Source organism: Microbacterium sp. AG238 (assembly GCF_003610405.1).
Classification (GTDB): Bacteria; Actinomycetota; Actinomycetes; order Actinomycetales; family Microbacteriaceae; genus Microbacterium.
This window is the reverse complement of record NZ_RAQC01000001.1, coordinates 57,672-286,352: the sequence shown is the minus strand read 5'-3', so window position 1 is coordinate 286,352 and position 228,681 is coordinate 57,672. Positions and strand designations below refer to the sequence as shown.

Below are 228,681 nucleotides of genomic sequence, written 5' to 3'. Positions count from 1 at the left end.
CGGTACTCGGCTTCTGGGAGTGGCGCGACAACCTCGAGCGCGGGGTTGCCGCTCACCACGCGGGACTGCTGCCCGCGTTCAAGGAGGTCGTCGAGGAGCTGTTCCAACGAAAGCTCGTGAAGGCGGTGTTCGCGACCGAGACGCTCGCGTTGGGGATCAACATGCCCGCCCGCACGGTCGTGCTGGAGAAGCTCGAGAAGTTCAACGGCGAGGCTCGGGTGGCGATCACCTCGGGCGAGTACACCCAGCTGACCGGACGCGCGGGGCGCCGGGGCATCGACGTCGAGGGCCATGCGGTCATCCAGTGGAGCGAGGGGCTCGATCCGCAGGCGGTCGCCTCACTGGCGTCTCGGCGCACTTACCCGCTGAACTCGAGCTTCCGGCCGACCTACAACATGGCCGTGAACCTCATCGACCGGTTCGGACGCGACGAGGCCCGCGAGATCCTCGAGTCGTCCTTCGCCCAGTTCCAGGCCGACCGCTCCGTCGTGGGCCTCGCACGCCAGGTCAAAGAGAAGGAACAGACCCTCGACGGGTACGCCCGTTCGATGACGTGCGACCGCGGCGACTTCGCCGAGTACTCCGGCATCCGGCGCGAGCTGAGCGACCTCGAGAAGCTCAACCGCAACGACCGCACAGCCCCGGCGCGGATCCGGCAACGCCGGCAGGATGAACTGGCCGGGCTCCGGAAGCGAATGCAGCGCCATCCCTGCCACGACTGCCCGGACCGTGAGCACCACGCTCGGTGGGCCGAGCGCTATTGGCGGTTGCGGCGCGACGTCCAGAAACTGCGGCAGCAGATCGACACCCGCACCGGCACCGTCGCGCGCGTGTTCGATCGGGTGGTCGATGTCCTCACCGCACTCGATTACGTCGCTGTCGACGCCGACGGCACGACGACGCTGACGGCGGCCGGGGCGACGATGCGACGGATCTACGGTGAACGCGACCTCCTCGTGGCCGAGTCGCTCCGCCGAGGGATCTGGCGCAACCTCGACCCCGCAGGTCTCGCGGCGCTGGCATGCAGCCTCGTCTACGAACCGCGTCGCGAAGGCGACGGGCCAGGTGAATACGGCCTGCCGCGCGGAGCTTTCCGCACGGCGCTGGCCGAAACGCAGGAGCTGTGGGCGGTGCTCGACGACCTTGAGAAGGATCACCGTCTGCCCGGCACGGAGCCGGTGGCGACCGGGCTGGCGAAGGCCATGCACTCCTGGGCGCGCGGCGTCATGCTCGATCGCGTGCTGGTGGAGGCCGACATGGCGGCAGGCGACTTCGTGCGCTGGACGAAGCAGACCATCGATCTCCTCGATCAGCTCTCGCTCGTCGCGGAGGCCGAGGTGGCGCGGACGGCGCGAGCGGCGTTGGAAGCGGTCCGCCGCGGCATCGTGGCATATTCCGGCGTTTAGGCTCGATCACGTGCCCGACTCGTCTTCGGCCGCCGAGCGGCCCCTGATACCGCTGTGGCTGGCACTCATCGGCGCCGTCGTCGGCGGCGCCGTGCTGGATGCCGCGTTCCCCGACATCGGGTGGTGGCCGCTGGCGTTCGTCGGCGTCGCATTCGCGCTCGTGGGTCTCATCGGGCGTTCGGTCTGGGGGGCTCTCGCCGTCGGCGCCGTGTTCGGGGCGTCGTTCTACTTCATCCATATCTCGTGGATCACCCGGTATCTCGGGCCGCTGCCGTGGTTCGGCCTCGCCGGCATCGAGACCGTCTTCTTCGCCGTCGGATCGATCCCCATCGCTCTCGCCTACCGCTGGCTACCGCGGCTGCTTCCCGGCGGGGCAGGACGGCTTGTGGCACTTCCGGCCCTCGTCGCGGGGCTGTGGACCGCCCGCGAGCTCTTCATGGGCTCCTGGCCCTACACCGGGTTCCCCTGGGGCCGGATCGGGATGAGCCAGTCCGAGAGCCCGCTCGCGCACATCGCCTCTTGGACGGGTGTCGCAGGCCTTACCTTCCTCATGGTCTTCGTGACGGCGGCAGTCGTGGAGTGGCTGCGCCTCGGTCGCCTGCGCGACGTCCGCACGGCTCTGCCCGCGGCCATCGTCACGGTCGCGCTCGTCGCTGTGCCTGCCTTCCCGACGGCGGATGCCGGGACCTATCGGGTCGGCTCCGTGCAGGGCGACGGTCCGACCGGCTACTTCGACTCGCGCGAGCCTTACGACGTCCTGCGCTCGCAACTCGCCGCGACCCAGCCCATCATCGACCAGCCGATGGACCTGTTGGTCTGGCCGGAAGGCGGAATCGACGCAGACCCCCTCTCCAATGCCTCGGTCGCCGACACCCTCGACCGTCTGTCGGAGCGGGTCGACGCGCCGTTGCTCGTCAACGCGGCGACGCAGCGCGGCGACGACGTCTACAACACGTCCATGCTCTGGGAGGCCGGCGCCGAGAACCCCGTCGCCATCCACGACAAGTCGCGGCCCGTCCCGATGGGGGAGTACGTGCCCGATCGGTGGTTCTTCGAACTGATCGTGCCCGATCTGATCGGGCTCATCCAGCGCGAGTACACGCCGGGGACCAATGCACCGTTCATGGACGTGTCGGGTGTGGGTGTCGGGCTCGCCATCTGTTTCGACGTGCTGTACGACGACGTCATCTGGACGGGCGCGCGCGATGGCGCGCAGCTCTACGTCTTCCAGACCAACAATGCCGACTTCCGCGACACCGACGAGAACCTGCAGCAGCTCGCGTTCGCGCGGATGCGGGCAATCGAGACCGGGCGCGCGGTCGTGAACATCTCCACCGTCGGAACGAGTCAGGTGATCGCGCCCGACGGGAGCGAGCTCGACGGACTGCCGGCGGCCGAAGCAGGCGCGATGCTCACCGAGGTGCCGCTGCGCACCGGCCTCACGCCGGCCGTCGTGGTCGGGGGAGCGGTGCAGCTCATCCTCGGCTGGGGGAGCCTCCTCGCCCTCGTGGCGTGCGGTGCGACCGTCGCCATCACGCGCCGCCGGTCGGGCTCCGCTCCGCGAGAATGAGAATGCCGTCGGCCCCGAGGGACCGACGGCATGTCGCGCGGAGCTGGAGGCTCAGGCGCTCAAACGAGAGCCGCGGCGCTCACGGAGCATCGCGAGACGCTCCTCGAGCAGCTCTTCGAGCTCGGGGATCGTGCGGCGTTCGAGCAGCATGTCCCAGTGCGTGCGGGCGGCCTTGTCGCCCGAGTGATCGACCTCGACGAGCCCGTCGCCCACGCGCAAGAGAGCCTCGGCGCCGCAGGCGCGGCACTCCCAGGTCTCCGGCGCTTCTGCGTCGGCGGCGAAGGTCATGACGGTCTCGTGCTCGCAGCGCGAACACACGTACGTGTGGTTGACCCGGTCGTGGAAGACGACGCCCTCTTCGCTCTGTAGGCTCGAGGCGCCGAGTCGGATGCCGCGCAAGCTGCGGTCTGCCATTGTGTGGTCCTCTCGTCGGCTATCAGTTGTAACGTGCGCAGCTGTGTGCATCATCCGAACAACGGTTGATCATCGGGGTTTCACAGCCGATGTTCAGCGTGTCGGGGTATTCAGCGTTCCCCCGCCGCGATGGTCAGCGCGCGGTCGGACCGATCCGTGACGATGCCGTCGACGCCGGCAGCGAGCAGGCGTCTCATGCTGTCTGCGTCGTTGACCGTCCAGACATGCATTTCGACGCCGGCACGGTGGACCGCGCGGATCATTCGGGGGGAGACGATGCGGACCGGGCCCCGGCGCTCGGGGACCTGTACCGCGTCGATGCCGCGCAACGCACGACTCATCAACCATGGCACACCTGAGGCGACGGCGGCGACGAGCGCCGCGATCCGGCTCGTTCCCGCAGACGTGGCCGGGCTTCCTCCCGCGGCACGCGCGGCGCGGAGAGCGCGCTCGCGCGTGCGATCGGAGAAGCTGGTGAGGAGGACGCGGTCCGCGTGAGGGGCCACCAGCTGACCGACTCTCTCGGCTGCGGCATCGGCCTTCACATCGAGATTGAACGACAGGGACGGGAACGCCTCGAGCGCCTGGGCGAGAGTGACGAGCCCGCCGCGATCGGACATGAGCTCCTCCAGCTCACGATCGCCCACATCCGCGATGGGGCGCGGATCGCCGGTGACTCGCGACAGGTCGGCGTCGTGGAAGAGGATCACCGTGCCGTCCGCGCTCAGATGGCAGTCGGACTCGACGTATCGGACTCCCAGTGCGTGCGCTGCCGCGAACGCCGCGAAGGTGTTCTCGACGATTCCCTCGGAGTCGGGCGGCACGAACCCGCGGTGCGCCAGCACCCTCGGCCGCTCCGCGCTCAAGTACGGATGCGTCACGGTGCGGGCGGGGCCGACCGATCGGCGGGCGGCACCGGCCGGTCGTCGCGACGGCCCGCGAACCCCGCGCTCATGCTCTTGAGCGCCTCGGTGAACTCACTCGGGATGATCCAGAGCTTGCTCGACGCGCTGTCGCTGATCTTCGGGAGGGTCTGGAGGTACTGGTAGGCCAGCAGCTTGTCGTCGGGGTTGCCGTCGTGGATCGCCTGGAACACGGACTGGATCGCGGCCGACTCGCCCTCGGCGCGCAGGATCTGAGCCTGCTTGTCGCCCTCGGCTTTCAGGATCTCCGCCTGGCGGCGACCCTCCGCCTCGAGGATCTGCGACTGCTTCGAGCCCTCCGCGGTGAGGATCGCGGCGCGGCGGTCGCGCTCGGCGCGCATCTGCTTCTCCATGGAGTCCTGGATCGAGGTGGGCGGATCGATCGCCTTCAGCTCGACACGCGAGACCCGGATGCCCCACTTGCCGGTCGCCTCGTCGAGGACGATGCGCAGCTGGCCGTTGATGTTGTCACGGCTCGTGAGGGCTTCTTCGAGGTTCAGGCCTCCGACGACGTTTCGGAGCGTCGTGGTCGTCAGCTGCTCGACGGCTCCGAGATAGTTGTTGATCTCGTACGTGGCGGCACGCGCGTCGGTGACCTGGAAGTAGACGACGGTATCGATAGAGACCACCAGGTTGTCCTCGGTGATGACCGGCTGCGGCGGGAACGACACCACCTGCTCGCGCATGTCGACCAGGGGGAGGACCCGATCGATGAAGGGCACGAGCAGATTCAGTCCGGGCGCGAGCGTGCGCTGATAGCGCCCCAGGCGCTCGACCACGCCCGCGTAGGCCTGCGGGATGATCCGGATCGAGCGGAAGAGCACGACGATCACGAAGATCGCCAGGACGACGAGGAGCACGATCACGAAGATCTGCCCGACGAAAGCGCCGACATCAACCACGGGCGTTCTCCTTCGTATCAGGGGCGGGGGAAGTGACCTCGACCGTTGCACCGCGGACGGCACGGACGACGAGGCGGGAACCGACGGGGACGTCTGCGCGATCGTCGACGAGGCGGGCGGTCCACGTCTCACCGTTGTCGAGCTTGACCGCCCCTGCTCCGTCGACGAAGGGGACGAGGACGCGGGCGCCCAGGCCCGCGAGCGCGTCGACGTTGGTCGGTATGTGCTGACTGCTCCGGCGCAGGGCCCGCAGGAGGAGCGGCCGGATGGTGAACAGCAGCAACGCCGACACCGCAGCGGCCGCGGCGACCTGAAGCCACCACGGGGCGGACAGGAGGTTCGTTCCCAGACCGCCGATCAAGGTTCCACCGGCGAGCATGAGGAACGTGAACTCGAGTGTGAGCAACTCGACGATGACGAAGATCAGGGCCAGCACGAGCCACGCTATCCACAGATACTGCGTGAGATCAGGCAACATCGACGCTCCTTCGTCCCTCATCCGAACCTATCAGTCAGGGGTCCGATCCGGGCCGGTTGATAGGCTCGTGCGGTGCCGGTGAACCGCCGTGCCGACAGCCTTTCTTCCCCGCAGGAGCGCCACATGACTCAGCCCCTTCCCGCCGGAACCCTCTCCGGTCGCACGGCACTGGTGACCGGATCGTCGCGCGGTGTCGGCGCAGATACGGCGCGCTTCCTCGCGCAGGCGGGGGCGAACGTCGTCATCAACTTCCGCAATAAGGCGCCTCGTGCCGAGAAGCTCGCCGCCGAGCTGCGCGAGCTGGGCGTCGAGGTGCTCGTCGTCGGCGCCGACCTGACCGACCGCGCCTCGGTCGACGAGATGTTCGCCGCCGTCCGTGAGACGTTCGGCCACCTCGATCTGCTCGTGCTGAACGCGTCCGGCGGGATGGAAGGCGGCATGGCCGAGGACTATGCGCTCACCCTCAACCGCGACGCGCAGCTCGGCACCCTCGACGCGGCGCTGCCGCTCCTCGAGGACGGATCGCGCGTGGTCTTCGTGACCAGCCACCAGGCCCACTTCATCCGCACGACCCCGACGATGCCCGAGTACGAGGCCGTCGCGTTGTCGAAGCGCGCGGGCGAGGACGCCCTGCGTGAGCGGGTGGGCGAGCTCGCCGAGCGCGGGATCGGATTCGTCGTCGTGTCGGGCGACATGATCGAGGGCACCATCACCGCGACCCTGCTCGAACGTGCCAACCCGGGCGCTATCGAGACGCGTCGGAAGTCGGCCGGCAAGCTCTACAACGTGTCGGAGTTCGCCGCCGAGATCGCACTCGCGGCCGTCGAGCCGATCCCGGCGGACAACACCCGTCTCGTGGGAGACATCTCGTCCTTCGGCGGCGAGTGATCGTGGGCCCCACGGACATCGAGACGCTGATCTCCGTCGGGCGTCCGACGGTCGCGTCCGACGGCTCGTTCGCCGTGTTCGCGACATCGCGACCCGACATATCCGCGGATCGGAACGTGGGGCAGCTCTGGCGCATCGAGTTGCCCTCGGGCGAGCCGCGACGTCTCACCCGGGGTGTCGCGGACACGTCGCCGCGGCTGTCGCCGGACGGCGGCCATGTCGCGTTCCTGCGCGGCGACGCCGACGGCAAGGCCCAGATCCATGTGATCGAGGCATCCGGTTCGGAGCCCGTGCAGGTCACCGACGCACCCCTCGGAGTCGGCTCCTTCGCCTGGGCCCCGGCGGGCGACGTGCTCGCCTACACCGCGCGAGTGCCCGAGTCGGGCCGATACGGCACCATCGACGGTCTCGCGCCGGAGGCGGAGTCCCCTCGCCGCATCACCGGCATCCGATGGCACGCGAACGGCGTCGGATACATCGCCGACCGACCCGCTCACGTCTTCGTGGTCGCGGCACCCGACCTCGGCTCGGAGCCGTCCTACGAGACCGCCCCCGGACCGCAGACCTCGTCGTCCACCCGTGCGCGGCGTGTGCCCGAGGCGGCGCGCCAGCTCACCTCCGGCTCACGTTCGCACGACGGAGTCGTGTTCACCGCGGACGGGACGGAGATCCTCACGACGACCGACGAGATCGAGCACGATCGTCGCGACCTGCGTTCGCCGCTCGTCGCGGTCCGAGTGGACGGGACGGGGGAGCGCGTCGTCCTCTCGGCGACGCTGTCGATCGCCGACATCGCCGTCGCGGCCGATGGGAGCATCGCTTTCCTGGCGTCCGATCCGGGTCCCGCCGGGACCGACTTCGTCGCCCCCGGCGTGGCGCTGTGGGTCCTCGACGGCGACCAGCCCCGCCGACTGACCGACCCCGACACGATCGACCTCGGCGAGGTGGGTTCGCACATCACCGCGGTCGGTGACGACTTCCTGGTGCAGAACCGGACCCGCGGTGAAGTGCACCTGCTGCGCGTATCGCGCGACGGCGCTATCGCGCGTCTCCGTCGTGGTCTGGAGGTCGTGGGTCACGGCGCCGACGCGGCGGGCGAGCGCATCGTCTGCGCGGTGGCGACCAACCGGTCGGCCGGTGAGATCCTCTTCCTCGACGCCGCAGGCGTGGACGCGCGACTACTCACCTCGTTCGGCGACGCCGCCAGCCGGGCCGGGTTCGTCCTTCCCCGCGAGCTCGAGGTGACGGCGCCCGACGGCTACCCGGTGCACGGCTGGGTCGCGACGCCTCCGGGCGACGGCCCGTTCCCCGTCTTGCTGCAGATCCACGGCGGCCCGTACGCCGCCTACGGTGTGCACCTGTTCGATGAGACGCAGGTCCTCGTCGACGCGGGCTACGCCGTCGTCTACTGCAACCCCCGCGGCAGCGCCGGATACGGGCGGGCCCACGGCCGCAGCATCCGGGGCCGGATGGGAACCGACGACTTCGTCGACGTTCTCGCCTTCCTCGACGGAGCGGTGGCGGCGGACGAGCGCCTCGATGGAGACCGTGTCGGCATCATGGGCGGGTCGTACGGCGGGTATCTCACCGCGTGGACGATCGCGCATGACCACCGGTTCGCCGCCGCGATCGTCGAGCGCGGCTTCCTCGACCCCACGACGTTCTCGGGCACGAGCGACATCGGGTCGTTCTTCGGCGATGAGTACGTCGGCACCGATCCGACCGCGATCCGGGCGCAGAGCCCGATGGCGGTCGTCGACCAGGTGACCACGCCCACCCTCGTCGTTCACTCCGAGCTCGATTTCCGGTGCCCGCTCGAACAGGCGACCCGGTACTACTCGGCGCTCCGTCGTCAGGGCACGGCGTCAGAGCTGGTGATCTTCCCCGGCGAGAACCATGAGCTGACCCGTTCGGGCCGGCCGCGTCACCGCGTGGAACGGTTCGAGGCCATCCTGGATTGGTGGGGGCGCCAGCTGCCGGTGTGACGCCCCCGCCCTCCGGTCAGGGGCGGAATGAGAGCCCTCGGATGATGTTGACGATGCCGAGCGCCACGGCCGAGATCCCCAGCAGCCACCACAGCACGATCACGCCCCACAGCGGCGTGAACAGCAGCATGACGCCGGCGATGATCGAGAGGATCGCGAAGGCGATCGTCCACCCGCGCGACGTCGACTCGCCGACGACCGACAGCGACACCGCGCCTTCGACGATCCACGTGATGCCCACCAGCACGCCGAGGAAGACGGCGAACGACACCGTGAATGCCGGGAGGTTCGCGAACGCCACGATTCCGACGACGACGAAGAGGATGCCGAGTGCGATGTGTCCCACGCGGGCCCAGCCGCCCTTCGTCCGCGAGAAGATCCCGAGCGCGGCGTAGACGATGCCCGTGATGATCGCGTAGGCGGCGATGATGCCGGTCAGCACCTGAGCCGTGCGGCCCGGCCAGATGAGGATCAGCAGGCCGACGATCAGAGTCAGGATGCCGCCGACGATGAACGAGGTTCGCAGTGACCTGACGAATCTCGCGGCGGTGTTCTCCGTGCTTGTCATGACAGGACCTCCTTCGCGGGAGCCGCGCGCCCCCGACACGCCACACGTTAGTGGACCCGGGGGAGTCCCGTCAGGGCCGCAGATGCGGAGCCGCCGATCAGCCGCGGGGGAGGTCAGCCGAGCAACAGCGTCGCTGCGAGCAGAACGGGCACGCAGCCCAGTGTGGTGAGGAACACGGTGTCGCGCGAGATGGTCTCGCCGATGTCGTAGCGCTGGGCGAAGTTGAAGACGTTCTGAGCGGTCGGGAGCGCAGCGAGGACCGTGACGGCGAGCGTGTCGGCGGGGGAGAGGCCGAACACGAAGGCCGCGACCGCCCAGGCGACGAGGGGCATCGCAATGAGTTTGAGCCCCGACGCCAGGAGGATGTCACGCCGCCGACCGGAAGCGGACAGCACGCGCTGACCGTGGAGCGACATTCCGTAGGCGATGAGGAGGACGGGAACGCATGCGTCGGCGATCAGCTGCAGCGGATCGAGCGCGATCGGGGGCAGCTCCAGACCGGTGACCGACACGATGACACCCGCGACCGAGGCGATGACGATCGGGTTGCCGAAGGTTCGCTTCAGAATCGGCAACGGCTTGCGCTGACCGGTCGTGACAGCTTCGAGGATGGCCATGGTGATGGGGGTGAACACGATCAGCTGCATGAGGATCACGGGTGCCGGCAAGGCGGCCGACCCCAGCAGATAGAGCGATAGCGGGATCCCGATGTTGTTCGAGTTCACCTGGCCGGCCGAGAGCATTCCGATGAGCGTCTCACCGACCGAACGGCGCCAGACGAGCCGGGCGATGAGTGCATAGACCACGAACATCGACACCGCGGCGATCGCGGAGACGGGCAGCAGCGCCGAGAAGAGCGTCGAGACGTCGGCCTGCGAGAGCACGACGAACATCAGAAAGGGCGACAGGACGAAGAAGATCAGTCGCGCGAGCACAGGGCGGCCGTGGGGCCCGAGGAGATCGATCCGGCCGATGACGTAGCCCACGACGATCGCAACCCCGACGACGACGAACCCGGTCACGACCTGCACCCTTCGAGCCTAGGGGAGTGGGGATGTCGCCCAGGTTCGCCGCGTGTTGACCCCGCTCACAGGATCGGCTTCGTACGGTGGACCGACGACGAGAACGAGGTGACGGCATGAACCGCAACGTGCGCTACCTGCAGCTGGCGGGCGTTCAGCTGGTGGCCATAGCGGTGACCATCCTGGTGTGCGTCTTCACGGCGACCGGTCAGCACGCGGATCAGGCGGCCATGGTCGCCACGACGGCCTCGACCAACCCCGTGCTGCGCCTGGCCCAGCACGCCAGCGCGAACTACATCCTCATCGTCGCGGCGCTGACGATGATTCTCAGCATCGTCGCGGCCGTCGTCCGACGGCGATATGCCGAAGCCGTCGCAGCGTCCGTGCTGTTCGTCGGTGCCAGCGTCGTGACGCAGGTTCTCAAGAACGAGGTGATCGCCCGTCCCGATCTGGCGAGTGGCTGGGGCGCGTATGGCAACTCGCTGCCGTCGGGGCACGCGACGATCGCCATCGCGGCGGCGTGTGCGGCGTTGTTCGCGTCGCCGACGCGCATGAAGTGGGTCCTCGCGCCGGTGCTCGTCGTCTGGACGACCGTCGCCGGCATGGGCGTCATCGCCGCCGGTTGGCATCGACCCAGCGATGTCGTCACGGCCAGTCTCGTCGTGGGCTTCTGGTGCACGATTGCCGCGTTGCTTGTCGCCGCGGCACGTCGGCGCTCGGGGCACACGGCACCGGTGCTGACGGCGGCACAACGGCGCCTGCGCGGGGTCGCGCCCGTACTGATCGTCGGCGCGGCCATCACCGCGGTCGCGCTGTGCGCGTCGTATGCGTCGGGTTCTGGCCGCACGCTCGCCACGGCCGTCCTGACGGCGGCGACGATCAGCGCGACGGTTCTGGGCGCGCTCGCGGTCAGCGGCGGGCTGCCGTCGGCACGATCCCGTGCGGGGTCTCCCATGCCGAACGCATAATCCGATAATGCACATTATGTCAGGTCGTTGGAATCAACCCTCTCCTGTCGCGCACCGCGGACGTTTTGCTCGCACGGTGCCGCTTGGTTGAATGACCCCATGCATCCCGCCACCTCATCGCGCCCCGATCCGCTCTCCGCGATGCGCTCATGAGCGAAGCCGTCACGAGGCCCGGACGACGCGTCACTTTGGTGCTGCGCCGTCCCGCGCTCCATCTCATTCCCGGCGTGCGGCCGACCATCGTGATGAACGGAATCGGCCAGCCAGCGCAATGGGGCGTCGGGACCTGGCTCGTGCCCGACGACGAGGCCGTCGAGATCACCGTCTTCCTCTTCAACCGCCTGTGGCGGTTCGGTGCAGCGCACGTCGTACTGCACCCTGGCGACACGGGCCTCAGCTATCGCGCTCCCCTGGTTCCGCTCGGCCCGGGTCGCATCGTGGTGACCCCCGAGTGACACCCGTCCCGCCGAGGTGAGACTTTACCGTCCAGCTGGTACAGTAATCGGTCAGCCTCGCTCCTGTGGAGCGTGACGAAGGGAGACGGCCATGCACATCGCCGGCTTGGACACCGACATCATCGACGCACTGACGCAGGTCGCGACCGCCGAACACCGGCCTGACGCCCTCACGATCGGGGTATCGCTCCCCGACGCTTCCGACGAGCTCCCGGGGTGCATCGCCGACCTCGATGCGCTCCTCGAGACAGAGCTGGCCCGAGTGTCGCCCCGTGTCCTCGTCGCCGTCGTGCACGCCGCGGGAAGGCTGACCGAGGGTCGTGCCTTCGCGAGCGAGCTCATCGACCGTGCGAGCGTCCACTCGAGCAACTCATTGGGCCGCGACCTCACCGCCATCGGCGTCGTGCTGGACGACGAACACGACCGCGCCCTCGCGGCACGCCGCATCGCCGAGCACCTCGGTGGCCGGAGCAATCTCGGCGACGGCACGGTCGTCACGGCGCGTGACCTGCGGCGCAGCACGCTTCGCGATCTGATCCTCGAAGACGTCCTGTGACGCTCGGCGCCGTCAGCGTCGACGCACGCGCAGCCAGACGAACGCATGCGCAGGCAGGACGAGTCCGCCACCGAGGGTGAGCGCGCGATCTCGGACCACGTCGTACGCGGATTCGTCGAGCCCGCTGAACGTAGCCGACGGGATGTCGACGGGCGAATCGCCCACGTTGGCGAGAACGAGGACCGCTCCCCCGTCACCGTCCGATGACGGTCGCGTGAACCCCACCACCGCGACGTGCGGGGTGTGGAACGGCACCAGATCGTTGCCCGCGAACTCCGGGCTCGCGCGGCGCACCTCGATCAGCCGGCGGAGTCGCGTGAACACGCGCCCCGACACCGTCGACTCGTCCAGGCGGCGTGCGTACCGATCTTCCGGACGCGTCGGCCGGTGCGCCCATCGACTGTCGCCCCGACGAGCGGGGTCTTCCTGGAACGCGTCGTCGTTGAGCTGCGCGACCTCGTCCCCGAGATAGAGCAGCGGGATGCCACCGGTCGACATCGCCAACGCGTGCGCGAGCACGACCCGGTCCTCGCCGCCGTCGTCTCCCGCGGCGACGCCCGCCAGCGAAGCCGTCGTGCCCGCGATTCGGGCATCGCCCGTCCGTGGGTTCTCCTGAAAAGGGAAGCCGCGTGAGAACGAGCCGTCGAAGCGACCGATGTAGAAGTCGTTGAGGAAGCGGCGATGCGGTCCACCGTCGATGCCGAGGCGCGCGGCATCCTCGTCCGCGAAGGTCCAGCCGACGTCGTCGTGGCTGCGGACGTAGTTGACCCACGCCGTTCCCGCGGGCAGGGCATGGCGCTCGTCGAGCGCCAGCTGGAGCAGCCGGGCGTCGCGCGTCGCCAGCGCCTCCCAGGTCAGCGCCATCTGCAGCGGGTTGTACGACAGTTGGCACTCATCGGGCGAGATGTAGTCCTGCACCTCGTCGGGATGCACGATCGCCTCGGATTTGAACAGCACCGCGGGAGCCGCGATCCGCAGCACAGCATTGAACGCCTGGAGCAGCAGGTGCGCCTCCGGCAGCGACTCGCATGCTGTGCCGAGGCGTTTCCAGATGAAGGCCACGGCATCCATCCGGAGGACCTCGACGCCCTGGTTCGCGAGGAACAGCATCTCCCCCGCCATGGCCGTGAAGACATCGGGGTTGGCGTAGTTGAGGTCCCACTGGAACCGGTAGAACGTCGCCCAGATCCACCGACCGTCCGGGAGCGGCACGAACGAGCCCGGGTGGTCGTCCGGGAAGATCTCGCGCGTGGTCCGCTCGTACGCATCGGGGAGCTCGCGGTCGGGGAAGATCAGGTAGAAGTCCTCGTACACGGGGTCGCATGCGAGGGCCCGCTGCGCCCAGACGTGCTCATTCGAGGTGTGATTGAAGATGAAGTCGAGGACGAGGGATATTCCCGCCTCCCGGAGGTCGTCCGCGAGCGCGCGAAGATCTGCCATCGTGCCCAGCGCCGGCTTCACGGTGCGGTAGTCCGAGACCGCGTAGCCCCCGTCGTTGTCGCCCTCGGGGCTGTCGAACAAGGGCATGAGGTGCAGATAGGTCAGGCCGAGCTCGCGGAAGTACGGGATCATGCCGCGTACGCCGTCGAGGTCGCCGGCGAACCGGTCGACGTAGCAGACACCACCGATCATCTTCTCGGACTCGAACCACGTGGGGTCGGCCGCGCGGTCACGATCGAGGCGCCTCAGCTGCGCGGGGCGGTCGGCACGAGCATCGAGCACCACGTCGATCAGGTGCACGAGCGCCTCGAGCGAACCCGGCCGGTCACCGTAGAGCGCACGGAAGAGGGAATGCAGACGCGGGAACTCGGTCCGCAGCCGAGCGACGGTTTCGCCATCGACGGGCTGCTCGCGGCGCGCGACGTGCTCGACGACGATCGCTGCGTCGTTCTCGAGCGACGAGAGCGCACTCATCGCGGGTCCACCGGAGCACTCATGTCCGCATCCTCTCAGACCATGACCGCGGCGGACACCGGGGCTCGCACGAGTGGACGCCGGGGCCGGAGTAGCGTAGGAGGGTGATCTTTCCGACGCCCCGCCCGCTCGGACGGATCGGCAGATGACCGTCTCGGCACGCATGGCCGGGCCCGGGGTGCGGGCGTGGCTGGTCTGGGGAACCGGCGTCGCGGCGTACGTCCTGTCGATCACGAACCGCACGTCTCTCGCAGCCGTCGGCGTCGACGCCGCCGAGCGCTTCCACGCGGATGCCGCGACCCTGTCGATGTTCGCGGTCGTTCAGCTGGCCGTGTACGGCGGAATGCAGATTCCCATCGGCGTCCTCCTCGACCGTTACGGCTCGCGTCCCATCATGACCATCGGGATGGTGCTCATGGCTGTCGGGCAGCTGACGATGGCGCTCTCCCCCAGCGTCGGTGTCGCGATCATCGCCCGCATGCTGCTGGGCGCCGGTGACGCCGCCATCTTCCCCGCGGTGCTGCGTCTGGTCGCGACGTGGTTCCCTGCGCAGCGCGGACCCCTGATGGTGCAGATGACCGGCATCCTCGGTCAGGCCGGGCAGCTCGTCGCCGTGATCCCGCTCTCCGCCCTCCTGCTCGCCACCAGTTGGTCGGTGACATTCGGCAGCGTCGCCGGTCTCGGTGTCCTGTTCGCGGTCCTCGTCTTCCTCCTCGTTCGCAACCACCCGCCGGAGGTCGACCGCGACGTCAGCGTCGACACCGACACCGGTGCCATCAGGGTCGTCACTTCGAGCGTCGACACAGGCGTCGGCATCCGGGCGGCTTGGGCCCACCCCGGCACCCGGCTGGCGTTCTGGTCGCATTTCACGACGCCGTTCGCCGGCACGGCGTTCATCCTGCTGTGGGGCATCCCGTTCCTCACTGCGGGCGAGGGTCGCACTCAGGGCGAAGCGACACTCATCACGACCCTGTACGTGTTCGCCGGGATGGCGCTCGGGCCGATCATGGGCGAGCTCTCGCGCCGCATCCCGAACCTGAGATCACGAGCCCTGGTCCTCCCGGCCGTCGCCGTGCAGCTCATCGCGTGGACGGCGGTCATCCTCTGGCCGGGAACCGCACCGGCTTGGCTCCTGGTCGCGCTCGCCGTGGCTCTGGCCACCGGCGGCCCGGCGTCGATGATCGCCTTCGATCACGCCCGGACCCACAATCCCTCGCATCGGCTGAGCACTGCCACGGGGCTGACCAACGCCGGCGGATTCCTCGCCGCCCTGATCGCGGTGTTCTCCATCGGTGTCGCGCTCGATCTGCAGGGGGCGGGCACTCCCGCTACCTACTCGCTCGAAGCGTTCCGGATCGCCTTCCTCACGCAGGTCCCGCTGTGGCTGATCGGCGGCACGTTCATCGCGATCGAGCGCAAGCGGACGCGCATCCACATCGGCATGGATGCACCGAGACGGCCGCGCCGGGGATGAGGCCGACGCGGCCGACGCAGGATCTTCGTCAGAGCGTCGGGTCGCCCGAGGTGCTCGTGGTGTTGCGGGTGACGCGCTGACCGCTCGCCGGGTCGACGGCGGAGCGGCTGACGGTCTCCGTCTGACGACGGCGCACCATCAGAACGAGCCCGATGAGGAAGACGAGGGCTCCCGCGCCCATCAGGATGTAGCCGATGAGGTCGAGGTTCACCCACTCGACCTCGACGTTGACGGCGAACGAGAGGATCGCGCCGATGACGAACAGTGCGATTCCGGCACCAATGCTCATGTCAGTTCCCTTCGGGTGTGCGGACCCGACGATCGTGGCGCGGATTCGTCGCGCCGCGCATCGTCTTGACACGGCTTCTCCGCCCGTGTCAAGAACGCGGCGCGACCTCGACCCATGAGCCGAACTTCGGCTGACGGTGGTCGCCCGACGAGCGACCCGTCAGCCTGCGCCGGACCCAGGGCGCAAGATGCTCGCGGAAGTACTCGCCACGGGCGAGCGTCGGGGGCGGCGCGTCGACGGGGAGCGACCACCACTCCCCCGGCGCGTCGAGCCCCAGCGAGCCGAGCACGCGAGCCGCGACGCGGTGGTGGCCGCGCGCGTTCATGTGGAGGCGGTCGGCCGACCAGTACGACGGGTGGGTCAGGGCGCGATCGTGCCAGTTCAGGGCGCGGATGACGTCGTCGCGGTCCGAGATCCGGTCGACCACGGCAGCGGAGAGGGCATCTCCGCGGCGATTGATCAGTCCGCCCAGCGGCAGCTGGGCCGACGGGTTCGCCCCTGACAGCAGGATGAGGCGCACGCCCTCGTCGTCGCAGCGCCGGAGCACCTGCACGAACGCATCGACGATATGCGCGATCGACGTGCGCGGGCGCAGCATGTCGTTGCCCCCGCCGTTGAACGAAAGGTGCGTCGGACGCAGGGCGAGTGCTGCTTCGAGCTGCTCGTCCACGATCGGCCGGACGAGTTTGCCCCGGATCGCGAGGTTCGCGTACTGCACCGACCGCCCGGTGGCATCGGCCCAACCCGCGGCGACGAGATCCGCCCAGCCGCGGACGGCGCCGTCGGGGAGCTCGTCTCCCACGCCCTCGGTGAACGAGTCACCGATCGCGACGTAGCGCACCTCTGGATCAGCGGTCATCGAGCGACACCCCTCTGCGGTCGGCGAGGCCCCACGCGCCGGCGGCGGCGAGGACGAAGAACACGGCGAACACCACGAAGAGCACCGGGGCTCCGCCCCAGAGCAGCAGCGGCGGCACGGACAGCGGCGCGAGGATCGAGGCGATGCGGCCCACACCGGCGGCCCACCCCGCTCCGGTGCCGCGCAGCGACGTCGGGTACATCTCGGGGGTGACGGCGTACAGGGCGCCCCAGGCGCCGAGGTTGAAGAACGACAGCGCCATGCCCGCAACGATGATGACGGCCTCGGTGCCGGCAGTGCCGAACACGACGGCGGATGCTGCGGAGCCGATCAAGAAGACCGACAGCGTAAGGCGCCTGCCCCACACCTCGATCAGCCATGCCGACACGGCATAACCCGGCAGCTGGGCAAGGGTGATGATCAGCGTGAACCCGAACGAGCGGACGAGGTCGTACCCCTGCGTGTAGAGGATGGTGGGAATCCAGATGAACGCGCCGTAGTACGAGAAGTTGACGCAGAACCAGACCAGCCACAGGCTCGCCGTGCGGGCGCGGAACTCGGGAGACCAGAGGGCTCGAAGACGTCCCGTCGTCGACACCGCTGCCGGCGGGCCCCCGATCGCCTCTGTCCCCGCCGCGGTGCGCGGGTCGGAGGACGCGGGCCCGTGGTTCTTCTCGAAGCTTCGGACGACGGCCTCGGCCTCGGCATGCCGGCCGCGGCGCTCGAGCCAGCGTGCTGACTCGGGAAGCCCCCAGCGAACGATCAGGGCGTAGACCGCGGGAATCGCGCCGACGGCGAACGCCCACCGCCACCCGTCCTCGACCTGCGGGATGACGAAGTAGCCGATGAGCGCCGCCGCCGTCCATCCGACCGCCCAGAAGGCCTCGAGGATGACGATGACCCGACCACGGATTCGCGCGGGAGCGAACTCGCTGACATACGTGCTCGCGACCGGCAGCTCGGCGCCGAGTCCGAGCCCGACGACGAAGCGGAGCACGAGCAGCATCGCGAGCCCGCCGACCAGCGCGCTCGCTCCGGTCGCGACCCCGTAGACGAGCAGGGTCACCGCGAACACCGATCTCCGGCCGAAACGGTCGGCGAGCAGCCCGCCGAGGCTTGCCCCGATCGCCATCCCGGCGAAGCCGGCGGATGCGATCCACGACGCCTGCGATGTGTCGAGTGACCACTGCGCGATGAGCGCCGTGATGATGAACGAGATCAGGCCGACGTCCATCGCGTCGAGGGCCCAGCCGAGCCCGGAACCGGTCAGGATCCTGAGATGCCGGCGGCCGAAGGGGAGATCATCGAGGCGGCGCGCCACCGAGGGCGTCGCGGTATCGGTCATTCGACCATGCTATTGATCCGCGACGCCCCCGGGCGCCACCTGGTCAGTCGTCGGCGAGCATCTCGCGCACGAGCGGCGCGACCTTCGTGCCGTACAGCTCGATCGAGCGCATCATGCTCTCGTGGGCGAGGGTCCCGTGCGAGAACTTCAGATCGAAGCGATCAAGCTCGAGCGTACGGATCGTCCGCGCGAGCTTGCGGGCCACCGTCTCGGGGGACCCGGCGTACACGGCTCCGTCGTGGCCGAGATCGTGCTGGAACTGAAGACGCGAGTACGGTTGCCAGCCGCGCTCGGCACCGATCGCGTCGCGGTTGACCTTCATCGCGGGGAAGAGCTCCTCCCAAGCCTGCTCGTCGGTGTCGGCCACGTGACCGGGCGAATGCACTCCGACGGGCAGCCGGCCAGCGCCCATCGCATCGCGCGTGCGGTGGAACAGATCGACGTACGGCCGGAACCGATCGGCGCCGCCGCCGATGATCGCGAGCATCAGACCGTATCCGTTGTGCGCGGTGCGCAGCACCGACTCGGGCGAGCCGCCGACGCCGACCCAGGCGCGCAGTCCGTTCTCGGTCTTGGGGAAGACGTCTGCGGCCGTCAGCGCGGGGCGCGTTCTGCCCTGCCACGTCACCGGCTGCTCGGCGCGCAGCTGGCCGAAGAGGTCGAGCCGTTCCTCGAAGAGGATCTCGTAATCGGCGAGATCGAAACCGAACAAGGGGAACGACTCGGTGAACGACCCTCGTCCCAGGATGATCTCGGCGCGTCCGTTCGAGACCGCGTCGAGGGTGGCGAAACGCTCGTAGACGCGGACGGGGTCATCGCTGGAGAGCACGGTGACCGCGGTTCCGAGGCGGATGTCCTTCGTGCGTGCCGCTGCCGCCGCGAGCACGATCTCCGGGCTCGAAACGGCGAACTCACGCCGGTGGTGCTCCCCCACGCCGAAGAAGCTCAGGCCGACCTCGTCGGCGAGCACGGCCTGGTCGACGACGTTGCGGATGGTCTGCGCGTCGGAGAGGAGTTCGCCATCCGCTCCGCGGGTGACGTCGCCGAACGTGTCGAGGGCGAACTGGACGGATGTCGCGGTCATGGGGCCACCTTTCATTCATGCGCATACAACGACGGGGCGGGAGATCTATTCCCACCCCGTCGTCGTCTGCGCTTTCAGACGTCTGCGATGACTCTCAGTCCTGCGCGAGAGCCACCCGCAGGGTGTCGAGCCCGACGCCGCCGAGCCGCAGCGCCTTCATGTGGAACGCTTTGACGTCGAACTGCTCTCCGGCACGGTCGGCGTAGTCGTCGCGGATCTGCTCCCAGATGCGCTGACCGACCTTGTACGACGGCGCCTGGCCCGGCCAACCGAGGTAGCGGTTGACCTCGAAGCGGATGAACTCCTCGGGCATGTTGACGTTGCGCTTCATGAACTCCAGCGCATAGTCCGCATCCCAGACGCCTTCGCCGTCGGGGCGGACCTTGCCCAGGTGCACGCCGATGTCGAGCACGACGCGAGCGGCACGCATGCGCTGACCGTCGAGCATGCCCAAGCGGTCCGCCGGGTCGTCCAGGTAGCCGAGCTGCTCCATCAGGCGCTCCGCGTACAGGGCCCATCCCTCCGCGTGCCCGCTGGACCCGGCCAGGAGGCGACGCCAGGAGTTGAGCTCGGACCGGTTGTACACCGCCTGAGCGATCTGCAGGTGGTGCCCCGGAACGCCCTCGTGGTAGACGGTGGTGAGTTCTCGCCAGGTGTCGAACGAGTCGACACCCTCGGGCACGGACCACCACATCCGCCCCGGCCGCGAGAAGTCATCGGTCGGACCGGTGTAGTAGATCCCGCCCTCGTTGGTCGGGGCGATCATGCACTCGAGCGTGCGGATGGGCTCGGGGATGTCGAAGTGGGTTCGCCCCAACTCCTCGACGGCGCGATCGCTCGTCTCCTGCATCCACTTCTGCAGCGCCTCGGCGCCGTGGAGCTTGCGAGACTCGTCCTTCTCGAGATGAGCGACGGCCTCCTCCACCGTTGCGCCCGGGAGGATCTCGTTCGCAATGGACTCCTGCTCGGCGACCATACGCGCGAGCTCCTGGAGACCCCATTCGTAGGTCTCGTCGAGGTCGATCGTCGCACCGAGGAAGCGGCGCGAGTGCAACGTGTAGAGCTCGCGTCCCACCGCATCGGTCTCATCCGCCTCCGGCAGCAGCTCTCCGGTGAAGAACGCAGCCAGCGCGTCATAGGCGACGCGTGCGGCGTTGGCGTTGTCGGCGAGGTCGCGGGCCAGCGATGCCGGCAGCCCGCCCTCAGCGGGGGCTGCGTCGGCGGCGAAGGTCGCGAAGAATCCGGTGTCGGCGGTGTAACGGCCGATCTGGGTCGCGACCTCGGTGACCTGACGACGCGCCGGCACGATCCCGCGGGCGATGCCCTCTCGGAGGGTCTCGACGTATCCGTCGACGGCAGCGGGCACCGCGGCCAAGCGTGCGGCGATGACGCTCCAGTCGTCGACGGTTTCCGTGGGCATGAGGTCGAACGTGTTGCGGATCTCCTGCGCCGGGGACGCGATCACGTTGACGTCGCGCAGGTGTGCGCCGGCCTCGACCAGATCGATCTGCAGCCGCAGATCGCCTGCGAGGTCGGCTTTCGTGACGACATCCACGTCGTCCTCGGGCTCGGCCCCCTCGAGCGCTGCGAGGGTGCTGCGCGCGGCCTCGAGCGCCCGCGCGGTTCCCGTGGGCGAGTAGTCGTCGAGTCGCGCATTGTGCTCGAAACGGCCGATGTACGTCGCGAGCCCGGGTGAGAGCTCGGCCAGGGTGTCGACCCACGCGTCGGCGATCCGGTCGATCTGCGTGGGGGTGCGCTGTGCTTCGGTCATCCTCCGAGCCTACTGCGGCGCCCCCACGCGGCCGGGTCAGTGACCAGCGACATCCCAGTCGCCGCCGCGACCGATCTGCACATCCAGCGGAACGGTGAGCTCCGCAGCGTCGCCCATGCGATCGCGGACGATGCGCTCGGCGGCATCCCACTCCCCCGAAGCCACTTCGACCACGAGCTCGTCATGGATCTGCAGCAGGACACGAGAGCGGAGGCCTTCGGCTCGGAACTCACGGGCGATCCGGAACAACGCGATCTTCATGATGTCGGCCGCGCTGCCCTGGATCGGAGCGTTCAGCGCTGCGCGCTCGGCGTTCTCGCGGAGCACGCGGTTGGGGCTCGCGAGGTCGGGGAACGGCCGGCGGCGGCCGAAGATCGTCTCGGTGTACCCGTCGATACGAGCCTGCTCGACGCTCGAGCGCAGATAATCGCGCACAGCTCCGAATCGGGCGAAGTACTCGAGCATCAGCTGCTTGGCCTCGGACTGCTCGATGCGGAGCTGCTTCGACAGGCCGAACGCAGAGAGTCCGTAGACGAGACCGTATGACATGGCCTTGACCTTCGTGCGCATCGCCGGTGTGACGTCGGCGGGCTCGACGCCGAAGACCCGCGCACCCACGAAACGGTGGAGGTCTTCGCCCGACACGAACGCCTCGATGAGGCCCGGGTCTTCGGACAGATGCGCCATGATGCGCATCTCGATCTGCGAGTAGTCGGCCGTCAGCAGGGTCTCGTACCCCTCGCCGACCTCGAAGGCAGCGCGGATGCGCCGGCTCTCCTCGTTGCGGATCGGGATGTTCTGCAAGTTGGGATCGGTGCTCGAGAGCCGGCCGGTCTGGCTTCCGGTCTGCACGTACGTCGTGTGGATGCGGTCGTCCGCGGCGATCGCGGTGTCGAGCGACTCGATGATCTGCCGCAGCTTCGTCGCTTCACGGTGCTGCAGGAGCAGTTCGAGGAAGGGGTGGGGGTTCGACTCTTGCAGGTCGGCCAGCACCGCGGCGTCGGTGGAGTACCCGGTCTTGGTCTTGCGGGTCTTCGGCAGTTGGAGCTGCTCGAACAGCACCTCTTGCAGCTGCTTGGGCGAGCCGAGGTTCACCTCGCGGTCGATCGTGGCGTACGCGCGCTGCGCGATGTCGTCGGCTCGCGCGGCGAGTTCGGCGGAGAACGTGGAGAGCTTCTCGTGCGACACCGCGACGCCCGCGAGTTCCATGTCGGCGAGGGTGTCGAGGGTGGGGAGCTCGATGTCGGTCAGCACCCCGAGGACGGAGGCGGGCATCTCCGCGCGCACCGCCTCCGCGACGCGGAGCGCGAACCACGAGAGCTGGCCCGGTGTCGCCCCTTCGGTCTCAGGCACGAGTTGGGTCGGGTCGGCCTCGGGCAGCTTCTCGTCGAGGTACCGGTGGACGAGGTCGGCGAGGGTCTTGTCGGGGAAGCTCGGGCGCAGAAGCCACCCGGCCAGGATCGGGTCGAACACGAGGCCGCCCAGGCGAACACCGCCACGGCGGAGTGCCTTGACCTGGAGCTTCGCGTCGGAGAGCACCTTCGGCGCGTCGGACTCGAGCCACGGACGCAGGGCGTCGGCGACGTCGTCGTTCCAGGTCGCCTCGACCGCTTCGTCGGGACCCGCCAGGCCGATCCGCTGCGGGAAGCCGCCCGCGACCACGACGGTCACCCCGACCTCGCCCGTCCGAGCGGCGGCCCAAGCGGCGAGATCAGCCGCAGACACCTCGGCGGCAGCCGGAGCCGGCACCGCCGGAGCGGTGGTCTCGGCAGCCATCGCGGGGTCGGCGCCGGCCGCCTCGAACACCCGGGGAAGCAGCGTGCGGAACTCGAGGCGGGCGAAGATGTCGCGAACCGCTTCAGCATCGATCGGACCGACGGCGAGGTCGGCAAGTGTCACACCGAGCTCGACATCTCGAAGGAGGCGGTTGAGCGCACGATTGCGTCGAACGTCATCGAGGTGCTCGCGCAGGTTGCCGCCCACGACGCCGCCGATCTTGTCGGCGTTCTCGAGCAGTGCGTCGAGCGATCCCCACTGCGTCAGCCACTTCACCGCGGTCTTCTCCCCGACCTTCGGGACCCCGGGGAGGTTGTCGCTCGTCTCACCGACGAGCGCGGCGATGTCGGGGTAGTTCTGGGGCGGGAGACCGTACTTCTCGACGACCGTCTCGGGGGTGTAGCGCTTGAGTTGAGAGACGCCCTGCACGCTGGGGTAGAGCAAGGTGACGTCGTCGGTGACGAGCTGGATCGTGTCGCGGTCGCCCGAGCAGACGAGAACGTCGAAGCCCTCGGCAGCACCCTGCGTCGCGAGGGTCGCGAGGATGTCGTCGGCCTCGTAGTCCTCCTTCGTCAGCACGGTGACGTTCATCGCGGCGAGGCACTCCTGCAGCAGCGGGATCTGCCCCTTGAACTCAGCCGGCGACTCCGCACGATTGGCCTTGTACTCGGTGTACTCGCGGGTGCGGAAAGACTGGCGCGAGGTGTCGAAGGCGACCGCCAGGTGCGTGGGCTTCTCGGCCTTGATCAGGTTGACGAACATCGACAGGAACCCGTAGATGCCGTTGGTGTGCTGGCCGTCCTTCGTCGTGAAGTTGTCGACCGGCAGCGCGAAGAAGGCACGGTAGGCCAGCGAGTGGCCGTCGACGACGAGAAGAGTAGGCTTTGCGGAGTCCGTCACCCGTCCAGCCTAACGACGACGGCGGACACCACGACCCGCTGCGACCGAGGGTGGAGCATGCCTGAGAAGACCGACATCGACACCGGCCTCGCGTGGGCGCAGGGCCGCGGCAAGGGAGCGCTCGCGGAGCGCATGGGAATCGATTTCATCGAGTTCACCACCGAGCGCTGCGTCGCCACGATGCCCGTCGAAGGCAACACCCAGCCCGTCGGTCTCCTGCACGGCGGTGCGTACGTCGTGCTCGGCGAGTCGCTCGGATCCATGGCGGCCAACATGCACGCCGGGCCGGGGCGTCTCGCCGTGGGCGTCGACATCAACGCCACCCACACGCGGTCGGCGACGAGCGGCACCGTCACCGGTGTGTGCACTCCCCTGCACCTCGGCCGCTCGATGACGGTGCACGAGATCGTCGTGTCCGACGAGCAAGGCCGTCGGTGCTCGACCATCCGCATCACGAACATGATCAAGGACGCTCCGGCGGCATCCTGATTCCGCCCGACGCGGCAACGACGAGGCCCCCTCCCGATCGAGAGGGGGCCTCTGACGGCGCGGCGCCGGACTACTTCTTGGGAGCGAGCTGCTCGATGATCGCCTTCGCGACATCCTGCATGGTCAGACGGCGGTCCATCGATGCCTTCTGGATCCAGCGGAATGCCTCCGGCTCGCTCAGGCCCATCTTCTCGTTGAGCAGGCCCTTGGCACGGTCGACGAGCTTGCGGGTCTCGAAGCGCTCGACCATGTCGGCGACCTCGGCCTCGAGGGTGATGATCTGCTCGTAGCGGGCCAGCGCGATCTCGATGGCGGGCAGCAGATCGTTCGGGGTGAAGGGCTTCACGACGTACGCGAGCGCGCCGGCCTCCGTCGCGCGCTCGACGAGCTCCTTCTGGCTGAACGCGGTCAGCAGCACGACGGGCGCGATGTGCGCCTTACCGAGACGCTCAGCCGCGGAGATGCCGTCGAGGACGGGCATCTTCACGTCCATGATCACCAGGTCGGGGCGGAGCTCGGTCGCGAGCTGCACCGCGGTCTCGCCATCGCCCGCCTCGCCGACGACGTCGTATCCGTTGTCGCGGAGGATCTCGACGATGTCGAGCCGGATGAGCGACTCGTCTTCGGCCACGACGACACGGCGTGGTGCGGGAGCGGCCGACGTGGGGGCCTCTTCTTGCTCTGTCACCTTTTGATCCTACGGTATGGCGTTCCGGCCGTGCTTCCGTCAGGCGACGCTCGACGAGGCGGTATTGTCGATATGCGTGCGCCGGTGTGGCGGAATGGCAGACGCGACCGACTCAAACTCGGTTGTCTTCGGACGTGTGGGTTCGACTCCCACCACCGGCACGACGAAAGGGCGGGCACCTCGTAAAAGGTGCCCGCCCTTCGGCATTCACGGGGCGATTACTGGATCGCCTGGTAGATCGGTGCGCGACCGTTGACGGCGTCGCCGATCTTGTGGATGCGGATGTCGTTGGTCGATCCCTGGATTCCGGGAGGGGATCCGGAGATCACGACGACCTTGTCCCCCACCTCGGCGAGGCCGTTCGAGAGGAAGTAGTCGTCGACCTGGTGGAACATCAGGTCGGTGTGAGCGACCTCTTCGACCAGGCTGGAACGGATGCCCCAGGTGAGCGCCATGCGACGTCGGATCGCGGGATCCGGCGTGAACGCGATCATCGGGATCTCGGGCCGCAGACGCGACATCCGGCGCGCCGTGTCACCGGACTCGGTGAACATGCAGAGGAACTTCGCCTCGATGAACTGCGCGACCTCCATGGCGGCGAGCGTGATGGCGCCGCCCTGCGTGCGCGGCTTCGCCGTCAGCGGCGCGATGCGCTCGAGTCCGTGCGTCTCGGTCGAGTCGACGATGCGGGCCATCGTCTCGACCACGACGACGGGGTACTTGCCCACGCTGGTCTCGCCCGAGAGCATGACGGCGTCGGCACCGTCGAGGACGGCGTTGGCGACGTCGCTGGTCTCCGCGCGCGTCGGTACGGGGTTCTCGATCATCGACTCCAGCATCTGGGTCGCGACGATCACCGGCTTGGCCATGCGGCGGCAGAGCGCCACGGCCTTCTTCTGCACGATCGGAACGGCCTCGAGCGGGAGCTCGACGCCGAGGTCGCCTCGCGCGACCATGATGCCGTCGAACGCGTCGATGATCCCTTCGAGGTTCTCGACGGCCTGCGGCTTCTCGATCTTCGCGATGACGGGGACCTTGCGGCCCTCCTCCGCCATGATCTCGTGCACGCGGGTGACATCGGACGCATCCCGCACGAACGACAGCGCAATGATGTCCGCCCCCTGCTGCAGCCCCCAGCGCAGGTCAGCCTCATCCTTGTCCGACAGTGCGGGCACGCTCACGGCGACGCCGGGCAGGTTGATGCCCTTGTTGTTCGAGACCGGACCGGCGACGATCACCTTGGTCGTGACTACGGGACCCTCGACCGAGACGACCTCGACGCGGACCTTACCGTCGTCGATGAGGAGGAAGTCGCCGGGGTTGACGTCACCGGGCAGGCCCTTGAAGGTCGTCGAGACGATCTCCTTCGTGCCGAGGATGTCGTCGGTCGTGATCTTGAAGATGTCGCCGACCGCGAGCTGGTGAGGTCCGTTCTCGAACTTGCCCAGACGGATCTTCGGGCCCTGAAGGTCGACCAGGATCGCGACGGGGCGGCCCGCGTCGTCGGCGGCCTTGCGCACGTTGGCCCAGCGGACCTCGTGCTCCGAATAGTCTCCGTGGCTGAGGTTGAATCGGGTCACGTCCACGCCGGCGTCGATGATGGCTCGCACCATCTCGTAGCTGGCTGTGGCCGGTCCCAGGGTGGCGACGATCTTGGCGCGTCTCACTGAATCTCCGGTGGTATCTGGTCGGGAGGGGGGTTGGGTCCAGCCTATGCCCGCTGGAGCCCGATCGCGACGTCGGTCGGACGCACCGGCGCCGGCAGGTCGGTGTCGCCCATCAGGTAGCGGTCGACGGCGGCGGCCGCGGCGCGGCCTTCCGCGATCGCCCACACGATGAGCGACTGCCCGCGGCCGGCATCGCCCGCCACGAACACGCCCGGCGCGGTCGTCTGGTAGTCGTCGGCACGTTCGACATTGCCGCGATCAGTGAACACGGTACCGAGCTGCGCCTCGAGCTCGCTGCGCTCCGGGCCGGTGAAACCCATCGCGATCAGCACGAGGTCTGCGGGGATCTCGCGCTCGGTGCCGCTCTTGGGAACCCGGCGCCCGTCGATGAACTCGGTCTCGGCGACTCGGAGGGCGCGAACCTCGCCGGCGTCGTTCGCGAGGAACTCGACGGTCGAGGCGAGGTAGCTGCGCTCACCGCCTTCCTCGTGCGCCGAGGCGACCTCGAAGATCGTCGGCATCATCGGCCAGGGCTGCGAGTCGGGGCGCTCGGAGGGCGGCTGCTTGCCGATCGCGAGGTTGGTGACGCTCAGCGCGCCCTGCCGGTGCGCGGTGCCGATGCAGTCGGCGCCGGTGTCACCGCCGCCGATGACCACGACGTGCTTTCCCTCGGCGTGGATCTGGTTGGCGACCTGGTCGCCCGCGACGGCCTTGTTCGACTCCACGAGGTACTCCATCGCGAAGTGGACGCCTGCGAGATCGCGGCCGGGGATGGCGAGGTCGCGCGGCAGCGTCGACCCGGTCGCCACCACGACGGCGTCGTAGCGGGCTCGCAGCGCATCCCACGTGATGTCCTTGCCGATCTCGACACCGGCGCGGAACCGCGTCCCCTCGTCCTGCATCTGACGCAGCCGCGCCTCGATGTGACGCTTCTCCATCTTGAAATCAGGGATGCCGTACCGCAGCAGGCCGCCGATGCGGTCATCACGCTCGTAGACCGCGACCGTGTGTCCCGCGCGCGTCAGCTGCTGCGCAGCGGCGAGCCCGGCGGGCCCGGAACCGACGACAGCGACCGTCTTGCCGGTGAGTCGCCCCGGAGGCTCGGCCTCGACCCAGCCGTTGGCGAAGGCCTCGTCGATCGTCGAGACCTCGATCTGCTTGATGGTGACCGGCGGCTGGTTGATGCCGAGCACGCACGAGCTCTCGCACGGCGCGGGGCAGAGCCGACCGGTGAACTCGGGGAAGTTGTTGGTGGCGTGCAGACGCTCGATGGCCGAGCGCCCCTCGCCCCGCCACATGAGGTCGTTCCACTCCGGGATCAGGTTGCCCAGTGGGCATCCCTGATGGCAGAACGGAACGCCGCAGTCCATGCAGCGGCCCGCCTGACGGCGGAGGACCGCGGTGTCACCGGGTTCGTAGACCTCGCGCCAGTCCATGATGCGGACCGGGACGGGCCGGCGCTTGGGGAGCTCGCGCTCCGTGATCTTCAGGAAGCCCTTGGGGTCAGCCACGGGTCACCTCCAGGATGCGGCTCCAGACCTCGTCGCCGTCGGGGTCGAGCCCCTCGGCGGCCGCCGTCTGTCGGGTTTCGAGCACCGCGGCGTAGTCGCGCGGCACCACACGGACGAAATGAGCGACCTCGGTCTCGAAGTCCTCGAGCAGGCGGGCCGCCAGGTCGGACCCCGTCTCGACGACGTGGCGCTCAAGCAGGTCGCGGAGGATCTCGGCGTCGCCGGACCCCATCTCCTCGAGCACGAGCTCACCGCTGGCCATCGCCTCGCGGTTCACGTTCGCGGTCTCGAGACGGTAGACGTAGGCGTTGCCGCCCGACATCCCGGCGCCCAGGTTGCGCCCGGTCGCTCCCAGGATCACGGCGAGGCCGCCCGTCATGTACTCCAGTGCGTGGTCGCCCACGCCCTCGACCACCGCGGTCGCGCCGGAGTTGCGCACCAGGAACCGCTCCCCCACGACACCGCGCAGGAACATCGTGCCCTGCGTCGCGCCGTAACCGATGACATTGCCGGCGATGACGTTCTCGGAGGCGTCGAATGCGGCGTCGCGTGGGGGCCGCACGACGATCTGGCCTCCGGAGAGCCCCTTGCCGACGTAGTCGTTCGAGTCGCCCTCGAGGCGCAGCGTGATGCCGGCGGGGAGGAAGGCCCCGAACGACTGACCGGCCGAACCCGTGAGGTTCACGACGATCGAGTCGGCCGGCAGGCCGTTCTCGCCGTGCGCGAGCGTCACCCGGTTGCCCAGCATCGTGCCCACGGCACGCTCGGTGTTGCGGATCGGCAGGTCGATCTCGATGTGTCCGCCGTGGGCGACGACATCCTGCGCCCGCTCGATCAGCTGGACGTCGAAGTGCTCGTCGAGTTCGTGGTCCTGGTCACGCTGATGACGCCGCGGCGCATCGTCGGCGAACGCGGGCCCGGTGAGGATCGGCCCGAGATCGAGTCCGCTCGCCTTCCAGTGCTCGATCGCGCCGTCGACGTCGAGGACGTCGGTGCGTCCGACGGCCTCGTCGAGCGAACGGAAACCGAGCTCGGCGAGGTACTCGCGCACCTCCTGCGCGATGAACTCCATGAAGTTCACGACGAACTCGGGCTTGCCCGTGAAGCGCTCGCGCAGGACGGGGTTCTGAGTCGCGACGCCGACCGGGCACGTGTCGAGGTGGCAGACCCGCATCATGATGCAGCCCTCCACCACGAGTGCCGACGTCGCGAAGCCGAACTCCTCGGCGCCGAGCAGCGCGGCGATGACCACGTCGCGACCGGTCTTGAGCTGCCCGTCCGCCTGGACGACGACGCGGTCGCGCATGTCGTTGAGCATGAGCGTCTGCTGGGTCTCGGCGAGGCCGAGCTCCCACGGGGTGCCGGCGTGCTTGAGCGAGTTCAGCGGGCTCGCACCGGTGCCGCCGTCGTGGCCCGAGACGAGGATGACGTCGGCAAGCGCCTTCGCAGTTCCCGCTGCGACCGCGCCGATGCCGGACTGGCTCACGAGCTTCACATGGACACGCGCGGTCGGGTTGGCGCGCTTCAGGTCGAAGATCAGCTGCTTGAGGTCTTCGATCGAATAGATGTCGTGGTGCGGCGGCGGCGAGATGAGGCCGACGCCGGGGGTGCCGCCGCGCGTGCGAGCGATCCACGGGTAGACCTTGCCGGGCGGAAGCTGACCACCCTCGCCGGGCTTCGCGCCCTGGGCGAGCTTGATCTGGATGTCGTCGGCGTGCGTGAGGTACATGCTCGTCACGCCGAATCGCCCGGAGGCGACCTGCTTGATCGCGCTGCGTCGCTCGGGGTCGAGCAGCCGCTCGACGTCCTCGCCACCCTCGCCGGTGTTCGACTTCGCGCCGAGGCGGTTCATCGCGATCGCAAGGGTCTCGTGCGCCTCCTTCGAGATCGAGCCGTAGCTCATGGCACCCGTCGAGAAGCGCTTGACGATCGAGGCCACCGACTCGACCTCGTCGATGGGCACCGGCGGGCGGACGCCCGTCCGCAGCTTGAACATGCCGCGCAGCGTCTTCAGCTCCGACGCCTGGTCGTCGACGAGCTTGGTGTACTCGCGGAAGATGTCGTAGCGCCGCGTGCGGGTCGCGTGCTGCAACCGGAAGACCGTGTCGGGATTGAACAGGTGAGGGGCGCCGTCGCGGCGCCACTGGTACTCGCCGCCGGTCCACAGCCGCTCGTGAGCGCGGACTGCGGCATCCTCGGGATAGGCGTACGCGTGCCGCGCGGCGTTCTCCGCGGCGATGACCTCGAGGCCGACACCGCCGAGCTTGGTCTCGGTGCCCGTGAAGTACTTCGAGACGAACTCGCCCGACAGGCCGACTGCCTCGAACACCTGGGCGCCGGCATACGACGACACCGTCGAGATGCCCATCTTCGACATGATCTTCAGAACACCCTTGCCGAGCGCATAGATCAGGTTCTTCACGGCCTTCTCCGGCGAGACGCCGGTGATGTAGCCGGCCCGGACGAGGTACTCGACCGTCTCCATCGCGAGGTACGGGTTGACGGCGGAGGCGCCGTAGCCGAGGAGAGTCGCGACGTGGTGCACCTCGCGGACGTCGCCGGCCTCGACCACCAGACCGACCCGCATGCGCGTCTGCTGACGGATGAGGTGGTGGTGGACTGCAGCGAGCATGAGCAGCGACGGGATCGGCGCGAGGTCCTTGTTCGAGTCGCGATCGCTGAGCACGAGGAACTCCGCGCCGTCCTCGATGGCCTGGTCGGCCTCGGCGCACATCTGCGCGAGGCGCTTCTGCATCCCCTTGTGACCGGCCTCGACGCGGTACAGGCCGCGGATCGTCACCGACGACCGGCCCTTGAGGGCGGTGTCGATGTGCTGGATCTTCGCGAGCTCGTCGTTGTCGATGACGGGGAAGTCGAGCGTCACCGTGCGGGTGTGCTCCGGCCCCCACGAGAGCAGGTTGGCTTCGGGACCGAGCCCGAGCGAGAGCGAGGTGACGACCTCTTCGCGGATCGAGTCGAGGGGCGGGTTCGTCACTTGCGCGAACTGCTGCGTGAAGTAGTCGAACAGCAACCGGGGCCGTTCGCTCAGCACGGCGACGGGCGTGTCGCTGCCCATCGCGCCGAGGGGCTCCGCACCCACCTGTCCCATCGGGGTGAGGAGGATGCGCACCTCTTCCTCGGTGTACCCGAACGTGCGCTGACGACGCGTGATCGAGGCGATCGGATGCACGATGTGCTCGCGTTCGGGCAGGTCCTTGAGCCGCACGCGGCCCGCATCGAGCCACTCCTGCCACGGGTGCAGGGTCGCCAGCTCGCGCTTGATCTCCTCGTCCTCGACGATGCGACCCGCGGCCGTGTCGACCACGAACATGCGACCGGGCTGCAGACGTCCGCGACGCTTGATCCGCTCGGGGGCGAAGTCGAGCACGCCGGTCTCGCTGCCGATCACGACGAGTCCGTCGGTGGTCTCGGTCCAGCGCCCGGGACGCAGCCCGTTGCGGTCGAGCGTCGCACCGACGAGCGTGCCATCGGTGAAGATGAGCGCCGCCGGACCGTCCCAGGGCTCCATCTGGATGGAGTGGTAGTCGTAGAACGCGCGCAGATCCGGGTCGATGTCGGTCTGCTTCTCGTAGGCCTCGGGCACCATCATCATGACGGCGTGGGGCAGGCTGCGGCCGGTGAGAGTGAGCAGCTCGAGCACCTCGTCGAACGAGGCCGAGTCGCTGGCACCGTCGGTGCAGATCGGCAGGAGCGGCTGCACGTCGCCGAGCAGCTCGGACTCGAGCTGCGACTGGCGTGCCCGCATCCAGTTGCGGTTGCCCTTGACCGTGTTGATTTCACCGTTGTGCGCGAGCATGCGCAGGGGTTGGGCGAGCGGCCAGGAGGGGAAGGTGTTGGTCGAGTACCGCGAGTGCACGACTGCGAGTTCGGACGCGAAGCGCTCGTCCTGCAGGTCGGGGTAGAACGGCTCGAGCTGCAGGGTGGTGACCATCCCCTTGTAGCCGAGCGTGCGGCTCGAGAGTGACACGAAGTACGCGTCGTGCTCGTGGCGGGCGCGCTTGCGCAGCCGGTAGACCCGGCGGTCGAGCTCGATGCCCGACAGGGCGGGCGCGTCGCCGACCGCCGGGCGCGAGACGAACAGCTGCTCGAACGCCGGCCGCGCCGCGAACGCCAGCTTGCCGAGGTTCTCGTCCTCGGTCGGGACCTCGCGCCAGCCCAGGACGATCAGCCCCTCGGACGCCGCGAGCGCTTCGATCGCGGCTTTCAGGGCGTGCCGCTCGTCGGCCTCACGTGGCAGGAAGGCCATACCCGCGGCGTACTCCCCCGCGGGCGGCAGGTCGAAGTCGACGACGGCGCGCAGGAACGCGTCGGGCATCTGCGTCAGGATGCCGGCGCCGTCACCGGTTCCGGCGTCCGAACCGATGGCCCCGCGGTGCTCCAGATTCCGCAGCGCCGTCAGCGCGAGCTCGACGATGTCGTGCCCGGCCTCGCCGCGAAGCGTGGCGACCATCGCCAGACCACAGGCATCCTTCTCGAAGGCCGGGTTGTACATGCCCTGCTGGGGAGGGAAAGAACCGAATCCGGACTTTTGGGGTCGAGGGCTCGAGGCCATACTGACCGTCCTCACATTGGTGCTGAAACCGGGACGACGTCGGCCCTGGGGAACTACTGCTTCGAGGTGACTGCGCTTGTGGCGCTGTCTGCGTGAGCTTCGGGCGTCGGGGGTGCGCTCAGATCCACGAAGTCTTCAGTGCTCTGCGATTGTAGCGCGCTCGGAGCCACCCACTCGCGACCGGGCTGATAAGGCGACGGCTCGTCGCCTGGGTGCCGTCGCGTCTGCACCACGATGATCGCGATTCCGACCAGGACGGCGAAGATCGCGGCCCAGACGTTCGTGCGGATGCCGAGGATGATCTCACTCGGATCGATCCGGATGGACTCCCACACGATGCGCCCCGCGCCGTACCAGACGAGGTAGAGACCGAACAGCTTGCCCCACTGCGCCCACGCCTTGCGGCCGACCCACAGCAGCACGAGCACGCCGAGCCCGTTCCAGATCACTTCGTAGAGGAAGGTCGGGTGGAAGAGGGTGTCGGGTGCGAGCCCTGCCGGGAAGGCCGGGTTGTCGCGATCGATCTCGAGCCCCCATGGCAGGTCGGTGGGCAGCCCGAACAGCTCCTGGTTGAACCAGTTGCCGAACCGGCCCATGGCCTGGGCGAGGAGGATGCCCGGCGCCAGCGCGTCGGCGAAGGTCCAGAAGCGGATGCCGGTCCACTTGCAGCCGAGGTACGCGCCCACGGCGCCGCCGATCAGTGCACCGAAGATGGCGATGCCGCCCTCCCAGATGAACAGCACGGCCCAGGGGTTCTTGTCGGGGCCGAAGTAGAACCCCGGGTGCGTGAGCACGTGGAACGCGCGCGCTCCCACCAGCGCCAGCGGCACGGCCAGGAGCGCGATGTCGATGACGACCCACGGTTCCGCGCCACGCCGCGTGAGGCGGTGATTGGTCATCAGGGTCGCGACGATGATGCCCGCGATGATGCACAGGGCGTAGAAGTGGATGCGCAGCGGACCGAGGTCGATGTAGCTCACCGACGGGCTCGGGATGCTCGCGACGAGCGTGTGTGCGGCATGGATCATCGGATCGTCCCTCGGAAATCGGCGGTCGTGCGACCGGAAAAGTCTAGACGCGCTCGCGGGCGGTGCCCGCCGCAAGAGCACGCGCGGTGTCGGCGAGCCCGGCGACTCCCCCGTCGCGCAACGCGCGTACGAGGGCTGTTCCGACGATCGCTCCGTCGGCGTAGTCGACGACTCCCGCGACCTGATCGGGCGTGGAGATGCCGATGCCGACGCACGCGTGCACATCGCCGAGTTCGCGCAGGCGCCCGACCAGGGTGCGGGCTGCGGCGTCGAGCTCGGCGCGCTCGCCCGTGATCCCCATCGTCGAGACCGTGTACACGAAGCCCGTCGAGGCCTCGACGATCATGCGCAGTCGCTCGTCGGTGGAGGTGGGCGCCGCGAGGAACACGCGATCGAGCCCCGTGCGCTCCGAGGCGGCGATCCACTCGGGGGCGGCATCCGGGGTGATGTCCGGCGTGATCAGGCCGGCCCCGCCTGCCGCGGCGAGCTCGTCGGCGAAGCGGTCGACGCCGTACTGGAGCACGGGGTTCCAGTAGGTCATGACGAGGATCGGGACGTCGACCCGCTCCGCGATCGCACGGACGGCTGTGAACGTGTCGCGCAGGCGGAAGCCCGCTGCCAGAGCGACCTGCGTCGCCTCCTGGATCACAACGCCGTCCATCACGGGGTCGGAGTACGGGGGGCCGAGCTCGAGGACATCGGCTCCGGCCCCGGCCAGCGCCACGGCGGCCTCGACACTCGTCTCGAGATCGGGGAAGCCGAGCGGCAGGTAGCCGACGAACGCGCCGCGCCCCTCGGCGTGTGCGGCATCGATCGCGGCGGCGACGCGGGAGCTCACAGCTCCACCCCTTCTCCCGAGGCGGCTTCGTCGTGGTCGGGTTCGACGACCGGCTCCGCACCTTCGTCGTAGAGCTCGAACCAACGGGCCGCGGTGTCCATGTCTTTGTCACCGCGCCCCGAGAGGTTGACCGCGATGATCGCGTCGGGGCCGAGCTCGCGTCCGATCCGAAGCGCACCGGCCAGGGCGTGGGCCGACTCGATCGCGGGGATGATGCCCTCGGTGCGGCTCAGCAGTCGCAGGGCCTCCATCGCCTCGGTGTCGGTGGCGGGGATGTACGACGCACGACCGATCGACGCGAGCCACGCGTGCTCGGGCCCGACACCCGGATAGTCCAGTCCCGCCGAGATCGAGTGCGACTCGACGGTCTGGCCGTCCTCGTCCTGCAGCACGAAGGTCTTCGCGCCGTGGAGGACGCCCGGGCGGCCCCGCCCGATGGATGCGGCGTGGCGCTCCGTGTCGACTCCTTCGCCCGCGGCCTCGACGCCGTAGAGCGCGACGCCCTCGTCGTCGAGGAACGCGTCGAACATGCCGATCGCGTTGGATCCGCCACCGACGCATGCCACGACGGCATCCGGGAGCCGTCCGGTCTCGGCGAGCAGCTGCTCGCGAGCCTCTTCCGAGATGATCTTCTGGAAGTCGCGCACCATGGCGGGGAACGGATGCGGCCCGGCTGCGGTGCCGAAGATGTAGTTGGTCGTCTCGACCGAGGCCACCCAGTCGCGGTAGGCCTCGTTGATCGCGTCCTTGAGCGTGCGCGACCCGGTCGTCACGGGCACGACCTCGGCGCCGAGCAGGCGCATGCGTGCGACGTTGAGGGCTTGACGCTCGGTGTCGACCTCGCCCATGTAGATCGTGCAGTCGAAGCCGAACAATGCCGCGGCCGTCGCCGTGGCCACGCCGTGCTGGCCGGCTCCGGTCTCGGCGATCACCCGGGTCTTGCCCAGGCGTTTGGTCAGCATGGCCTGACCGATCACGTTGTTGATCTTGTGCGAGCCCGTGTGGTTGAGGTCCTCACGCTTGAGGAAGACGCGCGCGCCGCCGGCGTGCTCGGCGAAGCGCGGCACCTCGGTCAGCGCCGACGGCCTCCCCGCGTAGGTCGCGAGCGTGCGCGTCAGCTCGGCCGCGAACTCGGGGTCGGCCATCGCCGACTCGTAGACCGCGGTCAGCTCGTCGATCGCGGCGATCAGCGATTCGGGCATGAACCGCCCGCCGAACTCGCCGAAGAAGGGACCGTGCTGTTCTCGCAGGCTCACGCGCCGGCCTCCAGGAATGCGTGCAGGGTGGTAACGGGATCGTTCGTCACGAGCGCCTCGCCGATCAGGACGGCGTCGGCGCCCGCTCGACGGTAGTGGGCCACGTCGTGCGGTGTGAGCACGGCGGACTCGGCGATCTTGACAGCATCCGCGGGCAGATGCTCCACCAATCGGCCGAACAGGTCGCGGTCGAGCTCGAAGGTCGAGAGGTTGCGGGCGTTGACACCGACCAGCCGCGCTCCGATGTCGGCGGCGCGGTGCACCTCGTCGAGCGAGTGGGTCTCGACCAGGGGCGTCATTCCGAGCTCGAGCACCAGCTCGTGCAGCTCGGCCAACAGCGGCTGCTCGAGCGCGGCGACGATCAGGAGCACCAGGTCTGCGCCGGCCGCACGGGCCTCGAACACCTGGTACGGGTTGGCGATGAAGTCCTTGCGCAGCACGGGGATCGACACCTCGGCGCGAACCGCCTCGAGGTCGGCCAGGCTGCCCTTGAATCGCCGCCCCTCGGTCAGCACGGAGATGACGGAAGCGCCGCCCTCCTCATACCGAGCCGCCTGAAGAGCGGGATCGGGGATCGCGGCGAGATCGCCGCGAGACGGGCTCGCACGCTTGACCTCGGCGATGATTCTGACCCGCTCGGCCGGGGCGAGCGCCGCAAGGGCGTCGCGTGCCGGGCTCTGAGCGAGCGCGTCGCGCTCGACGACGGCGAGGGGCCGCTCGGCCGCACGGGCCTCGGCATCCTCGACGGCGCCGGCCGTGAGACCGGCCAGCACGTCAGTGCGCTTTCGGGGTGTACTTGTCGCCGTACGCGCCGTACCCGGCCTTCGCCATGGCCCAGCCGACGATGAGCCCGACCACGAGCAGACCGGCGGACGCCCAGACGAGCACCGGCATGTCGAGCCAGAAGAACAGGGTGCCCAGCGCGAACGCCAGGAGCATGATCACCACAGCGGTCCACGCCGCCGGGGAGTGTCCGTGGCCGGGGTCGCCGATGTTGCTCATTGTTCTCCTTCGCGGGATTTCTCGGGCTGAGGTCAGTCTACCGGGGCTCAAGCGGTCGGATCGGACCCGCGGCTGAGGTCGTCCCACGAATCGATCGGATCGTGGGAATCGTGCGGACGCGAACCACCGGGGCGGCGGACCTCGGCGGCCGCATCGGTGCGGTAACGGCGCGCGGTGCTGCGCCACGAGCGAGCCGTCACGAGGGTCAGCACCCCGCCCGCGCACACCGCGGCGGCGCCGACCGCCGTGATCCACGGCCACGCGGTGACCGTTATCGTCGAGACCAGCGTGCCCACCGCTTCGACGCCCGCGAGTCCGGTCGCGTCGGCGACGACGCCGACCACGGCCTCGGGCGGCGCCGTCAGGGCGATACGGAGCGATTCGGCGAGGAGCGCGGCGCCGATCAGCACCCCGACGACGCCGAAGACGTAGCGCAGCACCGTGCCCACGATCGAGAGCGCGAGCCCGAGGGCGAGCGCTGCCAGGCCCAGTGGAGTGACCAGCGGGAGCGCCTCGGTGCCCGGCACCGGGAGGACCGCTTGAGCGCCGTCGCGGAGTGTCGCCTCGAGCCATGGCTGGGTGGCACCGACGACCGCGAGGCCGCCGCCGACAACGGCGGCGAGAACCGCGAACGTCCGGGAGCGCCGAGTCATGAGACCGCCACGACGGGGTCGAGGTCGTCCGTGTCGAAGCATGTGCGCGTGCCGGTGTGGCAGGCCGCGCCCACCTGCTCGACCAGCAGGAGGACGGCGTCGCCGTCGCAATCGAGCCGTGCCCCGCGGACGAGCTGGATGTGGCCGGACGTGTCGCCCTTGCGCCAGTACTCCCGGCGCGAGCGCGACCAGTACGTCACACGGCCGCTCGTGAGCGTGCGGCGCAGCGCCTCGGCATCCATCCAGGCCAGCATGAGCACCTCGCGCGTGTCGTGCTGCTGGACGATCGCAGCGACGAGGCCGTTCGCGTCGAACGACACGCGCTCGATGCGGCTTTCGATGCTCTCGGTCATGGCCGCACCTCGATCCCCTGCGCCGTGAGAGCGTCCTTCACGTCGCCGATCGTGAGCTGGCCCGAATGGAACACGGATGCGGCGAGCACGGCATCCGCGCCCGCCTCGATCGCGGGGGCGAAGTGCTCGGTCGCGCCGGCGCCGCCCGAGGCGATGACAGGCACGGACGAGGCCTCACGCATCAGCTCGATGAGCTCGAGATCGAATCCGTCCTTCGTGCCGTCGGCATCGATCGAGTTCACAAGCAGCTCGCCCGCGCCACGATCGATCGCTTCGCGCGCCCAGGCGAGCGCGTCGATCGATGTCGCCGTGCGCCCGCCGTGCGTCGTCACGACGAAGCCCGATGCGGTGCCCGGTGCGCGCTTCACATCGAGGGAGAGCACGAGCACCTGAGCCCCGAAACGGTCGGCGATCTCGCCGATGAGCTCGGGGCGCGCGATCGCCGCCGAATTGACGCCGACCTTGTCGGCCCCCACCGACAGCAGGCGCGCGACGTCGTCGACCGATCGAACGCCGCCGCCGACGGTGAGGGGGATGAAGACCTGCTCTGCGGTGCGACGCACGACGTCGTAGGTCGTGGCCCGACCGTCTACGGTCGCGGTGACGTCGAGGAACGTCAGCTCGTCGGCGCCCTGCTCGAAGTACAGCCGGGCGAGCTCGACCGGATCGCCCATGTCGCGCAGGTTCTCGAAGTTCACACCCTTGACCACGCGTCCCGCAGCGACGTCGAGGCACGGGATGACGCGGCGTGCCAGCGTCATGTCAGAGCCTCGCGTTGTGGATCGCGGTGACGAGGATCGCACGCGCACCGATGGCGTAGAGGTCGTCCATCGTCGTGTTCACGCTCGCGCGCGGCACCATCACCCGGACGGCCACCCACTCGGGGTCGCGCAACGGCGAGATCGTGGGCGACTCGATGCCGCCCGCGACGGCGACGGCCTCGTCGACCAGGGCGGCCGGGAGGTCGTAGTCCACCATCACGTAGCGTCGCGCCACCAGGACGCCACGCAGACGCCGCAGCAGGCGCTCCGTGCCGTCGGCGTCGTGCGGACCGGCGATGAGGACCGCCTCGGACCGCAGGATCTCGGGCCCGAAGACCTCGAGCCCCGCCTGGCGGAGGGTCGTGCCCGTCTCCACCACATCGGCGACGGCGTCGGCGACGCCCAGACGGACCGCGGACTCCACCGCGCCGTCGAGGGGCACGAGATCGACGGCGATGCCGCGCTCGTCGAGGAACGCGTCGACGAGCCCGGGGTACGAGGTGGCGATGCGCTTACCCGCGAGCTCGGCGACGTCGGAGAACGTGCCGGTGGGCGCGGCGAAGCGGAAGGTCGAGCCGGCGAAGCCGAGCCGCTCGATCTCGCGCGCGCCGGGCATGCGGGCGTCCAGCAGGAGGTCGCGACCGGTGATGCCGACGTCGAGCGCGCCCGAGCCGACATAGGTGGCGATGTCCTTGGGACGCAGGTAGAAGAACTCGACCTCGTTGACGGGGTCGATGACGTGCAGGTCTTTCGAGTCGCGACGACCGGTGTAGCCGGCTTCGGCCAGCATTTCGGCGGCGGTCTCGGCGAGCGATCCCTTGTTGGGAACGGCGATGCGCAGCATGGGGGTCTTTCTGTCTCGGAGCGGGAGGGCGGGGCGTCGCTCAGAGATGTCGGTAGACGTCTTCGGGGCTCAGACCTTTGCTGATCATGAGCACCTGCAGGTGATACAGCAGCTGCGAGATCTCCTCGGCAGTCTCGACGTCGGACTGATACTCCGCCGCCATCCAGACCTCAGCGGCCTCCTCGACGATCTTCTTGCCGATGGCGTGCACACCGCGGTCGAGCTGCGCGACCGTGCCCGAACCCTCGGGCCGGGTCTCGGCGATAGAGGTGAGCTCTGCGAACAGGGCGTCGAACGTCTTCACCTAGCCAGGGTACCGGCCCGTGACGGCGACTCCGACCGCGGCGACGGATGGATCAGTGTCGATGCGCGCGCTGCGCCCGGTCGCGCAGGCTCGCGATGGCGGCATCCGGATCGGCCGCGCCGAACACCGCGGATCCGGCCACGAACGTGTCTGCCCCGGCCTCGGCGGCCTGCGCGATCGTCGACTCCGAGATGCCGCCGTCGACCTGCAGCCAGACGGCGGAGCCGCGACGACGCGCCTCGTCGGCGAGACGGCGGAGCTTGGGCATCTGGTCGGCCATGAAGCTCTGGCCGCCGAAACCCGGCTCGACGGTCATGACGAGGACCTGATCGAACTCGTCGAGGACCTCGAAGAGCCCCTCGACGGGCGTGGCGGGCTTGACGGCGACGCCGGCGCGCGACCCGATCGCCCGCAGGCGTCGCGCCAGGGCGACGGGGTCGGTCGCCGCCTCGAGGTGGAAGGTCACACTCGCGGCCCCCAGCTCGGCGTAGCCGGGCGCCCAGCGATCGACGTCGGAGATCATCAGGTGCACGTCGAGGGGAACGGGACTCGTCGCCTGGATCCGCTCGACCATCTGCGGGCCGAAGGTCAGATTCGGAACGAAGTGGTTGTCCATGACATCCACGTGCACGAAGTCCGCCGAGCGGATGCGGCCGAGCTCCGCCTCCATGTTCACGAAGTCGGCGGCCAGGATGCTGGGGTTGATGCGCAGGGCGTCGGCGTCGCTCACGCCCCCATTATCGCCGGTCACGGCTTCTGCAGGAGTGTGATCGACATCGCATCGGTCCCGTGGCGATGCGGCCACAGCTGCGCGCGCCCCGACCCGTCCTGCGGCTCGGGCAGGTCGATGTCGCGGCGGCTGACCGACCGGAGGACCTCCCGGGCGTCGAGCTCGCGGAGGTCCGGGTGAGACGCGCGCACGTCGGCGACGACGACCGAGGTCTCGGCGAGGTGAGGCGAGCACGTCACATAGGCGACGATCCCGCCCGGGGCGAGTGAGGCGACGGCCGCGCCGAGCAGTTCGCGCTGCAGCGCGCTGAGGTCGGGCACATCGGACGGGCTCTTGCGCCAGCGGGCCTCGGGACGGCGGCGAAGCGCGCCGAGCCCCGTGCAGGGCGCGTCGACGAGGATGCGGTCATACCGACCCCGTCCCGCTCGTTCGCGGCCGTCGTCCTCCGACACCGGAACCTCGAGCGGCACCCCGGCGACGGAGGAGCGCACGAGCCGTGCGCGCGCCGGTGAGATCTCGTTGGCCTCGAGGGCGGCCCCGCCCGCGAGCGCCTCCGCAGCCAGGACGGCCGTCTTGCCGCCCGGCGCTGCGCACAGGTCCAACCAGCGCTCACCCGCGCGGACGGGACGCGCACGTGTCAATGCCAGCGCGGCGAGCTGCGATCCCTCGTCCTGGACACGGATGCGGCCCTCCGCGCCACGCACCAGCGGCTCGGGGTCGCCGCCGTCGAGTCGGAATCCGAGCGGTGAGTAGGGGGTCCGAGCGCGATCGGCGGGGATGTCGGCCAAGCCCGGGAGCGCGGTCATCGTGACGCTCGGCGAGACGTTGTCGGCCGCCAGCAGGTCTTCGAGCTCGTCCGCGCGCCCCTCTGCCGCGAGCGCCCGACGGAACGCCCGGATGACCCATACGGGATGGGAGTAGCGCAGTCCGAGCCGCTCGTCATCCGAGCGCGCGCCGGCATCGACCCGCTGCAGCCAATCCCCCGGGTTGTCCCGGGCGATGCGCCGGAGCACCGCGTTGGCGAAGCCGGCGGCGTTGGACGCGCCCGCGCGCCGCACGAGCTCGACGCTCTCGTTCACCGCCGCGTGCGAGGCCACCCGCGTCGACAGGAGCTGGTGGACACCGAGGCGCAGCGCGTCGCGCACCGGTGGATCGATCGTGTCGATCGCGCGTCCCGACGCCTGTTCGATGATCGCGTCGTACGTACCCTGACGGCGCAGCGTGCCGTATGTCAGTTCGGTGGCCAGTCCCGCATCCGCTGGTGTGAGACCCGCACGGCGGAGTTCCTGCGGAAGCAGCAGATTGGCGTACGCATCCGAGTCGGCGACCGCTCGGAGGACGTCGAAGGCGACGCGGCGTGCCGGGTTCACGAGCCCGCCTCGATGCTCTCGGCGCGCTGCCCCCGCCACCAGTCCGGCGCCGGCATCGCGCCGCGACCGGCGGGCTGCACGGTGAGGAGCGCGACTGTGCCGTCGGCGGTTCCCACGAGGACCTCCTTGCCGACGAGACGGATCTCGCGGGGAGCGAGGGCTGCCTCCGTCCCCCGGCGGGCCGCGAGCACCTTAAGCCGCTGCCCGGCCACCGTGGTGTGCGCGCCGGGCTCGGGGGTCGTCCCCCGGAAGCGGTCGAGCACGGTCTCAGCGGGGAGCTCGAAGTCGAGGACTCCGTCTGCGAGGGTCAGCTTGGGCGCGAACGTCGGCTCACCTGTCTGCGGCAGGGCTCGGGCCGTGCCGTCGGCGATCCCGTCGACGACGTCCGACAGGGTGTCCGCGCCAAGGCCGGCGAGCTCCGAGAGCAGGTCGCCGGCGGTCGCGCCGCGGCCGACCGCGTGGCGGCTCTGCGCGAAGACGTCACCCGCGTCGAGCTCGGGAACGAGCTGGAACACGCTCACCCCGCTCACCCGATCACCCGCGATGAGCGCGTGCTGCACCGGTGCGGCGCCCCGCCAGTCGGGCAGCAACGAGAAGTGGAGGTTGATCCAGCCATGCCGCGGCGTGGACAGCAGCGGCTCGCGCACCAGTCCCCCGTAGGCGACGATCACGCCGAGGTCGGCTCCCCACGAGGTGATCGTCTGCGTCGCGTCGGAATCGAGGCGGTCGGTCTTCAGGACCGGGAGCCCCAGCTCGGCGGCGAGGGCCGCCACCGGCGATGGCGTGAGCACCCGCTTGCGGCCGAGCGGCGCGTCGCGCCGCGTGACGACCCCGACGATCTCGTGCGGCGAAGCGGCGAGTCGCCGGAGCGATGGCAGGGCGGGTTCCGGTGTGCCGGCGAAGACGATGCGCATGGCGCTCCTCACAGATCGAGATCGGGCACGTCGAGACGTACTCTGAGTGTATTGCGCGGTCCTGGCGGCGCCCCGCGCCGTCGCCGTCCGCGCAGCGCTGCCGCGACGACCGACGCCCGGAGGGACTCGGCCACCGGGCGCCCGAGCGCATACTCGAAACGCACGAGCGCACGGACGGCGTCGTCGCGGGGTACGGGACCGAGGATCGATGTGTCGGTCAAGGCGGGAACGTCCGCGCGGAGCTGCATGATCGCCTCCGAAACCGCGGCTGGCGTTCCCTCGACGGCCGCCACGCGGACCGTCGGCGGCATCTGGAGCGGCGCGCGCTCCGCGAGCTCCGCCCGGGCGTAGGCCGGCTGCGTCCAGGTGGCGAGTGCGCGGGCTGCCGGGCCGGCGACACCCACGAGATGCACGGGGGCGCCCGGCGCGGCCAGAGCCGCCGCATCCGACCACCAGCGCAGGCACGCCTCGGCGATCCGGAGCTGCTCGGTCATCAGCATCCGATCACCGTCGAGCAGGATCACACCGCGGTATCCGCCGACTGCGAAGGGTTCGGCGCCGCGTGTCGCGATCACGAGCGCCGGCTTCGCGTCGACGTGGGTGACCTGATGGTCGCCGTCGGACACGATGACGCGGGTGTTCGGGAAAGCGCGACCGAGCTCGTCGGCCGTGCGCTCGCTGCCAGAGGAAGCCATGCGCAGGCGCTGCGACGAGCACGACGCACATGCCCAGGCCGGCGCTGCACGCCCGCACCAGGCGCACTCGGGCACGGCGCCCGGGCGGCGGGCGCGCAGCGGCCCCGCGCAATGCGCACAGCGTGCCGGCGTGCGGCAGTCGGCGCACACGAGGACGGGAGCGTACCCCGGGCGAGCGACCTGGACCAGGACCGGACCGTGCACCAGCGCCTCCCGCGCCGCGGCGAAGGCCGCCGACGGCACCCGCGTTCCCCGCGACTCCCCCTCGCGGGTGGCCGAGAGCACCACCCGCGGACTCTCGCGGCGCCGCGCCGGGATGTCGCGCACCCAGCCGAGAGCGACGAGCCGCTCGACGTCGGTCGTTCGCGTCAGCCCCGCGAAGACCAGGGCGCACGCCTGCAGCTCCTGACGCACCAGCGCGGCGTCGCGCGCGTGCACCCCTGGGCTCAGCGGCTCCGCGAGCAGCGGATCGCCGTCGTCCCACAGGAGGACCGCACCGACATCGTTCGCCGGCGCGTACACGCTCGATCGGTTGCCCACCACGATGCAGGGCACCGGGGCCAGCAGGCGCAGGTATCCGGCATAGCGTTCCGGTCCCGAACGCCGCGCGTCGTCGCGGATGACGGCAGCATCGTCCACCCGGCGGGCGAGGACGGCCAGCACGTGGGCCTCGTCGCGGTGATCGGGGACCACGACGATCGCGCTCCTCCCCCGTGCGAGCGTGAGGACCGCCAGCGCAGCGAGCAGCTCCGCCCATGCGGGCACGTCGTCCGCCGGACGCGGCGGCGCGTCGACGGCCACACGCTCGCCGTCGGCGACCGCGCCCTCGAGCTCGGGGTAGGCGGCGGCGGTCTCCCTCGCCCACGCGAGGGCGTCGTCGCGCACGACGGGGGTCTCGGGGGCGCCCGATGCCGCCCACGCCTTCTCCGCCCGCACCATGCGCTTCGGAATGACCAGCCGCAGGACGTCGCTCGCCGATCCCGCCGCCCGGTCGGCGACCCGACGCGCATGCGCGTAGAGCCGTTCCGGGAGCACCTCGACGGGCGATACGACGCCTTCGAGCTCGGACAGGGGGCGGTCGCCGTCGGTCTCGTCTCCGAGTTCCACGAGGTAGCCCTCGACGGTGCGCCCGACCGTGCGGAGCGGCACCTTCACCCGCACACCGGGCAGCGCGGCCTCGCGGAGGGTGTCGGGTACGAGGTAGTCGAACAGACGGTCGAGCTGGGGCAGAGGCGAGTCGATGAGAACCCGAGCGACCCGCCGCGGCGCGTCGCTCACAGCCCCGCGGCGGCGCGCAACTCCTCGACGCGATCGGTGCGCTCCCAGGTGAACTCGGGCAGCTCACGGCCGAAGTGGCCGTAGGCGGCGGTCTGGGCGTAGATCGGCCGGAGGAGATCGAGACGGTCGATGATCGCCTGCGGCCGGAGGTCGAAGACGTCGCGGATCGCCGCGGAGATAACGTCGTCTGCGACGTGTCCCGTGCCGAATGACTCGACGTAGAGCCCGACGGGGGCGGCGCGCCCGATGGCATACGCCACCTGCACCTCGAGTCGGTCGGCGAGTCCTGCCGCGACCGCGTTCTTCGCCACCCAGCGCATCGCGTAGGCCGCTGAGCGGTCGACCTTGGACGGGTCCTTGCCGCTGAACGCTCCGCCGCCGTGTCGAGCGGCACCTCCGTAGGTGTCGATGATGATCTTGCGACCCGTCAGCCCCGCGTCGCCCTTCGGACCGCCGACCACGAAGGGACCGGCCGGGTTGATGACGTACTCGACGTCGGAGATGTCGAGGCCGGTCTCGGCGAGGACGGGCTCGATGACTTCGGCTTGGACGGCCGCCCGCAGTGCGGGCATGGAGATGTCGGGCTGATGCTGGGTGGAGAGCACCACGGTCTCGACCGTGCGCGGCACAGCGCCGTCGTAGCCGAGCGTCACCTGCGTCTTGCCGTCGGGCCGCAGGAACGGCAGCGCGCCGGTGCGACGAGCCGAGGTCAGGCGTTCGGCGATGCGGTGCGCCGTCCAGATGGCCATCGGCATCAGCTGGGGCGTCTCGTTGGTCGCATAGCCGAACATGATGCCCTGATCGCCCGCGCCGAGGGCGTCGGTCGGATCGATCGAGCCCTGCTCCCGGTGCTCGAGAGCGTTGTCGACCCCCGCGGCGATATCGGACGACTGCTCGCCGATCGACACCGTCACGCCGCACGAGTCGCCGTCGAAGCCCGTCTCACTCGAGGTGTAGCCGATGCGGTTCACCACTCCGCGCACGATGCCGGGGATGTCGGCGTAGCCGTCGGTGCGCACCTCGCCCGCGACGTGGACGAGGCCCGTCGTCACGAGAGTCTCGACCGCGACGCGCGACGCGGGATCGACGGTCAGGAGCGCGTCGAGGATGCTGTCGGAGATCTGGTCGCAGATCTTGTCGGGGTGCCCCTCGGTGACGGACTCGGACGTGAACAGGCGCAGCTGGCTCATCGGGGCTCCCTGAGAGACGGAACGGGGCGGGATCGGGACGAAGACGATTCTGCCCGCGGCAGCCGACATCCGGCTGCCGCGGGCAGAAATGTGACGGGTCTACCGCCGGGTCAGTCGAGCGAACGCAGGCGGAGCTTGTCTTCGTGGATCTCGTGCATCGCGATGGTCAGCGGCTTGTCCTCGACCGACGAGTCGACGAGCGGGCCGACGTTGTCGAACAGGTTGCCCTCGTGCAGGTCGGAGTAGTAGTCGTTGATCTGACGCGCGCGCTTGGACGCGTAGATGACCAGCTGGTACTTCGAGTCGACCTTGTCGAGCAGGGCGTCGATGGGCGGGTCGATGATGCCTTCGTTGCTTCCGGCCATGGCGGATCCTTCCGGGATCGATGTCGGTGGAGAGTCTGCTGCCGCGCCGCAGGCGCAGGCATCCCCCCAGTCTACGCGATCAGTTCGCCAGCGCGGCGACCTCGTCGGCCGCGCGGGCGACGGTGTCGTTGACGACGCGGTAGTCGAACTCGTTCTGCGAGGCGAGTTCCACGCGCGCTGTGCGCAGACGGCGGGCGCGTTCCTCCGCATCCTCGGTGCCGCGGCCGACGAGCCGATCGACCAGCTCGTCCCAGCTCGGGGGCAGCAGGAAGACCAGGGTCGCGTCGGGCGCGGCGGCGCGGACCTGACGGGCTCCCTGCAGGTCGATCTCGAGGAGCACGGTGCGCCCCTCGGCCAGTGCCGCCTCGATGGGTGCCTTGGGGGTGCCGTACCGATGACGGTTGTGCACCGTCGCCCATTCGAGAAGCTCCCCCTCGGCGACGAGGCGGTCGAACTCGGCGTCGTCGACGAAGTAGTAGTGCTCGCCGTCGACCTCGCCCGGTCGCGGCGCCCGGGTGGTCGCCGACACCGACAGCAGGATCTCCGGGTGGTTGTCGCGGATGTGGGCGGCGACCGTCCCCTTGCCGACGGCGGTCGGCCCGGCCAGCACGAGCAGCCGGGAACGCCCGGTGCGCGGCTGGGGCTCGGGGAGGCGGGCATCGAGGAACCGCTGCAACGCGAGCCGCTGGCGCGAGCCGAGACCGCCGAGGCGTTTGACGGGTGAGATGTCGAGGTCCGCGAGGATGCGGTCGCGCTTGTTCTCACCGATCGCCGGGATCGCGGTGAGGAAGTCCGTGACCCGCATCGCGCCAGCGGCCGACTCGGGATCGGCGAGGGCACGCCGCAGCAGCTCCTGAGGCGAGATGACGCGCATCGCGACGTCCTTCTTCAGCGCTGCCCGCTCACGGCGCGCGGCGACGGCGCGACGCGAGGCTGCCGCACGGTCGACCTCGGGCGGGTGGGGACGATCAGCCACGGGTTTCCTCCTCTGCCTCCGCCAGCTCGCGGCGGTGCGCGTCGATGGCGCCCACGATGCCATCGGGACCGGCCGTGAGAACACTGCGGCTCGCGCTCGCGATCACCTGGCCCGCGTGCGCGCCGAACACCGACCGCAGGTCGCCGAGCGCCACCCCCTGCGCACCGAAGCCGGGCGCGAGGATCGGTGCGCCGCGCAGTGACTCGTCGGCGAGACCGAGCTCGCCGCGGTCGACGGTCGCCCCGACGACCAGTCCGACGTGACCGAGCGTTCCCGCGTCGGCGGCCGACCGGTTGGCCCAGCCGACGCCGGACGCGACCCAGTCCGCGACCGTCTGACCGCGTCGCGCGTCCACTGCGGTGACCTCCGCGGACTGCAGGCCGTATGCTTCGGGATTGCTGGTCGCAGCGAGAACGAAGACGCCCTTGCCGGCACGCGCGGCGCCGGCGATCGCGCCGCGGAGAGAGCCGGGGCCGAGGTACGGACTCACCGTCACGGCATCCGCCTCCAGCGGCGCGCCCGGCTCGAGCCACGCCGCGGCGTAGCCGTCCATCGTGCTTCCGATGTCTCCGCGCTTCGCATCCGCGATCACGATGAGCCCCGCGTCACGTGCTGCAGCCTGCACCTCCTCGAGGGCGGCGAAGCCGGCCGATCCGTATCGCTCGAAGAACGCGACCTGCGGTTTGACGACACCGACACGGCCGCGCGCGGCATCGACCACGCGCAAGCCGAACTCGCGCACGCCCGCGGCTGAGGCCGGAAGGCCCCAGTCCGCGAGCAGCGCAGCGTGCGGGTCGATGCCCACGCAGAGCGCGCCGTGCTCCTCGAGCGCGCCGGACAGGCGCTCCCCGAATGCGGTCACCGGCGCCCCGCCCGCTCGAGCGCGTAGTCCTGCAGGCTCTTCACCTGGAAGCCCTCGCGGAGGACGGGCAGCGCGCTGACGGCGGCACCCAGGACGGCCATCGTGGTGAAGAGTGCACGGTCGCCGGCGACGGCAGCCGCACGGATCTCGTAGCCGTCGGCGCGGGCGACCCCGCCCGACGGCGTGTTGACGACCATATCGATCTCACCGGCGTTGATCAGGTCGACGACGTTGCGCTCACCCGAGGCCTGCGTCTCGGAGTACTTGCCCACGACCTCGACGCGGATGCCGTTGCGGGCCAGGATCTCCGCGGTGCCCTCCGTCGCGACCAGCCGGAACCCGAGCTCCTGCAGCCGGTGGGCGGGGAGGATGACGGCCCGCTTGTCGTCGTCGGCCACGGAGAGGAACACCGTCCCCGAAGTCGGCATCCCGCCGTAGGCGGCCGCCTGGCTCTTGGCGAAAGCGGTCGGGAAGTCGCGGTCGATGCCCATCACCTCACCCGTGGACCGCATCTCGGGCCCGAGGACCGAGTCGACGGTGCGTCCGTCGGCGGTGCGGAACCGCTTGAAGGGCAGGACGGCCTCCTTCACCGCGACCGGCGCATCGAGCGGGACGCGCGAGCCGTCTTCGGCGGGAAGCAGACCCTCGGCCTTGAGCTCGGCGATGGACGAGCCGGCCATGATCCGCGACGCGGCCTTGGCGAGCGGGATGCCCAGCGCCTTCGACACGAACGGCACCGTGCGGCTCGCGCGAGGGTTGGCCTCGATGACGTAGAGCACACCCGCCGACACGGCGAACTGCACGTTGAGCAGACCGCGCACGCCCACGCCCCGTGCGATCGCGAGAGTCGCATCGCGCACCCGATCGATCTCGGTGCGTCCGAGCGACATCGGCGGCAGCGTGCAGCTCGAGTCGCCGGAGTGGATGCCGGCTTCCTCGAGGTGCTCCATGACGCCGCCGATGTAGAGCTCGTCACCGTCGAACAGCGCGTCGACGTCGAGCTCGACCGCATCATCGAGGAAGCGATCGACCAGCAGCGGAAGGCCCGGGCCGATGATCGCCTGGTCGGCCACCCGAACGAAGTAGTCGCGCAGGCTCTCGGTGTCGTAGACGATCTCCATGCCGCGTCCGCCCAGGACGAAGCTCGGGCGCACGAGCACGGGGTAACCGATCGACTCGGCGACCTCGACAGCCCCGTCGACGTCGATCGCGGTGCCGTTGCGAGGGGCGACGAGCCCTGCTTCGTCGAGCAGACGCGAGAAGAGCTCGCGCTCCTCGGCGAGATCGATCGCCTCGGGCTGGGTGCCGAGGATGCTGTACCCGGCGGCCTCGATGCCCTTCGCGAGCCCGAGCGGCGTCTGTCCGCCGAGCTGGCAGATGACCCCGAGGATCGTGCCCGACTGCGACTCGGCGTGCAGCACCTCGAGGACGTCCTCGAGGGTCAGCGGCTCGAAGTAGAGCCGATCGCTCGTGTCGTAGTCGGTCGAGACCGTCTCGGGGTTGCAGTTGACCATGATCGTCTCGTACCCGGCATCCGCCAGCGCGAAGCTCGCATGCACGCACGAGTAGTCGAACTCGACGCCCTGACCGATGCGGTTCGGGCCCGAGCCGATGATGACGACCTTGGTGCGATCGGACGGTGTGACCTCGGTCTCGGTGTCGTACGACGAGTAGTGGTACGGCGTGAGCGCGGGGAACTCGCCGGCACAGGTGTCGACCGTCTTGAAGACCGGGCGCAGGCCGAGGGCGTAGCGGATGCCGCGCACCTCTTCTTCGGTCGTGCGGCGGAGCTGCGCGATCTGGGCATCGCTGAACCCGTGGTCCTTGGCCGTGCGGATGACGTGCTCGTCGAGCTCGCCGGCGCCGGCGACGAACGCGGCGACCTCGTTGATGAGCGCGATCTGGTCGAGGAACCACGGGTCGATCGCGGTGGCTTCGAAGGCCTGCTCGATCGATGCACCCTTGCGCATCGCCTGCTGCAGCACGACGATACGGCCGTCGGTCGGGGTCTTGGCGATCTCGAGCAGCTCGTCCACCGACCGCTCCTCGTCGCCCCAGTGGAAGCTCGAGCCTCGCTTCTCGAGCGATCGCAGGGCCTTCTGGAGCGCCGTGGCGTAGTTCCGTCCGATGGCCATCGCTTCGCCGACCGACTTCATGGTGGTCGTGAGCGTGGTGTCGGCGGCCGGGAACTTCTCGAAGTTGAAGCGCGGCACCTTCACGACCACGTAGTCGAGGGTCGGCTCGAAGCTCGCCGGGGTGACCTTGGTGATGTCGTTCGGGATCTCGTCGAGGCGGTAGCCGATCGCCAGCTTCGCAGCGATCTTCGCGATGGGGAATCCGGTCGCCTTCGACGCCAGCGCCGACGAACGCGACACGCGCGGGTTCATCTCGATGACGATGATGCGACCGGTCTGCGGATCGACAGCGAACTGGATGTTGCAGCCACCGGTGTCGACGCCGACGGCGCGGATGATGTCGATGCCGATGTCGCGCATCTTCTGGTACTCGCGGTCGGTGAGGGTCAGCGCCGGGGCGACGGTGATCGAGTCGCCGGTGTGGACGCCGACCGGATCGACGTTCTCGATGGAGCACACGACCACGGTGTTGTCGGCCGAGTCGCGCATGAGCTCGAGCTCGTACTCCTTCCAACCGAGGATCGACTCCTCGAGCAGGACCTCGGTCGTCGGCGAGTCGCGCAGGCCCGCCCCGGCGATGCGGCGAAGGTCCTTCTCGTCGTACGCGAAGCCGGAGCCGAGTCCGCCCATCGTGAAGGACGGGCGCACGACGAGCGGGTAGCCGAGCTCGGCGGCCCCGGCGAGCACCTCGTCCATCGTGTGGCAGATGCGGCTGTCGGCGACATCCGCTCCCGAGTCGATGACGAGCTGCTTGAAGATCTGGCGATCCTCGCCCTTGTTGATCGCCTCGAAGTTCGCACCGATCAGCTCGATGTCGTACTTCTCGAGGATGCCGTGCTTGTGCAGGTCGATCGCGGCGTTGAGCGCGGTCTGGCCGCCCAGCGTCGGCAGGATCGCGTCGGGGCGTTCCTTCGCGATGATCGTCTCGATGACCTGCCACGTGATCGGCTCGATGTAGGTGGCGTCGGCGAAGTCGGGATCGGTCATGATCGTCGCCGGGTTCGAGTTGACGAGGATGACGCGGACGCCCTCCTCGCGGAGCACTCGGCACGCCTGGGTGCCGGAGTAGTCGAATTCGCAGGCCTGGCCGATGACGATCGGGCCCGACCCGATGACGAGGACGCTCTGGATATCGTCGCGCTTGGGCATCAGTTCTTGTTCTCCTGGGTCGCGATCACGAGGTCGCGGAAGCGGTCGAAGAGGTAGTTGGCATCGTGCGGTCCGGCGGCGGCCTCCGGGTGGTACTGCACCGAGAAGGCCGGCAGGTCGAGGGCGCGCAGGCCCTCCACGACGTTGTCGTTGAGGCCGACGTGGCTGACCTCGACGCGGCCGAAGCCGGCCGGGCTGTCGACGACGCCCTCGATGGGCGCATCGACGGCGAAGCCGTGGTTGTGCGCGGTGATCTCGACGCGTCCGGTCTGCTTGTCGAGCACGGGCTGATTGATGCCGCGGTGGCCGAAGGGCAGCTTGTACGTGCCGAAGCCGAGGGCGCGGCCGAGGAGCTGGTTGCCGAAGCAGATGCCGAAGAACGGCAGCTTGTCGGCGAGCACGCCCCGCAGCAGCTCGACGTGGTGGTCGCTCGCGGCCGGGTCGCCGGGGCCGTTGGAGTAGAACACCGCGATGGGGTCGATCGCGCGCAGCTGCTCGAGGGTCACGTCCTGAGGCAGCACGTGGACGTCGAACCCGCGGGCGGCGAGATTGTTCACCGTCGCCTGCTTGACCCCGAGGTCGAGCACCGCGAGGTTTCCGAGCCGCTCCCCCGTTGCCGGCGTCACCTCGGCGGCGGGCACCGATACCTCAGCCGAGAGGTTGCGACCGGTCATCTCGGGCGCCTCCCGGACGATGCGCAGCTGCTCGTCGGGATCGATGTCGGCGGCGTCACCGCTGAAGACGCCGCCGCGCATCGATCCCGCCGAGCGCAGGACGCGGGTGACGGCGCGCGTGTCGATGCCGCTGATGCCGACGATGCCGTCGCGCTCGAGCGACTCGTCGAGAGAGTTCTCCGAGCGCCAGTTCGACACGACGCGCGAGGGGTCGCGGACGATGTATCCGGCGACCCAGATGCGGCGCGACTCGACGTCCTCGCCGTTCATGCCGGTGTTCCCGATGTGGGGGGCGGTCTGCAGCACGATCTGACCGGCGTAGGACGGGTCGGTGAGGGTCTCCTGGTAGCCGGTCATGCCGGTGGCGAAGACGACCTCTCCGAGAGTGGTGCCGCGCGCGCCGTAGGCGCGGCCGATGTGGCGGGATCCGTCCTCGAGCACGAGCACGGCGGGGTCGCGGGTGAACAGTGTCACGCGTCGCCTCCTGGGGTCTGGGTGGGGGTCACGATGGTCTGGATGGCATCGGCCAGGGCACGGGCCGATGCGGTCTGGGGTCGGAAGTAGCTGTCGACGGTCGTCTCATCGTCGATCAGCCAGCTCAGGCGCGTCAGGCCCCGCTTCTCGACGACGCGGTCGATCGCGACGGTGGCCTGATCGACGGAGACGACGCGCGCGGCGGGGATGAACAGGCGCGGCTGACCGGTCAGGTCGATGGCCACGCCGGCATCCGCACCGCCCGCGGCGACGATGACGTCGACACGGGAGCGGAATCCGAGCCCGCGGATGGCGAGGCGCTCGAGCGGCTCGTCGTGGCGGGTCGTCGCGACGTAGAGTCCCGAGATCGCCGCCGTCTGCACGGCTCCCGCGGGCAGTTCGCCGAACGGTGCCGTGAGGCCGCTGTCGCGCCTCGTTCGTCGTCGCCAGGCCCAGACCCCGAGTGCGAGCAGCACCAGGGCGACAGCGACCATGACGAGCAGGGCGCCCTCGCGGCTCACGCGCGCGCTCCCGGCCGGTCGAGCAGACCGCCGTCGGCGACCGTCGCCGTGCCGCGGAAGAACGTCCAGCGCACCTCGCCGGGCAGCTCGCGGTCGAGATAGGGCGAGTTGACGCTGCGTCCGCGGAGGTCGGCATCCGTGAACGTGCGCACCGGGCGCGGATCGTAGAGCGTGAACGACGCGGGGCGGCCCGCCTCCAGCGGCGTGCCCGCGTCGGTCAGGCGACCGATCCGGGCAGGCGCCGCCGAGAGCACGCGGGCGACGTCGTCCCACCCGAGCATCCCGGTGTCGACGACCGCCTGCTGCACGACGCGCAGTGCGGACTCGAGGCCCACCATGCCGTTGGCGGCCGCGGCCCATTCGCAGCTCTTCGCCTCGGCGGGGTGCGGTGCGTGGTCGGTCGCGACGATGTCGATCGTGCCGTCGGCGAGCCCCTCGCGCACCGCCTGCACGTCTTCGTCACGCCGGAGGGGCGGGTTGACCTTGAAGCGGGCGTCGTAACCGCGAACGAGTTCCTCGGACAGCAGCAGGTGATGGGGTGTGACCTCGGCGGTCACGTTGACGCCGCGCTTCTTGGCCCACCGGATGATGTCGACGGAGCCGGCCGTCGACAGGTGGCAGACGTGCAGACGCGACCCGACGTGCTCGGCCAGCAGCACGTCGCGCGCGATGATCGACTCCTCGGCGACCGCCGGCCACCCGGTCAGGCCGAGCTCGGCCGACACGGTGCCCTCGTTCATCTGGGCGCCCTCGGTCAGCCGCGGGTCCTGCGCATGCTGCGCCACGACGCCGTCGAACGACTTCACGTACTCCAGGGCGCGGCGCATGATGAGGGGGTCGAAGACGCAGAACCCGTCGTCGCTGAAGACACGGACTCGTGCGCGCGAGGCGGCCATCGCCCCGAGCTCGGCCAGTCGCTCGCCCTTCTGCCCGATCGTCACGGCCCCGATGGGCTGCACATGGACATACCCGGCGGCCTCACCGAGGGCGAGCTCCTGCTCGACGACGCCGGCGGTGTCGGCGACGGGCGAGGTGTTCGGCATGGCGAAGACGGTCGTGAAACCCCCGGCCGCGGCGGCCCGCGAGCCGGTGAGGATGGTCTCGGAGGCCTCGTAGCCCGGCTCGCGCAGATGCGTGTGCAGGTCGACCAGCCCGGGGAGCGCCACGAGCCCGTCGGCGTCGACCACGGTCGCCCCGTCGGCGCTGAGACCCGAGCCGACCTCGGTGATCATCCCGTCGGCGATCACCATGTCGACGGCGTCGCCCCCGGCGCGGCGCGCTCCGCGGATGAGGAAGCTCTCGCTCATCGTCCGTCCTCCTCAGCTTCGGTGCGCTCGCCCGCCAGCAGCAGGTAGAGCACGGCCATCCGCACCGAGACGCCGTTCGCGACCTGCTCGAGCACGGTCGAGCGCGGCGAATCGGCGGCGGCGGCGGAGATCTCCATCCCCCGGTTCATCGGGCCGGGGTGCAGGACAATGCTATCGGCCGGAAGGGCCGCCAGTCGCGCGGCATCCAGCCCCCACATGCGCGAATACTCCCGTTCAGTCGGGAAATACGCCGCGTTCATGCGCTCGAGCTGGATGCGCAGCATCATGAGCGCGTCGGGCCTCTCGGCAAGGGCCTCGTCGAGGTCGTAGGCCACACGCACGGGCCATGCCGAGACGTCCTGCGGGACGAGCGTGGGCGGCGCGACGAGCGACACCTCGGCGCCCAGCGTCGTCAGGAGCCAGACGTTCGACCGCGCGACGCGCGAATGGAGGATGTCGCCGACGATCGTGACCCGCAGACCCGCGAGGTCGCGACCGCGGCTGTCGTCGCCGAAGAATCGTTTGCGGATCGTGAACGCGTCGAGCAGGGCCTGCGTCGGATGAGCGTGCGTGCCGTCGCCGGCGTTGACGACTCCCGCGCTGATCCAGCCGCTGGTAGCCAGGGTCTGCGGCGCACCGGACGCGCCGTGGCGGATCACGACGGCGTCGGCGCCCATGGCCTGCAGCGTCTGCGCGGTGTCCTGCAGCGACTCGCCCTTGGAGACCGACGAACCCTTGGCCGAGAAGTTGATGACGTCGGCCGAGAGGCGCTTCGCCGCCGCCTCGAACGAGATCCGAGTGCGGGTGGAGTCCTCGAAGAACAGGTTCACGACCGTCTTGCCCCGGAGCGTGGGGAGCTTGCGCACCTCGCGCTGCTGCGTGGCGGACATGTCCTCGGCGACGTCGAGGATACGGAGCGCGTCGAGCCGGTCGAGGGTCTTGGTGTCGAGCAGGTGCCTCATGATCCGATCGTCACCTCTTCGACGCCGTCGATCTCGCGCAGGCGCACGTTCACCCGCTCATCGCGGGCGCTGGGCAGGTTCTTGCCGACGAAGTCGGGCCGGATCGGCAGCTCACGGTGGCCGCGGTCGACCAGAGCTGCCAGTCGCACCGCCGCGGGGCGGCCGACGTCCTGCAATGCGTCGAGGGCCGCCCGGATCGACCTCCCCGAGAACAGCACGTCGTCGACGAGGACGACGACCTTGCCGTCGACGCCGCCGGCGGGGATCGCCGTCGGCTGCGGAGCTCGTGTCGGATTGCGGTGCAGATCGTCGCGGTACATCGTCACATCGAGTGCTCCGACCGGGACGACCGTCCCGGAGATCTCCGCGAGGAGAGAGCCGATGCGTGCGGCGAGGGGAACTCCCCGCCGCGGGATGCCGAGGATGACGAGGTCGGCGGGGCCCCTGTTGGATTCGAGGATCTCGTGGGAGATCCTCGTTAGGGCCCGGGCGATGTCGGCTTCATGCAGCACGGTGCGCGTGCTCATCCGCCGCTCCCTTCTCCGCCTCACAGGACGGTGTTAAAGGTTGCTGGGTGCGGCGCCCATGATAGCGGTCGCGACCGCGTCCGGTCGCATCGGCGCACACTCGGGTCCCGCCCCGGGGCGGACTGTTACGCTCGACGAAATTCCATGACTGCACCGACCGACGTCCCCATCGCACCGGACGCCCGTCTGCACGTGGCAACGCACGGCTCGGCCGCGGAGCCCGGAGCAACGGGCCGCGCCGGTGCGAAGGCTATCCTCCTGGGCGAGCATGCCGTCGTCTACGGTCGCCCGGCGATCGCTATCCCCGTCCGCGCTCTCGGCGTCGAGGCGCACGCGCATCCGACGGACGGTCGCGGTCATCTCGCCAGCACCCTGTATCACGGGCCCATCGTGCACGCCCCCGACCGGCTGAACGTGACGCTGACGGCCATGCGGGCAGCGCTCGCCGCCGCCGGCAGGCCGGACGCCGCCCTCGACATCTCCATCGACAGCAGCATCCCTGCCGAACGCGGGCTGGGATCGAGCGCCGCCGTGTCGGCGGCGGTCATCGAAGCGGTGCTGGGCGCGTGCGGCCTCGCGGCCGACGACGAGATGATGCACGAGCTGATCCAGACCGCCGAGCGCGCCGCCCACGGCGCGCCGAGCGGACTCGACGCCCGCACGGTGCGCGCTCGCAAGGCGGTGTGGTTCGACCGGGGCCGCATCGAGCCCGTCTCCGTGGGCGCTGATCTCGTCTTCGTCATCGCCGACACCGGGGTCCGCGGCCGGACGCGCGAGGCCGTCGCCGCCGTCGCCGAACGCCGCGAGAGCGATCCGGGAGGCGTGGAATCGACCCTCGACGAACTTGGCGAGCTCGCCACCGCGCTGCGCGGCGACGTCTCGACCGGTGATCGCGAGGCGATCGGCGGCGCGATGAGCCGCGCCCACGTGCTCCTCAACGGGCTCGGGGTCGGCGATCCGGCCCTCGACCACCTCGTGCACGCGGCGATGGCAGGCGACGCGCTCGGAGCCAAACTGACCGGCGGCGGTCGCGGCGGCTGTGTCCTCGCGCTCGCCCGCGACACCGCCGCCGCAGCCGAGCTCGGCGAACGACTCACCCGCGCCGGCGCCGCCGCGGTCTGGACCACCACCGTCGAAGGAGCCGCATGAGCACCGCGACAGCCATCGCGCATCCGAACATCGCGCTCGTGAAGTACTGGGGCAAACGCGACAGCGTGTTGAACCTCCCCGCCACGGGGAGCCTCTCGATGACGCTCGACATCTTCCCCACCACCACGACCGTGAGCCTCGACGAGACCGCGACCGGTGACGTCCTCGTGTTCAACGGCGACGAGCGGGTCGACGGGCCCGCCGAGCGCGTCTCGCGATTCCTCGACATCGTGCGGGAGCTCGCGGGCAGCTCGGTCGCGGCTCGGGTCGACACCGTCAACACGGTCCCGTCAGCCGCGGGGCTCGCATCGTCGGCCTCGGGCTTCGCGGCTCTGGCCGTGGCTGCCGCCCGCGCGTACGGGCTCGATCTCGACACCCGCGCCCTCAGTCGCCTCGCCCGGCGCGGCTCGGGGTCCGCATCACGGTCGGTCATACCCGGTTTCGCGATCTGGCATGCGGGCGACGGCGACGAGACCTCTTTCGCGGAGCCCGTCGACGCGCCCGACCTCGCGATGGTCGTCGCCATGGTCGAGAAGCGAGAGAAGCCGGTCTCCAGCCGCGAGGCCATGCGCCGCACGGTGCTCACGTCACCGTTCTACCCGGCGTGGGTCTCCTCGACGGCAGAGAGTCTCGAGGCCGCGGCGGAGGCGTGCCGCGCGGGTGACGTCGAGCGGCTTGGACGCATCACCGAGGTGAACGCCCTGCGGATGCACGCGCTGATCCAGTCGTGCGACCCGCCGATCCGCTACCTCAGCCCCGTCAGCGTCGAGATCTTCGACCGTGTCGCAGCCCTGCGCGAAGCCGGTGTCGAAGCCTGGGCGACCGCGGACGCCGGTCCGAACGTCGTCGTGCTGACCCGGCCTGACGCGGTCAGCGCTGTGACCGCGTCGCTCGACGGGCTCGCCGAGCTCGCCGTCGCCCGCCCGGGCCCCGCCGCCGCTCTGGTGACGCGAGCAGGCGAATGACGCCTGCCGACCCGACCGGCGCGATCGTCGTGCACGCGCCCGGCAAGCTCTTCATCGCGGGTGAGTACGCTGTCGTCTCCCCCGGCGAGCCCGCCGTACTCATCGCCGTCGACCGCTACCTGACGGTGTCACTCACCGAGAGCGTCGACGAGGGCAGCATCCACTCGCCCGAGTACAGCAGGATGCCCGTGCGCTGGACCCGCGGCCAGGACGGGCTGACCCTCGACCGCGAGCACCATCCGTACGACTACGTCATCGCTGCGATCGAGGCATCCGAGCGGCTGCGCGCCGAACGGGGCCTGCGTCCGCGTTTCTTCGACCTGTTCATCGAGAGCGGCCTCGACGATCCCAGCGGCCGCAAGTTCGGGCTCGGGTCGTCAGCCGCCGTGACCGTCGCGACGATCGCCGCGATCGACCGGTTCTACGGCTTCGACCTCGGCACCCGCGGGCGCTACGAGCTTGCGATGCTCGCCACCATCGCCGTCGCCCCGAACGCTTCGGGAGGCGACGTCGCCGCGAGCACCTACGGCGGGTGGATCGGGTACCGCTCGCCCGATCGAGAGCGGCTGCGCGCGGCACGACGCGAGCGCGGCGTCGCAGCGGTGCTCGGATCGGATGCCTGGGACGGCGCGGAGATCATCCGCCTCACTCCCCCGTCCGGCCTCGACCTGATCGTCGGGTGGACTGGGCACCCTGCCTCCACCGAGCGCCTGGTGAGCGGCGTCTCGCGCGGCACGAACGTCGCCGGCGACGCGCACACCGGGTTCCTCGAGGCCTCACGCGCATGCGTCGGCGACCTGTGGCGCGCACTCGCCGTCCGCCCCGATGACGCCGGCCGCGCGGGATCCGACGACGAGCTCGCTCTCGACGCGCTGCGCCGCAACCGACGTCTCCTGCAGGCGCTCGGGGCGCGGACGGGCGTGACCATCGAGACCGACCGGCTGCGCGTCCTGTGCGATGCGGCCGAGGCGATCGGCGCCGCCGGTAAGCCTTCCGGCGCCGGTGGCGGCGACTGCGGCATCGTCCTCGCGCCCGCCGACTCCGACGTCGCCGGGATGCTGCGGGTCTGGGAGACCAACGACATCCGACACCTCACGATCGGCGTGCACCCGCCGGAAGGAGAGCACCATGCCGGCTGAACAGGCCTCCGAGCGCAAGGACGACCACGTCCGTCTGGCCGCCGCACAGCAGAAGGAGTCGCCCCGACCCAATGGCTGGGACGACGTGCGTTTCGTCCACCACGCCCTCGCGGGTGTCGATGCCGACCGCGTCGACCTCGGCGTCGAGGTCGCCGGGACGCGCTGGGCACTGCCGTTCTACGTCAACGCCATGACCGGAGGCAGCGCTTCGACCGGCGCGATCAACCGCGACCTCGCGATCGCCGCGCGCGAGACGGGCGTCGCGATCGCCTCCGGTTCGCTGAGCATCGCGCTCGACAATCCCGAGCTGATGGGGACCTTCCGCGTCATTCGCGACGAGAACCCCGATGGCTTCGTCATGGCCAACGTCGGTATCGAGCGATCGCCCGAGGACGCGCAGCGTGCCGTCGACGCCCTGGCGGCCAACGCCCTCCAGGTGCATGTCAATGCGATGCAGGAGACCGTCATGCCCGAGGGCAGCCGCTCGTTCTCGAGCTGGCCGGCATCCCTCGAAGCCATCGTCGCCGCCGTCGACGTCCCCGTCGTGGTGAAGGAGGTCGGATTCGGCCTGAGCGCCGAGACGCTCTCCCGGCTCGGTGGCATGGGCGTGCGCTTCGCCGACGTCTCGGGGGTCGGCGGGACCGACTTCATGCGCATCGAGAACGACCGCCGCTCGGGCCGCGACTACGCCTACCTCGCCGGGTGGGGGCAGTCGGCCGTCGAATGCCTGCTGGAGGCACCGACCGACGCTCCCGTGCTGCTCGCTTCGGGAGGGGTCCGGACCCCCCTCGACGTCGCCCGCGGTCTCGCGCTCGGCGCCCGAGCGGTCGGCGCGTCCGGGTCGTTCCTTTCCGTCGTGCTCGACGGGGGCGCGGAAGCGCTGATTTCTCGCATCCGGGAATGGTCAGACCACCTCACGGCGTTGCATTCGCTGGTGGGGGCGACCCGTCCGGACGACCTCCGCCGAACCGACCTGATCATCCACGGACGCGCGGCGGAGTACGCCCGCGCCCGGGGCATCGACATCGACAGCCTGGCGCACCGCGCCGGCGGGAAGGACCCGCGATGAGCGCCGAGTTCACCCCGATCCCCCTCCGCTGGGTGGGGCCGCTCCGGCTGACCGGTGACGTCGAGACCGAGCAGGAGGTGCCCCTCGCGACCTACGAATCGCCGCTGTGGCCCTCGGTCGGACGGGGGGCCCGCATCTCCCGGCTCGTCGACGACGGCATCCGGGTGACGGTGGTGGACGAACGGATGACGCGCTCGTCGCTCTTCGTCGCCGAGACCGCTGCCGCCGCCGTCACCGCCTCCCGCGCGATCGTCGCACGCTTTGACGAGCTCGCCGCGGCCGTCTCCGAGCGCAGCCGGCATGCGAAGCTCATCGATCTCGACACCGAGATCGTCGGCAACCTCCTGTACGTGCGCTTCGCGCTGACAACGGGCGACGCCTCGGGCCACAACATGGTGACCTTCGCCGCGGAGACCCTGATGGAGCGGGTTCTCTCGTGGCACCCCGAGCTCTCGTACGGCTCGATCTCGGGCAACTACTGCACCGACAAGAAAGCCACCGCCGTCAACGGCATCCTCGGACGCGGGCGCAACGTCATCGCCGAGATCCTCATCCCGGCCGAACTGGTCGACAAGCAACTGCGTTCGACCGCGCAGCGCATCGTCGACCTCAACGTGCAGAAGAACCTCGTCGGATCGACCATCGCGGGCGCGCTGCGTTCGGCCAACGCCCACTACGCCAACATGCTCCTGGCGTTCTACCTGGCCACGGGTCAGGATGCCGCCAACATCGTCGAGGGCTCCCAGGGGTTCACGTGGGCCGAGGTGCGCGGAGACGGCGACCTGTACTTCTCGTGCACTCTCCCCCACCTCATCGTCGGCACCGTCGGCAACGGCAAGGACCTGCCGGCCGTCGACGACGCCCTCGCCCGCCTCGGCTGCCGCGACGAGCGCCCCGCCGGCGAGAACGCCCGGCGCCTCGCCGGTCTGATCGCCGCCACCGTCCTCTGCGGTGAGCTCTCCCTGCTCGCCGCCCAGACCAACCCCGGGGAGCTCATGCAGTCGCACCTGCTCCTCGAGCGCCGGAAGGATTCCACGAAGTGACCACCATCGGCATCCACGACCTCGCCGTCGCCACCGCCTCGCACGTCGTCGAGCTCGACGACCTCGCGGCACGCGCCGACATCGATCCCGCGAAGTTCCGCATCGGGCTCGGTCAGGAGCAGATGAGCATCCCGGGCCTCGACGAAGACATCGTCACGATGGGAGCCGCCGCCGCGCAGCGCATCATCGACCGCCACGGCGTCGACGGCATCCGTACGCTGTTCTTCGCGACCGAGACCGGCATCGACCAGTCGCGCGCAGCCGGCGTGCACGTGCACGAGCTGCTCGGTCTGCCCCGGTCGGTGCGCGTCGTCGAGCTGAAGCAGGCCTGCTACTCCGCGACGGCCGCTCTTCAGGCTGCTGCGGGTCTCATCGCACGCAACCCCGACGAGCGTGTGCTCGTCATCGCGAGCGACGTCGCCCGTTACGAGCTCGACACCGCGGCCGAGCCCACGCAGGGTGCCGGGGCGGTCGCCTTCCTCGTCTCCGCCGACCCGGCCATCGCGGTCCTCGAGACCGCTGCGGGCGTCTACACCGCCGAGGTCGACGACTTCTGGCGGCCGAACGACAGTGTGACCGCCGTCGTCGACGGAAAGCTCTCGGTCAGCGCCTACCTCGACGGCGTCGCCGGCGCGTGGGATGACTACCGCTCGCGCGGCGGAGTCGACATCGACCAGATCGACTGGTTCTGCCACCACCAGCCGTTCACCAAGATGGCGGTCAAAGCGCACCGCGCTCTCGGGCAGCACCTGGGCGTCGAGCTCGACCCGGAGCTGGTGACGGCCACGACAGGCTACAACCGCCGGATCGGCAACTCGTACACCGCATCGCTCTACATCGCCCTGGCCGCGCTCCTCGAAGGCGAGAACGACCTCACGGGATCGCGCATCGGCCTGTTCAGCTACGGTTCGGGGTCGGTGAGCGAGTTCTTCACGCTCGTCGTGCAGCCGGGTTACCGCGACGCGACGCGCGGAGCGGAGACCGAGGCCATCCTCGCCGCACGCACCCCGGTCGACGTCCCGACCTACCGCGACCTCCACGATGCGGCGCACCGCGACAGCACCGTCGACGTGACGATCGCCCCCGAGTCCCCCGGTCCGTTCCACTTCGCCGGCCTCTCGGCCCGGGCCCGCCGCTACACCCGCGACTGACCCTCCCCTCTCAACGCACGCTCCGCGAGAGCGCGCGAACGCACGGTTCCAGCCCCCTGGCACCGTGCGTTCGTGCATCTTGGCCACTCGGCCCGGGGTAGGGCGCAGGGCGGGGCTCACGCAGAGAGGGCCCCGACCGGAGTCGGGGCCCTCTCTGCGTTGCGGGTGGGTCAGTTCTGGCCCTGCTCACCGAGCTCGAGCAGGCGCGAGATCGCCTCCGTGAGCTTGGCATCCGCTGCACCGTACGCCGCCCAGTCAGCGTTCTGCATCGCCGTGTTTCGCTCGGCGAGAGCATCGCGCGCCTGGTTCAGCGCCGCCTGGTAGTCCGCGGCGGGTGTCGTCGGCGCGGTCCCGCCGTCACCGGTGCCCGGAGTCGCCTCGTCGCCGGGGCTCGGCTCGGGCACGACATCCGTGTCTCCCGTGCTCGCGCCCGAGTCACCGCCGAACAGCTTGTCGAGGGCCGCTTGCAGGGTGTCCTCGAAAGCGACCTGATCGCCGAAACCGACGAGCACCTTCTGCAGCGTCGGGAGCTTTGTCGCCCCGCTCGACTGCACGAACACAGGCTGCACGTAGAGCAGGCCGCCGCCGACGGGCAGCGTCAGGAGGTTGCCGTTGATGACCTCGGACTGTCCCTGACGCAGGATGTTCGAGAACGACGACACGACGGGGTCGGCGTTGAACGTGTTCTGCACCTGGCCGGGGCCGGGGACGGGCGTCTCGGCATTGACCTCGAGCATCCGCAGCTTGCCGTACTCACCGCTGACGACACCCGCTTCGGAACCGGCGTCGGAGTCGACCGAGAGGTAGCCCATCAGAACGTTACGGGTGTCCTGACCACCGGGGATGAAGGACGAGAACATCGAGTACGACGGCGCGTCCTGGCCGGGCATCTTCATCGTCAGGTAGTACGGCGGCTGCAGCTGCGTGTCCTGCTGCGGGTCGTTCGGCGTCTTCCACGCGTTGTCGCGCGAGTAGAACGACTGCGCCGTGTCGACGTGGTAGGTGCCGAGCATCGCGCGCTGCACCTTGAACAGGTCGGTGGGGTACCGGACATGGCTCATGAGATCGCCGCTCATGTCGCTGATCGGCTTGAGCGTGTTGGGGTAGACCTTCTGCCAGGCCTGCAGCAGCGGGTCGGTCTCGTCCCACGCGTACAGCGTCACCTCGCCCGAGTACGCGTCGACCGTCGCCTTCACCGAGTTGCGGATGTAGTTGATGTTGTCGAGTGCGACGCGGGGCTGCGGGTTCGACGAATCCGAGATCGCGTCGCTGAGGCTGACGATCGACGAGTACGGGTAGTTGGCACTCAACGTGTAGCCGTCGACGATCCACACGATGCGCCCGTCGACGACCGAGGGGTACGGGTCGTTGTCGAGCTCGAGGTACGGCGCCACCTTCTGCACGCGCGTCGCGGGGTCGCGGTCGTAGAGGATCTGCGAGTCGTCGTTGATGGCGTCCGAGAACAGGATGTCCGTCGACTGGAACTTCAGCGAGTAGATCAGACGGTGGAAGACGTCGCCGATCGAGGGACCGCCGTCGCCCTCGAACGTCGTCTTCGTCTGGCTCTCGCCCTCCTGACCGCGCGGGTAGTCGAGCTCGATGGGCGACGAGCCCTCGGGGGCGCCGACGATCGAGTACGTGGGCGAGAACTCGCCGAAGTACACGCGCGGCTCGTACGCCTGGCCGGCCGTCAGCTCTCCGGATGCCGGGATGCCGCGCTCGACGAAGACCGGGTTGCCGTCGGCCGTGCGCTCGTTGCCCTTGGCGGCCACCATGCCGTAGCCGTGGGTGTAGACGAGGGTCGTGTTGTACCACGAGGCCGCGTCACCGAGCTGGTTGACGTTGAGCTCGCGAACCGAGACGACGGTGTCCTGCGACTGTCCGTCGATCTCGTAGCGGTCGACGTCGAGAGGCTCGGCGAACTGGTAGTACGAGCGGTACTGCTCGATCTGGCGCACCGTCGGTCCGATGATGGCGGGGTCCATGATGCGGATCGACGCGGTCGTGTCTGCATCGGCGCGCAGCTGACCCGGCTCGACGTCGGTGACGGCCTGGAAGTCGGTCTTCTCGAGTCCGGCGATGCCGTACGCGGCCTTCGTGCCCTCGATGTTGCGCTCGTAGTACTGCGACTCGAGCGTCAGCTGGTTCGGACGCACCTGCACGTTGTTGACGAACCACGGGTAGGCGACGCCGACCACGAGGGAGGTCACGACCAGGAGCCCCGTGCCGATGAGCGGGAAGCGCCAGCGGCCGATGATCGCGGTGACGAAGAAGAGCACCGCCACGATCGCAGCGGCGATCGCGAGGATCGTCTGCCCGGGGATGACGGCGTTGACGTCCACGTACGCGGCGCCCGTGATGCGGTCGTTCGGCGTGACCAGGGTGCGGTACCGGTCGATCCAGATGCTCACGCCCTGGACCAGCAGGTAGATGCCGGCGATGACGGCGAGCTGGATGCGCGCCGACTTCGAGATCCGCAGCTCGCGCTGTCCGACCCGGACGGAGCCGTACAGGTACGACACGAGGGCGGTCACCAGCAGGCACACGATGACGATCGCCGAGACGAACCCCACGGCCGCCGAGAGGAACGGCAGCGTGAAGAGGTAGAAGCCGGTGTCGAGCCCGAACTGCGGGTCGGTGGTGCCGGTGGTGCCCCCGTTGAGCCAGAGCGCCACGGTCTCCCATTGCGCGGATGCTGCGAAGCCGGCGAAGAACCCGAAGAAGGTCGGGATACCCCACATGCCCAGACGGCGCAGCGGCTCGACGACCTCCTGATAGCGGTCGAGCTGCGAGCTCAGACGCGCGTACACCGGCCGCAACCGGTACGCGAGCTGGATCGAGAGCCAGACGGGTACCGCCATCGCGACGAATCCGACGACGAACATGATCGCGCGAGCGGTCCACTGGGTCACCAGTACACCGTCGAAGCCGAGCTGCCGGAACCACAGCCAATCGGCGTAGAGGCTCGCGAAGATGAAGAAGGCCACCACCACGGCCGCGATGACGGCGAGGGTGATGCCGACGGCGCGGCGGGATCTGCTGGGTGTGGCCGGGTTCGGCGCTGAGGTCGTGGTCACCTCTCCATCCTAGGCGCCGCCCGCTGGGGGGAAGCCGAGGCTCAGTCGGCGGTGCAGGTCGGGAGGGCGTCGAGGTCGCCGCCCTCGCTGACGGCCTCGACGACCGAGAGGGCGTCGTCGAGATCCGCGACCGAGAACACCCGGAGTCCGTCGGGGATGTGGCCGACGACCTCGTTGCAGTTGCGCTGGGGCGCGAGGAACCAGTCCGCGCCGGCGTCCTTGGCGCCGTAGAGCTTCTGACGGATGCCGCCGATCGGGCCGACGTTGCCTTCGGCATCGATCGTCCCGGTCCCCGCGAACCGTTCGCCACCGGTGAGCTCGCCCGGCGTCAGGGTGTCGATGATGCCCAGGGCGAACATCATCCCCGCGCTCGGGCCGCCCACGTTGTCGAGCTGGAGGGTGACGTCGATCGGGAAGTCGAAGTCCTGCGCGATCGTGACACCGATGACCCACCGGGTCTCGCCGTCCGTCGTCATCTGCGTCGGGGTGACCTCGACGGTGCGCTGCTCCCCCGCGCGGTCCACGTCGAGGCTGAGCGGACGTCCACCGGCGGCGTTGACGGCGGCGCGCAGTGCCGCGGTGGTGGCGACGGGCTCACCGTCGACGGAGCGGATAACGTCATCGGGCTCGAGGAGGCCCGTCGCGGGTGAGTCGTCGGCGAGTCGATACACACGCACGAGCGAGGTGACGTCGTAGCCGAGTTCGCTCAGCGCCGCGGCGGTCGCCTCCTTCTGCGAGTCGACCATGAGGGCGGCGTTCTCGTCGTTGCGCTGCTCGGTCGTGACGCCCTCGGGGAAAATCTCGTCGATCGGGACGACCGCGCGCGCGGGATCGAACCAGGCGGCGGCGAGCTCCAGCCACGACGGCGTGCGTTCGCGATTTCCCAGCACCTCGACCGTCAGCAGGTCGAGCGTGCCCGACGTCGGGAACGTCTCGGCGCCCTCGACGCTGATGAGCGGCCGCCGTTCCCCGTCACCGGAGGAGACCGACCCGAGGGTGTCGTAGACGGGGCCGGGACGCTGGATCACGAACGAGGTCGGCACGATCGTCAGGACCAGCAGTGCGACGAGGGAGAAGGACACCGCCCAGAGACCCGCGAGCGAGGCCCGGCTCATACGGCGTCGGGGCGCGGGGGCGGAGGCGTTCTCGTCGAAAAGTGACACGTGCTGCTTTCTGGTCCCGGTCGTTCGCGACCGGCGAAAGCGAACGGGGTCCGTTCGCGCCGTGCGACGAGGTCGTGCGGCTAGCGTAGAACGCGAGCTGACCGCCCTGCTGAAAGGCGCCTGACATGGCTGATGACGACCGCTCTCCCGAGGACGAGTTCCAGGAGATGCTCCGCAACCTGCTCGGCCAGGGCGGCTCCCTGGGGCCCGAGCAGCTCGAACGCCTGTCGGCGATGGGCGTCGACCCCGCGATGCTGCAGCAGATGATGCATCATCTGCAGGGCGCCTTCGCTGCCGGCGGCGACGGCGGGGTCGACTGGAGCGCGACCCGCACGCAGGCCCTCCACCTCGCCAACAAAGACGGTCACGGCATCAGCGCCGGCGATCGCCAGGACTTCTCTGAGGCCTTCGCCCTGGCGACGCTGTGGCTGAGCGAGGCCACGACGATCTCCGACCTGCCCACCCCGCCCCGGGCGCTGACGCGCGGCGCCTGGGTCGAGGCGACGCTTCCGGTGTGGCAGGAGCTCGCCGAGCCGGTCGCCACCTCCGTCGCCGATGCGCTGACCGCCGCACTCGAGTCGCAGGCTCCGGAAGAGATGCAGAGCATGATCGCCGGCGCCGGCCGCCTGATGCGCACGGTGGGCGGCTCGCTGTTCGCCGCGCAGCTGGGCGCGGTGGTCGGCAAGCTCTCGCTCGAGGTCGTCTCGGGCGGTGACGTCGGCATCCCCGTCATGCCCGATGGCGAAGCGGCGATCCTCCCCCAGAATTTCGCTGACTTCGGTCGCGACCTCGGCATCGACGACGAGCAGCTGGCCCTGTCGCTCGCGACCCGCGAGCTCGCGCACGCGCGGCTGTTCCGTCATGCCCGCTGGCTGCGGCTGCACGTCATCTCGCAGGTCACGGACTTCGCCCGCGGCATCCACGTCGACACCGATGCCCTCGAGGAGTTGGCGTCGCGCTTCGACCCCTCCCAGCCCGAAGAGCTGCGGCAGGCCCTCGAGAGCGGGGTGCTGCTCCCCCAGCGCTCCGAAGCACAGGCGGCCGCGCTCTCCCGGCTCGAGCACCTGCTCGCGACGATCGAGGGCTGGGTCGACGTCGTCTCCGCCGACGCGACGACCCGGCTTCCGGCGGCCGACCGGATCGCCGAGGCGGTGCGCCGGCGCCGGGCCGTCGGTGGCCCCGCCGAACAGGCGATGGCGTCGCTCGTGGGACTCGAGTTGCGTCCGCGTCGCCTCCGCGAGGCCGCGGCGATGTGGCGTGCGATCACGGATGCCGTCGGCGCCGACGCCCGCGACAGCCTCTGGGACTACCCGGACCTCATGCCCACCCCTGCCGATGTGGACGATCCTGCTGCGCTCATCGGACGCCTGCGGGCGCGGGCGCGAGGCGAGGCTCCCGAGCGTGACGAGATGGACGACGCACTCGACGCGCTGCTCGCCTCTGCCGCGGCCGGAGACGACGCGGGCGGCACGACCGGCGAGGAGCCCGGCGATGCGCGCGGCCGACGCGACGACGGCCCCGAAGGTCCCACACCCGTCTGACGAGCGACCCACGACCGGCCTCCGGGGGCTGCTCCTCCCCAGGGGGGGCACTGTGGCCGGCGCGGCACGCCCCTGTGGAGACACCGGCGAGTCGGCGGCGGGGGCGTCGAGAATCGGGGACATGCTCCGTCTCGACGCATCAGCCGTACCGCTCTGGCGCTCGCCCACCGTCGTGCAGCTCGGCGACGAGCCCGGCGCTGCGGTCATCGACCCCGTCGAGCCGTGGCACGAACGCGTGCTCCACGCCCTGGTCGACGGCATCCCGGACGGCCTGTTCGAGGTGATCGCCCGCGACGCAGGAGCTTCCGTCGACGAGGTGGCACGCCTACGCGAGATCGTGGCTCCATCCCTCGCGGCGCCGCGTCGTGTTCCCCCGCTCGCGGTGTCCTTCGCCGACGGCGTCGGTTCTGAGGACCGGGTCGTCGTCGCGGAGGCGCTCGCGGCCGCGGGAGCCAGCGTCGGGACGGTAGAGACCGGCGTCCCCCTCGGGGTGCCGGGGCGAGTCGTCATCCTGGTCGCCTCCCGACTCGTCGAACCGCGCCGCGCCTCCGCTCTGGTCTCGGACGACGTACCCCATCTCGCGCTGGAACTCGCCGGCGATCGCGCCACGGCGGGTCCGCTCGTCTTCCCCGGCCGCACCGGCTGCCTCGCCTGTCTCCACGCGCACCGACGCGACCGCGACCCCGCGTGGCCCACCATCGCCGCGCAACTGCTGGCCCGCCCGTGCCCGCCCACCGATCCCGCGCTCATCACGGCGGCGTGCGCGGCGTCGGTGCAGCTGGTCAGTGCGCCCGTGACGGGCCGGAGCCGCTCGATGACCGTGCGGGCGTCGTCCGACGAGCCGACGTGGCAGTACCACGAACCTCATCGAGCGTGCTGGTGCCGATCTCCCGGACGAAGCGCGACACCTGGCGTTCATAGCGCCCCGATGTCCGCGCCCACGAAATCGTCAGCGTGCGCGCGGCCCGCGTGACACCGACGTAGGTCAAGCGGCGCTCCTCGTCGATCTGCTCGAACGTGGTGGCGTACGCGATCGGCAGCAACCCCTCCGCAAGGCCCACGAGGTGCACATGGTCCCACTCCAAGCCCTTCGCGGCGTGGAGCGTCGACAGCGTCACGGTGCGCGTGGCGATCTCGTGCTGGTCCCTCGCCCGCACCTGAAGCTCGTCGGTGAACGCCCGCATCGTGGTTCCGGTGGGCGCCTCTTCCGCGAGCCGGAGCAGCGCGGCGCGCGCCTCCCACGCATCACGGAGCGGACCACCGGCAGGCGGCGGCTCATCCGTCAGACCGAGCGAGCGCAGGATCGACCGCACGTCTGCGACGAGGTCACCCGACGAGGGTGCCACCGAGGCGCCTCGGAGCGCCATCACGGCCTGGCGGACCTCGGGGATGTCGAAGAAGCGCTTGCCGCCGAGCACCGCGGCGGCGATGCCGCGCCGCGCCAGCGCCGCCAGAAGCGGTGCCGACTGGGCGTTGACCCGATACAGGACGGCGATATCTCGAGGATCGATTCCCCGCGAGAGCTGCTCGGCCACCGCTGCAGCCACCCCGTCGGCCTCGGCGGTGTCATCGGCGAACGCCCGGATCGTGGGTCGCGGATGATCCGGCGTCGCGCGCTGGGCCGTGAGCTCGAGGGCTCCGGGGCGACCACGCATGAGCGAGTTCGCCACCGCGACGATGCCCGCCTCGGATCGATAGTTCCGCTCGAGGCGCAGGATCCGGGCGTCGGGATGCCGCACCCCGAAGTCCAGCAGGTACGACGGGTCGGCACCGGCGAAGGAGTAGATCGTCTGGCTCGCGTCGCCGACGACGCACAGGTCGCGGCGCTCGCCGAGCCAGAGTTCGAGCAGTCGGTGCTGCACCGGCGAGACGTCCTGGAACTCGTCGACGGTGAAGTGCCGGTACTGCTCGCGAACCTCCGCGACGACGCGCGGCTCGGCCTCGAGCATCCCCGCACACGCGAGGAGCACGTCCTCGAAGTCGAGCTGGCGCCGCTCGTCCTTCAGCTGCTCGTACGACCGCTGCAACGCGACCACAGCGTCGAGGGAGAGCGAGCCGACCGGCTCGGGGCGGTCGAGCGCGTACCGATCGATGGAGCGCATGGTGATCTTCCGCCACTCGATCCGGGTGGCCACGTCGCGGAGAACCGCGGGATCAGGGTCCAGACCGATCGCATCAGCCGCCTGGGCGAGCAGCCGCACCTTGCTTCCGAGGATCGTCGGCGCCGCATCGCCGGCGAGCTGGGGCCAGAAGTAGTTCAGCTGCGCCAGAGCCGCCGAGTGGAAGGTCCGCGCGGCCACGCCGCCGACGCCCAGGGCGCGCAGCCGGCCCCGCATCTCCCCCGCTGCTTTCGCCGTGAAGGTCACCGCCATGACGCGACTCGGCGAGTACGCACCGGTCTCGACCCCGTGTGCGATGCGATGCGTGATCACACGGGTCTTGCCCGATCCCGCGCCCGCCAGAACGCAGACGGGACCGCGCAGCGCCGACGCCGCCTCGCGCTGCTGCTCGTCGAGTCCGGAGAGCGGGTCGCTCACGCCTCGTCCCCGCACCAGTCGACGATCAGGCGGCGCGCGATCGAGGCTGAGCCCGGCAACATCACCGGCCCGGCGCCGTCGAGCGATGCGCGGATCTCCTGGCGATCGAACCAACGGACGGCGACGATCTCCTCGCCGTCGGGGCGGGCACGCGACGCGTCGATAGCCACGGCGCGGAACCCGAGCATCAGCGACCGCGGGTACGGCCACGCCTGCGACCCGCGATAGACGAGGTCATCGACGACGACGCCGGCTTCCTCGGCGACCTCGCGGCGGATCGCGGTCTCGAGCGACTCGCCGGCTTCGACGAACCCCGCGAACGTCGAGAACCTGTTGTCCACCGCCCAGGCGGCGTTCTGCCCGAGGAGGAGCCGCTCGTTGCGGGCGTCGCTCACGGCCACGATGACGGCCGGATCGGTACGCGGGAACTGCTCGCGTCCGCATCCGGTGCACACCCGCGACCACCCGGCAGAGCGCAACCGCGCCGGTGAACCGCATCGCGGGCAGAAGCGGAAGTCGGCGAACCAGCGTCCGAGCGCGACCGCGGTCACGAACGCCCCGGCGTCCTCGTCGACGAGGTCGCCCCCCGACAGCCGGAGCGACGCCCAATCGTCCTCGTCATCGCTGTCGACGGGCTTGCCTTCGGCGGCGATCAGTCGTGCCGAGCCGTCTGCGGCGCGTCCGAGGAAGGCCCACTCGGCCGCGTCCGCGATGTCCACGGCATCCGCGGGCGACTCCCAGACCAGTCGCTCTCCGCGCATCCGGGCGCGATCGCCCCGCACGCGCAGGACCCGGGTCGTCGAGTCGGTACGAAGACGATCGATGAGCGTCTCGTCGGACCGCTCTTCCGGTGACGGTTCGAAGACGGACCGGGCCAGCGCCGGCGGCTGCATTCGCATCTCGGGGACCTCTCTCGCGGGCGTGGCGCGTCGGCCTGCGCGGCCGCCCGACCTACCCTGATGGCATGGCTCGCTCTCCCTTCACTCTAGCCGCGTCCGTCAGTTCGGCTCTTCCCGGCGCCGCCGTGGTGGGCGCCGCGGAGTTGACCGAGCGAGCGGACGGCCGTTACGACAGCGCTCTGGTGACCCTCGAGGACGGCCGACGGGTGGTCGTGCGCGTCCCGGTCGACGTCGATGCCGACCTCGAGCTCGTCGCCGACACCCGTGCGCTCCGCGCGCTGACGCCGGGGGTCCGCGGCTTGCTGCCGTTCGAAGCGCCCACGGTGCTCGGCACCGCCCGAATGGGGGGCTTCACCGCCGTCGTCCAGGAGTACGTCCCCGGGTATCGGGTCGAGGCCGGCCACATTCCTCCCGGGCGCGGAGCGGCCTGGTCGCTCGGCTCGGCGATCGCCCGCGTCCACGCGCTTCCGCATGCCGTCGCGCGAGACGCCGGCCTGCGTGCCCGTACGAGCGCCGAGGTGCGCCAGGATGCCGAACGACTGCTCGACCGTGCGGAGGCCACCGGATCGCTTCCCTTCGGGCTGCTCCGACGGTGGAGCACAGCCCTCGGCGAAGATCGGCTGTGGCGTTTCGAGGCCACCGTGACACTCGGCGGTGTCGACCCCGGCCGTTTCGTCCTGAGCGACACCGCCGCCGGCCCCACGGTGACCGGCCTGCTGGCATGGCACGGCCTCGGGGTCGGCGACCCCGCTGAAGACCTCCGCTGGCTCGCTTCGGCGCCGGATGCACGCGACGACGTGCTCGCCGCGTACGCCGAGGCCGCCCACCACACGCCCGATGCAGCACTGGCCGCGCGCTCGCGCCTGTACGCGGAGCTCGAGTTCGCCCGCTGGCTGGCCCACGGACACGAGACCGGCGCGCAGCGCGTGGTGGAGGACGCAGTGGCCCTGCTCACCGCCCTCGACGACGGCGTCCGAGACGAGCCGCTCCTTCCCGAGGACTACAGCACCGTCGACGACGCCCTGGAACTGCTCGGACGCACCCCCGCTGCGGTGAGCGCCGGAGACACCTCGATGCAGACCGACACGTACGATCCGGCGCTGCTGGCGGCCTACCTCGCCGACCAGGACACCGCCGAGCAAGCAGACATCGAGACGATCCCGATCGATCTGTCGGACTGGACGCCCGAGGGCGCATCCAGCGACCGTCGCGGCGACACCGGTGCCGTTCCCACCGTTGCTTCAGCCGTTCCCTCGGCGACTCCGGCGGGATCGTCGGCTGACGATGCCGACGATCCCGAGCACGCGGAAGCGGCACGCAACGCGCTGCGGCGCTGGTCCTCGTCGGCCGACTGAACGCGAGACGGTCGTCCGGCGCGCTTCAGCCCCGCAGGACGAGGTCGTCGGCCACGTAGAACAGCGCGACGTCGATCTCCGACTCGGGGATGCCGTGCCGGATCGAGTACGCCCGGCGGTACAGCTCGAGCTGCAACATCCGCTCGGCTCGCTCGGCCGTTGTCCGCGGCGGGCGCCCGGTCTTCCAGTCGACGATCTCGATGCGGCCGCCTCGGTCGGCACGGCGGTAGACCGCGTCGAGCTTGCAGATGATGACGTGCGGGCGGCCGTCGCCGAGCATCCGGTCATCGGCGAAATCGATCTCGGTCTCGACCTCGATCGGCTGCAGATCGGCCCACTCGGACCGCAGGAAGACCTCCTGCAGCCGGCTCAGGTCGCCGTCCGCCGCGCCGCCGCCGATGCCGTCGACCGGGTCGTCGACATCCCACAGGGGCGCGTCTGGTTGCGGGCCGCGCGCGGTGATCCCGGAGCGCTGCTCGACCCATGCATGGAATCGCGTTCCCAGCCGGGTCTCCCGGTACGGCCGCTCCGGAAGCGGGCGCAGGGTCGACTCCACCGCGGAGTCGTAGTCGGCGGCGAAGTCCTTGAAGCGTGACGCGGGGATGCGGGTGGGCGCGACGCGTCGGGTGCCCGCGGCGCGCTCCTCGCGCTCCGCCAGAAGGAGGGCCAGGTCACGTTCGGGTGCGTCGCGCGTGTCGCTCGCTCGCGCGGCACGTGCGAGTTCGGCGGCCGACTCGACTCGCGAGCGGCGCGCCCCCAACGGGTCGAGCGGCCAGCGCATGGTCTGGCGACGGTCGTTGTAAGGGTTCTCCCCCGGTTCAGCGTCGGGCCGGTCTGCGCCGAGCGCGCCCGCGATCTCGCGCAGGAAGGGGCTCGGACCGCGGGGGTTGCGGGTGCCCGACCAGTGCGAACCGCTCAGCAGAAGCGCGTCACGCGCGCGCGTCACCGCGACGTACGCGAGACGGCGCTCCTCCTCGCGTTGACGATCGGCGTTGTCTTCGGCGAACCGGGTGAGTGCGGCTTTCAGATCCTGCTGCGTCGGTGCGGCGTGTGCTTCCCATCCCAACGGGGGCAGCCAGCGAGCATCACCTCGGAACGCATAAGGGAGCACTCCGAAACCGAGCCAGCCCTGCTTGTCGCGTGGGCGGGCGGGCAGTTCGTCGGCCACGACCCGGCCGACGGCCACCGCATCCCACTCCAAGCCTTTCGAGCCGTGGATCGTCAGGATCTGCACCACGTCGTCTTCGGGCGGCTCGGTCCGCGGCGCGAACTCGTCCTGCCGCTCGGCGTGGTCGAGCCACGCGAGCAGGCTCGGGAGCGATCCTGACTCGTCGGTCGCGAGGAACCCCTGCAGCTCGTCGACGAAGGCTCGCAGCTGATCCGATGCGATACGAGCGGGCCCCCGGCTCTCGTTCGCCGCCAACTCGATGTCGAGACGCAGCTCCGCCTCGATCAGCCGCACGAGCTCGGGAATGGGCATCGACGAGGCCCGCCGCAGACCGGCGAACGTCGCGGCAGCCTCGCGGAGGCGATCGCGGCCGAGGGGGCTGAAGTCGGCGAACCATCCATGATCGGGTCCGACGCGCACGAAGAAGTCGAGCGCATCGATGAGCGACGCGTTCTCGTCCGTCGCGCTCTCGCGTGTGAGCGGCTGCAGTGCGACGTCCGAGCGCTCGAGCCGCCGCCCGAGCTCGGCGAGCGAGCGCAGATCTCGAAGACCGATCGACCATCGAGGTCCGCCGAGGAGCCGCAGCAGCGCCGACCCCGCGGTGGGATCGCTGATCACCCGCAGCGCGGAGACGACGTCGACGACCTCGGGCGTGCTGAGCAGTCCGCCCAGCCCGAGGATCCGGTGCGGGATGCCGCGTCGCGCGAGGGCATCGGCGAACCGCACCATGTGCTTCTTGCTGCGCAGGAGGATCGCCGCGCTCGTGGGCAGCCCGCGTCCGTGCCGTTGCGCCCGAACCTCCTCGAACCAGGCGGCTACCCGCTCGGTCTCGGCGTCGAGGTCGGCTTCGAACGCGATCTCGACCCCGCCGTCGGGTGCGTTCGGGCGGGGGCGGAGCCGGTCGACGGGTACCGGGGACCGCTCCGCGAGCGGTGCGAGCACCGCGTTGGCGGCATCCAGGATCCGCTCGCTGTTGCGCCAGCTGGTCGCCAGGGAGAACCGGCCCGACCCGCCCTCGGGCGCGAACGCGGCGGCGAAGTCGCCCAGATTGCCCGCGCTCGCACCTCGCCAGCCGTAGATGGACTGGTGGGGATCGCCGACGGCCATCACCGAGGTCCCGGCGAACACGGCACTCAGCAACTCGGTCTGCACGACTGAGGTGTCTTGATACTCATCGAGCAGGACGACGGGATATCGCGAGCGGAGGTCCGCCGCCACCGCCGGGTGAGTGCGCACGATCGTCAACGCTCCCGCCACCTGGTCGGAGAAGTCGATGACGCCGGAACGCAGCTTGCGCCGCTGGTACTCGACCGCGAGATCGGCGAGCAGAGGCAGGCCCGCGACCTGCTCGGCGGCCCGTGCGACGTCGGCGTAGACCGTGGTGCCGCTGCGTGTCGAGGGGCGCTCCAGCACATCTTGGAAGGCGAGTCCGAAACGCGCGAGCTCGTCGAAGTCCACCAGGTTGTCGACCCCGTCGCGTGCGATCCGCAGCGCCCCGTCGATGATGCTGCGCAGGGCGTTGTCGCGCGTCTCGAGGCGCTCGTCGTCGGAATCGAGGACGACGCGACGCATCAGCAGCCATGCAGCCGACTCGCTGAGGACCGCCGCCTCGGGGTCGCGCCCGATGCGCACCGCGTTCTCACGGACGATGCCGTCGGCGAAGCTGTTGTAGGTCGACACGGTCGGGCGCTCGAGCAGCGAGTCGGTCGCGGGCCCGAGCGTCGCGGCCCCCGTGTCGTCGACGAGGCGTCGCTGGGCGGCGTGACGCCGGGCGCCGCCCGGATCGCCCGTCCGTTCGAGTTCGACGAAGACGTCGAGCGCGCCGCGACGGTGGAGCGCGTCGAGGTGTGGCACGAGGCCGGCGTCTTCGAACTCGGCGAGACGGTCGAGGCGCCGTCGGATGCGTTCGCTCAGCTCGCCCGCTGCCTTGCGCGTAAAGGTCAGACCGAGAATGCCCGATCGCGCGACATGCCCGTTCGCGACGAGCCAGACGACGCGGCCCGCCATCGTCTCGGTCTTGCCGCTGCCCGCTCCGGCGACGACGAGGGCAGGCGCGAGCGGCGCGGCGATCACCGCGCTCTGCTCGGGTGTCGGCGGGAACTGGCCCAGGGCGGCCGCCAAGGCCGCGGGAGAGACCATCATGTCGCGCTCACCGCCGCGATCGTGTGGATCCGGCAGAGCCCATAGGAATGATCGTCTCGGCAGTGCTCTTCGAAGGGAGCCTCGAAGCTGTCTCCCCCCATCACGCGCGCGGCTCCGCGTACCCGTCCGAGGAAGGCGGCACGCTCTTCGTCGCCGAAAGGCGGTTGGCGCGGCGCCGCGTAGTCCTTCGTCGCTGCGGTCGGACGCAGCACGAGCAGCATCGCTCCGCCCGGTGGCAGCCCGGCTGCCGCGGGGATCGCGCCGTGCTCGTGCGCCAGTTGATAGGCGGCGAGCTGTGCGTGCTGGGTCACGGCACGGTCGGTCTGCGGCTCGCGCTTACCGGTCTTCAGATCAACGATGACGACACTCCCGTCTGCACGGAGCTCGACCCGGTCGACCGCACCGCTCAGGACGATGCGTCCCTCGGCGTCGTCATGGGCGAGCTCGACCTCGAAACGCGGCTCGGCTCCCAACAAGCGCCCGCCGTCACGGTCGAAGTCGCGCAGGTACCGGGCGAGACGACGCACCAGATCGCGCGCACGGGCACGCTCCGCACGCTCGCGCCAGGCGGACTCGAACTCGAGCTCGCTCCAGCGCGACGCGACCGCCTGCCACAGGGATTCCTCGTCGGGAGACGCGATCTCGAGGGCGCTGTGCACGATCGTGCCGATTCCCGCGGTGGCGCTGGACGTATCGCCGCCGAGGTCGGCGATGACCCAGTTGAGCTGGCACTCTTCGAGTGTCTCCAGACGCGAGGGCGACACGCGGATGGTCTCGACCTCGCGATCGCGCAGCGGTGCCGTCGTGGTCAAAGGCCGCACCCCGAACCAGTCGCCGGGATCGGCGCCCGCGATGCCCGCATCGGCCAGGAGCGCCAGCTGCCCGGCCGCTTTGCGGCGATCACCCTCGGTCGAGCCGGAATCGGTGAGCGTGCGGCGGTGCCGCGCGACGAGACCTCGGAGCGTCAGCGGATGGGCGGCTTCGGGCGGGGCGCCCTCGGCCTCCGGAAGAAGCTCGAAGAACGGGCTGGGCCCGGTGTCGTCGTCGTCGACCGCCGTGACGATGACGAGTTCTCGCGCCCGCGACACCGCTCGGGCGAACAGCCGGAGCTCGTCGTGGAGCACGCCCCGACGACGATCGAGTGCGTCCGCGACCGCGGGATCGTGGAACGGCAGCCGCCACGTGTCGAGCAGGCCGCCGCGCACCCGCAGGTTCGGCCAGATCCCGTCCTGCACACCCGCGACGACGACGGTGTCGAACTCGGTGCCGAGGGCCGCCGCCGGCGTCAACACGCGGACGGCGCCGCTCATCGGCGGCGGCACGAAGCGGTCGTCGCCGACGTCGGCGTCGAGGATGCCGCGGAGGAACGCCACGGGCGTCGTGCCGTCCTCGCGCTCGCCATGCCGCTTGGCCGCTTGGAACAGCGCCACGACGGCGTCGAGGTCGCGATCGGCCTGTGCGGCCAACGGTCCGTGGCCCCGCGCGGCCTCGCGCAGACCCCGTTCGCGGCCCGACCCCTCCCAGGCCGCCCAGAGCAGCTCGTGTGCGGTGGCGTCGTCGGCGATGAGGTCGGCGACGCCACGCAGCGTCTCGGCGACCCGCGCGGCGCGCCGAGCCTCACGCAGGTCGAGGAGGGCGAGCTCCGCGGGATGGAGCATCGCCGACCGCAGCAACTCCCAGGCGGAGACGGGCTCGCTCTCATCCGGTGGGAACGCCTGGCGCAGCGCCGAACGCAGCCGGCGCTGGTCCACGGCATCGAGCCCCGCACCGGAGAGCGCGGCGATGACCTCGTCGCGCTGCCATGTCTCCCCCGGCCGTGCCGCCAGGTCGACGAGCCGCAGCAGGTCGCGCACGACGGGCGACTCGCCGAGCGAGGTACCCGTGCCCGAGGTCGCCGTCGGCACATCGCGGGCGGCGAGCTCGGCCTCGAGCGCCGTCACCTGACGGCTGTCGTGGGCGATGACGGCGCATTCCTCCCACGGGACGCCGTGGTGCACATGCCGTTCGCGAAGCAGTCGCGCCACGGCGTCGAACTCCTCGGAGCGGGACCGCAGCGCCAGGGCGCGAACGCCCGCCATCGTGCCCTCCGGATCCGGCGCCCGACGATGCGCGACCAAGCCCACCGCACCGATGCGGGCGGTGACCGTCGAGACGAGCGCCGCGTGGCGGCCCCCCGCCCGGTGCACCGTGTCGAGCACGAGGACATCGCCCCCGGCCGCGAGTCGAGCGAAGTTCTCCGGAGTCGCGCCGCGGAACGCGCCCGACCCGACGTCCGGGTCACCGAAGGCGACCACCGCGATGCCGCGCGCGCGACATGCCTCGAGGAGGTCGACGCCGCCGGCGGTCAGTTCCTGCGCGTCGTCGACGAGCACGACCCGCAACCGCGGGACCCCGTGCCGCGAGACGATCGTGACCGCTTCCCGGATGAGCCCTGCGGCGTCGCGATGTGCGCCGCGCATGGCGTCGCGCACCGCGAAGTACTCCGACATGAACGACGCCGCCGCTTGCCACGCCGGTCTGCCCTCTCGAACCGCGCGCGCGGCGAGAACGCGGTGATCGATGCCCGCAGCGGTGCACTCCGCGATGAACGCGCGGAGTTCCGCTCGGAAACCGCGCGAGTCGCGAACGTGCGCAGGCAGCTCGGCCGGCCACCGGGGTCGCCCGGCGATCTCGTCGTCGGCGTCACCGTCGAGGAGGTCACGGATGATCGCGTCTTCGTCGCCGCCGGTCAGCAGACGCGGCGGGTCGACGCCCCGTCTCACCGCGTCTGCGCGCACGATCTGGAACGCGAACGCGGGCACCGAGCGTGCCAGCGGGCCTGCCGTGGCGACGCCGACCGCGACGCCGAGATCGTCGCGCAGGTCGGTCGCGGCCTGACGCGTGGCCGTGAGGACGACGAGGGTGTCGGGGTCGAGTCCGTCGGCGACCAGACGGCGCACCCGTTCGACGATGGTCCGTGTCTTGCCCGTTCCGGGGGCGCCCACCACGACGGCGCTCGTCTCGGCGGGGAGCGCCAGCACCTGCGCCTGAGCGGCATCGGGCGCGATGCCGACCGAGACGTGAGCCATGCCATCCACGCTAACCGCCCCCGCCGACACCGCGACGCCGGCAGCGTTCGCCCAGGGCGTGACCGCACCGGCATCCCGGCCCGGACGGTGTCGTAGAGTCGAAGAGCGTCCGAGGCACGGACGCGGAGGAGGATGTATCCGTGGAGATCCGTATCGGCATCGCGAACACCGGCCGCGAGCTCAGCCTCGAATCCAACGAGTCCGCGGAAGCGGTTCGCGCGACCGTCTCCGAAGCCCTCACCTCCGGCGCTCCGTTCGTCGAGCTGAGCGACGCCAAGGGCAGCTCCTACATCGTCCCGACGGCCGGCATCGCCTTCGTCGAGGTCGGCACCGACCAGACCCGCCGCGTGGGCTTCGTGGCCTGACCGTGCAGATCGTCCTGGCGCTCATCATCGGCGCTGCGATCGGGCTCGCAGCCGAGTTCGTGGTGCGTGGGCGCGAGGCGAGGGGTGCCGCGGCTGCCCCCGTCCTGGGGGCCGTCATCGGCGGTATCGCCTGGGCGACGCTGACCTGGGCGGGCATCGCGTTCGACAACCCCGTCATCTGGGTGGTGTCGGTTCTGGCGCCCGCCGTCGTCGTGCCCCTCGTTCTCGTGCTGATGACACGATCGCGAGCTCGAACCGACGCGGCGGAGCGGCGCCGTCTGCGTATCGGCTGACCGTCCGCGGCGCGTCAGGCTTCGAGCCCCATCGCAGCCATGCGGCGCGAATGCGCCGCGATGACATCCGCGTACGTGGGCTCGACCCGCTTCTCATCAGCGGGCTGGAGCGAGGTCGATCGCAGCGCCGCGCGCGCGATCAGCAGCGTGTCTCCGACGAGACGCCGCCCCCAGAGCGACAGCAGCCCGCGCCACTGCTCGTCGGCGGCGATCGCGTCCGTGATGATCCGCACCAGCGCGCTGCGATCGTCGTGGGCTCGCAGGATGACGGCGACCTGGCGCCCGGTCTCGCCGTAGCTCGCCGATAGGGCGAGGTAGAAGTCGTCCAGCATCCCGGCCGTGAGGTGCACCGACAGCATCGTCTCGAGCGGCCGTGCCCCGTGGGTCGCACGGCGGAACGCATCGAGAGGCTCCCGGAAGGGCAGCATGAGCTCGAGCGGATCGGCGCCGCGGTCGCGGATGACTCCGACGAGCTCGCGGTGCTTCAGCAGCGCTGTGCCCGCCGCCAGCGACAGCGACTCCTTCTGAGAGAGCTCGGGAGTCGAGGCGATGAGGTCGCTCAGCGTCTCGAAGTAGCCGAGCTGCAGATAGGCGGCCTGGCCGAGGAACGTCTCGACGTCGGGAGCGAGCTCCTCGAAGTCGACGCGGCGGACATCCCCGTAGTCGCCTCGGGATCGCAGCCGCAGGGTGCGGCCGACGGGACGCTTGCGCTTGAAGAACCAGCTCACCACGGCTCCAGCCTAGGGTCGCGGTAGGCTGGATGCGCCCCGGCATCGGACCGGGGCCCCGCGCCTGTGGCTGAGTGAAGGGCGTGGACCCACATCACCGGCGGCTTCTCACCGCCAGACAGGCACGTCATCCATGACCACATTCGCTGATCTCGGCGTCGACCAGGACATCGTCGACGCTCTCGCCGAGAAGGGCATCGTCGATGCCTTCCCCATCCAGGAGCAGACGATCCCGCTGGGTCTTCCCGGCCAGGACATCATCGGCCAGGCCAAGACGGGAACCGGTAAGACGTTCGGCTTCGGCATCCCCGTCGTCCAGCGTCTGGGACTCGACCCGGCGCCGGGTGTGAAGGCACTGATCGTCGTCCCGACGCGCGAACTCGCCGTCCAGGTCTTCGAAGACATGGACATGCTCACCCGCAACCGCCCCACGAGCGTCGTCGCGATCTACGGCGGCAAGGCCTACGAGGGGCAGATCGACCAGCTCAAGGCCGGAGCCCAGATCGTCGTCGGCACGCCGGGCCGCCTGATCGACCTCGCGGGCCAGCGACTCCTCGACCTCTCCAACGCGACCGAGGTCGTGCTCGACGAGGCCGACAAGATGCTCGACCTCGGCTTCCTGCCCGACATCGAGAAGATCTTCTCGAAGGTTCCCGCGGTCCGTCACACGCAGCTCTTCTCCGCGACCATGCCGGGACCGATCGTCGCTCTGGCGCGGCGCTTCATGTCGAACCCGATCCACATGCGCGCCAACGACCCCGACGAGGGTCTGACACAGGCCAACATCAAACACCTCGTCTACCGCGCGCACTCGCTCGACAAGGACGAGGTCATCGCCCGCATCCTGCAGTCCGAGGGGCGCGAGAAGGCCGTCATCTTCACGCGCACCAAGCGTGCCGCCCAGAAGCTCGTCGACGAGCTCGGCGACCGCGGCTTCAACGCCGCCGCCGTCCACGGCGACATGAGCCAGGAGGCGCGCGAGCGCTCGATGGCCGCGTTCAAGGCCGGCAAGAAGGACGTCCTCATCGCCACCGACGTCGCCGCCCGCGGCATCGACGTGAACGACGTCACTCACGTGATCAACCACACCATCCCCGACGACGAGAAGACCTACCTGCACCGCGCGGGCCGCACCGGCCGTGCCGGCAAGACCGGCATCGCGGTGACCTTCGTCGACTGGGAAGACCTGCACAAGTGGGCGCTCATCAACCGCGCGCTCGAGTTCGGTCAGCCCGAGCCCGTCGAGACGTACTCGTCGAGCCCGCACCTCTTCGAAGACCTGAACATCCCCGCCGGCACGAAGGGTCGGCTGCGCAAGCTGCCCACGACGCAGAGCGTGAAGACGGTCCCGGCGGAATCGGCCGAGGGCGAGTCGAAGCGTCCGCGGCGTCGCCGCTCACGCGGCACGGGCGAGGGTGCCGCGGCGTCCGAGAGCGCGACACCCGTCGCCACGGATGCCGGCACGGGCACGCACGACGGCGGTGGTTCCGAGCACCGCGACGGCAAGACCTCGCCTCGGCGTCGCCGCCGTCGCCGTGGCGGCTCGGGATCGGCGGGAGCGACGGCTCCTGCCGCGGGCTGAGCACGGGTCTGATCGCGAACGAACGGCGCTCGTCTATGCGTAGACGGGCGCCGTTCCGCTGCCACGGGCGATGATCCGCTCGACCATCTCGTCGTCGGTGGTGTTCTCGCCGGGCTGGTTCGGCTTGCCGAGACCGTGGTAATCGCTCGACCCGGTCACGATGAGATCGAGGTCGGCGGCGATGGCGCGGAGGGCGCGCTTTCCGTCCACGGTGTTCTCGCGGTGCTCGATCTCGAAGCCGGCGAGGCCGTGGGCTACGAGTTCTCGCAACACGCCGGCCGGCATCATGCGCTCGCGTCCGCTCGGCGACGGATGCGCGAGGATCGGCACTCCCCCGGCGGCCACGACCAGCTCGACGGCGGTGATCGGGTCGGGCGCGTAGTGCGGGGTGAAGTGCCCTTGACTGGGATGCAGGATGCCGGCGAACGCGGCGGCACGATCGGCGGCGAGGCCCCGTGCGACGAGGGCGTCGGCGATGTGCGGTCGTCCTACCGTCGCGCCGGCCCCCGTCTGGGCGAGCACGTCGTCCCACGTCAGGTCGTGGGAGCGCGCGATGCTGCGCACGATCCGTTCGGCGCGCCCGACCCTGTCTTCGCGGATGCGTTCCATCTCGGCTCGCAGTCGGGGATGGTCGGGGTCGAAGAGGTAGGCGAGCAGATGCACGGTCCGCCATTCGTGACGCGCGCTGAGCTCCATGCCCGGGATCAGCGTCATGCCCAGAGAGGCCGTCGCCTCCGCGGCTTCCGCCCAGCCCGCGGTCGTGTCGTGGTCCGTCAGAGCGACCGTCCGCAGTCCGGCTCGGTGCGCCGCCTGCACGACTCCCGCGGGCGGCTCCGTGCCGTCCGAGCGCACGGAGTGCAGATGCAGGTCGCTGGGGCCGTGGAACCCCGGTGCGCGCTCTGCCGTTCCCATCCTCCACAGCGTAGCCGTGCCCGGCGATCGTCCAGGCTCGCTCTCTTAGAGTCGAGGGGTGAAGCGCGTGTTCGGAGCCCTCGTGGTGGCCCTGTTCGCGGCCGCGGCCGTCGTGATCACCTGGCCGGAGCTCCTGCGGCTGGAGCGCGAGTTCCCGTTCGCGCAGCTCGTTGCGCTGCGCCCGCTGCTGATCGGCGGGTTCGTCGCGATCGCCCTCGTCTTCCTGCTCCTCTCGCTCGGACGCCGCATCCGCGCGTTCTGCCTGTGGGTCGCGCTCGTGTCTCTTGTGGCCGCCGCCGGCGGCGCCGGAACGCTCGCCGTGCGCGGGCTGGGGGCCGAGACCCTGCCGCCGAAGACCGACGACAGCATCCGCGTCATGACCTGGAACACCGCCGGCCAGGCGACCGATGCCGAGACCATCGCCGAGACGGCGGTCGCCATGCAGGCAGACATCGTCGCGCTGCCGGAGACGACGATGGACACCGGGCGTGCGGTGGCGGTGGCGATGCGCGAGCGCGGTCGCCCGATGTGGGCCCACGTCGACAGCTACGACGGTCCCGACAGCTGGGACGCGAATTCGACGGCACTGCTGATCTCGCCCGAGCTCGGCGACTACTCGGTCATCGAGTCGGAAGCCGCGGGCACGACGAACACCACGATCGTCCCGAGTGCCGTCGCCATGCCCGTGGACGGCGACGGCCCGGTCGTCGTCGCCGTGCACGCGGTGGCACCGAGACCCGACGAGATGGCGAGCTGGCGCAATGACCTGCAATGGCTCGCCGACCAGTGCGCCACGGATGACGTGATCATGGCCGGCGACTTCAACGCGACGCTCGACCACATGGCGCGTCTCGGCATCGACGACGCCGACTTCGGGCGCTGCCACGACGCCGCCCGGTCCACCGGCAACGGCGGCATCGGCACCTGGCCGACGGACGTCCCCGCTCCCCTGGGCGCACCGATCGATCACATCATGGCGACCCCGTCATGGCAGCCCGAGGGCTCCGTGGTCATCTCGTCGCTCGACGACTCCGGCAGCGATCACCGCCCTCTCGTCGTGCAGTACACGCGGCGCTGAACCGTCCCGGCCGACGGTGGCGGGTGCGAGACTGGATCCATGAGCACGAGCGAGACCACCGGAACCGAAACGCCCGCTAACGCGGCGGCTGCCTCCGACGCCCCCGCCGAGAACACCAACCGGCGTCAGCCGTTCCCGCAGGGCTTCCTCGACACCATCTCGCAGGGGTGGGCCGCGCGCATCGAGACGCCGACGACCGCGCGTGAGGTGGCGCGCTTCGCCGCGGCTCGCCGCGAGCGGCTCTCACGCGAGTTCCGGGGTCGGCGCCTGGTCATTCCGGCGGGTTCGCTCAAGCAGCGCTCGAACGACACCGACTACCCGTTCCGCGCGCATTCCGCGTTCTCGCATCTGACGGGATGGGGCAGCGACGCCGTGCCCGACTCGGTGCTCGTCTTCGAGCCCACCGAAGCCGGGCACGACGTCACGCTCTACCTCCGCGACCGCGCCGACCGGACCACCGCCGAGTTCTACGCCGATGCGGCCGTCGGCGAGTTCTGGATCGGGCCCCGCCCCGCGCTCGACGACGTCGCCGCAGATCTCGGCATCGCGACCGCGCACCTGGCCGACGTCGAGCTGCGCGCGGATGATCTCGTCCTCGACGCCGACGCGGACCTCACGCGGATGGTGTCGGAGCTCCGCCTCACGAAGGATGAGTACGAAGTCGATCAGATGCGGCTCGCGGTCGCCGCGACCGCCCGCGGCTTCGACGACATCGTCGCCGACCTCCCGCGCATCATCGCGACCCCGCGAGGCGAACGCGTCGTCGAAGGCGTCTTCCACCTGCGCGCACGCACCGACGGCAACGGCGAGGGCTACGACACGATCGCCGCATCGGGACCGCACGCCTGCTACCTGCACTGGACACGCAACGACGGCCCGGTGGTGCCCGGCGACCTGATCCTCATCGATGCCGGCGTCGAGGTCGACAGCCTGTACACCGCCGACATCACGCGCACGATCCCCGTCTCCGGCCGGTTCACCGACATCCAGCGGCGCATCTACGAGACCGTGCGCGAAGCCGCCGACACCGCCTTCGCCGCCGCACGCCCGGGCGTGACGTTCCGCTCGATCCACGAGGCGGCGATGGGTGTGATCGCCGCCCGCGTCGCCGAGTGGGGTCTGCTCCCCGTGACGGCGGACGAGGCTCTCGACGCCGACCGTGGCGGCCAGCATCGCCGATACATGGTGCACGGCACGAGCCATCACCTCGGCATCGACGTCCACGACTGCGCCCAGGCACGCCGCGAGATGTACTACGACGGCGTCCTCGAAGCGGGGATGGTCTTCACGATCGAGCCGGGCCTGTACTTCCAGATCGACGACCTCACGGTGCCCGAGGAGTATCGCGGCATCGGCGTGCGCATCGAGGACGACATCCTCATGACCGAGAGCGGCCCGGTCAACCTCTCGGCCGACATCCCGCGCACCGCGGACGAGGTCGAGGCCTGGATCGCACGCTCCGCCTCGTGACCGCGCGCTTCTCGGCACCGCCGGCTCAGACGACCCGCCCGCTGCTGACCGGGAGCTTCGGGATGGCGGCCGCGACGCACTGGCTCGCGACCGCCACCGCCCAGGCGGTCCTCGAGCGCGGCGGCAACGCCTTCGACGCGGCGGTCGCGGGCGGCTTCGTCCTGCAGGTCGTGGAGCCCCACCTCAACGGCCCCGGCGGCGACCTCGTCGGGCTATTCCACGCCGCCGACGATGCGTCGCCCCGGGTGCTGATGGGACAAGGCCCCGCTCCGCAGCGCGCGACCATCGAACACTTCCGGGCGGAGGGCCTCGACACCGTTCCCGGCGCCGGCGCGCTCGCGGCCGCGGTCCCCGGCGCGGTCGACGCGTGGCTGATGCTGCTGCGCGACTATGGCACGTGGGAGCTCTCCGACATCCTGGCCTACGCGATCGGATATGCCCGTGACGGCCATCCGATCCTCGCTTCGGCCGCGGCGACGATCGAGCGCGTCGCGCAGCTCTTCCGCGACGAATGGCCCTCTTCTGCCGATCTGTGGTTGCCCGGCGGCGTCGCACCCCGGGCCGGCGACCTCGTCCGCAACCCGGCTCTGGCGACGGTCTTCGAGCGTCTCGCCGATGCGGGGCGGAACGCGGCGGACCGTGGCGAGCGCATCGAGGCGGCACGCTCCGAGTGGAAGACGGGACTCGTCGCCCAGGCAACGGCCGCGTTCGTCGCCCGGCCGCATCGCCATTCGACGGGCGGCCAGCACGCCGGAGTGATCGCCGAGGCCGATTTCGCCTCCTTCTCGGCAGGATACGAGGAGCCCCTCACCGCGGTCTTCCGCGGGCGGACGATCGTCAAGGCGGGCGGCTGGACGCAGGGACCGGCGCTGCTGGAGGCCATCGCCCTGCTCGATCCCTTCCCCGACGACCGCCTCGACCCGGCGACGCCGGAGGGCGCCCACACGATCATCGAGGCGCTGAAGCTCGCCCTCGCCGACCGTGATGCCCATTTCGGTGACGACAGCGCGATCGCCGGCATCCTCGATCCCGCGTTCCTGGCCGATCGTCGCGCTCAGCTGCTGCCGGAGGCATCCCGTGAGTGGCGCCCGGGCACCCTGCCGGGCCGGGCGCCGCACCGCCCGCCGCTCGTGCGCCCCGACGGCACGAGCGTCGCCGGCACGGGCGAGCCGACCGTCGGCCGCGCCGGTGAGACGCGCGGCGACACCTGCCACGTCGACGTCGTCGACCGATGGGGCAACATCATCTCGGTGACGCCGTCGGGCGGCTGGCTGCAGTCGTCTCCCACCATTCCGGAGCTCGGGTTCGCCCTCGGCACGCGTCTGCAGATGACCTGGCTGGACGAGACGTCGCCCGCCGCGCTGCGGCCCGGTGCCCGCCCCCGCACGACCCTCTCCCCGACGCTGGTGATGACCGGCGACCGGGCGGACATCGCGATGGGAACGCCCGGGGGTGATCAGCAGGACCAATGGCAGCTGCCGATGCTGCTGCGCATGATCGTCGGCGGGTGGGACGCGCAATCGGCGATCGACGCGCCGACTCTGCACACCACGTCGATGATCGACTCGTTCTGGCCCCGCACCTGGACTCCCGCCGGAGCCGTGATGGAGGACCGCCTCGGTGAAAAGGTGGCCGCGGGACTCCGAGCGCGCGGACACGATGTCACGCAGGTCGGACCGTGGGCCCTCGGGCGTCTCTCCGCCGTCGGCATCGACCGTGCGCGCGGGCTGCTCTGGGCCGCGGCGAACCCGCGCGGGATGCAGGGCTACGCGGCGGGCCGGTGACCCCGAACGTCCGCCGTCAGACCTTCAGGCGGCGCAGGGCGCGCGGCATGACCAGCTCCGCCGTGCTCGCACCGACCTCGGCTGCGTCGCGTTTGCGCCCCGCGATCTCGAATGAGTGACGGGCGCCCTCGATCCAGACCAGCTCGGCGTCGGCGCACGTCGCCACGACCGCCTCGAGATCGGCGAGCGGCTCGACGAACGGGTCGCGGGTACCCGACACGAACAGCTGCGGCGCCGCGATAGCGGGAAGGTGCTCTGCGCGGGGGCGATCGGGTCTGCCGGGCGCGTGGAGGGGATAGCCGAGGTAGATCAGCATCGCCGGATCGATCGCTCCGACGGAGGCTGCCATCGACGCCATCCGGCCGCCGTACGACTTGCCTGCAGCAACGATCGGCACACCGGGGCGGGCGTCGGCGACCGCCCGGTGGACAGCCGTCCACGACGCGATGGCGTCGCTCGCAGCGCCGGGAAGCCGGCGACCCGCCACGACGTAGGGGAACGGGAAGCGGACGACCTCGAGCCCGGCCGCCGCGCCCGCGCGGGCGAAGCCGTACAGGAACGGATGATCCGGCCCGGCACCGGCGCCGTGGGCGAGGATCATCACCGCGTGCGGTCGCACAGCTCCGTCGCCGGCAGCGCCGTCGTACCGCAACGGCAGGTCGACGGTCCCGGCGGCGACATCGACCGGAACCGAGTCGATCATCGCTGCGGTTCGGTCGCCGGAGGCTCGGGCGTGCCCGGAGTCGAAGGCCCGGGGGCCTCGCCGCCCGGCACCGGGCCCACGACGGGCGGCAGCGGTGCATCGGCGGGTCCGGGCGCGGGCGATCCCGACGGCGGCACTGCCGGGCCGCCCGGGGTCACCGCCGGTCCGGGGGCGGGTCGGTCACCCGACGGAGCGGGCACCGGGTCGATGCGCTCACCGTAGCGGGGAGGGCCGTCGGGCACCGGCGCCGCGGGCGTCGCAGGGCGCGCCGCGGAGACGTTGAGCGCGCCCCGGGCGCGATGGATGCTGCTCGCCTGAACCGTGACCTCGTAGTGGTCGGCGACGACCTGAGTCACCGAGGCGAAGTCGCGCCGCCGACGGACGAGGGCGAACATCACGAGGCTCATCATCATGCCGATGGCGACGCCCACGAGCATCACCCCGAGGAAGAGCTGGATGGCGGCATCCGGTGTTCCGAAGACGAAGATGAGCGAGAAGATCAACCCGAGGAGGATGCCGTTGATCGCCCCGGTGCGCGCCGCGGTGGCGTAGCCGAGGCGGCCCGTCACGGTCTCGACCGACCGCAGGCCATAGCCGACGATCGCGATCTCACGCGCCGGGATGTCGGCCGAGATGAGGGTCGACACCGCCTTCTGCGCGGCCTCGTACGAGGCGTACTCGGCGACCTTCTCACCCGTGATCGCGGGCGTCCCGCCCATCATGCTCATTCCGTCATTGTGTCACGGGCCACCTTTGCGGTCGCCGACTACGCTGGAGCGGTGAGTACGCAGAGGGTTTTCGTCGCGCGCCTGGTCGGGTGCGTCGTGTTCGATCCCGCAGGCGACCGTCTGGGCAAGGTCCGCGATGTCGTCGTCATCTTCCGCAAATCGGACCCTCCGCGCGTCATCGGCCTCGTCGTCGAGATCCCGGGCAGGCGCCATGTCTTCCTCTCCATCGGACGCGTGACCTCGATCGCGACCGGACAGGTGATCACGACCGGCCTCATCAACGTCCGGCGGTTCCAGCAGCGCGGCGGCGAGGTGCGGGTCATGGCCGAGCTCCTCGGCCGCAAGGTGTACCTCCGCGACGGGTCGGGGGGTGCCGTCATCGAGGACGTCGCGATCGAGCGGAACCGGCTCGGCGATTGGGACATCGGGCAGCTCTTCCTGCGTCGCCCGAAGACGAGCGCGTCGCCGTTCGCCAAAGGTCCGACGACCTTCGCCTCCTGGGGCGACGTCCGCGAGGACCAGTCGTCGGGCGCCGCGCAGTCGGCCGAGCAGCTGGTCGCGACCTACTCGGAGCTCAAACCAGCCGACCTCGCCAACACGCTGCTCGACCTTCCGGAGGAACGACTGCTCGAGGTCGCCGAGGAGCTCCCCGACGAGCGGCTCGCCGACGCCCTCGAGGAGATGCCCGAAGACGAGCAGGTGCACATCCTCGAGCGGCTCGGCGATGAGCGGGCTGCCGACATCCTCGACGCCATGGAGCCCGACGACGCGGCCGACCTCCTCGGTCAGCTGCCGGAGGGCCGTATCGAGCAGCTCCTCGACCTCATGGAGCCCGAGGAGGCGGAGGACGTCCGCGCTCTGCTGGAGTACGGTCCCGACACGGCGGGCGGTCTCATGACGAGCGATCCGATCGTCCTGTCCGCCGAGGCGACGGTTGCCGAAGCCCTGGCGCTCATCCGCCGACACGAGCTCCACCCCGCCCTCGCGGCATCCGTCTTCGTGACGCTTCCGCCCTACGAGACGCCGACGGGTCGCCTCCTCGGGACCGTGCACTTCCAGCGGATGCTGCGCTACCCCCCGCACGAGAGGCTCGGCGCCATCATCGACGACACGGTCGACCCGGTCGCCGCGTCGTCGTCGGCGGCCGAGGTTGCGCGCATGCTCGCCAGCTACAACCTCGTCTCGGTGCCGGTCGTCGACCAAGCCCGCCGGCTCGTCGGCGTCGTGAGCGTCGACGATGTGCTCGATCACCTGCTCCCCGACGACTGGCGGTCGCAGGACGTCGAGCCGCAGGATGCCGCAGCGATGCGGGGGCGCCGCTGATGCCCCGCTCGTCGAAGACCCCGTCGCTCGAAGCGCCCCGCGGGCGTCGCAGCGGTGTGACCGGCGTCCTGGGCCAGCGCACGTCGCAGCCGTCGCGAGACCGCTTCGGACGCTTCACGGAGTGGATCGCCCGAGCCATGGGAACGCCGGGCTTCCTCGTCGGGCTATCGCTCTTCTGCGCCGCGTGGCTCGCCTGGAACACGCTCATGCCCGTCGAGCTTCGATTCGACTCGGCGGCGAACGGCTTCACGGCGCTGACCCTGATGCTCTCGTTGCAGGCCTCATACGCAGCGCCACTGATCCTGCTCGCGCAGAACCGTCAGGACGACCGCGACCGCGTGCAGATCGAACAGGACCGCCAGCGCGCCGAGCGCAACCTCGCCGACACCGAGTACCTCGCTCGCGAGGTCGTCGCTCTGCGCATGGCGATCTCCGACCTCACCGACGGGCTCGTCACGAAGGAGACTCTGCGTGCCGAGCTCCGGACGGCACTGGACCGCCTCGAGTCCGACGAGCGACCGGACGCACGATGAGCGCGGACGCCGTCCGCGCGGCCGTCGCCGCCGTGCGCGACCCCGAACTGCGCAAGCCCCTGGGCGAGCTCGACATGGTGCGCGACATCGCCGTCGAGGGCGGGCATGCCCGTGTCGGCATCGCCCTGACGATCGTCGGGTGTCCCGCCGCGGACCGCATCGAGCGCGATGTGCGCGAGGCCGCCCTGTCCGCAGCCGGCATCGACACGGTGTCGGTCGACGTGGGTGTCATGACGCCGGCTGAGCGTGCGGCCCTGACGGAGCGTCTGCGCGGCGGCAGGACGGCCCGCGAGAACCCCTTCGGCCCCGATTCGCTCACGCGCGTCATCGCGATCACGAGCGGCAAGGGCGGCGTCGGCAAGTCGACGCTCACCGCGAACCTCGCCGTCGCCCTCACCCAGCGAGGTCTCGCCGTCGGGCTCATCGACGCCGACGTGCACGGCTTCTCCATCCCCGCGCTGCTCGGTCTCATCGACACCGACGGTCTGCCGCCGCAGCCGACGCGTATCGACGGACTCATGGTCCCGCCCATCGCCCACGACGTCCGGACGATCTCGATCGGCATGTTCCTGCCGCGCGATCAGAAGGCCCCCGGTGCGGTCGCGTGGCGTGGTCCGATGCTGCACCGCACCGTCTCGCAGTTCCTCACCGACGTGTACTTCGGCGACATCGACGTGCTCCTCATCGATATGCCTCCCGGCACCGGCGACGTGGCCATCAGCGTCGGGCAGCTGCTCCCCCACGCCGAGGTCGTGGTCGTCACGACCCCGCAGTCGGCAGCAGCCGACGTCGCCGTCCGCAGCGGCTTGGTGGCCCGGCAGACCGGCCAACGCGTGATCGGGGTGATCGAGAACATGTCGGCCATGACGCTGCCCGACGGCACATCGCTCGACCTCTTCGGCAGTGGCGGCGGCACCCGTGTGGCTGAGGCGCTGTCGGCGGACCAGCCGGTGCCGCTGCTCGGCTCCGTACCTCTCAGTCCGGCCCTGCGCAGCGATGCCGACGGCGGAGTGCCGGTCATCGTCGCGCATCCCGACGACCCGTCCGCGGCCGCCATCACGAGCATCGCGGCGAGCATCGCGCGCGGAGGACGCGAGCTGAGCGGTCGTCCCTTGCCCCTGCGGGTCGGCTGATCAGGTCGCTTCGTCGTCGAAGGGCACCGCGGCGCCCCGTTCGAAGCGCTTCGCCGCCTCGCCTGCGGCATCCATCCCCACGGCGGTCGCGGTGCTGATGGCGGCTCCGGCTGCGGCGGCCCGCACCGTGGGCACGGGCGCGTCTTCGAGCAGGGCATCGCGGATGATGCGCCGCGGGTCGTACTGGCGCGGGTCGAGCTTGCGCCACTCGACGTCGGAGAAGTCTTCGCCCATCTCGTCCTTGACGCGGTCCTTCGCGCCGTTGACCCAGTCGCGGGCCCGCACCGTGAACCGCGCGAGCATCTCCGCGAGCTGCGGAAGGCGCTCGGGTCCGAGGAGCAGGACAGCGGCGACCCCGATGAGGATGAGCTTGTCCCCGTCTAGGCCGAAGAACATGACCCCAGATTACCCGTGCGCCTCAGCGGCCGGAGCCATCTGCACACCTACGCTGGAACCAGGAGGAATGCATGGGTGATCAGGAAGCGATCCGCAGGTTCGCGATGGAGGCGACGGTGGAGCCGGAGCACATCGCGCGCGCGCGCGCACACGCCCTCGAGATCGGCGCCGCCCCGATCAGCCCTCCGGTGGGTGCGCAGTGCGCTGTCCTCGCCGCGGCGACGGGCGCGCTGAACATCGTGGAGATCGGCACGGGCGGCGGCGTGTCGGCGCTGTGGCTGCTGCACGGGTCGCCGCGCGCGACTCTGACCACGATCGACATCGAGCCGGAGCACCTCGCCGTCGCCCGGCAGTCGTTCACCGAGGCGAGAGTCCCCCCCGCTCGCGCACGCTTCATCACCGGCCGCGCCGCCGACGTGCTCCCCCGCATGAACGAGGCGTCGTACGACATCGTCCTCGTCGACGCGGATGCAGACGGCGTCATCGAGTACGTCGAGCACGGGCTCCGGCTCGTGCGCCCGGGCGGAATGGTCCTCGTCCCGCGTGTGCTGGCCGGTGGCTCCGTCGCCGACCCCGTGCGACGCGACGAGATCACCCGCGCCTACCGCTCTCTCATCCACGAGACCCAGTCGTCGCCCGCCGTCCTCGGCGCCCTCTCGATCGTGGGCGAAGGACTGCTGCAGCTCACGACGGTGTCCGCCCCCTGACCGCACTCTCTGCGCTCACGCGAAACGGCCGGCCCCGAGGGGACCGGCCGTTTCGCGTGGCATCGTCGTCAGGCGGCGCCGACGACTCCGCTCAGCACGCTGTGGAGTTCCTTGGCCTCTTCATCATTGACCGAGACGACCAGACGCCCTCCGCCTTCGAGGGGGACACGCACGATGATCAGGCGCCCCTCCTTCACGGCCTCCATCGGTCCGTCTCCGGTTCGCGGCTTCATGGCTGCCATCGCGGCTCCCTTTCGTCATGAGGACTACCTGAAGAGTTTATCGTGCAGCGCAGGCAGGGCGCGGACACGCGCCTCAGGGAATCTGAGCGAAGGTGCTCCCGAGCGCATACATCGTGTAGATCCACCACCATTGCGCCGCGATCCCGAGGAGCAGCACCCCGATCCGCCACCAGCGTGCGCGCGGCACGGCGACGGCTCCCCAGAGCGGAGACAGGGGTACGAGCAGACGGAAGGTGCTCGACTGCGGGAAGAACACCGCAAGCAGATAGAGCAGGTACGCGCCGGACCAGAGGCGGATCGGCACACCCAGCCGCTTCACTCGGCGGTCGGCGACGATGAGCGCAGTCGCGAGGACGACGATCGTCGTGAGCCCGGCCAGGCACGCCCAGGCGGGGACGCCCCATATGCCCGCCCACAGGACGGCTGCCTGTACCGTGCCGTCGAAGGGCATGAAGCCGCCGTGATCTCCGACCCACGATCGTCGCCACGCGAGCTCGGTCTGCAGGTACGCCCCTGCCTCTCCTGTCACGACGCCGGTGATGACGGGCCATGCGAAGCCGTACACGGCGGCCAGCAGCCCGTTCGCCACGATGTGGACGACCTCGCGCGGCGGCAGCTCATCGCCGGCACGACGCGACCAACGCCAGATACCGTAGAGGGCGAGCATGAGCGAGAAGGCGAGCACGCCCGGCCTCGTGAAGGCCATGAGCGGGATCCAGAGATACAGCAGCCACCACCGGCGGCGCTCGACGGCGAGCAGGGCGAGCAATAGCCAGAGCTGGAAGAGCGACTCGGCGTAGCCGAGCTGGAAGAGGGCCGCCATGGGTCCCGCGAAGCTGAAGAAGGCGACCGCCCACATGGCCGTCGACCGGCCGATCCTTCGCCGCAACAGGGCGAACAGCGCCAGGCACGCGAGATACCCCGCCACCGCCGACACCAGCGGCGCGGCGACCGGGAATCCGCCGACGATCCAGCCCACGCTGCCCGTGACGAGCGGGTACACCGGCATGAACGCCCACGCGTTCTGGGCGACGTTACCCGCGGCGTCGAGCGGCAGTTCAGTGGGATACCCGCTGAACGCGATGAGCCAGTACCACTGGGCGTCCCAGCCCATCGTCAGCGTGCCGAGCGTCGCATCCGCTCCGAACCGCGATTGTGGACCGCTCAGCTCGGCCGCCCCGAGGAGGAAGGCGGTGGTCACGGCCCGCGAGGCGAGATAGACCAACGCGATCGCGGCAGCGGCGGGCAGCGCGATCGCGGCGCGGCGCAGCGATCTCATGCTCGAGGCGTCACCGGCGGGTGAGCCAGGTGCGCAGGCCGCGCTCGACGGCATCGATCTGCGCGAGCGGCACCCGCTCCTGGTCGTGGTGCGCGAGCGAGGGATCGCCGGGGCCGTAGTTGACCGCCGGCACCCCGAGCGCCGAGAAGCGCGCGACATCGGTCCAGCCGTACTTGGGACGGGGCTCCGCACCCACGGCCGCGACGAACTCTTGCGCGAGGGGCGCGTCGAGCCCGGGCCGTGCCCCTCCCGCGAGGTCGACCACCTCGACGTCGAATCCGGCGAAGAAGTCGCGGATGATCTCCACCGCCTGGTCAGGGGTGCGGCTCGGCGCGAAACGGTAATTGACCTCGACCTCGCACAGGTCGGGGATGACGTTGCCGGCGATGCCGCCCGAGATCCGCACGGCGTTCAACCCCTCGCGGTAGACGAGACCTTCGACCTCGACGCCCTCCGGGGTGTGGTCGGCCAGACGTTGCAGGATGGGTGCCGCGTGGTGGATCGCATTGTCGCCTATCCACGCCCGGGCACTGTGGGAACGCACGCCGCGCGTCCGTACGACGGCCCGCAGGTTGCCGTTGCATCCCCCCTCGACCTGGCCGTTGGAGGGCTCTCCGAGGATGGCGAAGTCGCCGGCGAACACGTCGGGCCGGTTCGCCGCCAGGCGTGTCAGGCCGTTCAGCTCAGCCGCGACCTCCTCGTGGTCGTACCACATCCACGTGATGTCGACGCGCGGCTCGACGAGTTCGGCGGCGAGCTTCAGCTGCACCGCGACGCCCGCCTTCATGTCGACGGTCCCTCTCCCCCACAGGAACGGCTGCCCCTCTTCGACGATCTCGCGCACGGGGAGGTTGTCGTTGATCGGCACCGTGTCGATGTGGCCCGCGATGACGACGCGCTGCGCGCGGCCGAGCTGCGTCCGAGCCACGATCGTGTCGCCGTCGCGGAAGACCTCGAGGTGCTCCAAGGGCGACACCGCTGCGAAGATCGCGTCGGCGAGGGTGGTCTCGTCATCCGACACGCTCGGGATGTCGCAGACGGCCCGGGTCAGATCGGCGCTGGAGACGGTCAGATCGAGCTCAGGCATGCCGCCGATTCTATCGGCGACCGCCGCACCGATAATCTGGGGGCATGAGCGAACGGTGGGCATGGGGCGTAGGACTCGCGACCTCGAGCAGCGACGGCACGACACTCGACACCTGGTTCCCGGAACCCGCGCTCGGCACGCCCGCGGCCGCCGAATCCGCAGCCGCCATGGTCACCTGGGCCCCGCTGGCCGCAGACGACGAGCGACGCGGCGTGACGGTCGAGGCTGTCACCGTCTCCGTGGACCTCGATGCGGCGCCCGCCTCGACCCCCGACGCCTACCTGCGTCTGCACGTCATCTCGCACCGCCTCGCCGCGCCTAACACGGTCAACCTCGACGGCATCTTCGGGCACCTGCCCATCGTCGCGTGGACCACCGCCGGACCGATGCACCCCGACGAGGCGACGCGCCGCCGTCCGCTGCTGCAGCGCGACGGCATCCAGGTGCACAGCCTCGACAAGTTCCCGCGTCTGCTCGACTACGTCACCCCTCCCGGGGTGCGGATCGCCGATGCATCTCGCGTGCGCCTCGGCGCCCACCTGGCTCCGGGAACCACCGTGATGCACGAGGGGTTCGTCAACTTCAACGCCGGCACCCTCGGCGCCTCGATGGTCGAAGGGCGCATCTCGCAGGGCGTGGTCGTCGGCGACGGCAGCGACATCGGCGGCGGCGCGTCGATCATGGGCACGCTCTCCGGGGGCGGCAGCCACCGCGTGTCGATCGGACGCCGCACACTTCTCGGCGCGAACGCGGGCATCGGGATCTCGCTCGGCGACGACTGCGTCGTCGAGGCCGGGCTCTACGTCACCGCGGGTTCGAAGATCGTGCTCGCCGACGAGCCGGTCACGGCGTCGGGTGAGCGCCCGAGCGTCAAGGGTGCCGACCTCTCCGGCCGGGACGGCATCCTCTTCCGCCGCAACTCGCTCACGGGCGCCGTCGAAGCCGTGCGCCGAGCCGGTGTCGGCGTCACCCTCAACGAGGCCCTGCACGCCTGATCGCCCGACTGCCCGGGACGCGCCGCGGCTCAGACCAGCAGCACGGACAGCAGCCCGCCCCACAGGCAGACGACGGCGAGCATTCCGAGGCTGTACCAGAGCGACGCGCGGAGGATCTCGGATTCGCGCCCGGCAAGACCGACGGCGCCGGCGGCGATCGCGATCGACTGCGGCGAGATGACCTTCGCCGCGGTACCGCCCGCGGTGTTCGCCGCGACCAGCAGCGCCGGGTCGACCGCGATCTGCTCGGCCGTGGCCACCTGGAGCGGTGCGAACAGGGTGTTGTTGTTCACGACCGAACCCGTCAGGAACACCCCGATCCAGCCGATGATGGGTGCGAGCAGCGGGAAGAGGGGCCCGACCGCGGCCAGCGCCGTCCCCATCGAGGCCGAGCCTCCGGAGTAGTTGGCGATGTTCGCGAGGGCGAGGATGATCGCGATGAGCAGCAGTGCGCGCCACAGTCCCCGCACCGTCTCTGCCAGCGTCCAGATGAGGTCGCTCGCGCGCAGACGGGGCGTCGTGAGGAACGACACGATCACCGCCAGCAGAATGGCTGTCCCGGTCGCGTTGAGCGGCGTGAAACTCCATGCCGCTGTGACGACATCGCCGGCAGGCGTCTGCACGCTGCCGGTGAGCCCGGGCATCGGAATCGACACGACGAGGGTCGACAAGGGGCCGCCCGCGGCGAAGAGGTTCTTGAACACCGGCAGGCTCCACACCAGGATGACGGCGGTCAGGATGTAGAACGGACTCCACGCCGTCACCACCTCGCGCAGGCCCGCGTGGTGGGGCTCGGGCTCGGGCGCATCGGCTTCGCGATGGACGCGACGAGGTTGCCACACCCGTCCGAGGAGGAAGAGAGCGACCATCGCCGCGAGTCCCGCGCCGAGGTCCGCCAGCTCGGGCCCGAGGAACCAGAGCACACCCGCCTGCACGCCGCTGAAGACGATCGTCACCAGCACGGTAGCGGGCCAGGTCTCTCGCAACCCTCGGAGGCCGTCGAGGATGATCACGAGCAGGAACGGGATGAGCAGCGTGAGCGGCTGGAGGATGAGCACCATCGCGCGGGAGAGCTCCTGCACCTCGAGACCGCTGACCTGGGCACCGACGATGACGGGGATGCCGATGGCGCCGTACGCACCGGCGGCCGCGTTCGCGACCAGCGAGATCATCGCCGCACGCAGCGGGCGGAACCCGAGCTGCACCAGGAGAGCGGCGCAGATCGCGATCGGCACGCCGAAGCCGGCCGCGCCTTCGAGGAAGGCGCCGAACGAGAAGCTGATGAGCAGCACCTGGATGCGCTGGTCCTTCGAGATCCCGCCGATCGAGGATCGGATGACGTCGAATCGCCCGCTGGCGACGGCGAGCTTGTAGAGCCAGACCGCCATGACGATGATGTACGCGATCGGCCAGATCGCGGTGAGCAGGCCCAGCAGGCCCGCGCCTCCGACGGCGGTGAGCGGCATCCCGAATCCGAGTACGGCGACGAGCAGCTGCGCGACCAGGGCGATGACACCGGCGAGGATGCCGCTGAGGCGGAGACCCACGAGCGCGACGAGGAACACGACGATCGGGATCGCGGCGACCAGTGCCGACAGGGCGAGTGAGCCGAGCGGATCCGTCGTCTGCAACCACATACGTCGCTCCCCTGCTCGTCCGTCGCGGCCCACCCTAGACCGGGCCGGAGGCGCGCGCGAGGGGGGCGTATGCTCGCGTCAGGAGGTAGCCCGATGTCGGATCGATTGCCCAAGAAGGTCTACGAAACCGAGCTTCGACGACTCCAGGCGCAGCTCGTCGACATGCAGGCCTGGGTACAGGCCACCGGCGCGCGCATCGTCGTGATCTTCGAGGGACGCGATGCCGCGGGCAAGGGCTCGACGATCAAACGTGTCACCGAATACCTCAACCCTCGGGTCGCGCGCATCGTCGCCCTCCCCGCGCCCACCGAGCGCGAACGGACGCAGTGGTACTTCCAGCGCTACGTCGCGCATCTGCCCGCCGCGGGCGAGATCGTCCTCATGGACCGGTCGTGGTACAACCGCGCCGGGGTCGAGCGCGTCATGGGCTACTGCACGAACGAGGAGTATCACCGGTTCCTGCACCAGGCGCCGATCTTCGAGCGGATGCTCGTCGAAGACGGCATCCTGCTGCTGAAGTACTGGTTCAGCGTGTCGGACGTCGAGCAGGAGAAGCGGTTCCGCTCGCGCAACGAGGATCCGATGCGGCGCTGGAAGCTCTCCCCCAACGACGTGCTATCGATCACGAAGTGGGAAGACTACTCGCGCGCGAAGGACACGATGTTCGTCCACACCGACATCCCCGAGGCGCGGTGGCACGAGGTCGACAACGAAGACAAACGGCGCGGACGGATCAACATGATCCACCACCTTCTCGCGCAGATTCCCTACGAGGTCGTCGAGAGGCCCGAGATCGAGATCCCGCCGCGTCCGCCGTCCGGCGGTTACGAGCGGCCCCCGCAACAGCTCGACGGCTACGTCCCCGATTACGCGGCGACCCTGCTCGAGCACTGACACGATAGGCGCGCGGCCCTCGAGCGGGAGGAGCCGTGCCGCCGGCAGGCTCACCCGCGTCCCTCGCCCCCGCCGAGCGCGATTGCGGCTGGCCAGCCTGTCAACGGGACGGCATCGTCACAGACGGCCGACGTGCGGCATCGCACCTCAGCAGCCTCGGTGCTGAGGCACACTCGGGTGACCGTTCGGCCGACGGGCGCGATAGTCCGTGCCGCCGACAGGATGACGCTCGCTTGCCGTCGCTGCGGGGCTGGCATCCGGACGATCGACCTGTCCACGGGCGGGACGGGACAGGAGGGGATCGAGCCGCGCGGCAGCACCGGAGGGGCGCGACCGGTCCTGCCGAGTGCGGCCCGGATATCAGTGGCCGGCGCCGGGCGATCAGGAGCCGGCGCGGGGGGCAGGCGTCCCGCCGGGCCCGAGGCGTGCTGTTCCGGCGATGCGGCGGTGGCCGGAAGCCCCACCAACAGGCTGGGTCCCGCCGGCAGGCTGAATCCCGCCGGCAGGCTGAAGTGACGACACGGCCGTCCGGCGCGCTCAGCGACGGCATCAAGCCTGTCAACGGCACGCGGACGCGGAGACAAGACCCCCGCGGGCACGAGACCACGGGCCCCGCGCCTCAAACCCGACAGGGCGCGACAGCGGGCGCGCAACGCAGAGCCCCAACGGTGCGCAGCCCATCGTCCCAGAGCTCCGCCGGGAGTGAGGCGCCTGTCTGCGAGTCGGCGAGGCAGATGAGCTCTCAGGTGCGCCGGGGTGCTCGAAGCGGGGCGCGAGACCGGCGAGCCGATCAGCCGAGGTCGGCCGACCGATCAGGAGGTGGGGTAGTCCCGTTCCGCCGAGCCGACGTACAGCTGCTGCGGACGCCCGATCTTGGTCTGCGGGTCGTTCTGCATCTCTCGCCAGTGAGCGAGCCAGCCGGGCAGACGGCCGATCGCGAACAGCGGGGTGAACATGCGGGTCGGGAAACCCATCGCCTTGTAGATGACGCCCGTGTAGAAGTCGACGTTCGGGTACAGACGGCGCTCGCGGAAGTAGTCGTCGCTCAGGGCGATCTCCTCGAGCTCCTTCGCGAGGTCGAGCAGCGGATCGACGACGCCGAGCTCGTTGAGCACCTCGTCGGCCGACTCCTTGACGAGCTTCGCGCGCGGGTCGTAGTTCTTGTAGACGCGGTGACCGAAGCCCATGAGCTTCACCCCGTCTTCCTTGTTCTTCACGCGCGCTACGAACCGCTCGACGCTCTCGCCCGAATCACGGATGCGGGCGAGCATGTCGAGCACGGCCTCGTTCGCGCCGCCGTGCAGCGGGCCGTAGAGGGCATTGATCCCCGCGGAGATCGACGAGAACTGGTTCGCGCCGGTCGAACCGACCAAGCGCACCGTCGAGGTCGACGCGTTCTGCTCGTGGTCCTCATGCAGGATGAGCAGACGCTCGAGCGCCCGCGAGACGACGGGGTTGACCTCGTAGTCCTCGGCCATCACACCGAAGTTCAGGCGCAGGAAGTTGTCGACGAAGCTCAGCGAGTTGTCGGGATACAGGAAGGCCTGGCCGACGCTCTTCTTGTGGGCGTATGCGGCGATGACCGGCAGCTTCGCCAGGAGCCGAACCGTGTTGAGCTCGACGTGCTCCGGGTTGTTCGGGTCGGACTGGTCCTCGTAGTACGTCGACAGTGCCGCCGTAGCGGCGGAGAGCACCGACATCGGGTGCGCCGTGTGCGGGAGCGACGAGAAGAAGCGCTTCAGGTCTTCGTGCAGCAGCGTGTGGCGACGGATGCGGTCGTCGAAGTCGGCGAGCTCGTCGGCCGTCGGAAGGTCGCCGTACAGCAGCAGCCACGCCACCTCGAGGTAGGTCGAGTGCTTGGCGATCTGCTCGATCGGGTAGCCGCGGTAGCGCAGGATGCCCTGATCGCCGTCGATGTAGGTGATCGCCGAGCGTGTCGCGGCGGTGTTGACGAAACCGTAGTCGAGGCTCGTGTGGCCCGTCTGCTTTGTGAACGTCGAGAAGTCGACGCTCGAAACTCCGTCGGTTCCGTGCAGCACCGGCAATTCGGCGGTGCGGTCACCGATGGTGACGGTGGCCTTCTGCGGGGTGCCCGTGTCGTTCACGAAGCCTCCTTGCGATCGTCCGGTGCGGTCATTACAGCCTATCGGGCGCACGGGCCTACTCCGTACGGCGTCAAAGGATCAGCGGATCGGTAGGAGAAAACCTACGAAACCGCCAGGCGCGCAGCGGCGGATTCGATCCGCTCCTGCGACGCGGTGAGCGAGAAGCGCACGTGGTGCGGAAAGTGCGTCCCGTAGAAGTGCCCGGGACCGGCCAGGATGCCGCGCTCAGCGAGCCACCCGAGTGTCGACCACGCGTCCTCGCCGAGCGTGGCCCAGAGGTAGAGCCCGGCGTCACTGTGATCGATGCGGAACCCCGCTCGTTCCAGCGCGGGACGCAGCACGTCTCGCCGGCGCCGGTACAGCTCCTTCTGATGAGCGACGTGCTCATCGTCGTGAAGGGCTGCGACCATCGCATGCTGAACGGGCAGGGGCAGCATGAGGCCCAGGTGTTTCCGTGCGGTCAGCAGGCTCGCGACGATCGTCGCATCGCCGGCGAGGAACGCCGCGCGGTAGCCCGCGAGATTCGACTGCTTGCTGAGCGAGTAGACCGAAAGAACTCCCCCGACGTCGCCGTCGCGGACGCGCGGATCGAGGATGCTGGGCACGGTGTCGTGCGCCCATGGGCCGTCCCAACCGAGCTCGGCGTAGCACTCGTCCGAGACCACGACGGCACCGAGCTCGCGCGCGCGAGCCACGATCCCGCGCAGCTCCGCGACATCGAGCACGCGCCCGTCGGGGTTGCCGGGCGAGTTCACCCACACCAGCCGGGTGCCCTCCGGGAAGTCGGCGGGGTCGTCGGCGGCGACGGGCGTGGCACCAACGAGGCGCGCTCCCACCTCGTAAGTCGGATACGCGGCGCGCGGGTGCACGACGACATCCCCCGCGCCGAGGCCGAGCAGCAGCGGCAGCAGTGCCACGAGCTCCTTCGACCCGATGGTGGGGAGCACGTTGGCCGGGGTCAGTCCGGCAACGCCGCGGCGGCGCTCGTACCACTGCACGATCGCCTCGCGCAGCGCCGGCGTTCCGACGGTCTGCGGGTAGGCATGGGCGTCGGTGGCTGCGCGCAGAGCCTGCGCCACGATCTCGGGCGTCGGGTCGACGGGCGAGCCGATCGAGAGGTCGACGATGCCGTCGGGGTGGCGTCGGGCCTGTTCGGCGCACGGCGCGACGGCATCCCAGGGGTAGTCGGCGAGGTCGCGGACGCTCAATGCCCCTCCCCCTGCGGCGGCAATGCGGCCACGAGGGGGTGGTCCTTCGCGATGACGCCGACCTTCGCGGCGCCACCCGGAGATCCGAGATCATCGAAGAACTCGACGTTCGCGGTGTAGTAGTCCTGCCACTCGGCGGGCAGGTCGTCTTCGTAGTAGATCGCCTCGACCGGACACACCGGTTCGCATGCGCCGCAGTCGACACACTCGTCCGGGTGGATGTAGAGCGAGCGCTCGCCCTCGTAGATGCAGTCCACGGGGCACTCGTCGATGCAGGCGCGGTCCTTCACGTCCACGCACGGGAGGGCGATCACATAAGTCACACGACGAGTCTAGTTCGTGCGATCGGAGGCGGCGGCCCTGCGCGCGCCCGCGAACGAAGGCCACCCGACGACGACGGCGATCATGATCGGCAGCGCGAACGTCCAGATCAGGCCCGTGCTCAGCTGGCCTTCCGGCGGAGCCGGCACCACGACCGATCCGCCCGGTCCGCGGCCGGAGAAGACGACGGTGGCGACGAGGGCACCGAGACCGCAGGCCAATGCCGCCCAGCGATCGCTCGTGAGCAGCCGCAGGCCGGCGACCAGAGCGGTGATGCCGGCGGTCGCGACGATCAGCCCGATGGGAAGCACGCCCCAGACGTACGCCTGGGTGATGGTCCCGGCGACACCGTAGACGGCCCCCGCGACAGCGGCGACGAGCCATCCCGCCATGCGGGACCAGGTCTGAGTCACCGAGCCAGTCTAGGCGGCCCACCCCCACGCTCGAAGCGCCGCCGCCACGAGGGCGGCCACCGCCACCACCGCGAGGAACGGCGCTCGCAGAGCGAGAAGCATCGCGGCGGCCACGACGGCGGGTACCCGCGCGTCCACGACGATCGCGGTGCCGGCACCGAGGGTCTGCACGACGACGAGAGCCGACAGGAGGGCGATCGTCAGCTGATCGATGATGCGCTGCGCGCGTTCGCCGTCGAACCATCGCGGCGGAAGCAGGTAGCCCAGGGCTTTCAACGCCACGCAGATGATCGACGCGACGAGGATGCCGGTCCAGGGGGTCATCGCGCCTCCCCCGCCTTCGTCTTCTCGGAATCCGTGTCCGGTGAACGTCTGCCCGGCAGCACCGCGGCGACCATGATCGCGACGGCACCGGCGATGAGCACGGGGATGCCGGGCATCGTGAGGGGCGTGGCGACACCTGCGACGACACCCGCGGCGATCCCGACCACGATCGCCTCCATCCGGCGCAGCCGTGGCCACAGCAGTGCGAGGAAGGCCGCGGCGGCGGCCGCGTCGAGACCGTAGGCACGCGGATCGCCGAGGATGTCGCCGAGCAGAGCCCCGAGGAGCGTGAAGAGGTTCCACCCGACATAGATGCCCACCCCGGTCACCCAGAAGCCGATGCGCCGCGCGCGAGCGCCTGATTGGGCGAGCGCGACGGCCGTCGACTCGTCGATCGTGAAGGGGAACGCGCTCAGCCGCCGCGCGATACTGCCGCCGACCACCGGCGCCATGCGCAGACCGTAGGCCACGTTGCGGACGCCGAGAAGTGCAGCGGAGGCGATGGCTGCGGGCAGGGCGGCCCAGCCGCCGGTGGTGATGACGCCGACGAACGCGAACTGCGACCCGCCCGTGAACATCAGGAGACTGAGCACGCAGGTCTGCCAGACGTCGAGCCCCGCGGCGACGCCCAGCGCACCGAACGACACGCCGTAAGCGCTCGTCGCGACCGCCACCCCGATCCCATCGCGCCACGCGCGCCGCGTCGCGGCATCCTGCTCCATCGCTCCGATGCTATCGACCCGTCCCGCCGACGCCGGATACCCTGACGGAATGAGTCGCGTGTTCACGATGAGTGTCGCGTCGGTCTACGTCCACTACGTGGCCAAGGCGGAGCGGAAAGGCCGGACGCGCGCCGACGTCGATGAGGTGACGCGCTGGCTCACGGGCTTCTCGCAATCAGAGCTCGAGGCCCATTTGACCGCCGGGACGACGTTCGAGGATTTCTTCGCCGCGGCGCACCTGAACCCGGAGGCCACGAAGATCACCGGCGTCATCTGCGGCATCCGGGTCGAAGAGATCGACGACCCGCTGATGCAAAAGATCCGCTACCTCGACAAGTTGGTCGACGAGGTCGCGCGCGGCAAGCAGATGTCGCGCATTCTGCGGGGCTGAGCGCCGCCCGGGCACCGACGCCGCGACCCCGGAGGCCGTGGTCGGCGCTCCGGGGTCGCGGGCGATGCGGCTGAGCCGTGATCAGGCGTTGGCATCCTGACGCTTGAGGCGCGCGGTGGCCCGGGCGCGGTCGGTCGCCGCGAGGACGACCTTGCGGATGCGCACCTTCTCGGGTGTGACCTCGACGCATTCGTCGTCGCGGGCGAACTCGAGCGACTCCTCGAGGGTGAGCACGCGCGGCGGGGTCATCGACTCGAAGGAGTCGGAGGTCGACGAACGCATGTTCGTGAGCTTCTTCTCCTTGGTGATGTTGACGTCCATGTCGTCGGCGCGGGAGTTCTCGCCGATGACCATGCCCTCGTAGACCTCTTCGGTGGGCTGCACGAAGAAGCTCATGCGCTCCTGGAGGGCGATCATCGCGAAGGGCGTCACGACGCCCGAGCGGTCGGCGACGATCGAGCCGTTCTGACGGGTCGTGATCGAGCCGGCCCAGTCGTCGTAGCCGTGCGAGATGGCGTTGGCGATGCCGGTGCCGCGCGTGATCGTGAGGAACTCGCTGCGGAAGCCGATCAGACCGCGGGAGGGGACGACGAACTCCATGCGCACCCAGCCGGTGCCGTGGTTGCTCATGCCGTCCATCCGCCCCTTGCGCGCCGCCATGAGCTGCGTGATCGCACCGAGGTGCTCTTCGGGGGCATCGATGGTCAGGTGCTCGAACGGCTCCTTGAGCTTGCCGTCCTCGCCGCGCTTGGTGACGACCTGGGGCTTGCCGACGGTGAGCTCGAAGCCCTCGCGGCGCATGTTCTCGACGAGGATCGCCAGAGCGAGCTCGCCGCGGCCCTGAACCTCCCACGCGTCGGGACGTCCGATGTCGACGACCTTCAGCGAGACGTTGCCGATCAGTTCGCGGTCGAGCCGGTCCTTGACCATGCGCGCCGTGAGCTTGTGGCCCTTGACCTTGCCCATGAGGGGCGAGGTGTTGGTGCCGATCGTCATCGAGATCGCCGGGTCGTCGACCGTGATCGCCTTGAGCGGCCGCACGTCTTCGGGATCGGCGATGGTCTCGCCGATCGTGATGTCGGGGAAGCCCGCGATGGCGACGATGTCACCGGGGCCGGCGTCGTCGGCCGGGAAGCGCTCGAGGGCGCGGGTCTTCAGCAGCTCGGTGACGCGGGCGTTGCTCGTCGTGCCGTCCGCGCGCACCCATGCGACGGTCTGCCCCTTCTTCAGCGTGCCGTTGAAGACGCGCAGCAGGGCGAGGCGGCCGAGGAACGGGCTCGAGTCGAGGTTGGTGACCCACGCCTGCAGCGGCGCCTCGTCGTCGTAGGACGGAGCCGGAACATGCTCGAGGATGGCCTCGAAGAGCGGCTCGAGGTCGTCGTTGTCAGGCAGTTCGCCGTTGCCGGGACGGTTGCGCGACGCGGCGCCCGCGCGACCCGAGGCGTAGACGACCGGGACGTCGAGCAGCGCGTCGACGTCGAGATCGGGGACGTCGTCCGCGAGGTCGCCGGCGAGGCCGAGCAGCAGGTCGTGCGCTTCTTCCTCGACCTCCGCGATGCGGGCGTCGGGGCGGTCGGTCTTGTTGACCAGCAGGATGACGGGGAGCTTGGCCTCGAGCGCCTTGCGCAGCACGAAGCGGGTCTGCGGGAGCGGACCTTCCGACGCGTCGACGAGCAGCACCACACCGTCGACCATCGACAGGCCGCGCTCGACCTCGCCACCGAAGTCGGCGTGGCCGGGGGTGTCGATCACGTTGATCGTGACCGGCACGTCGGTGTGCACGCCGTTGTAGGTGATCGCCGTGTTCTTGGCGAGGATCGTGATGCCCTTCTCACGCTCGAGATCGTTGGAGTCCATCGCACGTTCCTCGACGTGCGCGTGTTCTCCGAACGAGCCGGTCTGGCGGAGCATGGCATCGACGAGCGTCGTCTTGCCGTGGTCGACGTGCGCGACGATCGCGACGTTGCGGAGGTCAGGACGAAGGGCATGCGCCATGAAGGGGGTCCTCAGGATGAAGGGAAAACGCCGGGATGCCGACGGGACAGTTTAACGCAGGCGCCCTGCGAGTTCGCGGGGCGCCTGCGGAGAGGCCGGGGTCGGGCCTCAGGAGGCGTCGAGAGCCGCGCGACGCTCTGCTCTGCGCCGACGCTGTTCGACCGGATCGGGCACAGGAGATGCGGCGAGCAGCTCGCGCGTGTACGACTCGCGGGGCTGCAGCAGCACCTGCGAGGTCGGACCCTGCTCGACGGTCCGGCCCGACTTGAGCACGAGGATCTGATCCGAGAGCTGGTCGACGACCGCGAGGTCATGGCTGACGAGGATGCAGGCGAACGAGTAGGTCTCCTGCAGCTCCTTCAGCATGTCGAGCACCGCGGCCTGCACCGAGACGTCGAGAGCCGAGGTCGGCTCGTCGGCGACGAACAGCTTCGGGCGCAGCGTGAGGGCTCTCGCGATCGACACGCGCTGCCGCTGACCGCCCGACAGCTCGTGCGGGTAACGCTCGAGGACATCGCGCGGCAGCCGGACGGCGTCGAGCAGCTCGCGCGCGCGGTCGAGCCGCTCAGCCTTGGTACCGACGCGATGAATCGCCATCGGCTCGATGATGCAGTCGCCGATCGGGAAACGCGGGTCGAGCGAGGCCGCGGGGTCCTGGAACACCACCCCGATCTCGCGCCGCACGTTCTTCGCGTTGCGCCCGCGGAGCTTGGCGAGGTCCTGGCCGCCGAGGCGCAGAGTTCCGTCGGCGATGGGCATGAGGCCCAGCACGGCGCGCGCGATCGTCGACTTGCCCGATCCCGACTCGCCGACGATCCCGAGGACTTCGCCGGCGGCGAGGTCGAACGACACATCCTCGACCGCACGGAAGGTCTTGCCCCGACCGGCGTACTCGAGGACGAGCCCCTTGGCCTCGAGCACGACGTCGCGCGACGCGCTCATCGCGGCCCGCGAGGTCAGCTCGGGGTCGAGGCGCGGGACCGCCGCGAGAAGCTTCTTCGTGTACGGATGCTGCGCCCGCGTGAGGACATCCTCGACCGCGCCGACCTCGACGAGGTCGCCCCGATACATCACCGCGACGCGGTCCGCGATGTCGGCCACGACACCCATGTTGTGCGTGATGAGGAGGATGCCGGCGTCGGTTTCGTCCTTGAGTCGCCGCAGCAGGTCGAGGATCTCGGCCTGCACCGTGACGTCGAGGGCGGTCGTCGGCTCGTCGGCGATGATGACCTTCGGGTTCAGGGCGATCGCCATCGCGATGACGATGCGCTGACGCTGCCCGCCCGAGAACTGATGCGGATACTGTTTGATCCGCCGCTCAGGCTCCGGGATGCCGACGATCCGAAGCAGCTCGATGGACCGATCGCGCGCGTCCTCGCCGTAGGCGACGTCGTGCAGCTCGAAGATCTCGGTCAGCTGACGCTCGATCGTCAGCACCGGGTTGAGTGCCGTCATGGGCTCTTGGAACACCATGGCGATCTCGCTCGCCCGGAGCTTGCGCATCTGTTCGTTCGGCATGCCGATCACCTCGGTCTCGCCGACGGTGACCGAGCCGCGCACGATCGCGTTCTCGGCGAGGAGACCCATCGCGGCGAGCGAGGTGACCGACTTGCCCGAGCCCGACTCGCCGACGACGGCGACGACTTCGCCCGGCGCTACGTCGAGCGAGATGCCTTTGACAGCATCGACGTCTCCGGAGCCCGTCAGGAACGTGACCGAGAGGTCGGTGAACTTCAGTGCGGTTCGCGTGGCGGTGACGCTCATGCGCGGTTCCTCCTCTTGATCTCGCGGCGCACGCTGCGCGACTGCCGCGGGTCGTACGCGTCACGGATGCCGTCACCCAGGAAGTTGATCGACAGGGCGATCGCCAGGATCATCATTCCGGGCCACCAGAACAGCCACGGACGGCTCGTGAAGCTGCCCTGGTACTGGCTGATCAACAGACCGAGAGATGTCTCCGGGGGCTGCACGCCGAAGTTGAGGAACGACAACGAGCTCTCCAGAAGAATTGCTCCCGCGATCGCGAACGTGGCATTGACGGCGATGACCCCGATGACGTTCGGGATGAGGTGACGGAAGATGATGCGCGCTCCCCCGGCACCCGAGGCGCGGGCTGCGAGGACGAAGTCGCGCTCGCGGAGCGACAGCACTTCACCGCGCACGAGACGGGCGAGCCCGGTCCAGGTCAGCAACGAGAGCAGGAACGCGAGCAGGATCGGGTTCTTGCCGAGGTTGCCCGCGATCTGACCGACGACGGCCGCGAGGGCGAGCAGCGGGATGACGATGAACAGGTCGGTGATGCGCATCAGCACGGAGTCGACCCAGCCGCGGTAGTACCCCGCGACGGCCCCGATCACGGTGCCGATGACCGTCGACGAGATGCCGAGAACGAGCCCGAGCAGGATCGAGCGCTGCGTGCCCATCATGGTCAAGGCGAAGAAGTCCTTACCGGTGTTCTCCTGACCGAACGGGTGCTCGCCGATGTGGATGCCGTCGCCCCCGAGCCATTCCGGGATGAGACTCAACGTCGGGAGGCCGCCGTTGACGACGTCGCCCGCGGCGCGGTAGTCGTAGGGCCACCACCCCGGGATGCCGGCGAAGCCGACGGAGGTGAAGCTCAGCAGGGTCAGGAAGATCAGCACGACCGCGGAGATCGTCGCCGCGCGGTGGCGCAGGAAGCGCCCCCACACGATCCGGGCCTGCGAGCGAGGCGCCGCGGTGCTCTTGGCGAGAGCTGCGTCCTCCGCCTCGGCGACCGAGAGCACCGACGTCGTGGTCGGGACGTTGTCGTTCGGGTTCGTCATACTCGGATCCTCGGGTCGATGACGGCATAGAAGATGTCCGCCAGCATGTTGAAGACGATCGCGGCCAGGCCGGTCACGAGGAAGAAGGCCATGACCGGGTTCGGGTCGACCTGGGCGAGACCGGTGGAGAAGAGGTCGCCCATGCCCTTCCAGCCGAAGACGCGCTCGGTGATGACCGCGCCGCCGATGAGGCCCGCGAAGTCGAACGCGGCGATCGTCGCGATCGGGATCAGAGCGTTGCGGAACGCGTGGCGGAAGATCACCAGTCGCTCGGGCACGCCCTTGGCCCGCGCCGTGCGGATGAAGTCCTGGTTTCCGACCTCGAGCATCGACGTCCGCGTGTAGCGGCTGTACGAGGCGAGCGAGATCACCGTCAGAAGCAGCGTCGGCAGCAGCATCTGCGTGCCGATGTCGAGGAACGTCTGCCAGAACGTCCCGTCGAAGTTCGGCGTCTGAGCGCCGATCGTCGAGATGGGCCGCGGCTTGCGCTGCAGGAATGACGGCCAGACGCGGAACAGCGAGTCGACGACGGTGAGCAGGGCTCCGCCGAAGATCGTCACGAACGCGACGACGGTCGCCGGGCCGCGGAAACGCCCGCCGAAGAAGCGTCCGATGACGAACGGCACGACGATGGCCAGAAGTGCGCCGGCGGCGAGGACGCCCCAGTTCATGTAGTAGATGAACACGTTCGTCAGTGCCAGATGCATCACCACCACGAGCCCGGCGCTGGACAGGCCCACGACCAGGACCCGCCGGTTGTGCAGACCGACCGACGCCACCGTCGCGCTCAGCGCGAGCAGGACGGTCAGGACGGCCACGCCGATGATGGTCAGGCGCGGCTCACGGAACGCATTGGTCGCGAGCATCAGCGACAGCGCGACGCCGATGAAGACCGTGGTGAAGGCGAAGGTGACCGCGCGACGCTTGAACGAGCCACCGCCGAAGACCTGCACCACGAAGCCGATCAAGACGGATATCACGATGATCTGGACGGGTGACAGCTGCGGATCGCGGATCCAGTCGTTGTACCCGATCGCGAGGTACTCCTTGAAGAGCACCGCGGCCCAGAACACCGGCAGCGAGAAGAAGAGGAAGGTGGCGAAGGTCACGGCGTAGTCGAGGCCCGAGTACTGCCGGATAGCCGTCACGATACCGATCGCGATGCCGATGATGAGGGCCAGCACGGTGGCCAGGAGAACGAGCCTCAGCGTCGAGGCCGCCGCCTGCCCGACGAGTGTCGACACTTCGACGCCCTGTCGGGTGAGGCCGAGATCGCATTGCCCGATGAGGCATTTGCTCGCCCCGAGCAGCCAGGTGAGATACCGGGCGAACCAGGGCTGATCGAGGTTCATGTATTCGATACGCCGGGCGATCAACTGCTCGCGGTTGTCCGCGTTGCTCTCGCGGAGGTCGGCGAGCGGGTCGCCGGAGTTGATCGTGAGGACGTACATCAGGAGGGATGCGGCGAGCATGATGCCCACCGCGGCCGCCAGACGGCGGATGATGAATTTCAGCACGGAAGTCGAGGTCCCTTGGTCGTACGCGGGGCACCTATGTGCCCCTCACGGGAGTGTGGGCCGTCACCGCAGCGACGGCCCACACTCTGGACGTGTCAGAGACAGAATACGTTTATTCTGCGCGCGACCACTTCTCGGCGTTCCACATGATGCCGGTCTGGCCCACGGAGTGCTGAGCGTTCTGGATGTCGGCGGCCGCAGCGTCGACACCGGGGTGAGCGAACAGCGGGATGCCGAACAGGTCGTCCCACAGCTGCTTCTCGATGATCTTCGTCTGCTCGAGGTGCACCGACTCGTCGAGGCTCGTCACCAGCGTCTGCCACGCCTGGTCGACGACCGGGCTCGAGTAGCCGCCGTAGTTCTGCGGCTTGTCGGTGGCGTAGATGTTCTGGCCCGAGGTGATCTGGCCGGAGCCGGCCCAGGCGAACAGTGCCACGTCGTAGTCGCCGCGCTCCTGGGTTCCGCCGGGCTGGAAGAAGTCGGCGTTGCCGACGTCCTGGATGTCGAAGCCGGCCTGGTCGCAGGACGACTTGATGAGAGCGACCTCGTCAGCGCGACGCGGGTTGGGCGCCGAGTAGCCGATACGGACGACCGTGCCGGCAGCACCGGCGGCGTCGACGAGGGCCTTGGCCTCTTCGAGGTTCGGCTCGTCGTAGCGGCCGTCGTAGGCAGCCGAGACGACCTCGTCGTAGTTCTCCTGGAACGGGAATACCTCGCGGGCGTTCATGACCTCGGCGTCGGCGCTCACGGGCTTGATGAGGTTGTCGACGATCTGCTGGCGCGGAACGCACATCGCGAACGCCTGGCGCAGCTCGAGGCTGTTCGCGAGCGACGCGTTGCCCTTGAAGTTGAAGTCGAGGTGCTCCCACGTCAGGGTCTGGCCGGTCAGCAGCTGAGCGGCGTCGCCGAGCTCCTCGATCTGCGAGACGGTGTCGACCGAGGGCTGCGGGGCGATGACGTCGAGGTCACCGTTCTGCAGCGCCTGGACCATTGCGTCCTGCTCGACGAAGCGGATGACGAGCTCGTCATTGGCCGCGGGCTCGCCGTAGTAGTTCTCATTGCGCTTGAGGGTCACCGACTGTCCGGCCTCCCACGACGAGAGCACGTACGGACCGGAGCTGGGGATGAGCGCCTCGTCCGGCAGAGTGCCGGGCGCGGTGTTCCATCCGGTGTTCCAGAAGTCGGCCGCGTCGGCGAGAGCAGCCGCGTCGCCGCCGCGGATCGCCTCGACGAGCTCCTCGGTCGACAGGCCGCCCTGCTCGGCGACGACGTGCGCGGGGCTGAGCAGCCAGGTCTGGATCTGCCAGTCGGGGTCGGGCGCGGCGAACTCGACGGTGAACGACTTCGCGTCGGCGTCACCCTGCGGGCCCGCGGGAACGGTGTCGCCCAGGTCCTGCGAAACGGAGTTGAAGAGGGGGCCCTCGGCGCCGGCGAGGTTCGGGTTCTGCACGCCCCACGCGAGAACGGCGTCGGCGACCGTGATGGGCGTGCCATCCGACCACTTCGCGTCATCGGCGATGGTGTACTCGACGACCATCGGGTCTTCGGAGATCAGCTCATACGAGCCCAGGTCGGCGTTGGGCTGAATGGCCCCGACCTCGTCGAAGTAGCTGAAGCCCGCGAGGAGCCGGTCCACGATCGCGGAGTTGTACGTCGAGTACGTCTCCGGCGTGAAGCCGTTGTAGCTGATGAAGTCGTTCGGACCGACCGAAACGGCGATCGACTGGCTCGTCGAGTTCGCCTCCTGGTCGCCGCCGTCCGCCGGCGCGCAGCCGGCGACGACGAGCGCCAGGGCTGCGGCGCTCGCGGCCGCCATGGAGATACGCGTAAAACGCATTCCCACTCCTGTTCTCTTGATGATCCGGGCGACGGAAGACCTTTCCGTTCCCCGCTCGGTGACCTGGTCGCCGAGCTCAGATGAGAACTACCCTTGCGTGCGTTCGTTTCCAACGTGTTGCGCGAAACGAGTTCGTTAGCAAAATGTGTCCTACGCATGCCGCCGACGGCGTACGCCTTGCTCATTGCGAAGCGGCGGGGCTGAGCACTTGTGCACCCGCGCTGCATCCGCGCAGGAGGGTGACCCGACTCCGGCCGCGCGAGCGGTGATCAGCCGCCGAAACCGAGCGCGATCGCCGCCCACACGACGATCACCGCGAGCGGGATCAGCACGGCACGGTTCCAGGAGCGGGTGATGGGCTCTGCGGGTGCCTCCGAGGCGTTCTCATCCCACGCGGCGCGGATCTCTTCGATCTCTCTCACCGCGGTCGGCATCTTCGCTGCTTCTTCGCGCACGCTCGACCAGGCGCCGCGTCCGACGCGCGCCGGTCTGCTCGGCGACGGCCCGCCGAAGGCCGCGATGGACCGCCCGTCGACGGTGTCTACGGTGACCTGCCAGCGCAGCCGGATGTCGCTCACCGCCGGCCACGGCACCCGTGTCACACGGAGCGGGTTCGCGATCACGATCGCCCGCTCGTCGGTCGCCACGTACGGAGCGTAGAGCAGCGTATAGATCAGCCACACCGCGAGAAGGACCCACGGCGCGAGCAGCAGCCCCTGCACTACGCCGCCCCGCACGAAGGCGTCCCCGAGGAGGAAGGCACCGAGCAGACCGGCGCCGACGACCGCGATGGTCGCCGACGCCGGACGGTAGGTCTTGCTCATACCGGGCTGCTCAGACGCCGAACTGGAATCCCGCACCGGGGATGGCCGCGAGCAGTTCGCGCGTGTAGTCCTCCGTCGAGTGATCGAACACCTCGTCGGTGGTCGCCGACTCCACGAGCCGGCCCCGCCGCATGACCGAGACGTTGTCGGCCACGAGACGCACGACCGCGAGATCGTGCGTGATGAAGAGGTACGTCAGGTCGAGTTCGGTCTGCAACTCGGTGAGCAGGTTCAGGATCTGTCCCTGCACGAGCACGTCGAGCGCCGACACGGCCTCGTCGAGCACGAGCACGTCCGGCTTCAGCGCCAGGGCGCGAGCGATCGCGACTCGCTGGCGCTGACCGCCCGAGAGCTCGCTCGGATACCGGTCCTTCGCCGCCGTCGGAAGCGACACCTGGTCGAGCAGTTCGCGTACGCGTGCCGACCGTTCCTTCTGGCTGCCGAACTTGTGCACGCGCATGGGCTCGGCGATCGTGTCGCCGACACTGTACTGCGGGTCGAGAGTTCCATACGGGTCTTGGAAGACCGGCTGGACACGACGGCGGAAGGCGAGCTCTTCGGCGCGGTTGAGCCCACCGAGCTTCTTGCCGTCGAAGTGGATCTCGCCCGAGGTCAGTCGCTCCAGCTGCAGGAACAGCTTCGCCAGAGTCGACTTGCCCGACCCCGACTCGCCGACGATCGCGGTCGTCGTCCCCTTGGCCACCTGGATGCTGACGTCATCGACCGCGACGATCTCCTTCGAGGAGAGCCCGCCGGTCCGCACCTTGTAGACGCGTCGCGCGTTGCGGATGTCGATGAAGTCGCTGCGAGCGGCGACCGACTCCGCCTCGGCTTCGCGCTCCTCTGCCCGGGCGAGGAACTCCTCCCCGGCGCCGAACACGTCGACGTCCTCGTGGTGACGCACGGCTTGGATGCGGCGTGAGGCGAGGCTCGGCGCGGCCGACACGAGCCGCTTGGTGTACGGGTGCTTGGGGTCGGCGAGGATCTCCTGCGACGGCCCCGACTCGACCACGCGGCCGCGGTACATCACGACGAGGTGCTCGGCACGCTCGGCGGCGAGTCCGAGGTCGTGGGTGATGAACAGCACCGAGGTGCCGAAGTCGGACGTGAGGGAGCCCAGGTGATCGAGGATCTGGCGCTGGACCGTCACGTCGAGAGCCGACGTCGGCTCGTCGGCGATGAGAAGCTTCGGGCGGGCCGACAAGCCGATCCCGATGAGCGCACGCTGGCGCATTCCGCCGGAGAACTGGTGCGGGTACTGCCGCATCCGATCCTCGGCATCCGGAAGACCGGCTTCGGTGAGCACCTCGACCGCGCGGTCGCGGACGGCTGCCCGTCCCGTTGCGCTGCGGTTCGACCGGACGGCCTCGCGAACCTGGAAGCCCACGGTCAGCACGGGGTTGAGGTTCGACATCGGGTCCTGCGGGACGTAACCGATCTGGGCTCCGCGCACGGCCTGCAGCTCACGGTTCGTCAGCGCCGCGAGATCGCGGCCCTCGAACATGATCTGACCGTCGGTGATGCGTCCGGTTCCGGGGAGCAGACGGATGATCGCCTGCGCGGTGGTGGACTTGCCGGAACCAGACTCGCCCACGATCGCCACCGACTGGCGCGGATAGATCGTCAGGTCGACGCCACGGACGGCGGGAACGAGCCCGGCCTTCGTCTGGAACCCGACGTGGAGGTTGCGGATGTCCAGCAGCGGCGTGGCATCCGAGGACGTGGTGTCGCTCATCGGCGGGCACGCTCCTTCGGGTCGAGGGCGTCGCGCACGACGTCGCCCAGCATGAGGAAGGACAGGACCGTCACCGACAGCGCGGCAGCGGGGTAGATCAGCACCATCGGGCTCGTGGTGAGCGACTGACGCGCGGAGTTGATGTCGTTGCCCCAGCTCATCACCGTGCCGGGCAGGCCGATGCCGAGGAACGACAGGGTCGCCTCGGCGACGATGAACGTGCCGAGCGAGACGGTGGCCACGGCGATCACCGGAGCGATCGCGTTGGGCAGGACGTGACGCAGCAGGACGCGCCACCGCGAGACGCCGAGGGCGATGGACGCCACGACGTAGTCCGCCTGCTTCGCCGTCAGGACCGCACCGCGCATGATGCGGGCGATCTGAGGCCACGCGAACACGGCGATGACGAGGGCGACGACGAGCGGCGTCCGGTCGGGGACGACCGACATGAAGACGATGGCACCGAGGACCGTGGGGATGGCGAAGAAGATGTCGGCCACGCGCGAGAGGATCGCGTCGAGGATGCCGCCGTAGTACCCGGCGAGGGCGCCGACGACGGAGCCGAAGATCGTGACCATCAGCGTCGCGATGAAGCCGACCATGACCGACGACTGCGTTCCGTAGATCACGCGGGCGTAGACATCGCAGCCCTGACGGGTGAACCCGAAGATGTGTCCGGGACGCGGCCCGGCGTTGCTGTCGGCCAGCTGACAATTCGCGGTCGGCGACACGGGCGAGAAGAGCCCGGGGAACATCGCGACGAAGAGGATCAGCACGATGAGGACGGCCGAGACCCAGAACATGGGTCGGCGGCGCATCGACTGCCACGCGTCGCTCCAGACGGTGCGCGGCTTGTCGTCGGTCGAGACCGCGTCGATCGCCTGGAGCGGCGTCTCCTCTTCGGGAGCGACGAAGTGTTCCTGATTCCGGCGGAGATTACTTGGCATAGCGGATCCTCGGGTCGAGCCAGGCGTACAGGAGGTCGACGAGCAGGTTCGCCAGCATGATGATGATGACCATGATGGCGACGAAGGACACGACGGTGGGCCCCTCCCCGATCGTGATGGCGCGATAGATCGTGCCGCCGACGCCGTTGATGTTGAAGATGCTCTCGGTGACGATCGCCCCGACCATGAGCGATCCGAGATCGACGCCGAGGTAGGTCACGACCGGAACGAGCGAGTTGCGGAGCACGTGCACCGTGACGACGCGCGGGCGGCTGAGGCCTTTCGCCGTCGCCGTGCGGACGAAGTCGGCGGAGAGATTCTCGGCGACCGATGAGCGGGTGAGCCGGACGATGTAGGCGAACGAGACCGTCGCGAGCACGATCGCCGGCAGGAGGAGCTCGTTCCAGGGCGCACCCGCACTGACGGTGGTGCGGAACCACCCGAGTTGGATGCCGAGGACGTACTGCAAAACGAAGCCGATGACGAAGGTCGGCACAGAGATGAGGAGCAGGCTGACGACCAGGGCGGTGGCGTCGAAGAGCTTGCCCTTGCGCAGGCCCGCGATGAGACCGACGACGATGCCGAAGACCGCTTCGATCGCGAGGGCGAGGACCGCCAGTCGCAGCGTGATCGGGAACGCCTGAGCCATCACGTCGATGACGGGACGGCCCGAGAACGTCGTGCCCCAGTCGCCCTGCAGCAGCGCCCCGATGTACAGGAAGTACTGCACGATGAACGGCTTGTCGAGGTTGTACTGCGCCCTCACCGCCTCGATGACGGCGGGAGACGGTTGACGCTCGCCGTACAGGGCGGCGATCGGGTCTCCCGGCAAGAGGAAGACGAGGGCGTAGATGAGAAGGGTCGCCCCGAAGAAGACGGGGATCAGCTGCAGCAGCCGTCGACCGATGAACCAGAGCATCGACGAATAGTTCCTAAATGGGTTCGGGTAGTGAGGGCGAATGGGCCCCGGTCAGCACGGTGTCCGGGACGCGAATGCGCCCCGGACACCGTACTCGATGATCGCCTGGAGCCGAACTCAGCCCTTGGTGACCTGGTTGTACAGCGGCACCGAGTCCCAGCCGAAGACGACGTTGTCGACGCCCTCGCCCCAGACACCGACGGCGTTCTGGTACCACAGCGGAACGCTGGGCAGATCGCGCATCAGGATCTCCTGAGCCTGCTCGTACAGGCCGGCCGCGTCCTCGATGGACGGAGCCGATGCGGCCTGCGTCAGCAGCTGGTCGAACTCGGGGTTGGTGTAGCCCTCGTAGTTCGAGCTCGCGCCGGTGCTGTACTGCGCCGACAGGAAGTTACCCTGCGACGGGTAGTCGGCCTGCCATCCGGCGCGGGTGGCGCCGGTGAGGGTGCCGGACGTGCGCAGGTCGAGCGCAGCGGCGAACGTCGGCTGCGGTGAACCAACCGCCTCGATACCGAGCGTGTTGGCGATGCTGTTCGCGACAGCATCCACCCAAGCCTGGTGGCCGCCATCGGAGTTGTACGTGATGGTGAACGGTCCGGCGTACGGGCTGATCGCCTCGGCCTCGGCCCACTTCGCCTTCGCCTCTTCGGGGTTGTACTCGAGAACCTCGGAGCCCGGCAGGTCGTCGCTCCAGCCCTCGACGACCGGCGACGTGAAGTCGGTGGCCGGCGTGCGCGTGCCCTGGAAGATCGTGTCGGTGATCTCTTCCCGGTTGATCGCCATCGAGATGGCGGCGCGACGGAGCTGACCCTCTTCGTCGTTGCCGAAGTTCGGCAGGTAGAAGGGGATGTTGAAGCCCTGGAAGATCGCGGCGGGCTGGTTGACCGAACGCTCCGGGAAGTCCGTCTCGTAGGTCGCGAACGCGGTGTCGGGAACGGTGTCGAGCACGTCGAGGTTGCCGCCCTGCGCGTCGGCGTAAGCCGACTCGAGAGAGGTGTAGAAGACGATGTTCAGACCGTCGTTCTTGACCTCGCGCACACCCTTGTAGTCGGGGTTCGGAACGAGGTTGATGCCCTCGTTGTGGCGCCAGGCGCCCTCGCCGTCGAGCATGTACGGGCCGTTGCCGACCGGGTTCTCGCCGAACGCCTCGAGGTCTTCGAAAGCGACGGACGGCAGCGGCATGTAAGCCGTGTAGCCGAGACGCAGCGGGAAGTCGGCGTCGGGAGCCTTGAGCGTGACCGTGAAGGTCATGTCATCGACGACCGCGAGGCCCGTCGGGGCGGTGCTGCCGTCGTCGGACGCACCCTCGATCGTGTAGAACCAGTACGCGCCGTTCTCGTCCTGCGCGCCGGCGGTCCAGGTGTCGACGAAGGTCTTCGCGGTGATCTCCTCACCGTTGCTGAACTTCCAGCCGTCGGCGACGGTGATGGTCCACACCACGTTGTCGTCGCTTTCGATCGAGGAAGCGACCTCGTTCTCGATCGTGCCGTCCGCCTTGTAGCTGACCAGACCCGCGTACATCGAGGTGAGGATGCGGCCACCGCCGGTCTCGGTGGTGCCGAAGGTCAGCAGCGGGTTCTGCGGCTCGGTGCCGTTCGTGGTGATGATCGCGGAGGCGTTGGAGCCCCCGCCCGTGTTGCTGTCGCCGCCGGCCGAGCAACCGGCCAGCGTGAGCGTGACGGCGGACACCAGCGCGATCGCGCCGACTCCCCAACGTCGTCTCGACATGTTTCCTCCTGGGTGACGGGTACGCGCTCACGGTGGACGGTGGTGAAGACACACCGGTGTCCGGAGCACGGGATATACCCCCGACGATAAGCGCGAGCCGCCCCTGTGACCGCATCCAGGCCCAAACCGTTACATGTCGGCAACAATCGCGGCGGCGGGGTTGTCATCCTGCGTCGGCTGCGTGTCGATGCCTGCGCGGTGCGTCATCCGGGGCACCGAGACCGCTCCGACACAGCCCAGGAGGGGGCTTACTAAGTATGGCGAGAGGAATTGCGTACCTTCGATAGCAAGGTGAATCTGTTCGGTAACAGCTCTGATGTAAAGTCGGGACATCTCGGTCTCGCACTCGGCGGGACACCCGATCCAAGGAGAGCCGCTGTGGTGGACGACGCCATCCTCATCTACGCGAGCACGCTGGCAGCCGACATGCGCCACGTCATCCCCCACGACGTGCACGACCCGTTCCTCTACATCGAGATCGCGGGAGCGCCGCACGTGGCGATCAAGTCGCTCGAAGCGGCACGCATGCGCGACGTCCCGGGCATGACGGTCTTCCCGCTCGATGAGCTCGGCTTCGACGAGTTCCGTGCGGCCGGCCAAGACCCCGACCTCGCCGAGCTCTCCACCCTGGTCGCCGCCTGCCGCCGTCTGGGCGTGACCGGCGCCGCCGTGCCGCCCACCTTCCCGCTCGAGGTCGCCGACCACCTGCGCGCCAACGGCATCGACGTGCGTGTCGACCGCGACCTCTTCGTCCAGCGTCGGCGCGTGAAGACTCCGCACGAGCTCGCCGGCATCCGCCGTGCGCAGGTGGCCGCGGAAGCGGGTGTCTCGCTCGTCGCCGACGCGATGCACCGCTCGACGGTCGCAGCAGACGGCGGGCTCATGCTCGACGGTGTGCCGCTCACGTGCGAGGACCTCAAGGACCGCATCCGCTCGGTCTTCCTGCGCAACGGGTGCGAAGACGCCGGCATGATCGTCGCCCACGGCGCGCAGACCTGCATCGGCCACCACGCGGGGTCAGGACAGATCTTCGAGGGCGAGCCCGTGACCGTCGACATCTGCCCGCGCGACATCGCCTCGGGCGGCAACTCCGACATGACCCGCACGTTCGTCAAGGGCGACATCGACGACGAGCTCGCGTTCTACTACGACATCGTCAAGAAGTCGTTCGACGCGACGCTGGCCGCGATCCGCCCCGGTCTGCCGGTGGCCGAGCTCCACCGCATCTCGTGCGAGCCGATCGAAGCCGCGGGCCAGCCCACCCAACTGACCAAGAAGCCCGGCGAGGTGCTCGACGAGGGCTACTTCCATTCGCTCGGGCACGGCGTGGGGCTCGAGGTCCACGAGCCACCGAGCCTCAACCAGAACGATGCGGTCCTCGTCGCCGGCGACGTCATCGCCATCGAGCCGGGCTGCTATCGGCAGGGCTTCGGCGGCGTTCGCCTGGAGGACATCGTGCTCGTGACCGAGGACGGCTACGAGCTCATCTCGGACTACCCCTACGACCTCGTTCCGGTGTCGTTGCCCCGAGGCAAGTGACGATGGGTCGCGACCCGCGGATCGACGAGGCCGCCGACACCATCGTCGCGAGCTGGCAGGAGGTGTGCCGGTTCCCCACGGTCGCCGGTCGCCTGGATGCCATCGCGGCGGCGGCGGACTGGATCGAGGAACGACTCGCTCCGCTGATGGACCGCGTCGTGCGCTACGAGATCCCCGACTACGGCCCCGTCGTCGTCGGCTTCCGCGCCGGAGCCAGTGACGCATCGCTGCTGCTGTACAACCACTACGACGTGCAGCCCGAGGGCGACCCGTCGCGCTGGTCGTCTCCGCCCTACGCCGCCGAGATCCGAGACGGCGCGATGTACGCGCGCGGCGCGTGCGACGACAAAGCAGACGTCGCCGGGCGTCTTGCCTCGCTGCGCCTCTGGATCGACGAGCACGACGGACGCACACCCTTCGGGGTCATCTATCTCGCCGACCCGTGCGAAGAGATCGGCAGCCCGGGCCTCGGAGAGGTACTCGCCGCGCACGCGGCAGAGCTCCGAGCAGATGCGTGCCTGTGGGAGAGCTACCTGCGCGAGGAGGACGGCCGCCCCGCCGTCGGCTTCGGGTGCCGCGGCTCGCTCGAGATCGAGCTCTCTCTCGACATCCTCGCCTCGGCACAGCATCCCTCGTACTCGTCGATCCTGCGGTCCGCACCGCTCGAGCTGATGGCGGCCATCTCGTCGATGCGCACCGAAGACGGCCGGATCGCCGTCGCCGGCGTGCGCGATGACGCCCTCGTCCCCGACGAGCGGGCACGTCGCCGCACCGCCGACATCACACTGCCCGGACCGTCGATCGCGCGCGACGGAGTCTCGCCGTACCTTCCCGGCACAGACTCGCAGCTCTCGACGCGTTTCGTGTTCGAACCCTCGATGAGCCTCTCGGGCTTCGACCTCGATGACGGAGTGCGTCAGAGCATCCCGGCGTCGGCGACGGCTCGCGTGCGCTTCGGGCTCGTCCCGGGGATGCGGCCCGAGCGCGTGGTGGCCGCCGTGCGGACGCACCTCGCGGAACGGCATCCGGATGTCGCGGTCTCCGTGATCCGCGCGCTCGCGCCCGCCTACTCGCCCGTGCAATCGGCCTTCGGCGAAGCCGTCGTGCGCGCCGCCGGACGCGCGTTCGGCGCGGAGGCGGTCGTCTACGACGTGATGACCGGGGCAGGACCCGGGGCACTGTTCCTCGAGCACCTCGGCGCGCCGATCATCTCCCCCACCGGCACCCTGCGACCCGCCGGAAACATGCACGGCTACGATGAGCACGGCTACGTCGAGGATTTTCTCGATCACGTGCAGTTCACGCTCGACGTCTTCCGAGAGCTCGAACGAAGCGGCTTCGCCGACACCGCCCGGGGAGGGGCATGACGACCGACCCAGCGCGACTGCGCTCTCTGCTCGAGCCCGAACGCGACGTGCTCGAGATCGACGACATCGACCGGCGCATCCTCCATCGCCTTCACGAGGACGCACGGGCGTCGATGCGCAGCATCGCGGCGGAGGTGGGAATGTCGGCCCCGGCCGTCGCCGAGCGGATCGCCCGCATGGAGCGAGGTCACGTCATCCGGCGACACACGATCGAACTCGACTGGGCGGCACTGGGCTACCCGATGCTCGTGGTGATGCCGCTGCGCCTGACAGGCGACGCAGACGCCGCCACGGTCCTGAGCGCGCTGAAGGCGATCGACGCGATGACCGAGGTCATCGTGCTGGCCGCCGGGTACGACCTCATGGCGCGGTTCCGCGTGCGGGACCATGCCGACTTGCAGCGGCTGCTCGTCGAAGAGGTCTGGCCCATCCCGGGGATCGACCGCGTCGAGACCATGCTCGCCATCGGCCGTCTCGCCGATCCCGAACCGCTGCAGCACGTGCTGGCGACCGAGACTCCCGCGCGCAAACGGCGCCGCCCGTGACGCCCCACCCCCGGGCCTAACATCGACCGGGGAGGAACAATGACGCACGTGTCGCGGAGTCGGCTCTGGTGGGAGATCGCCCTCGTCCTGGCGGTCTCCGTGGGCCGTTCGGCCTTCTTCTCGGTGCTGTCGTTCCTGCAGGCCGTGACGAGCGAGGTGAGCCTGGGCGACCAGTCGACCTCGCTCAACCCGGGCGCCGCGACGGCGGATGCCTGGTCAGTGGTCTCGCAGGTCTTCTCGAATCTGTTCAACCTGGCCCCGGTGGCGCTGGCGATCTACTTCCTCTGGGAGCCGGGCCGGTCGGCGCTGCGCCGCATCGGCCTGGACTTCCGGATGTTCGGGAGGGATGCCGGCGCCGGCATCCTGCTCGTCGCCCTCATCGGCGTTCCCGGCCTCGGCCTCTACGCCCTCGGGCGCGCGCTCGGCATCACCGTCCAGGTCGGCGCGGCTCCGCTCGACGGCGGGTGGACGGCCGTCCTCCTCCTCGCCCTCGCCGCGTTGCGCGCGGGCCTCACGGAAGAGGTCATCTTCATCGGGTATCTGTTCGACCGGCTGCGGCGGCTCGGCTGGAGCACGTGGGCGATCATTCTGTCGACGGCGGCGCTGCGCGGCCTGTACCACGCGTACCAGGGCATCGGTCCGATCTTCGGCAACATCGCGATGGGCGTGGTCTTCGGATGGGTGTACCACCGCTGGGGCCGGGTGATGCCGCTCGTGGTCGCCCACGTCGTGATCGACCTCGTCGCCTTCATCGGCTATCCGCTGGCCGCATCGTGGTGGCCCGGTCTCTTCTGAGCCCCGCACCCTGACCCCGAGCCCGACGAGAACGCACCGTCCCGCCGAGCACGCACCTCGGAGGGTACGTGCTCGGCGAAACGGTGCGCTCTCGCGAAGCGGCCCGGCGTCAGGCGAACGCCTCCGGGGGCGGGCAGGCGCACACGAGGTTGCGATCGCCGTAGGCCTGGTCGATGCGTCGCACCGGCGGCCAGTACTTGCCCCGCACGAGCGAACGGACGGGGTAGACCGCCTCCTCGCGCGAGTACGCATGCGACCACTCCGACGCGACTGCCGCCTCCGCCGTGTGCGGGGCGCCGACGAGCGGGTTGTCGTCGGCGGGCCACTCCCCCGAGGCCACGCGCTCGGCTTCGGCGCGGATGGCGATCATCGCCTCGACGAAGCGGTCGATCTCGGCGATGTCCTCCGACTCGGTCGGCTCGACCATCAGCGTCCCCGCCACCGGGAACGACATGGTCGGGGCGTGGAATCCGTAGTCGATCAGTCGCTTGGCGACGTCGTCGACGGTGATGCCGGTCCGCTCGCGCAGCGGACGGAGATCGAGGATGCACTCGTGTGCGACGAGACCCCCTTCGCCCGCGAACAGCACCGGGTAGTGGTCGCGCAGCCGTGCCGCGACGTAGTTCGCCGCGAGCACCGCCGCTCCGGTCGCCTCGCGCAGACCGCGCGCACCCAGCATCCGGACATACGCCCACGAGATGGGAAGGATGGATGCCGAGCCGTAGGGCGCCGCCGAGACGGGGCCGCCATCGAAGACGAAGCCGCCCGCGTGCTCCGCGCGCTGCGCGAACGGATGCGAGGGCAGGAACGCTGCGAGGTGCGCCTTCGCCGCGACCGGACCCACACCCGGTCCGCCACCGCCGTGCGGGATGGCGAACGTCTTGTGGAGGTTCAGGTGCGACACGTCTCCGCCGAGATCGCCGAAGCGGGCGAAGCCGAGAAGGGCATTGAGGTTCGCGCCGTCGACGTACACCTGACCGCCTGCCGCGTGCACGGCCTCGGTGATCGCGAGTACCTCGTGCTCGTACACACCGTGCGTCGACGGGTAGGTGATCATCAGCGCCGACAGCGCCGCGGCATGCTCGTCGATCTTGGCGCGGAGATCGTCGAGGTCGACGTTTCCCGCCTCGTCGCAGGCGACGACCACCACGCGCATGCCCGCCAGCACGGCGGATGCGGCGTTCGTGCCGTGCGCCGACGACGGAATGAGGCAGACCGTACGGTCGTCGTCACCCCGCGAACGGTGGTATCCGCGGATCGCCAGCAGCCCGGCGAGCTCGCCCTGCGAACCGGCGTTCGGCTGCAGCGAGACGGCGTCGTAGCCGGTGACCTCGGCGAGCCACGCTTCGAGCTGGTCGACGAGCTCGAGGTATCCGCGGACGTCGTCGGCGGGCGCGAACGGATGCACGCGCGCGAACTCCGGCCAGGTGACGGCGGCCATCTCGGTGGCGGCGTTCAGCTTCATCGTGCACGACCCGAGCGGGATCATGCCGCGATCGAGCGCATAGTCGCGGTCGGCGAGACGCTTGAGGTACCGCATCATCGCCGTCTCGGAATGGTGGCTCGTGAAGACCGGATGCGTGAGGTATTCGTCCTCGCGCCGGAGCGAGGCCGGAGCGTGCCGCTCCCGCCACATCGACCCGGCGACGAACGCGAACGCGCGCTGCTCAGGGCCGCCGAAGGCGCGCACGACGGCGTGCAGGTCGCTGACGGTCGTCGTCTCGTCGACCGAGACGCCGACGGTGTCGTCGTCACGGTGCCACAGCTGGTAGCCGAGTTCCCGGGCCGCCGCGACGACCTCGGCAGCCCGGCCGGGCGCCTGCACCGTCAGCGTGTCGAAGAAGGAGTCGTGCTCGACGTCGACACCGGCGTCGGCCAACCATTCGGCGAGGAGGGCCGTGTGCCCGGCGACGGACTCGGCGATGCGCCGGAGTCCCTCGGGCCCGTGATAGACGGCGTACATCGACGCCATGACCGCCAACAGCACCTGCGCGGTGCAGATGTTCGAGGTCGCCTTCTCGCGGCGGATGTGCTGCTCGCGGGTCTGCAGCGACAGGCGGTAGGCCGGGTCTCCCACCGCGTCGACGGAGACTCCCACGAGGCGCCCCGGCAACTGGCGTTCGAGACCGGCACGCACCGCCATGTAGCCGGCGTGCGGGCCCCCGAAGCCCATCGGGACGCCGAACCGCTGGGTCGTCCCGACGGCGACATCGGCTCCGAGCGAGCCGGGCGAGCGCAGCAACGTCAACGCGAGCAGATCGGCGGCGACGACGACGAGACCGCCCGCGGCCTGCACCTCGCCGATGACCGCGCTCGGATCCCATACGCGACCGGACGCCCCGGGGTACTGCACGAACGCCCCGAACACCGGCTCGTCCGACGCGACCGCGGCGGGGGCGCCGGCGAAGTCGACCTCGCGCAGCTCGATGCCCAGCGCCTCGGCGCGATGGCCGAGCAGCGCCTTGGTCTGCGGCAGCGCATCGGCATCGACGAGAAAGACGTCGCCGCGCGACTTCGACGCCCGACGGGCCACCAGCATGCCCTCTACGACGGCCGTGGCCTCGTCGAGCATCGAGGCGTTCGCCGTGGCCAGTCCGGTGAGGTCTGTCACCATCGTCTGGAAGTTGATGAGCGCCTCGAGGCGGCCCTGCGAGATCTCCGGCTGGTACGGCGTGTAGGCGGTGTACCAGGACGGGTTCTCGAGGACGTTGCGCTGGATGACGGCCGGCGTGAAGGTGTCGTAGTACCCCAGGCCGATCATCGGCCGTGCGGCGCGGTTGCGCGACGCAAGTTCACGCAGCTCCGCCAGAGCCTCGTGCTCAGCGGCTGCCGCGGGGATGACGCTGTCGGGTACCGCGTCGACCTGGATGGCCGCGGGCACGGCCCGGGTGAGCAGGGCATCGACGTCCGGATAGCCGAGGACATCCAGCATCCGCTGCTGAGCAGCGCCGTCGGTGCCGATGTGACGGGCGGCGAAAGCGGAGGTCATCGGTCTCCGCCGGTGAGCTCGACGTAGGCGGCGCGGTCGAGCAATGCTTCGGCGTCCGCGGGATCGATCTCGATGCGCACGAGCCACCCCTCACCGAACGGCCCGGCGTTGACGAGCGACGGGTCGTCCACGACGGCCTCGTTGATCTCGACGACGGTCCCGCTCAGCGGTGCGTAGAGCTCGCCGACCGACTTCGTCGACTCGATCTCGCCGCACACGGCGTCGGCGGTCACACGGGTTCCCACGGCGGGGAGGTCGACGAACACGACGTCGCCCAGCTTCTCGGCGGCGTAGTCGGTGATGCCGACGGTCGCGGTCGTGCCCGAGAGGTCGACCCACTCGTGCTCGGCGGTGTACTTCAGGGCGTCGAGATCGGTCATTTCTTCCTCCGGTAGAACGGCAGCGGGGTGACGGTGGCGGGGATGCGGGTGCCGCGGACGTCGAGCGCGAGCTCGGTGCCGGGCGCGGCATGTTCGGGCGCGACGTAGGCCATGGCGATCGGGTGCCCGAGCGTCGGGCTCAACGCGCCGCTCGTGACCTCGCCGACGCGCTCGCCGTCGGGGCCGAGCACGGCGTACCCGGCGCGACCGGCGCGGCGTCCCTCCGACACGAGACCGACGAGAACGGGCGCGGATGCCGATGCGCGTTTCGTCAGACCCTCACGGCCGACGAACGCGCCCTTGTCGGCGCCGACCACGCGGTCGAGTCCCGCCTGGGCCGGGGCGACGTCGAGCGAGAGCTCGTGTCCGTAGAGGGGCATCCCGGCCTCGAGCCGCAGAGTGTCGCGCGCGGCCAGCCCGGCCGGCACGAGGCCGAACGGCTCTCCCGCGGCGAGCACGGCATCCCAGAGGGCTTCGGCGGCTGCAGCCGGGATCATCAGCTCGAATCCGTCTTCGCCCGTGTACCCGGTGCGTGCGAGGAGCAGCGGCTCGCCCGCGAACTCGCCGGCGGTCCAGGCGTAGTACCGCGTGTCCGCGAGCGCGACGTCGGCCGTCGACAGGCCCGGTGTAGCCTCGAGCACCGCGAGTGCGGCGGGGCCCTGGACGGCCAGGAGCGCGTACGCGTCGGTGACGTCTCGCACCTCGACGTCCCAGCCTTCGGCCCGTTCCTGCAGCGCAGCCCACACGGGCTCGCGGTTGCCGGCGTTGGCGATGATCAGGAAACGGTCGTCGTCGAGCCGGTAGACGATGACGTCGTCGATGATCCCGCCGTCCTCCGCGAGGACGAGCGAGTACTTGGCCTTTCCGACCGTCATCGTCGAGAGGCTGCCGGCGAGGGCGGCGTCGAGGCAGTCGCCGGCGACGGACCCGGTCACCTCGAATTCCGCCATGTGCGAGATGTCGAACAGACCCGCGGCGGTGCGCACGGCATGGTGCTCGGCCAGGTCGGACGTGTAGCGCACGGGCATGAGCCAGCCGCCGAAGTCGGTGAAGGACGCGCCGAGGGCGGCGTGGCGATGGTGCAGGACGGTGGAGCGGGGATCTGACATGAGTTCTCCCGTTGCGGGCGGGCGGCTGCCACGGCTGCGGCATCCGGAACTCCCCCTCTGTCTTGGGCCTGAGAGTTTCACCGGGCGGACCCGGCTTTCACCGTCGGCGGACCCCCGAGGGGATCGCTTTCCAGAGCGGCCGGACGCGCGCGGTACGCGGACCTGAGAGATTGGCGGGGAGGCTTGCTCCTTCGGTGCCCGGATTGCTCCGGGGCTCTCCCGCGTGCGTCATGCGGCCTGTCTTCAGTTGCGCGATCAGCATAGCGTCACCGCGCGAGACCGCGCAGGCGCCGACCGGGTGTGCCGCTCAGCGCGTGCAACTCCCGGCCTGCACTGCCGGAGCATCCGCGGAGACTCCGGCGAGCACGGGCAGCAGCTCCGTCGTCGTCATCGCGTACCCTCGCCTCTCGTCGTCCGCCCCGCGCGCGAACACGACGCCGGCGACCTCGCCGGCGTCGGTCAGCAGCGGTCCGCCGGAGTTGCCCGGGCGGACGTCGGCATCGAGCGCGTAGATCTCACGCGGCGTGCTCGACTGGTCGTAGATGTCGGGGACGGGCGCCGAGCCCACCGAGAGCACGAATGCGGCGCCGCTCGTGAACGGGCCGCCGAGCGGATAGCCCTGCACCGCGACGGCGGCACCGGCCGCGACCGGCGGGACGACCGGCAGGGGTGCGGCGCCCAGACCACCGACGGCGATGACGGCGAGATCGTCGATCGGGTCGAAGTAGACCACGCGTCCCTCGCGCGCATCGCGACCGGGAAGCTCGACGACGGGCGTGTCGACACCTGCCACGACATGGGCATTGGTGACGATGAGGTCGTCTGCGGCGACGAAGCCGGAGCCGGTCATCGAGACGCCGCAGGCATACGCCGTTCCGCTGATGCGAGCGACGGATGCCGCGGCGCGCTGCAGTTCGGGATCGTCGAGCGCGACGGCGGGTGCGGTCGGCGCGACTTCGGGGCGGAGAAGCTCGCCGATACGCGGGATGCCCTCGTCGACGACGAACCCGCGGACCTCGGCGAGCGCGGTGTCGACCGGGTCGGGGGTCAGGCCGTCGATGAACGAGAGCACCCGCGACGACGCGACAGCGGTCGAGACGACGGGCATCCCGCTCGCGGTCACCGCGCCGGCGCCGAGGAGCAGCACGAGGCCGCCGGCGATCGTTGCCCCGCCGGCGCCGAGGATGCGGTCGAGGATGCGCAGCTTGGCCCGGTCGACGCCGCGGCGCAGGGCAGCTCCGACAGCGGTGCCGAGCGCGGTGCACAGCGCGATGATCGCGATGGCGCACACGGCGAGCACGAGCGAGCGGTACTCCCAGTCGGCGACGCCGGGCGCGATGAGCGGCACGGCCCACACGGCCAGGAGCGAGCCGATGACCAGCCCGGCGAGCGACCCCGCGATCGCGACGAGGCCCCGGGTGACGCCGATGGCGAAGAAGCCGACGAGGAGGATCACGACGATGACGTCGACCAGCAGCACAGGACCTCCTCGGGAAGGCTCTCAGCGTACGGTGCTCCGCTGTGAGTCCTCCGTTTTGCGGTTCGTGTCTCCATGACTATAAGATCGGCTCGAGCAGTTAGGGTCACGATGACACGAACCACCGGCGGGACAACGCACGACGAGATCCGGGTCGCGGTGTCGACCGTGATCTTCAGCCTCCGCCACGGGGGTGGCGATCTCCCCTCCGTCGTGCTCCCGCTGGTGCGTCGCACGCGCGACCCGCACGCAGGTCAGTGGGCCCTGCCGGGCGGCTGGCTCGACGTGTCGGAGAACCTCGAAGCTGCGGCATCCCGCACCCTCGCCGAGACCACCGCGCTCGCGCCGAGCTACCTCGAGCAGCTCTACGTGTTCGGCGACGTCGGGCGCTCGCCCTCGCGTGTCGTGTCGATCGTCTACTGGGCCCTCGTGCGCGAGGACATCGCCGCGACCCCGCTGCCCGAGGACGAGAACGTCGCGTGGTTCGACACCGCAGACCTGCCCGAGCTGGCGTTCGACCACGGGAGCATCGTCGAGTACGCACTGTGGCGGTTGCGCAACAAGGTCGGCTACAGCCGGATCGCGCACGGCCTCCTGCCCGAGCTGTTCACCCTCGCGGAGCTCCGCGAGGTGTACGAGGCGATCGGCGGCAAGCGCCTCGACCCGGCCAACTTCCGCCGTCAGGTCGAAGGGTCGGGCACCCTCATCCCGACGCGGGAGTTCCGCACGGGCAGCCACCGTCCCGCCCGCCTCTACCGCTACAACCACGACGTCGAGCTCGCCGACCGCGGGCCGCTCCCCCGATGAAGGAACGCGCATGACCACTTCTCCGCTCACGCTGGCTCCGCGACCGATCGACCCGAGCGTCGACCACGGGATCCAGGCGATCGTCGCCGGCGCGTCGACCGACGAGACCTGCAACACCGACCTCGCCGCGGGGCCGTGGACCTTCGACACGCGGCCCGGCTACGGTCCGGGATCGTCGATGGGCGACGTCATCCCGACGGGGTCGCCGCGCCAGGGCGAGCTGCCCGAGTACTACCGGACCGCCGACGAGACCGAGCTGCACGCCCGCATCGCCGAGGCCAAGGCCGCCCTCGGCGACCGCGTCGTCGTCCTGGGGCACTTCTACCAGCGCGAAGAGGTCGTCCGGCACGCGGACTACGTGGGCGATTCGTTCCAGCTCGCCGAGGCGGCGCGCGCGCATCCCGAGGCCGAAGCGATCGTCTTCTGCGGTGTGCACTTCATGGCCGAGACCGCCGACCTGCTCTCCCAGCCCGACCAGTCCGTCATCCTGCCGAACCTCGCCGCCGGGTGCTCGATGGCCGACATGGCGTCGATCGACGAGGTCGAGGAATGCTGGGAGCAGCTCGCGGACATCTACGGCGACCTCGACACGCCCGACGGCGAGGGGCTGCTCCCGGTCATCCCCGTCACCTACATGAACTCCTCCGCCGCCATCAAGGGCTTCGTCGGCCGGCACGGCGGAATCGTGTGCACCTCCTCGAACGCCCGCACGGTGCTCGACTGGGCGTTCGCGCGGGGGCGGCGGGTGCTCTTCTTCCCCGATCAGCACCTCGGCCGCAACACCGCCAAAGCGATGGGCGTGCCCCTCGAACGCATGCCGATGTGGAACCCCCGCCGCCCGCTCGGCGGCAACGACGAGGCGTCCCTGCGCGACGCGCGGGTCATCCTCTGGCACGGGTTCTGCTCCGTGCACCGTCGCTTCACCGTCGCCCAGATCGAGCGGGCCCGTGCGGAGCACCCGGGTGTGCGCGTGATCGTGCACCCGGAGTGCCCGATGCCGGTCGTGGATGCCGCAGACGAGGCGGGGTCGACCGAGTACATCCGCCGCGCGATCGACGGGGCGACCGAACCCACGGTGTTCGCGGTGGGCACCGAGATCAACCTCGTCCAGCGGCTCGCCGCGCAGTACCCGCAGCACCGCATCTTCTGCCTCGACCCCGTGGTGTGCCCGTGTTCGACGATGTACCGCATCCACCCGGGCTACCTCGCATGGGTCCTCGACGAACTCCGCGAGGGACGCACGCCCAACCGCATCCGGGTCTCCGACGATGTGGCGGTTCCCGCGCGGGCCGCCCTCGAACGGATGCTGGCGGCACGGCCATGACCCGGCGGGTGGTCGTCGTGGGCTCCGGCCTCGCCGGCGGCGTGTGCGCCCTGCGGGCCGCCGATGCGGGCTGCGAGGTCGTCCTCGTCACGAAGGGCACGCTCGGCGAGGGCAACACCGCCTACGCGCAAGGGGGCATCGCCGCGGTGACCGCCGCCGGCGACTCGGTGCTCGCCCACGTCGATGACACCCTTCGCGCCGGTGCGGGCCTCGGCGAGCGCGCCGCGGTGAACACGCTGGCATCGTCGGGGCCGGGGGCCGTCGCGGCGCTCGAGGCGATCGGGGTCGCGTTCGACCGCGACGAGAGCGGCGCGCTGCGGCTCGGCCTCGAGGGCGCGCACCGGGTCCCCCGCATCCTGCACGCCGGCGGAGACGCGACGGGGTCTGCAATCCAACGGGCGCTGAACCGGGCTCTCGACCGTTCGCCGGTGACGATCCGCACCGACACTCTCGTCACCGAGGTCGTGGTCGCGGACGGCGCCGCGAGGGGCGTCCGCGTGCTCTCGGGCGGGCTCACCGAGACTCTGGCGGCCGACGCGGTGGTCCTCGCCACCGGTGGGGCCGGACAGCTCTACGCGCACACGACCAACCCCGCGGTGGCGACCGGAGACGGCCTCGCCCTCGCCCTCCGCGCCGGTGCGACCGTCGCCGACCTGGAGTTCGTCCAGTTCCACCCCACAGCGCTGATCGACGGGACGCTGGTGTCGGAGGCGGTGCGCGGAGAGGGCGCAGTTCTCGTCGATGAGAGCGGGCACCGCTTCTGCGTCGATGCGCACCCCGACGCCGAGCTCGCCCCCCGAGACATCGTGGCCCGCGCGATCGCGACGGCGATGGCGCGTCAGGACGGTCGGCCGGTGCTGCTCGACGCGACCGGGCTCCGCGCGACGCCCACGGCGTCGGCTGCGTTCCTCGCTCACCGCTTCCCCACGATCGACGAGGCCGTCCGCGCCCGGGGATGGGACTGGTCTCGGCATCCCGTGCCCGTCACGCCCGCCGCGCACTACATGATGGGCGGCGTGGCCACCGATCTCGATGGCCGGACCGACCTCGATGGGCTGTTCGCCGTCGGCGAGGTCGCACGCACGGGCGTGCACGGGGCCAACCGTCTGGCATCGAACTCACTGCTCGAAGCCGTCGTGTTCGGCATCCGCGCCGCGGCGGCCATCGCGAGCGGCTCGCCTCGGGCGGTATCGCCGCGGATGGCACCAGCCGTCCCCGAGGCCGGCGCTCGCCCCGAGTCGTCGCCGCTGTCGCCCGCCGGACCGCACACGATGCCGCAGGGCGATTCGTTCACTCGCGAAGCCCTGCAGTCGCTGATGTGGCGGCACGTCGGGCTCGACCGCGACGCCGACGGGCTCGGTATCGCGCTGCGCACGATCGACGCGTGGTCGGGTTCGCGGGCAACGCCGCTCTCCCGGCGCGAGCACGAGGACGCCAACCTGCTGCTCGTCGCGCGTTCCGTCGTGGCCGCCGCGCTCGAACGCCCCGGGTCGGTCGGCGCGCACCACCGGCGCGACGACCCGTCCGCCGTCTTCTCCGAGAAGGTCGCATGATGCTCACTCCCCGCCAGATCGTCGCCGTCGTCGGCCCCGCCCTCGACGAGGACGCCCCCTGGGGCGATCTCACCAGCAGTACGTTCGTACCCGAGTCCGCTCGTGCGACGGCGGCGCTCGTCTCGCGCGTCGACGGCGTCTTCAGCGGGTCCGGCGTGTTCGCGGCGGCGTTCGCCCTCACGGATGCCGACTGCGAGGTCGACATCGCGGTCGCGGACGGGTCGCGAATCGCCCCGGGCGAGACCCTGGCGATCGTGCGGGGGCCGGCGCGCGCTGTACTGACCGCAGAACGCGTCGGGCTGAACTTCGCCCAGCGGATGTCGGGGATCGCCACCCTCACCCGCCGGTACGTCGACGCGGTCGCGGGCACCCGGGCGCGCATCGTCGACACCCGCAAGACGACACCCGGTCTGCGCATTCTCGAGCGGCAGGCCGTTCGAGACGGCGGCGGCCACAACCACCGGTTCTCGCTGTCGGATGCCGTCATGCTCAAGGACAACCATCTGGGCGTGATCACGGCAGACGGAACGTCGTTGACCGAAGCGCTGCGGCGAGCGATGGCGCACCTGCCCCACACAACCCACGTCGAGGTGGAGGTCGATCGCGTCGATCAGATCGAATCGGTGCTCGCGGCGGGTGTCGACACGATCATGCTCGACAACTTCTCGCTCGACGATCTCCGCCGCGGTGTCGAGATGATCGGCGAGCGCGCGACGGTCGAGGCATCGGGCGGCGTCTCGCTCGAGACGGTGCGCGCGATCGCCGAGACGGGTGTCGACGTGATCTCGGTGGGAGCCCTCACGCATTCCGCACCGGCTCTCGACCTCGGGCTCGACCTCGTCGTCGACGTGCCCTGATGCTCTACCTCGATCACGCCGCGGGCGGGCCGGTGCGCCGAGAGGTGCTCGAGGCGATGGCCCCGTTCCTCACCGGCCGATTCGGCAACCCGTCCAGCATCCACACGGTCGGCGAGGATGTAGCACGGGCACTCGACGACGCCCGGCGCCGAGCCGCCGCCGTGCTGGGCGTGCGCGCGGGAGACGTCGTCTTCACGTCCGGCGGCACCGAGGCGAACAACCTCGCGATCGCGGGCATCGCGCTCGGAGCCCGCGGGCGCAGTCCCGGCCACATCGTCACGACCGCGGTGGAGCACGATTCCGTGCTCGCCGTCTGCCACTACCTCCAGCGCATGCACGGTTACGCGATCGACGTCCTCCCGGTGGACTCCAGCGGACGCGTCTCCCCCGACGCCGTCGCCGGTGCGTTGCGCGATGACACCGCCGTCGTGAGCGTCGGCTACGCCAACAACGAGGTCGGAACCGTGCAGGACGTCGCCGCGATCGCGCGCGCCGCGGGAGCGGTGCCGGTGCACGTCGACGCCGTGCAGGCCGCCGGGTGGCTGCCGCTCGCCGACACCGGGGCGTCGGCACTCTCCATCGCTGGGCACAAGATCGGCGCACCCCAGGGCATCGGCCTGTTGGCCGTGCGCGGAAGGATTCCGCTCGAGCCCGTCCTGCACGGCGGCGGCCAGGAGCGCGGGCGTCGCTCCGGTACCCAGAACGTCGCGGGCGCCGTCGGGCTCGCGGTGGCGCTGGAACTCGCCGAACGTGAGCGCCCCGCGGCCGCCGCGCGCGCCGCCGCCGCACGTGAGGCGTTCACGAGCCGCGTCCTCGATACCGTGCCCGGTGCGCGCGTGACCGGCGACCCAGACCTCAGGCTGCCGGGCCTCGCATCGTTCACCTTCGCCGCGACCTCGGGCGAGGCCGTGCTGCTCGAGCTGGAACGGCGCGGGATCGTGACGAGCAGCGGATCGGCCTGTGCCGCCGGAAGCGACGAGCCCTCGCACGTCTTGATCGCGATGGGCCGGGATGTCGACGATGCGCGCACCGCGGTGAGGTTCAGCTTCGATCGAGCGGCCCCGCCCGATGCGTCGGAGCTCGCCCGTGCCGTGGCCGACGCCGTCTCAGCAGTACGATCGGGCTCGTGAGCTCGCCCGTCGTCACCGTCATCGTTCCCGGCCGCGACGTCGCCCCGTACGCCGAAGACGCCCTCGCCTCGCTCCGCGCTCAGACGCTCGTCGACTGGACCGCGATCCTCATCGACGACGGATCACGTGACGCGACGGGGCGCGTCTTCGCCGATGCGGCCGCATCCGACGGGCGGTTCCACGTCGTCTCGCACGACCGTCCCCGGGGGCTCGGCGCCGCGAGGAATGCGGGCCTCGATCGCGTCGACACGCCCGTCGTGGCTTTCCTCGACGCCGACGACGTCCTCACCCCGAACGCGCTCGAGCGATGGGTGAGCACACTCGACGCATCGGGTTCCGACTTCGTCGCCGGAGCCTACGTGCGGCTGCGACCGACCGACGAGGGTTATGTCCCGGGGCCCGTGCAGCCGTGGGTCGCGGCAGCCACGCAGCCTGCGCGGACCGGGGTGACTCTCGCCGATCATCCCGAGGCCTCGGGGAACATCGTCGCGTGGTCGAAAGCGAGCCGTATCGAGTTCTGGCGTCGTCATCACCTGCGCTTCCCCGAGAACCGCCTGTACGAAGACCAGCTGGTCGCGCAGCAGATGTACACGCGCGCTCGAGCCTTCGACGTGATCCCCGACGTCGTCGTGCACTGGCGCGAACGCGCAGACGGGTCATCGATCACCCAGCACCGTGCGCAGCTGCCCGTCCTCGTCGACTATCTCGATGCGCTGCGTTCAGGGCTCGCGGTGCTCGATGCGGCCGACGCCCGCGCCGCCGCGGCAGCGCGTGTCCGCCTCGTGCTCGACATGGACGTCCCTCCCCTCGTTCGCATCGCCGCGACCCACCCCGACACCGAGTACCGACGCCGCGTCGGCGAGCTCGTCCGCGACTTCCAGGAGCGAGCGCCGGAGCACCGCGCGACGGACCCCGCGACGACGGAGCTGTGGGACATCGCCCGGCTCTGGTGATCCCCGACGCGCCGGAACGCTGACCGCCCGGGCACGCATGCTGGCGCTGTGTCGGTGCTGCCGGGAATAATCGTTCCGTCGGGGCGTTGGCCCTGCGGTGTCCGCCCTCGGGTGACGACCGATCATCCGACCGAGGAGTTGCCCATGGCCGTCGCGCCGTCGTCCACCACCGCATCCACATCGACTGCACCGCCCGCCCCGCCTACGGTCGTCACGGCCGAGGCGAACCGTGTGATCTGGCTCCTGCTCGTCGCCGCATTCGTCGCCATCCTCAACGAGACGACGATGGGCGTCGCGATCCCCCATCTCATCGCAGACTTCCAGATCACCGCCGTGGCGGCGCAGTGGCTCACGACCGCGTTCATGCTCACGATGGCCGTCGTCATCCCGATCACAGGCTTCCTGCTGCAGCGTCTGACGACGCGCGCGGTGTTCACGGCCGCGATGAGCCTCTTCTCGACCGGAACGCTCATCGCCGTCCTCGCGCCCGGTTTCGAGTTCCTCCTCGTCGCTCGCGTCGTGCAGGCTTCGGGCACGGCGATCATGATGCCGCTGCTCATGACGACCCTGATGACGGTCGTCCCGCCGCACGCCCGGGGCCGCATGATGGGCCGCGTCAGCATCGTCATGTCGCTCGCGCCGGCGATCGGGCCGACTCTCTCCGGGTTCCTCCTCGACACGCTCAGCTGGCGCTGGATCTTCGCTGTCGTCCTCCCGATCGCCCTCATCTCGTTGGCGATCGGTGTCCGGTGGATCCACAACCTCGGCGAAACGCGCCGCGCTCCCCTCGATGTCCTCTCCGTCGTGCTGTCGGCGTTCGGCTTCGGCGGCCTCGTGTTCGGGCTCAGCCAGATCGGGGCAGGCGGCCACGGCGGCGGGGATGCCGCGGCTGCCGCTCCGGCGTCCAACCTGCCGCTGATCATCGCGCTCACGGTCGGAGTCCTCTCGCTGGGTGCCTTCGTCTGGCGTCAGCTCGCACTGCAGCGCTCCGACGAGGCGCTGCTCGACCTCCGGGTGTTCCGCTCCGCCAACTTCTCGCTGTCGGTCGCTCAGCTGGCGGTCATGTCGATGGCGTTCTTCGGTGCCATCACCCTGCTGCCGCTGTACATGCAGAACGTCCTCGGCCTCTCCGCGCTCGAGTCCGGGCTCATCGTCCTGCCGGGCTCGCTCGCGATGGGCATCGCCGGGCCGTTCATCGGCCGAATCTACGACCGATGGGGCACGCGGGTGCTCCTCGTTCCCGGCGCCGTGATCGTCACCGGCATCCTGTGGACCTTCACCACCCTCACCGAGAACACCTCGGTCTGGCTGCTGCTGTCGCTGCAGACCCTGCTCTCACTGGGGCTGGCGATGTCGTTCACTCCGCTCTTCACCGCCTCGCTCGGTTCGCTCCAGCCGCGGTTCTACTCGTACGGAAGCGCGATCGTCTCCACCGTGCAGCAGGTCGCAGGCGCCGCGGGCATCGCCCTGCTCATCACCGTGATGGCCGCCGCAGAGGCCGGAGCGATCGAACCCGGAACCACCGCCGCAGGCGCGGCGGGTGCGCGCGCCGCGTTCCTCGTGGCCGCGATCATCGCGTCGCCCCTGATCATCGGGGCATTCCTCATCCGCAAGCCGGCCGACAGCCCCGAGGGCGCGCCCGCCGCGCACTGAGCGTCATCGGCTCCGCAAGCCTGACACGACGAAGCCGCCGCGTGCATCATGCACCGGCGGCTTCGTCGTACGCCTCGCGGCGACGTTCAGGAGGTCGAGCAGCATCCCCCGCCGCAGCAGGAGCCTGCGTCGTCGTTCGCGGTGACCAGCAGGTTCTTCTCATCGGGAACCGGCTGCAGTGTCTGAGGCTGGGGCGTGGATGCTGTGGACATATCGCCATCGTAACCCCGCAGCGGACCATGGGTCGCCGAGCCTGTCAAGCGCGTCGCAGCGCCCGACGGCCACGCGTAGCGTCGGGCCCATGAGCACTCTCGATGGCAAGAAGATCGCATTCCTGGCAACCGACGGCTTCGAAGACAGTGAGCTGACCTCGCCGTGGCAGGCTGTCTCCGACGCCGGCGCGACGGTCGTCCTCATCGCTCCCGAGTCGGGCGAGATCACCGGCAAGAACGGCCACACCCAGAAGGTCGACGCAGTCACCTCCGACGCCGAAGCCGACGAATACGACGCCCTCGTCCTGCCGGGCGGAGTCGTCAACGCCGACAACCTTCGGCTCGACGCGAACGCTGTCGACTTCGCGCGCTCGTTCTTCGAGCAGCACAAGCCCGTCGGCGCCATCTGCCACGCAGCATGGATCCTCACCGAGGCCGATGTCCTGCGCGGGCGCACGCTGACGAGCTTCCCGAGTCTGCGCACCGATCTCGTGAACGCGGGCGCGACATGGGTCGACGAGGAGGTCGTCGTCGATCAGGGACTCGTCTCGAGCCGCACTCCCGACGACCTGCCCGCCTTCAACGCGAAGGTGGTCGAGGAGATCAGCGAGGGCAAGCACTCGGGTCAGACCGCCTGAGCCGTCCCGCCCCGGCCGCCGACGCGACATCCGATCGCCCCCGTGAGCTCATGCTCCGGGGGCGATCGCCACGCGCAGGTGGCGACCGCTGCGCGCGAGTTCGATCGCGTCGTCGAGGCGGTCGAGGGGCAACGGCGCCGACACGAGGTCGGCGAACGGGTAGCGCCGGGTGCTGGGCGCGCGCATGAATGCGACGGCCGCTTCCAGATCGGACGCTGTCAGCGCGCCGGCTCGGACGACATGCTCTCGTGAGCCGTCATCGGGCATCGAGAACCGTGCGCTCACGTCGGTCTCGAGGATGCGCTGCGGTGAGAGCACCGCCCCGAAACGCCCGGCGCCGGCGCGCACGCGCGGATCGGGCGAAGCCAGCTGCGGCCGCCCGCCTGCCTCCGCGATCATCGCGGCCAGCACGAGAGGGTCGGCGCCGGTGCCCGCGATCGTCACGACGAGTTCCTCGGGATCGCCTGTCGCCTCGATCTGCCGAACGACCGCGGCCGCGCGCGAGACGGCACCGGGCACCGGGGCGAGGATGCAGGCCGGGAGCACCTCGCCCACCCGGACGATCGGCGTGCCCGCCGCGAGGTGGACGTGCGTCGCGAAGCCGCCCACGAGCTCGCGGTGCGCGCCGATGCGCTCGTGCCGTCCGGCCGCGCTCACGACGCGTTCGCCGAGCTCGAGTGGGACGCCGTCCGCGGCGGCGACGATGCCGCCGAGAGCAGCGACGCGGCCGACGAACTCGCTGCCGAGCACGGTCGGCACCGGGCACGGCTCATCTCCGTCTGTGATGGCGAGGTCGTCCTCGGTGATGGCGACGAGGTCGATGCGCACCAACACGTCGCCGCGACCCAGCGCGACGCCGGGCACGGCGATCGTCTCCTGATCACGGCCGGGGCCCATCCATGCGCGCGCCAACGCGGCGGGTCGAAGAAGCACGTCCAGCGGTGCCGGGGTCGCCATTGCCATTCGGGCCCTCTCGCCGGTGGTGACTCCCTCACTGTGGCAAAGGCGTACCGGCCCTGAGCACGGCGGCGCACCTCGTTCGGCGAATGTTCACCCGATGGTGGGCGGACCGCCTCCCCGGGGCCGCGGGTACGCTGGAATCCGGCGCGCGAGTGCCGGAGAGGACCACCATGAGAATCGTCGACTCGGCCGACTGGCGCGATCGCCTCACCTACGAGACGCCTTACCGCGTCGCCGACGTCATGCCGGGTGATCCTGCGCGTTGCGCCGCATGCCCTGCTGATGCCGGAGCTCACGACCGCGACCACCTGTGGGCGGTCAAGCACCGCCACCCGACCAACCACGGCGGCTTCGTCCGGTTCTACTGCGAAGCACACGTGCCCGAGCGCAAGCAGCCCGTCGCCGCTGTCACGCGTCCGGCCCCCGCTCGGCGCGCCGCACCTCGTGCCGCCACGGCGCGCACGCCGAAGGCGCCCGCTCCCTCGGACGTCGTCCGCGCGATGTGCCCGGACTGCTTCGTCGAGGTGTCGGCCGCCGGCGAGTGCGGCATCTGCGGCATCCGGATCTGATCGGGTGAGCGACCCGGCCCCGGCGGACTATCCGACCGCCCTGTGGTGCCGCTCGCGCCGCGGGTCGGCGCTGTGCACGCGTCCGCGCGGTCATGCCGGACTGCACAACCGCCTGGGCACATCGCAGATGTGGTCCGACGCGCAGGCCGACCCTGCGAGATGCAGCGGCAGCGGCGCGCCCGCCGAACCGGCACGACCCGTGTCGGGTGGGTTCCCTTTCGGACGGGGGCTGTGCCCCGTGTGCACGGCCTTCGTCGAGCTGCACGACGGCCGCCTCGACCGGCACGACGCGTTCCGTGGAACAACGGACGCCGCCGAGGCCGCCGCTCGCGCGGAATGGTTCAACGCCGTCGGGTGGAACTGATCCGCCCTGAGCCGCGTCTCGGTGTCGTCAGGCGCCCGCCTCGTCGTCTCGCCACGGCAGATTGAGGTCTTCGGCGGGCACGTCGACGTCCCCGACGTCGTCGGGGCCCCCGGTGCCCGGACGCGCACGCACGAGGTCGTCATCGACGTCGGCGTCGGGACTCGTGGGCGCCTCGTCCTGCTTCTCGCGCGTCTCGGTGTCGCTCGCCGGGCTGTACCGCATGTCCTTGCGCACCGCTTCCGGCTCGGACAGCGGCTCCTGCTCGGCGGTCGGGTCCTGCTGGCTCATGGCGTCTCCCTCGCTCGCGGCGCGCCGATTCCGACGCTCGCGGTCAACGCTAGGCAGGGGCGGCGGCCGAGTCAGGCGCGTTGACCAGTCGCGAACCGCGTGCGATGATCCCACGTCGCTCCGCCCTATCCGATGCCTCTCGCGGACGCAAGTGCGAGGTGCCTGTCGCGTGCACGAGACACAGTGGAGGCATGAGACGAATCACGTACGCAGGCGACACGGTGATCACGACGGACGACGTCGCGGAAGCGCTCGTCGAGCTCACCGCCGCGGTGGCCAACTACGGCCGTGCGGAAGCCGTGCGGATTCCGATCGTGCTCGAGAACGACGGCCGCACCGATGAAGCGGAACTCGTGATCGGGGTCGGCAACGACGTGCTTTCTGCCCCCGTCGACTGGGACGCCGACGAGCCCGACTTCTCCGACGGAGCCGAAGATCTGCGGATGCACGAGAGCTACCCGCAGCGACGCGCCGAAGGAGCCCACCTCTACGCCGTCGAGGACGAACCTCCCGCGCAGTGGGACCCCGACCTCGAGGGTTTCCGCGACGCCTGACTTCTCGGGTCACACTCCTCGTGGCCTCCTGCGCGAATAGCGCTGATGCCGTAGCGTGACCGATCGTGCGAGCGATGGTCATGGACAGCATTCGCGGGCCCGTGGCGGTCCGCGAGGTGGCGGATCCCGGCGTGCCTGCCGACGGCGTCGTGGTGTCGGTGCGAGCCACGGGGCTCTGTCGAAGCGACTGGCATGCCTGGGCGGGCCACGAGGAGATCGCCCTGCCCCACACTCCCGGGCACGAGTTCTCGGGTGTCATCTCCGATATCGGGACGGATGTCGAGGGCTGGCAGATCGGTGACCGCGTCACGACGCCGTTCGTCATCGGCTGCGGTCGCTGCGAGTGGTGCGCGGGCGGCGATGCCCAGGTCTGCCCGAACCAGCGGCAACCAGGCTTCACCTACGCCGGGTCGTTCGCCGAGCGCGTGGTCGTGCCCGCTGCAGACATCAACCTCGTCGGCGTCCCCGACGGCGTCTCGTTCGCGGCCGCGGCGGCACTCGGATGCCGCTTCGCCACCGCCTACCGGGCGCTGATCGCGCGTGCCGCGCTCAGCGGCGGCGAGTGGATCACGATCGTCGGCGCGGGCGGGGTGGGGTTGAGCGCGGTGATGATCGCGCGAGCGCTCGGTGCGCGCGTCATCGCGGTCGACCGCTCTCCCGCCGCCTTGCAGACGGCGGCGGAACTCGGCGCAGAGCATGTTCTGGCCGCAGACGGTCGCGACATTCCCGCGCTCGTACACGAGCTGACCGGTGGCGGCAGCCACGTCTCAGTCGACGCCGTGGGGAGCGAGCAGACGGCATCCGATGCCATCCTCAGCCTTCGCCGCCGGGGACGTCATGTGCAGATCGGGCTGCTGCCCTCGGCATCCGGTCGCAACGCCGCTCCCCTGGCTCGCGTGATCGCCTGGGAACTCGACCTGCTCGGCAGCCACGGCATGGCTGCGGTGGACTACCCCGGGATGATGGCGTTGATCGGCGACGGCAGTCTGCGCCCGCAGGACCTCGTTCAGCGGGTCGTCGGGCTGGAGGAAGGTGCGCGATTGCTGCCAGACATGGATGCCGCGGCGGCGGCGGGCATGACGATGATCGATCCGCAGCTGATCTGACGCACGGCACGCGGAGACCCCACCCGGACCTGGTGGTCGCGGGCGGGGTCTGCGTCGCCGGTTCTGCCCGGCCGGAGCGTTCGCTCAGCTCTGGGGCTTGCGGTTCTCGGCGCTGACCATCCAGGCGAGCTGCTCGAGGCGCTCGAGGATCGAGTGCAGGATGTCGGCGGTCGTCGGGTCCTCTTCGTCGACCTCGTCGTGAACGTCGCGGCACGTCCCGATCGTCGCCTCGAGGCGCTCGGTGATCAGATCGATGACCTCGGCGGTGTCGATCTCGCCCTGCGGGAACTCCGGCAGCGTCGTCGTCTCGGCGACCGTGTCGCTGCGGCCGTCCGGGAGGGCGTGCAAGGCACGCATGCGCTCGGCGACCGTGTCGGCGAACTCGCGCGCGGCGTCGATGATCTCGTCGAGCTGAAGGTGGGTGTCGCGGAAGTTGCGTCCGACGACGTTCCAGTGCGCCTGCTTGCCCTGGAGCGACAGCTCGATGAGGTCGACGAGCACCTTCTGGGTGTTCTCGCTGAGCTTCTGCGAAGCGCGGAAACCGCTCTCGGCGTTCTGCTCGTTCGTCAGACCGGCACCGGAAGCGCGGCGCTTGTTACGCGTGGTGGTGGTGTTCGTGGCCATGGTGTTGCCTCCTCGAGTCGAGATGACGTCCACGCTAGGCAGGACGGCGCGGCGGCGCCCACCGGTTGATGGATCGCCCGGAGGCTGGTACGGGGCGTGCGCCCCCCTTACGTCGCCGATTCGGCCCTTTGCAGGCGGTGCCCGCTGGTCAGGTGCCACCGACGACCGTCGGCATCGGTGAACGCCACCGATTGGACGTAGTACGGGTCGTCTCGGGGGCCACCGGCATGGTTGTAGTCGGCGCCGAAGTGGGGGAAATAGTGCTCGGGCACATCCCAGTCCGTCTTGCTGTTTCGGCTCGCGACAGTCGTGTCTCCCGGGTATACAACCGGTATATGACACTCTTCCTTCGCAAACCACTGCTTCTTCGCACTGCTCCAGCCGCGGCTGAGAATACGGACATCGCTGACGGGACGATCCGAGCTGTTACGAATGAGCAGGACACCGTGGATGGGGGCGCCTGCCCTCGATGAATCCGTGATCACGATCATCGACACCCAGATCTTACTGGCCTGCTCTCGTTCGATTTTCTCGGCGTCGCGGCGATGCGCGGCGGCCGCATCCTTCGACGCCTTCTCGCTGAGCGCGTTGGCGACCCGCGAGGACTCGACGGCGCGTCGCGCTGCCGAACTCGACACCCACGCGAGAGCGAGCGTGCCCAGGCCGACAACGACCTGCACCCAGAACATCGGCCAGTCAGTAGTCATGGCATTCCTTCTTCAGCGCATTCCGCGGAGCGGTCGGTGGCCCCGACGCGAAACAACGATGGATGAGATTCGTTGTCGACTGTACGAGCAGACAGAATGGACGCGCGAACGGGACTGGCGGCAGCGGCTGACGGTTCCCGCCCGTACGTCTCATGATCAGTCTCGGTGTTTTGCAGTCTCCCGCGGGGAACGGACGGGAAAAATCCTTCCACCACAAAGCGAGGCATATGGAGCACCCACGAGGGAAGATCAACCGTTTGATCGATACGCGTCGTATGTGGGACCCCGACTCGTGGCCGATCGAGCGACGGTCTCAGAAGACGAACGGGACGGTGAACCCGCCGGAGAACAGCGCCGCCAAGAGCCCTACAACCGCCAACCCCGCCAGCACGATGTACGAGAGGGACCGTAGCCACTCCCACGCCCGCTCGCCGCCCCGAGCGGTGAGGACCAAGGCCGCGGTCGGCACGATCATGAGAGCGCCGAACAACAGGGCCGGGGCGACGCGGACATCGGGAGCCGGGCAAGGAGTCGCGAGCGCGCACAACACCGGAATACCCTGAGCCAGCCACAGGAGCAGCCATGTCGCGAGAAGAATGACGATCGCGGGCAGCACCCTTGCCAACGGACCTGCAGGTCGTGTTTCACGAAGCTCCACATCGCCACTTTGGCAGGAATGGAGCGAGCAGGACTAGACGTTGAAGCGGAACTCCACGACGTGCCGTAGCGACGAAACCTCAGGGCGGAGCTGCCCCTTGCGCGCACCCCGCTTGCAGCGTGCAGCACACCCGTTACTCAACGTTGGCGGCGCACTCTTCGCATTCCGCCCCCGTCGCGAGCCGCGGATCAGGTGGACGCCGCGGCTTCTATCCCGATGAAGCGTGGATAAGGGAACTGATCGAGACGCTCAGGCCCTCGAAGCTCCTCTAAGCTAGTCACCCTCAACCCGTGGCGGTCGAGCGATTCGAGGTACTGCTGCAGGGGCCGGTGCACATGCGTTGCAACAAGTCCGTACGACTGGGAACTTGTTTTGAAGGGCGCCTCGACAACAGTCTCAGCCAGATAGTCGAATCCATCAAGATGCGCATAATCCCAGTAGATGGGCCAGAACGCCGGATGAGCAATCGTTAATAAGACTCGGCCTCCAGCCGCGAGCCTGCCCAGAGCCTGAACTATCCCGTCCAAATCGAGCGCGTCCATTAGCACCATGTTGGCTACGGCAAGATCGAACGGCGTGCATTCCACACGGCTCGCCCACTGTTCGGCCGTAGCGACTTGAAAACGTGAAACATGATCGTGAGCGCGGGCAATCTCGATACTAACTCCGCTTGGGTCGATTCCAAGGACTTCCCCCGACCGCTCGCTAAGCTTCGACGTTAGCCTACCCGTGCCGCATCCCACGTCGATAACGCTCTGCGCGTCGGCACCCTGAGCCCTAGTTAGGATCCAGGGCTCAAGGACCTTGTCATAGGACGCGTCTTGGTGCATCGAAACCTGAAGATCTCTCAGAGGCGCTATGGAATCCCATTCGCGTACGATGTCGGCCTGGTTTTTCCGAGCATAAAAGCGCACAGGACTATTCACTTGGCGGACTTCTCACCCAGAAGACGCGCCAGATCGATCAAGTCTTTCGCCATTGCCAGTGTCGGGTCATCGCTCGAATGGAACTCCCGAATTACGTGAGAGTCCTTCCGCCCATATCCGACAGCGACCCAGGCGTCTGCGCGGCCAGGGTTGATCACCGTGAATCGGCTACGGAGCGGAGAAGAATCTCCGTAGTACCGTGCCACCGCGCCGGCTCGGACAAGTTCGCGACTCCGTTGGTTCGCCTTCGGCATTACCAACACTAGAGACTTGTTCTCGGCCTTCTTCATCAGCATGGCGTGCGCCTCACCCTCAACCCAGCTCAAGTCGTTGGAGGAAATTACGCATTGTCCATCAAAGTTGGTGAGATTGGACATATATCTGAGAATTTGTTCCTTCTTCTTCTTCCCGCGGTAGACGATTGGACGCTCTCGGCGTTCGACAATAATCTCCCAGGCGCCGAGCACGATCGCCAGGATGACTGCGACTCCAACGAAGAAGGTCTTCACCGGCGACGCGAACAACGCGCCGAGGTCCCCTGCCAAGACGATAGTTAGGACGACAGCAAAAACCGCGGAAGACTGAGCCAGCACAATTCTGATCACGGTGTCACACTAGTGGTTGCGCGACCTCAGCCAGGAACCGGCGCATAAGCACGCGCTGCTGCGCGCACGAAGGCACCGTCACCACGACCCCAAGCCCGGCCTCGACCACGAAGACCGACAGTGACGGCGCGCCGATCAGCGTCCCCGCGCAGAGCCGATCAGTGCCAGCCTTCTCATGGCCGCGTCGTCTCTCGGAGCCCGGCGCACCGAGCGCGAGGTAACAGCCGCGGGCGGCGAGATCGTAGACCGGCGAGGTCGTAGACCGGCGTGATCGTGCACATCATCGGACGCTCCCTCCGAGCAAGGACACGAGGTAACGGCAGATGTCGGTGAGGTCGTGTTCTGGCACTCCCAGGGAGGCCTCCCAAATTTCACCGCGATGCGCGAGGCGCACGAGCGAGTTTGTGAGGCCTCCCGTCCGGCCGATGGCAGCCCGGAGATCTGCCAGGCGCGCGCGGTCAGCGTCATCGAGCACTCGCATTGAAAGAAGGGGCTATGGGCCGCCGCGTGGCCTGCGGCACCCCACCACCGGGCGATGAGGCATCGAGAACGGCGGCGCGGACGAACGTCGCAACGGGGAGGCCGTGACTTGCAGGGGCCTGCTCGATGAGTCGTGCGTCGTCGGAGGTGACCCGTGCCTTGATCGCGGAGGTGCGCACGGGAGGGCGATGCTCCTGGTCGGCACGAACCAAGAGAGAGCCTGTGCCATCGGTGCGGAACGCCGGGGAATGGTCCGGAGTCCGAAAGCAAGCAGACATTGCGCCGGGCACCCCTCGACCCCCTCGTGCTCCTATCCGCGAGCACGTCCAACGCCGCCGCTGCTGCCGCGTCGAAGCACCCCATGGGGCTACGTTGCGCGAGCATCATGACGTCGCCCGTCCCTGTCGGGCAGCGAGGGCACGGTGCGAGCTCTCGGCGGCTTCGGCGCCGAGCTGCGTCCGCGCCTCAGTCTCGACGACGGCAAGGTCGGCGGGACGGAGTCTGCTGCGGAGGATCGCGAGCACCCGGGCATCGAACCGGACGCGGTCGCGGCGCTGCTTCTCGCGCAGGCGCGCTAGGCGCTTGCGGGCGGCGGCGGCGGCGCGGGCCGCGGCGATCTCGATATCGAGGGCAGTCATGCGACCACAGCCTCGGCAGGGCGCTGGAGACAGTCGATGCTGATCGCCTGTTGCTCGACCCCCAGTGCAGCGCCTCATCGCCCGGAATCCCGGCCCAGACGTCAGGCGAGCACTCGCAGAGCAGGGAGATTGCAAGAAAGCGGGCGGCAAGCTCGACGCCTCGCAGCATCGCGATCAGCTCCGGGCGGCGGGTCGTGGAGGCCTGACCGAGGTAGGGTCCGTCACGGGAGTGCACGCGCTCGCTCTGCACCGGCACCACGGCCATTCGATGGATCGAGACGATCATCGCGGCCCGCAGCAGTGCTGACGGAGAACCTCCACGGGTGATCATCTCCGTCGGAGTAGCGGTCAAAGGCCGTCTGGCACGACCGCGTACTTCACACCATGATTCGCGTAGAGGAGCTTGATGGAATCACCATCCGCGAGGGATTCGTAGACAGCGCGGCGGACCTTTTGGTCTTTCAGGTCCAACCCTTGCAGAACTCCGCCCTTCTCGACACCCACCGCAATGATCCGATCGAACTGGTGGCCGAACTCGTCGGCGTACTCCGCGAGCGCCTTGAGTTTCGGCGCAGCATCGCCCAAGTGCGCCCCGTGGGGATCGATGATCGAGGGCAGTAGCTCGCCGTCAACCAGATGGACGAAGACGAAGTCGGGCTGGACCGATCTCCACGAGTCGCCCGACTTATGGGCAATTCGCAACGAGTGCTTTCCTGCCGATGATGGATTCCGATACCATCCAGCGATCGTGGCGAGACTGAACTCTTGCTTGATCACCGCCCGTTCCCAACGGTTCTTTGCCATCTTAGACTCAAGCGGGTAGACACCGTCAGCAGTCGCGAGGAGGTGCTTTTCCTCGGTGGGCAAGGGCTCCAGGTCCGTATCGACCGTGTCGACGCGGTCATCGGGCTTGATCTCGACGATGACACGCTCGGGTTCCCTGGCCATGTCCTGGATTGCCTCGTACGTCGGCTTCCGCGAGTCAGGCAGCGCAGCAATTTCGCCCGCCTTCGTCGTCAGCCAGAGACGAGTAAGCGCGTCTGCTGCGTCCTCAACCGCCTTCTGGACGTCGGCATCGATGAAAGCCAGAGCAGCCACATGTGCACGAATCGAGTTCACGTCGACTCCCAACGGATCCCCCGCCTCGACGGCGTCGTTGATCGCTGCCTGCAGGTTGCGTCCGAGGTAACGATTGACAACCGAGACGGTAAGAACCCTCCGGAGGTGCCGCAGGGCATCATCGACGGTTGCCCCATCCGCGTCGCGCGCTTCTGTGAAATCGACGGCCTCGTCCTTGCCACGCTCGACCAATATTCTGCGGATCTCAGCAGTCATGATATGCGCCGCATGCTCGAAGACCGCTTCCGAGTTCGCTTCGTTGATGCTGTCGATGACAGCGAACATCGCCTCGTGGGCTACGTGGTCCGCATCCGCGACCAGTTCGTCCTGAGAGAGCGCTTGCGCAAGTTTCAGAACCCGTTTGATCGGCCGCGGTGCTGCAGTCGGCTTCTGGAAGGAGGGCAGGTCCCGGACAAGCTGGAACACTTCGTCGGGCACGTCCTGGTTCCACCGCAGGGTGACGGGCCTGAGGACGACCTTGTTGACCGCGGCATTTCGCCCGCCCGAGCGAGGCTCGCGCATACCCATGATCTCCTCGGCGACAATCTTGGCCGTCTTCTTGTCGAAGAGCGGCAGGTAGCACGAGGCCGTATTAAGGCGCTCGACGCTCGTCTCCTGGGCGAGAGGTGTGCGGACCATTCGGCCAAGCAACTGGGTGACGTACGTATCGTCCTGCGCTGGACGCAAGGAGACGAGGACCTCGGCACGCGGGCAGTCCCATCCCGTGGAAACTGCGTCCTTAGCGAGGAGCACCCGGATCTGACGATCATGCTCCACGTCTTGGGGTGCGACCTTGGGGATCGTGTAGGACCCGACCTCAATGGTCGCTCGGTCGCCGAGGACATGAGCGACGCAGTCGGCGGGCATGTCAGGCCAGTGCTTGCGGATGGTCTCGAGGACGAGATGAATGATCTGATCTTCCTCTTTGCGCCCCTTCTCCGTATCACGCTCCCCCGGACGTCGATTAGGGATCTGCGCGACCAGGAGCGGCACGACCCGATCGATGCCTTGCTCGTCGCAATAGGCATCCCAGGCATAACTCACTTCGACAAAGTCGAGGGTGGCGTCGCGGACCATCGATGTCGTGAAGTCGCCCTCTTCATCCGGGATATCAAGAACCAGGACGTTCTTCAGCAGACCTGAGTCCTGCACGTCCTTCGGATCGATGGTGACGTTCTTCTCTTTGGTGAAGGCGTCAGCCTTGGCCATCGCTTCGTCAAACCGCTTGACGGTCGCAGATATCCCCCAGACGATCGGCATTGCCGGGTTTACGCCGTTTCCGTTGATCATCCTCTGAACGATCGTCTGCTCGCTGCTCGTCTGAGATCTCATCCCCTCATGGGCCTCATCAAGGACCATGTAAAGCGTCTTACCGGGGTCCTTAATCGTGTTGGCGAGAATCTCCCAGAATGTGAAGTGCCGAGTATCCGTGTGCTTGGCAAAGTCAGCGCCATCACGGAGCTTGTCCGGGTTGATGAAGTACACCATCCTCGTCTGGAGCGAATCGCCACCATAGGACTTGTCGAGCAGCTCCAGGTCGCCGGCGGGGATCCGATCCGCGCACTCGATGAATCGGCTCTTGGTTTGTGCGTTCAGTGCCGGGTCTTTGGAGACCCAGAGCACGACGGCACTCGGATCAGGCTCTACTCCGAACTCATCGCTTCCGTGAAGCAGAGCCTCGATCACCGTAGCGGCGATGACCGTCTTTCCTGAGCCAGTGGTCGACGACAGAGCGAAGGCGGTGCGACGACTCCTCTTGTGCCAGTCGTCACGGGCGTAGCCGAGCGTGGTGAGGATCGACGAAACCGCGATGGACTGGTAGTCCTTTAAAGTGAACCGCATGGTTCAGACCCTCCCCGCGTTGATCTGGAACGTCCGAAGGTAGGACTCGTAAAGGCGGATTGCCTGCACCGCGTCCGGCAGCTGCGATGCTATGGCTTGGAACTGCGATTCGTCGTCCGTTACGACGTAAGCCACCCGGATTCCGGCCGCCTGGTGCACAGCGCCAAGAAATGCGCGGGAGGCGTCCACGTTGAATAGAACGGCGTACACGTCGGTGATGTCGAACGTGTTGTTGGGCACGTCGATCCGGCGCCCCTGGGAGCCGGCTCGCATCCACAGGAGTGGAGCGACCCGCTCGAAAGCCATGTCGAGCTCGACCAGCGCGGGATTCTCATAGGTGAGCGTCAAGAATTCGACGTTCTCGTTCGTCTCTCGTGCGGAATTACGAAGGCGAGGCTGGGTGACTGCCTCGAAGACGCCCTGGGACTCCCATTCCCGGTCGCCCGGGCGCAGGTTCTGCCGCCGAAGGATCCGGCTCGCGTCCCGGCTGACCTCATTGTTGGTGACCAGGATCGAACGGCGACGCCCTTGGTCCGCAGCATTCATCGCCATCACCGCGTGCGCAGTCGTCCCGGATCCACCGAAGAAATCAAGAATGACGGCATCAGGAGAGTTGTTTGCCCACCGGATCAGCTGCTTGATGAGACGGATCGGCTTCTTGCCATTGGCGAAGCCCACGCCCCCTTCATTCGAGACGTGGCCCATGTCGGAATGAAATCCTCGCCATAGATCGCCTCGTATAACCGTGCGCCCGAAGCGAGGCACATAGTCGTCTGACTCCCTAAAGTTCTTATCAAGGGTATATATCTGCCATATCGTGCCCTGCTTCGAACGCGTGAGCCGATAAGTGCGTCCGTCGGTTTGATGCGCGACCCATTTCCCGATCGGAACGTCAACGCCCTTCGCGGAGACCGGCGCGGTGTCAATGCGGCCGATTCGGGAGAGATTTCGGAGCACAAACTCCCTCGCCGCTGATGACGCAGCAAGCAGTAGATCCATGCCCGGTGCGCCGACGAAGGCACCCCTGTTTTTTCCGGAGTCGCGGACGAGCTCAAACTTCTCGATGTCCGCACGCACATCTGGTTCTTCGTCAAGTCGCCGGTACACTGACTCCGTCGTGCCGTCATCGTTAAGCCAAAGAGGATAGTTGGCGTCCCACTTCTCGATTCCGTCATACAGAGGTGTGTGTCTGATATCGGTGTCGAACGCAGACGACTTTCGGTAGATCAAGACGTACTCGACATTCTTGACAATCGTGCCCTGCTGGGCGTTAGTGGTCTTCGGTCCCGACGTAGTCGACATCTCGACGGCGAGCTGGGCCACATGGTTCTCGACGCCGAACACCTGCTCCATAAGCATCCGTAAACGGTGCTGTTCGTCGTCGCCGATCGACACCATGATCGCGCCAGACGGCTTCAATAGCTTTCGCGCCAGCCGGAGCCGCCGATCCATGAAGGCGAGCCACTTCGAGTTCTTGTACTTGTCGTCCTTGTCCACGTAGTCGTCGTTGTACAACCAGGACGTCTTACCGCCCGTGTTGTACGGTGGATCGATGTAGATGAGGTCAACTGCGCCTTGATGGGTAAACAGCATCAGCTCCAAGGCGTGGTAATTCTCGGCGTTGATGACCGTGTGGGAGGGCGTACGGTCGCGGTGTACCACAGGGGCGCCTGAGACACGCAGGCCCGGATAGATAGGGTCTCGGAAGTCGGCCACGAAGACCAGATCCTCGACGGCTCTAGTCGCCTCGTCCTTCGTTCTCGGATCGAGCAGACTCGCAATCCGCCCGTCAGCAGTGAGCGAGATCGATGTGACGACCCAAGTCGCGTTCGATTCAGCGACCTCTTCGCCGCGGGGCGGCAAGAAGCGCACCTTGTCCCCGACCGTGACGGGACGCCCCGTGAGTGCAACCGACTCGGGAGTGTGGTTCTCGAAGTTCAGACCGAACTGGCGGCGAGCTTGAAGAGCATCGATGTGCCGGCGCAGCTCCGTCGCCGTGCCTGGGTCAGAAGCCTCAACGCGAGCGAGGAGGGACTGTAGCTCATTGCTCATCGAGATCGACTCCGGCTCTACTTCATGCTTGCGGGGGTTACGTTGCGACGAAACTCCATTAGGTCGCCGTCGTCTCGGGGCTTCATCGGGCTCGGACCTCCTCGAACAGCTTGATCAGGTCCGTGTACTCAAGCACTGAACGGTCAACAGCGAAAACCGCTGCGCGCTTGACACGGACGTCCGACCAACGGTTCGCGCTCACTTCTTGCCCGCAGAGGTTAGGCCGGTACGGAACTCCACGACGTCGCCGTCCTGCATGACGTAGTCCTTGCCCTCGAGGCGCGCCTTGCCCTTCGCGCGGGCCTCGGCGACCGAGCCGGTCGCGACGAGGTCCTCGAACGAGATGACCTCGGCCTTGATGAAGCCCTTCTCGAAGTCGGTGTGGATCACGCCGGCGGCCTGCGGAGCCTTCCAGCCCTTGCCGATCGTCCAGGCGCGTGCTTCCTTCGGGCCCGCGGTGAGGTAGGTCTGGAGGCCCAGCGTGTCGAAGCCGATGCGCGCGAGCTGGTCGAGGCCCGACTCGTCCTGACCGGTCGAGGCGAGCAGCTCGGCGGCCTCCTCGGGGTCGAGGTCGATGAGCTCCGACTCGATCTTCGCGTCGAGGAACACCGCCTGTGCAGGCGCGACGAGCGCGGCGAGTTCCGCCTTGCGCGCGTCATCCGTGAGAACCGCCTCGTCGACGTTGAAGACGAAGATGAACGGCTTGGCCGTCAGCAGACCGAGCTCCTTGATGGGCGCCAGGTCGATCTTGGAATCGGCTCCCGACAGCAGCTCGCCACGCTGCAGCGCATCCTGCGCCGCCTTGGCGGCCTCGAGCACGGAGGGATCGAGCTTCTTGCCGCGAACCTCCTTCTCGTAGCGCGTGATCGCCTTCTCGAGCGTCTGAAGATCCGCGAGCTGCAGCTCGGCGTTGATCGTCTCCATGTCGTTCTGCGGGTTCACCGCGCCTTCGACGTGCACGACGTCGTCGTCGGCGAAGCCGCGCACCACCTGGGCGATCGCGTCGGCCTCGCGGATGTTCGCGAGGAACTGGTTGCCCAGGCCCTCTCCCTCCGACGCACCGCGCACGATGCCGGCGATGTCGACGAAAGATACCGCCGCGGGGAGGATCCGCTCGGAGTGGAAGATCTCGGCCAGCACCTTCAGGCGCGGGTCGGGGAGGTTCACCACGCCGACGTTCGGCTCGATCGTCGCGAACGGGTAGTTCGCTGCGAGAACCTGGTTCTTGGTCAGGGCGTTGAAGAGGGTCGACTTGCCGACGTTGGGCAGTCCTACGATTCCGATGGTGAGAGCCACGGGCATCCAGTCTACGTGGCCCGCCGACATCACCCCCGACCGGTCCGAATCGCCCGGGACGGCGGCGCGCCTCACCGTCGGCTCTCGGGTCGCGGGTGACGCTTGTGACGTGCCCCTGGACTTCACCGCGATCGACTTCGAGACGGCGAACTCCTCCAGCGCGTCGGCATGTTCGGTCGGGCTCGTCCGCGTCCGCGACGGCGAAGTCGTCGCGTCCGACGGTTGGCTGATCCGCCCGCCCTCGGGTCACGACCGCTTCTTCGACATCAACGTCTCGATCCACGGCATCACCGCTGACGCTGTCGAGAGCGCCCCCGGCTGGGTCGCGCAGCTTCCGCGCCTGCTCGACTTCATCGGCGACGACGTGCTCGTGGCACACAACGCCGGATTCGACATGGCCGTCTTGCGCCGCGCTTGCGAGGCCACGGATGCCGCACTGCCCGCGCTCCGCTCGGTGTGCAGCGTGCAGCTCTCGCGCAAGACCTACCAGCTCGATTCCTATCGGTTGCCCCTGGTGGCCGCGGCGGTCGGGTTCCTCGACTTCGCACACCACGACGCCTTGGCGGATGCGCTCGCCTGCGCGCACATCACGATCGACGCGGCTCGCCGGGCCGGTGCGCACGACCTGGTCGAGCTCGCGATGCTCCTGGGCGTGCGCGTGCCCGAGCACGCGCCCATCGGCGCTTCGCTCCTGAGCCCGGCCTGACGGGATCGGTTGAGCCCCGTCCGGGATGTGGACAGCGGCCTCCTGATGTCGGAGGTCCGTGACACTATTCGAACATGCATTCGAATGGCGGGCTCGGCAGCGGGATAGGCAGCGACGCAGACGTCGACGCTCTCGCGCAGCTCGTCGCGGATGCCGAGGGTGCGGCGGATGATGCGCGGCTGGCGCAGATCCGTGAGGTTCGGGTGCTCGCTGCCGCCGGCGCGCTAGCCGAGCGGCAGGCTTCTGGCGCGTCCGAGCGCGTGAAGGCGCGGGAGATGGCGTTGCGAGGCATCGCCGCCGAGCTGGCCGGGGTGTTCGTTGCGACCGACCGCACCCTGCAACGCCGGATCGACGAGGCCCGCGACTTGGTGGACAACTACCCGCTCACGATGGCGGCGTGGGAGGCAGGCCGCATCGTCCGCGCTCACGTCCGGGTGATCCAGGAGGTGGGTTGCATCGTCCCGGCGGCAGATCGCGCGGAGTTCGAACGCGTCGCGATCGAGAAGTGCGAGGGCGAGACCCCCAACCGGGTGCGCGACGCACTGCGGATGCTGGCCGAACGCCTGCACCCCCGGAGCTTCACCGAACGACATCAGGAAGCCGTCACGGGGCGGTGCGTGCGAGTCCAGCCCGGCCCAGACGGGATGTCGGACCTGATCGCGACCCTGCCGACCGTCATCGCCGACGGGATCGTCGACCGCCTCACCCGGCAGGCGCGAGAGATCATCACCGCCCGCGCGCAGCCCGACGCCCCCGCCGCGCGAGCCGACGCAAACGGCGCTGCTCCCGGCATCCCCGCCGCCCGAGCCGACGCAAACGGCACCGAAACCGATGCTGACACAGCCATCCGCGTCGGGTCGTCGTTCGTCGACGACGCCCGCACCATCGACCAGGTCCGCGCGGACGTGTTCAGTGACCTTCTCCTCGCCGGGACACCCTCCCTCGACCCCACCGACGCAGGAGACGGCGACGGGACCCTCGGGGCGATCCGCGCACACGTGCAGGTCGCCGTATCGGCCCTCACCTTGATAGGTGAGGATGAGGGGCCGGCCGATCTCGCGGGACGCTCCCCCATCGACGCGGCCACCGCACGCGAACTCGCCGGCAACACCACCTCCTGGGCCCGACTACTCACCCACCCCGTCACCGGGACCGTGCTCGAATGCGACACCTACCGGCCCACGAACGCGATGATCCGGCTCCTGCGGGCACGTGACCGGCACTGCCGGTTCCCCGGATGCCGACAACCCGCCATCCGCTCCGAGATCGACCACACCATCGCCGCCTCCGACGGTGGGGCGACGCGCGTGCGCAACCTCGCTCATCTCTGCAAACGACACCACGACGTCAAACACCACACCCGATGGCACGTACGACAACTCACCGGCGGGAGACTCGTCTGGACCTCACCCACCGGACGGGTCTACCGCGAAGACGCACCCCCACCACTCGTCACCTTCACCGCGACAGACCCACCCGGCCCCGAGACTCCACCGTTCTGACGAGTCCGCCGGTTCGGCGTGCGCGAGTCGCCACCGGTTCGCCGTGCGCGAGTCGCCGCCGGTTCGCTGGCGCGGGCCGCCGATTCGGCGTACGCACGACCGCGGGCTCTGCGGGTGATTCCCCCGCCTCCCGATGACGCGCATTCCGATGGGCTTCCCCCTATGAGCTACGCGACCCCTGCGATCTCAGCGCGACACTCGTGAGCTGCGCGCAACGCGCACCGGCGTCGAGGAATGCGACAGCACGAAGGTGAACTCACGTCATGGCTCCCGTGATCACAGTGCTCCTCTGGGGAGGAACTACGCACCACCGACCGACGCCCCCTGCGCGCGCGGCCACGGGGCCCACCCGTCCGGTAGGTCGCCGAGCACCGCGCTGGCCCTCGACAGCCGATCCGCCGGGAATTCGTCTACGCGCGATTGGCTGGACCGGCCGCCCTCGGGGTATGTGAAGGCGTGCCGCACCGGAAGCTCGGCACCGGGCACGATGGCCTCGCGGAAGTTCCCGCTCGCCACGGCGAACATGTGCTGCTCGAGATCCGTCGCGACAGACCGCCACTCCTCGTCGCACGCATCGCAGCCGCAGTGCGGGTAACGCGCGTCGTGCAGCAGCCCCGAGTGCACCGAGATGCCCGGGTACACGTCGAAGACGACGGTCAGGGTCGCACACCGCGGATCGGACGGGCGGAGGCGCACTGCTCGTACGACGTCCGAGAAGCTCGGCCTGTTCAGGTCTCCGGCGACTGCGACACCCTCATCCACCACGACGTCGTACTCGTCGCGCAGGTGCGTGATGAGTGCGTCGGCGACAGAATGCAAGGGCGCGAAGCGCTCCGGATGCGTATCGACCGAGTACGTGTCTTCGGGCGGCGATCCCGGCCAGTGGTTGCCGTACTCGATGATTCTTCCCTCCGCGTCGTGGAAGACCGGCGCATCGATCTCGGGCCGTACGTAATCGCTCATTCCCGCATCCTCCCGCACCCGCCCCCACGAGACCCGAGAGCGCCGCGCCGCGCGCCGCCTCCGGGCGATGTCGGAACCACCCGGCATCCTGGACACATGGACGCCCCTCTCGTCTTCCTCCTCATCGTCGTCGCTGTCATCGCCGCCGCGGGCGGATGGTTCGCGGGCTCCGCGCGCGCCTCGCGTGACGGGGCAGCCGACCGCGCCCGTCTCGAAGCGCGTGCCGCGGTAGCGGAGGCCGAACGCGACGCGCACGCCGATCAGCTCGAGCGCCAACGCGAACTGCAGCGCGAGATGGGAACCCAAGCGCGACTCGACCAGGCAGCACGCGACGAACGCGAACGCCGAGAGCAAGCGGTGCTGCGCGCACTCGCCCCCGTACAGGAGTCGCTGCAGGCGATGCAGGCCAAGGTCGAACTCCTCGAGCGCGAACGCAGCGAGCAGTTCGGATCCGTCGCCGAGCAGCTGCGACTCGGGCGCGAGACCGACGAGGCTCTGCGATCCACGACCGAGTCGCTCGCCGGCGCCCTCCGCTCGAGCGCCGCCCGCGGTGTTTGGGGCGAAACGCAGCTCCGACGCATCGTCGAGTCGGCGGGGCTCACGCGCTACGTCGACTTCGAGCTGCAGTCCAGCATCTCGTCCGACAGCGGGGCGGGTCGGCCCGATCTGATCGTGCGTCTCCCGGGCGACAAGGCGCTCGCGGTCGACGCGAAGGTGCCCCTCGACTCCTATCTCGAAGCCAGCGCCATCCCCGTCACGGCGCAGGGTGACGACGCCCGGCGCCGCAAGGCGTTGCTGGCCGCGCACGTCAAAGCGGTCCGCGCTCACGTCGATGCGCTGGCGAAGAAGGCCTACTGGCAGGGTCTCAGCTCGAGTCCCGAGTTCGTGGTGTGTTTCATCCCGAGCGAGTCACTCCTCGCTGCGGCTCTCGACGAAGATCCCGCGCTGCTCGACTACGCGTTCAGCCGTCGCGTTGCGCTCGCCTCACCGGTCAACCTGTGGGCGGTGCTGAAGACCGTGGCCTACACCTGGACGCAGCAGGACGTCTCCGACGAGGCCCGGCGCCTGTTCGACCTCGGCAACGAGCTGTATCAGCGGCTCGGCGGCCTCGCATCGCACGCGAACGACCTGCGGCGCGCGATCGAGCGAACGGTCGAGTCCTACAACAAGTTCGTGGGAACGCTCGAGAGCCGGGTGCTCGTGACGGCACGGAAGTTCCCGGGCATCGACGAGACGCGGCTCGAAGCGGCGAACCCGCCCGCGCCGATCGAGACATCGACGCGGATGACGACGGCTCCCGAGCTGCTCAGCGCAGACGTCGGTGAACTGCGTGAGCGGCTGTGAGGACGACCGGAAGAGTCGCCCGGTCAGGCGGGGAACATGTTGACGAGGCCGACGACGGCGACCGACACCGCGACGAAAGCGCCGATCATCCACCACGCGCTCATCTGATGTCCCTCGGGGTGGCGCCGGCGCAGCAGCACGTCCGGACGTCGCGCGGGGTCGATCGTCACCGCGACCTGACCGGTCGGCGGGTTGTTTGCTGTCATCGACATGGTTCTCCGGGGTGCTGACGTGAGGGTGGTCATCGCCGTTGATACCGGTGCCCATTCTGACAGAGGCTTCCTGGGAGCATCAGTGGTTGACACGCAGTCGTGTCGCGATAGTTACCCGGCCGAACTCAGAGCCACTTCGACGTGAGGTGCTCCGAGGTGATTCGGCGCAACGTTCCCGAGGCGCCACGCAGCACGACGCTCTCGGTGTAGACGTAGTCGCCTTCCCGTCGAACACCCCCGACGAGCTCGCCGTTGGTCACGCCGGTCGCGACGAAGATCGTGTTCTTACCGCGCACGAGATCATCCGCCTCGTACACGTGACCGTCGAGGCTGAGGCCCGCGTCGATGCCGCGCTGCTTCTCATCGTCGTCGCGCGCCCACAGCCGGCCCTGGATGTGGCCGCCGAGAGCCTTGATGGCGCACGCCGTGACGATGCCCTCCGGGCTGCCGCCGATGCCCACGCACATGTCCGTTCGGGCGTTATGCCGTGCGGCGTTGATCCCGCCGGCGACGTCGCCGTCGCTCATCAGTCGCGTCCCCGCGCCGGCATCCCGGATCTCCTGGATCAGCTGCGCGTGGCGAGGCCGGTTCAGGACCGACACCACTAGTTCGTCGACCGGCTTGCCGAGCGCCTTCGCGAGCCGTCGGATGTTCTCGGCGATCGGCAGCCGGATGTCGACGACACCGACGCCCGCCGGCCCCGTGACGAGCTTGTCCATGTAGAACACCGACGAAGCATCGAGCATCGCCCCCCGGTCCGCCACCGCGATGACGGAGAGGGCGTTGTTACGCCCCTCGGCAGTCAATGTGGTGCCGTCGATCGGGTCGACGGCGATATCGGCCTGCGGGCCGCGACCGGTGCCGACCTTCTCGCCGTTGAACAGCATCGGAGCGGCATCCTTCTCGCCCTCGCCGATGACGATCACCCCGTCGAAGTTCACCGTCGTGAGGAACGCCCGCATCGCGTCGACCGCCGCCCCGTCGGCGAGTTCCTTCTGCCCGCGACCGATGAACGGCACCGAACGGATCGCCGCCGCCTCGGTCGCGCGCACGAGTTCGAGCGCGAGGTTTCGGTCGGGATGCAGCGGACTCATGTCGGCGGTCAAACTCACCATGGGCCACAGCATAGGTGCGGGCAGGCGTGAGGATCCGCCGCTTTCGGCCGCGCGCCCACGAAGGAATAGGGATTCTTAACGATTCCGTACATCCGGCCGCGCCGCGAACCCTTGGCAACAAGCGGCGTCGTTTCTCCGGCCGCCCCGCGGACGGCGGCAGCGGCCTTCGATAAAGTGGGCTCGGTAACACCGCCGATTTGAGGAGCTCTCATGCCCATCGCCACCCCCGAACAGTACGCAGAGATGCTGGATCGCGCGAAGGCCGGTGGTTTCGCCTACCCCGCCATCAACGCTGCCAGCTCGCAGTCCATCAACGCCGTCCTCCAGGGCCTGACCGAGGCCGGTTCCGACGGCATCATCCAGGTCACGACCGGTGGCGCCGACTACTTCGCCGGACACACCGTCAAGGGTCGCGCGACCGGCGCGCTCGCCTTCGCGAAGTTCGCGCACGAGGTCGCCAAGAACTACCCCATCACGGTCGCGCTCCACACCGACCACTGCCCGAAGCCCGCGCTCGATGACTTCCTGCTGCCGCTCATTACGGCATCGGAAGAGGCGGTCGCCGACGGCGGCCAGCCGATCTTCCAGTCGCACATGTGGGACGGCTCGGCCGTGCCGCTCGCAGAGAACATCGAGATCGCGAAGGAGCTGCTGCCCCGGATCAAGGCGATCCGCGCCATCCTCGAGGTCGAGATCGGCGTCGTCGGCGGCGAAGAAGACGGTGTCCAGCACGAAGGCTCCAACGACGCCCTCTACACCACGACCGGTGACGTGTCGCAGGTCGTCGACGCCCTCGGTCTCGGCGACCAGGGCCGCTGGATCGCCGCGCTCACATTCGGCAACGTCCACGGCGTCTACAAGCCGGGCAACGTCAAGCTCAAGCCCGAGCTGCTCGGCGAGATCCAGGCCGGCATCGCCTCGAAGTTCGGGACGGGCGAGAAGCCGCTCGACCTCGTCTTCCACGGCGGCAGCGGTTCGACCGACGAAGAGATCGCCCTCGCCGTCGCGAACGGCGTCGTGAAGATGAACATCGACACCGACACCCAGTACGCCTTCACGCGTTCGGTCGCCGGATTCATGTTCCAGAACTACGACGGCGTCCTGAAGGTCGACGGCGAGGTCGGCAACAAGAAGGCTTACGACCCGCGCGCGTGGGGCAAGAAGGCCGAATCCGCGATGGCTGCTCGCGTCGTCGAGGCGACCAAGCAGCTCGGCTCGTTCGGCAAGTCCCAGAGCTGACCACCAGCACGCGAACGACGACGCCCCGCGGATCAGTCCGCGGGGCGTCGTCGTTCGTCCTGGCCCGGATCAGCGGATCGTGGTCAGCCCGTCGAGAACACCGGGGTCCGACAGCAGCGGCGCCGCCAGCAGCAGGCTCACGATCACGAAGGTGACGATGGCGCCGACCAGCGGGATCCACCACGACAGACGGCGCAGCGACAACGACCACCACGACAGCACCGCGGTCAGCAGCCATCCGGCGCCGTAGACCACGGCGGCGGTGACGCCCCAGGCGCGTCCACCGGCGGGGTCGGCGAGCGTCGCGTCGATACCCGCCATATCCATCCACGTCTGCGCGAATCCGGCGAAGTCGACGAGCTGCGGGATCGCGCCCAGCACCGTGACCAGCCCGTAGGCGAGGAGAGCGACCGTGATGACGCGGTCGGCGAGTCGCGACGGACGCGCAGCCGACGTGGTCGGGCGCGGGGACGCGAGCCGCTGTGGCGCGGAGTCGTGGTGATGGGATGCCGCTGAGCCCGCCGGCACCTGCGCCGTCTCGACGACATCGGGGTGCGGCGCCTCTCCGCCGAGTGCCGCGATCCGGGCGCGCTGCTCCTCGGGGGTGGCGTATTCGCCGTACTGCGGGCGAGGGCGTTCCTGGTCGTCCATCATCGACCCCGTCCGCCGCGCGCGCGGGCATCTTGTTTGCCCGCGGCGTCGGTGCGCAGTTCCTTCGGCAGCGAGAACATGAGGTCCTCCTCCGCCGTGCGGATCTCGTCGACGTCGGCATAGCCCGCGTCTGCCAGGCTCGCGAGCACCTGCTGCACGAGCACCTCGGGCACCGACGCGCCGCTCGTGACCCCGACGGTGCGTACGCCCTCGAGCCACTCCTGGCGGATCTCGTCGGCGTAGTCGATGCGGTGAGCAGCGCGCGCGCCATACTCGAGCGCGACCTCGACGAGCCGCACGCTGTTGGACGAGTTCGCCGACCCCACGACGATGACGAGGTCGGTCTCGGCGGCGATCTTCTTGATCGCGACCTGACGGTTCTGGGTCGCGTAGCAGATGTCGTCCGACGGCGGATCCTGGAGCTCCGGGAACCGGGCGCGCAGGCGACGCACGGTCTCCATCGTCTCGTCGACCGAGAGCGTCGTCTGCGACAGCCACACCACCCGCGAAGGATCGCGGACCTCGACGGTGTCGGCGTGCTCGGGAGACGTGACGACCGTGATGTGCTCGGGCGCCTCGCCTGCGGTGCCCTCGACCTCTTCGTGTCCTTCGTGTCCGATGAGCAGGATCTCGCGATCATCGCGCGCGAACCGCACGGCCTCGCGGTGGACCTTCGTCACGAGCGGGCACGTCGCGTCGATCGCCTGCAGGCCCCGGTCCGACGCTGCGGACACGACCGCGGGCGACACGCCGTGCGCGCTGAAGACGACGTGCGCGCCCTCGGGAACGACGTCGACCTCGTCGACGAACACGGCGCCCCGTTCCTCCAGCTCACGAACGACGTGGATGTTGTGCACGATCTGCTTGCGCACGTAGACGGGAGCGCCGAAACGCTCGAGCGCCTTCTCGACGGCGACGACGGCACGGTCGACCCCGGCGCAGTATCCGCGCGGCGCTGCCAGCAGCACCCGCTTGGCGGCGCCCACAGGGATATCCTGGAGACGGCCGTGACGCCCCGGCACGCGGGGAACGGGCAGCCGGACGGCGGGAGTGCTCACTCCTCGATTCTACGAGGCGCATCCTGCCGGCCGCTCGGAACCGGCCGTGAGGAGCCCTATGCCGTCGTTCGAGACCGCGTCCGATCAGGCGCCGCCGCCGGATGCCGTCCACCCCCGCGACTCCTCGCCGCAGACGCCGACGTCGATCTCGCGACTCAACGAGACCATCCGCGACTTCGTGCAGCGGTGGAACGCGGTGTGGGTCGAGGGCGAGATCACCTCGTGGAACCTGCGAGGCGGGCATGTGTTCGGCCGTCTGAAGGATGCCGAAGCGGATGCCGCGCTGTCGTTCCGCCTCTGGTCGAGCACCCTGCAGCGCCTCGGCTCGAACCCGCAGGTCGGTGACCGCGTCGTCGCCTGTGTGAAGAGCGACTACTTCGTGAAGTCGGGCGACTTCTCCTTCACGGTCTCGGCCATGCGCCCGACGGGGCTCGGCGACCAGCTCGTCCAGCTCGAGCGGCTCCGCTCCCAGCTGCGAGCGGAGGGGCTCTTCGATCCGTCCCGCAAGAAGGCTCTGCCCTTCCTCCCCCACACCATCGGTCTGATCACGGGCGAGCGCAGCGACGCCGAGCGCGACGTGCACCGCAACGCCGAGTTGCGGTGGCCCCACGTCGCCTTCCGCACGGTGCACGCGGCCGTGCAGGGCGATCGATGCGTGCCCGAGACGATCGCGGCGCTGCGCACCCTCGACGCCGACCCCGAGGTCGACGTCATCATCATCGCCCGCGGCGGAGGCGACCCGCAGACTCTCCTGGGCTTCAGCGACGAGCGGCTGCTCCGCGCCGTGGCGGCGGCCACGACACCCGTCGTCTCGGCCATCGGCCACGAGAACGACCACCCACTGCTCGACGACGTCGCCGACCTGCGCGCGTCGACGCCGACCGATGCCGCCAAGCGCGTCGTGCCCGACGTCGTGGAACAGCGCGCGCTCGTGGAGCAGCTGCGCAGCCGCGCCCGGACCCGATTGACGCAGCGGGTCGCGCACGATCTCGCGCAGCTCGAACAGCTTCGATCGCGGCCCGTGCTGCGCAACCCCGAGTCGCTCATGACGACCCGCGCTCACGAGCTGCACATCCTCACGGCCCGCGGACGCGACATCGTGACGCGTCGCATGGACAGCGCGGGGCACGAGGTCGCTCGGCTCCGCGCGACTCTCCGCGCGCTGTCGCCGGGCGCGACGCTCGATCGCGGCTACGCGATCGCACATCTCGACGCCGGCGTCATCGTCCGTGAGGCGGCCCAGGCGCCGGCGGGCTCGCGCGTGACCGTCACCGTCGGTCGCGGCGCCTTCGCGGCGCGATCCGAGGGCGCCATCGACGACGGCGCCGCGCCCGCGGACGCGGCGGGCGCACCGACGGACCCGTCCTAGAATGGCTGACATGACTCCGCCGGCCGAAGGGCTCTCCGCCGACGTCGAGACCCTCAGCTTCGAACAGGCGCGCGACGAGCTCGTCCGTGTGGTTGCCGAGCTCGAGCAGGGGGCGCCGACTCTCGAGCAGTCGCTCGCCCTCTGGACGCGGGGCGAACAGCTCGCCGCACGATGCGAGGAATGGCTGCTGGGTGCCAAGCGCCGGCTCGACGAAGCGCGCGCGACGCGCGCGGACGACGCGTGATGGCCAAGGGCCCCCGCGTCGTCGCCGAGCTCGGGCGCCCCGAGACCCCCGACGAGACCGCGGCGCGCAAGGCGGCGTCGTCGCAGGTCTACCGATCGAGCCAGAACGTCCGCAACCTGCTGGCCGCACTCATCGTCACGGTCGCCGTGGTGGCCGTCATCGTCTTCGCCGTGCCTCGCGGCTCGGTACCCGAGCAACCCGGCATCGACGTCGCGGCGGTCGCGAGCGACCTCGGCTCGGGCATCGGCCGGCAGCTCGTCGCGCCGACGGTTCCCGAGACGTGGCGCGTGAACAAGGCCGAGCTCGCCGGAGACGACGTCCAGACCTGGGAGATCGTCTACGCCCCCGCGAGCGGATACGTCAACGTGCAGCAGGCATTCGACGCCGACGCCGGTTGGGCATCACGTCAGATCAGCGGCTCACGAACCACGTCGACCGAGACCATCGACGGGGTGGCGTGGGAAGTCTTCGAGATCCCCGACCCCGCTCGAGCCGGGAACATCTCCTACGCCCTGACGACCCAGGCGGGAGCCGACACGATCCTCGTCTACGGCGGCGGGGCCATCGACGCCGAGACCGTGCGCACCGCCGCGCGCGGCCTCGCGACACAGATCGTCGAACTGCAGGAGGAGACACCATGACGTCGACCGCGGCCGCTCCGGCATCCCCCACTCCCCAGGAAGCCTGGGATGAGATGCGGGCGGGCAACATCCGTTTCGTCGAAGGCACCCCGCGCCACCCCCGTCAGGACGTCGAGCGCCGCCACGAGATCGCCGGCTCGCAGACCCCGCGCGCCGCGCTGTTCGGCTGCTCCGACTCGCGCCTGGCCGCGGAGATCATCTTCGATGAAGGCCTCGGCGACCTTTTCGTGATCCGAAACGCCGGCCAGGTGATCTCCGACTCCGTCGTCGGCAGCCTCGAGTACGCGGTCGCGGTCCTGAACGTCCCGCTCATCGTCGTCCTCGCGCACGACGCGTGCGGCGCCGTGCGCGCCGCGATCGAGAGCACCGGGGTGGACGCTCCCCCGCTGCCGCCGCTCATCTGGCGGCAGATCTCTCCCATCGTGCCCGCCGTCCGCCGCGTGCTGCGGGCCGGGGCCGACTCCGGCATCACCCCCGAGAACGTCGACGCCGAGGTCGTCGGACGCGAGCACCTGCGCGACACGGTCGGGCAGCTGCTGCACGCATCCGAGCTCATCAGCACCGCCGTCGCCGAGGGCCGGCTGGCGATCGTCGGCGCGAACTACCGGCTCGGCGAGGGCGCCGCAGAACCCTCCATCATCCTCGGCGACGTCCACGACGACGCCGCATCCTGACGACATCCCCACCGAGAGAGGAACAACGACGTGACCGACATCGAGTACCGCATCGAGCACGACACCATGGGAGAGGTCCGCGTCCCCAAGGACGCCCTCTACGCCGCGCAGACCCAGCGCGCGGTCGAGAACTTCCCGATTTCGGGCTCCGGACTCGAGTCGAGCCAGATCGCCGCGCTCGCGCGGATCAAGAAGGCCGCCGCGCTCGCCAACAAAGAGCTCGGGACGCTCGACCCCGCCATCGCCGACGCGATCGCCGCCGCCGCCGATGAGGTCGTCACCGGCCGCCACGACGCCCACTTCCCCGTCGACACGTACCAGACCGGCTCGGGTACGTCGTCGAACATGAACATGAACGAGGTGCTCGCCACCCTCGCGACTCGTGCGCTCGGCAGCACGGTGCACCCGAACGATCACGTCAACGCCTCGCAGTCGTCCAACGACGTCTTCCCGACGTCGGTGCACATCGCCGTGACCCAGGCGCTCATCGACGACCTCATCCCCTCGCTCGACCACCTGGCGGTCGCCTTCGAGACCAAGGCGGAGGAGTGGAAGGATGTCGTGAAGTCCGGCCGGACACACCTCATGGACGCGACGCCGGTCACCCTCGGGCAGGAGTTCGGCGGATACGCACGCCAGATGCGTCTCGGCATCGAGCGCGTCCAGGCCGTGCTGCCCCGCGTCGGCGAAGTGCCCCTCGGCGGCACCGCCGTCGGGACGGGGATCAACACGCCTCTCGGCTTCCCGCAGAAGGTCATCGAGCTGCTCGCGGCCGAGACCGAGCTGCCGATCACCGAGGCGAAGGACCACTTCGAGGCTCAGGCCAACCGTGACGGTCTCGTCGAGGCGTCGGGGGCCCTTCGCACCATCGCCGTGTCGCTGACGAAGATCAACAACGACATCCGCTGGATGGGCTCGGGCCCGAACACCGGCCTCGGCGAGCTGCACATCCCCGACCTCCAGCCCGGCTCCTCGATCATGCCCGGCAAGGTCAACCCCGTCGTCCCCGAGGCCGTGCTGATGGTGTCGGCGCGGGTCATCGGCAACGACGCGACGGTCGCCTGGGCCGGCGCTTCGGGCTCGTTCGAGCTCAACGTCGCGATCCCCGTCATGGGAACCGCCCTGCTCGAGTCGATCCGCCTGCTCTCGAACGCCGTGCGTGTGCTCGCCGACAAGACGGTGGCCGGCCTGCAGGCGAACGTCGAGCGCGCAGCGGCGTTCGCCGGGATGTCGCCGTCGATCGTCACCCCGCTCAACAAGCTCATCGGGTACGAGGCCGCCGCGAAGATCGCCAAGCACTCCGTCGCGAAGGGCATCACCGTCCGCGAAGCGGTGATCGACCTGGGCTACGTCGAGCGGGGCGAGCTGACCGAAGCGCAGCTCGACGACAAGCTCGACCTGCTCTCGATGACTCACCCTGGTTGATAATCGGAGGGTGAACCCGTCGCGGTCGGAAGCCCGGCGCGCACGCATCCTGGGGATCGTCCTGGTGATCGTGTGCGCCGGCTTCGTCGTCGCCGCGATCGGCTCGCTGCTGGTCTTCCTCCTCGTCGGGGCGCGCCTCCCGTGGGCGGCGGTGCTGGTCTTCGCCCTCGTCGGGCTCGCGACCCTTCTCACCGTGGGGCTCGTCGGGTGGCCCCTGTTGGCGACACCGCCCCGCGAGGCGGCTGCGCAGGATGCCTTCGACGCCGCGGTCGAATCCCAGCGTCGGCTGCTCGACGACGTCCGCCACGAACTGAAAACGCCGATCGCGATCGTGCGCGGGCACCTCGAGCTCGTCGACGCGAGCGACCCGGCCGACGTCGACGCCGTGCGTGAGATCGCGATCGGCGAGCTCGACCGGATGACGCGACTCATCGGCGACATCGATCTTCTCGCCTCCGTGGAGGGCGAACGCTTCACGATGGACGAGGTCGACATCGAGAGCCTCACCCAGAGGGTCGTCGACCTGGTCACCGTGATCCCGGGACACGAATGGGCGGTGGAGTCGACACAGCGCGGCATCATCCACGGCGACGCGGACCGTCTGCTGCAGGCCTGGCTGCAGCTCGCCGACAACGCCGCCAAACACACCCCCGCCGGCACCGCGATCGAGCTCGGCAGCGGTGTCTACGCGGGGGCCTTCCACCTCTGGGTCCGCGACCACGGCCCCGGCATCCCGCCGGCTGCCCGACACCGCATCTTCCGCCGCTTCGACCGGGGCGGTCGGCGTCGTTCGGCGGGCGGGTCCGGACTGGGCCTCGCGATCGTCGACGCCATCGCCAAAGGCCACGGCGGCTCCTGCACCGTCACCGAGACACCCGGCGGCGGCGCCACCTTCACCATCACGATCCCGCTCCGCTCGACCCTGCGCCTACCGGCGCCGGTGCGGGCCGGGGAAGTCGTGCTCCAGCGCAAGGAGATCGGATGACCCGCATCCTGCTCGTCGATGACGAACCCCACATCATCGCCCTCCTCGAGCGCGCCTTGCGCACCGAGAACCTCGAGCCCGTCGTCGCCGAGGACGGTGAGACGGCGCTCGAGCTGCTCGACACCGAGGAGATCGACCTGGTCATCCTCGACGTCGGGCTGCCGGGCATCGACGGCTTCGACGTCCTGCGCCGCATCCGCGCGTCGGGTTCGGCCGTCCCCGTGATCATGCTGACGGCGCGCAGCGGCACGAACGACACCGTCGAGGGCCTGGATGCCGGCGCGAGCGACTACGTGCCCAAGCCGTTCGTCGTGGCTGAGCTCCTCGCCCGGGTGCGGTCGCGCCTGCGCGAGACTCCGGGGCCGGCCACCGTCATCACGCGCGACGGAGTGAGCCTCGACATGCTGACCCGGCGCGCCACGGTCGACGGCCGCGACATCGACCTGTCGGCACGCGAGTTCGCCCTCGCGGAGCAATTCCTCCGCCACGCCGGCGAGGTCCTCAGCCGTGAGACGTTGCTGAGCCGGGTGTGGGAGCTCGACTTCGACCCCGGCTCCAACGTCGTCGACGTGTACGTGCGCTATCTGCGGGGCAAGGTCGGCGCATCCCGCATCGTCACGGTCCGGGGCGAGGGGTACCGCTGGGACTGAGGCCGGCTCCGCACTCTGCGGAACGGAGCCGGCGCGTCCCGTTCCTCAGCTGAGCTCGCCGGCTTCCAACAGGTCGGTGACGAGCGCCGCGATAGCCGAACGCTCCGAGCGCGTGAGCGTCACGTGTCCGAACAGGTCATGGCCCTTGAGCGTCTCGATCACCGATGCGATGCCGTCGTGACGACCGACCCGGAGGTTGTCGCGCTGGCCCACGTCGTGTGTGAGCACGACACGCGAGTTCTGACCGATCCGGCTGAGTACCGTCAGCAGGACGTTGCGCTCGAGCGACTGCGCCTCGTCGACGATGACGAACGCGTCGTGCAGCGAACGTCCGCGGATGTGGGTCAGCGGCAGCACCTCGAGCAGCCCGCGGGCGATGATCTCCTCCACGACGTTGCCGGAGACGACCGAACCCAGCGTGTCGAAGATGGCTTGACCCCAGGGGCTCATCTTCTCCTGGGCATCGCCGGGGAGGTACCCGAGCTCCTGGCCACCGACGGCGAAGAGCGGACGGAACACGATGATCTTGCGCTGCTGCTGCCGTTCGAGCACCGACTCCAGCGCCGCGCACAGCGCGAGTGCCGACTTGCCGGTTCCGGCCCGGCCTCCCAGCGACACGATGCCGACATCCGGATCGAGGAGCAGGTCGATCGCGATCCGCTGCTCGGCGGAGCGTCCGTGCAGCCCGAAGACGTCGCGATCACCGCGCACGAGCCGGAACGACCCGGGACCGGTCACCCGCCCGAGGGCCGACCCCCGCTCCGAGTGGATCACGAGCCCGGTGTTCACGGGCACCCCGCGCACCTGGTCGCTCGTGGCGACCTCGCTCTCGTACAGGTCGCTCATCTCGTCGCCCGAGAGATCGATGCCCGCGATGCCGGTCCATCCCGAGTCCACGGCCTGCTCGGCCAGATACTCCTCGGCACTGATGCCGAGCGAGGCAGCTTTGACACGCATCGGAAGGTCCTTCGACACCACCGTGACGGGCTGGCCTTCGTGGGCGAGGTGCATCGCGACGGCGAGGATGCGCGTGTCGTTGTCGCCGAGGCGCATCCCGGCCGGCAGCACCGAGGGATCGGTGTTCGTCAGCTCGACGCGCAGCGTGCCGCCCTCACCGACGGGAACCGGGAAGTCGAGCCGACCGTGCTCGACCCGCAGGTCGTCGAGGTGTCGCAGCGCCTGGCGCGCGAAGTAGCCGATCTCGGGATCGTGCCGCTTGGCTTCGAGTTCGGTGACGACCACGACGGGGACGACGACCGAGTGCTCGGCGAAGCGGAACAACGCTCGCGGATCACTCAGCAGCACCGATGTGTCCAGAACGTAGGTGCGCAGCTCCTGATCGAGGTCGTCACCTCCGTAGTGGATGACGCGACGCTGCTGCTCTGTTGCTCGTGCGGCCACAACCCACTCCCCGCCTCGGGTGTCTCACCCGATTAACACGAGTCGACCGTGGGTCACGAGTCGTGAGAAGGCCGACTCGAACGGGCGCCGTGCCCGTTGCGACGACAGTACGGCGGGTGACCGGCAGCGGGAGAAACCGACACGCCCACGAACGTTTCGAGACGGTGAACTCTGCGTTGCGGGCGTCGGCGTCAGCCGCCGAATCGACGATCGCGCGTCGCGAAGTCGCGGATCGCGCGCAGGAAGTCCACTTCGCGCAGGTCGGGTCCGAGCGCCTCGACGAAGTAGAACTCGCTGTGCGCGGACTGCCAGAGCAGGAAGTCGCTCAGCCGCTGCTCGCCCGAGGTCCGGATGACGAGGTCGGGATCGGCCTGTCCGCCGGTGTAGAGGTGCTCGCCGATCTGCTCCGGGGTCAGGCTCTCCGCGAGCTCTTCCATCGACCCACCCCGCTCGTGGTGGCTCGTGATGATGCTCCGCACGGCATCCACGATCTCGCCGCGCCCGCCGTAGCCGACTGCCAGGTTGACGTGGAGCCCGGTGTTGTCCCGCGTGTGCGCCTCCGCCTTCGCGAGGACCCGCGCGAGGTCATCCGGGAGCTGAGCGGCCCGGCCGACGTGCTGGACGCGCCAACCCGGCTCGTTCGAGAGCGTCTCGGCGAGCTCTGCGATGATCTCAAGCAGGTCGGCGAGCTCGCGCGAGTCGCGCTTGGCGAGATTGTCGTGCGACAGCAGGTACAGCGACACGACGCGGATGCCGAGCTCGTCGCACCAGCGGAGGAACTCGTGCATCTTCGCCGCGCCGGCACGGTGCCCCTCGGCGGGAGTCGGATATCCCGCCTGGCGCGCCCAGCGCCGATTGCCATCGATCATCATCGCGACGTGATGTGGAACCGTCTCCGGTGTCAGGTGCCGGCGCAGCCGGGACGCATACAGTCGATAGAGGGGTCCTCGTCCGCGGTTCGCAGCCACTCCCCTACGCTACTCCCCGACCTCATGTGAACGCTGGCATACGGCGGCGCGTACGCTCGTCATTGTGACCGGACCCGCACCCGATGAGGGCGTCGAGATGCCCCAGCTGCCTCTGTTGGACGCCGCCGCCGCGAGCGCGCAGATCGAGCTCCGCCCGACCTGGCGCGGCTGGATCCACGCGGCGACCTTCCCCGTGGCGATTGCCGCCGGCATCGTCCTGATCGTGCTCGCGCACGGAGCGCCGGCGAAGTGGGCGAGCGCCGTGTTCATGACGACCTCGCTGCTGCTGTTCGGAAACTCCGCGCTCTATCACCGCTTCGACTGGAAGCCGCGCACCAAGGCGATCCTCAAACGCATCGACCATGCGAACATCCTTCTGCTGATCGCCGGCACCTACACGCCGCTGGCCGTGCTGGCCCTCCCGACCGACCAGACGGTGCTGCTGCTGTCGTTGGTGTGGGGTGGTGCGATCGCAGGGATCTTCTTCCGCGTGTTCTGGATACACGCGCCGCGCTGGCTCTACGTCGCGCTCTACCTCGCGTTGGGCTGGGGTGCGGTGATGTACATCGTCCCGCTCTTCGAGGCCAACGCCGCCATGATGGTGCTCGTGATCGTCGGCGGGTTGCTCTACAGCGGTGGAGCCGTGGTCTACGCGATCAAGAAGCCGAACCCGTGGCCCGGGCACTTCGGGTTCCACGAGATCTTCCACGTGTGCACGGTCCTGGCGTTCCTCTGCCACTGGACGGCGTGCCTGCTCATCGCGCTCGAGCCCGCGTACCACGCCGGCTGACGCGCCCGGCGGGCGGTCAGCGCGTGTCGGCGTCCCGCTCGCCGCGTGCGGCGGCGTCCTCCTCGTCGAGCTGCTCGCGCACCTCGGCTCGGTAGCGCCCGCGACGCACACGCCGCAGCATGTCGAGCAACAGGAGCACGACGGCGATCGTCAGGATCACGATCGCTCCGAAGCCCCACGGTCCGGGGGTGACCGACGTGGGGTCGACCGTGATCTCGGGAATCGGTGTCGCCGCCGATATGAGCCACAGTTGGGAGTTCATGGTTCCTCGATCTGCGCGAGAAGCGCTTAGCCTGGAAACACCAGCCTAATCCCGTCAGAACCGCCTCGGAGACCGCCACGATGACCACACAGCTCAAGCTCGACCAGCGATACGGTCGGACGCGCGACAAGCGCTCGCGCCGCATCCTGATCGCCGTCGCGAGCGTGCTGGGTGCGGGTGTTCTCGGACTCGTGGCGTGGACTACCGTGACCGGGGCGATCAACTCCGTCGACACCGACGCGACCGGATTCCAGGTGATCGACGAACACTCCGTCGTCGTCTCGTTCCAGGTCAGCGGGGCTCGAGACAAACCGCTCGCCTGCGCCCTCGAGGCGCAGGACACCGAGCACGGCGTGGTCGGATGGCGCGTCGTGGAGTACCCGGCTGCAGACGGCGTCTCTCGGGCGTTCACCGAGACGATTCCGACCGTCGCCCTCGCGACGAATGGTTTGGTGACCTCTTGCTGGATCCCGTAGTCTAGGTCTTTCTTGTGCGCCCCGGTCGGATGCCGGGGCGTTCGCCATAGGCGGCTGTGTGCCGCGCCAGTGCAAGGAGATCACATGTCGAACGACGCTCCCGTCACCTTCCTCACGCAGGACGCCTACGACCGTCTCGTCGCGGAGCTCGAACACCTCTCGACGACGGGGCGCGAGGAGATCGCCAAGCGCATCGAGGCCGCGCGCGAGGAAGGCGACCTGAAGGAGAACGGCGGCTACCACGCCGCGAAGGACGAGCAGGGAAAGCAGGAAGCGCGCATCCGCACCCTCCAGCAGCTACTCAAGGACGCCACCGTCGGCGAGGCTCCCGAGTCCGACGGCACGGTGCTCTCGGGCACCGTCGTCACGGCGCTCGTCGCGGGCGGCGAAGAGGTCTTCCTGCTCGGCAGCCGCGAGATCGCGGCTGGTTCCGAGCTCGACGTCTACAGCGAGGCCTCACCCCTCGGCGAGGCGATCCTCGGCCTCAAGGAGGGCGAGAAGACCTCGTACACCGCCCCGAACGGCCGCGAGATCTCGGTCGAGATCGTCAAGGTCGAGACCTACTCGGGACAGTGACCCGCGCGCTTCGCGCCGGCGCTCGTCAATCGGAGACGACCGTCGGCGCGAAGCCGGCATCCTCGAGGACCGCGATGACCTGAGCGCGGTGCTCCTCGCCTCGCGTCTCGACGCTCAGCTGAAGGATGACCTCGCTGATCTGCAGTCCCTGCCCATGGCGCGTGTGCAGCACCTCGATCACGTTGGCACCCGCCACCGACAGCAGCTCCGAGACTCTCGCCAGCTGACCGGGGCGGTCGGGCAGGGGGATCTGCAGCGTCATGTAGCGACCGGATGCCGCGAGCCCGTGCGCCACGACGCGCTGGAGCAGCAACGGGTCGATGTTCCCGCCCGAGAGGACGGCGACCGTCGGTCCCGATGCCGTGATCTTGCCGGCGAGGATGGCGGCGACACCGACGGCACCCGCCGGCTCGACGACCTGCTTAGCACGCTCGAGAAGCACCAGGAGCGCCCGGGCGATGTCGTCGTCCGAGACGGTGACGACCTCATCGACGAGCTCGCGGATGACGGCGAACGTCTCGTCGCCCGGGCGCGCGACCGCGATGCCGTCGGCGATCGTCGGGGTCGTCTCGACGGCCAGCGGCATCCCCGCGGCGAGCGATGACGGGTAGGCGGCGGCGTTCTCCGCCTGCACCCCGATCACGCGCACGCGCCGCCCCTCGGCCGCAGCGCGCCCCTTCACGGCTGCAGCGACACCGGCGATGAGCCCGCCTCCCCCGATCGGGATGAGGAGCGTCTCGATGTCGGGCACCTGATCGACGAGCTCGAGACCCAGGGTTCCTTGGCCCGTGATGACATCGGGGTGGTCGAACGGGTGGATGAGCACCGCACCGGTGCGTTCGGCGAACTCCGCCGCGAGCCTCAGCGGCGTCTCGACGGTCGCGCCTTCGAGCACGACGTCGGCGCCGTACCCGCGGGTGGCCAGGAGTTTGGGCACGGGCACACCCAACGGCATGAAGATCGTCGCCCGGATGCCGAGCTTCTGCGCCGCGAGCGCGACGCCCTGGGCGTGGTTGCCCGCCGAGGCCGCGACGACGCCGCGGGCGCGCTCCTCCTCGGTGAGGCGCGAGAGGCGGTAGGTCGCGCCGCGGATCTTGAACGACCCGGTGCGCTGCAGGTTCTCGAGCTTCAGATACACCGGCACGCCGAGAAGATCCGAGAGGTGCTCGGAATACTCCATGGGGGTGCGGGTGACGACGCCGTCGAGCACCGCCGCGGCTGCGTCGAGATCGGCCGGAGTGGGTCCGGTCATGCGTTCTTCCTCCGGTCTCGGGGCACGGTGCTCCAGATCATCTCATCGGGCCGCGGCGCGACCCCTGTCTCCCACGATCGTCGCGATATGTAGAGCACGACGACGTTGACGAAGGCGGCAAGGGGTACCGCGAACAACGCACCGGGGATGCCTGCGATCATTGCTCCGCCGGCGACGACGATGACGACGGCGAGCGGGTGGACCTTGACGGCAGAGCCCATGAGCAGTGGCTGCAGGATGTGCCCCTCGAGCTGCTGCACGCCGAGCACGATCACGAGCATCCACAGGGCGATCCAGGGGCCGTTGTAGACGAGCGCCAGGAAGACCGCGAGAGCACCGGTGACGACGGCTCCGACGAAGGGGATGAACGCACCGAGGAAGACCAGCACCGCGATGGGGGCGGCGAGGGGCACCCCCAGGAGCAGCGCACCCAGGCCGATGCCGGTCGCGTCGATCGTCGCGACGAGGAGCTGGGTTCGGGCATAGGTCACGACGGTGCGCCAGCCCGTCCGGCCCGCGCCGTCGACCGCGGGCCGCGCCTGACGCGGGAACAGACGCACCACCCAGCGCCAGATGCGGCCCCCGTCGGCGAGGATGCACAGCAGGATGAAGAGGACGAGCAGAGCGCCCGTCGCGACATGACCCACGGTCGATCCGATCGCCAGAGCCCCGGACCACAGCAGCGAGGCCTGCTGCTCGACGAACCCCCAGCCCTGCTGGAGCAGGTCATCGATCTGCGCTGATGTGAGGTGGAGCGGGCCGTCGATGAGGTACTGCCGCAGCTGGCCGACGGCGTCGACCGTCCGCCCCTGGACCGACGGCCACTGCCGGCTGATCTGCCAGATGGCGAGCCAGAGCAGGCCCGAGATGACGGCGATCGTCGCGAGCACGCTCAGCACGATCGCCGCCCAGCGCGGCACGCGGTGCTCGAGCATCCAGAGGAGGCCCGGCCAGAGCAGCGCAGCCAGCAGGATCGCGATGAGCAGCGGGATGACCAGGAGTTTCAGCTGGATGATGATCCAGATCGCCACGCCCGCCGCCGCCGCGACCACGAGCAGCCGCCACGAGTATGCCGTGGCCAGGCGCAGGCCGCGCGGAATGCTCGGCGACGTCTCGGTGGCAACGGTCCGGGTGCGCAGGGCGTCGAAGAACGATCGCCCGACCTTGTCGTCGCTCATCCCGTCAGTCTAGGACTCCGACGCGTATCCGCCCGACCGTCGGCGGCGGTCTCAGAGCGGGTGCTCAGAACTGCACGCGCGGCGGCTCGGCGATCGCCGCGCCGTTCTCGACCTCGAAGAACTCGCGCTCGGTGAACCCGAGGCTGCGAGCGAACAGGTTGTTGGGGAACACCTTGATCTTCGTGTTCAGTTCACGCACGCCGCCGTTGTAGAAGCGGCGCGACGCCTGGATCTTGTCTTCGGTGTCGACGAGCGCCTGCTGCAGCTGCAGGAAGTTCTGGCTCGCCTGCAGTTGGGGATATGCCTCCGCCACGGCGAAGAGCGACTTCAGTGCCTGCTGGACGTGTCCCTCGGCCACACCCGCTTCTGCGGGACCGCTCGCAGAGAGAATCTCGGCGCGGGCGCGGGTGACGTTCTCGAAGACCGCCTTCTCGTGTGCGGCATATCCGCGAACCGTGTCGATGAGGTTGGGAAGAAGGTCGGCCCGACGCTTCAGCTGCACCGTGATGTCGCTCCACGCCTCGTCGACGCGGACGTTGAGCGCTACGAGCGAGTTGTACGTCGCCCACAGGTAGATGCCGACGACAGCGAGCAACGCGACGACGACGATGACCGGGATCAGCCACTCCATTGCATGTCCCCTCTCTCCGGGTCCAGTCTAACCAGCACTCGTCCGGCGCCATCGGCCGCGCCCGCGAACTCGCAGGTCTTACCCACCCCCGACGAGCCGGGAGAGCATCTCGGCCAGCTGAGCCTGTTCCCGGGATGAGAGCGGATCGAGCACCGCCCGCTCGGTGTCGAGGTGGTCCGGGAGCACGCGGTCGACGATACGCCGGCCCTCCTCGGTCAGCCGCACGATCTTTCCCCGCCCGTCAGCCGGATCGGGGTGGCGGCTGACGTACCCCAGCGCCTCGAGGCGGTTGAGTCGCTGGGCGACGGCGCTCGAGGTGATCATCGCATCGGCCGCGAGCCCGGCCGGCGTCAGCTCGTACGGCTCCCCCTGTCGGGTGAGTGTGGCGAGGACGTCGAAGGTGGCCGCGTCGATGCCGTGGCTCGCGAAGGTCGCGGCGAGGCGGGCATCAACGGATGCCGCTGCCCGTCCGAGCCGTCCGATCACAGCCATCGGGGTGACGTCGAGCCCGGGCTTCTCTCTCGCCCACTGCTCCAAGATCCGGTCGACATGGTCCATGCCCGCGATCCTAGTCGCTAAGCACTGAGCTATTATGCCTAAGTGCTTAGCAATCGGACCGCGCTCCTCGTCATGACCGCCCTCGCGCCCGTCGTCTGGGGCACCACCTACCTCACCACCACAACGTTCCTCCCGCCCGGGCATCCGCTGCTGATCGCGACGGTGCGCGCGCTGCCGGCAGGATTCATCCTGCTCCTCGTGGCACGGCGACTCCCGACCGGATCGTGGTGGTGGCGCTCGTGGGCCCTGGGCGCTCTGAACTTCACGGTGTTCTTCGGCTGCCTCTTCATCGCCGCCGATCGACTCCCGGGCGGGGTCGCCGCGGTGGTCGGCGGCATCCAGCCCCTCATCGTCGCCGTGCTCGGTTGGCGGATCCTGTCCGAGCGGCTCACCGTCGTCACGATCATCGCCGGAACGGCCGGGGTCATCGGGGTCGGACTCATCGTCGCGCCCGGCGACGCCGCGCTCGACCCCGTCGGCGTCGCCGCCGCCCTCAGCGGCGCCGTGTCGATGGCCGTCGGAACGGTGCTGACCAAGCGGTGGGGCGCCGGTCAGCCCCCGCTTGCGGTGACGGCGTGGCAGCTCCTCGCCGGCGGCATCCTTCTCGCCGCGCTCACGGCAGTCGTCGAGCCGCCGCCCGACGCGCTTCCCACGGCGCCGCAACTCGGCGCGTACGCATACCTGACGCTCGTCGGCACAGCGCTCGCGTATGTGCTCTGGTTCCGCGGCGTGCGGTCGCTCCCGACGCACCTGCCCGCCTTCGTCGGGCTGCTGAGCCCCGTCGTGGCCGTGGTGCTGGGCCTGGTCGTCGCCGGTGAGACGCTGAGCGCTCTTCAAGCCGTCGGGCTGGTGACAGTGCTCGCGTCGGTGACCGCCGCGGTGGCTCAACCGCGGACGAGAGCGTCGAACGTACCCCCGGTGGGACTCGAACCCACACTGAAGCGATTTTAAGTCGCCTGCCTCTGCCATTGGGCTACGGGGGCCCGGTCCCACGTTACCGGGCTTCCACCGGGCGGCTTGATTGGCAGTAACCGCCCACGCGCGACCCGCGAAGGGGCGCGACCTGCCAACCCAACCCGCAGCAGCACCCACGCAACCCACTCACCTGGCAGTAACCGCCCACGCGCGACCCGCGAAGCGGCACAACCTGCCCACCCAACCCGCAGCAGCACCCACGCAACCCACTCACCTGGCAGTACCCGCCCACGCGCGACCCGTGAAGGGGCACAACCTGCCAACCCAACCCGCAGCAGCCCCCACGCAACCCACTCACCTGGCAGTAACCGCCCACGCGCGACCCGCGAAGCGGCACAACCTGCCAACCCAACCCGCAGCAGCACCCACGCAACCCACTCACCTGGCAGTACCCGCCCACGCGCGACCCGTGAAGGGGCGCGACCTGCCAACCCAACCCGCAGCAGCCCCCACGCGAGACCGGGGAACGACGAGGCCCCCGTCACCGAGCGGTGCGGGGGCCTCGGGGTGCACGAGCCTCAGCTCGCGTTGACCTTGTTGTCCTTCTCGGCGGGGGCGACCGCTGCGGCGCCCTCGTCCTTCGCGACGCTCTTCGGGTCGATCGGCGGCTGCGGGTTCTCCGCGGCGGGCTGCGCGGGACGCGGACGCGCGGCGAACTCCTCGAACGCAGCACGCGGCGTGAGCGTTCCCTGCAGAGCGACGTTGTCGCGGCCGAGCCAGAAGTTCATCCACCAGTCGCCCACGACGCGCCACTTGCGCTCCCACGACGGCATCGCGAGACCGTGGTAGCCGCGGTGCGCGACCCAGGCGAAGAAGCCCTTGATCGCGATCTTGCCGGACTGGAAGACACCGTTGCCGAGGCCGAGGCCGGCGACCGCACCGAGGTTCTTGTGGAAGTACTCGCGCGGCGTCTCGCCCCGGAGCACGGCGACGAGGTTCTTCGCCAGCAGCTTGGCCTGACGCACGGCGTGCTGCGCGTTGGGCACGCAGTAGCCGCCCACGCCGCCGCCGGTCAGGTCGGGAACGGCCGAGATGTCACCGGCAGCCCAGGCGCCCTCGACGATCTCCTCGGGCGTGCCGACACGCAGATCGGCGCGGGTGCGGATGCGGCCGCGCTCCTCGACGGGCAGGTCGCTGCCGCGAACGACCGTCGGGTTCGCCATGACGCCGGCGGTCCAGATGATGACGTCGGTGGGGATGACCTCACCCGTCGACAGTGCAACGTTGCCGCCCTCGGCGCCCTGCACCTGCGTGTCGAGGTGCACGTTGGCACCCTTCTTCGCGAGGTCCTTCAGCACCCACTGGCTCGTCTCGAGCGAGACCTCGGGCATGATGCGTCCCATGGCCTCGATGAGGTGGAAGTGCGTGTCCTCGAAGCGCAGCTGCGGGTAGCTCTTCAGGAGCGACGACGCCATCGCGCGCAGCTCTGCGAACACCTCGATGCCCGCGAAGCCGCCACCGACGACGACGACGGTCAGCAGACGGTCGCGCTCGGGGCCGGCAGGCAGGTTCGCCGCACGGTCGAAGTTGGTGAGGATGCGGTCGCGGATCGCCATCGCCTCTTCGACCGTCTTCAGACCGATCGCGTTGTCAGCGATGCCCGGGATCGGGAAGGTGCGCGAGACGGCACCGGCGGTCACGACGATCTGGTCGTAGCGGTGCTCCCACGGCTCCCCCTGCTCGGGCGTGATCGTCGCGACCTTGTTGGCGTGGTCGATCTTCGTGACCTTCGCGTTGACGACGTTCGTCCGCTTGAGGTGACGGCGAAGACCGACGACGACGTGGCGGCCCTCGATCTCACCGGCCGCGACCTCGGGGAGGAACGGCTGGTAGGTCATGTAGGGCAGCGGGTCGACGATGGTGACCTCGGCCTCACCCTTGCGGAGGTGCTTCTCGAGCTTCCACGCGGTGTAGAAGCCGGCGTAGCCGCCACCGACGACGAGGATCTGGGGTACAGATGTGGACACGTTCGGAAGAACTCCTTGATCGGGGGCTCGGCTAGCGCGACGCGCGGGCCGATCGGATGCGCCGGACAGCAGCAGTGACGCCGAGCGCCACCAGTATAGCGGCCATGGTCACACCCAAGAGCGGGACGGTCCCGTACAGGAGCGTTTTCATGCTCGGCAGAAGCGGCGACCCGGCCTCGGACGGAGGGTCCGCGGCCGGCAGCTCCGGCAGCGCGACGGGCGAGGTCGTGGGCTGAGGCGCGGGCGCCTGCTCCGCCCGGCGGTAGATGCGCACCCATTCCGCGAGATCGCCCATCGGGTTCTCCGACACCGCCGGAACGGCCGCACTCACCGCAGCCGCGGCATCCAGCAGTCCGTAGCCGTAAAGCGGATCGGGCTTCGCCGAGACGCCGGGGACCGCGCGCGCGGTCTTGATGATGCGGTTGATGACGTTGTTCGCGTCGAGCCCGGGATGTGCCGAGCGCACCAGCGCGGCCACGCCCGCGACGATCGGGGCCGCGCCGCTGGTGCCGTCCCACACCACGATGCGGCCGTCGGCCGAGACGCCGAGCAGGCCCTCGCTCGGCGCCGAGATGCCGATCGTGATGCCCTGCGTCGACGCCTCCTGGCTCGCGACTCCCCCACGATCGACGCCGCCGACGGTGAGGACGCCGGGGATCGTGGCCGGCGCGCCGACGCGATCGGTTCCCGTCCCCCGGTTCCCGGCGGCGACGACGACCACCACGTCATGGTCGTAGGCGTACTGGAAGGCCGTGTCCCACGACGGGTCCCACTCGAGGAGATTCGTCGTGAACGACAGGTTGATGACGTCGGCGCCCTGATCGACGGCCCACGTCATCGCGTCGGCGACCTGCGTCGCGAACGGGATGTCGGACGTGCCGCCGAAGCCGATGGACAGCGACAGCAGCCTCGCCTCCGGCGCGACGCCGATCATGCCGGTGTCGGGTCCGGTGCCGCGGGATGCCGCGAGCGAGGCGACCCAGCTGCCGTGATCGCGGTCATCGCCGCCGACGGGCGTACGTCCGTCGGCGCTTCCTGAGCCCGAGAAGTCTGCGCCCGCGCTGACCGCGCCCTCGAACTCGGCCGGACCGCGACCGATGCCCGTGTCGATCACCGCGATCGTCGTACCGGCCCCGCGCGTGGTCTGCCACGCCGTGCGGACCCCGTAGTCATCGAGCCAGTACTCCGCCTGGCGCGCGGGATCGGGCGGGGGCACCACTGCACCGGCCGTCGTCGCGCTGACGACGAGCACGCCGACGACGGCCGCGCGCAGGAGCCGCCCGACGCGCCGCGTCACGCGGCCACCCGCGGGGTGGCGCATGTGCATCGCTCGGGCGACCAGGTCGATCGCTCGAGCGCGAGATCGCCGATGGGGTTGACCCCGGGTCCGGCCGCGAGTGCGTGCGCCGCGACGGCGTGCAGGCACTTCACACGCGTGGGCATGCCTCCGGCCGAGATGCCCGCGATCTCCTCGACCTCTCCGTAGGCTGCCCGGTCGGCGAGGTAGCTCTCGTGGGCGCGCCGATACGCCTCTGCTACCTCGGCGTCCTCAGCCAGGAGGTCGGACAGGTCACGCATGACATGGGTCGCCTCGAGCGCCGACATGGCGGCGGTGGCACCCGGATGCGTGAGGTAATAGAAGGTCGGGAAAGGCGTGCCGTCGGGCAGCCGCGGTTCCGTCGAGACGACCGTCGGGTTGCCGCACACGCAGCGCGCCGCGATACCCACGACTCCCCGCATCGGACGCCCCAGCTGCTCGCGCATGACCTCGAGGTCGGCGTCGGTCGCGGGTGTCAGGGCCGTAGCAGTCACCCAGACAGGCTACCGTCCGCTGCTGGCCGACTCCTGGGGCCCGGGGGGGCGCGGCGGTCAGGGACCGGTCGCGGCCGTGCGCGCCGATCCGCTCGTCACGACGGATCGCACGAACTGCGACATCCAGTCGGTGCGCGTGCGCTCCACGTCGCTCGAAACAGCAGCCGGGTCGTCGGGCACCGCGGAGGCGGGGAGGTCGTCGTCGATGAGGTAGACGACCTCACCGGGACGGACGTAGTACAGGCGCTCACGCGCCTGGGTCATGATGAAAGCCGGGTCGCGCCACTGCTCGCGTTCGGCAGCGAGGGCGTCGACCTCGTCCTGGCCGACACGGACGGACTCTTCGAGTGCCGCGATCTGCGCGCGCTGGTCGAGATAGGTGCTCACGGAAGGCACGAGCACGCATGCGGCCAGCACGACGAGGCCGAGCATGATGAAGGCGAAGCCCGACACGCGGATGCCCCCCATCCACTCCCGGACGTCGACCCGCCGCCGGGCACGAGAAGAGGGAGCCGTCGTCTTGACCACGGCTCCCCCTCTCGTCACGTTTCAGCGCAGGTCAGCCCTGGAATCGCGGGAACGCAGCACGGCCGATGAACTCCGCGGCGTCACCCAGCTCCTCCTCGATGCGCAGAAGCTGATTGTACTTCGCCACGCGCTCCGAGCGCGCGGGCGCGCCGCTCTTGATCTGGCCGGCGTTGACAGCCACGGCCAGGTCGGCGATGGTCGTGTCCTCGGTCTCACCCGAGCGGTGCGAGAGCATCGTCGTGTATCCGGCGCGGTGTGCGACCGCGATCGCGTCGAGCGTCTCGGACAGCGTGCCGATCTGGTTGACCTTCACCAGCAGCGAGTTCGCGGCCTTGCGGCGGATGCCGTCGGCCAGGCGTGCCGGGTTGGTGACGAACAGGTCGTCGCCGACGAGCTGGACCTTGTCGCCCAGCTTCTCGGTGAGGGCGGTCCAGTTGTCCCAGTCGTCCTCGGCCAGCGCGTCCTCGATCGTGACGATCGGGAAGTCGTTGACGAGCTGCACGTAGTACTCGGTCAGCTGCTCGGCGTTCCAGTCCTTGTTGTCGAGGCGGTAGACGCCGTCCGTGAAGAACTCCGTCGCCGCGACATCGAGACCGAGGGCGATCTCGGAGCCGGGCTTGAAGCCGGCCTTCTCGATCGCCTTGACGAGGAACTCGAGCCCCTCGCGGTTGCTCGGCAGGTCGGGGGCGAAGCCGCCCTCGTCGCCCAGTCCGGTCGCGTAGCCCGCGGCCTTCAGCTCGCCCTTGAGGACGTGGTAGACCTCGGTGCCCCAGCGCAGCGACTCGCTGAAGCTCTCGGCGCCGATCGGCGCGAGGAAGAACTCCTGCATGTCGATGCCGTTGTCCGCGTGCTCGCCGCCGTTGATGACGTTGAACAGCGGAACGGGCAGGACGTGCGCGTTCGGTCCGCCGAGGTAGCGGAACAGCGGCAGGTCGGCCGAGTCGGCCGCGGCCTTGGCGACGGCGAGCGAGACGCCGAGGATGGCGTTCGCGCCCGTGCGCGACTTGTTCTCGGTGCCATCGGTCTCGATGAGGATCTCGTCGATGATGCGCTGCTCGCTCGCATCGACGCCTTCGATGGCCGGGCCGAGCTCGTCGATGACCGCGGTGACGGCCTTGAGCACGCCCTTGCCGCCGTAACGGCTCTTGTCGCCGTCGCGGAGCTCGTACGCTTCGAACGCGCCGGTGGACGCGCCGGAGGGGACGGCCGCGCGCTGGACGATGCCGTCGTCGAGGAGCACCTCCACTTCAACGGTCGGGTTGCCACGCGAATCCAGAATCTCGCGTGCGCCTACAGCCTCGATCAGTGCCACAGGGGTACTCCTTGCTTGTGGAGGGTGAGTCGTGGAGCGTCGTCGGTCCACTCTTGAGTCTAGTGATGACCGTGGCCGCCGCCACCGGGTCTGCCGGGACTATGACGCGGGATCCACCCGCAGGGCGAGAGCGAGCCCGTCCCAGCCCTTGAGGTCGAGCGTCTGCAGCGCGGTCGCGTCGAAGCGCCGGTCACGCGCGAGCATCTCGAGTGCGCGGCGCGTGCCTGCCACCTGCTCGTCCTCCGTCGCGGGATCGCTCACCCGCCCCGCGCGCACGACGTTGTCGACCACGACGATCGCGCCGGGTCGGGTCAGCCTCGCCGCGTGGTCGAGGTAGATCGTGTTCGATTCCTTGTCGGCGTCGATGAAGACGAGGTCGAACTCCTCATCGACATCCGGGAGGACGTCGGCGCCACGACCGACCCGCACCTCGACGCGGTCGTCGACGCCGGCCCGCGCGATGCTGGCGCGGGCGACGTCAGCGTTGCGCGCCTCGGCCTCGATGCTGAGCAGCCGTCCGTCGGCGGGGAGCGCGCGCGCCATCGCGATGGTCGAGAAGCCGCCGAGCGTACCGATCTCGAGAACCCGGCGGACGCCCCCGATCCTGATCAGCAGCTGAAGCAGCTTGGCGCTGAGCGGAGAGACCTCGATCGCGGGCAGCCCCGCCGCACGCTGGTCGGCGAGGGCGGCCTCGAGTGCCGGATCCGGTGTCACGAGAGTCGCCGTGAGATACGCGTCGGTGCGCCTCCAGCTGTCGGGAGTGGGGTCGGTCGTCATGCCTTCAGCCAACCGCACGACGTCGGTGCGCGCCAGCATCCGCGCCGCTCTCGTCTCAGCGAACGCCGCAGACACGGCCGGAAGCAGAGCATCGGCGGTGCGCCGGTAACCCAGTGCGCTCGGGTGGAACCGATCGAGCGCGAACATCTCGTCGGGGTTGTCGACGAACACCGGGCCCACGGCGCGGCGGAGCGAGACGACACGCGCACCTGCGGCACCCGCGGCCCTCCCCTGCGCCTCCGCGAGCGCTCGCGATGCCCGCGAGGCGAAGCTCCGCAACGGCTGCGGGACGGGGCGCAGGGCGCCGAGGTCCGGACAGGTCCCGACCACGACGGCGCATCCGCGCGCTCGCAGCGCATCGACCGCGTCGGCGAGACTGCGTGCGGCCTCGCCGGGAGGAATCCGATGCGTGACATCGTTGCCGCCGACGACGATGACCGCGACGTCCGCAGACGCGTCGTCTCCGAGCGCGGCGATCTGATCGCCGAGCGTCGACGACTCCGCTCCGACGACGGCGCCGGTCCGCAGCCGCACCGGGCGATGCGTCCGCTTCGCGAGACCGCGTGCGAGCCGCCCGCCGAGCGTGTCCTTGCGGCGGTCGGCCCCGAGCCCCGCCGCCAGCGAGTCGCCGAGCATGACGAGACGCACCGGCTCACCCGCATAGGAGCGCCGCCAGAGGCGATCGGCGTCGAGCGCGAGCTCACCGAGCGGTTTACCGATGCGTTCGCGGGCGAGTGCGGCCTGTCGGGTCAGCACGAGGCGCGAAGCGAGCACGACCGCCCCGGCCGAGATGACCGCGCCGCCGACGGCGGCCCCGATGCGCGCCGCTGGTGTGGTCATGACGCCAGCACAACACCATCGGGTGAACGGCCGCAGAAGACGATCCGACGAACAGCCCAACGGCGTCGGCGTGCGGTCAGTCCGGCTCAGGTGCGAGACCGAGATCGCGCACGAGGTAGATCCACGGGAACGCGCGGCAACCGACCTCCCAACCGTCCTGGAGCTCGCGCTCCAACGAGACCCGCCACAGGATGCGGCGATGCTCCCACTGGGTCTCGGTCCGGCGCATCCGGTGCGCGAGCATCCCCGCCCCGACGGTCCGCCAGCCCTGCCGACCCGCCGCCTCGAGTTCGGGCAGCTCGTCGAACGCGGTGACAGGTCCGAGCCACCGTTCCTCCGTCGATTCCTCCACCGCCAGCGGCTCCGCTCCGAAGCGTTGCTGCGCGGCCTGGCGGGACATCCCCAGCTCCGCGCCGATGCGAGACCAGCTCGCGCCCGCGGCGCGGGCGGCGACGACTGATCGGTGCAGAAGCGAGCGCGCCGCGCGCTCGGCTGCGGCGCTGGCGGCGATGACTCTCACGTGGCCCTCGACGTCGATGCCGGCCGCTTCCTCGACCTGGGCGGCGTCGAGGACGACGCGACCGATGGCGTCGCCGATGATCTCGAGGGCGACGGGTGCGCCGCCGGTCGTGAGGGCGTCGTCACCCGTGGATCGATGCGTGGTCACACCGATCCGTTCGTCCGGGCGGGGAGCCACGTCGGCGTGTGACCGGCGCGGCTCATGCCCGTGACCAGACCCCAGAGGTATGCAGCGAGGACGATGGCGGCGATGCCCGCGCCGAGCGCGAACCCGCCCCAGAACCCCGACCAGTCGAACCCGATGGCGGCGAGAGAGAGCACGGCTCCGGCGACGGCGGATACGGCTGCCACCCACCGGATCCGGGTGACGTGATGACGCGGGTTTGGCTTGTCCATGCGTCAACCCTAGATTGACACGCGGCCTGTCGTCAACACACAGTTGACAGCGGAGCGATGATCAGTCGATGGGTCGCGGATCCGCCGAGCGGATGTCCTCTCCTGTGCGCATCGTGACGAAACCGGCGTAGCCGTCGGCCGCGGCGCGCTCCAGAAGCGCCTTGAGGTTCTTCGGGCGCTGCTCGAGACGCACCCGCGCACCGCTGGCGACGAGGTGCGCCTTCGCGGCGAGCAGCTCGGGCAGCGGAACATCGCGATCGTGAACGAGCACGAGACCGTCTCGGCCGTCGCCCGCGCCCGCGCCCAGCAGGTCGACGAGACGCTCGAACCCGAGCGAGAAGCCCACGGCGGGCACCTCCGCCCCCAGGAACCGGCCGATCATGCCGTCGTAGCGACCGCCCCCACCGAGCGAGTACGACACCGATGGGTGCGCGAGCTCGAAGATCGTGCCCGTGTAGTAGCCCATGCCGCGCACGAGGAACGGATCGAAGACGAGCGGAACGTCGTCCGTTCCACCGCGCGCCGCGCGCACGGCCTCTCCGATGCCCACGAGGTGCGCGATCACGTCGTCGCCCACGCCCTCCGGAAGGCGCGCTCGGATGCCGTCGGCGTCATACCCCGCGGCATCCGTCTGCGGGCGACGGAGGAACGCCTCGAAGGCGTCTGCGGCTGCCGGGGTCGCACCTCGCTCACGCAACTCCGCCACGACGCCGTCGGCACCGAGCTTGTCGAGCTTGTCGATCGTGATGAGCACGCCGGGACGCTCGGACTCGGCGAACCCGAACGTGGCGAGCATCGCGTCGAGCGCCCGCCGGTCGTTGATGCGTATCGTTGCTCCGGCCAGTCCGAGAGCCTCGAGCGCGTCGAGGCTCGCCGTCATCAGCTCGGCCTCCGCACGCGGGCTCGCGTCTCCGATGATGTCGATGTCGCACTGCACGAACTGCCGGTAGCGACCCTTCTGCGGCCGCTCGGCGCGCCATACCGGCGCGATCTGGATCGCGCGGAACACCGTGGGAAGTTCGGCGCGGTGCGAAGCGTAAAACCGGGCGAGCGGCACGGTGAGGTCGTAGCGGAGACCGAGGTCGGTCAGCGACGCGGGGTCGTCGGCTGCGGCGCGGATGCCGTCGGCGTGGAGCCCTCGCGCCAGGACGTTGTAGGCGAGCTTCTCGTTGTCGCCGCCGATGCCGGCGTGCAGGCGGTCGTACTCCTCCATGACGGGCGTTTCGATCTCGTCGAAGCCGTGGGCGCGGTAGCGCTGACGGACGACGGCGAGGACGCGCTCGCGGCGGGCTTTGTCGGCGGGGAGGAAGTCGCGCATGCCGCGCGGCGGATTCACGGTGGGCACCGGCCTATTATTCCAGGTCGGCGGAGCCGCGACCGGCGCCCTCCGCGTCGCGGATCTCGCCATCGAGCGCGCGCAGTCGTTCGCGCAGAGCCCGCTCGGCGTCCCAGCCCTGGGCGCGGGCGTGCGAGACGAGTGCGAGGAGCGCGTCGCCGAGTTCGGCCTCGTCGGCGGGTGGTTCCGCGCGGAGCACCGGTGCCGCCGACAGGATGGACGCCGACTTGGCGAGCACCTTCTGGGCCAGAGCGAGTGTCGGCATGTGGACGGACACTCCGTCGAGGACGCTCGAGCGCGTGCGCTTCTCGGCCGCCTTCGCCGCGTTCCAGAGCACCAGCACCTGCTCGGGCGTCTCGGCCGTCTCGTCGGCGAAGACATGAGGATGCCGACGCACCATCTTCTCCGTGAGGCCGCGCGCGACGTCGTCGATGTCGAAGGGGTCGGATGCCGAGCGTGATGCGATCTCGGAGTGGAACAGCACCTGCCACAGGAGGTCGCCGAGCTCCTCGCGCAGATCGTCCGCGGTGCCGGCCTCGACGGCATCCACGACCTCCGCCGACTCCTCGATCAGATAGGGCACGAGGTCACGGTGGGAGATTTGCGCCGTCCACACGCATCGGTCGCGCACAGCGCGCATCGTGTCGGCCGCATCGCGCAACGGATCGGACATCGGACTCCTTCGGACGGGAGTCCCAGGCTAGTCCGCCGTAACACAACGGGGTCGGGCGGCCCGTGTGTGACCACCGTGTCAATCGCACCTCCCCGGTGCCAGTAATTTGGAGGCATGCGCGAGCTGACCCGAACCGAAGCGATCGATCTCGTCGGCCGATACGAGGCCGAGCAGGAGATTCCCGAGGCGATGCGCTCCGACGTGCGGATGCTCGGTTCGATGCTCGGGCAGGTGCTGCGCGAGAGCGGCTCCCCGGGGCTCTTCGACGACGTCGAGCGGCTGCGGGGCGCCACGATCCAGGCCTACACAGACGACTCCCCCGAGGCGTTCGAGCGAGCAGCTGCGATCGCCGAGTCGTTCAGCGTCTCCCGCGCAGACGAGGTCGCGCGGGCGTTCACCGTGTACTTCCACCTGGTGAACCTCGCCGAGGAACACCAGCGCGTGCGTCTGCTGCGCGAGCGCGCCGGCGTCTCCGACCAGGACAGCGCGGGCGACTCGATCCCCGCCGCGTACGCGCAGCTGTCGTCCGAGGTCGGCGAAGACGAGGCAGCCCGCCGCCTGCGAGAACTGCGCTTCCACCCCGTCTTCACCGCTCACCCGACCGAGGCGCGTCGCCGCGCGGTGTCGCAGAGCATCCGGCGCCTCGTCAGCCTCCTCGAGACGCTCGAGAACTCCGCCGCGGGCGGCGCCGAACACCGCCGCGCCCGCCGGCGCATGCTCGAGGAGATCGACACGCTCTGGCGAACCTCGCCGCTTCGTGCCGAGAAGCCGACGCCGACCGACGAGGTGCGCGCGGTCATGGCTGTGTTCGACGACACCCTCTACACCACCATCCCGCTGGTCTACCGCCGCCTCGACGACGCACTTCAGGGCGAGGTCGCGGGAAGCCGTCCCCCCGTGGTGTCGCCGTTCGTGCGCCTGGGCACCTGGGTCGGCGGCGACCGTGACGGCAATCCCTTCGTCACAGCATCGGTCACGAAGAAGGCTGCGGGCATCGCGGCCGAACACGTGCTACTCGGACTCGAACGGAGCACCGAGCGCGTCGGCCGCGGGCTGACGATGTCGGGCGAGACCACGCCGCCGAGCAGCGCGCTGCGCGCACTCTGGGACCGACTCGCCGCATCCGACGACGACGGCGCCGCCGACGCCGTCAAGCGCGCACCGGGCGAGCACCACAAGCGGGTCATGATGCTGCTCGCGCGCCGCATCCGGGCCACGCGGGCTCGCGACGCGGATCTCGCCTACAGCGACCCGGAGGAGTTCCTCGCAGATCTGCGCGTGGTGCAGAGCTCGCTCGACCAGGCAGGTGCCAAGCGCCAGGCCTTCGGCGCGCTCCAGCAGCTCATCTGGGCCGTCGAGACCTTCGGCTTCCACCTCGCCGAGCTCGAGGTCCGCCAGCACTCCGCCGTTCACGCGAAGGTGCTCGCCGAGTGTGAAGCGGGCGGCGAGCTGAGCGACCTCGCGGTCGAGGTGCTCGAGGTGTTCCGCACCATCTCGCAGGTGCAGAAGCGGTTCGGGCCGCGAGCCGCCGGACGCTACATCGTGTCGTTCACGCAGTCCGCAGACGATCTCGCGAACGTCCACGCGCTCGCCCGGCACGCCGTCGGCCCCGACGGGACCCCGCCGGTACTCGATGTCATCCCGCTGTTCGAGACGTTCGCCGACCTGCAGGCGGCCCCCGGCATCCTGGCGGAGATCGTCGATCACCCGGCATTCGCCGCGCGCCTCGAGGCGACGGGCCGTCGCCTCGAGGTCATGCTCGGCTACTCCGACTCGTCGAAGGACGTCGGACCGGTGGCGGCCAACCTCGCCCTCTACGAGGCACAGGCACGCATCGCCGCGTGGGCACAGGAGCAGCACATCGAGCTGACCCTGTTCCACGGGCGCGGCGGCGCGCTCGGCCGCGGCGGCGGGCCCGCCAACTCCGCGATCCTCGCGCAGCCGCCGCACTCGGTCGACGGCCGGTTCAAGCTCACCGAGCAGGGTGAAGTCATCTTCGCCCGCTACGGCGACCCCGACATCGCCCTCCGGCACATCGATCAGGTCGCGGCCGCAATCCTGCTCGCCTCGGCACCCTCCATCGAAGAGCGCAACAGCCGTGCCGCCGAACGCTACGCCGATGTGGCGGCGACAATGGACACCGCCTCGCGCGAGCGCTTCTTCTCGCTCGTGAAGGCGCCCGGGTTCGCACCCTGGTTCGCCGCTGTGACGCCGATGGAGGAGATCGGACTGCTCGCCCTGGGCTCGCGCCCGGCGCGTCGCGGTCTGTCGGTCGAGTCGCTCGAGGACCTGCGCGCGATCCCGTGGGTGTTCGCCTGGACGCAAGCGCGTATCAACCTGGCCGGCTGGTTCGGGCTCGGAACCGCGCTCGAGGCCGTCGGCGACGAAGCGCTGCTGCGCGAGGCATACGAGCAGTGGCCGCTCCTGCGCACGGTCATCGACAACGTGGCGATGAGTCTCGCGAAGGCCGACCCCCGCATGGCGCGTCGCCACCTCGCGCTCGCCGACCGCGACGACCTCGCTCAGCTCGTCGTCGACGAGATGCTGCTCACCCGCGACTGGGTCGTACGCATCGCCGGTGGCGACGGTCTACTCGCCAACAAGCCCGTGCTCCAGCGTGCCGTGAAGATGCGCAGCCCGTACGTCGACGCGCTCTCGCTGCTCCAGCTGCGTGCTCTGCGCGTGCTGCGGTCGACGGAGCACGACGCCCCCACCCCGCCCGAATGGCAGCGGCTGCTGCTGCTCACCGTCAACGGCGTCGCAGCGGGTCTCCAGAACACCGGGTGACCACGCCGGCGGTGATCGCGATCGCCGCCCCGCACCACCGCATCGTCCGATCGTCACATGGCCGAGGCGGCCCCGGCGCGCCCGCTAGCGTGGTTCGGGTCCCGCCCGCTCGGCCAGAAAGCTCCACCATGACCGAACACCACGCTCCCCTGCCCTCCCCCGTTCAGCCGGTGTTCGACACCGTCCTCCAGCGCAATCCGCACGAGCCCGAGTTCCAGCAGGCCGTTCACGAGGTGCTCGAGGCGATCGCGCCGGTCGTGGACGCCCAGCCCGAGCTCGCGCGCGACGGCATCCTCGAGCGACTGGTCGAACCCGAGCGGCAGATCATGTTCCGCGTGCCGTGGCTCGACGACGCCGGCACCGTTCGTGTCAATCGCGGCTATCGCGTGCAGTTCTCCTCGGTGCTCGGACCGTACAAGGGCGGACTGCGCTTCCACCCGACCGTGAACCTGTCGATCGTGAAGTTCCTCGGCTTCGAGCAGATCTTCAAGAACGCCCTCACCGGTCAGGGCATCGGCGGCGCCAAGGGCGGGAGCGACTTCGACCCGCACGGCCGGTCGGATGCCGAGATCATGCGCTTCTGTCAGTCCTTCATGAACGAGCTCTACCGGCACCTCGGCGAACACACGGACGTCCCCGCCGGCGACATCGGCGTCGGTGCGCGCGAGATCGGCTACCTCTTCGGTCAGTACCGCAAGATCACCAACCGCCACGAGTCGGGCATGTTCACCGGCAAGGGCGTGCAGTGGGGCGGCGCGGAGGTCCGCACGGAGGCGACCGGCTACGGCGCCGTCTTCTTCGCGCAGGAGATGCTCGCCGTCGAGGGCGACTCCCTCGGCGGCAAGCGCGTCGCCGTCTCGGGCTCGGGCAACGTCGCGACCTATGCGATCGAGAAGGCGTACCAGCTCGGCGCAACCCCGATCACGGCGTCCGACTCCTCGGGCACGATCGTCGACGAGGACGGGATCGACCTCGCCGTGCTCAAGCAGGTCAAGGAGATCGACCGCCGGCGCATCTCGGCGTATCTGGATCACCGCCCCGGCGCGACCTTCGTCGACGGGGGCCGCCCGTGGGGCACCGCGGTCGATGTCGCGATCCCCTCCGCGACCCAGAACGAGCTCGACGGCCACGATGCGCGCTCGCTCATCGACGGGGGCGTCCGTGTCGTGGTCGAGGGCGCCAACATGCCCTCGACGCCCGAAGCGGTCGACGCGTTCCGTGCGGCCGGCGTGCTGTTCGGTCCCGGTAAGGCGGCGAACGCGGGCGGCGTGGCGACATCCGCCCTCGAGATGAGCCAGAACGCATCACGTCAGCGCTGGGGCTTCGCCGACAGCGAGAACAAGCTGCGCGAGATCATGAAGAACGTTCACGACGCCGCGTTCGCCGCTGCCGAGCGGTACGGCCACCCGGGCGATTACGTCGTCGGGGCGAACGCCGCCGGTTTCGAGCGCGTCGCACGTGCGATGCTCGCTCAGGGAGTCATCTGACGCCGCCGGGGGCCCGCGCGGCGTGCGAGCGGGGTTAGGCTTTCACCCCGTGCCTGCCGATCCCTCCTCCCCCACGGACCCCGCGCTCACGCGTACCGGAGCGCGCCCGGCAACCGTGTCGATGCTCACCCTGTCGACCTTCGTCATCGGCTCGATGGTGGGAGCGGGGGTGTTCTCGCTCCCCGCCGGGTTCGCGGCCGAGACCGGAGTCGCCGGGACGCTCGTCGCATGGGCGGTCGCGGGCGGGGGCATGCTCGCGCTCGCCTTCGCGTTCCAGCTGCTCGCCAATCGCAGGCCGGATCTCGACGCGGGCGTCTACAGCTACGCACGAGCAGGCTTCGGCCGTTATCTCGGATACTTCTCGGCCTTCGGATACTGGGCCAGTGCGTGCGCGGGCAACGTCTTCTACTGGGTGTTCATCACCTCGACCCTGGGCGCGGTCTTCCCCGCCCTCGGCGCGGGTGACACGATCGCCGCCGTGGCGGTGTCGTCAGCCGGGCTCTGGCTCTTCTTCATCCTGATCCGCCGGGGCGTCCGCTCCGCTGCTGCGGTGAACCGCGTCGTCAGCATCGCCAAGACGCTCCCGATCGTCGTGTTCGTCGTCCTCTGCGCGACGGTCTTCGATCCCGCGGTGTTCGCCGCGAACTGGGCGGGACCGGCGGGAGCCCCCCTGTGGGACCAGATCCGCGCCACGATGCTCGTCACCGTCTTCGTCTTCATCGGCCTCGAAGGGGCCAGCGTCAACTCTCGCCACGCCCGCTCGCGGCGCGACGTCGGACGCGCCACGCTCCTCGGCTTCCTCAGCGTCCTCGCGGTCTTCGCCTCAGTGACGATCGTCTCGTTCGGGGTGCTGCCGCGTGAGCAGATCGCGGCGCTCGCGGAGCCGTCTCTGGGCGGAGTCCTGGAGACGATCGTGGGACCTGCGGGGGCGGTGTTCATCGGCGCCTCGCTCATCGTCGCTGTGCTCGGCGCCTATCTCTCGTGGACGCTCATGGCGGCCGAGGTCCTCCTGGAGGCCTCGCGGTCCGGCGATCTGCCGGCGTTCCTCTCGCGCACCAACGCCGAGGACACCCCGGTCGGTGCGCTCATGCTGTCGACGACGCTGGTGCAGGTGCTGCTGGTGGTCGTCCTGTTCGCCGAGAACGCCTTCTCGGTGGCACTCGACCTGACGAGCGTGCTCGTGCTGATCCCGTTCGTCCTCTCCGCGGGCTACGCACTGAAGCTCACGCTCACGGGCGAGACGTACCGCCCGGGCGAGCGGGCGCGCGTGCGCGACCTGCTCGTCGCCGTCATCGCGACGGGTTACACGATCTTCCTTCTGATCGCGGCCGGCGCGCACTACCTGTTGCTGTCGCTGCTGATCATCGTGCCCGGGACCGCGTTGTTCGCTGCCGCCCGCCGACGCGCGGGGGCACGCGTGTTCACGCGGGCCGAATGGGTCGTTTTCGCGGCCGCGGTCGCCGGTGCTGTGGCTGCCGTCGTGCTGCTCGCGTCGGGCCGGATCAGCATCTGACCCGGCCCGAAGGTCAGGATGTCGCGGACGATGCGGCCGGCGCAGCGACGGGGAAGAGCTGCTCGAGCAGCTGCCCCGTCCACGCGATCAGGTCGGCGTCGCTGAGCGCAGCGCCACCCGCGGTCGGCAGCGGAACCACGAGGGCCTCGCCGCCGGCGAGCAGCTTGGCCTTGGGGTACAGGCGCTGCAGCCGGATGCGCATCGATTCGGGCAGGCGCGCCGGCGCGACCCGCAGATTGGGCCCCATCGCGACGACGTCGGTGAGGCCCGATTGGGCAGCCCGTCGACGCAGACGGGCGACCGCCAGCAGGCCCTCCACTTCCGCGGGCGGACGGCCGTACCGGTCGGTGAGCTCCTCGACGACGAGATCGATCGCGTCGTCCTTGGCGCTGACGGCTGCCGCCGCCGACAGCTTCTGGTAGGCCTCCAGTCGCAGCCGCTCGCTGTCGATGTAGTCCTCGGGGATGCGCGCCGCCACGGGCAGCTCGAGCCGCAGCTCTGCTGGGCCGTCGACCTCCTCGCCGCGGAAGGCCGAGACGGCCTCGCCGATCATGCGCAGGTAGAGGTCGAATCCGACCCCGGCGATGTGCCCCGCCTGCTCGGCCCCCAGGAGGTTTCCGGCGCCGCGGAGCTCGAGGTCCTTCAACGCCACCTGCATACCCGAGCCGAGGTCGTTGTTGACGGCGATCGTCTCGAGACGATCCGCGGCGGTCTCGCTCAGCGGCTTGTTCTCGTCGTACAGGAAGTACGCGTACGCCCGCTCGCGCCCGCGTCCGACGCGGCCGCGCAGCTGGTGCAGCTGACTCAGACCGTACTTGTCGGCGCGGTCGATGATGATCGTGTTGGCGTTGGAGATGTCGAGCCCGGTCTCGACGATCGTCGTCGAGACGAGGACGTCGGCGCGACGCTCCCAGAAATCGTCGACGACTTGTTCGAGCTGGTGCTCGCCCATCTGGCCGTGCGCGACCGCGATACGCGCCTCCGGCACGAGCTCGCCGAGCTGCGCCGCGACGCGCTGAATCGACTGCACGCGGTTGTGCACGAAGAACACCTGGCCTTCGCGCAGGAGCTCGCGTCGGATGGCGGCGGCGATCTGCTTGTCGCTGCGAGGGCCGACATAGGTGAGGATCGGATGCCGCTCCTCCGGCGGTGTCGCGAGGGTCGACATCTCTCGGATGCCGGTGACGGCCATCTCGAGTGTGCGCGGAATCGGCGTCGCGCTCATCGCGAGGATGTCGACGCCCGTCTTCAGCTTCTTCAGCGAGTCCTTGTGCTCGACGCCGAACCGCTGCTCCTCGTCGATGATGAGCAGGCCGAGGTCTTTGAAGGCGACCTTCTCCGTCAGGATGCGGTGCGTGCCGATGACCATGTCGACGGTGCCGTCGGCGAGTCCCTCGACCGTCTCTCGTGCCTGCTTGGGCGTCTGGAACCTCGACAGCGGCCGCACCTTGACGGGGAAGCCCGCGAACCGCTCGGTGAACGTCTCGAGATGCTGCTTCGCGAGGAGCGTGGTCGGGACGAGCATCGCGACCTGCTTGCCCTCCTGGATCGCCTTGAACGCGGCGCGGACGGCGACCTCGGTCTTGCCGAACCCGACATCGCCCGAGAGCAGACGGTCCATCGGGATCGGCTTCTCCATGTCGGCCTTGATCTCGTCGATCGTCTGCAGCTGATCCGGCGTCTCTGCGAACGGGAAAGCCTCTTCGAGCTCGCGCTGCCAGGGCGTGTCGGGTCCGAACGCGTGACCCTTCGACGCCATGCGCGCCGAGTAGAGCTTGACGAGCTCGACGGCGATGTCGCGGACGGCCTTGCGCGCCTTGCCCTTCGCCGCGGCCCAGTCGCTGCCGCCCATCTTCGAGAGCACCGGTGCCTCGCCGCCGACGTAGCGTGAGAGCTGATCGAGCTGGTCGGTGGGCACGAAGAGCTTGTCGCCGGGGTAGCCGCGCTTCGCGGGCGCGTACTCAAGCACGAGGTACTCGCGCTGCGTCTTGACCGGGTTGCGCCCGCCGCTCGACACCTCACGCTGCACGAGCTCGACGAACTTGCCGATGCCGTGGGTGGAATGGACGACGACATCGCCGGGCTTGAGCTGGAGCGGGTCGACGACGTTGCGTCGCCGCGTCGCGAGCTTCTTCACGACGCGGCCGTCGCTGCCGATCGTGCGACCGTAGAACTCGCTCTCGGTCAGGACGGCGAGCTTCGCCTCGTCCGACTCGAAACCGCGCTCGAGCGAGGCCACGACGCAGACCGCGACGGCCTCCTCGTCGAGTTCGGCGACCCCATCGCTCGTGCGCGCTGCGATACCCCGCTCCGCCAGCACGTCGCGGGCGCGATCGACGAGACCGGGACCGGAGGCGCACACCACGACGCGCCAGCCGCGCGCCAACAGGTCTCCGATGTGGGCGGTGGCGCCGTCGACGTTGCCCTGGAACGACGGCACCGCGCTGCCGACGATGCGCAGGTCGTGGCCGGTGTCGGTCAGCCCTTCGTCAGCGGCATCCGCGGCGCCCGAATCGAACGCGCTGAGCGTCCACCACACACCGGAGCGCTCACGCATCGCCTCACGCAGTGCGGGAAGGGTGAGGAAGTCGCCCGAGCCGAGGTCGACGGGGCTGTCGGCCCCGGCCGTCGCCGCGCTCCACGCGGCCTCGAGGAACTCGCGATTGGTCTCGCCGAGGGTGCGTGCGCGGGTACGCGATCGCTCGGGATCGACGAGAGCGATCGCGGAATCGCGGGGCAGATAGTCGACGATCGGCACGACGCCTTCCGCCAGCGCGGGCAGGAGAGACTCCATGCCCTCGACGGGGATGCCCTGCGACATCTTCTCGAGCATGCCCGTCAGACTCGGGAAGGTCGGCGCCATCGCCGCTGCCCGCTCCCGCACGGCGGGTGTCAGCAGCAGTTCGCGCGCCGGAAGCAGCTCGGCCTTCTCGACCTCGCCCGGAAGCGAGCGTTGATCGGCGATCGAGAAGGCGCGGATCTGATCGATCTCGTCGCCGAAGAAGTCGATGCGCAGCGGGTGATCGGCTTCGGCCGGGAAGACGTCGAGGATGCCGCCGCGCACCGCGAACTCGCCGCGTCGCGAGACCATGTCGACCCGATGATAGGCAAGTTCGACGAGCCGGCGGACGACCTGTTCGAGGTCGCTTCCGCGCGTGCCGACGGACAGCGTCACCGGCTCGGCGTCGGTCAGGCCAGCGGCGAGCGGTTGCAGCGCCGCGCGCACGGATGCCGTGATGATCAGCGGGGTGCGGCCGTCGTGCGCGGCCGCGCGGCGGAGCACGGCCAGGCGGCGGCCGACGGTCTCGGGGCTCGGGCTCAGACGCTCGTGCGGCAGGGTCTCCCACGCGGGGAAGTGGACGATCTCGGCCTCGGGCACGAGGCACTGCAACGCCGCACCGAGCGTCTCGGCCCGGCGGCCCGTGGGCGTGACGGCGAGGACGACGGCGGGACGTCCGTCGCGACGGCGCTGTTCGAGCAGCGCCGCGAGGAGCGGGGCGTCGAGGCCGTCGGCGAGCGAGTAGTCGACGCTGCCGAAGGCGCCTGATGTCACCGCCTCCCGGAAGGAGTCAGCCTGCGAAAGGGCGCGCACGATCCCGGGAACTGTCACCACAGAAGCCTACCGCCGGCCGCCGACACGGGCGCCTCGCCGTCCTCCGACAGCGCGGTCAGCGCGGTGCGTGGAAGCGCTGCTGAGCGGCGAGCAGGCCGTCGCCGACGACCGTCTCGACCGCGTCGGCCGCATCCGACACGAGGATGCCGAGCGTCTTGCGCTCGGTAGCGGAGAACGGGTCGAGGACCCAGTCGGCCGGATCCTGGACACCCGGGGGCCGGCCGATCCCGACGCGGACACGCGCGAACTCGGGGGTGCCGAGGGCCTTGGCGATATCACGCACGCCGTTGTGCCCGCCGTGCCCCCCGCCGGTCTTGAGCTTGATGGTGTCGAAGGGGATGTCGAGCTCGTCGTGGACGACGACGACGTGATCCGGATCGACGCCGTAGAACGACGCCAGGGCCGCCGCGGGGCCACCCGAGACGTTCATGAACGTCTTCGGCTTGGCCAGCACCATCTTGGCCGCGCCGGGACGGAGCCACGACTCCGCAGCCCAAGCGTTGGCCTTGTGCGCGCGCAGCGTCTCGCCCCGCCGGCTCGCGAGTTCGTCGATGACCATCTGACCGATGTTGTGCCGGGTCGCCTCGTAACGCGGCCCCGGGTTGCCGAGACCGATGATGAGCCAGGTGTCCGCCATGGCGCGCCTTTCGAACGACGGAGCCCGTCCTCACGAGGTGAGAACGGGCTCCGCACGGATGAGTCTTACTCGGACTTCGCGTCGCCCTCGGCCTCGTCCGACTGCTCGGTCGCGGTCGCCTCATCGGCGGCCTCGATCGCGTCGGCGGCGGCGTTCGTCGAAGCAGGAACCGACACGGCGACGACGAGCGTCTCGGGGTCGGTGATCAGCGCGGCGCCGCGGGGCAGGTTCAGGTCGGCAGCGGTGATGCGCGCGCCGTCCTCGAGGCCCTCGACGTCCACCTCGACGGTCTGCGGGATGTGAGTCGCCTCGACCTCGAGCGTGATCGACGACGCATCCTGCGTCGCGATGGTGCCCGAGAAGGGCTCGCCCGTGACGACGACAGGAACGTCGACCTGGACCTTCTCGCCCTTGTTCACGACGAGGAGGTCGATGTGCTCGATGATCTGGCGCACGGGGTCGCGCTGGACGTCCTTGACGAGGACCAGCTGCTCCTTGCCGTCGATCGTCAGCTCGATCACCGCGTTGGCGCGGCGGACCAGCAGCAGCATCTGGTGGCCCGGCAGGGCGACGTGCACGGGGTCGGTGCCGTGGCCGTAGATGACGGCGGGGATCTGGCCAGCGGCACGCAGACGGCGGGCGAAGCCCTTGCCGAAGTTGGTGCGCGTCTCTGCAACGACCTTGGTGTCGGTCTCGGTGGACATGCGTTTCTCCTTGTGGGCCCGAGGGCCGGCTCAGCGGTATGCGGGTTCGACGCGAACGCGAGCGCGTGGAGAGGAAACGTCCTGCACACACCCTCGTCGATCACGGATCCCGGTTCCCGCACAGCGGGCACGCGGCATCCCTCGCCGAAGTACACCCCCACTCTACCAGCGCTGGGTAGGGTGGATGAGACGTCGCCTACGCCCGGAGGAAAAATGGATTACGGCTGGTTCTCACACGTGCTTCTGTGGGTCATCGGTGCGATGACGCTCGGCTCGATCGTCTCCGTCAGCCTCGCGCTGTTCTCGATGGGCCGGCAGGGCTACCGCAAGGGCTGACCCGTCTGCCCCGCGGGCCAGACCGCGACGACGACCTTCCCGGATGCCTCCGAGTCCTTCGCCGTCGCGAACGCCTCGACGATGTCGTCGGCGTCCACGACGTGGGTGATCACCTGTTCGATCTCGGGGCGCTCATCGAGCAGCCGGACGGCCTCGTCGATCTCATCCTTGAATCGGAATGTGCCGACGTAGACCACTTCCTTGGAGATGAACGGCGCCAAGTTGACCGGTCGCGGTTCGTTGGGAACCATGCCCACCTGCACGACGCGCCCGGCCGGGCGCACCGCGCGCAGCGCCGCGGACACCGACGCCGCGACTCCCGAGCACTCCAGCACGACGTCGTAGGCGTCGGCCGGCGGCTGCTCGCTCGTCACGTCGAACGTCGTCGTCGCACCGAGTCGTCGTGCCCGCTCGAGGGGCCCGGCTAGCACGTCGGTGGCGTGCACCTCCCCCGCGCCGGCGGCGATCGCTGCGGCCACCGCAAGCAGTCCGATCGGACCGGCTCCGGTCACGAGCACACGCGCCCCCGCGACATCGCCCGCTTTGCCGAGCCCGTGCAGAGCCACCGCGAGCGGCTCCGCCAGCACGGCGCGACGGATCGGCAGGGACGTCGGCAGCGGTCGCACCATGGCGCGATCGGCGACGATCAGCTCGGCGAGCGCGCCCTGCGTGTGCGGCGTCGTCGAGGCGCTGCCGAGGTAGGCGCCGCCCGGCCAGAGGTGGGGATCGTCCGCGATCGCCTCGGCCTTTCGGCCGAAGGTGGCGGGGTGAAGTGTCACCGGCGTGCCGGACTCCCACTCACCCGAGGGGTCGAGGTCGATCCGGCCGCTGAGCTCGTGACCCGGGATGAGCGGCTCCCGCACGACGAACGCGCCGTTGGCGCCCTCGTAGTAATAGTGGAGGTCCGACCCGCAGATTCCGATGTAGTCGACACGGATACGAACCTCCCCCGGGCCGGGGACGGGCTCGGCGACATCGGAGATCTCGATGTGCTGCTTGCCGTGGATGTGTGCTGCGCGCATGGTGGTCCTTCCGGTCAGACGACGGCGGTCATGCCGCCGTCGACGAAGATGTTCTGTCCCGACACGAAGCTCGAAGCGTTCGAGCAGAGGAAGAGCAGGGCTCCGTCGAGCTCCCTGAAGTCGCCCCAGCGCTGTGCCGGCGTGCGCTGCGTGAGCCACGCGCTGAAGTCGGCGTCGTCGACGAGCGCGCGATTCATCTCGGTCGCGAAGTAGCCGGGCGACAGCGCGTTGACCTGCACGTTGTGACGGGCGAGGTCGGCCGCCATCCCCTTCGTGAGCTGCGCGACCGCCCCCTTGGTCGCGGAGTACGGTGCGATCGTCTGTCGCGCCAGCGCCGACTGCACCGAGGCGATGTTGACGATCTTGCCCGACCCGCGCTCGACCATCCCCGGCGCCACGAAACGCGCGACGTAGAACACGCCGCTGAGGTTGGCGGCGACGATCTCGTCCCAGTCGGACACGGCGAACTCCGCGAACGGAGCGCGCCGCTGGATCCCGGCGTTGTTCACGAGGATGTCGGGCACCCCGACCTCGGCGACGATCGCCGCGACGCCCGCCTCGACGGCCGCGGCATCCGTGACATCGAAGACCGCTGACACCGGTGCGGGCGATCCCGCCTCGGCGGCTTCGCGCCGCGTGCGCTCGACCGCCTCGGCGTCACGCCCGTGCACGACGACTCGGGCGCCTTCACGGGCCAGGGCGAGCGCGAGGGAACGCCCCAGCCCTCGCGACGAGCCCGTCACGAGGGCGACGCGCCCGGTCACATCGAACAGAGAGGACATCGGAACTCCTTGTCGTCCGGAAGGGAAGCAGTCGTCGGCGAAGTCAGATGAGCGACGCGAGCCCGAACAGACCGAGCACCAGGACGAACGCGGTCACGGATTCGATGGCCTGCTGCACGGTCCACGTCTTCAGGGTGGTCTTCACGTCCATGCCCATGAGGCGACCGACGAGCCAGAAGCCCGAGTCGTTGACGTGCCCGGCGAACACCGAGCCGGCCGCGGTGGCCAGCACGATCGCGGCCACCTGGAGCGGGTTGAAGTCGCCTGCGACGACAGCCGGCGCGGCGAGGCCCGCGGCAGTGACGAGCGCGACGGTGGCGGAGCCCTGCGCGAGACGGATGATGACCGCGATGACGTAGGCCGCGACGATGATCGGCAGGCCCAGGTCGGACAGCGTGTCGGCGAGCGCGTCACCGATTCCGGAGGCACGAAGGACTCCGCCGAACATTCCGCCGGCACCCGTGATGAGGATGACCGAGGCGACGGGGCCGAGGGCCGAGTCGACGACCTTCTCGAGCGCGGTGCCGTTCTCGCCGCGACGCGTGCCCAGGACGAAGGTGGCCACGATCACCGTGATGAGCAGAGCCACGAAGGAGTTGCCGAGGAGCACCAGGACCTGGACCCAGAGGTCGTCGGTCGAGACGATGCCCTCGGTCGCGAGCGTGGTCAGTCCGGTGTTCATGAAGATCAGGAGCATCGGAAGCAGCAGGAGCAGGATCACGGTGAGCGGACGCGGCGGGTTCGCGGGCTGATCGTCGTCCCTCTCTCCGAACAGCGCGGGCACGGGCAGCGGGATCCGAGCGGCGATGAACTTGCCCCAGAGGTAGCCCGAGACGTACCAGACGGGGAAGACGATGACGAGGCCGAGAAGCAGGACGAGACCGAGGTTCGCACCGTAGGCCTCGGTCGCGGTGACCGGTCCGGGGTGCGGCGGCAGGAAGACGTGCATGACCGAGAACGCCGCGGCGGCGGGGATGCCGAACAGCAGGACGTTCGCCTTCGAGACGCGACGCGCGATCGCGAAGATGATCGGGAGCATCATGACGAGCCCCGCGTCGAAGAACATCGGGAAGCCGAGGATGAGCGAGGCGATGCCGAGCGCGAACGGAGCGCGCTTCTCACCGAAGACCTCGACGAACTTGTCGGCGAGCGATTTCGCACCGCCGGAGTGCTCGATGAGCCGGCCGAGCATGGCGCCGAGGGCGACGAGCAGGGCGACCCCGGCGAGTGTCCCGCCGAAGCCGTCGGTGAGCGTCTTCGCGATCGCCGAGACCGGCACCTGCGCGACGAACGCGGTGAGCAGCGAGACGATGATCAGCGTCAGGAAGGCGTGCACCTTGCAGACGATGATCAGGAACAGGATCAGGGCGATCGCGCCGACTGCGATGAGCAGCAGCGGTCCGGCACCCAGCGTCTGGGTCCAGTCTTCCATCGGTATCTCCGTTGATGTCGGGAAGCGGACGCCCCGGGGCTGAACCCCGCGGATCGTCCCGCGTTAGTATTCGAGCTGCCCCGTGCCACGGCAGCGGAGCAGAGCGATCCTCGCACAATGATCGTATCTTTTACAACCACTGATCGTATTTTTCGGAGGCGTCATGGCGCAGGCATCCCACGGGTCCGTGCTCGACGCGCTCGGCCTCCGCATCGCATCGGGCGAGCTCGCGCCCGGATCGGTGTGCACCCTGGCCGACCTCGAGGCCGAGTTCGGTGTCTCTCGCACGGTCATCCGCGAAGCGGTTCGCGTGCTCGAAGCGATGGGAATGCTCTCCTCGCGCCGCCGGGTCGGTCTCACCGTGACGCCGACGAACGAATGGAGCGCGCTCGACACCCGCCTCATCGGCTGGCAGCTCGCCTCGCCCCGACGCGATCACCAGATCGTCGTGGTCAACGAGCTGCGCTCCGCGGTCGAGCCGATCGCCGCACGACTGGCCGCCCAGCGCGGCACCGACGTGCAGCGGTCCGAACTCCTGCGCCTCGCTGCGCGGCTGGAGGAGCTGGGTCGGAGCGGCGAGGGCGCATCGCCCGAGTACCTCGAGGTCGACATCCAGTTCCACGACCTCATCCTCGACATGAGCGGCAACCTCATGCTCGCCGCGAACAAGGCGGCGATCGCCGCGGTGATCGCGGGGCGATCAGACGTGGGACTCACTCCTGCCGTCCCGTACGAAGAGGCTCTCAACAACCACGTGCAGACAGCCGCGGCGATCGCGCGCGGCGACGCCGACGGCGCGGAACGCCACACCCGCGGCTACGTCGACGCCGTCCTCAGCGAGGTGCGGGCGCTGGTGTGACCAGCCCGTCGGGCCGACCGCCGCGAAGCGCCGTCAGAAGCGCATCGATCGACTGATCCGTCATCCGTTGCACCGCACCGCTCGTGTGTCCTCCCGCGTGCGGCGTCGCCACCACGCCCGGGTGCCCCACGAGTGGCGAGCTGGAGGGCGGCTCCGTCTCGTAGACGTCGATCGCGACGCCGTGGAGACGACCGTCGTCGAGCGCGCGGCGTGCCGCAGTCTCGTCGAGAAGTCCGCCCCGAGCGGTGTTGACGACGATCGCGCCGGCGGGCAGCAGCGCCAGCCTCCGCTCGTCGAGCAGATGCCGGGTCTCGGGCAGCAGCGGCACATGGAGGCTGACCACGTCGCTGCGCCTGCACAGCTCGTCGATGTCGACCCGCTCGACCCCGGCCTGCGCGAACGCCTCATCGGGAAGCATCGGGTCGAACACGATCACCCTCATCCCGAGGGCCCGGGCGCGTTCGGCGACGAGCCGGCCGATCGCGCCGAAACCGACGACCCCGGCGGTCGCGCCCGTGAGCTCCTTGCCTTCGAGGCGCGGCCACTCCCCCGCGCGCACGGCTTCGTCGAGTCTCGAGATGCGCCGCGCGGCGGCCAGGATGAGACCGACCGCGAGCTCGGCGACCGCGATCGCGTTCGCACCCGGGGTCCGCGTCACGACGACACCTCGCGAGGCCGCGGCGTCCAAGTCGACCCGGTCCACCCCGACGCCGTAGCGGGCGAGCACGCGCAAGCGGGGCGCGGCCGCGAAGACGGTCTCGTCGTAGTCGTCGAGCCCGGCGATGATGCCGTCGACGTCGGCGACGAGCGGCACGAGCTCGGCCGGAGTCAGCGGCCGCCCGTGCGGGTTGAGGATCACCTCGTCGACCACCTCACGGAGACGGCCCAGCGATGCGCCGTGCGGGTCACGGCACAGCGAGGTCGGCGTCACCAGCACCTTCATCGTGCCGCCCCCTGCGAGCCGGGCACGGTGCGCTGGTACTGATCGAGATAGCGGGCGAACCCCTCGTCGTAGCGATCGCGGTGCTGCTCGCGGGGAGTGATCGTGCGGACCTCGACGTCGTCGAAGGCGGGATGCCGCAGGTCGAGGCCGCTCGCCAGCATCCCCATGCGCACCGCCCCGACGATCGAGGTGTGCTGCTGCGCCGACACCTCCATCTCGACCCCGAAGACATCGGCGGTCAGCTGCGTCCAGAACGGCGACGACAGGACTCCCCCGGAGAGGATGATCCGGCGCGGCGTGCCACCGAGCGCCGTGAGCTCCTTGTAGCAGTGGTAGAGCGAGTAGACGATGCCCTCGAGCACCGACTGGTACATGTCCACGCGCGAGTGCGCCGGCGCGAGATCGACGAATCCGCCCCTGCGCTGATCCTGCCAGCCCGGGCTCCGCTCGCCGAACAGGAAGGGCAGGAAGACGGGGAGGTCGACGCGGTCGGTCGAGAGCGACGGCTCGATGTCGAGGTAATCCGTCGACGCCCCGAAGAGTCGGTCTCGCGCCCAGTCGACGCAGTTGCCGCATCCTGAGGTCGCGGCACCGCTCAGGGCCCCGAGCGGCGAACGGTACGACCAGGTGCTGAGGGTGGGCGAGAACGCCGGGTGGCGCGACGCGACGCGGAGAGCACCGCTCGTCCCCATCGAGAAGGTCATCTCGCCGGGCTCGGTAGCGAGGTCGCCGATCTGGTTCAAGCCACCGTCCGGACCGGGCGTCAGCACCGGGGTGCCCGCGACGAGCCCGAGGAGAACCGCGGCCTCTGTCGACAGCGGGGCCGTCGCGGTCGTCGAGTGCAGCTCGGGCAGCCGCACTCGGCCGAGGTCGAACCGGTCGATGACCTCGCGGTCCCACGTCGCGTCCGTGGCCGAGAGCAGGCCGCTGCCGGAGGCCAGCGAGTCGTTCGTCCAGATCTCACCCGTCATCCGGGCGAAGATGAGGCTGGCCTGGTCGAGGGCGAGGAGGCCGTCGATGTCGAGTCCCTGCGCCCGCAGGTGCTGGAGCTTGAACACGGGGTAGATCGCGTTCACCATGCAGCCGGTGCGCTCGTAGAACCACCACGTGAAATCGTCGTCGGCACGCAGGGCGGCGCTGAGATCCTGCGCTCCGGTGTACGGCCACTCCATCACCGGCGTGACTGCGGAGAGGTCGCCGGAGCGCAGCGTCAGGCCGTGCCACGTGCCGCTGAGCACGATGAGGTCGATCCGTTGCCCCGCCGCGGCTTCGCGGCCGAGGGCCATGAGCTGGATGTAGATCGCGTCCCCGTCGCGGACCGCGGAATCGGGTCCGTCGACTTCGAACCGGCGACTGCGGACGGCGACGGCACCGGTGTCCGTGTCGAAGAGCATGGTCTTCGCCGAGGTGGTGCTGGCTTCGAGAGCGAGGATCTTCATAGGGGCCCATCTTCGGGTGTCCGGCGGGCGGCAGCGTCGCCGAGTCCCAATGATATGATCATTCGGCCGACGATGGACACCCCGAGGAGAAACATCATGGTCGCTGTTCTCGATCAGATCGCCCGCCACCGCCTCGTTCCGGTCGTCGTCGCCGATTCCGTCGACCAGGGCGTCTTCATCGCCGATGCCCTCGCCGAGGGCGGACTGCCCGTGGCCGAGATCACCTTCCGCACCCCCGCAGCGCCGGCGGCCATCGAGGCCATCGCCGAACGGGGCGACATGATCGTCGGAGCGGGCACGATCGTCTCGCCCGCGCAGGTCGACGTGGCGGTCGCCGCGGGAGCCCGCTTCCTCGTCTCGCCCGGGTTCCACCCGGCCGTCGCCGACCGAGCCGCCGCGCTCGGGGTGCCGCTCGTTCCGGGGGCCGTGAGCGCGAGCGAGATCATGGCGGCGCTCGCCGCCGGCATCAGCACCGTGAAGTTCTTCCCCGCCGAGACATCGGGCGGTCTGCCCGCACTCCGCGCGCTCGCAGGCCCCTTCGGAGATCTGCGATTCGTGCCGACCGGCGGAATCGACGCGACGAACCTCGACGCCTACCTCGCGCACCCGCAGGTCACCGCCGTCGGCGGCTCGTGGATGCTGCCGCGGTCGGCCGTCGAAGCTCGCGATGCCGCCACCATCATCCGAGCGACATCCGACGCCGTCACACGTGTCGCGGCCTTCTCGCAAGCCGCTCCGGCCGGCCTGCCGAACGGATAAAGTGGCGAGAGAGCCGGGCTCTCTCGCAGTCTGGCCATTCCACCCGCACGCGAACCTGGAGCTACGCATGGCGTCGACCCCCTCACCGACAGGACCCTCGACCGATCAGGATCAGGCGCCGCACGAAGCGGCCACGGTCCACGAGGGCGCCCCGCGTCCCGAGGAAGTCGACCGACCGACCCCCGACGAGAGCAGCGCTCCCGCCGAGGCGGGCTCCGGCTCCGCGAACATCGGTGTCGTCGGGCTGGCGGTCATGGGCTCGAACCTCGCCCGCAACCTCGCGAGCCGCGAAGGCAACACGGTCGCCGTGTTCAACCGGTCGCGCTCGAAGACCGACGAGCTCGTCGAGACCCACCCCGAGGCGGGCTTCATCCCCGCGTTCTCGTACGAGGAGTTCGCAGCGAACCTGCAGAAGCCCCGCACCGCGATCATCATGGTCAAGGCCGGTCGGCCCACCGACGCCGTGATCGACGAGCTCATGCGGGTGTTCGAGCCGGGCGACATCATCGTCGACGGCGGCAACTCGCTGTTCACCGACACCATCCGTCGCGAGAAGGCCGTCCGCGAGGCCGGCTTCAACTTCGTCGGCATGGGCGTCTCCGGCGGCGAGGAGGGCGCTCTGCTCGGTCCCTCTCTCATGCCCGGCGGCCCCGACGAGTCGTGGGTGACCCTCGGCCCGATCCTGAAGTCGATCGCCGCCGTCGCCGAGGGCGAGCCCTGCGTGACGCACGTCGGCCACGACGGCGCGGGCCACTTCGTGAAGATGGTGCACAACGGCATCGAGTACGCCGACATGCAGCTCATCGCCGAGGCCTACGATCTCGTCCGCCGAGGCACGGGCAAGTCGCCCGCCGAGATCGCCGACATCTTCGCCGAGTGGAACCGCGGCGAGCTCGAGTCGTACCTCATCGAGATCACCGCCGAGGTGCTGCGTCAGACGGATGCCGCGACGGGTCGGCCGCTCGTCGACGTGATCGTCGACCAGGCGGGCGCCAAGGGCACCGGAGCGTGGACCGTGCAGACCGCGCTCGATCTGGGCGTTCCCGTCTCGGGAATCGCGGAGGCCGTCTTCGCGCGGTCGCTGTCGAGCCACCGTGAGCAGCGCGACGTCTCGGGCTCGCTGCCCGGCCCCGACGACGCCTCCTTCACGGTCGACGACGCGGACGCCTTCATCGAGCAGGTGCGCCTGGCGCTCTACGCCTCGAAGATCGTCGCGTACTCGCAGGGCTTCGACGAGATCCGGGCTGGAGCGGGCCAGTACGGCTGGAACATCGACCTCGGCGCCGTGTCGAAGATCTGGCGCGGCGGCTGCATCATCCGCGCGCAGTTCCTCAACCGCATCGCCGACGCATACGCGACCGGTGACGAGCTCCCCGTCCTGCTGACCGCGCCCTACTTCGTCGAGGCCCTCGGCCGCGCCCAGGAGGCCTGGCGCCACGTCGTGCAGGCCGCGGCCGGCGCCGGCATCCCGGCCCCCGCCTTCAGCTCGTCGCTGTCGTACTACGACGGCCTGCGTGCGGAGCGCCTGCCGGCCGCTCTCATCCAGGGCCAGCGCGACTTCTTCGGTGCGCACACCTACAAGCGCATCGACAAGGACGGCACCTTCCACACCCTGTGGTCGGGCGACCGCTCCGAGGTCGAGGCCGAAGACACGCACTGACCTCAGCGCACCGATGATCGGGCCCCGGCGAGCATCGCTCCGCCGGGGCCTTCGTCGTCGGAACGCGCGCGACCGGGATCAGAGCCAGTCGTTGTGCTTGAAGATCCCGTAGAGGCCGGCGCTCAGAAGCACCATCAGCCCGAGCGCCATCGGGTAGCCCCACGGCTGCGCGAGCTCGGGCATGAATGTGAAGTTCATGCCGTAGACGCTCGCGACGAAAGTCGGGGCGAACCCGATGGCCGCCCACGATGAGATCTTCTTGACCTGCTCGTTCTGACGTACCTGGACGACGGTGAGGTCTGCCATCTTCTCGTCGAGACGCTGGTTGACGAGCGTCGCGTGGATCGTCAGGGCATCGTCGAGCGTGTGCCGCATCGACTGCACGCGCTCCGCGACGTACTGGGCGCGCCCGCGCACGTCATCCCATCCCGCTGGCTCCGCCCCCGCCGCCGCGTCGGTGAGCGTCGTGCCCAGTCGGGTCAGCACGTCGGGCAGCGGCGACGTGGCATGGGCCAGGTCGATCACCTCTCGCTGCAGGTCGAAGATGCGCCGCGAGACGTCCGGGCCGTCGCCGAAGAGCTGGTCCTCGATCTCGTCGATGTCGTTCTCGACGCCGTCGAGCACCGCGCGATATCCGGTCGTCACGAGTTCGGCGAGCACCCACATGACCGATCCCGGTCCGCGGCGCAGGAGCTGCGGGTGCGATTGGAGCCGGCCGCGGAGCTCGTCGAGGTCGATCCGATCCGACCGCGTGACCGTCACGATGAGATGGCGCGCGAGGAAGACGTCGATCTCGTCGCAGCGGACCGTCTCGGAGGCGTCGTCGTAATGCGCGGGCTGCAGGACGACGAACGCATGATCGCCGTACCGTTCGAAGATCGACCGCTGGTGCGGCCGCAGTGCCTCTTTCACCGCTATGGGGGACATCCCCAGCTCGGCCGCGCGGGTCTGGATCTCGGCGTCGTCGACGTCGATCAGCGCGATCCAGGCGAAGCCCGCGCGCTCGCGCGCGAGTGCGGCCGCCTCATCGGGCGGGAGGTCGTCGCGCACGACGGAGCCGTCGACGTAAACCGCCGTCTCAACGTTCGTCATGACGTCACCGTATGCCACCGCGCATGCTCACAGCGCAGACATAGCATCGTCCATAGCTTCTCCATAGAGAACACCTGACAATGGCATCATGACCACCCCAGCACCCGGCACACTGCAGCGTCCCGACGGCTCCCCGCTGCGCGTCCTCGTCGTCGACGACGAACAGATGCTCACCGACCTGCTCTCGATGGCGCTCAAGATGGAAGGCTGGGAGGTCCGCTCCGCGGCATCCGGATTCGAAGCGCTCTCGCTCGCACGCGAGTTCGAGCCCGACGCGATGGTGCTCGACATCATGATGCCCGACCTCGACGGGATGTCGGTGCTGCAACGGCTCCGCCAGTCCGGTGACGACGTTCCCGTGCTGTTCCTCACCGCGAAAGACTCCGTGGGCGACCGGGTCGCCGGGCTCACGGCAGGCGGCGACGACTACGTCACCAAGCCGTTCAGCCTCGAAGAGGTCGTGGCACGGCTGCGCGGCCTCATGCGGCGCGCGGGCACGGCGACCGCGGGCGGTGTCGACCCGGTGCTCCGCGTCGGCGACCTCACCCTCAACGAGGATTCGCACGAGATCGAGCGGGCCGGGACCAGCATCGAGCTCACCGCGACCGAGTTCGAGCTGCTGCGCTACCTCATGCGCAACCAGCGCCGCGTCGTCTCGAAGGCGCAGATCCTCGACCGCGTGTGGAACTACGACTTCGGCGGCCGTTCCTCCGTGGTCGAGTTGTACATCTCGTACCTGCGCAAGAAGATCGATGCCGGTCGCGAGCCGCTCATCCACACCGTCCGAGGCGTGGGCTACATGATCAAAGCGCCGCAGTGACCTCCGCCCCCGACCGCGACGCGGTGCGCGAGCGTACGGACCGTCGGCCGCGCAAGCGGTGGACGCTGCAGACCCGGTTGATGCTGACCGTGGTCGGCGTCGTCGCGCTGACGCTGATCTCGAGCGCGGTCGGTCTCGCCACGACGATCGGCACGGTGCTGGTCTCAACCGTCACCACCAACGCCGAATCGCTCACGCGCGGACTCAAACTCTTCGACAGCAGCGGGTACGTCGTGCGTGTGCGTTCCGCAGAGGAGACGATCGCCGGCACGACGGGTCTCCCTTACGGATACACACTGCTGGTGCAGGACCCGCGCGGTCCGATCACCGGTGCGACCTTCGACGGCGACGAGGGAGTGCGCGACCTCACCGCCGCGGAGCTGAACGATCTCGCTTCGACGGACCTCGGCGCCCTTCCGGCGACGATCGAGATCGGCGACCTCGGCGCGTTCCGCGTCGTGTCATTCACAGCCGGCGACATCACCGGGCTGGGCGCCCTTCCGCTCGCTCAGGTCGACGGGACTGTCGCAACCGTCGTCACCACGATCACGATCGTGACCGTCGGTGGCCTTCTCCTCCTCAGCGCGGCGATCGCGGTTGTCATTCAGCGCTCGCTCCGGCCGTTGCGCGTCGTCGCTGACACCGCGACCCGGGTCGCGTCGCTCCCCCTTGCGCAGGGAGCCGTCTCCATCAGCGAGCGCGTACCCGAGGAGGAGACCGACGACCACGATGAGATCGGCCGCGTCGGAGCAGCACTGAACACCCTCCTCGATCATGTCGATGCGTCCCTCGTCGCCCGCCAGCGCAACGAAGAGCGCATGCGATCGTTCGTCGCCGACGCGAGTCATGAGCTTCGCACGCCCCTCGCCTCGATCCGTGGATACTCCGAGCTCTCGCTCCGCGCGATGCGTCAAGGTGTGCCGGGCGTCGAAGAGACCACGACCGCCGCGCTCGAACGCATCCAGGCGCAGTCGCTGCGCATGACGAGCCTCGTCGAGGATCTGCTCCTTCTCGCTCGGCTCGACGAAGGACAGGAGCTCGTCTACGGAACGGTCGACCTCACGGCCCTCGCCATCGACGCGGTGGCCGACGCCCGAGCGGCAGGCCAGGATCACGAGTGGCGCCTGGATGTCGGCGATGAACCGGTCGTCGTCGCGGCGGACGCCACCCGCATCACGCAGGTCGTCGCGAATCTCCTCGCCAATGCGCGCGTCCACACCCCAGCCGGCACCACCGTCACCACGGCAGTGCGCGTCACCGACGGTACGGCGGTCCTCTCGGTGCACGACGACGGCCCCGGCATCGACCCCGCCGTCGCCGATCACATCTTCGAGCGTTTCTCGCGCGGCGACAGCTCGCGGGCACGCCAAACCGGCGGCACAGGCCTCGGCCTCTCGATCGCCCGCGCCATCGTGGCGGCACACGGCGGATCACTCACGGTGCAGAGCGAGCCCGGCTCGACCACGTTCGAGCTCCGGCTGACCGCGCGACCGTCTGATCCTGGGACGGGCGCGGGGGCAGGAGCGGACGGTGAGGCGGGGGCGGGCGCCGCTTCTGCCGGTGATCCCGATGGCGAGGGGTCGCGATGACGCATACCGAAACGCGGGTCGTGGCGATCCGGCACGGTCGCGTTCAACCGTCCGGCTCGTGGGTGTACGTGTGGTTCGACATCGAGACGGGCGACATCGCGTACGTCGGGGCCACCGCGTACGAGCCGGCGCTGCGTGCGCACCTGCACCTCGAGAGCGACGATCCGCAGCTCGGACGCGTGCGCGCCACGGTGGACAGGTACGCCGAGCGCGACTTCGACGTTCTGGTGTTCGAGGTGCCCGCCGATGTCGATCGAGGCGTCGCGAAGCGCCACCTGGAGGCGCGCCTGCGCCCGGGGGTGGCCGCGGGGCGACCTGCGGGGGCGGCTGCGACGCAGACGGATGGTCTCGAGGCTGAGGTGCGGTCCGTGTGCAACTTCAGCGATGACGTCGTTCGCATCATCGCGCAGCGGCGGGCTGCCCACCGCTCGTAGCGTCGGGGGCGGGAGACGCGGTCTCAACTCGTGAGGGCGCTCGTTCTCAGGGCTGTGCCGATGAGCTGGCCCGGCGGTTCCTCCCCACACGGTGGCCCGGGCGAGTTTCATTCTTCGCATCTTTGTTCGATGTGGATGTCGGACCCGGCTGGCACAATGGGAACATGGCAGCGAACGCAGGTGGTGGGCCGGGTGGGGGCGTCGTCTCGCCGCACGCCCGAGCGATCGCGGCGTACACCGAGACGTTGACGCTGGTGCATCACGCGGATGTCGCGTCGGTGCGGGCTCTCGCCGAGCTGGGGCGGTCGGCGCTTCGCGAGGCGCGCCGTGACGGGGTGCGCGGGATGGCGTCGGACATGGAGCTGCGGTCGGTCGCGGCCGAAGCCGCGGGGTTGGCGCGGCGCAGTGACCGGCGACTGCAGGCCGACATCGACCACGCATTGACGATCGTCGATGACTACCCGGCCGTGTTCGCGGCATGGGAGCAGCGGCGGATCACCCGTGACCACGTCGAGGTGGTCGTGAAAGCGGCAACCGGGCTGCCCGGCGAGGTGCGGGGCGAGTTCGAGGCCGCCGCGATCGCCGTGTGCGAGCAGGACATCGCCACCCGGGTCAAACCCGCCCTGCGAGCCCTGGCAGAACGGCTCCACGACCGCACATTCACCGACCGGCACCGAGAAGCCGCCGCGGGGCGGTGCGTAAGGGTCCTGCACGGGGCCGACGGAATGTCCGATGTCATCGCGACCGTACCGACCGTGATCGCGGTGGGGATGCTCGACCGGCTCACCCAGATGGGACAAGCCGTCAAAGATGCCCGGGACGTGGGCGGTCGCGGTGATGCGGTGGAGGCCGATGCTGCACCTGACGCCCGGACGATGGATCAGCTGCGTGCTGACATTCTCGGCGACCTCGTCCTCGGCGGAGCGCCCGTCGTCGACCCCACCTACGGGGCCGACCGGACCGGCGGGCTCGGGGCGATCCGCGCACGCGTGCAGGTCACCGTCACCGCGGAGACCCTGATGGGCCGTGACGAGCACCCCGCCGACGCGGTCGGCGCCGGACTGATCGACGCCGACACGGCGCGTGAGCTCGCCGGACAGGTCTCCGAGTGGGACCGGTTGTTCATCGACCCGGTCACCCGCACCCCGGTGCAGATCGACACGTACCGGCCCACCATGGCGATGAAGAAGCTCCTCACCGCACGTGACCAGCACTGCAGGTTCCCCGGATGCCGCAGGGCCGCGATCAGGTGTGAGCTCGACCACACCGTCGATTACGCCCTCGGCGGCCACACCCACCTCCACAACCTCGCCCACCTCTGCCAGAGACACCACTCCATGAAGCAATTCACCCGGTGGGAAGTGCGGCAGGTCGGCGGCGGAGTCCTGGAATGGACCTCACCCCTCGGACGGGTCTACCGCGAAGACGTACCCGTGCCCGCCGTCTGCTTCACCACCGACCCGGCCGACACGGCCGACCCGCCACCGGGCGAACCGCCACCCTTCTGATCCCCGCCCGCCCCGCGCTCGGCGTGGGCTGCTGCTCGCTCGCTCGCCCGCGCGAAGACGACCTGCGCGGGATGAAATCGATCCCGCAACGCCTACCAGCCTCAGTCGACGACCCGCAGCGAGGGACCGTCTCAGTATCCGGCGAAGGCGTCGGTCGTGAGCGATCGGGCCTTCGACAGCGCGGGAGCCAGTTCGGCGATGAGCCGAGGTGGGCCGGAGATGAAGGCATGCCGCTCGCCGAGATCCGGGACGAGACCGGCGAGCGAGGCGGCGCTCAGCCGCTCTCCCCCGGTCCAGCGCCAATGATCCGGAAGGTTCCGAGGCTCATCACGCGTCACCACCATCACCGGGATGCCCGCAGCAATGATGTCGTCGCGGAATGCCAGCTCCTCGGCATCCGATGCGACGTAGATCATGACGACGTCGCGACGCTCTCCAGCCAGGCGCATCTCACGCAGCTGCGACACGAAGGGCGTCACGCCGATCCCCGCAGCCACCAGCACGACCTTCGCGTCCGTCCGCGCCGGCAGCACGAAGTCGCCCCAGACACCCGTGACGGGAAGATCCCGACCGGGCTCCACGACCGCGAGGGCCTTCTTGTAGCTCGACTGAGAACCCTCACGGATCGCGATCCGAACCTCCGGCAGCTCCGCAGGCGCCGACACGATCGAGAACTCTCGCCGTGTGCCCCGCGCATCTGGTCGGCGGTGCGGGACCTCGAGCTCGAGGTACTGTCCCGGGCGGAATCGGAAGCCGCGATGAGCCCGGAACGTGAGCTCGCGAACCGACGGCGTCAGCGCCCTGCGCTCCACGAAGGTCAACCGCACCGCGGCGCGGTAGGCGAAGAAGAAGGCGAGCAGGTTGCCGATCAGCAGCGCGCGCTCCTGCCCGAGACTCACGTCGCCGATCAGGATGGGCCACCCGGCAAGAGCCCCCACGAGCGCGGCGACCGCGTACTGCTGCCGCCGACGGGGCGGGAGCGTCAACGGCTCCGACAGCATGAACGCGCCGAGGAAGAGGAACGGCGACGACCACAGCACCTGCCCGATGACCGTCGCATCGACCGGGAGCGAGACCTGCGCATACTGCACGATCGTGCGCACGAACGCGACAGCGACCGCGACGACGAGGAAGACGGCCACGACCCGCACCTTCTCGGTCCGCACCACCACGAGGCCGCCGAGCACGACGACCGGCACCGCCAGAACGGGCGTGCCGACCCACCAGGCCGACGCTCCCAGGTCGGGGAACGGGATACTCAGCACGGTGAGCACCGTCGCACCGGCGGCGGCCGGGTTGAAGATGTGACGACCGCGCCACGCGAGCAGGTACTTCGATGCCGAGGCGACCGCTCCGGCGATCGCGAGCCCGGCCAGTCCCGCCGGCTCGAGCGTCGGTCGCAGAACGAAGAGCAGGATCAGAGCGGTGATGACCGCCGACTCGATGCGCCATGTACGGCCGAGCAGGCGCTGCGCCACGGCATCCACGACGATGATCGCGGCGGCCAGCACAACGAGCGAGACCGGCAGGGCGAGCGGATCGCCCGCGATCTGCCCCGCCAGTGTCAACACGAACGCGATGACCGCGAGCACCGAGAGCGCGACGAGCACGAACCGGTACATCGACACGCGGCCGAGTGCACCGACAGCTCGGTTCCGAAGGGCCGTCAGGGATGTCATACGAACAACTCCGCTTCGCAGTGAGGTGACCATTCGACGGCCCCGTCGGTGCGCATCCGCACCCACGACGCTCTGCTGCGCTCCGCGAATCGCGGACCGCCGTCGAAGAAGAGGGCTGTGGCGACGGCATCCGCCGTCATCGCGTCGGCGGCGACCGCCCACGTCGCCGCATACTCCCGCACCGGCTCACCCGTGCGGGCGTCGAGCACGTGGTGCAGACCGTCGCCCCACGCACGGCGGTTGGTCGCCGACGCGCACAGCGCCCCGGCATCCAGAGCCCACACCCCCACCGCCCGAGAAGCGTCGTAGGGGTGCTCGAGGGCGACGCGCTGACGCACCCCGTCGACCGCCAGGTCGCCGCTCGCATCGACGACGAGCCAGCCGGCCGTCCGCTGTCGCAGCTCCGCCAGCACGAGATCGACGAGGCGGCCTTTGCCCACCGCGCCCACATCGACCGTCGCCGGGCGATGAAGCGTGAGTCGGTCATCGGAGAGCTCGACGACATCGCGCCACTGCGCCACCGCGGCGGAGGCACCGCCGTCGCGCATCGAGTACGACGCGTCGTAGCCGCGCCGCGCGAGCACGTCACCGACGAGGGGGTTCACCGCACCGTCCGTGGCATCGGCCAACGCGCCGTAGAGCGCGAGCATGTCCACCGCGTCGGGCGGCGCGACCACCGACCCGCCCGCGGCCAGTCGGCTCACGGTGGAGTCGTCGCGGAACCGCGACCAGTCACGGTCGAACGCATCGACCACCGACATGACCGCCGCGCGCTGGGCATCGCCCAGGGGCGCTTCGCTCTCGATGCACCACACGGTCCCGATGGCGTCGAACTCCCACCGTCCGGAGCCGGCAGCCGCGGCCATCATGCTGCCGCGTCGGTGCGGATCTCCTCGACCGCCGCGTTGAAGCCACCGCTTGTGAGGGACGAGCCCGCGACCCGGTCGACCTTCACCTCGTCGAGGCTCTTGCCGACGACGGCATCCGAGATGCCGCCGATGAACTGCGACTGGTACTGCTTGCTCTCACGGCGGGTCGGCTCACCTGTGACCTCCACCGCGGTCACGGCGTCGGACGCGATCGTCAGCTGCACGGTGATCGTCTCGGGGCCCTCCGGGGTCTGGTAGGTGCCCTCGGCGGTGTACGTGCCGTCGGTGTAGGTTCCGCCGGTCGAGCCCGCCGAACCGGTCGAGCCCGCCGCGGGCGTCGCGTCGGACGAGGGCGCTCCACCCGAACCGGGCTGTTCGGCATCGGCCTGACCCGCGCACCCGGCGAGAAGGGCGAGGCCGGCGACGGATGCCGCGGCGGCGGTCACACGGAGCGAACGGGGTACGGCAGTGGCTCGGATCATGGGGGGTCCTCCTGTGTCGTGCCCCTCCGGGGGGAGGCGGGCTGATCTCACGCTAGCGGCCCGCCGCCATGGGTCCCCTCTGTTATTCCTATGCGTTTGCATCGAGTCGTGCAGGCTCGCGCCAGAGCGCCTTCAGGCCCTCCACCGCGAAGAAGATCGCCACGGCGAAACCGAGCGGCAGCAGCCATGCCTGCACAGACAAGGGACGGGAGTCGAACAGCGTGTTCATGAACGGCACGTACGTGTATACGAGCTGCAACCCGATGAGCGCGGCAGCCGACCACCAGATCACCCGGTTGCCCCGCAGGACATCGCGGTTCACACTCGACCTGGTCAGGAAGCGACAGTTGAGCAGGAACGCCAGCTGCCCCAGGGCGAGGACGGACACCGACACCGTTCGGGCGACGTCGAGATCGGCGCCCGTGGCACGGACGATCGCGAACGCCGCGAGCGTCGCGCCGCCGATCAGCACCGACACCACCAGGACGAACATGAGCTCGCGCAGTGAGATGATCGACCCCCCGCTCGATCGTGGCGGTCGCGACATGATTCCCGGCTCCGCCGGCTCGTACGCCAGCGCGAGCGACAGCGTCACAGCCGTCACCATGTTGACCCACAGCACCTGCACCGGCGACAGCGGGAGCGCGAGTCCGAACACCACGGCAACGAGGATGACGAGCGACTGCGCACCGTTCGTGGGCAGCAGGAACACGATCGACTTCCGCAGGTTGTCGTAGATCCGACGCCCCTCGCGGATAGCCGAACGGATCGTGGCGAAGTTGTCGTCGGCAAGGACGATCTCGGCCGCTTCCTTCGTCGCCTCCGTGCCCTTGATGCCCATCGCGACCCCGACGTCGGCACGGGTGAGGGCGGGAGCGTCGTTGACGCCGTCGCCCGTCATCGCCACGACCTCACCGTGCGACTGCAGGGCGCGAACGATGCGGATCTTGTGCTCGGGGCTCGTCCGGGCGTAGACGTCGACGTCGCGGACGACATCCTTCAGCTTCTCCTGGCTGAGCGACTCCAGCTCACCGCCGGTGAGGACGCGCGGTGCGTCATCCGACACCAGTCCCATCTCGCGGCTGATCGCGACGGCGGTTCCCGCGTGGTCACCCGTGATCATCTTCACGCGGATGCCGGCGCGGTGGCAGTCGGCGATCGCCTCGACTGCCTCCGGGCGCGGCGGGTCGAGGATGCCCCAGAGACCGAGGAACTCCAGCGCCTCGACGTCGTCGAGCCCGATCTCATCGAGGCTCGAGGGCTTACGTGCGGCGGCCAGGACCCGAAGGCCCTCACCGCTCAGCTCGGCGACCGCTGCCTCCCAGAAGTCGCGGTCGAGGTCTTCTGACCCGGCGGCCCCGCGCTGACGCGTCGAACGGTCGAGCAGCCGGTCGGGGGCGCCCTTGACGAGCAGCGCGCGCGACCCGTCTGCACCCTCGTTCAGGGTCGCCATGAACTTGTTCTCCGAGTCGAACGGCAGAACGTCGACGCGTCGGACGCCGTCGGCCTCGCCGTCGTGTCCGCCCTTCATCGCGACGACACGCAGCGCCCCCTCGGTCGGTTCACCGACGAGCTTCCACCCGTCGTCATCCGAGACGACGTCCGCGTCATTGCAGAGGTCGGCCACCGCCAGGACGGCCGACAGATCGCCGCCGGAACGACCTTCGCCGTCGACCCGCTCGATCTCGCCCTCCGGATCGTATCCGAGCCCGGAGACGTCGTAGCGGGCGACCGGGGTGACGATCCGCCGCACGGTCATCTCGTTCTTGGTCAGCGTTCCCGTCTTGTCGGAGCACACCGTGGTGACCGAGCCGAGCGTCTCGACGGCCGGGAGCTTGCGCGTGATCGCGCGACGCCGCGCCATCTGCTGGACGCCGATCGCCAGCGTGATCGTCACAAGCGCCGGAAGCCCCTCCGGAATCGCCGCGACGGCGAAGCCGATCGTCGCCGAGACGAGCTCACCGAACGGCATCCCGTGCACGAACCGGCCGATGAGCATCATCAGGGCGGCCATCCCGAGGATGACGAGCGTCAGGACCCGCCCGAACGCGTCCAGCTGTTTCGTGAGCGGCGTCGTCAAGTTACCCGCGCCGCCGACCAGTTCCTGGATCTTGCCGATCTCGGTGCGGGCGCCGGTTCCCGTGACGATCCCCCGCCCCTGCCCCGCCGAGACGATCGTGCCCGAAAAGGCCATCGAAGCGCGGTCGCCGACGCCGGCATCCGCGTCGACGGGGTCGGTCTGCTTGGATGACGGCACCGACTCACCGGTCAGCGCCGCCTCGTCGATGCGCAGCTGACTCGCCTGGACGAGGCGGAGGTCTGCCGGAACCTTGTCGCCGGGAGACAGGCGTACGACGTCACCGGGCACGAGATCCGCGGCGGGCACACGCCGCCACGAGCCGTCGCGACGCACGCTCGCGTCGGACGACAGCATCCCTCGGATGCCCGCCAGGGCCTTCTCGGCCCGCCCCTCCTGCGCGAAGCCGATCACGGCGTTGATGATGGCGACGGCGAGGATGACCCAGACGTCGAGCCAGTCGGCCATCACCGCCTTGATCGCGGCGGCGGCCAGCAGGATGTAGATCAGGGTGTCGTTGAAATGCGAGAGGAACCGCAGCCATGCGGGAGTGCGCTTCGCCTCGGGCAGGACGTTCGGCCCCATCGCGGCGAGGCGCCTCGCCGCGTCGTCCGAACTCAGCCCCTCGGCGCTGGTTCCGAGCGCCGATGCGACCTCGTCGACGGGGCGAGCGTAGGAGCGAGGCGACTCGAGGTCCGCCTCGGAGGTGGGGGCAGCCATGCCGCCGATCCTACGGCGTCGAGCCTCCCGCCACAGTGGCTGTCGCCGTGGAAGACGGTGCGTCGGGACCCTGCCGGGGCGCTGCTGCTGTGCCGCCGACAGGCTCGATCAGGCGTGGCCTCTGCTCCCACTGCCCGTGGACGCGATCAGCCTGTGGACGGCACGGCACGGGGTGCCGACGAACGACCGCACGCAGCCCCGGCGGCAACAGCGGGGCGCGGCAGCCGAGCGGATGCGTCCCGGGTCAGGCGGCGCCGTCGAACATGCTGGTGACGGAACCGTCCTCGAAGACCTCCTTGATCGCGCGCGCCAAGAGCGGTGCGATCGGAAGGATGGTGAGGCCGGGGAAGCGCTTGTCGTCGCCGAGCGGAATCGTGTCGGTGACGACCACCTCGTCGATCGCGGCATCCTGCAGGCGGTCGACCGCCGGGTGGCTGAAGATCGCGTGCGTCGCCGCGACGATGACGCGCTCGGCACCATTGTTCTTCAGCGCCTGCGCAGCCTTGACGATCGTGCCGCCGGTGTCGATCATGTCGTCGACCAGCAGGCAGACGCGTCCGCGCACGTCACCGACGATCTCGTTGACGGTGACCTGGTTGGCGACGTTCGGGTCGCGACGCTTGTGGATGATCGCGAGCGGTGCGCCCAGGCTGTCCGACCAGGTGTCGGCGACCCGGACACGGCCGGTGTCGGGCGAGACCACCGTCAGCTTCGCCCGGTCCTCTGGGCTGAGCGTGCGCTCGAAGTGCTCCAGCAGCACCGGCTTGGCGAAGAGGTGGTCGACGGGACCGTCGAAGAACCCTTGGATCTGCGCGGCGTGCAGGTCGACGCTCATCACACGGTCGGCACCGGCCGTCTTGAACAGGTCTGCGACGAGGCGTGCACTGATCGGCTCGCGACCGCGGCCCTTCTTGTCCTGGCGCGAATACGGGTAGTACGGCGCGACGACGGTGATGCGCTTCGCGGATGCGCGCTTGGCGGCGTCCAGCATGATCAGCGTCTCCATGAGCCACTCGTTGACCGGCGGGCCGAACGACTGCACGAGGAAGAAGTCGCACCCGCGGATCGAGACCTCGAAGCGCGTGAGGATCTCACCCGACGCGAAGGTGCGGTGCTCGGTGGGGACGAGCTCGGTGCCGAGCTGCGTCGCCACATCGGCAGACAGCGCGGGGTGCGAGCCACCGGATGCCACGACGAGACGCTTCTTGGTCTTGGCGACCAGTCCCGGGGCGATACCCCGCGAGACGTCGAGGTCAACCGTGTTCTTCTTGCGAGCCATCGTCCGCTTCCTGTGAAGACCGCACGCGTGCCGCTGCTGCGGCGGCTGCAGTACCGGGTCTGTTCTTCTCGACCCACCCTGTGACATTGCGCTGGGGGGCGACGCTGAGCGCGAGAGCACCGGCCGGGACGTCCTTGCGGATGACCGCTCCGGCGCCCGTCTTGGCGCCCTCACCGATCTTAACCGGCGCGACGAAGACGTTGTGCGAGCCGGCGTGGACCTCATCGCCGATGACGGTGCGGTGCTTCGCGAGATCGTCGTAGTTCGCGGTGATCGCGCCCGCCCCCAGATTCACGCCGCGGCCGATCTCGGCGTCGCCGACGTACGACAGGTGCGGGACCTTGCTCCCCTCGCCGATCACGGCGTTCTTCGTCTCGACGAAAGTGCCGATCTTGCCGCGCTCCCCCAGCTGCGTGCCGGGCCGGATGTACGAGAACGGCCCCACGGTCGCACCGGCGCCGATGACGGCGAGGGTCGCATCGCTCCGCGTCACCGAGGCGCCCGCGCCGACCTCGCAGTCGGTCAACGACGTGTCGGGGCCGATCGTGGCCCCTTCCGCGACCACCGTCGCGCGGAGGATGTGGGTGTTCGGGAGCACGGTCACGTCGGGGGCGAGCATGGCGGTGACGTCGATCCACGTGGTCGCGGGGTCCTGGACCGTCACCCCCTCGAGCTGCCAGCGACGCACCGTGCGCGCGTTCAGCAGGCGTCCGGCCTCGGCGAGCTGCACACGGTCGTTGACGCCGACGATCAGGGTCGGGTCGGCCACGGGCTGCGCCGCGACGGCGAGGGCGTCGGCGCGCAGCATCCCCACGACGTCGGTGAGGTACTTCTCGGCCTGGACGTTGGCCGTGCTGATCCGGCCCAGCCGCTCGCGCAGAGGGCCCGCCTGGAAGGCGTAGACGCCGGCGTTGACCTCGTCGACGGCACGCTCTGCGTCGGTTGCGTCCTTGTGCTCGACGATGCGGTCGACACCGCCCGCGGTGTCACGGATGACGCGGCCGTAGCCCGTGGGGTCGGTCAGGCGAGCGCTCAGCATCGTGGCCGCCGCACCCGACGAGCGGTGCGTGCGCAGCAGTTCGCCGAGCGTGGCGTCGTCGAGGAGAGGAACATCGGCACTCAGCACCAGCACGTCGCCCGTGAACTCCGGCAGCTGATCGAGCGCGACCTCGACGGCCCGGCCCGTTCCGGGGATCTCGTCCTGGTCGACGACGACCACCTCGGGCGAGACGCCGAGCACCGCTTCGGCGACGCGATCACGTTCGTGACGGACGACGACGAGCACATGGGCGGGGGCGAGGTCGCGCGCGGTGTCGAGCACGTGGCCGACGAGCGGTCGTCCGCCGATGCGATGCAGCACCTTCGGCAGCGACGACTTCATCCGCGTCCCCTGCCCCGCGGCGAGGATCACGACAGCGAGACGGGGGTCGAGTTGGGTGTCGCTCATGCTCCGCCGCCAGGACTCGAACCTAGACCTCACAGCTCCAAAGGCTGTCGTGCTGCCATTACACCACGGCGGACCGCCGCACCGAGGTGCGGCCCGACAAGTCTGCCAGAGCGCGCGGGGCCGCGCCGCCGCGACGCCGGTGTCGAGCGCCCCGGTTCGGGATAATGGGGCCATGGCACACGAGACCGACGAGGTGGACCGCATCGTCGGGGCGTGGTCGCTGCAACGTCCCGACCTGGATTTCTCGCCGCTCGAAGTGCTCTCCCGGGTCGACCGACTGTCGCGCCACCTCGACCGCGCGCGCCGCGAGGCTTTCCGCCGCAGCGATCTCGAGCCATGGGAGTGGGACGTGCTCTCGGCGCTGCGTCGCGCCGGCGAGCCGTACCAGTTGAGCCCCAAGCAGCTGCTCCAGCAGACGTTGGTCTCGAGCGGCACGATGACCAATCGCATCGATCGGCTCGTCGCGCGCCGGCTCGTGCGCCGTGAGTCCGATCCCGGCGACGGTCGCAGCGTCCTCGTGACCCTGACCGATGACGGACGGATCCGTGTGGATGCCGCCATCACGCGCCTCGTCGACGCGGAGGCGGTCCTTCTGGCCGGTCTGTCCAAGAGCGACCGGGATCGATTGGCCTCGCTGCTGCGCAAGCTCTCGCTGGGGTTCGACGGGTCTCCCCCGGCACCATCCCCCTGACCCCGTCGGGCTCGGCTGACAGCATTCGCCCCGTGGGGGTGGCCTAGCCTGGAAGCAATATGGCGCATCTTCTGGGAGCCGAGGGCCTTCGCCTCGAGTATCCGACCAAAGTGGTGTTCGACGGGGTCTCCCTCGGTGTCGACGAGGGCGACCGCATCGGCATCGTCGGCCGGAACGGCGACGGCAAGTCGAGCCTGCTGCGCATGCTCGCGGGTCTGGTCGAGCCCGACTCCGGCCGGGTGACCGTCCGCGGCGGCATCCGGGTCGGTGTGCTGGCGCAGGCCGACGACCTCGACGACGACCTGCGGGTGCGAGACGCCGTGGTCGGCGACCAGGCCGACCACGAGTGGGCGGGCGACGCGCGGGTGCGCGACGTCATCGCGGGCCTGCTCGGCGACCTCGACTGGGAAGGTCCGATCCGCGGGCTCTCGGGCGGTCAGCGCCGCCGCGTCTCGCTGGCGGCGCTCCTCGCGGGCGACCACGACGTCATCTTCCTCGACGAGCCGACGAACCACCTCGACGTCGAGGGGATCTCGTGGCTCGCGGAGCACCTCAAGCGGCGCTGGTCGGCCGGATCGGGTGCACTCCTCGTCGTGACGCACGACCGGTGGTTCCTCGACGAGATCTGCACCGCGACGTGGGAGGTCCACGACCGCATCGTCGAGCCGTTCGACGGCGGGTACGCCGCGTACATCCTGCAGCGCGTCGAGCGCGACCGGCAAGCCGCGACCATCGAGGCCCGGCGGCAGAACCTGGCCCGCAAAGAACTCGCGTGGCTGCGCCGCGGCGCACCCGCCCGCACCTCGAAGCCCAAGTTCCGCATCGACGCTGCGAACGAACTGATCGCCGACGTCCCCGAGATCCGTGACCGGGTCGCCCTGCAGTCGCTCGCGGTCTCGCGACTGGGCAAGGATGTCGTCGACGTCCTCGACGCGGGCGTCAGTTACGGCGACCGCGTCGTACTGGAGAAGGTCGAATGGCGTGTCGCGCCGGGCGAGCGGACCGGCATCCTCGGCGTGAACGGCGCCGGCAAGTCGACGCTCCTCGGGCTGATCTCCGGCACGGTCGAACCGACGACGGGGCGTGTGAAGCACGGCAAGACAGTGAAGGTCGCGACCCTCTCGCAGCGCATGGGCGAGCTGGACGAGCACCTCGACCAGCCTGTCCGCGTCGTCATCTCGAACCTGCGGACCAGCTACACCGTCGGGTCGGGCTCGAAAGCCCAGGATCTGACGCCGGGACAGCTGCTCGAGCGGATGGGGTTCAGCTCAGCGCAGCTGTCGACGCCGGTCAAAGACCTCTCGGGCGGACAGAAGCGGCGGCTTCAGCTGCTGCTCATCCTGCTCGACCAGCCGAACGTGCTGATCCTCGACGAGCCGACGAACGATCTCGACACCGACATGCTCGCGGCCATCGAAGACCTCCTGGACTCGTGGGCCGGGACCCTCATCGTCGTCTCTCACGACCGGTACTTCCTCGAGCGCGTGACCGACCAGCAGTATGCGATCCTCGGTGGTCGGCTGCGACATCTCCCCGGCGGTGTCGACGAGTACCTGCGGCTGCGACGCGAACAGCCCGAGCGCACGGGGGCGAGCTCCGCGGCATCCGTCCCGGCATCGAGCAGCGGACCAGTGAGCCCGTCGACTCCGACGCTCAGCGGCGCAGAGCGGCGAGCTGCCGAGAAGGAGGTCTCGGCCATCGACCGCCGGCTCGAGAAGATCCAGGGCGAGATCGCAGCCGTCGACGCGCAGCTCGCGGAGGCACACGACGACTTCGAACGGATCATGGGCCTGCAGCGCCGGCGCGACGAGCTCGTCGCCGAGACGACGACGCTCGAGGAACGCTGGCTCGAGCTCGGCGAGGCCATCGACGGCTGACGCCGCCCCTACGACGAAGCCCCCGGCGCTCTCGGCACCGGGGGCTCGATCGTGAGGGATCAGACGAGACCGTTGTCCTCGAGGAACTTCTTGGCGATCGCAGCCGGCTCGAGCTTGTCGACCGTGCTCTGGACGTTGAGCGCGACCAGGGCCTCGGGGGTGAGCTTCGCGCTGACGGCGTTGATGGTGTCCTCGACCTCGCCCGCGAGGTCCTTGTTCACGACCGGGACGACGTTGGAGGCGAGGAAGAGACCCTCGGGGTCTTCGAGCACGACGAGGTCGTCGGTCTGGATGCGGGGGTCGGCCGTGAAGACGTTGGCGACGTTCACGGTGCCGGCGACGAGGTCGTCGACGGTGGTCTCACCGGTGGCCTGGAAGCCGACCTGGATGCCGTAGGTGTCAGCCAGGCCCGTCGGGCCGTAGGGACGCTGCTCGAGCTCGGCGGGACCGCCGAGCGTGAGCGGCTCGGTCACGTTGGCGAGGTCGGCGATCGTGGTCAGGTTCCACTGCTCGGCGAATGCCGCGGTCACCGTGTACGAGTCCTGGTCGCTCGCGGTCGCCTGGTCGAGCACCGTGAGGTTCTCGGGCAGAGCGTCGGTGAGGGCGGCGTAGACGTCGTCGGAGGTGCGAGCCGTGGTGTCTTCATCGAAGTACTGCAGCAGGTTGCCGGTGTACTCGGGGAACAGCGTCAGCGAGCCGCTCTCGAGCTCGGGCAGGTACGCCTCGCGCTGGCCGGTCGTGAACTGCCGGTCGACGGTCTTACCGGCGCCCTCGAGAGCCTGAGCGTAGATCTCGGCGATGATCTCGTTGGAGTAATAGTCCTGCGATCCGATGACGATGGTGCCGTCGGCGGGGGCCGCCGACTCTCCGCCGCCGTCCGCGAGCGGGTCGGAGCTGGCGCATCCGGCGAACAGGGCGGTGGCGGCGAGCACGCCGACACCGGCCGTCAACAGGCGGCGGGTGGTGAAGCGAGACATGGGTTCCTCTTTCTGGTGGTGCGACGGTGGGGTGCTGTGGGTCGGGATGGTCGGTCAGGCGGTCGCGGCGACGGGCCGGCGGGTGCGCTGCGGGGCGTCGGCGGCGCGGATGCCCCGCGGCACGCTGAGGCGTTGGAGGAGGGCGAAGACGGCGTCGAGCAGGAGGGCGAGCACCGCGAGCACGAGGGCTGCGCCGAGCACCTGGTCGATGGCACGGAGGTCGATGCCCTGGATGATGCGGAAGCCGAGGCCGCCGAGGTCGGTGTAACCCGCGATCGTCACCGTCGCCACCACCTGGAGCACCGCCGAGCGCAGTCCGCCGATGAGCAGCGGCAGGCCGAGCGGCACCTCGACACGCCAGAGGATCTGCCACTCCGTCATGCCGACGGCCCGTGCCGCGTCGATCGTCCGACGATCGATCGCCTGCAGTCCGCTGTAGGCACCCGCGAGCAGTGGCGGAATCGCCAGCACGACGAAGGTGATGAACGCCGCCTCGGTCTTCTGGGTGACCCCGAGCAGCAGGATCAGCAGGATCAGCAGGCCGAACGACGGGATGGCGCGGGCCGCTCCCGACACGGCCACCGCGAACTCACGACCCTTGCCGGTGTGCCCGATGGCCCAGCCGATCGGCACCGCCATGACCGCGGCGATCAGCACCGAGACGAAGGTGTAGAACAGCTGCTGGCCGATCAGGAACGGCACCGAGTTGCTGCCGGTGTACTGGGCGGGGTCGAGGACCCAGGCGATGGCGTCGATGAAGACGTTCATGCAGTCGCCTCCCGTCGGCGGCGCGCGCGGCGGTCGCGGCGGACCGAGCCGGCGTGGGCCCACGGCATGACGATGCGGCCGATCACCACGAGCAGCGCATCGATGACGAGCGCGATGACCGCGACGGCGACGATGCCCGCGAACACCTCTTCGAGGAGGCGACGCTGGATGCCGTTGGTGAACAGATAGCCGAGGTTCGTGACGCCGACGAGGATGCCGACCGTGGCGAGCGACACGGTCGAGACGGCCATCACCCGCAGGCCCGCGAGCAGCACGGGGCCGGACAGGGGCAGATCGACGGCCCAGAATCGCCGGAACCCGCCGTATCCCATCGCCGTGGCCGCCTGCCGGACGCCCGGATCGACCGAGTCGAAGCCATCGGCCACCGAGCGGGTCTGGATCGCGATCGCGTAGATCGTCAGCCCGACGATGAGGTTCGTCTCGGTACGGATGCCGTACCCGAGCGCGCTCGGCAGCAGGACGAGCAACGCGAGTGAGGGGATGGTGTACAGCAGGCCGGTCAGGGTGATCACCCACCCGCGCAGCAGACGGTACCGCCACGCCACCCACCCGAGCGGCACGGAGAGCACCAGCCCCAGCACGATGGCGATGACGCTCTGCCGGATGTGGTCGAGGGCGAGCGAGAAGATGAGGTCGAGGTTCGACCAGATCCACGACACGTCAGACGTCGCCTTCGACCAGGGCGCCCTGCGTGCGCCCCTCGGAATCGACGAGCACCGCTCCGTTCGCCGTCCGCTCGACATGCAGAGCACGCTTGCCCCGCTCGACTCCGATGAAGCTGGCGACGAACTCGTCGGCAGGGTCGCGAATGATCTCGCTGGGAGAGCCGACCTGCAGCTTGTGCGCGCCGGCGGCGAGGATCACGACCTGGTCGCCGAGGAGGAACGCCTCGTCGATGTCGTGGGTGACGAAGACGACGGTCTTGCCGAGCTCGCGCTGCAGACGCAGCAGCTCCTGCTGCAGCTCGTCTCGCACGATGGGGTCGACGGCGCCGAAGGGCTCGTCCATCAGAAGGATGTTCGGGTCGTTGGCGAGGCCGCGGGCCACGCCCACGCGCTGCTGCTGGCCGCCCGACAGCTGGCTCGGGTAACGATCCGCCATGCGCGTGTCGAGTCCGACCGTCTCCATGAGCTCGAGCGCCCGGCGCCGCGCGTCGCGCCGGCTCGTGCCGGTGAGGACGGGCACGGTGGCGATGTTGTCGGCGACGGTGAAGTGCGGCAGCAGGCCGGAGTTCTGCATGACGTAGCCGATGCGGCGGCGCAGCTGCACCGGGGAGCCGGTCGCGACGCTCTCGCCGTCGATCTCGATGGCGCCGGAGGTCGGCTCGACCATCCGATTGATCATGCGCAGAAGAGTCGTCTTGCCGCATCCGGAAGACCCCACGAAGACGGTCGTCTGATGAGACGGGATGACGAGAGAGAAGTCCTGCACCGCGCGGGTGCCGTCGGGGAACTCTTTGACGACGTCGCGGAACTCGATCACGCGTTCAGCTCTCGATCACGACCGAGCGGTCGAACGCGACGTAGCCCGAGAAGTCGGTGCCGACGCGCTCGATCGCGGTGGGATACGGCGTCGGGTACGACCATGCCTTGTCGGCCGACCCGGCGACGTCGAAGTACTGGGCGTCGCCCTTCCAAGCGCAGGTGTAGGCCGTGTCGCTTTCGGTCAGGACGCCCGGAGCGATGCTCCGAGGCGGGAAGTACCAGTTTCCCTCGATCCGCACGAGATCGCTCTCGTCGGCTTCAGCGACGATCGTGTCGCCCAGTCGTGCACGCATGGCGCCGCCCTCCGTTGTGGTCTCTCACGCTAGCGTTCGGAACCGACACCCGGGCCGTGTTGCGTCATGTCGTGAAATGGACTAAAAAGACGCATCCCGACTCGCGAGAGGGCTCTCCGCGGACGTTCAGTACCAGAGGCCGACGCGGGGAACGACCGTCGACGCGAACATCCGCGAGGCGGCGGCGAGGTCGGTGCCTCGCACCCGCCCGGCCCGCCCGAGCGTCTCGGGCGACACGCCACCGAGATACACGGCCGCGAGCTCGACGACCGACAGTTCGAGCGTCTCGGCCCCGGCGGTGCCTCCGGCGTCGTCGGCATCCGTCGCCGCGGACACCGTGGCGGCGCCGTGGTCATCGACCGTCAGCAGGTAGTCCCCCGCCGCGATCTCGAGCGGATCGCTCACCCGCAGCACCACGCGTCCCGCGGCGCCGTACGTGCGTGCCCGGAGAGCCGCGGGCACGTCCACGATGCGCAGGTACTGGTGGTCGAAGACCGTGACCGACGCGGCACGCCGATCGCCGATCATCCACAGGGCCGGCTCGTCCACCGAGCACAGCTCGGCATGGACATGCGCCACGAGATCGAGTTCGAGGAGGAACCGCCACAGCGCGGCATAGGCGTCGTCGGTCTCGGCGATCAGGATCGTCACCTTCGCCGTGCCCTTGACGATGTCGCGCTCGTGAGGCGCGAGCGTGTAGGTGAGGATGCCGCGCACCTCTCCCGCCGCGTCGCGGTACTGCACGCACCGGATGTCGCCGCCGTCCTTCGCATCGGGGTCGGTGCCGGTGAAGCGGTCGCCGTGCCCCGGCGGCAGGGCGATGTCGCCGGGGGTGCGGCGGCGTGTGCGCTCGTGGAGCGTCGCGACCACGTCGCGCGCGACGGTGCGTTCGACGAAGTCGAGGCGCCCCTCCGGCGTCGGTCCGCTCCAGCGCACGCGGCGCGTGTCGATGTCGAGGATCGCGGCGGATGCCGCCGAAGCGAAGCCGTAGCGACCGTACAGCGTCGACTCGGTCACCGTGAGCATCGCGACGGGGAGCCCCGCCGCGGCGACCGTGCGGACCTCGCCCTCGAGGAGCGCTCGTGCGATGCCGCGACGCCGGTGCGTCTGCGCGACGGTGACGGCGCTGATCGCACCGGCGGGGATCGTCCCACCCGGCACGGTGAGTTCGGACGCCCACGACGCGACCGTACCGACCGCCACCTCCGGCATCGGTCCGCTCTCGTCGAACACACCGGTCAGCCGCCGATCACTGTTCCTGCCGCGCGCGCCGGCGATCTGCTCGGCCGAGCGCTCGCCGTCCTGGAAGCCGCGCGCGACGGCCTGGATCCAGCCGTCGAACGCCGGCTCGGCGGCCGGCACCGTTCGATAGGTCAGTCCGCGCTGGGCAAGAGCACGGCGGGACGCCTCGTCGACGTCGCGATGCATCAGGGGGTTCGGGGTCTCGGTCATCGGGTCACCACTTTCGCGCCCGTCACCGGGCCGGAGACATGACGGGCACGGTGGCCCATCGCGGACAGGTTCTGCTCGAGAGCGCGCGCAGCCGTGGCATCGGCGGCGAGAAAGGCGAGAGTCGGGCCGGACCCCGACACGATCCCCGCCAACGCGCCGAGTTCCACGGCGCCATCGAGCAGGTCGCACAGGTCCGGCCGCAGCGCGCACGCCGCTTCCTGCAGATCGTTGCGCAGAGCGCTCGCGAGGAGGTCGGGAGA

At 69.6% G+C, this 228,681-nt stretch carries 207 protein-coding genes, 3 tRNA genes, 1 pseudogene and 1 riboswitch (2 of these 212 running past the window's edge); of the genes and pseudogenes, 75 read left to right on the top strand and 136 right to left on the bottom strand.

What is annotated here, in order from left to right:
* Both DEU36_RS01250 and lnt read left to right on the top strand, forming a co-directional pair.
* A protein-coding gene (locus tag DEU36_RS01250) for an RNA helicase (protein WP_120262578.1) crosses the window boundary here: on the top strand, positions 1–1,406 show its 3' portion. Its footprint begins 1,069 nt before the window's first position; only the last 1,406 of its 2,475 coding nucleotides appear in the window; its start codon lies off the left edge, out of view; its stop codon occupies positions 1,404–1,406.
* 10 nt (positions 1,407–1,416) lie between these two features.
* Complete coding sequence (lnt, locus tag DEU36_RS01245) at positions 1,417–2,976, top strand: apolipoprotein N-acyltransferase (RefSeq protein ID WP_259455163.1); 1,560 nt, start codon at positions 1,417–1,419, stop codon at positions 2,974–2,976.
* Between the two features lie 51 nt (positions 2,977–3,027).
* Here the strand turns inward: lnt and DEU36_RS01240 are convergent, their stop codons facing one another.
* The 4 genes from DEU36_RS01240 to DEU36_RS01225 all read right to left on the bottom strand — a co-directional run bounded on the left by DEU36_RS01240 (position 3,028) and on the right by DEU36_RS01225 (position 5,693).
* A complete protein-coding gene (locus DEU36_RS01240) occupies positions 3,028–3,390 on the bottom strand; it encodes an RNA polymerase-binding protein RbpA (RefSeq protein WP_120262577.1) in 363 nt (120 codons plus the stop codon).
* Between the two features lie 110 nt (positions 3,391–3,500).
* Positions 3,501–4,271 (bottom strand): glycerophosphodiester phosphodiesterase family protein, encoded by a 771-nt coding sequence (locus tag DEU36_RS01235; protein ID WP_120262576.1) that lies wholly within the window; start codon positions 4,269–4,271, stop codon positions 3,501–3,503.
* Positions 4,268–5,215 (bottom strand): SPFH domain-containing protein, encoded by a 948-nt coding sequence (locus DEU36_RS01230; protein WP_120262575.1) that lies wholly within the window; start codon positions 5,213–5,215, stop codon positions 4,268–4,270. Before DEU36_RS01230 ends, DEU36_RS01235 begins: the two co-directional genes overlap by 4 nt.
* Positions 5,208–5,693, bottom strand: a complete 486-nt coding sequence (locus tag DEU36_RS01225; RefSeq protein WP_120262574.1) for an NfeD family protein — start codon at positions 5,691–5,693, stop codon at positions 5,208–5,210. The genes DEU36_RS01230 and DEU36_RS01225 overlap by 8 nt, the downstream gene beginning before the upstream one ends.
* Positions 5,694–5,816: 123 nt before the next feature.
* On the opposite strand from DEU36_RS01225, the gene DEU36_RS01220 reads away from it, so the two are divergent.
* The gene (locus DEU36_RS01220; protein WP_120262573.1) at positions 5,817–6,581 is read left to right on the top strand and encodes an SDR family oxidoreductase; all 765 of its coding nucleotides are present in this window, start codon (positions 5,817–5,819) and stop codon (positions 6,579–6,581) included.
* Between the two features lie 2 nt (positions 6,582–6,583).
* On the top strand, positions 6,584–8,566 hold the full coding sequence (locus DEU36_RS01215) for a S9 family peptidase (RefSeq protein ID WP_120264290.1): 1,983 nt from the start codon (positions 6,584–6,586) through the stop codon (positions 8,564–8,566).
* Positions 8,567–8,582: 16 nt separating this feature from the next.
* On the opposite strand, the gene DEU36_RS01210 is transcribed toward DEU36_RS01215, so the two are convergent.
* Together DEU36_RS01210 and DEU36_RS01205 are read right to left on the bottom strand one after the other, a co-directional pair.
* Positions 8,583–9,134 (bottom strand): HdeD family acid-resistance protein, encoded by a 552-nt coding sequence (locus tag DEU36_RS01210; protein WP_120262572.1) that lies wholly within the window; start codon positions 9,132–9,134, stop codon positions 8,583–8,585.
* Between the two features lie 113 nt (positions 9,135–9,247).
* A complete protein-coding gene (locus tag DEU36_RS01205; RefSeq protein ID WP_120262571.1) occupies positions 9,248–10,165 on the bottom strand; it encodes an AEC family transporter in 918 nt (305 codons plus the stop codon).
* Positions 10,166–10,272: 107 nt separating this feature from the next.
* On the opposite strand from DEU36_RS01205, the gene DEU36_RS01200 reads away from it, so the two are divergent.
* From DEU36_RS01200 to DEU36_RS01190, 3 genes are all read left to right on the top strand, one after another.
* Complete coding sequence (locus DEU36_RS01200) at positions 10,273–11,124, top strand: phosphatase PAP2 family protein (protein ID WP_120262570.1); 852 nt, start codon at positions 10,273–10,275, stop codon at positions 11,122–11,124.
* 149 nt (positions 11,125–11,273) lie between these two features.
* Positions 11,274–11,579 (top strand): hypothetical protein, encoded by a 306-nt coding sequence (locus DEU36_RS01195; RefSeq protein WP_120262569.1) that lies wholly within the window; start codon positions 11,274–11,276, stop codon positions 11,577–11,579.
* A gap of 91 nt (positions 11,580–11,670) precedes the next feature.
* Complete coding sequence (locus DEU36_RS01190) at positions 11,671–12,135, top strand: hypothetical protein (protein WP_120262568.1); 465 nt, start codon at positions 11,671–11,673, stop codon at positions 12,133–12,135.
* Between the two features lie 12 nt (positions 12,136–12,147).
* On the opposite strand, the gene DEU36_RS01185 is transcribed toward DEU36_RS01190, so the two are convergent.
* The gene (locus DEU36_RS01185) at positions 12,148–14,049 is read right to left on the bottom strand and encodes an alpha-amylase family protein (RefSeq protein ID WP_120262567.1); all 1,902 of its coding nucleotides are present in this window, start codon (positions 14,047–14,049) and stop codon (positions 12,148–12,150) included.
* 145 nt (positions 14,050–14,194) lie between these two features.
* Between DEU36_RS01185 and DEU36_RS01180 the strand changes: the two genes are divergently transcribed.
* Positions 14,195–15,523 carry a nitrate/nitrite transporter gene (locus tag DEU36_RS01180; RefSeq protein ID WP_120262566.1) on the top strand — a complete coding sequence of 443 codons (1,329 nt, stop codon included), beginning with the start codon at positions 14,195–14,197 and terminating at the stop codon, positions 15,521–15,523.
* A gap of 28 nt (positions 15,524–15,551) precedes the next feature.
* Here DEU36_RS01180 and DEU36_RS01175 read toward each other — a convergent pair whose 3' ends face one another.
* From DEU36_RS01175 to polA, 6 genes are all read right to left on the bottom strand, one after another.
* Positions 15,552–15,812: a DUF6458 family protein gene (locus DEU36_RS01175; RefSeq protein ID WP_120262565.1), complete on the bottom strand. Its 261-nt coding sequence runs from the start codon at positions 15,810–15,812 to the stop codon at positions 15,552–15,554.
* Positions 15,813–15,900: 88 nt separating this feature from the next.
* Positions 15,901–16,671, bottom strand: coding sequence for an SGNH/GDSL hydrolase family protein (locus DEU36_RS01170; RefSeq protein WP_183045261.1), 771 nt, complete (start codon positions 16,669–16,671; stop codon positions 15,901–15,903).
* Entirely contained in the window at positions 16,661–18,016 is a 1,356-nt protein-coding gene (locus tag DEU36_RS01165) for an MFS transporter (protein WP_120262563.1), read from the bottom strand. The genes DEU36_RS01170 and DEU36_RS01165 overlap by 11 nt, the downstream gene beginning before the upstream one ends.
* Positions 18,017–18,059: 43 nt before the next feature.
* Positions 18,060–19,100: an LLM class flavin-dependent oxidoreductase gene (locus DEU36_RS01160; RefSeq protein WP_120262562.1), complete on the bottom strand. Its 1,041-nt coding sequence runs from the start codon at positions 19,098–19,100 to the stop codon at positions 18,060–18,062.
* A 94-nt stretch (positions 19,101–19,194) separates the two neighbouring features.
* A complete protein-coding gene (locus DEU36_RS01155) occupies positions 19,195–20,871 on the bottom strand; it encodes a DUF885 domain-containing protein (protein WP_120262561.1) in 1,677 nt (558 codons plus the stop codon).
* Positions 20,872–20,907: 36 nt separating this feature from the next.
* A complete protein-coding gene (gene polA, locus DEU36_RS01150; RefSeq protein ID WP_120262560.1) occupies positions 20,908–23,547 on the bottom strand; it encodes a DNA polymerase I in 2,640 nt (879 codons plus the stop codon).
* Positions 23,548–23,604: 57 nt separating this feature from the next.
* On the opposite strand from polA, the gene DEU36_RS01145 reads away from it, so the two are divergent.
* Positions 23,605–24,036 (top strand): hotdog fold thioesterase, encoded by a 432-nt coding sequence (locus DEU36_RS01145; RefSeq protein WP_120262559.1) that lies wholly within the window; start codon positions 23,605–23,607, stop codon positions 24,034–24,036.
* A gap of 70 nt (positions 24,037–24,106) precedes the next feature.
* Here DEU36_RS01145 and DEU36_RS01140 read toward each other — a convergent pair whose 3' ends face one another.
* Positions 24,107–24,724: an ANTAR domain-containing response regulator gene (locus DEU36_RS01140; protein WP_023950638.1), complete on the bottom strand. Its 618-nt coding sequence runs from the start codon at positions 24,722–24,724 to the stop codon at positions 24,107–24,109.
* 80 nt (positions 24,725–24,804) lie between these two features.
* On the opposite strand from DEU36_RS01140, the gene DEU36_RS01135 reads away from it, so the two are divergent.
* A tRNA-Leu gene (locus DEU36_RS01135) sits at positions 24,805–24,885 on the top strand.
* A 57-nt stretch (positions 24,886–24,942) separates the two neighbouring features.
* On the opposite strand, the gene pyk is transcribed toward DEU36_RS01135, so the two are convergent.
* The 27 genes from pyk to pyrR form a co-directional block, all read right to left on the bottom strand.
* The gene (pyk, locus tag DEU36_RS01130) at positions 24,943–26,391 is read right to left on the bottom strand and encodes a pyruvate kinase (RefSeq protein WP_120262558.1); all 1,449 of its coding nucleotides are present in this window, start codon (positions 26,389–26,391) and stop codon (positions 24,943–24,945) included.
* A gap of 44 nt (positions 26,392–26,435) precedes the next feature.
* Entirely contained in the window at positions 26,436–27,902 is a 1,467-nt protein-coding gene (locus DEU36_RS01125; protein WP_120262557.1) for a glutamate synthase subunit beta, read from the bottom strand.
* Positions 27,895–32,475: a glutamate synthase large subunit gene (gltB, locus tag DEU36_RS01120; protein WP_120262556.1), complete on the bottom strand. Its 4,581-nt coding sequence runs from the start codon at positions 32,473–32,475 to the stop codon at positions 27,895–27,897. Before gltB ends, DEU36_RS01125 begins: the two co-directional genes overlap by 8 nt.
* 53 nt (positions 32,476–32,528) lie before the next feature.
* The gene (gene lgt / locus DEU36_RS01115; protein ID WP_120262555.1) at positions 32,529–33,503 is read right to left on the bottom strand and encodes a prolipoprotein diacylglyceryl transferase; all 975 of its coding nucleotides are present in this window, start codon (positions 33,501–33,503) and stop codon (positions 32,529–32,531) included.
* A 43-nt stretch (positions 33,504–33,546) separates the two neighbouring features.
* On the bottom strand, positions 33,547–34,341 hold the full coding sequence (trpA, locus tag DEU36_RS01110; protein WP_120262554.1) for a tryptophan synthase subunit alpha: 795 nt from the start codon (positions 34,339–34,341) through the stop codon (positions 33,547–33,549).
* Entirely contained in the window at positions 34,338–35,597 is a 1,260-nt protein-coding gene (trpB, locus tag DEU36_RS01105; RefSeq protein ID WP_120262553.1) for a tryptophan synthase subunit beta, read from the bottom strand. Before trpB ends, trpA begins: the two co-directional genes overlap by 4 nt.
* Positions 35,594–36,370: an indole-3-glycerol phosphate synthase TrpC gene (gene trpC, locus DEU36_RS01100; RefSeq protein ID WP_120262552.1), complete on the bottom strand. Its 777-nt coding sequence runs from the start codon at positions 36,368–36,370 to the stop codon at positions 35,594–35,596. Before trpC ends, trpB begins: the two co-directional genes overlap by 4 nt.
* Position 36,371: 1 nt before the next feature.
* Positions 36,372–36,599, bottom strand: a complete 228-nt coding sequence (locus DEU36_RS01095; protein ID WP_023950623.1) for a DUF6704 family protein — start codon at positions 36,597–36,599, stop codon at positions 36,372–36,374.
* Positions 36,600–36,646: 47 nt separating this feature from the next.
* Complete coding sequence (locus tag DEU36_RS01090; protein ID WP_120262551.1) at positions 36,647–37,252, bottom strand: Trp biosynthesis-associated membrane protein; 606 nt, start codon at positions 37,250–37,252, stop codon at positions 36,647–36,649.
* Positions 37,249–37,605 carry a phosphoribosyl-AMP cyclohydrolase gene (hisI, locus tag DEU36_RS01085; protein WP_120262550.1) on the bottom strand — a complete coding sequence of 119 codons (357 nt, stop codon included), beginning with the start codon at positions 37,603–37,605 and terminating at the stop codon, positions 37,249–37,251. Before hisI ends, DEU36_RS01090 begins: the two co-directional genes overlap by 4 nt.
* Positions 37,602–38,366, bottom strand: a complete 765-nt coding sequence (gene hisF / locus DEU36_RS01080) for an imidazole glycerol phosphate synthase subunit HisF (RefSeq protein ID WP_120262549.1) — start codon at positions 38,364–38,366, stop codon at positions 37,602–37,604. Before hisF ends, hisI begins: the two co-directional genes overlap by 4 nt.
* A 1-nt stretch (position 38,367) precedes the next feature.
* On the bottom strand, positions 38,368–39,210 hold the full coding sequence (gene hisG, locus DEU36_RS01075) for an ATP phosphoribosyltransferase (RefSeq protein WP_120262548.1): 843 nt from the start codon (positions 39,208–39,210) through the stop codon (positions 38,368–38,370).
* A 40-nt stretch (positions 39,211–39,250) separates the two neighbouring features.
* Complete coding sequence (locus tag DEU36_RS01070) at positions 39,251–39,514, bottom strand: phosphoribosyl-ATP diphosphatase (protein WP_120262547.1); 264 nt, start codon at positions 39,512–39,514, stop codon at positions 39,251–39,253.
* A 52-nt stretch (positions 39,515–39,566) separates the two neighbouring features.
* Positions 39,567–40,244, bottom strand: coding sequence for a ribulose-phosphate 3-epimerase (rpe, locus tag DEU36_RS01065; protein WP_120262546.1), 678 nt, complete (start codon positions 40,242–40,244; stop codon positions 39,567–39,569).
* A gap of 17 nt (positions 40,245–40,261) precedes the next feature.
* Positions 40,262–41,614 (bottom strand): RsmB/NOP family class I SAM-dependent RNA methyltransferase, encoded by a 1,353-nt coding sequence (locus tag DEU36_RS01060; RefSeq protein ID WP_120262545.1) that lies wholly within the window; start codon positions 41,612–41,614, stop codon positions 40,262–40,264.
* Positions 41,611–42,528, bottom strand: a complete 918-nt coding sequence (fmt, locus tag DEU36_RS01055; RefSeq protein ID WP_120262544.1) for a methionyl-tRNA formyltransferase — start codon at positions 42,526–42,528, stop codon at positions 41,611–41,613. The genes DEU36_RS01060 and fmt overlap by 4 nt, the downstream gene beginning before the upstream one ends.
* 8 nt (positions 42,529–42,536) lie before the next feature.
* Positions 42,537–44,501, bottom strand: coding sequence for a primosomal protein N' (locus DEU36_RS01050; RefSeq protein ID WP_120262543.1), 1,965 nt, complete (start codon positions 44,499–44,501; stop codon positions 42,537–42,539).
* Positions 44,498–45,691 (bottom strand): methionine adenosyltransferase, encoded by a 1,194-nt coding sequence (gene metK / locus DEU36_RS01045; protein WP_120262542.1) that lies wholly within the window; start codon positions 45,689–45,691, stop codon positions 44,498–44,500. The genes DEU36_RS01050 and metK overlap by 4 nt, the downstream gene beginning before the upstream one ends.
* 110 nt (positions 45,692–45,801) lie before the next feature.
* Positions 45,802–46,056, bottom strand: coding sequence for a DNA-directed RNA polymerase subunit omega (gene rpoZ / locus DEU36_RS01040; RefSeq protein WP_023950606.1), 255 nt, complete (start codon positions 46,054–46,056; stop codon positions 45,802–45,804).
* A gap of 79 nt (positions 46,057–46,135) precedes the next feature.
* The gene (gmk, locus tag DEU36_RS01035; RefSeq protein WP_259455162.1) at positions 46,136–47,032 is read right to left on the bottom strand and encodes a guanylate kinase; all 897 of its coding nucleotides are present in this window, start codon (positions 47,030–47,032) and stop codon (positions 46,136–46,138) included.
* Positions 47,025–47,894 (bottom strand): orotidine-5'-phosphate decarboxylase, encoded by an 870-nt coding sequence (gene pyrF / locus DEU36_RS01030; protein ID WP_120262540.1) that lies wholly within the window; start codon positions 47,892–47,894, stop codon positions 47,025–47,027. The genes gmk and pyrF overlap by 8 nt, the downstream gene beginning before the upstream one ends.
* The gene (gene carB, locus DEU36_RS01025) at positions 47,891–51,178 is read right to left on the bottom strand and encodes a carbamoyl-phosphate synthase large subunit (RefSeq protein ID WP_120262539.1); all 3,288 of its coding nucleotides are present in this window, start codon (positions 51,176–51,178) and stop codon (positions 47,891–47,893) included. The genes pyrF and carB overlap by 4 nt, the downstream gene beginning before the upstream one ends.
* Positions 51,178–52,326, bottom strand: a complete 1,149-nt coding sequence (gene carA / locus DEU36_RS01020) for a glutamine-hydrolyzing carbamoyl-phosphate synthase small subunit (RefSeq protein WP_396652143.1) — start codon at positions 52,324–52,326, stop codon at positions 51,178–51,180. Before carA ends, carB begins: the two co-directional genes overlap by 1 nt.
* On the bottom strand, positions 52,323–52,847 hold the full coding sequence (locus DEU36_RS01015; RefSeq protein WP_120262538.1) for a hypothetical protein: 525 nt from the start codon (positions 52,845–52,847) through the stop codon (positions 52,323–52,325). Before DEU36_RS01015 ends, carA begins: the two co-directional genes overlap by 4 nt.
* Positions 52,844–54,154, bottom strand: a complete 1,311-nt coding sequence (locus tag DEU36_RS01010; RefSeq protein WP_120262537.1) for a dihydroorotase — start codon at positions 54,152–54,154, stop codon at positions 52,844–52,846. Before DEU36_RS01010 ends, DEU36_RS01015 begins: the two co-directional genes overlap by 4 nt.
* On the bottom strand, positions 54,151–55,116 hold the full coding sequence (locus tag DEU36_RS01005; protein ID WP_120262536.1) for an aspartate carbamoyltransferase catalytic subunit: 966 nt from the start codon (positions 55,114–55,116) through the stop codon (positions 54,151–54,153). Before DEU36_RS01005 ends, DEU36_RS01010 begins: the two co-directional genes overlap by 4 nt.
* Positions 55,113–55,643 carry a bifunctional pyr operon transcriptional regulator/uracil phosphoribosyltransferase PyrR gene (pyrR, locus tag DEU36_RS01000; protein WP_120264288.1) on the bottom strand — a complete coding sequence of 177 codons (531 nt, stop codon included), beginning with the start codon at positions 55,641–55,643 and terminating at the stop codon, positions 55,113–55,115. The genes DEU36_RS01005 and pyrR overlap by 4 nt, the downstream gene beginning before the upstream one ends.
* Positions 55,644–55,787: 144 nt before the next feature.
* Here pyrR and mvk point away from each other — a divergent pair, with 144 nt between their 5' ends.
* Genes mvk through DEU36_RS00970 form a run of 6 tightly spaced genes read left to right on the top strand, consistent with a single transcriptional unit; the run spans position 55,788 to position 62,159 of the window.
* Positions 55,788–56,792, top strand: a complete 1,005-nt coding sequence (mvk, locus tag DEU36_RS00995; RefSeq protein WP_183045260.1) for a mevalonate kinase — start codon at positions 55,788–55,790, stop codon at positions 56,790–56,792.
* Complete coding sequence (mvaD, locus tag DEU36_RS00990) at positions 56,789–57,757, top strand: diphosphomevalonate decarboxylase (protein ID WP_120262534.1); 969 nt, start codon at positions 56,789–56,791, stop codon at positions 57,755–57,757. Before mvk ends, mvaD begins: the two co-directional genes overlap by 4 nt.
* A complete protein-coding gene (locus DEU36_RS00985) occupies positions 57,754–58,896 on the top strand; it encodes a phosphomevalonate kinase (RefSeq protein ID WP_120262533.1) in 1,143 nt (380 codons plus the stop codon). Before mvaD ends, DEU36_RS00985 begins: the two co-directional genes overlap by 4 nt.
* Positions 58,886–59,965: a type 2 isopentenyl-diphosphate Delta-isomerase gene (gene fni / locus DEU36_RS00980; RefSeq protein ID WP_120262532.1), complete on the top strand. Its 1,080-nt coding sequence runs from the start codon at positions 58,886–58,888 to the stop codon at positions 59,963–59,965. Before DEU36_RS00985 ends, fni begins: the two co-directional genes overlap by 11 nt.
* Positions 59,962–61,008, top strand: a complete 1,047-nt coding sequence (locus tag DEU36_RS00975; protein ID WP_120262531.1) for a hydroxymethylglutaryl-CoA reductase — start codon at positions 59,962–59,964, stop codon at positions 61,006–61,008. The genes fni and DEU36_RS00975 overlap by 4 nt, the downstream gene beginning before the upstream one ends.
* Positions 61,005–62,159 (top strand): hydroxymethylglutaryl-CoA synthase, encoded by a 1,155-nt coding sequence (locus tag DEU36_RS00970; RefSeq protein ID WP_120262530.1) that lies wholly within the window; start codon positions 61,005–61,007, stop codon positions 62,157–62,159. Before DEU36_RS00975 ends, DEU36_RS00970 begins: the two co-directional genes overlap by 4 nt.
* 170 nt (positions 62,160–62,329) lie before the next feature.
* Here the strand turns inward: DEU36_RS00970 and DEU36_RS00965 are convergent, their stop codons facing one another.
* Together DEU36_RS00965 and DEU36_RS00960 are read right to left on the bottom strand one after the other, a co-directional pair.
* Positions 62,330–65,236, bottom strand: a complete 2,907-nt coding sequence (locus DEU36_RS00965; protein ID WP_120262529.1) for a UPF0182 family protein — start codon at positions 65,234–65,236, stop codon at positions 62,330–62,332.
* Between the two features lie 41 nt (positions 65,237–65,277).
* Entirely contained in the window at positions 65,278–66,399 is a 1,122-nt protein-coding gene (locus DEU36_RS00960; protein ID WP_120262528.1) for a PDZ domain-containing protein, read from the bottom strand.
* A 125-nt stretch (positions 66,400–66,524) separates the two neighbouring features.
* Here DEU36_RS00960 and DEU36_RS00955 point away from each other — a divergent pair, with 125 nt between their 5' ends.
* Positions 66,525–67,940 (top strand): zinc-dependent metalloprotease, encoded by a 1,416-nt coding sequence (locus tag DEU36_RS00955; RefSeq protein ID WP_120262527.1) that lies wholly within the window; start codon positions 66,525–66,527, stop codon positions 67,938–67,940.
* Positions 67,941–68,265: 325 nt separating this feature from the next.
* On the opposite strand, the gene DEU36_RS00950 is transcribed toward DEU36_RS00955, so the two are convergent.
* The 3 genes from DEU36_RS00950 to nudC form a co-directional block, all read right to left on the bottom strand.
* Positions 68,266–68,601, bottom strand: a complete 336-nt coding sequence (locus DEU36_RS00950; protein WP_147374348.1) for a hypothetical protein — start codon at positions 68,599–68,601, stop codon at positions 68,266–68,268.
* Positions 68,602–68,722: 121 nt separating this feature from the next.
* On the bottom strand, positions 68,723–70,477 hold the full coding sequence (locus tag DEU36_RS00945) for an ATP-dependent helicase (protein ID WP_120262525.1): 1,755 nt from the start codon (positions 70,475–70,477) through the stop codon (positions 68,723–68,725).
* A complete protein-coding gene (gene nudC / locus DEU36_RS00940) occupies positions 70,474–71,376 on the bottom strand; it encodes an NAD(+) diphosphatase (RefSeq protein WP_120262524.1) in 903 nt (300 codons plus the stop codon). The genes DEU36_RS00945 and nudC overlap by 4 nt, the downstream gene beginning before the upstream one ends.
* 65 nt (positions 71,377–71,441) lie before the next feature.
* Between nudC and DEU36_RS00935 the strand changes: the two genes are divergently transcribed.
* Positions 71,442–72,731: an aminoglycoside phosphotransferase gene (locus DEU36_RS00935; protein WP_120262523.1), complete on the top strand. Its 1,290-nt coding sequence runs from the start codon at positions 71,442–71,444 to the stop codon at positions 72,729–72,731.
* A gap of 25 nt (positions 72,732–72,756) precedes the next feature.
* Here DEU36_RS00935 and DEU36_RS00930 read toward each other — a convergent pair whose 3' ends face one another.
* Positions 72,757–76,041: an ATP-dependent DNA helicase gene (locus DEU36_RS00930; protein WP_120262522.1), complete on the bottom strand. Its 3,285-nt coding sequence runs from the start codon at positions 76,039–76,041 to the stop codon at positions 72,757–72,759.
* Positions 76,038–79,109 carry an ATP-dependent DNA helicase gene (locus DEU36_RS00925; RefSeq protein WP_120262521.1) on the bottom strand — a complete coding sequence of 1,024 codons (3,072 nt, stop codon included), beginning with the start codon at positions 79,107–79,109 and terminating at the stop codon, positions 76,038–76,040. The genes DEU36_RS00930 and DEU36_RS00925 overlap by 4 nt, the downstream gene beginning before the upstream one ends.
* A gap of 140 nt (positions 79,110–79,249) precedes the next feature.
* On the opposite strand from DEU36_RS00925, the gene DEU36_RS00920 reads away from it, so the two are divergent.
* Positions 79,250–79,474, top strand: coding sequence for a DUF3107 domain-containing protein (locus tag DEU36_RS00920; protein ID WP_120262520.1), 225 nt, complete (start codon positions 79,250–79,252; stop codon positions 79,472–79,474).
* Positions 79,475–79,476: 2 nt separating this feature from the next.
* A complete protein-coding gene (locus DEU36_RS00915; RefSeq protein WP_120262519.1) occupies positions 79,477–79,767 on the top strand; it encodes a hypothetical protein in 291 nt (96 codons plus the stop codon).
* Between the two features lie 14 nt (positions 79,768–79,781).
* Here DEU36_RS00915 and DEU36_RS00910 read toward each other — a convergent pair whose 3' ends face one another.
* Positions 79,782–80,498: a ferritin-like fold-containing protein gene (locus DEU36_RS00910; protein ID WP_120262518.1), complete on the bottom strand. Its 717-nt coding sequence runs from the start codon at positions 80,496–80,498 to the stop codon at positions 79,782–79,784.
* Positions 80,499–80,628: 130 nt separating this feature from the next.
* On the opposite strand from DEU36_RS00910, the gene DEU36_RS00905 reads away from it, so the two are divergent.
* Positions 80,629–82,077, top strand: a complete 1,449-nt coding sequence (locus DEU36_RS00905) for a DEAD/DEAH box helicase (protein WP_120262517.1) — start codon at positions 80,629–80,631, stop codon at positions 82,075–82,077.
* Between the two features lie 33 nt (positions 82,078–82,110).
* Here the strand turns inward: DEU36_RS00905 and DEU36_RS00900 are convergent, their stop codons facing one another.
* Positions 82,111–82,989, bottom strand: a complete 879-nt coding sequence (locus tag DEU36_RS00900) for a PHP domain-containing protein (RefSeq protein WP_120262516.1) — start codon at positions 82,987–82,989, stop codon at positions 82,111–82,113.
* 58 nt (positions 82,990–83,047) lie between these two features.
* Between DEU36_RS00900 and DEU36_RS00895 the strand changes: the two genes are divergently transcribed.
* The 3 genes from DEU36_RS00895 to DEU36_RS00885 all read left to right on the top strand — a co-directional run bounded on the left by DEU36_RS00895 (position 83,048) and on the right by DEU36_RS00885 (position 87,321).
* Positions 83,048–84,067 (top strand): endonuclease/exonuclease/phosphatase family protein, encoded by a 1,020-nt coding sequence (locus tag DEU36_RS00895; protein WP_120262515.1) that lies wholly within the window; start codon positions 83,048–83,050, stop codon positions 84,065–84,067.
* 39 nt (positions 84,068–84,106) lie between these two features.
* Complete coding sequence (locus DEU36_RS00890) at positions 84,107–85,537, top strand: aminopeptidase P family protein (RefSeq protein WP_120262514.1); 1,431 nt, start codon at positions 84,107–84,109, stop codon at positions 85,535–85,537.
* Positions 85,538–85,599: 62 nt separating this feature from the next.
* Positions 85,600–87,321, top strand: a complete 1,722-nt coding sequence (locus DEU36_RS00885) for a gamma-glutamyltransferase family protein (RefSeq protein ID WP_120264287.1) — start codon at positions 85,600–85,602, stop codon at positions 87,319–87,321.
* A 16-nt stretch (positions 87,322–87,337) separates the two neighbouring features.
* On the opposite strand, the gene DEU36_RS00880 is transcribed toward DEU36_RS00885, so the two are convergent.
* Positions 87,338–88,024, bottom strand: coding sequence for an alpha/beta family hydrolase (locus DEU36_RS00880; protein WP_120262513.1), 687 nt, complete (start codon positions 88,022–88,024; stop codon positions 87,338–87,340).
* Positions 88,021–88,752, bottom strand: coding sequence for a general stress protein (locus DEU36_RS00875; RefSeq protein WP_183045259.1), 732 nt, complete (start codon positions 88,750–88,752; stop codon positions 88,021–88,023). The genes DEU36_RS00880 and DEU36_RS00875 overlap by 4 nt, the downstream gene beginning before the upstream one ends.
* A 51-nt stretch (positions 88,753–88,803) precedes the next feature.
* Here DEU36_RS00875 and DEU36_RS00870 point away from each other — a divergent pair, with 51 nt between their 5' ends.
* Genes DEU36_RS00870 through DEU36_RS00860 form a run of 3 tightly spaced genes read left to right on the top strand, consistent with a single transcriptional unit; the run spans position 88,804 to position 91,741 of the window.
* A complete protein-coding gene (locus DEU36_RS00870) occupies positions 88,804–90,075 on the top strand; it encodes a magnesium transporter MgtE N-terminal domain-containing protein (protein ID WP_120262512.1) in 1,272 nt (423 codons plus the stop codon).
* Entirely contained in the window at positions 90,075–90,608 is a 534-nt protein-coding gene (locus DEU36_RS00865; protein WP_120262511.1) for a DUF1003 domain-containing protein, read from the top strand. The genes DEU36_RS00870 and DEU36_RS00865 overlap by 1 nt, the downstream gene beginning before the upstream one ends.
* Complete coding sequence (locus tag DEU36_RS00860) at positions 90,605–91,741, top strand: Mrp/NBP35 family ATP-binding protein (RefSeq protein WP_120262510.1); 1,137 nt, start codon at positions 90,605–90,607, stop codon at positions 91,739–91,741. Before DEU36_RS00865 ends, DEU36_RS00860 begins: the two co-directional genes overlap by 4 nt.
* Here DEU36_RS00860 and DEU36_RS00855 read toward each other — a convergent pair whose 3' ends face one another.
* Complete coding sequence (locus tag DEU36_RS00855; RefSeq protein WP_120262509.1) at positions 91,742–92,137, bottom strand: Sec-independent protein translocase TatB; 396 nt, start codon at positions 92,135–92,137, stop codon at positions 91,742–91,744.
* A gap of 71 nt (positions 92,138–92,208) precedes the next feature.
* Between DEU36_RS00855 and DEU36_RS00850 the strand changes: the two genes are divergently transcribed.
* Positions 92,209–92,844, top strand: a complete 636-nt coding sequence (locus DEU36_RS00850; protein WP_120262508.1) for an O-methyltransferase — start codon at positions 92,209–92,211, stop codon at positions 92,842–92,844.
* A gap of 68 nt (positions 92,845–92,912) precedes the next feature.
* Here the strand turns inward: DEU36_RS00850 and DEU36_RS00845 are convergent, their stop codons facing one another.
* The 3 genes from DEU36_RS00845 to dapE form a co-directional block, all read right to left on the bottom strand.
* Complete coding sequence (locus DEU36_RS00845; protein WP_023950528.1) at positions 92,913–93,086, bottom strand: DUF3117 domain-containing protein; 174 nt, start codon at positions 93,084–93,086, stop codon at positions 92,913–92,915.
* Positions 93,087–93,159: 73 nt separating this feature from the next.
* Positions 93,160–94,365: a hypothetical protein gene (locus DEU36_RS00840; RefSeq protein ID WP_120264286.1), complete on the bottom strand. Its 1,206-nt coding sequence runs from the start codon at positions 94,363–94,365 to the stop codon at positions 93,160–93,162.
* A 10-nt stretch (positions 94,366–94,375) separates the two neighbouring features.
* Entirely contained in the window at positions 94,376–95,452 is a 1,077-nt protein-coding gene (dapE, locus tag DEU36_RS00835) for a succinyl-diaminopimelate desuccinylase (protein ID WP_120262507.1), read from the bottom strand.
* 44 nt (positions 95,453–95,496) lie between these two features.
* Here dapE and dapD point away from each other — a divergent pair, with 44 nt between their 5' ends.
* A complete protein-coding gene (dapD, locus tag DEU36_RS00830) occupies positions 95,497–96,447 on the top strand; it encodes a 2,3,4,5-tetrahydropyridine-2,6-dicarboxylate N-succinyltransferase (RefSeq protein WP_120262506.1) in 951 nt (316 codons plus the stop codon).
* 29 nt (positions 96,448–96,476) lie between these two features.
* Here dapD and DEU36_RS00825 read toward each other — a convergent pair whose 3' ends face one another.
* Positions 96,477–98,084 (bottom strand): L-lactate permease, encoded by a 1,608-nt coding sequence (locus DEU36_RS00825; RefSeq protein WP_120262505.1) that lies wholly within the window; start codon positions 98,082–98,084, stop codon positions 96,477–96,479.
* Between the two features lie 93 nt (positions 98,085–98,177).
* On the opposite strand from DEU36_RS00825, the gene ppk2 reads away from it, so the two are divergent.
* Positions 98,178–98,978, top strand: a complete 801-nt coding sequence (gene ppk2, locus DEU36_RS00820; protein WP_259455161.1) for a polyphosphate kinase 2 — start codon at positions 98,178–98,180, stop codon at positions 98,976–98,978.
* Between the two features lie 812 nt (positions 98,979–99,790).
* Here the strand turns inward: ppk2 and DEU36_RS00815 are convergent.
* The 6 genes from DEU36_RS00815 to DEU36_RS00790 all read right to left on the bottom strand — a co-directional run bounded on the left by DEU36_RS00815 (position 99,791) and on the right by DEU36_RS00790 (position 104,071).
* Positions 99,791–101,083, bottom strand: coding sequence for a citrate synthase (locus DEU36_RS00815; RefSeq protein ID WP_120262504.1), 1,293 nt, complete (start codon positions 101,081–101,083; stop codon positions 99,791–99,793).
* Positions 101,084–101,184: 101 nt separating this feature from the next.
* On the bottom strand, positions 101,185–102,291 hold the full coding sequence (dapC, locus tag DEU36_RS00810) for a succinyldiaminopimelate transaminase (RefSeq protein ID WP_120262503.1): 1,107 nt from the start codon (positions 102,289–102,291) through the stop codon (positions 101,185–101,187).
* Positions 102,288–102,614 (bottom strand): ferredoxin, encoded by a 327-nt coding sequence (gene fdxA, locus DEU36_RS00805; RefSeq protein WP_094261453.1) that lies wholly within the window; start codon positions 102,612–102,614, stop codon positions 102,288–102,290. The genes dapC and fdxA overlap by 4 nt, the downstream gene beginning before the upstream one ends.
* A gap of 9 nt (positions 102,615–102,623) precedes the next feature.
* The gene (locus DEU36_RS00800; RefSeq protein ID WP_120262502.1) at positions 102,624–103,025 is read right to left on the bottom strand and encodes a histidinol dehydrogenase; all 402 of its coding nucleotides are present in this window, start codon (positions 103,023–103,025) and stop codon (positions 102,624–102,626) included.
* A 9-nt stretch (positions 103,026–103,034) separates the two neighbouring features.
* On the bottom strand, positions 103,035–103,349 hold the full coding sequence (locus DEU36_RS00795) for an AzlD domain-containing protein (protein WP_120262501.1): 315 nt from the start codon (positions 103,347–103,349) through the stop codon (positions 103,035–103,037).
* Entirely contained in the window at positions 103,346–104,071 is a 726-nt protein-coding gene (locus DEU36_RS00790) for an AzlC family ABC transporter permease (RefSeq protein WP_120262500.1), read from the bottom strand. Before DEU36_RS00790 ends, DEU36_RS00795 begins: the two co-directional genes overlap by 4 nt.
* A gap of 49 nt (positions 104,072–104,120) precedes the next feature.
* On the opposite strand from DEU36_RS00790, the gene DEU36_RS00785 reads away from it, so the two are divergent.
* A complete protein-coding gene (locus DEU36_RS00785; protein ID WP_120262499.1) occupies positions 104,121–104,462 on the top strand; it encodes a DUF2200 domain-containing protein in 342 nt (113 codons plus the stop codon).
* An 81-nt stretch (positions 104,463–104,543) separates the two neighbouring features.
* Here DEU36_RS00785 and typA read toward each other — a convergent pair whose 3' ends face one another.
* The 10 genes from typA to DEU36_RS00735 all read right to left on the bottom strand — a co-directional run bounded on the left by typA (position 104,544) and on the right by DEU36_RS00735 (position 118,768).
* Entirely contained in the window at positions 104,544–106,457 is a 1,914-nt protein-coding gene (gene typA / locus DEU36_RS00780; protein WP_120262498.1) for a translational GTPase TypA, read from the bottom strand.
* 108 nt (positions 106,458–106,565) lie between these two features.
* On the bottom strand, positions 106,566–108,221 hold the full coding sequence (locus DEU36_RS00775; RefSeq protein ID WP_120262497.1) for an ABC transporter ATP-binding protein: 1,656 nt from the start codon (positions 108,219–108,221) through the stop codon (positions 106,566–106,568).
* A complete protein-coding gene (locus DEU36_RS00770) occupies positions 108,218–109,261 on the bottom strand; it encodes an ABC transporter permease (protein ID WP_120262496.1) in 1,044 nt (347 codons plus the stop codon). The genes DEU36_RS00775 and DEU36_RS00770 overlap by 4 nt, the downstream gene beginning before the upstream one ends.
* Entirely contained in the window at positions 109,258–110,778 is a 1,521-nt protein-coding gene (locus DEU36_RS00765) for an ABC transporter permease (protein WP_120262495.1), read from the bottom strand. Before DEU36_RS00765 ends, DEU36_RS00770 begins: the two co-directional genes overlap by 4 nt.
* Positions 110,779–110,890: 112 nt before the next feature.
* Complete coding sequence (locus DEU36_RS00760; protein ID WP_120262494.1) at positions 110,891–112,615, bottom strand: ABC transporter substrate-binding protein; 1,725 nt, start codon at positions 112,613–112,615, stop codon at positions 110,891–110,893.
* 269 nt (positions 112,616–112,884) lie between these two features.
* Positions 112,885–113,439: a PH domain-containing protein gene (locus DEU36_RS00755; RefSeq protein WP_120262493.1), complete on the bottom strand. Its 555-nt coding sequence runs from the start codon at positions 113,437–113,439 to the stop codon at positions 112,885–112,887.
* A 10-nt stretch (positions 113,440–113,449) separates the two neighbouring features.
* Positions 113,450–115,174 carry an ABC transporter ATP-binding protein gene (locus DEU36_RS00750; protein ID WP_120262492.1) on the bottom strand — a complete coding sequence of 575 codons (1,725 nt, stop codon included), beginning with the start codon at positions 115,172–115,174 and terminating at the stop codon, positions 113,450–113,452.
* The gene (locus DEU36_RS00745; RefSeq protein WP_120262491.1) at positions 115,171–116,121 is read right to left on the bottom strand and encodes an ABC transporter permease; all 951 of its coding nucleotides are present in this window, start codon (positions 116,119–116,121) and stop codon (positions 115,171–115,173) included. Before DEU36_RS00745 ends, DEU36_RS00750 begins: the two co-directional genes overlap by 4 nt.
* A complete protein-coding gene (locus DEU36_RS00740) occupies positions 116,111–117,040 on the bottom strand; it encodes an ABC transporter permease (RefSeq protein ID WP_120262490.1) in 930 nt (309 codons plus the stop codon). Before DEU36_RS00740 ends, DEU36_RS00745 begins: the two co-directional genes overlap by 11 nt.
* A 117-nt stretch (positions 117,041–117,157) precedes the next feature.
* Positions 117,158–118,768, bottom strand: a complete 1,611-nt coding sequence (locus DEU36_RS00735) for an ABC transporter substrate-binding protein (protein ID WP_120262489.1) — start codon at positions 118,766–118,768, stop codon at positions 117,158–117,160.
* 378 nt (positions 118,769–119,146) lie between these two features.
* Here DEU36_RS00735 and DEU36_RS00725 point away from each other — a divergent pair, with 378 nt between their 5' ends.
* From DEU36_RS00725 to DEU36_RS00710, 4 genes are read left to right on the top strand one after another with little or no spacing between them, the layout of a single operon-like run.
* Positions 119,147–120,307, top strand: a complete 1,161-nt coding sequence (locus DEU36_RS00725; protein WP_147374347.1) for a Xaa-Pro peptidase family protein — start codon at positions 119,147–119,149, stop codon at positions 120,305–120,307.
* Positions 120,308–120,309: 2 nt separating this feature from the next.
* Entirely contained in the window at positions 120,310–121,674 is a 1,365-nt protein-coding gene (locus DEU36_RS00720) for a M20/M25/M40 family metallo-hydrolase (RefSeq protein WP_120262486.1), read from the top strand.
* A complete protein-coding gene (locus DEU36_RS00715; RefSeq protein ID WP_120262485.1) occupies positions 121,671–122,219 on the top strand; it encodes an Lrp/AsnC family transcriptional regulator in 549 nt (182 codons plus the stop codon). Before DEU36_RS00720 ends, DEU36_RS00715 begins: the two co-directional genes overlap by 4 nt.
* A 39-nt stretch (positions 122,220–122,258) precedes the next feature.
* Positions 122,259–123,014: a CPBP family intramembrane glutamic endopeptidase gene (locus DEU36_RS00710; protein WP_120262484.1), complete on the top strand. Its 756-nt coding sequence runs from the start codon at positions 122,259–122,261 to the stop codon at positions 123,012–123,014.
* A 109-nt stretch (positions 123,015–123,123) separates the two neighbouring features.
* On the opposite strand, the gene gcvP is transcribed toward DEU36_RS00710, so the two are convergent.
* The 4 genes from gcvP to DEU36_RS00690 form a co-directional block, all read right to left on the bottom strand.
* Positions 123,124–126,003 (bottom strand): aminomethyl-transferring glycine dehydrogenase, encoded by a 2,880-nt coding sequence (gene gcvP / locus DEU36_RS00705; RefSeq protein ID WP_120262483.1) that lies wholly within the window; start codon positions 126,001–126,003, stop codon positions 123,124–123,126.
* The gene (gcvH, locus tag DEU36_RS00700) at positions 126,000–126,383 is read right to left on the bottom strand and encodes a glycine cleavage system protein GcvH (protein ID WP_120262482.1); all 384 of its coding nucleotides are present in this window, start codon (positions 126,381–126,383) and stop codon (positions 126,000–126,002) included. The genes gcvP and gcvH overlap by 4 nt, the downstream gene beginning before the upstream one ends.
* Positions 126,380–127,492, bottom strand: a complete 1,113-nt coding sequence (gene gcvT, locus DEU36_RS00695) for a glycine cleavage system aminomethyltransferase GcvT (protein WP_120262481.1) — start codon at positions 127,490–127,492, stop codon at positions 126,380–126,382. The genes gcvH and gcvT overlap by 4 nt, the downstream gene beginning before the upstream one ends.
* 140 nt (positions 127,493–127,632) lie before the next feature.
* Positions 127,633–127,724: riboswitch (glycine riboswitch) on the bottom strand.
* 75 nt (positions 127,725–127,799) lie between these two features.
* A complete protein-coding gene (locus DEU36_RS00690; RefSeq protein WP_120262480.1) occupies positions 127,800–128,972 on the bottom strand; it encodes a MarP family serine protease in 1,173 nt (390 codons plus the stop codon).
* A gap of 108 nt (positions 128,973–129,080) precedes the next feature.
* On the opposite strand from DEU36_RS00690, the gene DEU36_RS00685 reads away from it, so the two are divergent.
* The 7 genes from DEU36_RS00685 to DEU36_RS00655 all read left to right on the top strand — a co-directional run bounded on the left by DEU36_RS00685 (position 129,081) and on the right by DEU36_RS00655 (position 137,246).
* Complete coding sequence (locus tag DEU36_RS00685; protein WP_120262479.1) at positions 129,081–129,776, top strand: NrtR DNA-binding winged helix domain-containing protein; 696 nt, start codon at positions 129,081–129,083, stop codon at positions 129,774–129,776.
* A 10-nt stretch (positions 129,777–129,786) separates the two neighbouring features.
* Positions 129,787–131,100 carry a quinolinate synthase NadA gene (gene nadA / locus DEU36_RS00680; RefSeq protein WP_120262478.1) on the top strand — a complete coding sequence of 438 codons (1,314 nt, stop codon included), beginning with the start codon at positions 129,787–129,789 and terminating at the stop codon, positions 131,098–131,100.
* Positions 131,097–132,653, top strand: coding sequence for an L-aspartate oxidase (gene nadB / locus DEU36_RS00675; RefSeq protein ID WP_120262477.1), 1,557 nt, complete (start codon positions 131,097–131,099; stop codon positions 132,651–132,653). Before nadA ends, nadB begins: the two co-directional genes overlap by 4 nt.
* Positions 132,653–133,510: a carboxylating nicotinate-nucleotide diphosphorylase gene (gene nadC, locus DEU36_RS00670; RefSeq protein WP_120264284.1), complete on the top strand. Its 858-nt coding sequence runs from the start codon at positions 132,653–132,655 to the stop codon at positions 133,508–133,510. The genes nadB and nadC overlap by 1 nt, the downstream gene beginning before the upstream one ends.
* Positions 133,510–134,640, top strand: a complete 1,131-nt coding sequence (locus DEU36_RS00665) for a cysteine desulfurase family protein (RefSeq protein ID WP_120262476.1) — start codon at positions 133,510–133,512, stop codon at positions 134,638–134,640. The genes nadC and DEU36_RS00665 overlap by 1 nt, the downstream gene beginning before the upstream one ends.
* Positions 134,637–135,593, top strand: a complete 957-nt coding sequence (locus DEU36_RS00660; RefSeq protein ID WP_120262475.1) for a glycosyltransferase family 2 protein — start codon at positions 134,637–134,639, stop codon at positions 135,591–135,593. The genes DEU36_RS00665 and DEU36_RS00660 overlap by 4 nt, the downstream gene beginning before the upstream one ends.
* 144 nt (positions 135,594–135,737) lie before the next feature.
* The gene (locus DEU36_RS00655; protein WP_120262474.1) at positions 135,738–137,246 is read left to right on the top strand and encodes a DHA2 family efflux MFS transporter permease subunit; all 1,509 of its coding nucleotides are present in this window, start codon (positions 135,738–135,740) and stop codon (positions 137,244–137,246) included.
* Positions 137,247–137,332: 86 nt separating this feature from the next.
* On the opposite strand, the gene DEU36_RS16250 is transcribed toward DEU36_RS00655, so the two are convergent.
* Positions 137,333–137,458 carry a hypothetical protein gene (locus DEU36_RS16250; protein WP_258524557.1) on the bottom strand — a complete coding sequence of 42 codons (126 nt, stop codon included), beginning with the start codon at positions 137,456–137,458 and terminating at the stop codon, positions 137,333–137,335.
* An 89-nt stretch (positions 137,459–137,547) separates the two neighbouring features.
* On the opposite strand from DEU36_RS16250, the gene DEU36_RS00650 reads away from it, so the two are divergent.
* A complete protein-coding gene (locus tag DEU36_RS00650; RefSeq protein ID WP_120262473.1) occupies positions 137,548–138,096 on the top strand; it encodes a type 1 glutamine amidotransferase domain-containing protein in 549 nt (182 codons plus the stop codon).
* 48 nt (positions 138,097–138,144) lie between these two features.
* On the opposite strand, the gene DEU36_RS00645 is transcribed toward DEU36_RS00650, so the two are convergent.
* Positions 138,145–139,059 carry an alcohol dehydrogenase catalytic domain-containing protein gene (locus DEU36_RS00645; protein WP_120262472.1) on the bottom strand — a complete coding sequence of 305 codons (915 nt, stop codon included), beginning with the start codon at positions 139,057–139,059 and terminating at the stop codon, positions 138,145–138,147.
* A 167-nt stretch (positions 139,060–139,226) separates the two neighbouring features.
* Here DEU36_RS00645 and DEU36_RS00640 point away from each other — a divergent pair, with 167 nt between their 5' ends.
* Both DEU36_RS00640 and DEU36_RS00635 read left to right on the top strand, forming a co-directional pair.
* Positions 139,227–139,625: a glucose-6-phosphate dehydrogenase gene (locus DEU36_RS00640; protein ID WP_120262471.1), complete on the top strand. Its 399-nt coding sequence runs from the start codon at positions 139,227–139,229 to the stop codon at positions 139,623–139,625.
* Between the two features lie 4 nt (positions 139,626–139,629).
* A complete protein-coding gene (locus DEU36_RS00635; protein ID WP_259455159.1) occupies positions 139,630–139,989 on the top strand; it encodes a hypothetical protein in 360 nt (119 codons plus the stop codon).
* A 27-nt stretch (positions 139,990–140,016) separates the two neighbouring features.
* On the opposite strand, the gene DEU36_RS00630 is transcribed toward DEU36_RS00635, so the two are convergent.
* Complete coding sequence (locus DEU36_RS00630) at positions 140,017–140,277, bottom strand: hypothetical protein (RefSeq protein ID WP_120262470.1); 261 nt, start codon at positions 140,275–140,277, stop codon at positions 140,017–140,019.
* 191 nt (positions 140,278–140,468) lie between these two features.
* Here DEU36_RS00630 and DEU36_RS00625 point away from each other — a divergent pair, with 191 nt between their 5' ends.
* Both DEU36_RS00625 and DEU36_RS00620 read left to right on the top strand, forming a co-directional pair.
* Complete coding sequence (locus DEU36_RS00625; RefSeq protein WP_120262469.1) at positions 140,469–140,831, top strand: hypothetical protein; 363 nt, start codon at positions 140,469–140,471, stop codon at positions 140,829–140,831.
* 65 nt (positions 140,832–140,896) lie between these two features.
* On the top strand, positions 140,897–141,937 hold the full coding sequence (locus DEU36_RS00620; RefSeq protein ID WP_120262468.1) for a zinc-binding dehydrogenase: 1,041 nt from the start codon (positions 140,897–140,899) through the stop codon (positions 141,935–141,937).
* A gap of 84 nt (positions 141,938–142,021) precedes the next feature.
* On the opposite strand, the gene DEU36_RS00615 is transcribed toward DEU36_RS00620, so the two are convergent.
* From DEU36_RS00615 to ychF, 9 genes are all read right to left on the bottom strand, one after another.
* The gene (locus DEU36_RS00615) at positions 142,022–142,561 is read right to left on the bottom strand and encodes a Dps family protein (RefSeq protein ID WP_120262467.1); all 540 of its coding nucleotides are present in this window, start codon (positions 142,559–142,561) and stop codon (positions 142,022–142,024) included.
* 107 nt (positions 142,562–142,668) lie between these two features.
* Positions 142,669–143,250 (bottom strand): hypothetical protein, encoded by a 582-nt coding sequence (locus DEU36_RS00610; protein ID WP_120262466.1) that lies wholly within the window; start codon positions 143,248–143,250, stop codon positions 142,669–142,671.
* Between the two features lie 331 nt (positions 143,251–143,581).
* Positions 143,582–143,884: a hypothetical protein gene (locus tag DEU36_RS00605; protein ID WP_120262465.1), complete on the bottom strand. Its 303-nt coding sequence runs from the start codon at positions 143,882–143,884 to the stop codon at positions 143,582–143,584.
* Positions 143,885–144,114: 230 nt separating this feature from the next.
* Positions 144,115–144,840, bottom strand: coding sequence for a bifunctional 2-polyprenyl-6-hydroxyphenol methylase/3-demethylubiquinol 3-O-methyltransferase UbiG (locus DEU36_RS00600; RefSeq protein ID WP_147374346.1), 726 nt, complete (start codon positions 144,838–144,840; stop codon positions 144,115–144,117).
* An 8-nt stretch (positions 144,841–144,848) separates the two neighbouring features.
* Complete coding sequence (locus tag DEU36_RS00595) at positions 144,849–145,457, bottom strand: hypothetical protein (protein WP_147374345.1); 609 nt, start codon at positions 145,455–145,457, stop codon at positions 144,849–144,851.
* Between the two features lie 863 nt (positions 145,458–146,320).
* Positions 146,321–146,575, bottom strand: a complete 255-nt coding sequence (locus DEU36_RS00590) for a hypothetical protein (protein WP_120262462.1) — start codon at positions 146,573–146,575, stop codon at positions 146,321–146,323.
* A 348-nt stretch (positions 146,576–146,923) separates the two neighbouring features.
* The gene (locus DEU36_RS00585) at positions 146,924–149,536 is read right to left on the bottom strand and encodes a DEAD/DEAH box helicase (RefSeq protein ID WP_120262461.1); all 2,613 of its coding nucleotides are present in this window, start codon (positions 149,534–149,536) and stop codon (positions 146,924–146,926) included.
* 3 nt (positions 149,537–149,539) lie between these two features.
* Entirely contained in the window at positions 149,540–151,588 is a 2,049-nt protein-coding gene (locus tag DEU36_RS00580; protein WP_120262460.1) for a DNA methyltransferase, read from the bottom strand.
* 198 nt (positions 151,589–151,786) lie between these two features.
* On the bottom strand, positions 151,787–152,884 hold the full coding sequence (ychF, locus tag DEU36_RS00575; RefSeq protein WP_120262459.1) for a redox-regulated ATPase YchF: 1,098 nt from the start codon (positions 152,882–152,884) through the stop codon (positions 151,787–151,789).
* A 109-nt stretch (positions 152,885–152,993) separates the two neighbouring features.
* Here ychF and DEU36_RS00570 point away from each other — a divergent pair, with 109 nt between their 5' ends.
* Both DEU36_RS00570 and DEU36_RS00565 read left to right on the top strand, forming a co-directional pair.
* Entirely contained in the window at positions 152,994–153,590 is a 597-nt protein-coding gene (locus DEU36_RS00570; RefSeq protein ID WP_120262458.1) for an exonuclease domain-containing protein, read from the top strand.
* A gap of 74 nt (positions 153,591–153,664) precedes the next feature.
* Positions 153,665–155,092, top strand: coding sequence for an HNH endonuclease signature motif containing protein (locus tag DEU36_RS00565; protein WP_120262457.1), 1,428 nt, complete (start codon positions 153,665–153,667; stop codon positions 155,090–155,092).
* A 300-nt stretch (positions 155,093–155,392) separates the two neighbouring features.
* Here the strand turns inward: DEU36_RS00565 and DEU36_RS00560 are convergent, their stop codons facing one another.
* Complete coding sequence (locus tag DEU36_RS00560) at positions 155,393–156,055, bottom strand: DUF6226 family protein (RefSeq protein ID WP_120262456.1); 663 nt, start codon at positions 156,053–156,055, stop codon at positions 155,393–155,395.
* Between the two features lie 96 nt (positions 156,056–156,151).
* On the opposite strand from DEU36_RS00560, the gene DEU36_RS00555 reads away from it, so the two are divergent.
* Positions 156,152–157,399, top strand: a complete 1,248-nt coding sequence (locus tag DEU36_RS00555; protein WP_120262455.1) for a DNA recombination protein RmuC — start codon at positions 156,152–156,154, stop codon at positions 157,397–157,399.
* A 23-nt stretch (positions 157,400–157,422) separates the two neighbouring features.
* On the opposite strand, the gene DEU36_RS00550 is transcribed toward DEU36_RS00555, so the two are convergent.
* Both DEU36_RS00550 and glpX read right to left on the bottom strand, forming a co-directional pair.
* A complete protein-coding gene (locus tag DEU36_RS00550; RefSeq protein ID WP_023950432.1) occupies positions 157,423–157,605 on the bottom strand; it encodes a hypothetical protein in 183 nt (60 codons plus the stop codon).
* Positions 157,606–157,736: 131 nt separating this feature from the next.
* Positions 157,737–158,726, bottom strand: coding sequence for a class II fructose-bisphosphatase (glpX, locus tag DEU36_RS00545; protein ID WP_036304839.1), 990 nt, complete (start codon positions 158,724–158,726; stop codon positions 157,737–157,739).
* 210 nt (positions 158,727–158,936) lie between these two features.
* Here glpX and fbaA point away from each other — a divergent pair, with 210 nt between their 5' ends.
* Positions 158,937–159,965 carry a class II fructose-bisphosphate aldolase gene (gene fbaA, locus DEU36_RS00540; RefSeq protein ID WP_120262453.1) on the top strand — a complete coding sequence of 343 codons (1,029 nt, stop codon included), beginning with the start codon at positions 158,937–158,939 and terminating at the stop codon, positions 159,963–159,965.
* 69 nt (positions 159,966–160,034) lie between these two features.
* On the opposite strand, the gene DEU36_RS00535 is transcribed toward fbaA, so the two are convergent.
* Both DEU36_RS00535 and DEU36_RS00530 read right to left on the bottom strand, forming a co-directional pair.
* The gene (locus tag DEU36_RS00535; protein WP_120262452.1) at positions 160,035–160,616 is read right to left on the bottom strand and encodes a DUF6264 family protein; all 582 of its coding nucleotides are present in this window, start codon (positions 160,614–160,616) and stop codon (positions 160,035–160,037) included.
* A complete protein-coding gene (locus DEU36_RS00530; RefSeq protein ID WP_183045257.1) occupies positions 160,616–161,674 on the bottom strand; it encodes a 4-hydroxy-3-methylbut-2-enyl diphosphate reductase in 1,059 nt (352 codons plus the stop codon). Before DEU36_RS00530 ends, DEU36_RS00535 begins: the two co-directional genes overlap by 1 nt.
* Positions 161,675–161,732: 58 nt before the next feature.
* Between DEU36_RS00530 and xseA the strand changes: the two genes are divergently transcribed.
* The 7 genes from xseA to DEU36_RS00495 are packed head-to-tail and all read left to right on the top strand — an operon-like array spanning position 161,733 to position 167,662.
* A complete protein-coding gene (gene xseA / locus DEU36_RS00525) occupies positions 161,733–163,043 on the top strand; it encodes an exodeoxyribonuclease VII large subunit (RefSeq protein WP_120262450.1) in 1,311 nt (436 codons plus the stop codon).
* Between the two features lie 10 nt (positions 163,044–163,053).
* Positions 163,054–163,287 carry an exodeoxyribonuclease VII small subunit gene (locus DEU36_RS00520; RefSeq protein ID WP_023950420.1) on the top strand — a complete coding sequence of 78 codons (234 nt, stop codon included), beginning with the start codon at positions 163,054–163,056 and terminating at the stop codon, positions 163,285–163,287.
* Positions 163,287–163,928, top strand: a complete 642-nt coding sequence (locus DEU36_RS00515) for a DUF4245 family protein (protein ID WP_120262449.1) — start codon at positions 163,287–163,289, stop codon at positions 163,926–163,928. Before DEU36_RS00520 ends, DEU36_RS00515 begins: the two co-directional genes overlap by 1 nt.
* Positions 163,925–164,602, top strand: a complete 678-nt coding sequence (locus DEU36_RS00510; RefSeq protein ID WP_120262448.1) for a carbonic anhydrase — start codon at positions 163,925–163,927, stop codon at positions 164,600–164,602. The genes DEU36_RS00515 and DEU36_RS00510 overlap by 4 nt, the downstream gene beginning before the upstream one ends.
* A 30-nt stretch (positions 164,603–164,632) precedes the next feature.
* Positions 164,633–166,027 (top strand): aspartate ammonia-lyase, encoded by a 1,395-nt coding sequence (locus DEU36_RS00505; RefSeq protein WP_120262447.1) that lies wholly within the window; start codon positions 164,633–164,635, stop codon positions 166,025–166,027.
* A gap of 10 nt (positions 166,028–166,037) precedes the next feature.
* Positions 166,038–167,012: a cell wall metabolism sensor histidine kinase WalK gene (locus tag DEU36_RS00500; protein WP_259455158.1), complete on the top strand. Its 975-nt coding sequence runs from the start codon at positions 166,038–166,040 to the stop codon at positions 167,010–167,012.
* Positions 167,009–167,662, top strand: a complete 654-nt coding sequence (locus tag DEU36_RS00495; RefSeq protein ID WP_120262446.1) for a response regulator transcription factor — start codon at positions 167,009–167,011, stop codon at positions 167,660–167,662. The genes DEU36_RS00500 and DEU36_RS00495 overlap by 4 nt, the downstream gene beginning before the upstream one ends.
* Before the next feature lie 45 nt (positions 167,663–167,707).
* On the opposite strand, the gene DEU36_RS00490 is transcribed toward DEU36_RS00495, so the two are convergent.
* On the bottom strand, positions 167,708–169,063 hold the full coding sequence (locus DEU36_RS00490) for a PhoH family protein (protein ID WP_396652141.1): 1,356 nt from the start codon (positions 169,061–169,063) through the stop codon (positions 167,708–167,710).
* A 191-nt stretch (positions 169,064–169,254) separates the two neighbouring features.
* On the bottom strand, positions 169,255–170,031 hold the full coding sequence (locus tag DEU36_RS00485; protein ID WP_120262445.1) for an isoprenyl transferase: 777 nt from the start codon (positions 170,029–170,031) through the stop codon (positions 169,255–169,257).
* 97 nt (positions 170,032–170,128) lie between these two features.
* Between DEU36_RS00485 and DEU36_RS00480 the strand changes: the two genes are divergently transcribed.
* Complete coding sequence (locus DEU36_RS00480) at positions 170,129–170,821, top strand: hemolysin III family protein (RefSeq protein WP_120264280.1); 693 nt, start codon at positions 170,129–170,131, stop codon at positions 170,819–170,821.
* Between the two features lie 16 nt (positions 170,822–170,837).
* On the opposite strand, the gene DEU36_RS00475 is transcribed toward DEU36_RS00480, so the two are convergent.
* On the bottom strand, positions 170,838–171,083 hold the full coding sequence (locus DEU36_RS00475; RefSeq protein ID WP_120262444.1) for a hypothetical protein: 246 nt from the start codon (positions 171,081–171,083) through the stop codon (positions 170,838–170,840).
* A gap of 80 nt (positions 171,084–171,163) precedes the next feature.
* On the opposite strand from DEU36_RS00475, the gene DEU36_RS00470 reads away from it, so the two are divergent.
* Positions 171,164–171,559 (top strand): DUF4307 domain-containing protein, encoded by a 396-nt coding sequence (locus DEU36_RS00470; RefSeq protein WP_120262443.1) that lies wholly within the window; start codon positions 171,164–171,166, stop codon positions 171,557–171,559.
* An 84-nt stretch (positions 171,560–171,643) separates the two neighbouring features.
* Positions 171,644–172,135, top strand: a complete 492-nt coding sequence (gene greA / locus DEU36_RS00465) for a transcription elongation factor GreA (RefSeq protein ID WP_120262442.1) — start codon at positions 171,644–171,646, stop codon at positions 172,133–172,135.
* 25 nt (positions 172,136–172,160) lie between these two features.
* Here greA and ilvA read toward each other — a convergent pair whose 3' ends face one another.
* The 4 genes from ilvA to DEU36_RS00445 form a co-directional block, all read right to left on the bottom strand.
* The gene (ilvA, locus tag DEU36_RS00460) at positions 172,161–173,387 is read right to left on the bottom strand and encodes a threonine ammonia-lyase (RefSeq protein ID WP_120262441.1); all 1,227 of its coding nucleotides are present in this window, start codon (positions 173,385–173,387) and stop codon (positions 172,161–172,163) included.
* Entirely contained in the window at positions 173,384–174,565 is a 1,182-nt protein-coding gene (locus DEU36_RS00455; RefSeq protein WP_120262440.1) for an AI-2E family transporter, read from the bottom strand. The genes ilvA and DEU36_RS00455 overlap by 4 nt, the downstream gene beginning before the upstream one ends.
* A 64-nt stretch (positions 174,566–174,629) precedes the next feature.
* Complete coding sequence (locus DEU36_RS00450) at positions 174,630–175,196, bottom strand: LemA family protein (RefSeq protein WP_120262439.1); 567 nt, start codon at positions 175,194–175,196, stop codon at positions 174,630–174,632.
* Between the two features lie 78 nt (positions 175,197–175,274).
* Positions 175,275–175,754 (bottom strand): MarR family winged helix-turn-helix transcriptional regulator, encoded by a 480-nt coding sequence (locus tag DEU36_RS00445; RefSeq protein WP_120262438.1) that lies wholly within the window; start codon positions 175,752–175,754, stop codon positions 175,275–175,277.
* A 72-nt stretch (positions 175,755–175,826) separates the two neighbouring features.
* On the opposite strand from DEU36_RS00445, the gene DEU36_RS00440 reads away from it, so the two are divergent.
* Positions 175,827–176,705 (top strand): EamA family transporter, encoded by an 879-nt coding sequence (locus DEU36_RS00440; protein WP_120264279.1) that lies wholly within the window; start codon positions 175,827–175,829, stop codon positions 176,703–176,705.
* Here the strand turns inward: DEU36_RS00440 and DEU36_RS00435 are convergent.
* From DEU36_RS00435 to DEU36_RS00380, 12 genes and pseudogenes are all read right to left on the bottom strand, one after another.
* Positions 176,665–176,737 (bottom strand) — tRNA-Leu (locus DEU36_RS00435). The genes DEU36_RS00440 and DEU36_RS00435 overlap by 41 nt on opposite strands.
* Before the next feature lie 510 nt (positions 176,738–177,247).
* On the bottom strand, positions 177,248–178,696 hold the full coding sequence (locus DEU36_RS00430) for an NAD(P)/FAD-dependent oxidoreductase (RefSeq protein ID WP_120262437.1): 1,449 nt from the start codon (positions 178,694–178,696) through the stop codon (positions 177,248–177,250).
* A gap of 31 nt (positions 178,697–178,727) precedes the next feature.
* Complete coding sequence (locus DEU36_RS00425; RefSeq protein ID WP_396652140.1) at positions 178,728–180,023, bottom strand: S8 family serine peptidase; 1,296 nt, start codon at positions 180,021–180,023, stop codon at positions 178,728–178,730.
* Positions 179,990–180,460: a DUF501 domain-containing protein gene (locus DEU36_RS00420; protein WP_120264278.1), complete on the bottom strand. Its 471-nt coding sequence runs from the start codon at positions 180,458–180,460 to the stop codon at positions 179,990–179,992. Before DEU36_RS00420 ends, DEU36_RS00425 begins: the two co-directional genes overlap by 34 nt.
* Before the next feature lie 105 nt (positions 180,461–180,565).
* Entirely contained in the window at positions 180,566–181,036 is a 471-nt protein-coding gene (locus DEU36_RS00415; RefSeq protein WP_259455157.1) for a septum formation initiator family protein, read from the bottom strand.
* A 31-nt stretch (positions 181,037–181,067) separates the two neighbouring features.
* Positions 181,068–182,348 carry a phosphopyruvate hydratase gene (eno, locus tag DEU36_RS00410; RefSeq protein ID WP_120262435.1) on the bottom strand — a complete coding sequence of 427 codons (1,281 nt, stop codon included), beginning with the start codon at positions 182,346–182,348 and terminating at the stop codon, positions 181,068–181,070.
* 99 nt (positions 182,349–182,447) lie between these two features.
* A complete protein-coding gene (locus tag DEU36_RS00405; protein ID WP_120264276.1) occupies positions 182,448–183,125 on the bottom strand; it encodes an O-methyltransferase in 678 nt (225 codons plus the stop codon).
* A gap of 96 nt (positions 183,126–183,221) precedes the next feature.
* A pseudogene (locus DEU36_RS00400) lies at positions 183,222–183,761 on the bottom strand (SGNH/GDSL hydrolase family protein); the annotation flags it as partial.
* A 280-nt stretch (positions 183,762–184,041) separates the two neighbouring features.
* The gene (locus tag DEU36_RS00395) at positions 184,042–184,632 is read right to left on the bottom strand and encodes a hypothetical protein (protein WP_259455156.1); all 591 of its coding nucleotides are present in this window, start codon (positions 184,630–184,632) and stop codon (positions 184,042–184,044) included.
* On the bottom strand, positions 184,629–184,880 hold the full coding sequence (locus DEU36_RS00390; protein WP_147374344.1) for a hypothetical protein: 252 nt from the start codon (positions 184,878–184,880) through the stop codon (positions 184,629–184,631). The genes DEU36_RS00395 and DEU36_RS00390 overlap by 4 nt, the downstream gene beginning before the upstream one ends.
* 61 nt (positions 184,881–184,941) lie before the next feature.
* Complete coding sequence (gene hisS / locus DEU36_RS00385; RefSeq protein WP_220700916.1) at positions 184,942–186,198, bottom strand: histidine--tRNA ligase; 1,257 nt, start codon at positions 186,196–186,198, stop codon at positions 184,942–184,944.
* Positions 186,199–186,232: 34 nt separating this feature from the next.
* Positions 186,233–186,889, bottom strand: a complete 657-nt coding sequence (locus DEU36_RS00380; RefSeq protein WP_120262432.1) for a MazG family protein — start codon at positions 186,887–186,889, stop codon at positions 186,233–186,235.
* A 114-nt stretch (positions 186,890–187,003) separates the two neighbouring features.
* Here DEU36_RS00380 and DEU36_RS00375 point away from each other — a divergent pair, with 114 nt between their 5' ends.
* From DEU36_RS00375 to DEU36_RS00365, 3 genes are all read left to right on the top strand, one after another.
* On the top strand, positions 187,004–189,676 hold the full coding sequence (locus DEU36_RS00375) for a phosphoenolpyruvate carboxylase (RefSeq protein ID WP_120262431.1): 2,673 nt from the start codon (positions 187,004–187,006) through the stop codon (positions 189,674–189,676).
* A 128-nt stretch (positions 189,677–189,804) separates the two neighbouring features.
* Positions 189,805–191,163, top strand: a complete 1,359-nt coding sequence (gdhA, locus tag DEU36_RS00370) for an NADP-specific glutamate dehydrogenase (protein ID WP_120262430.1) — start codon at positions 189,805–189,807, stop codon at positions 191,161–191,163.
* A gap of 49 nt (positions 191,164–191,212) precedes the next feature.
* Positions 191,213–192,676, top strand: a complete 1,464-nt coding sequence (locus DEU36_RS00365; RefSeq protein ID WP_259455155.1) for a basic amino acid/polyamine antiporter — start codon at positions 191,213–191,215, stop codon at positions 192,674–192,676.
* 13 nt (positions 192,677–192,689) lie between these two features.
* Here DEU36_RS00365 and mfd read toward each other — a convergent pair whose 3' ends face one another.
* From mfd to DEU36_RS00350, 3 genes are all read right to left on the bottom strand, one after another.
* Entirely contained in the window at positions 192,690–196,286 is a 3,597-nt protein-coding gene (gene mfd / locus DEU36_RS00360) for a transcription-repair coupling factor (protein ID WP_183045256.1), read from the bottom strand.
* A gap of 58 nt (positions 196,287–196,344) precedes the next feature.
* Positions 196,345–196,926 carry an aminoacyl-tRNA hydrolase gene (gene pth, locus DEU36_RS00355; RefSeq protein WP_120262429.1) on the bottom strand — a complete coding sequence of 194 codons (582 nt, stop codon included), beginning with the start codon at positions 196,924–196,926 and terminating at the stop codon, positions 196,345–196,347.
* A 65-nt stretch (positions 196,927–196,991) separates the two neighbouring features.
* Positions 196,992–197,630 carry a 50S ribosomal protein L25/general stress protein Ctc gene (locus DEU36_RS00350; RefSeq protein ID WP_120262428.1) on the bottom strand — a complete coding sequence of 213 codons (639 nt, stop codon included), beginning with the start codon at positions 197,628–197,630 and terminating at the stop codon, positions 196,992–196,994.
* Positions 197,631–197,843: 213 nt separating this feature from the next.
* Between DEU36_RS00350 and DEU36_RS16245 the strand changes: the two genes are divergently transcribed.
* Positions 197,844–197,966, top strand: a complete 123-nt coding sequence (locus DEU36_RS16245) for a hypothetical protein (RefSeq protein ID WP_259455154.1) — start codon at positions 197,844–197,846, stop codon at positions 197,964–197,966.
* Here the strand turns inward: DEU36_RS16245 and DEU36_RS00345 are convergent.
* Genes DEU36_RS00345 through DEU36_RS00335 form a run of 3 tightly spaced genes read right to left on the bottom strand, consistent with a single transcriptional unit; the run spans position 197,951 to position 201,202 of the window.
* Positions 197,951–198,988 (bottom strand): zinc-binding dehydrogenase, encoded by a 1,038-nt coding sequence (locus tag DEU36_RS00345; protein ID WP_120262427.1) that lies wholly within the window; start codon positions 198,986–198,988, stop codon positions 197,951–197,953. The genes DEU36_RS16245 and DEU36_RS00345 overlap by 16 nt on opposite strands.
* Positions 198,989–199,002: 14 nt before the next feature.
* Complete coding sequence (locus DEU36_RS00340; protein WP_120262426.1) at positions 199,003–199,770, bottom strand: SDR family oxidoreductase; 768 nt, start codon at positions 199,768–199,770, stop codon at positions 199,003–199,005.
* Between the two features lie 43 nt (positions 199,771–199,813).
* The gene (locus DEU36_RS00335) at positions 199,814–201,202 is read right to left on the bottom strand and encodes a GntP family permease (protein ID WP_120262425.1); all 1,389 of its coding nucleotides are present in this window, start codon (positions 201,200–201,202) and stop codon (positions 199,814–199,816) included.
* A gap of 163 nt (positions 201,203–201,365) precedes the next feature.
* Between DEU36_RS00335 and DEU36_RS00330 the strand changes: the two genes are divergently transcribed.
* Positions 201,366–202,061 carry a FadR/GntR family transcriptional regulator gene (locus DEU36_RS00330; protein WP_120262424.1) on the top strand — a complete coding sequence of 232 codons (696 nt, stop codon included), beginning with the start codon at positions 201,366–201,368 and terminating at the stop codon, positions 202,059–202,061.
* Here the strand turns inward: DEU36_RS00330 and DEU36_RS00325 are convergent.
* Together DEU36_RS00325 and DEU36_RS00320 are read right to left on the bottom strand one after the other, a co-directional pair.
* The gene (locus DEU36_RS00325) at positions 202,036–203,004 is read right to left on the bottom strand and encodes a phosphoglycerate dehydrogenase (protein ID WP_120262423.1); all 969 of its coding nucleotides are present in this window, start codon (positions 203,002–203,004) and stop codon (positions 202,036–202,038) included. The two genes, DEU36_RS00330 and DEU36_RS00325, sit on opposite strands and share 26 nt — an antisense overlap.
* The gene (locus DEU36_RS00320) at positions 203,001–204,443 is read right to left on the bottom strand and encodes a gluconokinase (protein WP_120262422.1); all 1,443 of its coding nucleotides are present in this window, start codon (positions 204,441–204,443) and stop codon (positions 203,001–203,003) included. The genes DEU36_RS00325 and DEU36_RS00320 overlap by 4 nt, the downstream gene beginning before the upstream one ends.
* 96 nt (positions 204,444–204,539) lie before the next feature.
* On the opposite strand from DEU36_RS00320, the gene eda reads away from it, so the two are divergent.
* Both eda and gndA read left to right on the top strand, forming a co-directional pair.
* Entirely contained in the window at positions 204,540–205,202 is a 663-nt protein-coding gene (gene eda, locus DEU36_RS00315; RefSeq protein ID WP_120262421.1) for a bifunctional 4-hydroxy-2-oxoglutarate aldolase/2-dehydro-3-deoxy-phosphogluconate aldolase, read from the top strand.
* A 67-nt stretch (positions 205,203–205,269) separates the two neighbouring features.
* Positions 205,270–206,862: an NADP-dependent phosphogluconate dehydrogenase gene (gene gndA, locus DEU36_RS00310; RefSeq protein WP_120262420.1), complete on the top strand. Its 1,593-nt coding sequence runs from the start codon at positions 205,270–205,272 to the stop codon at positions 206,860–206,862.
* Between the two features lie 78 nt (positions 206,863–206,940).
* Here gndA and DEU36_RS00305 read toward each other — a convergent pair whose 3' ends face one another.
* Complete coding sequence (locus DEU36_RS00305; protein ID WP_120264272.1) at positions 206,941–207,954, bottom strand: magnesium and cobalt transport protein CorA; 1,014 nt, start codon at positions 207,952–207,954, stop codon at positions 206,941–206,943.
* Positions 207,955–208,042: 88 nt separating this feature from the next.
* Between DEU36_RS00305 and DEU36_RS00300 the strand changes: the two genes are divergently transcribed.
* From DEU36_RS00300 to DEU36_RS00285, 4 genes are all read left to right on the top strand, one after another.
* Positions 208,043–208,774 (top strand): response regulator transcription factor, encoded by a 732-nt coding sequence (locus DEU36_RS00300; protein WP_120262419.1) that lies wholly within the window; start codon positions 208,043–208,045, stop codon positions 208,772–208,774.
* Positions 208,771–210,363 (top strand): cell wall metabolism sensor histidine kinase WalK, encoded by a 1,593-nt coding sequence (locus DEU36_RS00295; protein ID WP_310790715.1) that lies wholly within the window; start codon positions 208,771–208,773, stop codon positions 210,361–210,363. Before DEU36_RS00300 ends, DEU36_RS00295 begins: the two co-directional genes overlap by 4 nt.
* On the top strand, positions 210,360–210,797 hold the full coding sequence (locus DEU36_RS00290) for a hypothetical protein (protein WP_147374343.1): 438 nt from the start codon (positions 210,360–210,362) through the stop codon (positions 210,795–210,797). The genes DEU36_RS00295 and DEU36_RS00290 overlap by 4 nt, the downstream gene beginning before the upstream one ends.
* Before the next feature lie 164 nt (positions 210,798–210,961).
* Positions 210,962–212,305, top strand: coding sequence for an HNH endonuclease signature motif containing protein (locus tag DEU36_RS00285; RefSeq protein WP_259455153.1), 1,344 nt, complete (start codon positions 210,962–210,964; stop codon positions 212,303–212,305).
* Positions 212,306–212,436: 131 nt separating this feature from the next.
* Here DEU36_RS00285 and DEU36_RS00280 read toward each other — a convergent pair whose 3' ends face one another.
* From DEU36_RS00280 to DEU36_RS00250, 7 genes are all read right to left on the bottom strand, one after another.
* Entirely contained in the window at positions 212,437–213,984 is a 1,548-nt protein-coding gene (locus tag DEU36_RS00280; RefSeq protein WP_120262417.1) for an FAD-dependent oxidoreductase, read from the bottom strand.
* Positions 213,981–214,853: an FAD:protein FMN transferase gene (locus DEU36_RS00275; protein ID WP_120262416.1), complete on the bottom strand. Its 873-nt coding sequence runs from the start codon at positions 214,851–214,853 to the stop codon at positions 213,981–213,983. Before DEU36_RS00275 ends, DEU36_RS00280 begins: the two co-directional genes overlap by 4 nt.
* Positions 214,850–215,335, bottom strand: coding sequence for an FMN-binding protein (locus tag DEU36_RS00270; RefSeq protein ID WP_120262415.1), 486 nt, complete (start codon positions 215,333–215,335; stop codon positions 214,850–214,852). The genes DEU36_RS00275 and DEU36_RS00270 overlap by 4 nt, the downstream gene beginning before the upstream one ends.
* A gap of 88 nt (positions 215,336–215,423) precedes the next feature.
* Positions 215,424–218,132 carry an HAD-IC family P-type ATPase gene (locus DEU36_RS00265; protein ID WP_120262414.1) on the bottom strand — a complete coding sequence of 903 codons (2,709 nt, stop codon included), beginning with the start codon at positions 218,130–218,132 and terminating at the stop codon, positions 215,424–215,426.
* Positions 218,133–218,376: 244 nt separating this feature from the next.
* Positions 218,377–219,411 (bottom strand): ribose-phosphate diphosphokinase, encoded by a 1,035-nt coding sequence (locus DEU36_RS00260; RefSeq protein WP_120262413.1) that lies wholly within the window; start codon positions 219,409–219,411, stop codon positions 218,377–218,379.
* Entirely contained in the window at positions 219,386–220,858 is a 1,473-nt protein-coding gene (glmU, locus tag DEU36_RS00255; RefSeq protein WP_120262412.1) for a bifunctional UDP-N-acetylglucosamine diphosphorylase/glucosamine-1-phosphate N-acetyltransferase GlmU, read from the bottom strand. The genes DEU36_RS00260 and glmU overlap by 26 nt, the downstream gene beginning before the upstream one ends.
* A gap of 1 nt (position 220,859) precedes the next feature.
* A tRNA-Gln gene (locus tag DEU36_RS00250) sits at positions 220,860–220,931 on the bottom strand.
* Positions 220,932–221,030: 99 nt separating this feature from the next.
* On the opposite strand from DEU36_RS00250, the gene DEU36_RS00245 reads away from it, so the two are divergent.
* Positions 221,031–221,549 carry a MarR family winged helix-turn-helix transcriptional regulator gene (locus DEU36_RS00245; RefSeq protein ID WP_120262411.1) on the top strand — a complete coding sequence of 173 codons (519 nt, stop codon included), beginning with the start codon at positions 221,031–221,033 and terminating at the stop codon, positions 221,547–221,549.
* 59 nt (positions 221,550–221,608) lie between these two features.
* Positions 221,609–223,426, top strand: a complete 1,818-nt coding sequence (locus DEU36_RS00240) for an ABC-F family ATP-binding cassette domain-containing protein (RefSeq protein ID WP_120262410.1) — start codon at positions 221,609–221,611, stop codon at positions 223,424–223,426.
* A gap of 59 nt (positions 223,427–223,485) precedes the next feature.
* On the opposite strand, the gene DEU36_RS00235 is transcribed toward DEU36_RS00240, so the two are convergent.
* The 7 genes from DEU36_RS00235 to DEU36_RS00205 all read right to left on the bottom strand — a co-directional run.
* On the bottom strand, positions 223,486–224,403 hold the full coding sequence (locus tag DEU36_RS00235) for an ABC transporter substrate-binding protein (RefSeq protein WP_120262409.1): 918 nt from the start codon (positions 224,401–224,403) through the stop codon (positions 223,486–223,488).
* A 54-nt stretch (positions 224,404–224,457) separates the two neighbouring features.
* Positions 224,458–225,171, bottom strand: coding sequence for an ABC transporter permease (locus DEU36_RS00230; protein ID WP_120262408.1), 714 nt, complete (start codon positions 225,169–225,171; stop codon positions 224,458–224,460).
* A complete protein-coding gene (locus tag DEU36_RS00225) occupies positions 225,168–225,851 on the bottom strand; it encodes an ABC transporter permease (protein ID WP_120262407.1) in 684 nt (227 codons plus the stop codon). Before DEU36_RS00225 ends, DEU36_RS00230 begins: the two co-directional genes overlap by 4 nt.
* A 1-nt stretch (position 225,852) precedes the next feature.
* A complete protein-coding gene (locus DEU36_RS00220; RefSeq protein ID WP_120262406.1) occupies positions 225,853–226,674 on the bottom strand; it encodes an ABC transporter ATP-binding protein in 822 nt (273 codons plus the stop codon).
* 4 nt (positions 226,675–226,678) lie between these two features.
* Entirely contained in the window at positions 226,679–226,969 is a 291-nt protein-coding gene (locus DEU36_RS00215) for a DUF427 domain-containing protein (RefSeq protein WP_120262405.1), read from the bottom strand.
* 126 nt (positions 226,970–227,095) lie between these two features.
* The gene (locus DEU36_RS00210) at positions 227,096–228,421 is read right to left on the bottom strand and encodes a GNAT family N-acetyltransferase (protein WP_120262404.1); all 1,326 of its coding nucleotides are present in this window, start codon (positions 228,419–228,421) and stop codon (positions 227,096–227,098) included.
* Positions 228,418–228,681: the end of a 4-(cytidine 5'-diphospho)-2-C-methyl-D-erythritol kinase gene (locus DEU36_RS00205; protein WP_120262403.1), read on the bottom strand. The gene runs 678 nt beyond the window's last position; 264 of the gene's 942 nt are visible here — the last part of the coding sequence; its start codon lies beyond the right edge, outside the window — the gene reads right to left on this strand; it ends in the stop codon at positions 228,418–228,420. The genes DEU36_RS00210 and DEU36_RS00205 overlap by 4 nt, the downstream gene beginning before the upstream one ends.

What these genes read in the sequence shown, in the direction of transcription:
- DEU36_RS00345 (WP_120262427.1), bottom strand. Translation starts at nt 198,988, where the DNA reads ATGCGCGCAGCACACATCCACGGCAAGCAGCACATCGAGATCTCCGAT.
- DEU36_RS00515 (WP_120262449.1), top strand. Translation starts at nt 163,287, where the DNA reads ATGGCCAAGGGCCCCCGCGTCGTCGCCGAGCTCGGGCGCCCCGAGACC.
- gcvT (WP_120262481.1), bottom strand. Translation starts at nt 127,492, where the DNA reads ATGTCAGATCCCCGCTCCACCGTCCTGCACCATCGCCACGCCGCCCTC.
- DEU36_RS00630 (WP_120262470.1), bottom strand. Translation starts at nt 140,277, where the DNA reads ATGAGCCAGCAGGACCCGACCGCCGAGCAGGAGCCGCTGTCCGAGCCG.
- DEU36_RS01185 (WP_120262567.1), bottom strand. Translation starts at nt 14,049, where the DNA reads ATGAGTGCGCTCTCGTCGCTCGAGAACGACGCAGCGATCGTCGTCGAG.
- eda (WP_120262421.1), top strand. Translation starts at nt 204,540, where the DNA reads ATGGTCGCTGTTCTCGATCAGATCGCCCGCCACCGCCTCGTTCCGGTC.
- DEU36_RS00685 (WP_120262479.1), top strand. Translation starts at nt 129,081, where the DNA reads ATGACACGAACCACCGGCGGGACAACGCACGACGAGATCCGGGTCGCG.
- DEU36_RS00890 (WP_120262514.1), top strand. Translation starts at nt 84,107, where the DNA reads ATGAGCACGAGCGAGACCACCGGAACCGAAACGCCCGCTAACGCGGCG.
- DEU36_RS00445 (WP_120262438.1), bottom strand. Translation starts at nt 175,754, where the DNA reads ATGGACCATGTCGACCGGATCTTGGAGCAGTGGGCGAGAGAGAAGCCC.
- DEU36_RS00865 (WP_120262511.1), top strand. Translation starts at nt 90,075, where the DNA reads ATGCCCCGCTCGTCGAAGACCCCGTCGCTCGAAGCGCCCCGCGGGCGT.
- gcvP (WP_120262483.1), bottom strand. Translation starts at nt 126,003, where the DNA reads ATGACCTCCGCTTTCGCCGCCCGTCACATCGGCACCGACGGCGCTGCT.
- DEU36_RS00535 (WP_120262452.1), bottom strand. Translation starts at nt 160,616, where the DNA reads ATGGACGACCAGGAACGCCCTCGCCCGCAGTACGGCGAATACGCCACC.
- DEU36_RS00665 (WP_120262476.1), top strand. Translation starts at nt 133,510, where the DNA reads ATGCTCTACCTCGATCACGCCGCGGGCGGGCCGGTGCGCCGAGAGGTG.
- DEU36_RS00855 (WP_120262509.1), bottom strand. Translation starts at nt 92,137, where the DNA reads ATGTTCTTCGGCCTAGACGGGGACAAGCTCATCCTCATCGGGGTCGCC.
- DEU36_RS01195 (WP_120262569.1), top strand. Translation starts at nt 11,274, where the DNA reads ATGAGCGAAGCCGTCACGAGGCCCGGACGACGCGTCACTTTGGTGCTG.
- gltB (WP_120262556.1), bottom strand. Translation starts at nt 32,475, where the DNA reads ATGGCCTCGAGCCCTCGACCCCAAAAGTCCGGATTCGGTTCTTTCCCT.
- hisS (WP_220700916.1), bottom strand. Translation starts at nt 186,198, where the DNA reads ATGCGCGACTTCCTCCCCGCCGACAAAGCCCGCCGCGAGCGCGTCCTC.
- DEU36_RS00930 (WP_120262522.1), bottom strand. Translation starts at nt 76,041, where the DNA reads ATGATGGTCTCTCCCGCGGCCTTGGCGGCCGCCCTGGGCCAGTTCCCG.
- DEU36_RS01240 (WP_120262577.1), bottom strand. Translation starts at nt 3,390, where the DNA reads ATGGCAGACCGCAGCTTGCGCGGCATCCGACTCGGCGCCTCGAGCCTA.
- DEU36_RS00905 (WP_120262517.1), top strand. Translation starts at nt 80,629, where the DNA reads ATGACCACATTCGCTGATCTCGGCGTCGACCAGGACATCGTCGACGCT.
- DEU36_RS01180 (WP_120262566.1), top strand. Translation starts at nt 14,195, where the DNA reads ATGACCGTCTCGGCACGCATGGCCGGGCCCGGGGTGCGGGCGTGGCTG.
- fbaA (WP_120262453.1), top strand. Translation starts at nt 158,937, where the DNA reads ATGCCCATCGCCACCCCCGAACAGTACGCAGAGATGCTGGATCGCGCG.
- DEU36_RS00785 (WP_120262499.1), top strand. Translation starts at nt 104,121, where the DNA reads ATGAGTCGCGTGTTCACGATGAGTGTCGCGTCGGTCTACGTCCACTAC.
- nadA (WP_120262478.1), top strand. Translation starts at nt 129,787, where the DNA reads ATGACCACTTCTCCGCTCACGCTGGCTCCGCGACCGATCGACCCGAGC.
- lgt (WP_120262555.1), bottom strand. Translation starts at nt 33,503, where the DNA reads ATGATCCATGCCGCACACACGCTCGTCGCGAGCATCCCGAGCCCGTCG.
- greA (WP_120262442.1), top strand. Translation starts at nt 171,644, where the DNA reads ATGTCGAACGACGCTCCCGTCACCTTCCTCACGCAGGACGCCTACGAC.
- DEU36_RS00640 (WP_120262471.1), top strand. Translation starts at nt 139,227, where the DNA reads ATGAGAATCGTCGACTCGGCCGACTGGCGCGATCGCCTCACCTACGAG.
- DEU36_RS01220 (WP_120262573.1), top strand. Translation starts at nt 5,817, where the DNA reads ATGACTCAGCCCCTTCCCGCCGGAACCCTCTCCGGTCGCACGGCACTG.
- DEU36_RS00240 (WP_120262410.1), top strand. Translation starts at nt 221,609, where the DNA reads ATGGCGCATCTTCTGGGAGCCGAGGGCCTTCGCCTCGAGTATCCGACC.
- pth (WP_120262429.1), bottom strand. Translation starts at nt 196,926, where the DNA reads ATGGCGGACACCTGGCTCATCATCGGTCTCGGCAACCCGGGGCCGCGT.
- gcvH (WP_120262482.1), bottom strand. Translation starts at nt 126,383, where the DNA reads ATGACCGATCTCGACGCCCTGAAGTACACCGCCGAGCACGAGTGGGTC.
- DEU36_RS00495 (WP_120262446.1), top strand. Translation starts at nt 167,009, where the DNA reads ATGACCCGCATCCTGCTCGTCGATGACGAACCCCACATCATCGCCCTC.
- DEU36_RS00210 (WP_120262404.1), bottom strand. Translation starts at nt 228,421, where the DNA reads ATGACCGAGACCCCGAACCCCCTGATGCATCGCGACGTCGACGAGGCG.
- dapD (WP_120262506.1), top strand. Translation starts at nt 95,497, where the DNA reads ATGAGCGAACGGTGGGCATGGGGCGTAGGACTCGCGACCTCGAGCAGC.
- ilvA (WP_120262441.1), bottom strand. Translation starts at nt 173,387, where the DNA reads ATGACCGGACCCACTCCGGCCGATCTCGACGCAGCCGCGGCGGTGCTC.
- DEU36_RS00755 (WP_120262493.1), bottom strand. Translation starts at nt 113,439, where the DNA reads ATGAGCAAGACCTACCGTCCGGCGTCGGCGACCATCGCGGTCGTCGGC.
- nudC (WP_120262524.1), bottom strand. Translation starts at nt 71,376, where the DNA reads ATGCGAATGCAGCCGCCGGCGCTGGCCCGGTCCGTCTTCGAACCGTCA.
- DEU36_RS01155 (WP_120262561.1), bottom strand. Translation starts at nt 20,871, where the DNA reads ATGACCGAAGCACAGCGCACCCCCACGCAGATCGACCGGATCGCCGAC.
- DEU36_RS00880 (WP_120262513.1), bottom strand. Translation starts at nt 88,024, where the DNA reads ATGATCGACTCGGTTCCGGTCGATGTCGCCGCCGGGACCGTCGACCTG.
- DEU36_RS00305 (WP_120264272.1), bottom strand. Translation starts at nt 207,954, where the DNA reads ATGACGAACGTTGAGACGGCGGTTTACGTCGACGGCTCCGTCGTGCGC.
- DEU36_RS00610 (WP_120262466.1), bottom strand. Translation starts at nt 143,250, where the DNA reads ATGTTCTGGGTGCAGGTCGTTGTCGGCCTGGGCACGCTCGCTCTCGCG.
- DEU36_RS00265 (WP_120262414.1), bottom strand. Translation starts at nt 218,132, where the DNA reads ATGGCTGCCCCCACCTCCGAGGCGGACCTCGAGTCGCCTCGCTCCTAC.
- DEU36_RS01010 (WP_120262537.1), bottom strand. Translation starts at nt 54,154, where the DNA reads ATGAGCGAGAGCTTCCTCATCCGCGGAGCGCGCCGCGCCGGGGGCGAC.
- DEU36_RS00350 (WP_120262428.1), bottom strand. Translation starts at nt 197,630, where the DNA reads ATGTCCACCGAGACCGACACCAAGGTCGTTGCAGAGACGCGCACCAAC.
- DEU36_RS00645 (WP_120262472.1), bottom strand. Translation starts at nt 139,059, where the DNA reads ATGGCAATGGCGACCCCGGCACCGCTGGACGTGCTTCTTCGACCCGCC.
- glmU (WP_120262412.1), bottom strand. Translation starts at nt 220,858, where the DNA reads ATGAGCGACACCCAACTCGACCCCCGTCTCGCTGTCGTGATCCTCGCC.
- carB (WP_120262539.1), bottom strand. Translation starts at nt 51,178, where the DNA reads ATGCCCAAGCGCGACGATATCCAGAGCGTCCTCGTCATCGGGTCGGGC.
- DEU36_RS01095 (WP_023950623.1), bottom strand. Translation starts at nt 36,599, where the DNA reads ATGAGCAACATCGGCGACCCCGGCCACGGACACTCCCCGGCGGCGTGG.
- DEU36_RS00750 (WP_120262492.1), bottom strand. Translation starts at nt 115,174, where the DNA reads ATGAGCGACACCACGTCCTCGGATGCCACGCCGCTGCTGGACATCCGC.
- DEU36_RS00215 (WP_120262405.1), bottom strand. Translation starts at nt 226,969, where the DNA reads ATGCGTGCACGACTGGGCGACACGATCGTCGCTGAAGCCGACGAGAGC.
- DEU36_RS01160 (WP_120262562.1), bottom strand. Translation starts at nt 19,100, where the DNA reads ATGACCGCGACATCCGTCCAGTTCGCCCTCGACACGTTCGGCGACGTC.
- DEU36_RS01190 (WP_120262568.1), top strand. Translation starts at nt 11,671, where the DNA reads ATGCACATCGCCGGCTTGGACACCGACATCATCGACGCACTGACGCAG.
- DEU36_RS00245 (WP_120262411.1), top strand. Translation starts at nt 221,031, where the DNA reads ATGGCACACGAGACCGACGAGGTGGACCGCATCGTCGGGGCGTGGTCG.
- DEU36_RS00270 (WP_120262415.1), bottom strand. Translation starts at nt 215,335, where the DNA reads ATGATCCGAGCCACTGCCGTACCCCGTTCGCTCCGTGTGACCGCCGCC.
- DEU36_RS00440 (WP_120264279.1), top strand. Translation starts at nt 175,827, where the DNA reads ATGACCGCCCTCGCGCCCGTCGTCTGGGGCACCACCTACCTCACCACC.
- DEU36_RS00330 (WP_120262424.1), top strand. Translation starts at nt 201,366, where the DNA reads ATGGCGCAGGCATCCCACGGGTCCGTGCTCGACGCGCTCGGCCTCCGC.
- DEU36_RS00625 (WP_120262469.1), top strand. Translation starts at nt 140,469, where the DNA reads ATGAGACGAATCACGTACGCAGGCGACACGGTGATCACGACGGACGAC.
- DEU36_RS01005 (WP_120262536.1), bottom strand. Translation starts at nt 55,116, where the DNA reads ATGAGGCACCTGCTCGACACCAAGACCCTCGACCGGCTCGACGCGCTC.
- DEU36_RS16250 (WP_258524557.1), bottom strand. Translation starts at nt 137,458, where the DNA reads ATGTCCACAGCATCCACGCCCCAGCCTCAGACACTGCAGCCGGTTCCC.
- DEU36_RS00230 (WP_120262408.1), bottom strand. Translation starts at nt 225,171, where the DNA reads ATGAACGTCTTCATCGACGCCATCGCCTGGGTCCTCGACCCCGCCCAG.
- ppk2 (WP_259455161.1), top strand. Translation starts at nt 98,178, where the DNA reads ATGTCGGATCGATTGCCCAAGAAGGTCTACGAAACCGAGCTTCGACGA.
- DEU36_RS00280 (WP_120262417.1), bottom strand. Translation starts at nt 213,984, where the DNA reads ATGACATCCCTGACGGCCCTTCGGAACCGAGCTGTCGGTGCACTCGGC.
- DEU36_RS00455 (WP_120262440.1), bottom strand. Translation starts at nt 174,565, where the DNA reads ATGAGCGACGACAAGGTCGGGCGATCGTTCTTCGACGCCCTGCGCACC.
- DEU36_RS00795 (WP_120262501.1), bottom strand. Translation starts at nt 103,349, where the DNA reads ATGACCCCCTGGACCGGCATCCTCGTCGCGTCGATCATCTGCGTGGCG.
- DEU36_RS00475 (WP_120262444.1), bottom strand. Translation starts at nt 171,083, where the DNA reads ATGAACTCCCAACTGTGGCTCATATCGGCGGCGACACCGATTCCCGAG.
- DEU36_RS00790 (WP_120262500.1), bottom strand. Translation starts at nt 104,071, where the DNA reads ATGGAGCAGGATGCCGCGACGCGGCGCGCGTGGCGCGATGGGATCGGG.
- DEU36_RS00860 (WP_120262510.1), top strand. Translation starts at nt 90,605, where the DNA reads ATGAGCGCGGACGCCGTCCGCGCGGCCGTCGCCGCCGTGCGCGACCCC.
- DEU36_RS00735 (WP_120262489.1), bottom strand. Translation starts at nt 118,768, where the DNA reads ATGTCGAGACGACGTTGGGGAGTCGGCGCGATCGCGCTGGTGTCCGCC.
- DEU36_RS00425 (WP_396652140.1), bottom strand. Translation starts at nt 180,023, where the DNA reads ATGCACATGCGCCACCCCGCGGGTGGCCGCGTGACGCGGCGCGTCGGG.
- DEU36_RS00580 (WP_120262460.1), bottom strand. Translation starts at nt 151,588, where the DNA reads ATGAGCAATGAGCTACAGTCCCTCCTCGCTCGCGTTGAGGCTTCTGAC.
- gndA (WP_120262420.1), top strand. Translation starts at nt 205,270, where the DNA reads ATGGCGTCGACCCCCTCACCGACAGGACCCTCGACCGATCAGGATCAG.
- xseA (WP_120262450.1), top strand. Translation starts at nt 161,733, where the DNA reads ATGCCGTCGTTCGAGACCGCGTCCGATCAGGCGCCGCCGCCGGATGCC.
- DEU36_RS00320 (WP_120262422.1), bottom strand. Translation starts at nt 204,443, where the DNA reads ATGAAGATCCTCGCTCTCGAAGCCAGCACCACCTCGGCGAAGACCATG.
- DEU36_RS00775 (WP_120262497.1), bottom strand. Translation starts at nt 108,221, where the DNA reads ATGAGCGTCACCGCCACGCGAACCGCACTGAAGTTCACCGACCTCTCG.
- DEU36_RS00650 (WP_120262473.1), top strand. Translation starts at nt 137,548, where the DNA reads ATGAGCACTCTCGATGGCAAGAAGATCGCATTCCTGGCAACCGACGGC.
- DEU36_RS00470 (WP_120262443.1), top strand. Translation starts at nt 171,164, where the DNA reads ATGACCACACAGCTCAAGCTCGACCAGCGATACGGTCGGACGCGCGAC.
- DEU36_RS01225 (WP_120262574.1), bottom strand. Translation starts at nt 5,693, where the DNA reads ATGTTGCCTGATCTCACGCAGTATCTGTGGATAGCGTGGCTCGTGCTG.
- DEU36_RS00420 (WP_120264278.1), bottom strand. Translation starts at nt 180,460, where the DNA reads ATGCGCGAGCAGCTGGGGCGTCCGATGCGGGGAGTCGTGGGTATCGCG.
- DEU36_RS01090 (WP_120262551.1), bottom strand. Translation starts at nt 37,252, where the DNA reads ATGACTCGGCGCTCCCGGACGTTCGCGGTTCTCGCCGCCGTTGTCGGC.
- DEU36_RS00335 (WP_120262425.1), bottom strand. Translation starts at nt 201,202, where the DNA reads ATGGAAGACTGGACCCAGACGCTGGGTGCCGGACCGCTGCTGCTCATC.
- metK (WP_120262542.1), bottom strand. Translation starts at nt 45,691, where the DNA reads ATGAGCCAGCTGCGCCTGTTCACGTCCGAGTCCGTCACCGAGGGGCAC.
- hisF (WP_120262549.1), bottom strand. Translation starts at nt 38,366, where the DNA reads ATGACGCTGGCACGCCGCGTCATCCCGTGCCTCGACGTCGCTGCGGGA.
- DEU36_RS00390 (WP_147374344.1), bottom strand. Translation starts at nt 184,880, where the DNA reads ATGGACAAGCCAAACCCGCGTCATCACGTCACCCGGATCCGGTGGGTG.
- nadC (WP_120264284.1), top strand. Translation starts at nt 132,653, where the DNA reads ATGCTCACTCCCCGCCAGATCGTCGCCGTCGTCGGCCCCGCCCTCGAC.
- fni (WP_120262532.1), top strand. Translation starts at nt 58,886, where the DNA reads ATGCCGGCTGAACAGGCCTCCGAGCGCAAGGACGACCACGTCCGTCTG.
- DEU36_RS00925 (WP_120262521.1), bottom strand. Translation starts at nt 79,109, where the DNA reads ATGGCTCACGTCTCGGTCGGCATCGCGCCCGATGCCGCTCAGGCGCAG.
- DEU36_RS00275 (WP_120262416.1), bottom strand. Translation starts at nt 214,853, where the DNA reads ATGATGGCCGCGGCTGCCGGCTCCGGACGGTGGGAGTTCGACGCCATC.
- DEU36_RS00405 (WP_120264276.1), bottom strand. Translation starts at nt 183,125, where the DNA reads ATGACGACCGACCCCACTCCCGACAGCTGGAGGCGCACCGACGCGTAT.
- rpoZ (WP_023950606.1), bottom strand. Translation starts at nt 46,056, where the DNA reads ATGGCCGGAAGCAACGAAGGCATCATCGACCCGCCCATCGACGCCCTG.
- DEU36_RS00985 (WP_120262533.1), top strand. Translation starts at nt 57,754, where the DNA reads ATGACGCCTGCCGACCCGACCGGCGCGATCGTCGTGCACGCGCCCGGC.
- DEU36_RS00565 (WP_120262457.1), top strand. Translation starts at nt 153,665, where the DNA reads ATGCATTCGAATGGCGGGCTCGGCAGCGGGATAGGCAGCGACGCAGAC.
- pyrR (WP_120264288.1), bottom strand. Translation starts at nt 55,643, where the DNA reads ATGAGCACGCGCACCGTGCTGCATGAAGCCGACATCGCCCGGGCCCTA.
- DEU36_RS00340 (WP_120262426.1), bottom strand. Translation starts at nt 199,770, where the DNA reads ATGTCCTCTCTGTTCGATGTGACCGGGCGCGTCGCCCTCGTGACGGGC.
- DEU36_RS00740 (WP_120262490.1), bottom strand. Translation starts at nt 117,040, where the DNA reads ATGCTCTGGTTCATCGGTCGACGGCTGCTGCAGCTGATCCCCGTCTTC.
- mvk (WP_183045260.1), top strand. Translation starts at nt 55,788, where the DNA reads ATGACTGCACCGACCGACGTCCCCATCGCACCGGACGCCCGTCTGCAC.
- mvaD (WP_120262534.1), top strand. Translation starts at nt 56,789, where the DNA reads ATGAGCACCGCGACAGCCATCGCGCATCCGAACATCGCGCTCGTGAAG.
- dapE (WP_120262507.1), bottom strand. Translation starts at nt 95,452, where the DNA reads ATGCCTGAGCTCGATCTGACCGTCTCCAGCGCCGATCTGACCCGGGCC.
- DEU36_RS00885 (WP_120264287.1), top strand. Translation starts at nt 85,600, where the DNA reads ATGGCGGCCGCGACGCACTGGCTCGCGACCGCCACCGCCCAGGCGGTC.
- DEU36_RS00260 (WP_120262413.1), bottom strand. Translation starts at nt 219,411, where the DNA reads ATGGCTCGCAAGAAGAACACGGTTGACCTCGACGTCTCGCGGGGTATC.
- DEU36_RS00300 (WP_120262419.1), top strand. Translation starts at nt 208,043, where the DNA reads ATGACCACCCCAGCACCCGGCACACTGCAGCGTCCCGACGGCTCCCCG.
- DEU36_RS00655 (WP_120262474.1), top strand. Translation starts at nt 135,738, where the DNA reads ATGGCCGTCGCGCCGTCGTCCACCACCGCATCCACATCGACTGCACCG.
- DEU36_RS00745 (WP_120262491.1), bottom strand. Translation starts at nt 116,121, where the DNA reads ATGCCAAGTAATCTCCGCCGGAATCAGGAACACTTCGTCGCTCCCGAA.
- DEU36_RS00590 (WP_120262462.1), bottom strand. Translation starts at nt 146,575, where the DNA reads ATGACTGCCCTCGATATCGAGATCGCCGCGGCCCGCGCCGCCGCCGCC.
- DEU36_RS00555 (WP_120262455.1), top strand. Translation starts at nt 156,152, where the DNA reads ATGGACGCCCCTCTCGTCTTCCTCCTCATCGTCGTCGCTGTCATCGCC.
- DEU36_RS01145 (WP_120262559.1), top strand. Translation starts at nt 23,605, where the DNA reads ATGCCTGAGAAGACCGACATCGACACCGGCCTCGCGTGGGCGCAGGGC.
- hisI (WP_120262550.1), bottom strand. Translation starts at nt 37,605, where the DNA reads ATGACCGAGAGCATCGAAAGCCGCATCGAGCGCGTGTCGTTCGACGCG.
- DEU36_RS00615 (WP_120262467.1), bottom strand. Translation starts at nt 142,561, where the DNA reads ATGGCCACGAACACCACCACCACGCGTAACAAGCGCCGCGCTTCCGGT.
- DEU36_RS00450 (WP_120262439.1), bottom strand. Translation starts at nt 175,196, where the DNA reads ATGGAGTGGCTGATCCCGGTCATCGTCGTCGTCGCGTTGCTCGCTGTC.
- DEU36_RS00510 (WP_120262448.1), top strand. Translation starts at nt 163,925, where the DNA reads ATGACGTCGACCGCGGCCGCTCCGGCATCCCCCACTCCCCAGGAAGCC.
- hisG (WP_120262548.1), bottom strand. Translation starts at nt 39,210, where the DNA reads ATGCTGCGCATCGCCGTTCCCAACAAGGGATCGCTCGCCGAGACCGCC.
- DEU36_RS00825 (WP_120262505.1), bottom strand. Translation starts at nt 98,084, where the DNA reads ATGTGGTTGCAGACGACGGATCCGCTCGGCTCACTCGCCCTGTCGGCA.
- DEU36_RS00380 (WP_120262432.1), bottom strand. Translation starts at nt 186,889, where the DNA reads ATGTCCGATCCGTTGCGCGATGCGGCCGACACGATGCGCGCTGTGCGC.
- DEU36_RS01165 (WP_120262563.1), bottom strand. Translation starts at nt 18,016, where the DNA reads ATGACCGATACCGCGACGCCCTCGGTGGCGCGCCGCCTCGATGATCTC.
- nadB (WP_120262477.1), top strand. Translation starts at nt 131,097, where the DNA reads ATGACCCGGCGGGTGGTCGTCGTGGGCTCCGGCCTCGCCGGCGGCGTG.
- DEU36_RS01175 (WP_120262565.1), bottom strand. Translation starts at nt 15,812, where the DNA reads ATGAGCATTGGTGCCGGAATCGCACTGTTCGTCATCGGCGCGATCCTC.
- DEU36_RS00285 (WP_259455153.1), top strand. Translation starts at nt 210,962, where the DNA reads ATGGCAGCGAACGCAGGTGGTGGGCCGGGTGGGGGCGTCGTCTCGCCG.
- DEU36_RS00845 (WP_023950528.1), bottom strand. Translation starts at nt 93,086, where the DNA reads ATGGCAGCCATGAAGCCGCGAACCGGAGACGGACCGATGGAGGCCGTG.
- DEU36_RS00975 (WP_120262531.1), top strand. Translation starts at nt 59,962, where the DNA reads ATGAGCGCCGAGTTCACCCCGATCCCCCTCCGCTGGGTGGGGCCGCTC.
- DEU36_RS00550 (WP_023950432.1), bottom strand. Translation starts at nt 157,605, where the DNA reads ATGACAGCAAACAACCCGCCGACCGGTCAGGTCGCGGTGACGATCGAC.
- DEU36_RS00760 (WP_120262494.1), bottom strand. Translation starts at nt 112,615, where the DNA reads ATGCGTTTTACGCGTATCTCCATGGCGGCCGCGAGCGCCGCAGCCCTG.
- DEU36_RS00480 (WP_120264280.1), top strand. Translation starts at nt 170,129, where the DNA reads ATGCCCCAGCTGCCTCTGTTGGACGCCGCCGCCGCGAGCGCGCAGATC.
- DEU36_RS00325 (WP_120262423.1), bottom strand. Translation starts at nt 203,004, where the DNA reads ATGAAGGTGCTGGTGACGCCGACCTCGCTGTGCCGTGACCCGCACGGC.
- DEU36_RS00850 (WP_120262508.1), top strand. Translation starts at nt 92,209, where the DNA reads ATGGGTGATCAGGAAGCGATCCGCAGGTTCGCGATGGAGGCGACGGTG.
- fmt (WP_120262544.1), bottom strand. Translation starts at nt 42,528, where the DNA reads ATGCGCATCGTCTTCGCCGGCACACCGGAACCCGCCCTGCCATCGCTC.
- DEU36_RS00235 (WP_120262409.1), bottom strand. Translation starts at nt 224,403, where the DNA reads ATGTCTCGCTTCACCACCCGCCGCCTGTTGACGGCCGGTGTCGGCGTG.
- DEU36_RS00710 (WP_120262484.1), top strand. Translation starts at nt 122,259, where the DNA reads ATGACGCACGTGTCGCGGAGTCGGCTCTGGTGGGAGATCGCCCTCGTC.
- DEU36_RS00875 (WP_183045259.1), bottom strand. Translation starts at nt 88,752, where the DNA reads ATGAGCATGATGGGCGGGACGCCCGCGATCACGGGTGAGAAGGTCGCC.
- gdhA (WP_120262430.1), top strand. Translation starts at nt 189,805, where the DNA reads ATGACCGAACACCACGCTCCCCTGCCCTCCCCCGTTCAGCCGGTGTTC.
- DEU36_RS00715 (WP_120262485.1), top strand. Translation starts at nt 121,671, where the DNA reads ATGACGACCGACCCAGCGCGACTGCGCTCTCTGCTCGAGCCCGAACGC.
- typA (WP_120262498.1), bottom strand. Translation starts at nt 106,457, where the DNA reads ATGGCGCATGCCCTTCGTCCTGACCTCCGCAACGTCGCGATCGTCGCG.
- DEU36_RS16245 (WP_259455154.1), top strand. Translation starts at nt 197,844, where the DNA reads ATGGATTACGGCTGGTTCTCACACGTGCTTCTGTGGGTCATCGGTGCG.
- DEU36_RS00900 (WP_120262516.1), bottom strand. Translation starts at nt 82,989, where the DNA reads ATGGGAACGGCAGAGCGCGCACCGGGGTTCCACGGCCCCAGCGACCTG.
- DEU36_RS00585 (WP_120262461.1), bottom strand. Translation starts at nt 149,536, where the DNA reads ATGCGGTTCACTTTAAAGGACTACCAGTCCATCGCGGTTTCGTCGATC.
- DEU36_RS01200 (WP_120262570.1), top strand. Translation starts at nt 10,273, where the DNA reads ATGAACCGCAACGTGCGCTACCTGCAGCTGGCGGGCGTTCAGCTGGTG.
- DEU36_RS00770 (WP_120262496.1), bottom strand. Translation starts at nt 109,261, where the DNA reads ATGACGAACCCGAACGACAACGTCCCGACCACGACGTCGGTGCTCTCG.
- DEU36_RS00720 (WP_120262486.1), top strand. Translation starts at nt 120,310, where the DNA reads ATGGGTCGCGACCCGCGGATCGACGAGGCCGCCGACACCATCGTCGCG.
- DEU36_RS01210 (WP_120262572.1), bottom strand. Translation starts at nt 9,134, where the DNA reads ATGACAAGCACGGAGAACACCGCCGCGAGATTCGTCAGGTCACTGCGA.
- DEU36_RS00560 (WP_120262456.1), bottom strand. Translation starts at nt 156,055, where the DNA reads ATGAGCGATTACGTACGGCCCGAGATCGATGCGCCGGTCTTCCACGAC.
- glpX (WP_036304839.1), bottom strand. Translation starts at nt 158,726, where the DNA reads ATGGTGAGTTTGACCGCCGACATGAGTCCGCTGCATCCCGACCGAAAC.
- DEU36_RS00290 (WP_147374343.1), top strand. Translation starts at nt 210,360, where the DNA reads ATGACGCATACCGAAACGCGGGTCGTGGCGATCCGGCACGGTCGCGTT.
- DEU36_RS00520 (WP_023950420.1), top strand. Translation starts at nt 163,054, where the DNA reads ATGACTCCGCCGGCCGAAGGGCTCTCCGCCGACGTCGAGACCCTCAGC.
- DEU36_RS00840 (WP_120264286.1), bottom strand. Translation starts at nt 94,365, where the DNA reads ATGAGATCGCTGCGCCGCGCCGCGATCGCGCTGCCCGCCGCTGCCGCG.
- DEU36_RS00955 (WP_120262527.1), top strand. Translation starts at nt 66,525, where the DNA reads ATGGCTGATGACGACCGCTCTCCCGAGGACGAGTTCCAGGAGATGCTC.
- DEU36_RS01170 (WP_183045261.1), bottom strand. Translation starts at nt 16,671, where the DNA reads ATGACCGCTGATCCAGAGGTGCGCTACGTCGCGATCGGTGACTCGTTC.
- DEU36_RS00935 (WP_120262523.1), top strand. Translation starts at nt 71,442, where the DNA reads ATGGCTCGCTCTCCCTTCACTCTAGCCGCGTCCGTCAGTTCGGCTCTT.
- DEU36_RS00375 (WP_120262431.1), top strand. Translation starts at nt 187,004, where the DNA reads ATGCGCGAGCTGACCCGAACCGAAGCGATCGATCTCGTCGGCCGATAC.